At 42.6% G+C, this 230,686-nt stretch carries 204 protein-coding genes, 11 tRNA genes, 6 rRNA genes and 1 pseudogene (2 of these 222 running past the window's edge); 103 read left to right on the top strand and 119 right to left on the bottom strand.

What is annotated here, in order from left to right:
- Positions 1 to 340 carry the 3' end of a thiolase family protein gene (locus tag J4G44_RS05205; protein WP_207973907.1) on the top strand. 836 nt of this gene lie to the left of the window's left edge, so 340 of the gene's 1,176 nt are visible here — the last part of the coding sequence; its start codon lies off the left edge, out of view; its stop codon occupies positions 338 to 340.
- 131 nt (positions 341 to 471) lie between these two features.
- Here J4G44_RS05205 and J4G44_RS05200 read toward each other — a convergent pair whose 3' ends face one another.
- The 4 genes from J4G44_RS05200 to J4G44_RS05185 all read right to left on the bottom strand — a co-directional run bounded on the left by J4G44_RS05200 (position 472) and on the right by J4G44_RS05185 (position 5,285).
- Positions 472 to 1,458: a diaminopimelate dehydrogenase gene (locus tag J4G44_RS05200; RefSeq protein WP_207973906.1), complete on the bottom strand. Its 987-nt coding sequence runs from the start codon at positions 1,456 to 1,458 to the stop codon at positions 472 to 474.
- Between the two features lie 307 nt (positions 1,459 to 1,765).
- The gene (locus J4G44_RS05195) at positions 1,766 to 2,251 is read right to left on the bottom strand and encodes a DUF934 domain-containing protein (RefSeq protein WP_004972443.1); all 486 of its coding nucleotides are present in this window, start codon (positions 2,249 to 2,251) and stop codon (positions 1,766 to 1,768) included.
- Positions 2,244 to 3,887 (bottom strand): nitrite/sulfite reductase, encoded by a 1,644-nt coding sequence (locus J4G44_RS05190; protein WP_004972445.1) that lies wholly within the window; start codon positions 3,885 to 3,887, stop codon positions 2,244 to 2,246. The genes J4G44_RS05195 and J4G44_RS05190 overlap by 8 nt, the downstream gene beginning before the upstream one ends.
- 237 nt (positions 3,888 to 4,124) lie before the next feature.
- The gene (locus J4G44_RS05185; protein ID WP_004972446.1) at positions 4,125 to 5,285 is read right to left on the bottom strand and encodes a CaiB/BaiF CoA transferase family protein; all 1,161 of its coding nucleotides are present in this window, start codon (positions 5,283 to 5,285) and stop codon (positions 4,125 to 4,127) included.
- 209 nt (positions 5,286 to 5,494) lie between these two features.
- On the opposite strand from J4G44_RS05185, the gene J4G44_RS05180 reads away from it, so the two are divergent.
- From J4G44_RS05180 to J4G44_RS05165, 4 genes are all read left to right on the top strand, one after another.
- A complete protein-coding gene (locus J4G44_RS05180; protein WP_004972448.1) occupies positions 5,495 to 6,505 on the top strand; it encodes an AraC family transcriptional regulator in 1,011 nt (336 codons plus the stop codon).
- 229 nt (positions 6,506 to 6,734) lie between these two features.
- Positions 6,735 to 7,940: an acetyl-CoA C-acetyltransferase gene (locus J4G44_RS05175; protein ID WP_207973905.1), complete on the top strand. Its 1,206-nt coding sequence runs from the start codon at positions 6,735 to 6,737 to the stop codon at positions 7,938 to 7,940.
- Positions 7,941 to 7,951: 11 nt separating this feature from the next.
- Positions 7,952 to 10,087 (top strand): 3-hydroxyacyl-CoA dehydrogenase NAD-binding domain-containing protein, encoded by a 2,136-nt coding sequence (locus J4G44_RS05170; RefSeq protein WP_207973904.1) that lies wholly within the window; start codon positions 7,952 to 7,954, stop codon positions 10,085 to 10,087.
- Positions 10,088 to 10,258: 171 nt separating this feature from the next.
- Positions 10,259 to 10,591, top strand: a complete 333-nt coding sequence (locus tag J4G44_RS05165; protein ID WP_004972453.1) for a hypothetical protein — start codon at positions 10,259 to 10,261, stop codon at positions 10,589 to 10,591.
- Between the two features lie 112 nt (positions 10,592 to 10,703).
- On the opposite strand, the gene J4G44_RS05160 is transcribed toward J4G44_RS05165, so the two are convergent.
- Both J4G44_RS05160 and J4G44_RS05155 read right to left on the bottom strand, forming a co-directional pair.
- Entirely contained in the window at positions 10,704 to 11,126 is a 423-nt protein-coding gene (locus tag J4G44_RS05160; protein WP_004972455.1) for a GNAT family N-acetyltransferase, read from the bottom strand.
- Positions 11,127 to 11,149: 23 nt separating this feature from the next.
- Positions 11,150 to 12,370 (bottom strand): annotated as a pseudogene (locus tag J4G44_RS05155) (class I SAM-dependent methyltransferase).
- Positions 12,371 to 12,476: 106 nt separating this feature from the next.
- Between J4G44_RS05155 and trhA the strand changes: the two are divergent.
- Positions 12,477 to 13,124 (top strand): PAQR family membrane homeostasis protein TrhA, encoded by a 648-nt coding sequence (gene trhA, locus J4G44_RS05150; protein WP_004972459.1) that lies wholly within the window; start codon positions 12,477 to 12,479, stop codon positions 13,122 to 13,124.
- Between the two features lie 185 nt (positions 13,125 to 13,309).
- The gene (locus J4G44_RS05145; protein WP_096901571.1) at positions 13,310 to 14,623 is read left to right on the top strand and encodes an MFS transporter; all 1,314 of its coding nucleotides are present in this window, start codon (positions 13,310 to 13,312) and stop codon (positions 14,621 to 14,623) included.
- A 66-nt stretch (positions 14,624 to 14,689) separates the two neighbouring features.
- Here J4G44_RS05145 and J4G44_RS05140 read toward each other — a convergent pair whose 3' ends face one another.
- Positions 14,690 to 15,700 (bottom strand): metallophosphoesterase, encoded by a 1,011-nt coding sequence (locus tag J4G44_RS05140; protein ID WP_207973903.1) that lies wholly within the window; start codon positions 15,698 to 15,700, stop codon positions 14,690 to 14,692.
- A gap of 176 nt (positions 15,701 to 15,876) precedes the next feature.
- Between J4G44_RS05140 and J4G44_RS05135 the strand changes: the two genes are divergently transcribed.
- The gene (locus tag J4G44_RS05135) at positions 15,877 to 17,487 is read left to right on the top strand and encodes a phospholipase D family protein (protein ID WP_228291705.1); all 1,611 of its coding nucleotides are present in this window, start codon (positions 15,877 to 15,879) and stop codon (positions 17,485 to 17,487) included.
- A gap of 97 nt (positions 17,488 to 17,584) precedes the next feature.
- Here J4G44_RS05135 and J4G44_RS05130 read toward each other — a convergent pair whose 3' ends face one another.
- The gene (locus J4G44_RS05130; RefSeq protein ID WP_096901584.1) at positions 17,585 to 18,403 is read right to left on the bottom strand and encodes a lysophospholipid acyltransferase family protein; all 819 of its coding nucleotides are present in this window, start codon (positions 18,401 to 18,403) and stop codon (positions 17,585 to 17,587) included.
- 292 nt (positions 18,404 to 18,695) lie between these two features.
- On the opposite strand from J4G44_RS05130, the gene hflX reads away from it, so the two are divergent.
- The 6 genes from hflX (at position 18,696) to J4G44_RS05100 (ending at position 22,845) form a co-directional block, all read left to right on the top strand.
- Complete coding sequence (hflX, locus tag J4G44_RS05125) at positions 18,696 to 20,036, top strand: ribosome rescue GTPase HflX (protein ID WP_167845795.1); 1,341 nt, start codon at positions 18,696 to 18,698, stop codon at positions 20,034 to 20,036.
- Between the two features lie 35 nt (positions 20,037 to 20,071).
- Positions 20,072 to 20,443, top strand: coding sequence for a hypothetical protein (locus tag J4G44_RS05120; protein WP_004972466.1), 372 nt, complete (start codon positions 20,072 to 20,074; stop codon positions 20,441 to 20,443).
- 9 nt (positions 20,444 to 20,452) lie between these two features.
- A complete protein-coding gene (locus J4G44_RS05115) occupies positions 20,453 to 21,127 on the top strand; it encodes an LrgB family protein (RefSeq protein ID WP_179990654.1) in 675 nt (224 codons plus the stop codon).
- An 88-nt stretch (positions 21,128 to 21,215) separates the two neighbouring features.
- Entirely contained in the window at positions 21,216 to 21,662 is a 447-nt protein-coding gene (locus J4G44_RS05110) for a DUF2147 domain-containing protein (protein WP_154321023.1), read from the top strand.
- A gap of 179 nt (positions 21,663 to 21,841) precedes the next feature.
- Positions 21,842 to 22,288 carry a DUF2147 domain-containing protein gene (locus J4G44_RS05105; RefSeq protein ID WP_207973902.1) on the top strand — a complete coding sequence of 149 codons (447 nt, stop codon included), beginning with the start codon at positions 21,842 to 21,844 and terminating at the stop codon, positions 22,286 to 22,288.
- A 104-nt stretch (positions 22,289 to 22,392) separates the two neighbouring features.
- On the top strand, positions 22,393 to 22,845 hold the full coding sequence (locus J4G44_RS05100; protein ID WP_004972473.1) for a DUF2147 domain-containing protein: 453 nt from the start codon (positions 22,393 to 22,395) through the stop codon (positions 22,843 to 22,845).
- Between the two features lie 83 nt (positions 22,846 to 22,928).
- Here J4G44_RS05100 and J4G44_RS05095 read toward each other — a convergent pair whose 3' ends face one another.
- From J4G44_RS05095 to J4G44_RS05080, 4 genes are all read right to left on the bottom strand, one after another.
- On the bottom strand, positions 22,929 to 23,777 hold the full coding sequence (locus J4G44_RS05095; RefSeq protein WP_096901578.1) for a symmetrical bis(5'-nucleosyl)-tetraphosphatase: 849 nt from the start codon (positions 23,775 to 23,777) through the stop codon (positions 22,929 to 22,931).
- Complete coding sequence (gene rsmA, locus J4G44_RS05090; RefSeq protein WP_004972477.1) at positions 23,777 to 24,589, bottom strand: 16S rRNA (adenine(1518)-N(6)/adenine(1519)-N(6))-dimethyltransferase RsmA; 813 nt, start codon at positions 24,587 to 24,589, stop codon at positions 23,777 to 23,779. The genes J4G44_RS05095 and rsmA overlap by 1 nt, the downstream gene beginning before the upstream one ends.
- A 19-nt stretch (positions 24,590 to 24,608) precedes the next feature.
- On the bottom strand, positions 24,609 to 25,577 hold the full coding sequence (gene pdxA, locus J4G44_RS05085) for a 4-hydroxythreonine-4-phosphate dehydrogenase PdxA (protein ID WP_167845792.1): 969 nt from the start codon (positions 25,575 to 25,577) through the stop codon (positions 24,609 to 24,611).
- 62 nt (positions 25,578 to 25,639) lie between these two features.
- Complete coding sequence (locus tag J4G44_RS05080) at positions 25,640 to 26,050, bottom strand: hypothetical protein (RefSeq protein ID WP_136144144.1); 411 nt, start codon at positions 26,048 to 26,050, stop codon at positions 25,640 to 25,642.
- A 265-nt stretch (positions 26,051 to 26,315) separates the two neighbouring features.
- Here J4G44_RS05080 and rplM point away from each other — a divergent pair, with 265 nt between their 5' ends.
- From rplM to J4G44_RS05055, 5 genes are all read left to right on the top strand, one after another.
- Positions 26,316 to 26,744 carry a 50S ribosomal protein L13 gene (rplM, locus tag J4G44_RS05075; protein WP_004909012.1) on the top strand — a complete coding sequence of 143 codons (429 nt, stop codon included), beginning with the start codon at positions 26,316 to 26,318 and terminating at the stop codon, positions 26,742 to 26,744.
- A 12-nt stretch (positions 26,745 to 26,756) separates the two neighbouring features.
- Positions 26,757 to 27,143, top strand: coding sequence for a 30S ribosomal protein S9 (rpsI, locus tag J4G44_RS05070; RefSeq protein WP_004972483.1), 387 nt, complete (start codon positions 26,757 to 26,759; stop codon positions 27,141 to 27,143).
- A gap of 250 nt (positions 27,144 to 27,393) precedes the next feature.
- Positions 27,394 to 28,047: a glutathione S-transferase N-terminal domain-containing protein gene (locus J4G44_RS05065; RefSeq protein WP_096901581.1), complete on the top strand. Its 654-nt coding sequence runs from the start codon at positions 27,394 to 27,396 to the stop codon at positions 28,045 to 28,047.
- A gap of 10 nt (positions 28,048 to 28,057) precedes the next feature.
- A complete protein-coding gene (locus J4G44_RS05060) occupies positions 28,058 to 28,486 on the top strand; it encodes a ClpXP protease specificity-enhancing factor (protein WP_004972487.1) in 429 nt (142 codons plus the stop codon).
- A gap of 16 nt (positions 28,487 to 28,502) precedes the next feature.
- Positions 28,503 to 29,153 (top strand): hypothetical protein, encoded by a 651-nt coding sequence (locus J4G44_RS05055; RefSeq protein ID WP_004972488.1) that lies wholly within the window; start codon positions 28,503 to 28,505, stop codon positions 29,151 to 29,153.
- A gap of 139 nt (positions 29,154 to 29,292) precedes the next feature.
- Here the strand turns inward: J4G44_RS05055 and rrf (J4G44_RS05050) are convergent.
- The 5 genes from rrf (J4G44_RS05050) to J4G44_RS05030 all read right to left on the bottom strand — a co-directional run bounded on the left by rrf (J4G44_RS05050) (position 29,293) and on the right by J4G44_RS05030 (position 34,812).
- Positions 29,293 to 29,407, bottom strand: a 5S ribosomal RNA gene (gene rrf / locus J4G44_RS05050).
- A gap of 191 nt (positions 29,408 to 29,598) precedes the next feature.
- Positions 29,599 to 32,487, bottom strand: a 23S ribosomal RNA gene (locus J4G44_RS05045).
- 472 nt (positions 32,488 to 32,959) lie between these two features.
- Positions 32,960 to 33,035: transfer RNA gene (locus J4G44_RS05040), tRNA-Ala, on the bottom strand.
- A gap of 103 nt (positions 33,036 to 33,138) precedes the next feature.
- A tRNA-Ile gene (locus tag J4G44_RS05035) sits at positions 33,139 to 33,215 on the bottom strand.
- Between the two features lie 59 nt (positions 33,216 to 33,274).
- Positions 33,275 to 34,812, bottom strand: a 16S ribosomal RNA gene (locus J4G44_RS05030).
- Together the 16S, 23S and 5S rRNA genes with 2 tRNA genes alongside form the textbook arrangement of a ribosomal RNA operon.
- Positions 34,813 to 35,340: 528 nt before the next feature.
- Between J4G44_RS05030 and yfiR the strand changes: the two genes are divergently transcribed.
- From yfiR to yfiB, 3 genes are read left to right on the top strand one after another with little or no spacing between them, the layout of a single operon-like run.
- Positions 35,341 to 35,844, top strand: a complete 504-nt coding sequence (yfiR, locus tag J4G44_RS05025) for a regulatory sequestration protein YfiR (RefSeq protein ID WP_096902398.1) — start codon at positions 35,341 to 35,343, stop codon at positions 35,842 to 35,844.
- Complete coding sequence (gene dgcN, locus J4G44_RS05020; RefSeq protein WP_207973901.1) at positions 35,841 to 37,076, top strand: diguanylate cyclase DgcN/YfiN; 1,236 nt, start codon at positions 35,841 to 35,843, stop codon at positions 37,074 to 37,076. The genes yfiR and dgcN overlap by 4 nt, the downstream gene beginning before the upstream one ends.
- Positions 37,069 to 37,545, top strand: a complete 477-nt coding sequence (gene yfiB, locus J4G44_RS05015; RefSeq protein WP_154321033.1) for an outer membrane lipoprotein YfiB — start codon at positions 37,069 to 37,071, stop codon at positions 37,543 to 37,545. The genes dgcN and yfiB overlap by 8 nt, the downstream gene beginning before the upstream one ends.
- Before the next feature lie 190 nt (positions 37,546 to 37,735).
- On the opposite strand, the gene J4G44_RS05010 is transcribed toward yfiB, so the two are convergent.
- The 8 genes from J4G44_RS05010 to secA all read right to left on the bottom strand — a co-directional run bounded on the left by J4G44_RS05010 (position 37,736) and on the right by secA (position 44,151).
- Positions 37,736 to 37,812 (bottom strand) — tRNA-Pro (locus J4G44_RS05010).
- A gap of 4 nt (positions 37,813 to 37,816) precedes the next feature.
- Positions 37,817 to 37,892: transfer RNA gene (locus J4G44_RS05005), tRNA-His, on the bottom strand.
- Positions 37,893 to 37,930: 38 nt separating this feature from the next.
- A tRNA-Arg gene (locus J4G44_RS05000) sits at positions 37,931 to 38,007 on the bottom strand.
- A 46-nt stretch (positions 38,008 to 38,053) separates the two neighbouring features.
- Positions 38,054 to 38,130 (bottom strand) — tRNA-Pro (locus J4G44_RS04995).
- 153 nt (positions 38,131 to 38,283) lie between these two features.
- Entirely contained in the window at positions 38,284 to 39,351 is a 1,068-nt protein-coding gene (gene nadA / locus J4G44_RS04990; protein WP_026438463.1) for a quinolinate synthase NadA, read from the bottom strand.
- Positions 39,352 to 39,501: 150 nt separating this feature from the next.
- Entirely contained in the window at positions 39,502 to 40,722 is a 1,221-nt protein-coding gene (gene argJ, locus J4G44_RS04985) for a bifunctional glutamate N-acetyltransferase/amino-acid acetyltransferase ArgJ (RefSeq protein ID WP_096902401.1), read from the bottom strand.
- A gap of 195 nt (positions 40,723 to 40,917) precedes the next feature.
- Positions 40,918 to 41,274 carry a hypothetical protein gene (locus J4G44_RS04980; RefSeq protein ID WP_167845789.1) on the bottom strand — a complete coding sequence of 119 codons (357 nt, stop codon included), beginning with the start codon at positions 41,272 to 41,274 and terminating at the stop codon, positions 40,918 to 40,920.
- Positions 41,275 to 41,436: 162 nt separating this feature from the next.
- Positions 41,437 to 44,151: a preprotein translocase subunit SecA gene (gene secA / locus J4G44_RS04975; protein ID WP_167845788.1), complete on the bottom strand. Its 2,715-nt coding sequence runs from the start codon at positions 44,149 to 44,151 to the stop codon at positions 41,437 to 41,439.
- 338 nt (positions 44,152 to 44,489) lie between these two features.
- Between secA and J4G44_RS04970 the strand changes: the two genes are divergently transcribed.
- On the top strand, positions 44,490 to 45,131 hold the full coding sequence (locus J4G44_RS04970) for a peroxiredoxin (RefSeq protein WP_136144594.1): 642 nt from the start codon (positions 44,490 to 44,492) through the stop codon (positions 45,129 to 45,131).
- 143 nt (positions 45,132 to 45,274) lie between these two features.
- On the opposite strand, the gene J4G44_RS04965 is transcribed toward J4G44_RS04970, so the two are convergent.
- The 5 genes from J4G44_RS04965 to J4G44_RS04945 form a co-directional block, all read right to left on the bottom strand.
- Positions 45,275 to 46,321 (bottom strand): SPOR domain-containing protein, encoded by a 1,047-nt coding sequence (locus tag J4G44_RS04965; protein WP_373683427.1) that lies wholly within the window; start codon positions 46,319 to 46,321, stop codon positions 45,275 to 45,277.
- Complete coding sequence (folC, locus tag J4G44_RS04960) at positions 46,312 to 47,595, bottom strand: bifunctional tetrahydrofolate synthase/dihydrofolate synthase (protein ID WP_207973900.1); 1,284 nt, start codon at positions 47,593 to 47,595, stop codon at positions 46,312 to 46,314. Before folC ends, J4G44_RS04965 begins: the two co-directional genes overlap by 10 nt.
- Entirely contained in the window at positions 47,592 to 48,488 is an 897-nt protein-coding gene (gene accD, locus J4G44_RS04955) for an acetyl-CoA carboxylase, carboxyltransferase subunit beta (RefSeq protein WP_004976262.1), read from the bottom strand. Before accD ends, folC begins: the two co-directional genes overlap by 4 nt.
- On the bottom strand, positions 48,485 to 49,288 hold the full coding sequence (trpA, locus tag J4G44_RS04950) for a tryptophan synthase subunit alpha (protein WP_004976260.1): 804 nt from the start codon (positions 49,286 to 49,288) through the stop codon (positions 48,485 to 48,487). The genes accD and trpA overlap by 4 nt, the downstream gene beginning before the upstream one ends.
- A 406-nt stretch (positions 49,289 to 49,694) precedes the next feature.
- Positions 49,695 to 50,759: an AraC family transcriptional regulator gene (locus J4G44_RS04945; RefSeq protein ID WP_104853059.1), complete on the bottom strand. Its 1,065-nt coding sequence runs from the start codon at positions 50,757 to 50,759 to the stop codon at positions 49,695 to 49,697.
- A 132-nt stretch (positions 50,760 to 50,891) separates the two neighbouring features.
- On the opposite strand from J4G44_RS04945, the gene J4G44_RS04940 reads away from it, so the two are divergent.
- Positions 50,892 to 51,767 carry a metal-dependent hydrolase gene (locus J4G44_RS04940; protein ID WP_207973899.1) on the top strand — a complete coding sequence of 292 codons (876 nt, stop codon included), beginning with the start codon at positions 50,892 to 50,894 and terminating at the stop codon, positions 51,765 to 51,767.
- Between the two features lie 210 nt (positions 51,768 to 51,977).
- Here the strand turns inward: J4G44_RS04940 and orn are convergent, their stop codons facing one another.
- Complete coding sequence (gene orn, locus J4G44_RS04935; protein WP_004976254.1) at positions 51,978 to 52,535, bottom strand: oligoribonuclease; 558 nt, start codon at positions 52,533 to 52,535, stop codon at positions 51,978 to 51,980.
- A gap of 124 nt (positions 52,536 to 52,659) precedes the next feature.
- Between orn and rsgA the strand changes: the two genes are divergently transcribed.
- From rsgA to secB, 4 genes are all read left to right on the top strand, one after another.
- A complete protein-coding gene (gene rsgA / locus J4G44_RS04930) occupies positions 52,660 to 53,718 on the top strand; it encodes a small ribosomal subunit biogenesis GTPase RsgA (RefSeq protein ID WP_096902409.1) in 1,059 nt (352 codons plus the stop codon).
- A 94-nt stretch (positions 53,719 to 53,812) separates the two neighbouring features.
- Entirely contained in the window at positions 53,813 to 54,220 is a 408-nt protein-coding gene (locus J4G44_RS04925; RefSeq protein ID WP_004976250.1) for a rhodanese-like domain-containing protein, read from the top strand.
- 33 nt (positions 54,221 to 54,253) lie between these two features.
- A complete protein-coding gene (gene grxC / locus J4G44_RS04920; protein WP_004976247.1) occupies positions 54,254 to 54,508 on the top strand; it encodes a glutaredoxin 3 in 255 nt (84 codons plus the stop codon).
- Between the two features lie 34 nt (positions 54,509 to 54,542).
- A complete protein-coding gene (gene secB, locus J4G44_RS04915) occupies positions 54,543 to 55,001 on the top strand; it encodes a protein-export chaperone SecB (protein ID WP_004976246.1) in 459 nt (152 codons plus the stop codon).
- A gap of 77 nt (positions 55,002 to 55,078) precedes the next feature.
- Here the strand turns inward: secB and coaBC are convergent, their stop codons facing one another.
- Positions 55,079 to 56,353 (bottom strand): bifunctional phosphopantothenoylcysteine decarboxylase/phosphopantothenate--cysteine ligase CoaBC, encoded by a 1,275-nt coding sequence (gene coaBC / locus J4G44_RS04910; RefSeq protein WP_004976244.1) that lies wholly within the window; start codon positions 56,351 to 56,353, stop codon positions 55,079 to 55,081.
- 113 nt (positions 56,354 to 56,466) lie between these two features.
- Between coaBC and radC the strand changes: the two genes are divergently transcribed.
- Both radC and J4G44_RS04900 read left to right on the top strand, forming a co-directional pair.
- Positions 56,467 to 57,165 carry a RadC family protein gene (gene radC / locus J4G44_RS04905; protein ID WP_104853058.1) on the top strand — a complete coding sequence of 233 codons (699 nt, stop codon included), beginning with the start codon at positions 56,467 to 56,469 and terminating at the stop codon, positions 57,163 to 57,165.
- A 68-nt stretch (positions 57,166 to 57,233) separates the two neighbouring features.
- Positions 57,234 to 58,142, top strand: a complete 909-nt coding sequence (locus tag J4G44_RS04900; RefSeq protein ID WP_004976242.1) for a bestrophin family protein — start codon at positions 57,234 to 57,236, stop codon at positions 58,140 to 58,142.
- Between the two features lie 105 nt (positions 58,143 to 58,247).
- On the opposite strand, the gene J4G44_RS04895 is transcribed toward J4G44_RS04900, so the two are convergent.
- A complete protein-coding gene (locus J4G44_RS04895; protein ID WP_131261955.1) occupies positions 58,248 to 59,102 on the bottom strand; it encodes a PHP domain-containing protein in 855 nt (284 codons plus the stop codon).
- Between the two features lie 45 nt (positions 59,103 to 59,147).
- Between J4G44_RS04895 and J4G44_RS04890 the strand changes: the two genes are divergently transcribed.
- The 4 genes from J4G44_RS04890 to mnmC are packed head-to-tail and all read left to right on the top strand — an operon-like array spanning position 59,148 to position 62,491.
- A complete protein-coding gene (locus tag J4G44_RS04890) occupies positions 59,148 to 59,759 on the top strand; it encodes a septation protein IspZ (RefSeq protein ID WP_004976239.1) in 612 nt (203 codons plus the stop codon).
- Between the two features lie 29 nt (positions 59,760 to 59,788).
- Entirely contained in the window at positions 59,789 to 60,091 is a 303-nt protein-coding gene (locus J4G44_RS04885) for a YciI family protein (protein WP_004976238.1), read from the top strand.
- Between the two features lie 5 nt (positions 60,092 to 60,096).
- Entirely contained in the window at positions 60,097 to 60,552 is a 456-nt protein-coding gene (locus J4G44_RS04880; protein ID WP_004976237.1) for an SH3 domain-containing protein, read from the top strand.
- Between the two features lie 37 nt (positions 60,553 to 60,589).
- Positions 60,590 to 62,491 carry a bifunctional tRNA (5-methylaminomethyl-2-thiouridine)(34)-methyltransferase MnmC2/FAD-dependent 5-carboxymethylaminomethyl-2-thiouridine(34) oxidoreductase MnmC1 gene (mnmC, locus tag J4G44_RS04875; RefSeq protein ID WP_207973898.1) on the top strand — a complete coding sequence of 634 codons (1,902 nt, stop codon included), beginning with the start codon at positions 60,590 to 60,592 and terminating at the stop codon, positions 62,489 to 62,491.
- Between the two features lie 79 nt (positions 62,492 to 62,570).
- Here the strand turns inward: mnmC and J4G44_RS04870 are convergent, their stop codons facing one another.
- Positions 62,571 to 62,885, bottom strand: coding sequence for a rhodanese-like domain-containing protein (locus J4G44_RS04870; RefSeq protein WP_004976235.1), 315 nt, complete (start codon positions 62,883 to 62,885; stop codon positions 62,571 to 62,573).
- Positions 62,886 to 62,977: 92 nt separating this feature from the next.
- On the opposite strand from J4G44_RS04870, the gene J4G44_RS04865 reads away from it, so the two are divergent.
- A complete protein-coding gene (locus tag J4G44_RS04865) occupies positions 62,978 to 63,466 on the top strand; it encodes a YajQ family cyclic di-GMP-binding protein (protein WP_004976234.1) in 489 nt (162 codons plus the stop codon).
- Between the two features lie 12 nt (positions 63,467 to 63,478).
- On the top strand, positions 63,479 to 63,988 hold the full coding sequence (locus J4G44_RS04860; RefSeq protein WP_104853054.1) for a DUF4442 domain-containing protein: 510 nt from the start codon (positions 63,479 to 63,481) through the stop codon (positions 63,986 to 63,988).
- A gap of 79 nt (positions 63,989 to 64,067) precedes the next feature.
- On the opposite strand, the gene J4G44_RS04855 is transcribed toward J4G44_RS04860, so the two are convergent.
- Genes J4G44_RS04855 through J4G44_RS04845 form a run of 3 tightly spaced genes read right to left on the bottom strand, consistent with a single transcriptional unit; the run spans position 64,068 to position 65,870 of the window.
- Positions 64,068 to 64,514: an acyl-CoA thioesterase gene (locus J4G44_RS04855; protein ID WP_218618957.1), complete on the bottom strand. Its 447-nt coding sequence runs from the start codon at positions 64,512 to 64,514 to the stop codon at positions 64,068 to 64,070.
- 27 nt (positions 64,515 to 64,541) lie between these two features.
- Complete coding sequence (gene trxC, locus J4G44_RS04850) at positions 64,542 to 64,973, bottom strand: thioredoxin TrxC (protein WP_104853053.1); 432 nt, start codon at positions 64,971 to 64,973, stop codon at positions 64,542 to 64,544.
- Positions 64,974 to 65,870 carry an alpha/beta hydrolase gene (locus tag J4G44_RS04845; protein WP_180112901.1) on the bottom strand — a complete coding sequence of 299 codons (897 nt, stop codon included), beginning with the start codon at positions 65,868 to 65,870 and terminating at the stop codon, positions 64,974 to 64,976.
- Between the two features lie 123 nt (positions 65,871 to 65,993).
- Between J4G44_RS04845 and J4G44_RS04840 the strand changes: the two genes are divergently transcribed.
- Both J4G44_RS04840 and J4G44_RS04835 read left to right on the top strand, forming a co-directional pair.
- Positions 65,994 to 66,329 carry a protein tyrosine phosphatase family protein gene (locus J4G44_RS04840; RefSeq protein WP_096902417.1) on the top strand — a complete coding sequence of 112 codons (336 nt, stop codon included), beginning with the start codon at positions 65,994 to 65,996 and terminating at the stop codon, positions 66,327 to 66,329.
- Positions 66,322 to 66,744, top strand: coding sequence for a protein tyrosine phosphatase family protein (locus J4G44_RS04835; RefSeq protein WP_207973897.1), 423 nt, complete (start codon positions 66,322 to 66,324; stop codon positions 66,742 to 66,744). The genes J4G44_RS04840 and J4G44_RS04835 overlap by 8 nt, the downstream gene beginning before the upstream one ends.
- Positions 66,745 to 66,891: 147 nt before the next feature.
- On the opposite strand, the gene J4G44_RS04830 is transcribed toward J4G44_RS04835, so the two are convergent.
- Positions 66,892 to 68,349: an Ig-like domain-containing protein gene (locus J4G44_RS04830; protein ID WP_180038263.1), complete on the bottom strand. Its 1,458-nt coding sequence runs from the start codon at positions 68,347 to 68,349 to the stop codon at positions 66,892 to 66,894.
- A 160-nt stretch (positions 68,350 to 68,509) separates the two neighbouring features.
- Between J4G44_RS04830 and J4G44_RS04825 the strand changes: the two genes are divergently transcribed.
- Positions 68,510 to 69,889 carry a dihydrolipoyl dehydrogenase gene (locus J4G44_RS04825; protein WP_180006141.1) on the top strand — a complete coding sequence of 460 codons (1,380 nt, stop codon included), beginning with the start codon at positions 68,510 to 68,512 and terminating at the stop codon, positions 69,887 to 69,889.
- A 147-nt stretch (positions 69,890 to 70,036) separates the two neighbouring features.
- Here the strand turns inward: J4G44_RS04825 and rrf (J4G44_RS04820) are convergent.
- The 8 genes from rrf (J4G44_RS04820) to J4G44_RS04785 all read right to left on the bottom strand — a co-directional run bounded on the left by rrf (J4G44_RS04820) (position 70,037) and on the right by J4G44_RS04785 (position 78,870).
- Positions 70,037 to 70,151, bottom strand: a 5S ribosomal RNA gene (gene rrf / locus J4G44_RS04820).
- A gap of 191 nt (positions 70,152 to 70,342) precedes the next feature.
- Positions 70,343 to 73,231: ribosomal RNA gene (locus tag J4G44_RS04815) — 23S ribosomal RNA — on the bottom strand.
- Between the two features lie 473 nt (positions 73,232 to 73,704).
- Positions 73,705 to 73,780 (bottom strand) — tRNA-Ala (locus tag J4G44_RS04810).
- A 112-nt stretch (positions 73,781 to 73,892) separates the two neighbouring features.
- Positions 73,893 to 73,969: transfer RNA gene (locus tag J4G44_RS04805), tRNA-Ile, on the bottom strand.
- A 59-nt stretch (positions 73,970 to 74,028) separates the two neighbouring features.
- A 16S ribosomal RNA gene (locus tag J4G44_RS04800) occupies positions 74,029 to 75,563 on the bottom strand.
- A gap of 458 nt (positions 75,564 to 76,021) precedes the next feature.
- Positions 76,022 to 77,104: a DUF6670 family protein gene (locus J4G44_RS04795; RefSeq protein WP_104853049.1), complete on the bottom strand. Its 1,083-nt coding sequence runs from the start codon at positions 77,102 to 77,104 to the stop codon at positions 76,022 to 76,024.
- 40 nt (positions 77,105 to 77,144) lie between these two features.
- A complete protein-coding gene (gene pssA / locus J4G44_RS04790) occupies positions 77,145 to 77,969 on the bottom strand; it encodes a CDP-diacylglycerol--serine O-phosphatidyltransferase (RefSeq protein WP_004976213.1) in 825 nt (274 codons plus the stop codon).
- A gap of 43 nt (positions 77,970 to 78,012) precedes the next feature.
- Positions 78,013 to 78,870 (bottom strand): 23S rRNA (adenine(2030)-N(6))-methyltransferase RlmJ, encoded by an 858-nt coding sequence (locus J4G44_RS04785; protein ID WP_026438537.1) that lies wholly within the window; start codon positions 78,868 to 78,870, stop codon positions 78,013 to 78,015.
- Positions 78,871 to 78,986: 116 nt separating this feature from the next.
- On the opposite strand from J4G44_RS04785, the gene J4G44_RS04780 reads away from it, so the two are divergent.
- Positions 78,987 to 79,589 carry a 2OG-Fe(II) oxygenase gene (locus J4G44_RS04780; RefSeq protein ID WP_207973896.1) on the top strand — a complete coding sequence of 201 codons (603 nt, stop codon included), beginning with the start codon at positions 78,987 to 78,989 and terminating at the stop codon, positions 79,587 to 79,589.
- An 85-nt stretch (positions 79,590 to 79,674) separates the two neighbouring features.
- Entirely contained in the window at positions 79,675 to 80,202 is a 528-nt protein-coding gene (locus J4G44_RS04775) for a hypothetical protein (protein ID WP_019836939.1), read from the top strand.
- A 62-nt stretch (positions 80,203 to 80,264) separates the two neighbouring features.
- On the opposite strand, the gene J4G44_RS04770 is transcribed toward J4G44_RS04775, so the two are convergent.
- The 6 genes from J4G44_RS04770 to J4G44_RS04745 form a co-directional block, all read right to left on the bottom strand.
- Positions 80,265 to 80,522, bottom strand: coding sequence for a DUF2789 family protein (locus J4G44_RS04770; RefSeq protein WP_026438086.1), 258 nt, complete (start codon positions 80,520 to 80,522; stop codon positions 80,265 to 80,267).
- Between the two features lie 179 nt (positions 80,523 to 80,701).
- The gene (locus J4G44_RS04765; RefSeq protein WP_096901745.1) at positions 80,702 to 80,950 is read right to left on the bottom strand and encodes a DUF2789 family protein; all 249 of its coding nucleotides are present in this window, start codon (positions 80,948 to 80,950) and stop codon (positions 80,702 to 80,704) included.
- A gap of 205 nt (positions 80,951 to 81,155) precedes the next feature.
- Positions 81,156 to 82,373 carry a YeeE/YedE family protein gene (locus J4G44_RS04760; RefSeq protein ID WP_207973948.1) on the bottom strand — a complete coding sequence of 406 codons (1,218 nt, stop codon included), beginning with the start codon at positions 82,371 to 82,373 and terminating at the stop codon, positions 81,156 to 81,158.
- Between the two features lie 236 nt (positions 82,374 to 82,609).
- Positions 82,610 to 83,596, bottom strand: coding sequence for a malate dehydrogenase (locus J4G44_RS04755; protein ID WP_019836931.1), 987 nt, complete (start codon positions 83,594 to 83,596; stop codon positions 82,610 to 82,612).
- Between the two features lie 204 nt (positions 83,597 to 83,800).
- Positions 83,801 to 84,448: a ribonuclease T2 family protein gene (locus J4G44_RS04750; RefSeq protein ID WP_179988453.1), complete on the bottom strand. Its 648-nt coding sequence runs from the start codon at positions 84,446 to 84,448 to the stop codon at positions 83,801 to 83,803.
- A gap of 106 nt (positions 84,449 to 84,554) precedes the next feature.
- Entirely contained in the window at positions 84,555 to 86,441 is a 1,887-nt protein-coding gene (locus J4G44_RS04745; protein ID WP_179988513.1) for a lytic transglycosylase domain-containing protein, read from the bottom strand.
- Positions 86,442 to 86,799: 358 nt separating this feature from the next.
- Between J4G44_RS04745 and miaB the strand changes: the two genes are divergently transcribed.
- The 3 genes from miaB to ybeY are packed head-to-tail and all read left to right on the top strand — an operon-like array spanning position 86,800 to position 89,893.
- Positions 86,800 to 88,254: a tRNA (N6-isopentenyl adenosine(37)-C2)-methylthiotransferase MiaB gene (gene miaB, locus J4G44_RS04740; protein WP_207973895.1), complete on the top strand. Its 1,455-nt coding sequence runs from the start codon at positions 86,800 to 86,802 to the stop codon at positions 88,252 to 88,254.
- A 39-nt stretch (positions 88,255 to 88,293) separates the two neighbouring features.
- Positions 88,294 to 89,367 carry a PhoH family protein gene (locus J4G44_RS04735; RefSeq protein WP_004976193.1) on the top strand — a complete coding sequence of 358 codons (1,074 nt, stop codon included), beginning with the start codon at positions 88,294 to 88,296 and terminating at the stop codon, positions 89,365 to 89,367.
- 43 nt (positions 89,368 to 89,410) lie between these two features.
- Positions 89,411 to 89,893 carry an rRNA maturation RNase YbeY gene (ybeY, locus tag J4G44_RS04730; protein WP_004976192.1) on the top strand — a complete coding sequence of 161 codons (483 nt, stop codon included), beginning with the start codon at positions 89,411 to 89,413 and terminating at the stop codon, positions 89,891 to 89,893.
- A 212-nt stretch (positions 89,894 to 90,105) separates the two neighbouring features.
- On the opposite strand, the gene J4G44_RS04725 is transcribed toward ybeY, so the two are convergent.
- On the bottom strand, positions 90,106 to 90,963 hold the full coding sequence (locus J4G44_RS04725; RefSeq protein ID WP_171062604.1) for an energy transducer TonB: 858 nt from the start codon (positions 90,961 to 90,963) through the stop codon (positions 90,106 to 90,108).
- A gap of 275 nt (positions 90,964 to 91,238) precedes the next feature.
- On the opposite strand from J4G44_RS04725, the gene J4G44_RS04720 reads away from it, so the two are divergent.
- From J4G44_RS04720 to J4G44_RS04705, 4 genes are all read left to right on the top strand, one after another.
- Complete coding sequence (locus J4G44_RS04720; RefSeq protein ID WP_004976182.1) at positions 91,239 to 91,913, top strand: hypothetical protein; 675 nt, start codon at positions 91,239 to 91,241, stop codon at positions 91,911 to 91,913.
- Positions 91,914 to 92,058: 145 nt separating this feature from the next.
- Complete coding sequence (locus tag J4G44_RS04715; protein WP_004976176.1) at positions 92,059 to 92,772, top strand: DUF3108 domain-containing protein; 714 nt, start codon at positions 92,059 to 92,061, stop codon at positions 92,770 to 92,772.
- A gap of 128 nt (positions 92,773 to 92,900) precedes the next feature.
- A complete protein-coding gene (locus tag J4G44_RS04710) occupies positions 92,901 to 93,476 on the top strand; it encodes a xanthine phosphoribosyltransferase (protein ID WP_004976172.1) in 576 nt (191 codons plus the stop codon).
- 262 nt (positions 93,477 to 93,738) lie between these two features.
- On the top strand, positions 93,739 to 94,140 hold the full coding sequence (locus J4G44_RS04705) for a hypothetical protein (protein WP_179989430.1): 402 nt from the start codon (positions 93,739 to 93,741) through the stop codon (positions 94,138 to 94,140).
- Positions 94,141 to 94,198: 58 nt separating this feature from the next.
- Here J4G44_RS04705 and J4G44_RS04700 read toward each other — a convergent pair whose 3' ends face one another.
- Complete coding sequence (locus J4G44_RS04700; protein ID WP_179989432.1) at positions 94,199 to 94,390, bottom strand: hypothetical protein; 192 nt, start codon at positions 94,388 to 94,390, stop codon at positions 94,199 to 94,201.
- Between the two features lie 568 nt (positions 94,391 to 94,958).
- Positions 94,959 to 95,555: an NAD(P)H:quinone oxidoreductase gene (gene wrbA, locus J4G44_RS04695; RefSeq protein ID WP_167846439.1), complete on the bottom strand. Its 597-nt coding sequence runs from the start codon at positions 95,553 to 95,555 to the stop codon at positions 94,959 to 94,961.
- 114 nt (positions 95,556 to 95,669) lie between these two features.
- Here wrbA and J4G44_RS04690 point away from each other — a divergent pair, with 114 nt between their 5' ends.
- Positions 95,670 to 96,917, top strand: a complete 1,248-nt coding sequence (locus J4G44_RS04690) for a YihY family inner membrane protein (protein WP_178866098.1) — start codon at positions 95,670 to 95,672, stop codon at positions 96,915 to 96,917.
- Between the two features lie 146 nt (positions 96,918 to 97,063).
- Here J4G44_RS04690 and J4G44_RS04685 read toward each other — a convergent pair whose 3' ends face one another.
- From J4G44_RS04685 to J4G44_RS04660, 6 genes are all read right to left on the bottom strand, one after another.
- A complete protein-coding gene (locus J4G44_RS04685; RefSeq protein ID WP_207973894.1) occupies positions 97,064 to 98,002 on the bottom strand; it encodes a DMT family transporter in 939 nt (312 codons plus the stop codon).
- Positions 98,003 to 98,168: 166 nt separating this feature from the next.
- Entirely contained in the window at positions 98,169 to 98,573 is a 405-nt protein-coding gene (locus J4G44_RS04680) for an ExbD/TolR family protein (protein WP_004976158.1), read from the bottom strand.
- Positions 98,573 to 99,196, bottom strand: coding sequence for a MotA/TolQ/ExbB proton channel family protein (locus J4G44_RS04675; RefSeq protein WP_096901723.1), 624 nt, complete (start codon positions 99,194 to 99,196; stop codon positions 98,573 to 98,575). The genes J4G44_RS04680 and J4G44_RS04675 overlap by 1 nt, the downstream gene beginning before the upstream one ends.
- 20 nt (positions 99,197 to 99,216) lie before the next feature.
- Positions 99,217 to 100,008 carry an energy transducer TonB family protein gene (locus tag J4G44_RS04670; RefSeq protein WP_104853035.1) on the bottom strand — a complete coding sequence of 264 codons (792 nt, stop codon included), beginning with the start codon at positions 100,006 to 100,008 and terminating at the stop codon, positions 99,217 to 99,219.
- 261 nt (positions 100,009 to 100,269) lie between these two features.
- Positions 100,270 to 101,136 (bottom strand): formyltetrahydrofolate deformylase, encoded by an 867-nt coding sequence (gene purU, locus J4G44_RS04665; RefSeq protein WP_004976151.1) that lies wholly within the window; start codon positions 101,134 to 101,136, stop codon positions 100,270 to 100,272.
- Positions 101,137 to 101,227: 91 nt separating this feature from the next.
- Positions 101,228 to 101,929 carry a TetR/AcrR family transcriptional regulator gene (locus J4G44_RS04660; protein ID WP_004976150.1) on the bottom strand — a complete coding sequence of 234 codons (702 nt, stop codon included), beginning with the start codon at positions 101,927 to 101,929 and terminating at the stop codon, positions 101,228 to 101,230.
- 117 nt (positions 101,930 to 102,046) lie between these two features.
- Here J4G44_RS04660 and J4G44_RS04655 point away from each other — a divergent pair, with 117 nt between their 5' ends.
- The 4 genes from J4G44_RS04655 to J4G44_RS04640 all read left to right on the top strand — a co-directional run bounded on the left by J4G44_RS04655 (position 102,047) and on the right by J4G44_RS04640 (position 105,941).
- Positions 102,047 to 103,495 (top strand): coniferyl aldehyde dehydrogenase, encoded by a 1,449-nt coding sequence (locus J4G44_RS04655; RefSeq protein WP_207973893.1) that lies wholly within the window; start codon positions 102,047 to 102,049, stop codon positions 103,493 to 103,495.
- Positions 103,496 to 103,658: 163 nt separating this feature from the next.
- Positions 103,659 to 103,895, top strand: a complete 237-nt coding sequence (gene rpmB, locus J4G44_RS04650) for a 50S ribosomal protein L28 (RefSeq protein ID WP_004976147.1) — start codon at positions 103,659 to 103,661, stop codon at positions 103,893 to 103,895.
- 16 nt (positions 103,896 to 103,911) lie between these two features.
- Positions 103,912 to 104,067 (top strand): 50S ribosomal protein L33, encoded by a 156-nt coding sequence (gene rpmG, locus J4G44_RS04645; protein WP_004976146.1) that lies wholly within the window; start codon positions 103,912 to 103,914, stop codon positions 104,065 to 104,067.
- Positions 104,068 to 104,225: 158 nt separating this feature from the next.
- Positions 104,226 to 105,941 (top strand): cation:proton antiporter, encoded by a 1,716-nt coding sequence (locus J4G44_RS04640; protein ID WP_179996528.1) that lies wholly within the window; start codon positions 104,226 to 104,228, stop codon positions 105,939 to 105,941.
- A 191-nt stretch (positions 105,942 to 106,132) separates the two neighbouring features.
- Here the strand turns inward: J4G44_RS04640 and J4G44_RS04635 are convergent, their stop codons facing one another.
- The 9 genes from J4G44_RS04635 to J4G44_RS04595 all read right to left on the bottom strand — a co-directional run bounded on the left by J4G44_RS04635 (position 106,133) and on the right by J4G44_RS04595 (position 115,323).
- Positions 106,133 to 106,411: a hypothetical protein gene (locus tag J4G44_RS04635; protein ID WP_131261040.1), complete on the bottom strand. Its 279-nt coding sequence runs from the start codon at positions 106,409 to 106,411 to the stop codon at positions 106,133 to 106,135.
- 103 nt (positions 106,412 to 106,514) lie between these two features.
- Positions 106,515 to 107,018 (bottom strand): DUF6586 family protein, encoded by a 504-nt coding sequence (locus J4G44_RS04630; protein WP_179988458.1) that lies wholly within the window; start codon positions 107,016 to 107,018, stop codon positions 106,515 to 106,517.
- Between the two features lie 175 nt (positions 107,019 to 107,193).
- On the bottom strand, positions 107,194 to 107,448 hold the full coding sequence (locus J4G44_RS04625) for an RNA recognition motif domain-containing protein (RefSeq protein WP_004976139.1): 255 nt from the start codon (positions 107,446 to 107,448) through the stop codon (positions 107,194 to 107,196).
- Positions 107,449 to 107,527: 79 nt separating this feature from the next.
- Complete coding sequence (locus J4G44_RS04620) at positions 107,528 to 109,516, bottom strand: ATP-dependent helicase (RefSeq protein WP_207973892.1); 1,989 nt, start codon at positions 109,514 to 109,516, stop codon at positions 107,528 to 107,530.
- A gap of 158 nt (positions 109,517 to 109,674) precedes the next feature.
- Complete coding sequence (locus tag J4G44_RS04615) at positions 109,675 to 110,430, bottom strand: hypothetical protein (RefSeq protein ID WP_179997431.1); 756 nt, start codon at positions 110,428 to 110,430, stop codon at positions 109,675 to 109,677.
- A gap of 172 nt (positions 110,431 to 110,602) precedes the next feature.
- Complete coding sequence (gene topA / locus J4G44_RS04610; protein ID WP_207973891.1) at positions 110,603 to 113,242, bottom strand: type I DNA topoisomerase; 2,640 nt, start codon at positions 113,240 to 113,242, stop codon at positions 110,603 to 110,605.
- Between the two features lie 34 nt (positions 113,243 to 113,276).
- Positions 113,277 to 113,726, bottom strand: coding sequence for an ammonium transporter (locus tag J4G44_RS04605; protein ID WP_004976129.1), 450 nt, complete (start codon positions 113,724 to 113,726; stop codon positions 113,277 to 113,279).
- Positions 113,727 to 113,987: 261 nt separating this feature from the next.
- Entirely contained in the window at positions 113,988 to 114,953 is a 966-nt protein-coding gene (locus J4G44_RS04600; protein ID WP_180096124.1) for a hypothetical protein, read from the bottom strand.
- A 127-nt stretch (positions 114,954 to 115,080) separates the two neighbouring features.
- Complete coding sequence (locus J4G44_RS04595) at positions 115,081 to 115,323, bottom strand: SlyX family protein (protein WP_004976120.1); 243 nt, start codon at positions 115,321 to 115,323, stop codon at positions 115,081 to 115,083.
- 35 nt (positions 115,324 to 115,358) lie between these two features.
- Between J4G44_RS04595 and J4G44_RS04590 the strand changes: the two genes are divergently transcribed.
- The 3 genes from J4G44_RS04590 (at position 115,359) to J4G44_RS04580 (ending at position 119,480) form a co-directional block, all read left to right on the top strand.
- Positions 115,359 to 117,266 (top strand): ATP-binding cassette domain-containing protein, encoded by a 1,908-nt coding sequence (locus J4G44_RS04590; RefSeq protein ID WP_004976119.1) that lies wholly within the window; start codon positions 115,359 to 115,361, stop codon positions 117,264 to 117,266.
- 141 nt (positions 117,267 to 117,407) lie between these two features.
- The gene (locus J4G44_RS04585) at positions 117,408 to 118,343 is read left to right on the top strand and encodes an LpxL/LpxP family acyltransferase (RefSeq protein ID WP_104853025.1); all 936 of its coding nucleotides are present in this window, start codon (positions 117,408 to 117,410) and stop codon (positions 118,341 to 118,343) included.
- A 24-nt stretch (positions 118,344 to 118,367) separates the two neighbouring features.
- Positions 118,368 to 119,480: a glycosyltransferase family 4 protein gene (locus J4G44_RS04580; protein WP_207973890.1), complete on the top strand. Its 1,113-nt coding sequence runs from the start codon at positions 118,368 to 118,370 to the stop codon at positions 119,478 to 119,480.
- A 345-nt stretch (positions 119,481 to 119,825) separates the two neighbouring features.
- Here the strand turns inward: J4G44_RS04580 and J4G44_RS04575 are convergent, their stop codons facing one another.
- Positions 119,826 to 120,953 carry an endonuclease/exonuclease/phosphatase family protein gene (locus tag J4G44_RS04575; protein WP_207973889.1) on the bottom strand — a complete coding sequence of 376 codons (1,128 nt, stop codon included), beginning with the start codon at positions 120,951 to 120,953 and terminating at the stop codon, positions 119,826 to 119,828.
- A gap of 189 nt (positions 120,954 to 121,142) precedes the next feature.
- Here J4G44_RS04575 and asd point away from each other — a divergent pair, with 189 nt between their 5' ends.
- The 5 genes from asd to truA all read left to right on the top strand — a co-directional run bounded on the left by asd (position 121,143) and on the right by truA (position 127,102).
- The gene (gene asd / locus J4G44_RS04570; RefSeq protein WP_004976115.1) at positions 121,143 to 122,261 is read left to right on the top strand and encodes an aspartate-semialdehyde dehydrogenase; all 1,119 of its coding nucleotides are present in this window, start codon (positions 121,143 to 121,145) and stop codon (positions 122,259 to 122,261) included.
- A gap of 169 nt (positions 122,262 to 122,430) precedes the next feature.
- The gene (locus J4G44_RS04565; protein ID WP_228291704.1) at positions 122,431 to 123,849 is read left to right on the top strand and encodes a FimV/HubP-related protein; all 1,419 of its coding nucleotides are present in this window, start codon (positions 122,431 to 122,433) and stop codon (positions 123,847 to 123,849) included.
- Between the two features lie 66 nt (positions 123,850 to 123,915).
- Positions 123,916 to 125,265: a fimbrial protein FimV gene (locus J4G44_RS04560; RefSeq protein WP_207973887.1), complete on the top strand. Its 1,350-nt coding sequence runs from the start codon at positions 123,916 to 123,918 to the stop codon at positions 125,263 to 125,265.
- A 46-nt stretch (positions 125,266 to 125,311) separates the two neighbouring features.
- Positions 125,312 to 126,292: an asparaginase gene (locus tag J4G44_RS04555; protein WP_004976109.1), complete on the top strand. Its 981-nt coding sequence runs from the start codon at positions 125,312 to 125,314 to the stop codon at positions 126,290 to 126,292.
- Positions 126,293 to 126,304: 12 nt separating this feature from the next.
- Complete coding sequence (truA, locus tag J4G44_RS04550; protein ID WP_154321070.1) at positions 126,305 to 127,102, top strand: tRNA pseudouridine(38-40) synthase TruA; 798 nt, start codon at positions 126,305 to 126,307, stop codon at positions 127,100 to 127,102.
- Positions 127,103 to 127,234: 132 nt separating this feature from the next.
- Here truA and J4G44_RS04545 read toward each other — a convergent pair whose 3' ends face one another.
- Positions 127,235 to 128,242, bottom strand: a complete 1,008-nt coding sequence (locus J4G44_RS04545; RefSeq protein WP_004976104.1) for an AraC family transcriptional regulator — start codon at positions 128,240 to 128,242, stop codon at positions 127,235 to 127,237.
- A 230-nt stretch (positions 128,243 to 128,472) separates the two neighbouring features.
- On the opposite strand from J4G44_RS04545, the gene infA reads away from it, so the two are divergent.
- Positions 128,473 to 128,694: a translation initiation factor IF-1 gene (gene infA, locus J4G44_RS04540; RefSeq protein WP_001284370.1), complete on the top strand. Its 222-nt coding sequence runs from the start codon at positions 128,473 to 128,475 to the stop codon at positions 128,692 to 128,694.
- A 158-nt stretch (positions 128,695 to 128,852) separates the two neighbouring features.
- Positions 128,853 to 129,263, top strand: a complete 411-nt coding sequence (locus tag J4G44_RS04535) for a hypothetical protein (protein WP_167845758.1) — start codon at positions 128,853 to 128,855, stop codon at positions 129,261 to 129,263.
- Between the two features lie 114 nt (positions 129,264 to 129,377).
- On the opposite strand, the gene leuB is transcribed toward J4G44_RS04535, so the two are convergent.
- The 4 genes from leuB to leuC form a co-directional block, all read right to left on the bottom strand.
- Positions 129,378 to 130,457, bottom strand: coding sequence for a 3-isopropylmalate dehydrogenase (leuB, locus tag J4G44_RS04530; protein ID WP_004976098.1), 1,080 nt, complete (start codon positions 130,455 to 130,457; stop codon positions 129,378 to 129,380).
- A gap of 39 nt (positions 130,458 to 130,496) precedes the next feature.
- The gene (locus J4G44_RS04525) at positions 130,497 to 131,060 is read right to left on the bottom strand and encodes a hypothetical protein (RefSeq protein WP_154321072.1); all 564 of its coding nucleotides are present in this window, start codon (positions 131,058 to 131,060) and stop codon (positions 130,497 to 130,499) included.
- A 102-nt stretch (positions 131,061 to 131,162) separates the two neighbouring features.
- Positions 131,163 to 131,813 carry a 3-isopropylmalate dehydratase small subunit gene (leuD, locus tag J4G44_RS04520; protein WP_180009180.1) on the bottom strand — a complete coding sequence of 217 codons (651 nt, stop codon included), beginning with the start codon at positions 131,811 to 131,813 and terminating at the stop codon, positions 131,163 to 131,165.
- A gap of 97 nt (positions 131,814 to 131,910) precedes the next feature.
- Positions 131,911 to 133,359 carry a 3-isopropylmalate dehydratase large subunit gene (gene leuC, locus J4G44_RS04515; RefSeq protein ID WP_004976092.1) on the bottom strand — a complete coding sequence of 483 codons (1,449 nt, stop codon included), beginning with the start codon at positions 133,357 to 133,359 and terminating at the stop codon, positions 131,911 to 131,913.
- Between the two features lie 276 nt (positions 133,360 to 133,635).
- On the opposite strand from leuC, the gene J4G44_RS04510 reads away from it, so the two are divergent.
- The 3 genes from J4G44_RS04510 (at position 133,636) to J4G44_RS04500 (ending at position 136,205) form a co-directional block, all read left to right on the top strand.
- Positions 133,636 to 134,694 carry an RNA-guided endonuclease InsQ/TnpB family protein gene (locus J4G44_RS04510; protein ID WP_167845756.1) on the top strand — a complete coding sequence of 353 codons (1,059 nt, stop codon included), beginning with the start codon at positions 133,636 to 133,638 and terminating at the stop codon, positions 134,692 to 134,694.
- A 206-nt stretch (positions 134,695 to 134,900) separates the two neighbouring features.
- Positions 134,901 to 135,137: a DUF2061 domain-containing protein gene (locus J4G44_RS04505; RefSeq protein WP_004976091.1), complete on the top strand. Its 237-nt coding sequence runs from the start codon at positions 134,901 to 134,903 to the stop codon at positions 135,135 to 135,137.
- Positions 135,138 to 135,344: 207 nt separating this feature from the next.
- The gene (locus J4G44_RS04500; protein ID WP_004976089.1) at positions 135,345 to 136,205 is read left to right on the top strand and encodes a LysR family transcriptional regulator; all 861 of its coding nucleotides are present in this window, start codon (positions 135,345 to 135,347) and stop codon (positions 136,203 to 136,205) included.
- A 94-nt stretch (positions 136,206 to 136,299) separates the two neighbouring features.
- Here J4G44_RS04500 and J4G44_RS04495 read toward each other — a convergent pair whose 3' ends face one another.
- Together J4G44_RS04495 and J4G44_RS04490 are read right to left on the bottom strand one after the other, a co-directional pair.
- Positions 136,300 to 136,545, bottom strand: coding sequence for a DUF2789 family protein (locus J4G44_RS04495; protein ID WP_004976087.1), 246 nt, complete (start codon positions 136,543 to 136,545; stop codon positions 136,300 to 136,302).
- Between the two features lie 153 nt (positions 136,546 to 136,698).
- Positions 136,699 to 137,349, bottom strand: coding sequence for an HAD family hydrolase (locus J4G44_RS04490; protein ID WP_179993533.1), 651 nt, complete (start codon positions 137,347 to 137,349; stop codon positions 136,699 to 136,701).
- Between the two features lie 183 nt (positions 137,350 to 137,532).
- On the opposite strand from J4G44_RS04490, the gene J4G44_RS04485 reads away from it, so the two are divergent.
- Positions 137,533 to 138,015 (top strand): RNA pyrophosphohydrolase, encoded by a 483-nt coding sequence (locus J4G44_RS04485; protein WP_004976084.1) that lies wholly within the window; start codon positions 137,533 to 137,535, stop codon positions 138,013 to 138,015.
- A gap of 99 nt (positions 138,016 to 138,114) precedes the next feature.
- Positions 138,115 to 140,412 carry a phosphoenolpyruvate--protein phosphotransferase gene (gene ptsP, locus J4G44_RS04480; RefSeq protein ID WP_154321075.1) on the top strand — a complete coding sequence of 766 codons (2,298 nt, stop codon included), beginning with the start codon at positions 138,115 to 138,117 and terminating at the stop codon, positions 140,410 to 140,412.
- A 15-nt stretch (positions 140,413 to 140,427) separates the two neighbouring features.
- Here ptsP and J4G44_RS04475 read toward each other — a convergent pair whose 3' ends face one another.
- The gene (locus J4G44_RS04475; RefSeq protein WP_004976081.1) at positions 140,428 to 140,619 is read right to left on the bottom strand and encodes a DUF7230 family protein; all 192 of its coding nucleotides are present in this window, start codon (positions 140,617 to 140,619) and stop codon (positions 140,428 to 140,430) included.
- Positions 140,620 to 141,061: 442 nt separating this feature from the next.
- Here J4G44_RS04475 and J4G44_RS04470 point away from each other — a divergent pair, with 442 nt between their 5' ends.
- Complete coding sequence (locus tag J4G44_RS04470; protein ID WP_004976080.1) at positions 141,062 to 141,553, top strand: macro domain-containing protein; 492 nt, start codon at positions 141,062 to 141,064, stop codon at positions 141,551 to 141,553.
- Between the two features lie 135 nt (positions 141,554 to 141,688).
- Here the strand turns inward: J4G44_RS04470 and J4G44_RS04465 are convergent, their stop codons facing one another.
- The gene (locus J4G44_RS04465) at positions 141,689 to 143,341 is read right to left on the bottom strand and encodes an acyl-CoA dehydrogenase family protein (RefSeq protein WP_207973886.1); all 1,653 of its coding nucleotides are present in this window, start codon (positions 143,339 to 143,341) and stop codon (positions 141,689 to 141,691) included.
- Between the two features lie 81 nt (positions 143,342 to 143,422).
- On the opposite strand from J4G44_RS04465, the gene J4G44_RS04460 reads away from it, so the two are divergent.
- Both J4G44_RS04460 and J4G44_RS04455 read left to right on the top strand, forming a co-directional pair.
- Positions 143,423 to 144,055, top strand: a complete 633-nt coding sequence (locus tag J4G44_RS04460) for a TetR/AcrR family transcriptional regulator (protein WP_131261060.1) — start codon at positions 143,423 to 143,425, stop codon at positions 144,053 to 144,055.
- A gap of 268 nt (positions 144,056 to 144,323) precedes the next feature.
- Positions 144,324 to 145,844 (top strand): catalase, encoded by a 1,521-nt coding sequence (locus tag J4G44_RS04455; RefSeq protein WP_096902685.1) that lies wholly within the window; start codon positions 144,324 to 144,326, stop codon positions 145,842 to 145,844.
- A gap of 163 nt (positions 145,845 to 146,007) precedes the next feature.
- Here the strand turns inward: J4G44_RS04455 and J4G44_RS04450 are convergent, their stop codons facing one another.
- The 8 genes from J4G44_RS04450 to hcaE form a co-directional block, all read right to left on the bottom strand.
- Positions 146,008 to 147,060: an MBL fold metallo-hydrolase gene (locus J4G44_RS04450; protein WP_179988469.1), complete on the bottom strand. Its 1,053-nt coding sequence runs from the start codon at positions 147,058 to 147,060 to the stop codon at positions 146,008 to 146,010.
- 247 nt (positions 147,061 to 147,307) lie between these two features.
- On the bottom strand, positions 147,308 to 148,216 hold the full coding sequence (locus J4G44_RS04445; protein ID WP_207973947.1) for a DMT family transporter: 909 nt from the start codon (positions 148,214 to 148,216) through the stop codon (positions 147,308 to 147,310).
- Between the two features lie 88 nt (positions 148,217 to 148,304).
- Positions 148,305 to 149,531 carry a 3-phenylpropionate/cinnamic acid dioxygenase ferredoxin--NAD(+) reductase subunit gene (gene hcaD, locus J4G44_RS04440; RefSeq protein ID WP_207973885.1) on the bottom strand — a complete coding sequence of 409 codons (1,227 nt, stop codon included), beginning with the start codon at positions 149,529 to 149,531 and terminating at the stop codon, positions 148,305 to 148,307.
- A 4-nt stretch (positions 149,532 to 149,535) separates the two neighbouring features.
- Positions 149,536 to 150,501 (bottom strand): 3-carboxyethylcatechol 2,3-dioxygenase, encoded by a 966-nt coding sequence (locus tag J4G44_RS04435; RefSeq protein WP_004976064.1) that lies wholly within the window; start codon positions 150,499 to 150,501, stop codon positions 149,536 to 149,538.
- Between the two features lie 71 nt (positions 150,502 to 150,572).
- Positions 150,573 to 151,388: a 3-phenylpropionate-dihydrodiol/cinnamic acid-dihydrodiol dehydrogenase gene (gene hcaB / locus J4G44_RS04430; protein ID WP_004976058.1), complete on the bottom strand. Its 816-nt coding sequence runs from the start codon at positions 151,386 to 151,388 to the stop codon at positions 150,573 to 150,575.
- 2 nt (positions 151,389 to 151,390) lie between these two features.
- A complete protein-coding gene (gene hcaC, locus J4G44_RS04425) occupies positions 151,391 to 151,717 on the bottom strand; it encodes a 3-phenylpropionate/cinnamic acid dioxygenase ferredoxin subunit (RefSeq protein WP_004976057.1) in 327 nt (108 codons plus the stop codon).
- The gene (gene hcaF / locus J4G44_RS04420) at positions 151,717 to 152,235 is read right to left on the bottom strand and encodes a 3-phenylpropionate/cinnamic acid dioxygenase subunit beta (protein ID WP_104853007.1); all 519 of its coding nucleotides are present in this window, start codon (positions 152,233 to 152,235) and stop codon (positions 151,717 to 151,719) included. Before hcaF ends, hcaC begins: the two co-directional genes overlap by 1 nt.
- Positions 152,232 to 153,599: a 3-phenylpropionate/cinnamic acid dioxygenase subunit alpha gene (gene hcaE, locus J4G44_RS04415; protein WP_180186916.1), complete on the bottom strand. Its 1,368-nt coding sequence runs from the start codon at positions 153,597 to 153,599 to the stop codon at positions 152,232 to 152,234. Before hcaE ends, hcaF begins: the two co-directional genes overlap by 4 nt.
- Before the next feature lie 281 nt (positions 153,600 to 153,880).
- Between hcaE and hcaR the strand changes: the two genes are divergently transcribed.
- Both hcaR and J4G44_RS04405 read left to right on the top strand, forming a co-directional pair.
- Positions 153,881 to 154,783 carry a DNA-binding transcriptional regulator HcaR gene (gene hcaR / locus J4G44_RS04410; protein WP_004976051.1) on the top strand — a complete coding sequence of 301 codons (903 nt, stop codon included), beginning with the start codon at positions 153,881 to 153,883 and terminating at the stop codon, positions 154,781 to 154,783.
- Positions 154,784 to 155,113: 330 nt separating this feature from the next.
- Positions 155,114 to 155,791: a DUF1345 domain-containing protein gene (locus J4G44_RS04405; RefSeq protein WP_096901303.1), complete on the top strand. Its 678-nt coding sequence runs from the start codon at positions 155,114 to 155,116 to the stop codon at positions 155,789 to 155,791.
- 65 nt (positions 155,792 to 155,856) lie between these two features.
- Here J4G44_RS04405 and J4G44_RS04400 read toward each other — a convergent pair whose 3' ends face one another.
- From J4G44_RS04400 to J4G44_RS04370, 7 genes are all read right to left on the bottom strand, one after another.
- Positions 155,857 to 156,717 (bottom strand): alpha/beta fold hydrolase, encoded by an 861-nt coding sequence (locus J4G44_RS04400; protein WP_207973884.1) that lies wholly within the window; start codon positions 156,715 to 156,717, stop codon positions 155,857 to 155,859.
- Between the two features lie 279 nt (positions 156,718 to 156,996).
- Complete coding sequence (locus tag J4G44_RS04395) at positions 156,997 to 158,316, bottom strand: OprD family outer membrane porin (protein ID WP_179989465.1); 1,320 nt, start codon at positions 158,314 to 158,316, stop codon at positions 156,997 to 156,999.
- Positions 158,317 to 158,743: 427 nt separating this feature from the next.
- Positions 158,744 to 159,763 (bottom strand): 4-hydroxy-2-oxovalerate aldolase, encoded by a 1,020-nt coding sequence (gene dmpG, locus J4G44_RS04390; protein WP_004976038.1) that lies wholly within the window; start codon positions 159,761 to 159,763, stop codon positions 158,744 to 158,746.
- An 11-nt stretch (positions 159,764 to 159,774) separates the two neighbouring features.
- Positions 159,775 to 160,671, bottom strand: a complete 897-nt coding sequence (locus tag J4G44_RS04385) for an acetaldehyde dehydrogenase (acetylating) (protein WP_096901306.1) — start codon at positions 160,669 to 160,671, stop codon at positions 159,775 to 159,777.
- A gap of 25 nt (positions 160,672 to 160,696) precedes the next feature.
- Complete coding sequence (locus J4G44_RS04380; protein WP_004976036.1) at positions 160,697 to 161,494, bottom strand: 2-keto-4-pentenoate hydratase; 798 nt, start codon at positions 161,492 to 161,494, stop codon at positions 160,697 to 160,699.
- 429 nt (positions 161,495 to 161,923) lie between these two features.
- Entirely contained in the window at positions 161,924 to 162,592 is a 669-nt protein-coding gene (locus J4G44_RS04375; RefSeq protein WP_207973883.1) for an HAD-IA family hydrolase, read from the bottom strand.
- Between the two features lie 353 nt (positions 162,593 to 162,945).
- Entirely contained in the window at positions 162,946 to 163,908 is a 963-nt protein-coding gene (locus J4G44_RS04370) for an RluA family pseudouridine synthase (protein WP_154321085.1), read from the bottom strand.
- A gap of 762 nt (positions 163,909 to 164,670) precedes the next feature.
- Here J4G44_RS04370 and J4G44_RS04365 point away from each other — a divergent pair.
- From J4G44_RS04365 to J4G44_RS04345, 5 genes are all read left to right on the top strand, one after another.
- Complete coding sequence (locus J4G44_RS04365) at positions 164,671 to 168,099, top strand: Rne/Rng family ribonuclease (protein WP_207973882.1); 3,429 nt, start codon at positions 164,671 to 164,673, stop codon at positions 168,097 to 168,099.
- A gap of 259 nt (positions 168,100 to 168,358) precedes the next feature.
- Positions 168,359 to 170,200, top strand: coding sequence for a long-chain-acyl-CoA synthetase (locus J4G44_RS04360; protein WP_096901309.1), 1,842 nt, complete (start codon positions 168,359 to 168,361; stop codon positions 170,198 to 170,200).
- Positions 170,201 to 170,394: 194 nt separating this feature from the next.
- Positions 170,395 to 170,470 (top strand) — tRNA-Lys (locus J4G44_RS04355).
- Between the two features lie 21 nt (positions 170,471 to 170,491).
- Positions 170,492 to 170,567, top strand: a tRNA-Lys gene (locus tag J4G44_RS04350).
- A gap of 52 nt (positions 170,568 to 170,619) precedes the next feature.
- Positions 170,620 to 170,695: transfer RNA gene (locus J4G44_RS04345), tRNA-Lys, on the top strand.
- 263 nt (positions 170,696 to 170,958) lie between these two features.
- Here J4G44_RS04345 and J4G44_RS04340 read toward each other — a convergent pair.
- Positions 170,959 to 171,486 carry a hypothetical protein gene (locus tag J4G44_RS04340; protein WP_225530221.1) on the bottom strand — a complete coding sequence of 176 codons (528 nt, stop codon included), beginning with the start codon at positions 171,484 to 171,486 and terminating at the stop codon, positions 170,959 to 170,961.
- A 363-nt stretch (positions 171,487 to 171,849) separates the two neighbouring features.
- On the opposite strand from J4G44_RS04340, the gene J4G44_RS04335 reads away from it, so the two are divergent.
- Positions 171,850 to 172,116: a PspC domain-containing protein gene (locus J4G44_RS04335; protein ID WP_131261073.1), complete on the top strand. Its 267-nt coding sequence runs from the start codon at positions 171,850 to 171,852 to the stop codon at positions 172,114 to 172,116.
- 228 nt (positions 172,117 to 172,344) lie between these two features.
- On the opposite strand, the gene J4G44_RS04330 is transcribed toward J4G44_RS04335, so the two are convergent.
- Positions 172,345 to 173,448, bottom strand: a complete 1,104-nt coding sequence (locus J4G44_RS04330) for an HPP family protein (protein ID WP_136144561.1) — start codon at positions 173,446 to 173,448, stop codon at positions 172,345 to 172,347.
- Positions 173,449 to 173,649: 201 nt separating this feature from the next.
- Between J4G44_RS04330 and glyQ the strand changes: the two genes are divergently transcribed.
- Both glyQ and glyS read left to right on the top strand, forming a co-directional pair.
- Positions 173,650 to 174,636, top strand: a complete 987-nt coding sequence (gene glyQ / locus J4G44_RS04325) for a glycine--tRNA ligase subunit alpha (RefSeq protein WP_004976017.1) — start codon at positions 173,650 to 173,652, stop codon at positions 174,634 to 174,636.
- Positions 174,636 to 176,705 carry a glycine--tRNA ligase subunit beta gene (gene glyS / locus J4G44_RS04320; RefSeq protein ID WP_180168304.1) on the top strand — a complete coding sequence of 690 codons (2,070 nt, stop codon included), beginning with the start codon at positions 174,636 to 174,638 and terminating at the stop codon, positions 176,703 to 176,705. The genes glyQ and glyS overlap by 1 nt, the downstream gene beginning before the upstream one ends.
- A 44-nt stretch (positions 176,706 to 176,749) precedes the next feature.
- On the opposite strand, the gene J4G44_RS04315 is transcribed toward glyS, so the two are convergent.
- Positions 176,750 to 178,117, bottom strand: coding sequence for a hypothetical protein (locus J4G44_RS04315; RefSeq protein WP_207973881.1), 1,368 nt, complete (start codon positions 178,115 to 178,117; stop codon positions 176,750 to 176,752).
- 156 nt (positions 178,118 to 178,273) lie between these two features.
- Here J4G44_RS04315 and J4G44_RS04310 point away from each other — a divergent pair, with 156 nt between their 5' ends.
- Together J4G44_RS04310 and J4G44_RS04305 are read left to right on the top strand one after the other, a co-directional pair.
- Entirely contained in the window at positions 178,274 to 178,663 is a 390-nt protein-coding gene (locus J4G44_RS04310; RefSeq protein WP_004976007.1) for a hypothetical protein, read from the top strand.
- Between the two features lie 359 nt (positions 178,664 to 179,022).
- The gene (locus J4G44_RS04305; RefSeq protein ID WP_207973880.1) at positions 179,023 to 179,538 is read left to right on the top strand and encodes a hypothetical protein; all 516 of its coding nucleotides are present in this window, start codon (positions 179,023 to 179,025) and stop codon (positions 179,536 to 179,538) included.
- A 72-nt stretch (positions 179,539 to 179,610) separates the two neighbouring features.
- Here J4G44_RS04305 and J4G44_RS04300 read toward each other — a convergent pair whose 3' ends face one another.
- Positions 179,611 to 179,811, bottom strand: a complete 201-nt coding sequence (locus J4G44_RS04300) for a hypothetical protein (RefSeq protein ID WP_131261079.1) — start codon at positions 179,809 to 179,811, stop codon at positions 179,611 to 179,613.
- Positions 179,812 to 179,929: 118 nt separating this feature from the next.
- Positions 179,930 to 181,198 (bottom strand): hypothetical protein, encoded by a 1,269-nt coding sequence (locus J4G44_RS04295; protein ID WP_131261080.1) that lies wholly within the window; start codon positions 181,196 to 181,198, stop codon positions 179,930 to 179,932.
- Positions 181,199 to 181,318: 120 nt separating this feature from the next.
- On the opposite strand from J4G44_RS04295, the gene J4G44_RS04290 reads away from it, so the two are divergent.
- Positions 181,319 to 182,095 (top strand): class I SAM-dependent methyltransferase, encoded by a 777-nt coding sequence (locus J4G44_RS04290; protein WP_167845740.1) that lies wholly within the window; start codon positions 181,319 to 181,321, stop codon positions 182,093 to 182,095.
- Between the two features lie 14 nt (positions 182,096 to 182,109).
- A complete protein-coding gene (locus J4G44_RS04285) occupies positions 182,110 to 182,664 on the top strand; it encodes a hypothetical protein (protein WP_096901318.1) in 555 nt (184 codons plus the stop codon).
- 6 nt (positions 182,665 to 182,670) lie between these two features.
- Here J4G44_RS04285 and J4G44_RS04280 read toward each other — a convergent pair whose 3' ends face one another.
- Both J4G44_RS04280 and J4G44_RS04275 read right to left on the bottom strand, forming a co-directional pair.
- Positions 182,671 to 183,873, bottom strand: coding sequence for a TIGR03862 family flavoprotein (locus J4G44_RS04280; protein ID WP_131261082.1), 1,203 nt, complete (start codon positions 183,871 to 183,873; stop codon positions 182,671 to 182,673).
- Between the two features lie 6 nt (positions 183,874 to 183,879).
- Complete coding sequence (locus tag J4G44_RS04275; RefSeq protein ID WP_225530224.1) at positions 183,880 to 184,572, bottom strand: tRNA (guanine-N(7)-)-methyltransferase; 693 nt, start codon at positions 184,570 to 184,572, stop codon at positions 183,880 to 183,882.
- 86 nt (positions 184,573 to 184,658) lie between these two features.
- Between J4G44_RS04275 and J4G44_RS04270 the strand changes: the two genes are divergently transcribed.
- Positions 184,659 to 184,832 carry a DNA gyrase inhibitor YacG gene (locus tag J4G44_RS04270; RefSeq protein ID WP_004975985.1) on the top strand — a complete coding sequence of 58 codons (174 nt, stop codon included), beginning with the start codon at positions 184,659 to 184,661 and terminating at the stop codon, positions 184,830 to 184,832.
- A 434-nt stretch (positions 184,833 to 185,266) separates the two neighbouring features.
- Here J4G44_RS04270 and J4G44_RS04265 read toward each other — a convergent pair whose 3' ends face one another.
- The 5 genes from J4G44_RS04265 to J4G44_RS04245 all read right to left on the bottom strand — a co-directional run bounded on the left by J4G44_RS04265 (position 185,267) and on the right by J4G44_RS04245 (position 189,657).
- Positions 185,267 to 185,911 carry an MBL fold metallo-hydrolase gene (locus J4G44_RS04265; protein ID WP_178866025.1) on the bottom strand — a complete coding sequence of 215 codons (645 nt, stop codon included), beginning with the start codon at positions 185,909 to 185,911 and terminating at the stop codon, positions 185,267 to 185,269.
- An 18-nt stretch (positions 185,912 to 185,929) separates the two neighbouring features.
- On the bottom strand, positions 185,930 to 186,943 hold the full coding sequence (hemH, locus tag J4G44_RS04260; RefSeq protein WP_207973879.1) for a ferrochelatase: 1,014 nt from the start codon (positions 186,941 to 186,943) through the stop codon (positions 185,930 to 185,932).
- Positions 186,944 to 187,008: 65 nt separating this feature from the next.
- Positions 187,009 to 188,037 carry a DUF4062 domain-containing protein gene (locus J4G44_RS04255; protein WP_004975972.1) on the bottom strand — a complete coding sequence of 343 codons (1,029 nt, stop codon included), beginning with the start codon at positions 188,035 to 188,037 and terminating at the stop codon, positions 187,009 to 187,011.
- 86 nt (positions 188,038 to 188,123) lie between these two features.
- A complete protein-coding gene (gene murI, locus J4G44_RS04250; protein ID WP_004975969.1) occupies positions 188,124 to 188,999 on the bottom strand; it encodes a glutamate racemase in 876 nt (291 codons plus the stop codon).
- Between the two features lie 46 nt (positions 189,000 to 189,045).
- Positions 189,046 to 189,657 (bottom strand): DUF1285 domain-containing protein, encoded by a 612-nt coding sequence (locus J4G44_RS04245; RefSeq protein ID WP_004975967.1) that lies wholly within the window; start codon positions 189,655 to 189,657, stop codon positions 189,046 to 189,048.
- A gap of 195 nt (positions 189,658 to 189,852) precedes the next feature.
- Between J4G44_RS04245 and J4G44_RS04240 the strand changes: the two genes are divergently transcribed.
- Both J4G44_RS04240 and J4G44_RS04235 read left to right on the top strand, forming a co-directional pair.
- Entirely contained in the window at positions 189,853 to 191,565 is a 1,713-nt protein-coding gene (locus tag J4G44_RS04240) for an electron transfer flavoprotein-ubiquinone oxidoreductase (RefSeq protein ID WP_004975965.1), read from the top strand.
- Between the two features lie 408 nt (positions 191,566 to 191,973).
- The gene (locus J4G44_RS04235; protein ID WP_104852982.1) at positions 191,974 to 193,107 is read left to right on the top strand and encodes an AOC03_06830 family ribosome hibernation factor; all 1,134 of its coding nucleotides are present in this window, start codon (positions 191,974 to 191,976) and stop codon (positions 193,105 to 193,107) included.
- Between the two features lie 137 nt (positions 193,108 to 193,244).
- Here J4G44_RS04235 and J4G44_RS04230 read toward each other — a convergent pair whose 3' ends face one another.
- From J4G44_RS04230 to tusA, 3 genes are all read right to left on the bottom strand, one after another.
- A complete protein-coding gene (locus tag J4G44_RS04230) occupies positions 193,245 to 194,705 on the bottom strand; it encodes an autotransporter outer membrane beta-barrel domain-containing protein (RefSeq protein ID WP_131261087.1) in 1,461 nt (486 codons plus the stop codon).
- Positions 194,706 to 194,725: 20 nt separating this feature from the next.
- A complete protein-coding gene (locus tag J4G44_RS04225) occupies positions 194,726 to 195,382 on the bottom strand; it encodes a hypothetical protein (protein WP_154321099.1) in 657 nt (218 codons plus the stop codon).
- A gap of 726 nt (positions 195,383 to 196,108) precedes the next feature.
- Positions 196,109 to 196,366: a sulfurtransferase TusA gene (tusA, locus tag J4G44_RS04220; RefSeq protein WP_004975955.1), complete on the bottom strand. Its 258-nt coding sequence runs from the start codon at positions 196,364 to 196,366 to the stop codon at positions 196,109 to 196,111.
- Positions 196,367 to 196,563: 197 nt separating this feature from the next.
- On the opposite strand from tusA, the gene J4G44_RS04215 reads away from it, so the two are divergent.
- Positions 196,564 to 197,403, top strand: coding sequence for a CBS domain-containing protein (locus tag J4G44_RS04215; protein WP_207973878.1), 840 nt, complete (start codon positions 196,564 to 196,566; stop codon positions 197,401 to 197,403).
- The gene (lnt, locus tag J4G44_RS04210; RefSeq protein WP_207973877.1) at positions 197,400 to 198,956 is read left to right on the top strand and encodes an apolipoprotein N-acyltransferase; all 1,557 of its coding nucleotides are present in this window, start codon (positions 197,400 to 197,402) and stop codon (positions 198,954 to 198,956) included. Before J4G44_RS04215 ends, lnt begins: the two co-directional genes overlap by 4 nt.
- A 112-nt stretch (positions 198,957 to 199,068) precedes the next feature.
- Here the strand turns inward: lnt and gspG are convergent, their stop codons facing one another.
- Both gspG and gspF read right to left on the bottom strand, forming a co-directional pair.
- On the bottom strand, positions 199,069 to 199,503 hold the full coding sequence (gene gspG, locus J4G44_RS04205; protein ID WP_004975950.1) for a type II secretion system major pseudopilin GspG: 435 nt from the start codon (positions 199,501 to 199,503) through the stop codon (positions 199,069 to 199,071).
- Between the two features lie 76 nt (positions 199,504 to 199,579).
- The gene (gene gspF / locus J4G44_RS04200; protein WP_004975948.1) at positions 199,580 to 200,785 is read right to left on the bottom strand and encodes a type II secretion system inner membrane protein GspF; all 1,206 of its coding nucleotides are present in this window, start codon (positions 200,783 to 200,785) and stop codon (positions 199,580 to 199,582) included.
- A 152-nt stretch (positions 200,786 to 200,937) separates the two neighbouring features.
- On the opposite strand from gspF, the gene J4G44_RS04195 reads away from it, so the two are divergent.
- From J4G44_RS04195 to J4G44_RS04165, 7 genes are all read left to right on the top strand, one after another.
- Positions 200,938 to 203,160, top strand: a complete 2,223-nt coding sequence (locus J4G44_RS04195) for a primosomal protein N' (protein ID WP_180079865.1) — start codon at positions 200,938 to 200,940, stop codon at positions 203,158 to 203,160.
- A 72-nt stretch (positions 203,161 to 203,232) separates the two neighbouring features.
- Positions 203,233 to 205,074 (top strand): monovalent cation:proton antiporter-2 (CPA2) family protein, encoded by a 1,842-nt coding sequence (locus tag J4G44_RS04190; RefSeq protein WP_131261089.1) that lies wholly within the window; start codon positions 203,233 to 203,235, stop codon positions 205,072 to 205,074.
- A 50-nt stretch (positions 205,075 to 205,124) separates the two neighbouring features.
- The gene (hslO, locus tag J4G44_RS04185) at positions 205,125 to 206,000 is read left to right on the top strand and encodes an Hsp33 family molecular chaperone HslO (protein ID WP_004975941.1); all 876 of its coding nucleotides are present in this window, start codon (positions 205,125 to 205,127) and stop codon (positions 205,998 to 206,000) included.
- Positions 206,001 to 206,258: 258 nt separating this feature from the next.
- Positions 206,259 to 206,723 (top strand): DUF2147 domain-containing protein, encoded by a 465-nt coding sequence (locus tag J4G44_RS04180; protein ID WP_004975938.1) that lies wholly within the window; start codon positions 206,259 to 206,261, stop codon positions 206,721 to 206,723.
- 209 nt (positions 206,724 to 206,932) lie between these two features.
- Positions 206,933 to 207,394, top strand: a complete 462-nt coding sequence (locus J4G44_RS04175) for a DUF2147 domain-containing protein (protein WP_004975935.1) — start codon at positions 206,933 to 206,935, stop codon at positions 207,392 to 207,394.
- Positions 207,395 to 207,776: 382 nt separating this feature from the next.
- Positions 207,777 to 208,112, top strand: coding sequence for a chaperone modulator CbpM (locus J4G44_RS04170; RefSeq protein WP_096901332.1), 336 nt, complete (start codon positions 207,777 to 207,779; stop codon positions 208,110 to 208,112).
- Positions 208,113 to 208,202: 90 nt separating this feature from the next.
- Positions 208,203 to 208,466 carry an HP1242/YdcH family protein gene (locus J4G44_RS04165; RefSeq protein WP_207973876.1) on the top strand — a complete coding sequence of 88 codons (264 nt, stop codon included), beginning with the start codon at positions 208,203 to 208,205 and terminating at the stop codon, positions 208,464 to 208,466.
- 287 nt (positions 208,467 to 208,753) lie between these two features.
- On the opposite strand, the gene J4G44_RS04160 is transcribed toward J4G44_RS04165, so the two are convergent.
- The 6 genes from J4G44_RS04160 to J4G44_RS04135 form a co-directional block, all read right to left on the bottom strand.
- Positions 208,754 to 209,992, bottom strand: a complete 1,239-nt coding sequence (locus J4G44_RS04160) for a magnesium transporter CorA family protein (protein ID WP_207973875.1) — start codon at positions 209,990 to 209,992, stop codon at positions 208,754 to 208,756.
- Between the two features lie 223 nt (positions 209,993 to 210,215).
- The gene (gene pnp, locus J4G44_RS04155) at positions 210,216 to 212,303 is read right to left on the bottom strand and encodes a polyribonucleotide nucleotidyltransferase (protein WP_171257431.1); all 2,088 of its coding nucleotides are present in this window, start codon (positions 212,301 to 212,303) and stop codon (positions 210,216 to 210,218) included.
- Positions 212,304 to 212,564: 261 nt separating this feature from the next.
- Entirely contained in the window at positions 212,565 to 212,834 is a 270-nt protein-coding gene (gene rpsO, locus J4G44_RS04150; RefSeq protein WP_004975922.1) for a 30S ribosomal protein S15, read from the bottom strand.
- A gap of 821 nt (positions 212,835 to 213,655) precedes the next feature.
- Complete coding sequence (gene recD, locus J4G44_RS04145) at positions 213,656 to 215,398, bottom strand: exodeoxyribonuclease V subunit alpha (RefSeq protein ID WP_218945015.1); 1,743 nt, start codon at positions 215,396 to 215,398, stop codon at positions 213,656 to 213,658.
- Between the two features lie 109 nt (positions 215,399 to 215,507).
- Complete coding sequence (locus J4G44_RS04140; RefSeq protein WP_207973946.1) at positions 215,508 to 219,227, bottom strand: UvrD-helicase domain-containing protein; 3,720 nt, start codon at positions 219,225 to 219,227, stop codon at positions 215,508 to 215,510.
- Between the two features lie 44 nt (positions 219,228 to 219,271).
- A complete protein-coding gene (locus J4G44_RS04135; protein WP_207973874.1) occupies positions 219,272 to 223,012 on the bottom strand; it encodes an exodeoxyribonuclease V subunit gamma in 3,741 nt (1,246 codons plus the stop codon).
- A 236-nt stretch (positions 223,013 to 223,248) separates the two neighbouring features.
- Here J4G44_RS04135 and J4G44_RS04130 point away from each other — a divergent pair, with 236 nt between their 5' ends.
- A complete protein-coding gene (locus tag J4G44_RS04130; protein ID WP_218944916.1) occupies positions 223,249 to 223,758 on the top strand; it encodes a hypothetical protein in 510 nt (169 codons plus the stop codon).
- Positions 223,759 to 223,823: 65 nt separating this feature from the next.
- Here the strand turns inward: J4G44_RS04130 and pap are convergent, their stop codons facing one another.
- Positions 223,824 to 225,242, bottom strand: coding sequence for a polyphosphate:AMP phosphotransferase (pap, locus tag J4G44_RS04125; protein WP_131261094.1), 1,419 nt, complete (start codon positions 225,240 to 225,242; stop codon positions 223,824 to 223,826).
- A gap of 246 nt (positions 225,243 to 225,488) precedes the next feature.
- On the opposite strand from pap, the gene J4G44_RS04120 reads away from it, so the two are divergent.
- The 5 genes from J4G44_RS04120 to J4G44_RS04100 all read left to right on the top strand — a co-directional run.
- A complete protein-coding gene (locus J4G44_RS04120; protein ID WP_004975910.1) occupies positions 225,489 to 226,193 on the top strand; it encodes a DUF8198 family protein in 705 nt (234 codons plus the stop codon).
- 168 nt (positions 226,194 to 226,361) lie between these two features.
- Positions 226,362 to 227,306: a bifunctional demethylmenaquinone methyltransferase/2-methoxy-6-polyprenyl-1,4-benzoquinol methylase UbiE gene (gene ubiE, locus J4G44_RS04115; RefSeq protein ID WP_004975907.1), complete on the top strand. Its 945-nt coding sequence runs from the start codon at positions 226,362 to 226,364 to the stop codon at positions 227,304 to 227,306.
- Positions 227,307 to 227,317: 11 nt separating this feature from the next.
- Positions 227,318 to 228,013 (top strand): ubiquinone biosynthesis accessory factor UbiJ, encoded by a 696-nt coding sequence (locus tag J4G44_RS04110; protein ID WP_004975904.1) that lies wholly within the window; start codon positions 227,318 to 227,320, stop codon positions 228,011 to 228,013.
- Positions 228,014 to 228,026: 13 nt separating this feature from the next.
- Positions 228,027 to 229,646 (top strand): ABC1 kinase family protein, encoded by a 1,620-nt coding sequence (locus J4G44_RS04105; protein WP_096901336.1) that lies wholly within the window; start codon positions 228,027 to 228,029, stop codon positions 229,644 to 229,646.
- Between the two features lie 207 nt (positions 229,647 to 229,853).
- A protein-coding gene (locus J4G44_RS04100; RefSeq protein WP_131261096.1) for a patatin-like phospholipase domain-containing protein crosses the window boundary here: on the top strand, positions 229,854 to 230,686 show its 5' portion. The gene runs 247 nt beyond the window's last position; the window shows 833 of its 1,080 coding nt (coding positions 1-833); the start codon lies at positions 229,854 to 229,856; the stop codon falls past the right edge of the window.

The raw sequence follows: 230,686 nt of genomic DNA, 5'->3' as shown, positions 1-230,686 counted from the left end.
CAACTCACAACATCCATCAGAGTTCACGATCGCCCCTGTTGCTGCGATTCAGAAAGTATTGGATCGAGCAGGCTGGAATGCACAAGATGTAGATTTATGGGAAATTAATGAAGCTTTTGCCATGGTCACCATGTGCCCAATGGATGAATTCAAACTAGATCCTGAAAAAGTGAATATCAACGGTGGTGCATGTGCGCTTGGGCATCCTGTGGGTTCTACAGGTTCACGTATTATCCTGACTTTAATTCATGCGCTTAAACGTACAGGTGGCAAACGTGGCGTGGCCGCTCTCTGTATTGGTGGTGGTGAAGCAACTGCTGTCGCAATTGAATTGCTTTAATGCCTTGCAGCCCCTATCCCATAAAGTAGGATTTAGGCAGATTAAATAAAGTCATTCCCTAACTCCTCTTTAATTCAAAAAGTAAAAAGACGAATCATTGATTCGTCTTTTTGCTTATAGCTTTAAAAAGTTTAGAGCAATTCTGCACGCAACTGTTCAGGCGATTTCATTGACAATAAACCTGGCGCAACATCATAAGCAGTTTTTGCACCATATTGCTGCATTTGGTTTAAACGATAGCAAGCACGTGCATAAGCCACCAAAATACTCGCGGTAAACTCAGGATTGCTGTCTAACTTCAATGAGAATTCAAGCACTTGTTTTTGTTCATCGCTGGTATTACCACTGCGAATGACAAAACCACCATGTGGCATGCGTTGGTGATCTTTGGCTAAAGTCGCTTCATCAATGAAATTTACGGTTGTGTTGTAGTCAGCGAAATAATCTGGCATGGTCACAATCGCTTGCTCTACCGCAGCAGCATCGGCACCTTCTGCAAGTACGACATAACATTCACGAGTATGTTTATCTTTGGTGCTTAATACAGGACGCGCACCGCTACGCACTTGTTCAATGGCATCATTCGATGGAATGGTATATTGCACACCTGCTTTTACACCATCAACACGACGAATGGCATCTGAGTGACCCTGACTTAAACCTTTACCCCAAAAAGTATAGGTTTCACCATCTGGTAACAACGCTTCACCAAATAAACGATTAATCGAGAACATGCCTGGATCCCAACCAATTGAGATGAGTGCAGTTTTCTTGTTCACTGTCGCAGGTGCATCTACAGATGCATAATATTCAGGAATACGTGCATGCGTATCGAAACTATCGACAATATTAAATTGGCTCGCCAGTACTGGACCTTGTTGTGGCAAGTCGTCTTTTGAACCACCACATAAAATCAGCACATCAATTTTGTCTTGAAAATCTGACAATGAATCCATGTGAAACACTGCTGTTTCAGCAAAACATGGTGAAACGCTTTCAGGCGCACGACGGGTAAAAATACCCACCAATTGTAAATCTGGGTTTTTATGAATCGCCGTTTCAACACCACGACCTAAGTTGCCATAACCAGCAATACCAATACGGATAGAATTTTGCATAAAGACAAATCACTTCATCATGAAAAAATTGAAAAATAAATCAGAGGATAATCACATCAAATTATCGTCTTGATTGATTTTTGATAATGTAAAAATAACGCCTACATAAGACTGCGATGCTACATCAGCGTGCTTATACTACAGCACTTTGCGGTAAATTAAATCATTAAGAAGTGCGATAAAACAAGCCGTTTGATCATTTTAAGGCAAACAAAAAGCCTGCACATGGCAGGCTGTTTGTAAATGTGTGAACCGCGATATTTCGATAAAATCTATCTACATTTCGATGAAATCCATCATCAATATATTACGCACCTGTTTGATAATTTGGTTTTGGCACTGCGGTAGAAGCTTGATAAGGATGGGTAAAGTCCGCCAAACCTGCTGCAGCTTCTTGCACATCTTTACCTTCTTTAATCACGAAAGTATCGAAACCTGCACGTTTCATATAATTTAAGACGTCTTTAAAGACATCACCGACTGCGCGAAGTTCACCCTGAAAGCCTTGACGGCGTAACAATGCCGCAAAAGAATAACCACGGCCATCGTTAAAACCTGAAAATTCAATAAAAATTGCATCCAGTTCTGCCAATGGAAATTCATGGTTTTCAGGCGAAGCATCTACCGTTAAATATAGGGCTTTTTTACCTGAAATTTGTGCCAACTGATCAAGCTGTTCAACGCTGAGCACCACATCACCTTGCGGTAATGCTGCATCTTCCGCAATCACTTGATAAGTATTGTCTGCAATCGTGCCATCTTTTGCGAGCACAGGTAGTGCAGTATTAAGCATAAGCGCGCTCCTTAAATGGTTGAATGCCGACACGGCGATAAGTGTCGATGAAGTCTTCACCTTCACTACGCAAATCTAAGTAGGTATTTAAAATTTCTTCCACCACATCAGGAATCACTTCAGCAGCAAAAGATGGCCCTAAAATATCACCGATTGACGCATCATGGTCTGCATGCCCGCCCAAAGTGATTTGGTAGAATTCCGCGCCTTTTTTATCGACACCTAAAATCCCGATATTACCAACGTGGTGATGACCACAAGCGTTCATACAACCTGAAATATTTAAATCCAGTTTGCCAAGATTATAAATGGTATCCAAATCATCAAAACGGCGTGAAATGGCTTCTGAAATTGGAATAGATTTGGCATTGGCAAGTGAACAGAAATCACCACCCGGACAGCAAATAATATCGGTAATAAAGCCAATATGCGCGCGCGCCAAGTTGTTAGCATCTAGCACTTGCCACAATGCAAACAGGTCTTTTTGTGGCACATCTACCAAAGCAATATTTTGCTCATGCGTGGTACGCAACTCACCAAAGGTATATTGATCGGCTAAATCTGCAATCAGATTCATTTCTTCTGTCGTCATGTCACCCGGTGCAACACCTGCACGTTTCAATGAAATGGTGACAATACGATAGCCTTGTACTTTGTGCGCATTGGTGTTGATGTTGAACCATTGCTTGAATTTTGGATACTGCGCAAACAGCTCGCTAAAATCTTCATCGGCATAGTTTTGATAAGCAAATGGCGTGAAGTTTTCATCCATTTTTTGCAAAGTTTCTGCATCAATTTTTAAGGTTTTCACCGTATGTGCAAATTCAGCTTCAACTTTTTCTGCAAATACTGCTGGAGTTAAGGCTTTTACCAAAATTTTGATACGTGCTTTATATTTATTGTCGCGACGACCATGCAAGTTATAAACACGTAAAATAGCTTCTAAGTAAGCAATCAAATCTTCACGTGGCAAGAACTCACGAATAAAGCTACCGATAATTGGAGTACGACCTAAGCCGCCACCAACTTTAATTTTATAGCCAATTTCGCCTGCTTCATTTTTAACAATATAGACGCCAATGTCATGAAATGCAGTCGCAGCACGGTCAATTTCTTCCAGTGCAGACACCGCAATTTTGAATTTACGTGGCAAGAAGGCAAATTCAGGGTGGAAAGTCGACCACTGACGAATTAATTCACAGGTTGGACGTGGGTCAGCAATTTCGCCCGCCACGACACCTGCATACTGGTCTGTGGTGGTATTACGAATACAGTTACCCGAAGTCTGAATTGCGTGCATTTGTACGGTTGCAAGCTCTGCCAGCATGTCAGGCACATTTTCCAGTGCAGGCCAGTTAAACTGAATATTTTGACGTGTTGATACGTGCGCATAGCCACGGTCATAGTCTTTGGCAAGCTGCGCAACTTTACGCAATTGCTTAGAGTTCATCAGACCGTAAGGCACCGCAATACGCAACATTGGCGCATAGCGTTGTACATACAAACCATTTTGCAGACGCAATGGACGATATTCATCCTCAGTCAATTTGCCTGCTAAATAACGTTCCGTTTGGTCGCGGAACTGTGCAACACGTTCATTAATCAGTTGCTGATCGAAATCAGTATATAAATACATGGCGTACAGCTAGTCATTTCTATTATCACGGCTGACAGCATAGCGAGATTCAATCTATCAACAAAATGTGTTTTTTACATATTTATTAGCGATTTTATTGATAAGCCATTGCAACATCACAGCCTGTAAGCCTTTGCCAAAATTTACAGGCTTTTTATAGAGCTATCACAAAATAGTGCATGCTTTAGCACTTTTTCTGCTATAGCATCTATTCGATCTATTATTGATTACCTGAAATTACGACTTGGCTTCATCTTCATCCTGATTTTTAATCTGAGATGACCACTGCCCTGCACCCAAAGCCTGCCCGATATAATCGTAACGCATTTGAGAACGTGAAAATTTAATTGGACACGCCAACTGAGTTTCAGTTTTTTCGGCATTCTGCTGAATAGGAACTTCTACTGTCCAACCGCGTTGCTGTGCCAAAGGTGAATGTAAGGCTTCATCTAAAGTGAATACAGGTTCAACGCAGACATCATATTGCGCGAATACCTGCTGCCATGTGGCAAAACTTTGTGTTTTAATTTTATCTTGAATAGCGTGTTTGACTTGCAAGCGCTCTTGCGGATCTAAAGATGCCCCTTTTTCCAAAAGTATCGGTAAGTTTAAAATCTGTGCCAAACCCTGCATAAACTGCGGCTCTAAACTACCGACTGAAAGATAACGGCCATCTGCTGTTTCATAATAGTCATAATAGGTGCCACCATTTAAGTAAGATTGCTCAGCATATTGAGGAACCTGTGCCGCCAAAACTGCTGAAGCGGCCATATTGTTTAAAGTCGCAGCGCAATCGGTCATCGAAATATCAATATACTGCCCTAAACCACTGCGCTGACGTTCTATCACTGCACTTAAAATCGCCACCAAAGCATGCAATGATCCACCTGCTACATCGGCCACTTGAATCCCGAGCGGTGGCGGCCCACCCGCTTGCCGTCCACTATGCCCCGCAATGCCAGACAAGGCTAAATAGTTGATGTCATGTCCTGCCCTTTGTTGATAATCGCCTGTTTGTCCATAACCTGTGATGGAACAATAGATCAGTCGCGGATTAATTTTTGCCAAGCTGGCATAGTCCAGCCCTAAACGCTGCATCACGCCTGGTCTAAACTGTTCCAATACAATATCGAATTCGGCAATTTTATCGTGAATAAGCTGAATACTTTCGGGGGATTTTAAATCCAAAGTAATTGACTGTTTATTCCGATTCAAATAACTGTGCGAAGTCGCTTGTCCATTGGCATAGGGCGGAAATAAACGAATTAAGTCAGGACGGGTTGCCGATTCAATATGAATCACCTCTGCACCCATATCCGCCAAATACAAACTGGCAAAAGGGCCGGGCAATAAGGTAGAAAAATCTAAAACTTTTAAACCGCTCAGTGCATGTGTCATTGTTGTGATTACTCGATTTTTACTGATTTTCCGTTCATCTTATAAACAGCAAAACTGTAACACAATGTCATGTTCAGCCATTTACCTTGATCATTTCGGCAATTTATTATGTAAAATAAGTAAAATTGGTATTGTAAATTGCCAATTTCAATTTTTAGCGTCATTTAGGTCAAGCTTACGTGAATACAAAAGAGACTGAAGGATTTAACATGAGCAGAGATACCATTAGTATCCATTTTGTAAATGCAGCGCTCACGGGTGTTAAGCGACTCGGCATGGATGTCGAAACCTTATTATCTCATGTCGGTATTGAGGCAGAACTTCTGCGCCAACCGAAAGCACGTATTTCACCTGAACAATATACCCGCTTTATTAAAATGTTGTGGATGGTGACCCAAGACGAACACGTGGGTTTTGATTCTCAGCCACGTCGTTTGGGTACATTCGCGATCATGTGCCAATTGGTAATTCACGCCAAAACACTGGGCGATGCCTTAGAACTCTCTTCGCAATTCTACAAACTGTTTGGTGATGATTGGTCGGTTACCTTAGAACGTGATAAACACGAAGCACGTTTGGTACCATCTATTCCACAAGCTATGGATCCTGATCACTTTATTACTGAAAGTATGTTGATGATTTGGCACGGCTTGGCATCTTGGCTGATTGAACGTCGCCTGCCTTTGGAGCGCGTACATTTTGGCTATCCACGTCCTGCACATGCAGATGAATACGATGCGCTGTTCTTTGCGCCTGTCATGCAATTTGACATGCCACGCACCGAAATTACCTTTGCTGCCGACTACTTGGATTTACCAATTCGTCAAACCCAAGAAACCTTAGACGAATTCTTAAAAACCGCGCCTGCGCAATTGTTGGTGAAATTCAAAAACACCAATTCTTTAACTTCGCGTATTCGTGACGTGTTAAAGAGCCAAATTGGCGAAGAAATGCCAACCTTGAACGATGTTGCATCCATGCTGTACCTATCGCCACAAACCTTGCGTCGTCGTTTGGCTGCAGAAGGTAAAAGCTATCAAGGGGTAAAAGATGCATTACGCCGTGATGCCGCGATTCACCTATTGCTGAATCCTGAACTTACCCTTGAAGATGTGGCACAACAAGTTGGCTTTAGCGAAACCAGTACTTTCCACCGTGCTTTCAAAAAGTGGACTGGCGTCACACCTGGTTTATACCGTCAGTTGCACGGTTATCATTAATTTAGAATCGACAATTCACAATAACTCGTAATTCCAATCGATTGCCCTTGCACACCGCAAGGGCTTTTTTTATCGCTCTATTATAGTTTCAATCTTTCTGCCAAATTACTGCGTCATCCCAATTAGCAAAAAACCTCACTGACCTGTACCGTTCTCGTCATTGCACTTCAAAATTTTCAGATTACACTCAAAAGCAATCATAAAGAAAACTATCGACAAGGGATTGATTATGAGCGAGGCCTACATCATTGATGCTATTCGCACTCCGCGCGGCAAAGGAAAAAAAGATGGCGCATTACACGAAGTTAAACCCATTCGCCTACTCACAACCTTATTGAATGAATTGCAACAACGACACAACCTAGACACCTCACAAGTAGACGATATTGTTTTGGGTTGTGTCACACCAATTGGCGATCAGGGTGCAGATATTGCCAAAACCGCAGCGATTGCCGCAGGTTGGGACAATGATGTTGCTGGGGTACAAATCAACCGCTTTTGTGCCTCAGGTTTAGAAGCCGTGAACCTCGCAGCGCAAAAAGTTCGTTCGGGTTGGGAAGATTTAATCGTTGCAGGTGGTGTGGAATCTATGTCACGTGTGGCAATGGGTTCCGATGGTGGTGCTTGGGCATTCGACCCTGAAACCAATATGGCTTGTGACTTTATTCCACAAGGTATTGGCGCTGACTTAATTGCCACACTCGATGGCTATAGCCGTACAGAAGTCGATCAATTTGCAGCAGCATCACAGCACAAAGCCGCAGCAGCACAAGCACAGGGACATTTCGAGCGCTCGATTGTACCTGTCAAAGATCAGGCAGGTGTGGTGATTTTGGCACAAGATGAATTTATCAAACCACAGACCACAGTTGAAAGTTTGGCACAGCTCAAGCCAAGTTTCGCAATGATGGGACAAATGGGGTTCGATGCCATCGCCTTGCAAAAATATCCTGAAGCAGGGCAAGTCAATCATGTGCATCATGCAGGCAATTCATCAGGTATTGTTGATGGCGCGGCATTGGTCTTGATTGCATCGGAACAAGCGGTACAACAACACAACTTAAAACCACGCGCCAAAGTGCTTGCTACCGCACTGGTTGGCACAGACCCTGCGATCATGCTTACAGGGCCAGCACCTGCGGCACGTAAAGCCTTGGCCAAAGCAGGACTCAACATTGAAGATATTGACCTATTTGAAGTGAATGAAGCCTTTGCCGCTGTGGTGATGCGTTTTATCACGGAACTGAAAGTTGACCCTGCCAAAGTGAACGTAAATGGTGGTGCAATTGCCTTGGGGCACCCTTTAGGTGCGACAGGTGCCATGATTTTAGGCACTTTGTTGGATGAGTTGGAACGACAAGATAAAAAACGCGGCATGGCTACATTATGTGTAGGCGGTGGGATGGGAATTGCCACCATTATTGAGCGAGTATAAGGAGTATAAAAATGAGCGCAATTCACTATTATAAAAATGCCGATAACATTGTCATTCTAACCTTTGACTCACCAAATCAATCTGCCAACACCATGAATGCTGACTTTAGAGATGCATTAGCGCAAGTGGTACAAAAGTTAAAAGCAGACGAACAAGTGGCGGGAATCATTTTCGCCTCTGCGAAAAAAACCTTTTTTGCAGGCGGTGACTTAGATGAGTTGATTCAAGTACAGCCTGAGCATGCCAGCTCATTTTTTCAGATGATTGAAAACCTAAAAGCACAGCTGCGTTATATTGAAACCCGTGGTATTCCTGTGGTAGCTGCCTTAAATGGCACGGCACTCGGCGGCGGATGGGAACTTGCTCTGTGCTGTCATCATCGTATTGCAATTCGTGATGCAAAAACCAAGTTTGGTTTACCCGAAGTGACTTTAGGTTTATTGCCTGGTGGCGGTGGTATTGTGCGGATGGTACGTTTATTGGGTTTACAAACTGCCCTGCCGCTGTTGATGGAAGGCAAACAGCTGAGTGTGGAAAAAGCACAAAGTTTAGGTTTAATCCATGATCTTGCTGAAAATGAAACAGAATTACTCAGCAAAGCCCAAGACTGGATTCTTGCACATCCTCAATCACAACAAGTATTTGATGTCAAAGGCTATAAAATCCCTGGGGGAACACCATCTACACCTGCTGTCGCGCAAATGCTTTCCATTGCTCCTGCCATGCTACGCGACAAAACCAAAGGCTGTTACCCTGCGCCTGAAGCAATTTTGAGTGCAGCAGTAGAAGGTGCACAGGTTGATGTCGATACAGCCTTACGCATTGAATCTCGCTATTTTACCCAGCTCGCAACAGGTCAAATTTCTAAAAATATGATTGGCACCTTTTGGCATGGGCTGAATGCGATTAAATCGGGCAGTGGCCGTCCGCAAGGCATTGCACCGCATCAAACTCAAAAAGTCGGCATTTTAGGTGCAGGCATGATGGGCGCAGGCATTGCTTATGCCACAGCAAGCAAAGGCATTGCGGTTGTTCTTAAAGATGTATCCATCGAACAAGCTGAAAAAGGCAAAGCTTACAGTCAAAAACTATTGGATAAACAAGTATCGCAAGGTCGTATAAGTGCAGAGCGAGCAGCACAAGTTTTAGCCAATATTCATCCAACGGCACAGGCTGCCGATTTACAAGGCTGTGACTTAATCATTGAAGCTGTATTTGAAAATCCAGCACTTAAAGCACAAGTTACACAGGAATCAGAAGTATTTTTGCCTGAAGATGGTGTGATGGCCTCTAATACCTCAACTTTGCCAATAAGCGGGCTTGCCCAAGCTGCGCAAGATCAACAGCGCTTTATTGGACTGCATTTCTTTAGTCCTGTCGATAAAATGCCGTTGGTAGAAATCATTAAAGGAAAAAACACCTCTGCCGATACTTTGGCAAAAGCATATGACTTTGTGCAACACATTGGTAAAACACCGATTGTAGTCAATGACAGACGTGGCTTTTTTACCAGTCGGGTGTTTGGCACTTTTGTGCAGGAAGGCTTGCGCTTACTGGCAGAAGGCGTACATCCTGCCAAAATTGAAATGGCAGCTTTAAAAGCAGGTATGCCTGTTGGCCCACTTGCTATTCAGGATGAAGTATCTTTAACCTTATCTGAACACGTGGCACAGGAAGCACGTAAGGCGCTGCAAGCCGAAGGAAAAGACCGACCACTGTCGAGTGCAGATGAAGTCATTCAAACCATGATTCATCAATTCTCACGTAAAGGCAAAGCTGCAGGTGCAGGCTTTTATGACTACCCTGAACAGGGTAAAAAACAGCTTTGGTCGGGATTAAGTCATTGGTATCAAAATACCGAAATCGCTGAACAAGAGATGATTAACCGTTTCTTATTTGTACAAGCACTGGACAGCTTACGTTGCTTGGAAGAAGGTGTTTTAGAATCTGTCATTGATGCCAATGTTGGTTCAATTTTTGGCATTGGCTTCCCTGCATGGACAGGTGGTGCTTTACAATTTTTGAATCAATATGGTTTAACACAGGCTTTGGCACGAGCACAGCAACTTACTGCTGAATATGGCGAGCGTTTTACCCCACCTAAAATCTTGCAAGATCGTGTTGCTGCAGGTGCTAAAAGCATTTAAAGCTAAACTTTAAATTTAAAGCAATCTGGGAGGGATATATCATCCCTCTTTTTATTTGCTCAAAATTACAATGAATATCCCTGCATAAATAGAATTTAATCCGTTTTTCATGCATTTTATGTTATAAAGTTACATAATTTTAAGATTTAGATTCAAATTGGGTAGATGCACATGACCGAACGCCTTACTCCTGAAAAATCACCTTGGGGTTGGAAAGCACTCTTTATTTTCTGTATTTTGGGTGGAATTTTCATGTTTATTTTCTGGTTAGCGGTCACGAATGAACCTGACTACATGCCTAGCCAGCAACAAAAGCAGAATACTCAGCAACACGCCTTTAAAAATGCGCCAGCTATGTCACAAGAAGCATTGGCAAAAGCACAAGCAGATCGTGAAGCACGTGAAGCTTTGGCTGCTGAAACTGCAGATGCACACGGTATGACTGAAACAGAACATGCCAATATGCCTGAAAACCATGAGCCAGCACCCGCACATGGACATTAATATGCGCTAGCGGCTCTGTTCATACAGTTTATAAAAAGAAATCGCCATGATCACATTCCATCATGGCGATTTTTATTTTGCACGATTAAAATCAGGACTATCGACAATTCGTTTAAAATATCAATCGCATATCTACATGCGGAATACCACAATCTAAATACGACTCACCCTCAACCTGAAAACTCAAACTTTGATAAAACGGAATCGCGTGTTCCTGCGCAGACAACTTGACCCACGGACGTTGCTGCTGCTTTGCCACCTGAATAATATGCTGCATTAAAACACGTCCCACACCTAAACCGCGCTGTGATTTCAACACTGCGACCCGTCCAATACTGTGATTTTCCAGTAAACGTGCTGTTGCAATCGCCTGTCCAGTTGCATAGACCACAAAATGCAAGGCAACTGCATCTTGTGCATCCCACTCATCTTCAGGCGCAATTCGCTGTTCCTGAATAAAGACTTGCTCACGAATAGATTTGGCCTCTGCAGCAAATTGTGTCCAAGTGCCCGATTGAATTTCATAATCTTGCATCTTTATATCCTGTTCCATCTTGCTTAGCACTTAGAACCAATGCCCTGTTGATCCCACTGATCGTTCAACAACAACTCCAAAGAATGTTTTTGAATACCGTACATGGTTTTTAAATCACGAATTTGTGCCAAAACTGCTTGATCAGGTTCACTCCAATTTTGACGTTTGGTTGCCAAAATCATTTTGTTTTTACTGGTGTGTTCTAAAGCGACAAACTCAAAAACTTTGGTGTCATAACCATAGGCTTTGAGCAATAAAGCGCGGATGGTATCGGTTAACATTTCCGCCTGTTGCCCTGCATGAATGCCAAATTGCAGCATCGGTTGCAACACGCTTGGGCTTTGTAATTGTGGACGCAACTCTTTATGGCAACACGGCGCGCACATAATCATTTGTGCATTCAGGCGAATACCAGTATGAATTGCAAAATCGGTGGCGACATCACAGGCATGCAAAGCAATCATTACATCTAAATGTTCTGGCTGATAGGTGCGCACATCGCCCTGAAAAAAATCTAGCTGCTGAAAGTCTGAAGCACTCGCCACCGACTGACAAAACTCAACCATTTTCGGGTTTAGTTCCACCCCAGTCACAAAAGGAAGAAATTACTGCTTTTGCAAATAGTCATATAACGCAAAAGTTAAATAGCCTTTGCCTGAGCCAAAATCCACCACGCGCACAGTATTTTCCGAAATTTTGATTTGCGCCAAAGCCCCCGAAAAAATTTCAATGAATTTATTAATCTGTTTCCATTTACGCGCCATGCTCGGAATAATTTGCGCTTTGGCATCGCTAATCCCCAAGTGTTGTAAAAATGGGCTGGATTGATCGACATAACGCTGCTTTTCTCGGTCATGTCCTTGCGGTTCTTTCGGTTTCGCTATAGTCGGTGCTGTTTTACTAATGCTGAGCATGGCTTTCTTTTTGTTCTTTTTTAGCTGAATTTCCTGATCTGTCGTAAATAAATTGGCCTGTTTACAATCTGCCAATAAGTGACTCAATTGTATCTGTGCTTCTGCCAAAGGATAGTTTTTGGTGATATCCTGCGTTTTATGGCGATACAAACAAGTTAAAACGGTGTCTTGATTTAGCTGAATCACCCGTAAGGTGATTTTTTCTAATTGTTCCAGTTCGCCTTTATATTGACTCAGCACCACACGATCAAGCTTTTGTGTATCAATGGCTTGCTGAAAAGCCTCTAAGAATTGTTGTTCCTGCACAGAGGGAGAAGCCAAAGTCGACATAATAAAAACCTGAAAAAATTACAATTCAAGTTTAATTGTTATTACCCTAAAGCAAAATTGAATTACGATACAGTTGTATAATTAAAGAAATTAAAGCAGATTCGCCATGAAATTAAATGCCCCTTTAGTGCCTGATTATGACCTGCAAGAAGAACGGATTAACTATCTGAGCCATGGTGTTGGTGCGGCTTTGGCATTTATTGCAGGTATTCTTTTAATCATTAAAGGTGCGTATTTAAGTACGGGACAATGGCTAGGTTTGTGGGCCTATGCAATAAGCATGGTACTGCTTTTTTCTGCTTCAATGCTGTATCACATGGCAACCGCAGCAGACCGTCGTTATTTTTATAAAAAGTTAGATCACACCGCAATTTATTATTTAATTGCAGGGACTTATACCCCATTTTTATCCATCGCGATTCCTACTCAAAAAGCACAATATTTATTAATTGCCCTGTGGATTATTGCCCTGATTGGCACCCTATTTAAACTGGTATTTATCAACCGTTTTCATAAAATTTCTTTAATTGCCTACTTGGTGATGGGTTGGTTAGCCGTTCTGGTCATGGACGATATGCAAGCCTATTTAAGCAGCCAAGCCCTGACCTTTTTGCTAATTGGCGGCATTGCCTACACCGTGGGTGCATTGTTTTATGCCTTAAAACGCGTAAGATATACCCACGCAATTTGGCATGTATTTGTCCTAATTGGTGCAGGCGCACACTTTCTGGCAATTTATCTGTATGTGATTTAACGCTGAATATCGCTCATGTCTTACAGATAAAACGATCAGATTTGAATGGTGTTCATGGATGCAGTTTTGTAACCGACTTCTTGTTCAAAAAAGTATAACTACAAGAAGTATCTACTATTTTTCTGCCAGTGCGGTCTGTGCCAAATTACACTTTCATTTAAAATTCACTTTACATAAGGTCCTGTATGGCATCTTCATCTACTGCTGCCGCTGAACAGCCGACTCAAAATTCTAAATTTCGAGTACTGACTGCAAGCTTGGTCGGTACCACCATCGAGTTTTTTGACTTTTATATCTACGCCACTGCGGCAGTCATTATTTTCCCGTATCTGTTCTTTCCGACCAGTACTGACCCAATGACGGCAACCATTCAATCTCTCGCCACCTTTGCAATTGCCTTTATCGCCCGTCCAATTGGCGCAGCTTTATTTGGACATTTAGGAGATCGGATTGGACGCAAAGCCACTTTGGTCGCGGCATTATTGACCATGGGAATTTCTACAGTCTGTATTGGTTTACTGCCGACGTATGCACAAATTGGGATTATCGCGCCATTACTGTTGGCGTTGTGTCGCTTAGGGCAAGGTTTAGGCTTGGGCGGTGAATGGTCGGGAGCAGTACTGTTAGCCACAGAAAATGCCCCTGAAGGTAAACGTGCTTGGTATGGCATGTTCCCACAATTGGGCGCTCCGATTGGTTTTATTCTTGCCACAGGTTCATTCCTTATTTTAGGTGCGCTGATGTCTGAGCAAGACTTTATGACATGGGGCTGGCGCATCCCGTTTATTTCGAGTGCCTTATTGGTGATTGTCGGTTTATGGATTCGCTTAAAACTGCATGAAACGCCTGCCTTCCAAAAAGTGTTGAATAAACAAAAAGAAGTCAATGTGCCATTTATTCAGGTCTTTAAAAAACACGCTAAAATGTTAGTGCTCGGTACAATCGCTGCAATTTGTACCTTTGTGGTGTTTTATCTGACTACGGTATTTGCCTTGCAATGGGGCACCAAACAACTGGGTTATTCACGTGAAGAATTCTTAAAACTTCAACTACTAGCCACATTGTGTTTTGCTGCTTTTATTCCCCTCTCAGCCGTTTTAGCCGAAAAATTTGGACGTAAAACTACCTCTATTGCGGTGTGCATCGTCTCTGCAATTTTTGGCTTATTCTTTGCCGATATGCTTGCTTCAGGCAGCACGTGGATTGTATTTATTTTCCTGTGTATTGGCTTGGCAATTATGGGACTTACTTACGGACCAATTGGTACAGTGTTGTCTGAAATTTTTCCTACTTCTGTACGCTATACAGGCTCGGCACTCACCTTTAACTTGGCGGGTATTTTTGGCGCATCGTTTGCCCCACTGATTGCCACCAAACTTGCCACCACTTATGGCTTGGCTGCAGTTGGTTATTATTTAAGTGCAGCATCCATCTTGTCTTTAATCGCATTTTTAATGATTCGAGAAACCAAGCATGATGATGTAAACAATCAAATTTAAGCGCAAAAATTGCATCAAAAAACCAGCCTCGGCTGGTTTTTTTCATGTAGGCGATGGTGACGGTGCTTACAATAATTCAATAATATCAATCGTGGGCGGCACACCAAAACGAAAAGGAACACCGACCATTCCTGTCCCTACAGTCACAAATACATCGGCATGATCATGGCGATATAACCCCTTTTTATGCCCTAAAATAGATACTTTTTTCATCACATAATCGGTCAGCCACGGCAGTTCAACCTGCCCACCATGGGTATGTCCTGCCAACATCAACGGACGTGTCGGCAATTTTGGCACCATATCCACTGTATCGGGGTTATGTGATAACAACACCCACGGCTTATCCTGAGGTAAATCGGGCATATAGCGCATGTCGGTTTTACCTGCCCATAAATCGCCAATACCGAGCAAACGAAACTCATCAAACTCGACAATTCTACCTTCAATATCAATCACGTTATTTTGTTCTAAAGCCGTTTTTAACAGCTCTTGAATGGGCGGGCCAGGATACTGCTCATCATGATTACCATTTACCGAATATACAGGCGCACAAATTTCTTTTAATACCGCCAATTCTTCGACCAATTTATTTTCAGGCTCATAAGTCCAGTCGCCTGCTACAACGACAATATCGGGGTTTTGCAAATTGAGTTTTTTCACAATTTGCTTCAATTGACGCTCATGCCCAGAAAACAAGCCAATATGTAAATCTGCAATTAAAGCAATTTTGACAGGCTTTAATAAACGGCGATCTGCATGAATTTGATATTTGGTAGTTTTGACTTGAATCAAATGCGGTTCAATCAAACGCGCATAGCTCAACACAGCACTGACTAAAAATACAAAAATCGCTTCGTGGATGGAGTAATAGCCCTGAATACCCGCATAGACACTAAAAAAAACCAAAGGCGGCAACAGGTAAGACAAATAAAATGCCAACAAATGCACAAAGGCCTTAAACGGGTGAATGGTTTCTGTATTGGCCTGACTGCGCCATGCTTGCGAAACTGCCCACAGCGCCAAAATTGCCATACCCATATAGAAATACAACACGACTGAATCGTTATCCCACATATTTATTCTCTATTACTTCATACTTCTGCTATTCAATGCTGCGCTAAACCCAGATGTCGCATTTAACCCACACACGTCATATATCTGTATTGTCATATTTATCTTTTCATAGCTGACAATTATACTCAAACCCTATTTTTAACTTATTTGCTCCTCGTGCTAAAAAGGAATTTAATTTGGCAAACCGCAGCTCATCCGCTCCATTTCAAAATATTCGGCACAACGTCTTGTGGCTGAGTTGCGCCTTCGTTTTGACACTCTCAGGCTGTAGCACGCTGCCCAAACAGATTGAACATCCGATCCGGATGGCGTTTGAAACCCCAACCGATCAAACCAGTTTGGCCAAAATTGTACTGCCGCTACGCGAAAAATATCCGCAGCTTACGGGTTATCATGTCCTGTATGATCCGCTCGAAGCCCTAGCAGCACGTATCTATCTGATTAATAAAGCAGAAAAATCTTTAGATTTACAATATTATATTTGGGATAACGATAAAATTGGCGCGCTTGCACTACACGCCATTATTCGTGCGGCAGATCGTGGGGTGAAAGTCCGCTTATTGGTCGATGATAACAATGCCAAAAAAATGGAAGGCATTTATCTCGCGCTCGATCAACACGTCAACATCGACATCAAACTGTATAATCCATATCGCTTTCGACATTATCGTGCCATGGACATGATTTTGGATTTGAAGCGTATTAACCGTCGTATGCACAACAAAAGCTTTATTGCCGATAACCAAATTTCTCTGATTGGTGGGCGCAATATGAGCAATCAATACTATAACGTCAGCGACAATTATCAATTTTCTGATGTCGATGTGATGTTAGTCGGCTCGGCTTCGGATGAAATTATTCACTCTTTTGATGAATACTGGAATGATGACTATGCTTATTCAGTCAAGCAATTGGTCAATCCACAACATTACACCTTGCGTTATGAAAGCTTAAAACAGCAATTAGAACAGCACGATCAAGAAGCCACCGTACAAAATTATTTAGATTTGGTGACTCGTTCTAAAGCGATTGAACAGTGGATGACGCATAGTATTAAGTTCGATTGGGTCAGTGCTGAAGTGGTCAAAGATGCGCCGAGTAAAATTAAAGACCGCGCCTCAAAAGAAGAACATCTCAACTTTCAATTGCTGACGCATTTAGAGAAGCCAAGCAGTAGTGTCGATATTATTTCTGCGTATTTTGTCCCCGAACAATCGGGGGCAGAAAAACTAAAAGACTTGGCGGATGATGGCGTTCAGGTACGCGTACTGACCAACTCCTTTAAAGCCAACGATGTTCCTGTGGTGCATGCTTTTTACGCCAAATATCGAGAAGATTTATTGGCAAATAACGTGCAGCTGTATGAGTTTTTGGCGCGACCTGAAATGGAAAACCTAAACACACATACGCACGAAATTTCCAAAAAAGCCAAAGTCAGTATGAAAGGTTTAAGCCGTTCTAGTTTACATGCCAAACTCATGGCATTGGATGAAAAACAGGTATTTATTGGTTCGTTTAATTTTGACCCACGCTCGGCATATTTAAATACTGAAATTGGGGTGATTTTAAACAGTCCGCCATTGGCTCGCTCAGTTCACCACACCATGGATGTCAATTTGTCCAAATATGCTTATAAACTGGTTTTGGATGCACAGCAAAACATTCAATGGCACATGAAAAATCCACAAGGCGAAACTCAAATTCTGAAAAAAGAACCAGGGATGAAATGGTATCAACGTGCGACAATGAAAATTACCTCATGGCTGCCAATTGAAGGCTTTATGTAGCAACATAATATTGAAGCTGTTGGATGATGACCATTATTCTTAAAAAAATGTGATGTGCTTAGGCTATCTTTAACATGAAGATGCGCCTAAGCATGTTTTATGATGTCAGCACTTGTGGTTTTAATACCTGACGATGCAACTCAGCCAAACCTTCTGTCATGCGTTCCTGTACCACAGCAGTTAAAGATTCAATATCGTGCCCTTCTACCACAATTGCAGGTAACGCCATTAAATGCGCTGTCACTTTCGGCATTTCCAAAACATCTTTCACATGATCAACAAAGGTCATGTCATTAATAAACGGCGCAACAGTATCTAACTCACCTTGCTGATTCACATAACAAATCAGACAAATTTGCACAGGTCGTTTGGCTTCAATTGCTGCCCCTAAAATACGACCATGCACTTTTTTAATTTTGCTTCCATCTGACGTGGTCGCTTCAGGAAAAAATAATACAGGAATATCTTGTTTTAAAAATTGCGTGATTTGTTCACGAATTTTGACTGAATCGCCAGAGCCACGCTTAATAAATAGCGTCCCCCCACCTTTGGCTAACTTACCCAATAACGGCCATTTTTCAATTTCAGCTTTGGCCAGAAAAAATACCCGCGCACTAGAACCCAATACCGCTACATCTAACCACGAAATATGATTACTGACCCATAGCGCAGGGTCATGCGGAATTTCACCATGAATTTGCACTTCAATATTAAAAACTTTGCACAATTGACGGCAAAAATATTGCACATAGCGCGTATTGTTCGGGTTGTTGGTGTCTTTATACAATTGATGACGATAGACCAAATAAAACCCTTCACCAATCGCGCCAGCCGTTGCCAGAACTTTTTTGCTATACAAAGCAAGCTTTGCAAAACCATGAATTGGAGATGTGTGAGTTTCAACAGCTGGGTTCATAGGGTCATCACTAATTGTTAAACGCAAAACAACGTATAAAGGTCTATATTTTGCTCATTCTATACTGTTCAATCTGAACTTGCATTGATAATAAAAACCGAAACCTGCATGCAAACATGCGACTTTTGGCAAAATCTAAATAGATAAATTCTATATTGGGGTCATCCTTATAATTGAGTTTACATACGTTGATATAGCATCAAATCAGGGCGCAGGAAAAATCCAATCATCTATTTCCCTGCACAAACATTTTTTCTACTAGAATATAGCTTTAGCATGGAGATTGCGCTGAGTGGAAAATTTTGTGCCACCTCAAGATGGCGAGCGTGTTGTACTGGTCAGTGTCGCTGTCCAAATTTTAGAAGACCTAGATGCCGAAGAATTTCAGCTCTTGGCTGAATCTGCGGGTGCAGAAGTTTTACAACACGTCCACACTCAACGTAGTAAACCCGATGCCAAACTCTTTATTGGCTCAGGCAAAGCCGAAGAAATTGCCGCATTGGTCAAAGAACACGACGCCAATTTGGTCATTTTTGATCATGCACTCAGTCCTGCACAGGCACGTAATTTAGAAAAAGTGATGCAATGCCGTGTGGTTGACCGTACCGAACTCATTTTAGATATTTTTGCTCAACGCGCCCGCACTTACGAAGGTAAATTACAGGTCGAATTGGCACAATTACAACATTTATCTTCACGTTTGGTGCGTAGTCGCAGCAACTTAGACAGTCAAAAAGGCGGTATCGGCTTACGTGGTCCTGGGGAAACCTTGCTTGAAACTGACCGACGCTTATTGCGTATTCGCATGGGACAACTAAAAACCAAACTCGATAAAGTCCGTCAAACCCGTGCACAAGGTCGTGTGGCTCGGCAAAAAGCCGCCATTCCTACCGTTTCATTGGTCGGTTATACCAACGCAGGCAAATCGACCTTATTTAATATTTTGGCGCAAAGTGATGTCTATGCTGCTGACCAACTGTTTGCTACGCTTGACCCTACTTTACGGCGTTTAGAATGGGATGGCATCGGACGTCTGGTATTGGCCGACACCGTTGGCTTTGTAAGAAACCTATCTCACTCTTTGGTGGAATCTTTTAAAGCAACTTTGGAAGAAACCTTAGAAGCCAGTTTATTGCTGCATGTGATTGATTCAAGCAGCCCCGATGTGTTGGAACAAATTGAAGCAGTCGAAGGTGTGCTAAAAGAAATTGGCGCAGATGTACCTATTTTGCGGGTTTACAATAAAATTGATGTCTCAGGCGAAACAGCCAAAATTATCTATGAAAAACCGCATCAACCTGACCGTGTCTATGTATCGGCACATTCAGGGCAAGGTTTAGACTTGTTAAAACAAGCCGTACATGAATGTTTGATGGGGCAAATTCAAAAGTTTGATCTTAAATTACAACCTGCTTATGGCAAACTGCGCAATCAACTGTATGCGCTCAATGTCATTCAGGCAGAACAGTACGATGATGAAGGTCAATTACATCTACAAGTCAGCATGGCACCACATAAACTGGAACAACTGATTAAACAGGCACATTTACCGATAGACGAAATTTTAGGTGCACAGGCAGAACAATTTAAACGTCCGCTTGAAGCATTTGAAATTGACGATCAGATCGGTTAAAACGTGATAAGTAAAATTTTAATGAAAGATCAAAAATGAGCAGGATAAAACATATCGATTGGCCAGCATGGATCGGCACACTCCTTTTGATTATTGTGTTTCGTGAAGCCTCTGTATGGATCATGACCCAATTTAATCACCCAGAATTAGGCAATTTAGTCGGTTTGCTCAGCCTACTGGCGGTATTATTTACATGGCGCAAACTCAGTAAAATTCCTGCTCGTCTGGTCGATACCAACAACAAAATCATGAAAGAAAGTGCCTTTGCCTTTTTACCCATCAGCGCGGGTTCATTAATTATGCTCACGCACATGGGCAAACAAATTCCAATCTTCTTAATTGTGTTGTTTATCAGTACGCTGATCCCGCTTTGGCTGTATGCCAAAATGGCAAAACGCTGGCTTTAGGAGATTAAAATGCTGTCAATTCTATATGGTTTTTTAATCACTCTCGTTGCATATTTACTGGCAAAACCTTGCAACCAAAAAGTCCCGCAAATCCCTGTGATTGTCTTTGGCATGTGTTTTGTGTTGCTACTGTTGTATTTTTTCGGGATTCCATACGAAACTTACGTCGCACAAACCAACCCTTTGTTTAATCAATTATTGGGCTATGTGACAGTTGCACTCGCCATTCCTCTAGCAGCCATGCGTTATGACGATTTACCCCTCAAAGCGATTTTAGGTATTTTGTTCTTTGCCAGTCTTAGTGCTGTGGCGCTGCCGATGGGGCTTGCTTATGCGCTACATATGTCCAGTGCCGATATTATGGCATTTGCCACCCGTGCAGTGACCACGCCGATTGCGATTAATATCGCAACCTTATTAGAAGCACCGATTCAATTGGCAGTATTAATTGTGATTTTATCAGGTGTCGTGGGTGCTGCTTTTTCACCACTTATTTTAAGGCATATCAATGATGAACGTGCTTCAGGTTTGGCACTTGGCTTAGCTGCACATGCCATTGGTACTGCTCAAGCATGGCAACGTGGCAGTGTTGCAGGACGTTATGCTGCCTTTGGCATGGCAGTCAATGCAGTCTTTACCGCAGTTTGGCTGCCAACATTTATACTGTATTTACAAAAAATGTGACTGAGCAATCACTTATTTAGACTTGTCGAGTTTTAACTTTCTTTTTACTATGAAATATCCAGTTAGCCAAAAACAAGGAACATTGAACATGGTCAAGATGAAACTCACCGTTGCCTTAATCTGCTCAGCGTTAGGAAGTTTTGCGCTAGCTCAAGATATTACGGGTACTTGGAAAAATATTGATGACAAAACAGGTTCATCAAAAGCAATTTTAGAAATTCGTCAGGAAGCCAATGGCACCTATACGGCTAAAATTGTCAAAGTTACCCCTCGTCCTGGCTACACCCCTAAAGATACCTGTGTCAACTGTCCTGCGCCTTATACCAACCAACCTATTTTAGGAATGGATATACTTAAAGGCTTAAAACATACAGGTGGTACTAACTTCTCTGGTGGAAAAATTATTGACCCATTAAACGGCAATATCTACAGCACCAAAGCCAAATTAAGCAGCAATGGTAAACGTCTGACCATGCGTGGTTATGTGGGCGTATCTGCTTTAGGACGTAGCCAAACTTGGATTAAAAGCGACTAATTAATTGCTTCACTTTTCACTTAAAATGCCACACGTTCGTGGCATTTTTTATTGGTTTTCTTACATTTTAGTCGCAACTTTAAGATTAATTTTTTCTCAAATCGCTTGACTCCTACCACAACTCGCTTTATATCTTGAATAAACCTCTGTGATCAATTTCGGCAATCAAAGGAACTGATATGAAGAAAAATTTACTGATAGGTGCATTTGCAAGCTTAATGTTCAGTGGCAGTTTATTTGCTGCAGACTTAACTGGAACTTGGCAAAGCATTGATGACAAAACTGGCTCACCTAAGGCTTTAATTGAAATTACCAAAGCGGAGAATGGTACGTTTACGGGTAAAATTGTCAAAGTCACACCACGTGCAGGCTACACCCCTAAAACCATTTGTGTCGATTGCCCTGCCCCATATACCAATAAACCACTCGTCGGCTTAGAAATTATTAAAGGTTTACAACATGTGGATAACAACAACTATGCCAACGGGCGTATTCTTGATCCACTTGCAGGCAAAATGTATAGCTTAAAAGGACGTCTTGCTGCCAACGGTAAACGCCTAACCTTGCGTGGTTACGTCGGAATTTCAGCCATTGGTCGGACACAAACGTGGATTCGCCAACAATAAGCGAGTAATTGTGTCTCATCGGTCATTTTTTCTGGATACTCGGGACTTTGTGTCCGTTAATTCACAGATTAGACTAGCCGCAAAGACCGAGTAAGGGAAATAAAATGATTCAGAAATTGGCTTTAGGAATAGCCGTCATCTTCGGCAGTCTAAGCACTTTGGCGATGGCACAAGATTTAGCAGGAACTTGGCAACAAATTGATGATAAAACAGGCTCACCCAAAGCTGTCATCGAAATTCGTAAAGAAGCCAATCAAACCTATACGGGTAAAATTGTGAAAGTAACCCCGCGTCCGGGTTATACCCCACGTGAACTTTGTAATAAATGCCCTGCGCCTTATACCGACCAACCTATTTTAGGGATGGATATTTTAAAAGGCTTACAACAAGTCAAAAACAGCAACAATTACGAAAAAGGACGCGTAATTGATCCATTGGCAGGTCGTATTTACGATGCAAAAATTCGCCTCAACTCAACAGGTAAACGTTTAACTTTACGTGCTTATATGGGTGTATCTACACTAGGTCGCAGTCAAACTTGGATTCGAATTCAATAAAATTCAAGATAAAAAATAGCCACCTCAATAGGTGGCTATTTTCATTTCATCATCACATTTTTAAATTTTAAAGATGAATGTTATTACCATTCTGCCAGCGGATTATCCACTGCAAACAATTGCTGATCTTCCAAACGATAAGCCACAAGCTGATTGCCCCACACACAACCGCCATCCACATTTTGAATATTGTCGGCTACCGTTTGTCCCTGCAATGCTGCCCAATGACCAAATACGATTTGATGTGTTTGCGCAGCTAAAGATGGATATTCAAACCACGGTTTAAAACCTTCTGGCATCGGATCATCTAAGGCATCTTTAAAGCTAAATTCCAAACCACCCTGTGCATTGGCTAAACGCATACGGGTCAAATAGTTGGTAATACAACGTAAACGCGCATGCCCCTCTAAATCATCCGACCAAACTGCAGGTTCTGCCCCATACATTTCCTTTAAGAATGCATCCACTACCTCAAAGTCCTCATGCCCAATCACCGCCTCAACTTCTTTTGCCAAAGCTGCGGTTTGTTCCGCATTCCAAATATGTGGAATACCTGCATGAGTTAAAATGGTGTTTTCATTAGGAAAAAGACACAATGGTTGTTTACGCAACCAATCAATCAAATCATCACTGTCAATTGCATCAATCACATCACGAGTGTTGTCTTGTGCTTTGATTTTCTTTAAGCCACGTGCGCCTGCCAACAAGGTTAAATCGTGATTGCCTAACACCGTTGCTGCAACGCCACGATCTACCAGTTTTTTAATAAAACGCAAAGCACCTACCGAGTTTTCACCCCGCGCGACTAAATCGCCTGCAAACCAAATAAAATCTTGATCGGGATCGAACTGTATTTCTTTTAATAATAGTTTTAAGGCTTCAAAGCAGCCCTGCACATCACCAATGACATAGTTGTATCGAATTGCTGCCATTAATTCACCATCTGATCTGCCAATGCGACAAATGCACTCAAACTTAAAGTTTCAGGACGTGCCATTGGGTCTACCCCTGCACGTTCAAACGCATCTTCAGCCAACATACCTTTTAAGCTATTGCGCAATGTTTTACGACGTTGGGTAAATACATGCGCCACCAAACGTGCCAATGCTTTTTCATCTTTGGCAATAATCGGTTTAGTCACATAAGGCTCTAAACGGAATACTGCAGAAGTCACTTTAGGCGGTGGATTAAATGCGCCAGGCGGTACTTCAAACAAGAAGGTTGGCTTACAGTAATACTGCATCATCACCGATAAACGCCCATATTCTTTGGTATTCGGTTCAGCCGTGATACGATCTACCACTTCTTTTTGCAGCATAAAGTGCATGTCTTTAACTTTGTCACCAAACTCTAAGAGATGAAACAAAAGCGGCGTCGAAATGTTATACGGCAAGTTTCCAACCACACGTAGCGGGCGCCCTTCCTGAAATAACTCGGTAAAGTCATATTTCAGCGCGTCACTTTCTACAATAGTTAAACGCTCAGGATGTGGCACACGTCCCGGTAAGCCTGCGGCCAAATCACGGTCTAATTCCACTACAGTCAAAGCATCACACTCACCAATTAAAGGTGAGGTCAATGCCGCTAAACCCGGTCCAATCTCGACAATATTATCGCCTGGACGTGGGTTCACTGAGCGGACAATTTTGGCAATCACGCGTTGATCATGCAAAAAGTTTTGACCAAAGCGTTTACGAGCCTGATGCCCTTCATCTTTTGGGTTTAGGGCATTAATTTGATACATAAAGATTTCCAAGCTGAAATTATGAACGTGCTAAATCCAGCGCTAAATCGACAGCAACATGCAAGCTAGAACTTTTCGCAAGTCCCGTACCTGCGAGGGAGAGCGCTGTGCCGTGATCGACTGAAGTGCGAATAAACGGTAAGCCTAAAGTAATATTAATTGCTTCACCAAAGCCCTGAGATTTTAACACAGGTAAACCCTGATCGTGATACATCGCTAAAACTGCATCGGTATCTTTTAAATTTTCTGGGGTAAATAAAGTATCTGCAGGTAAACTTAAACTGAGATTTTCACCGCGATTACGGTAATTTTGCAGCACAGGATTAATCACCTCAATTTCTTCCATGCCTAAATAACCATCTTCGCCCGCATGTGGGTTCAAACCACAGACCAATACTTTAGGATGTTCAATTTTAAACTTGCTTTTTAAATCGTGCAGCAAAATATCAATTACTTGTTCTAAACGTGTTTTGGTAATGGCATCTGCCACGGCACGTAAAGGTAAATGCGTGGTCGCCAAGGCAACGCGTAAGGTTTTGGTGGCTAACATCATCACCACACGCGCAACACCTGCAAACTCCTGATAATATTCAGTGTGCCCACTAAAAGAAATACCAGCTTCATTAATAATAGATTTTTGCACGGGTGCTGTCGCCACGCCCACACTCTTACCTGTCATTGCATAAGAAGCTGAGCGACGTAATTGCTCCAAAACGTAAGTTGCATTTTGTGCATTTAAATGCCCCAACTCAACATCTACAGCCAAAGGCACATGCTCAACATATAACTGCCCAAGCGCTGCAGGCTGTTGCTGACCTGAATATTCAATCAATTCGACTTGTTGCTTTAGAATTTCGGTGCGTTGTTGTAATAATTGATGATCTGCCAATACCACAATTGGACGCTCATCTTGTCGAGCTGCCAGACTTAGACAAATATCAGGTCCAATACCTGCAGGTTCACCACTGGTGACATATAAAGGGCGCATGCAGCTTCATCCACTATAGCTAGGTGTAGCTGAATTATAGCGCCATCCTGAGCAAAATTGTTTTATCTCCAATCTAATCTAAATCGGCTATCTAAGATGCCCATCTGATGCGCCCATTCCGAAATGCCAATCACGACCATACATAACAACAAACCTATAAATAGTATTTTGGGCGCTTGTTGAGTGACTGCTCGATAGTTTTGATCAGATAGACTCAACATGATGAAGCCACCGATGCCATATAGCATAAAAGGGAGCAAGGTGATGTGCATAAATACAGAATAGATTAAGATAAAATCAAATACATCAGTACCATAAGCTGCACCTACCAACAAAAATGCCAGTTCATACAGACCAATCAATGTGATGAAAAAACCTGCTATAAATTTTAGCAGTTTATTTGGTTGCGGCTTTAATGCTTCTGTCGTTAATGCTTTTGTCGTTGTAGCGATGCGTTCTAAATCATCAGACATAGTGATCCGTCCTCATCATTATTATTAGCTGCGACCATACAGAAAAAGCTAAAACAGCACTAGATAAAGAAGATCAATACCTGATTTTTACTGTCGTGAAATGGTCGCTAGAGGTGATTTTGCTTTTATAACCAAACTTGATAAAATATAGCGCTTAAAATGTGACTTTTCCATTGTAGTTCTACCCATTCTCAGGTAGAATTCGGACTCCTTTTTGTTTGGACAGCTTCCATAGTCCAAACCAACTATAATAGGTAGTGGTTTAATGAAAACTCTCAGCGCTAAGCCAGCTGAAGTTCAACACGACTGGTACGTTGTTGATGCTTCTGGCAAAACTCTAGGTCGCCTTGCGACAGAAATCGCTCGTCGTTTACGCGGTAAGCACAAAACTTCTTATACTCCTCACGTTGACACTGGCGACTACATCGTTGTCATCAATGCTGAGCAAGTTCAAGTGACTGGTAACAAATCACTTGACAAGAAATACTATCGCCACACTGGTTTCCCTGGTGGTATCCGTGAAACTAATTTCGAGAAATTAGTTGCTCACAAACCAGAAGAAATCTTCCAACGCGCTGTAAAAGGCATGTTGCCAAAAGGTCCTCTTGGTTATGCTATGATCAAGAAAATGAAAGTGTACGCTGGTGCTGAGCATCCTCACACAGCTCAACAGCCACAAGTTTTGGACATCTAAGGGATACAGCACATGGCTACTAACTATGGTACAGGTCGCCGTAAGACCGCAACTGCACGTGTTTTCTTATCAGCTGGTACAGGTAAACTCGTAATTAACAACCGTACTCTTGAGCAATATTTCGGTCGTGAAACTGCTCGTATGATCGTACGTCAACCATTAGAGCTTCTTGAAGCTACTGAAAAATATGACCTTTACATCACTGTTGCTGGTGGTGGTATTGGTGGTCAAGCTGGTGCAATCCGTCACGGTATTACTCGTGCATTGATCGCATCTGACGACACTTTAAAACCTGCTCTTCGTCAAGCTGGTTTCGTTACTCGTGATGCTCGTGAAGTTGAACGTAAGAAACTTGGTTTACGTAAAGCTCGTAAACGTCCACAATTCTCTAAACGTTAATTCGTTTACCGAATCGGACACAAAAAAAGCCTTGGATTTTCCAAGGCTTTTTTTTATGCAAATCAACGAGCTGAGCATTTTAAGTCAGATAAACAATTCGGATTCACATACACCAAAAATCAAAATTCAATACAGTCCAAAAATTGAAAACCAATCAACAAATATCTCATACACTTTTATCAGCTTTGCTGGGTGATTTTAGTGGCTAAGTTTAGTATCCTATTCTATTCATTTGGTTTTATTTCGGATTATGTCAGTCGAGAACGCACCCTTACAAGGCATTACCCTCTACAGTCATGCGGACGACTTTCGCTCACATTGGATTCGTTACGTTCTGGCCGAAAAACAAATCAAATATCAACTGATTTTGGTCGATTATGAAGATGAAGATCTTGCAAGCCTGAATCCGTATAATCAACTTCCAATGCTGCTAGAAAACGATTTAAAACTCTTTAATACTGCGATTATTTCCGAATATCTGGATGATCGTTATCGACAAAATAAACTCTATGCAGATGCACCTATGCCACGTGCAGAACAACGTCAATATATTTGGCGCTTTGAACAAGACTGGTTCAAACTTGCCGATCAGATGCTACGTCATCCTGATAGCTTAGATTACACAACACAGCGCGCTGCACAAAAAAAATTACGTGATACACTCATTTCACTGACACCATTATTTCAGCATTATCCTTATTTCATGTCAGAAAATTTCAGTATTTTAGATTGCATGCTGGCATCCTTATTTATACGGCTAAAAGCCATGGGCATAGAATTACCTCAACAACACTGTCGTCCAATTTTCCTGTATTGTCAGCGGATTTTTTCACGCCCTGCCTTCACTCAAGCAATGACTTTGCAAGAAAAAAATCGCTATCAAGAATTTTTAATTCATACTTAAAGAGCATATTATGTCTGAATCTGAAATCAATTTAAGTCCAACCCGTCCTTATTTAGCCCGCGCAATTTATGAATGGATTTGTGATAACCAACTCACACCACATTTATTGGTCGATGCTACACAGCCGAATACGCTTGTTCCTGAACAATTTATTCAGGATGGTCAGATTGTCCTAAATATCGTTCCACATGCAGTGCATGCCTTACACATGAGCAATGATGCAATCACCTTCTCTGCACGCTTTGGTGGCGTATCACGCGACTTATATGTACCTATGAATGCCGTCGTAGGTATCTATGCAAGAGAGAATGGACAAGGCTTATTCTTTGATCCAAGTGAGTATGCACATATCCAAAATGATCAAGATGCTTTAGAATCAAAGACTGAAGAAAAAACCGAACAAACTAAGAAAAAACCAAGCCTTAGATTATTAGATTAAAACAATGGAGTAGTGAATGGCTTTTGATTTAGTACAATATTTTGCAGCGCAGATTAAACTTCAAAAGCCCTCGCTTTTGAAACAATATAATGCTGTTGATCGCGACCAATATATTCAAGAAATCAATGCGCTGAGCTTAGGCAAACTGGTCAGTCTGTGGCGAGAAGACAACCAAAAACTTTATCAAGAAATTGATCATCAAGATGAATTATATATTCAGGAAATTGCACGTCGACTCACCACATCTCCACACAATCAGTCACCTCTCTCCAAAACTGAGCTTGAACAGAATATTAGTGAAGTCTTAGCCTTACAACTCACAGAGCTCAAGCAATTGGATCAAACCGGTAATTTTGGCAATAAAGGTCTAGGTGAATTATTGCTAGGTCAAATTGAACATTTATCTGGTCAAGCGGATGATTGGGTTTGGTCAACAAACGATCTAATAGAGTTAAAAGGTTCTAAACCAATTCCTCAAGAAGAGCTATCATTAGAGGCATCAATGAAGGAGTTTAATCAAATGGTACAACAACATACCCACGATGATCATCAAAATATTGAGCCTGTAGAAGCAATTGTACCCACTTGGTCTAAAGTACTAGAACCTATCGTTGCGATTGCGATTTTAGCAATTCTATGGTGTTCCGTTACTCAATTATTCGCTTAAATCAATCTTCTATCTAAGCCGTAATAAAACCATCATCATCTGATGGTTTTATTTTGCCTTCACTTTTTATAGTTTTTAATATTTTCTTTTCTACATAAAAAAACACCCTCAACGCTAGTTGAGGGTGTTTAGAATAATGAGCTGGCGATGACTTACTCTCACATGGGTAACCCCACACTACCATCAGCGCGAAGAGGTTTCACTTCTGAGTTCGGGAAGGGATCAGGTGGTTCACTCTTGCTATGGTCGCCAGCACAACTGTTTACGGAGACTTGCATTGGTCTTATTCACGACTGTGATGCACTGCGTTTTCCGAATCTGTAACAGATTGGGCTGTATTGGGTCTGAATTTTATTGTTTAGCGTTAACTAAATCAAGATCAGTCTGAATTGACTGATTGGATTTGAATCGATTGAGCATACAACCCCAACTGTTTGGGTGTTGTATAGTCAAGCCTCACGAGCAATTAGTATTGGTCAGCTTCACATATCGCTATGCTTCCACATCCAACCTATCAACGTCGTAGTCTTCAACGGCTCTTTAGGAGGCATAAAGCCTCGGGGAAATCTTATCTTGAGGTAGGCTTCCCGCTTAGATGCTTTCAGCGGTTATCCCTTCCGAACATAGCTACCCGGCGATGCGACTGGCGTCACAACCGGTACACGAGAGGTTCGTCCACTCTGGTCCTCTCGTACTAGGAGCAGATCCTCTCAAATTTCCAGCGCCCACGGTAGATAGGGACCGAACTGTCTCACGACGTTCTAAACCCAGCTCGCGTACCTCTTTAAATGGCGAACAGCCATACCCTTGGGACCTGCTTCAGCCCCAGGATGAGATGAGCCGACATCGAGGTGCCAAACACCGCCGTCGATATGAACTCTTGGGCGGTATCAGCCTGTTATCCCCAGAGTACCTTTTATCCGTTGAGCGATGGCCCTTCCATACAGAACCACCGGATCACTAAGACCTACTTTCGTACCTGCTCGACTTGTGGGTCTCGCAGTTAAGCGCGCTTTTGCCTTTATACTCTACGCGTGATTTCCGACCACGCTGAGCGCACCTTCGTACTCCTCCGTTACTCTTTAGGAGGAGACCGCCCCAGTCAAACTACCCACGGACATGGTCCTCGTCCCGGATAACGGGACAGAGTTAGAACCTCAACATTACCAGGGTGGTATTTCAAGGACGGCTCCACTCGGACTAGCGTCCAAGTTTCAAAGCCTCCCACCTATCCTACACAAGTAAGGTCAAAGTTCAATGTCAAGCTGCAGTAAAGGTTCACGGGGTCTTTCCGTCTAGCCGCGGGTACACCGCATCTTCACGGCGAATTCGATTTCACTGAGCCTCTGCTGGAGACAGCGCCGCCATCATTATGCCATTCGTGCAGGTCGGAACTTACCCGACAAGGAATTTCGCTACCTTAGGACCGTTATAGTTACGGCCGCCGTTTACTGGGGCTTCGATCAAGAGCTTCGCTTACGCTAACCCCATCAATTAACCTTCCAGCACCGGGCAGGCATCACACCCTATACGTCCACTTTCGTGTTTGCAGAGTGCTATGTTTTTAATAAACAGTTGCAGCGGCCTGGTTTCTGAGGCTGTCGACAGCTCAAGGAGCGAGTCCTATCACCATCAACAGCGTACCTTCTCCCGAAGTTACGGTACCATTTTGCCTAGTTCCTTCAGCAGAGTTCTCTCAAGCGCTTTGGTCTACTCGACCTGACCACCTGTGTCGGTTTCGGGTACGATTCCAGTGTAACTGAAGCTTAGAGACTTTTCCTGGAAGCAGGGTATCAGCCACTTCACTGTACAAGTACAGCTTGCTATCAGATCTCAGCATAGAGCACCCCGGATTTGCCTAAGATGCATGCCTACTTCCTTTCACCTGGACAACCAACGCCAGGCTGACTTAACCTTCTCCGTCCTCTCATCGCATTACACTGAAGTATTGGAATATTAACCAATTTCCCATCGACTACGCCTCTCGGCCTCGCCTTAGGGGTCGACTCACCCAGCCCCGATTAACGTTGGACTGGAACCCTTGGTCTTTCAGCGAACGGGTTTTTCACCCGTTTTGTCGTTACTCACGTCAGCATTCGCACTTCTGATACCTCCAGCAGACTTCTCAATCCACCTTCTTCGGCTTACAGAACGCTCCCTACCACGTATACAATGTATACATCCGCAGCTTCGGCACATAGTTTTAGCCCCGTTACATCTTCCGCGCAGGCCGACTCGACTAGTGAGCTATTACGCTTTCTTTAAAGGGTGGCTGCTTCTAAGCCAACCTCCTAGCTGTCTATGCCTTCCCACATCGTTTCCCACTTAACTATGATTTTGGGGCCTTAGCTGGCGGTCTGGATTGTTTTCCTCTTGACTACGGACGTTAGCACCCGCAGTCTGTCTCCCGGATAGTACTCATTGGTATTCGGAGTTTGCATCGGTTTGGTAAGTCGGGATGACCCCCTAGCCGAAACAGTGCTCTACCCCCAATGGTATTCGTCCGAGGCGCTACCTAAATAGCTTTCGGGAGAACCAGCTATCACCGAGTTTGATTAGCCTTTCACCCCTATCCACAAGTCATCCCCTGGCTTTTCAACGACAGTGGGTTCGGTCCTCCAGTTAGTGTTACCCAACCTTCAACCTGCTCATGGATAGATCACCCGGTTTCGGGTCTATACCCAGCAACTATACGCCCTATTAAGACTCGATTTCTCTACGGCTCCCCTATTCGGTTAACCTTGCTACTGAATATAAGTCGCTGACCCATTATACAAAAGGTACGCAGTCACCACACGAAGTGGCTCCCACTGCTTGTATGCATGCGGTTTCAGGATCTATTTCACTCCCCTCACAGGGGTTCTTTTCGCCTTTCCCTCACGGTACTGGTTCACTATCGGTCAGTCAGGAGTATTTAGCCTTGGAGGATGGTCCCCCCATATTCAGACAAGGTTTCACGTGCCTCGCCCTACTCGTCATCATTATGTGTGCCCTTTCGTGTACAGGACTATCACCCACTATGGTTGCACTTCCCAGAGCATTCCACTAAAACACACATAACTTAATGGGCTTTTCCCCTTTCGCTCGCCGCTACTGAGGGAATCTCAATTGATTTCTTTTCCTACGGGTACTGAGATGTTTCACTTCCCGCGTTCGCTTCGTATGACTATGTATTCATCATACGATACCTACCTTAAGGTAGGTGGGTTTCCCCATTCAGAAATCTCCGGATCAAAGGATATTTGCCGCCTCCCCGGAGCTTTTCGCAGGCTATCACGTCTTTCATCGCCTCTGACTGCCAAGGCATCCACCACATGCACTTAATTACTTGACTATACAACCCCAAACAGTCGTTAATCCCTACAAGTAGGATTAAGACAATTAAATAAATATAAAATATTTATTTAATTCACAGTTTGATGTCTTGTGCACTTAAGCACTGTACAGCTTCAATTAGATTCATATACCAAAACGCTTGATTCAGTTAATTTGCTAGTTCTCATTTCAATTCGTAATTAAACCGTAACACCGAAGCATTACTGTCAATCTTGAATTAAATGAGTTGAACAATTTATTTCAGACTCAATTTTGCCAATCTGTTAATGAATTAATGCGTCTTCGTCAGATCGCACTAAATACTGTGATATTTAAATCACAGAACTTAATAAACCATCAAATCTAATCATTCGATCTTTTATTAAGTTCTGCAATCTTTAGCTTAAAGCTCCAGTATATGTGTGCCTGCGCACAGCATAGCTGTTTGCTTAAATTTTAAGGAAAAACAGTGCTTTTCTGATCTTAAAATTTGGTGGAGACTAGGAGAGTCGAACTCCTGACCTCCTGCGTGCAAAGCAGGCGCTCTACCAACTAAGCTAAGTCCCCAGCTTATCATCTGTGATTCGATGTATCGGATTATAGCCTGCGCACTCACTCACGTTCGTTTGCCTTGCGCTTCGCCTTAAAGCAGTGCTTTAAGTCTTGCTCATGGTGGGTCTGACAAGACTTGAACTTGTGACCCCACGCTTATCAAGCGTGTGCTCTAACCAACTGAGCTACAGACCCTCAGATACATCAATGAAGAACAACTTGTTGTGGATTCTTACCAATCGTCAATCTTTCGTTAAGGAGGTGATCCAGCCGCAGGTTCCCCTACGGCTACCTTGTTACGACTTCACCCCAGTCATCGGCCACACCGTGGTAAGCGTCCTCCTTGCGGTTAGACTACCTACTTCTGGTGCAACAAACTCCCATGGTGTGACGGGCGGTGTGTACAAGGCCCGGGAACGTATTCACCGCGGCATTCTGATCCGCGATTACTAGCGATTCCGACTTCACGCAGTCGAGTTGCAGACTGCGATCCGGACTACGATCGGCTTTTTGAGATTAGCATCCTCTCGCGAGGTAGCAACCCTTTGTACCGACCATTGTAGCACGTGTGTAGCCCTGGCCGTAAGGGCCATGATGACTTGACGTCGTCCCCGCCTTCCTCCAGTTTGTCACTGGCAGTATCCTTAAAGTTCCCATCCGAAATGCTGGCAAGTAAGGAAAAGGGTTGCGCTCGTTGCGGGACTTAACCCAACATCTCACGACACGAGCTGACGACAGCCATGCAGCACCTGTATGTAGATTCCCGAAGGCACCTTTCCATCTCTGAAAAGTCTCTACTATGTCAAGGCCAGGTAAGGTTCTTCGCGTTGCATCGAATTAAACCACATGCTCCACCGCTTGTGCGGGCCCCCGTCAATTCATTTGAGTTTTAGTCTTGCGACCGTACTCCCCAGGCGGTCTACTTATCGCGTTAGCTGCGCCACTAAAGGATCAAATCCCCCAACGGCTAGTAGACATCGTTTACGGCATGGACTACCAGGGTATCTAATCCTGTTTGCTCCCCATGCTTTCGCACCTCAGTGTCAGTATTAGGCCAGATGGCTGCCTTCGCCATCGGTATTCCTCCAGATCTCTACGCATTTCACCGCTACACCTGGAATTCTACCATCCTCTCCCATACTCTAGCTAACCAGTATCGAATGCAATTCCCAAGTTAAGCTCGGGGATTTCACATTTGACTTAATTAACCACCTACGCGCGCTTTACGCCCAGTAAATCCGATTAACGCTCGCACCCTCTGTATTACCGCGGCTGCTGGCACAGAGTTAGCCGGTGCTTATTCTGTGGGTAACGTCCACTTAGCCCAGGTATTAACCAGGTAAGCCTCCTCCCCACTTAAAGTGCTTTACAACCAAAAGGCCTTCTTCACACACGCGGCATGGCTGGATCAGGGTTCCCCCCATTGTCCAATATTCCCCACTGCTGCCTCCCGTAGGAGTCTGGGCCGTGTCTCAGTCCCAGTGTGGCGGATCATCCTCTCAGACCCGCTACAGATCGTCGCCTTGGTAGGCCTTTACCCCACCAACTAGCTAATCCGACTTAGGCTCATCTATTAGCGCAAGGTCATAAAGAGCCCCTGCTTTCTCCCGTAGGACGTATGCGGTATTAGCATCCCTTTCGGAATGTTGTCCCCCACTAATAGGCAGATTCCTAAGCTTTACTCACCCGTCCGCCGCTAGCTCAGTTACCGAAGCAACCTCGCCCGCTCGACTTGCATGTGTTAAGCCTGCCGCCAGCGTTCAATCTGAGCCATGATCAAACTCTTCAGTTAAAATCATTTTGAAGTTTTAATCTAAACTTCCAAATCTGGCTCATCAATTTTCTGACTTAAATTTCGCTCAAATAAACTTCGAGTAATTTAAACCAATCAATCAATGAAATATTTTCGATCAATCAATCAGTAAAAATCCACACAAGTTGTTCTTCATAATCTCTTAATGATCTTCTCAATGCTTCGTCAGCATCAAGCTAGGTCGGCTATATTACGCTTTATTTCTAAAGTGTCAACTGGTAATTTAAATTATTTTAAACTTTCTTTCTAAAACCCAACTCAATCATTCTTAACCAAGTCATTGTTTTATCAGAAGTTTTAATCTTCATCACCGCCGATGGATGTGCATTATAGGGCAAATATTTCGCCTTGCAACCCCTCTTTTTAAGTTTTATGAGTTTTTTAGTCCGAACGGTTATTTATTCGGCAAAATCATTTAGATCTGTATTATTCTTGCTCAAAATTAGCAGTATGCTTATTTTCCAATATTAGCTACACTACTTTTATGTTCATTCGTGTTGTATTGAAATGACTCAAAATTTAAAAATAATAACCTTGCTGTCATTTGTAGCAATGCAAACACCTATTTTGTATGCTGCACCTGCATCAAATCTTTATAACACTACATTCTCCATTTTAGCGTATGCAAAATGGCAAGCTAGCACGCCCAAACTTTGTGTCGTAAATCAAGATAATATTGCACAACAATTCAAAAAACATGCCCCATTACATAATAAATATGACATTCAACCCATTCAAAGCCATGAAATATCTAAAAGTAATTGTCAAATATTAATTTTTTCTACGCTTTCTGCTGCACAAGAACAACATACCTTAAATACTCAAGTTCGATTTCCAGCCCTATCTATTAGTTTAAACAATCTGGAATGTGAAACTGGCAGCGCTTTTTGTCTTTATAAAAAAAATGATAACTATGCTTTTAAAGTCAACATGGAAAGCTTGACTCAATCTCAAGTGCATATTGATCCGCGTGTATTACTGCTTGCAAAAACATCGGAGTCAAACTCATGAAGCAGTTATACACTCCAATTACCTTGCATCAATTATTCACACGCGCACAACTCACTATTTTTGTTTTAACTTTTACAATTTGCTCTGGTATTTTTTTGGTGATCTCAACCTACACCATGAACACCTTCGCAAAAAATAGTTTGCAAAGTTTATCTGCAGCATTAAATGAACGTATTCAACCGGCTGTTGTATTCAATGACCAAATAACACTGAACGAAATTCTGTCTGAACATACGCAGCGTTATTCTATTCGTTCAATTGAAGTACGCTCACCTAAACAGACACGTATTGCCTTTATTGAACAGCAAGGTCTAGAGCATTTTTCAATTCAGGCTTTATTGGACTATCTGTTTTTTAATCATCCTGTTCGGCTGAGTATTGACCATGATCAGCAAAACTATGGTGAGTTGGTGGTGTATGGAAACTCTAGTGACTTGGTCAGTTTTTTTTATAAAATCGTTTTAGGATTAATTTTCGGTTTTATTTTGCTTTTAATTGCTGTGTTTTGGTCAATTAATTCAATTTATCAATATCTCATGCAATCTTTAAGTTCTATTGTCAGCTCGGCACAGGAGATCAGTGCACAAAAAAATTATAAGCTGCGCGTTTCAAGTTCAGATATTCAAGAACTTCATGAACTGAGTTATGCCTTTAATGGCTTACTCAATGAGATTGAACAATCCCATAAGAATTTATTGGTTGAAAATCATAAACTGCAATTTCAGTCGCAATACGACAATTTAACGCAGTTGCCAAATCGTAATTATTTTTATGAAACACTGTTTAAGCTATTTACCCAGCCTTCTGCTACGGCTGCAGTATTTTTTTTAGACATTAATAACTTTAACCAAATCAATAACCAATTTGGGCATTTGACGGGCGATAATATTTTACGTGATTCATCACATTGTCTAATTCAGATTTTGCCCTCACATGCGTTTGTTGCGCGTTTAGGTGGCGATGAATTTGCAATAATCTTAACTGGCTCACACTCCACTTCAGAATTAGAGGGTTATTGTCAAAAGATTCATGCTTGCTATACCTCTACATTTAGGTATGAACAGCAACAAGTTTCCCTAAATGTCAGTATTGGCGTAGCATTGATTGAATATGCCAAAACTCCTGAAAATTTAATTGCCGATGTCGATCGCGCAATGCTCAAAGCCAAACGTGATCAATCAAAATGGTATATTTCACCTCAATCAAACAATAAACAGGTTCCTTATGCTTAAAAAAGTTCTGATCGGTACACTTATTTTTGTTATGGTTTCACTCAGTGCTTGCATGAGTTTAGGGAATGTCAGCTATAAGCAGGCACGCATGCTAAAACAAGAAGGTTTTATTTTAAGTGATGATGGCTGGACTTTAGCCCTGCCTGAACGCTTGTTATTTGGTTTTGATGAATACGCCATTCAAAACAACCAAAAAGAACGCCTGAACCAATTGGCACAACAGCTGCATAAATATGACTTGGATAAACTCAAGTTTATTGGTCACACAGATAACCTAGGCTTAGCCAGCTACAATCAAACCCTTTCTGAAAAACGCGCCCAAAATGTGGCTCAGGTTTTTTTAGATCAAGGTTTTGAAAGAAAAAATATTCAGGTGATTGGGCGCGGTGCAACACAACCAATGGTAAGCAATGACACACCAGCAAATCGTGCCACCAACCGACGCGTCAATGTGACGATTGTGCCTTAATAAAAAAGACACTAAAACTTTCTTATTTTTAGCCTCATTCTTGAGGCTTTTTTATGCCGACCAATAACTAATATGAAGCCAATTTTAAACCTAACAAGGCTTTCACAAATTTCAGGCATAAAAAAACCGCTTAACGCGGTATCTTTATTGACTTGACCATTTATACTTAGCATCTGTTCTATTTAGAAAATGGTCGGAGCAGTAGGATTCGAACCTACGACCCCCTGGTCCCAAACCAGGTGCACTACCAGGCTGTGCTATGCTCCGAAATTGGGGTGAATGACGGGATTCGAACCCGCGACAACTGGAATCACAATCCAGGGCTCTACCAACTGAGCTACATCCACCATCATGTTTGGTTCTTTTATACCAAGCTACCAAAAAATGGCGCGCCTGACAGGATTCGAACCTGTGACCATCCGCTTAGAAGGCGGATGCTCTATCCAACTGAGCTACAGGCGCATGACCGATGATACATAATATCATGCGATACGTTGCCTTGAAGAATTGGTCGGAGCAGTAGGATTCGAACCTACGACCCCCTGGTCCCAAACCAGGTGCACTACCAGGCTGTGCTATGCTCCGATTCATCTCAGCTTTTTGTGTATCGCACATCGTGCGGTACGGTGTGCATTCTAGGCGCGACGCCCGAAGACGTCAACACCTATATTTAAAAAAAATTAAAAAAAAGCTTCAACCGTATATTTATCAAGCATTTTTGATATTTTTCAATCAATTTTAGCGTTTTAAGCTCGCACTGAAATTCAACATACGATCTAGTGGTAATTTAGCACGTTCTGCCATGGCAGGTTCAACGAATACTTCTTGATCACCTGTTTGCAATACATGCAAAATTCCATCCAATTCATTCATCGCCATCCACGGGCAGTGTGCGCATGAACGACAGGTTGCACCCTCACCTGCAGTTGGTGCTTCAATTAGAATTTTATTTGGTACAGCTTGCTGCATCTTGTAGAAAATACCGCGGTCTGTTGCCACAATTAAACGCTCGTGTGGCAAAGTTTTTGCCGCTTGAATAAGTTGCGAGGTACTGCCCACCGCATCAGCTACATCAACAACTGATTCTGGTGATTCTGGATGCACCAAAACTGCTGCATCCGGATACATGGCTTTCATATTGGCTATACCGCGTGAACGGAATTCTTCATGCACAATACACGAACCATCCCAAAGCAGCATATCTGCGCCAGTTTTCTTTTGAATATAGCGTCCTAAGTGCTGATCTGGCGCCCAAATGATTTTTTCACCTAAGCTATCGAGATGTTCAATAATTTCAACCGCACAGCTTGAGGTAACGACCCAATCTGCACGCGCTTTTACCGCAGCCGATGTATTGGCATAAACCACGACTGTATGATCAGGATGCGCATCACAGAAGCGGCTAAACTCATCGACAGGACAACCTAAGTCTAGCGAACAAGTCGCTTCTAAAGTTGGCATAAGAATGGTTTTTTCTGGCGATAAAATTTTGGCAGTTTCGCCCATAAATTTTACACCAGCTACGACCAACGTGGTTGCCGCATGATCACGACCAAAACGTGCCATTTCCAGTGAATCCGAAACACAGCCACCTGTTAATTCAGCCAGTTCCTGTACTTCAGGATCGCAGTAATAATGGGCAACCAAGACAGCATTGTGCTTTTCGAGTTCTGCTTTAATTTGCGCAAATTTTTCCTGCTTGGCTTGCTCACTCAAATGATGTTCTTTGGTTTCACCCAAGCGATCTAAATGCGCCTGCACAATTGATTTGGCTTCATTGGCAATTAAATTGGTCGCATCATTCATAACAACGTCTTCTCTATCTTCATGCTTGCCCGAACACAAGCTTACTCAAGTCACTGATGATATGGGGGCAATTTACTCATTCACCAGCCCTTTGCCGATTGAATGCTAAAAAAGCCTCACAACGGAGGCTTTATCACTCAATTTGAATTTTTACGAACGGTAATCCGCGTTGATCTTGACATAATCGTAAGACAAGTCACAAGTATAGACTGTATCTGTCGCTTGACCACGTCCTAAATTTACACGAATGGTCATTTCGGTTTGTGCCATGACTCGCGCGCCCGCTGCTTCGGTATAGTCGGCAGCAGCACCGCCATCTTTGCAAATTTGCACATCATCCAACCAAACCTGAATTTTTTCAACGTCTAAATTTGGCACGCCTGCATAACCAATTGCAGCAAGAATACGCCCCCAGTTTGGATCTGAGGCAAAAATGGCCGTTTTTACCAATGGTGAATGTGCAATGCTGTACGCAATATCACAACATTCTTGGGTATTGTCACCATCTTCAACACGTACCGTAATGAATTTTGTTGCACCTTCACCATCACGGATAATCAGTTGTGCCAAACGCAACATCACACGATTCAAAACATCTAATACCACAGCATAACGCGGGTCATTTTCACTGCAAATTTCAGTGCCACCCGCCTGACCTGTCGCCACCAAGATACATGAATCATTGGTCGAGGTATCGCCATCTACAGTAATACGGTTAAACGATTGTTCTACGCTGTGTTTGAGCAATTGCTGCAAGATGTCACGTTGAATTGGTGCATCGGTTGCAACATAGCTGAGCATGGTCGCCATATTTGGGCGAATCATACCTGCACCTTTAGAAATGCCTGTCATGCTATAAGTAATACCATCTAACTCAAACTGCTCAGATGCACCTTTTGGCGTGGTATCTGTGGTCATAATACCTGTCGCAGCATCATGCCAAGCATCCTCACGTAACGATGCCAGCGCAGGCGCTAAACCAGCAACCAAGCGCTCAATCGGCAATTGCTCACCAATCACACCTGTAGAAAATGGCAAAACTTCTTGGGTAGATACACCTGCCAATTCAGCCAATTTGGCACAGGTGATTTCTGCATTTTGCATACCCAATTTGCCTGTACCCGCATTGGCATTACCTGTATTAATGACCAAATAACGCGGATTGCCTTGAGCTAAATGTGCTTTGGACACATGCACAGGCGCAGCGCAAAATGCGTTTTGAGTAAATACGCCCACTACATTTGAGCCTGCTGCAAATTCAAAAATAACCAGGTCACGTCGGTTCTGATAACGCACATAAGCCTCTGCTGAACCAATTTTTACACCTTTGACCACATGCATGTGTGGCATAGAGACGTCACCAACTGCCATTTTGAAATTTCCAGTACAAATTTGAGAATGTCACAGCTTAGTGGAAATTGAAGAAAAAATCGAGCATCCTCCCTGCTTGATTCAACTTTTGTTAATACACAAGGTCATATATAAAAAACCAGCCCGTATGGACTGGTTTTAATCTTCAATGTAATACATCAGCAACTAAAATTATACTGATTGAGCCTATTGGGATTATGGCGTAGTCGCAACCACGGTTTCACCCAATAAAGCCTGTTTTGCACGTTCTTGACTTGCTGCAGATAAAGCAGGATTTGCAGCCACAATACGATTTACATTGGCAGCATTCGCAGGTGCAATCGCTGCAGTATGCAACACGATTGGACGCTGATCTGGATTGGCAAAGGTATAACGAATACCTGTGCGTGGGCTTGCCACAGTCACGTGACCATTATCCACTTGTACCTGTGCAGTGGTCGCACCCACAGCAGCTTGAACTTTTGCAGGAGTTGTCGTTGTTGCCGCATTTGCAAATGTGAAAGTAGGCAAGCTCAAGGCAACAATCATTAAAGGTTGTAATACTTTTTTCATTTTTTGTTCCACACATGGATATTGCATGTGCAACTAAATAGCATTTAATTCCAAAATCTGCAAATGCTATACACATCTTGCAAAACTATTACCACAAAGATTTTGCGCCCAAAATACAAAAAAGCAGAGCCAAAGTTCTGCTTAAGTTGTAACAAGTCAGGTTTAGATTTTACCGTGACACTGTTTATATTTCAGTCCTGAACCACATGGGCATGGCGAGTTACGGCTTGCAGGTGGAACAACCGTTTGCTCAGCAGCACTGTACTGTGGTTCTGATTCAAAGGTTTCGCCCGTTAAACCATCTACATCAGCATGTGAAAGATTAAGCTGCATCGCTTCTGCTTGCGCTTGCTGCTGTGCTTCCATCGCTGCCAATTCTTCAGGTGTTGGGACATGCACACGCGAAAGATCGGTAACAACATCGGCTTTAATCACGCCCAACATATTCACAAACAAGTTAAAGGCTTCTTTTTTGTACTCTTGCTCAGGATTCTTTTGTGCATAACCACGTAAATGAATACCTTGACGCAAATAGTCCATCGCCGCCAAGTGATCTTTCCAGTGACGATCAAGTGAACTGAGCATAAAGTGGCGTTCTAGCATCGCAGCAGATTCATCACCCATTTGCTCACGACGTGCACGGTAACGTGTCACAATTTCATCGGCAATACGTTCAACCAAAGCTTCTTCATCTAGGCGACGATCATCTTCGAGCCATTGGTTAATTGGTAATTCGACGCCCAAATCATCACGCAAGGCACGCTCTAAACCTTCAATATCCCATTGATCATGAATCGATTCTGGTGGAATATAATTGGCGATCATACCTGTGACCACTTCACGGTGCATTTCTTCAATATAGTCTTGCAGCGTGCTTTCTGCCAGAATATCATCACGCTGTGAATAAATGATCTTACGTTGTTCGTTGTTTACGTCATCGTATTTCAACAAGTTTTTACGGATGTCGAAGTTACGTGCCTCAACTTTACGCTGTGCATTTTCGATAGAGCGTGACACCATTTTGTGTTCAATCGCTTCATCTTCCTGCAAGCCCATAGCACGCATCATTGCTACAACACGATCACCTGCGAAAATACGCATTAAGTCATCTTCAAGTGACAAATAGAAACGTGACACGCCTGGGTCACCCTGACGACCTGCACGACCACGCAACTGGTTGTCAATACGGCGCGATTCGTGACGTTCTGAACCAATAATGTGTAAGCCACCTGAACTTAACACCATGTCGTGATTTTGTTCCCACTCTGCCTTTAAACGCGCTTCATCTTCAGGGGTTGGGTTTTCAATTTTGGCTAGCAGGGCTTTCCAGTTACCACCTAGCAAAATATCTGTACCACGGCCTGCCATGTTCGTGGCAATAGTCACCGCACGTGGTGAGCCTGCTTGCGCAATGATGTCAGCTTCGCGTTCGTGTTGCTTCGCATTCAATACTTCGTGCTGAATACCTGCTTCACGCAGTTTATCCGATAAAATTTCTGAAGCTTCAATGGTCGCTGTACCAATCAGAATTGGTGCGACACCCGCTTCATGCACGCGTTGAATTTCTTGAATAATCGCGTTGTATTTACCAGTACGGTTTAAATAAATTAAATCGTTTTGGTCATTACGAATCATTGGTCGGTGCGTTGGAATGATGACCACATCAAGACCATAAATTTCTTTCATTTCTGCAGCTTCAGTGTCTGCAGTACCCGTCATTCCCGAAAGCTTTTTGTATAAACGGAAATAGTTCTGGAAGGTTGTGGTCGCTAAAGTCTGGTTTTCAGGCTGAATTTCTAGACCTTCTTTCGCTTCTACCGCTTGGTGCAAACCTTCTGACCAGCGACGGCCAGGCATGGTACGACCTGTGTTTTCATCGACAATAATCACTTCACCATCATGGATGATGTAATGCACGTTGCGTTGATACAAGAAGTGCGCACGAATAGCTGCAGATACGTGATGCACCAAATTCAGGTTAGATGCAGAATACAGACTTTCGCCTTCTGCCAATAAACCCATTTGAATTAATTCATTTTCTACCGTTTCATAACCAATTTCGGTCATTTCTACAGTACGTTGTTTTTCATCAATCCAGAAATGTCCACCATCGGCTACTTTTTCTTCTTTTTGTGCATGCAATTTTGGCGGAATGGTGTTGATTGCTGCATATAACTGCGATGAGTCATCACTTTGACCAGAAATGATTAATGGGGTACGTGCTTCATCAATTAAGATCGAGTCCACTTCATCAATAATGGCATAAGTCAGACCACGCTGTTTTTTCTCACTCAGCGAGAACACCATGTTGTCACGCAAGTAGTCGAAACCAAATTCGTTATTGGTACCGTAGGTAATGTCTGCGCGATAAGCCTGTGCTTTTTCAGTCGGGTCTTGCATGGAATAGATAATGCCAATGCTTAAACCTAAAAACTCAAATAAAGGGCGGTTGAGTTCGGCATCACGCTGTGCCAAGTAGTCGTTCACAGTAATGACGTGCACGCCCTGACCGCTTAAAGCATTTAAATAACAGGCCAAAGTTCCCATTAGGGTTTTACCTTCACCTGTACGCATTTCTGCAATTTTACCTTCATGCAAGGTAATACCACCAATCAACTGCACGTCATAGTGACGCATGCTCATGACACGTTTGGCGGCTTCACGACATACTGCAAATGCTTCTGGTAATAATTTATCTAAACTTTCGCCTTTGTTATAACGTTGTTTGAATTCTTCGGTTTTTGCAGATAAGTCTGCATCGCTTAAGGCAGATATCGTCGGCTCGAGCGCATTAATCTTGTCTACGATTTTACGCATGCGTTTGAGTTCGCGCTCATTTTTAGTACCGAAGATTCCTCCGATCAGACTTGCCAACATGAATAAACTCTCTAAATCTTGCTTGTCAAATAAATAGGTTTTTCTTAGTGGTTATTATGGTGCTAGAAATTTGAAGTACAAGGGTTTTGCACAAAAACCTATTAAAAATTCCAATCTCTACTTGCCATTTCTCGCTGCTAAGTAGCAGTTAATGTAACAAATTTCGAGCGGACGATATATAGCAATCACACATCAATCTATTTTGAAAATGCAATAAAAATGACACACCATATTCAAATTATTCATAAGCACATACAAAAACACTATTTAATTCTGCAAAAGGAATGGCGCATAGTAGTACGCATACATCACACAACAAAACAAGACAGAGGTACACAATGACTATTCGCTTAGGTGACATCGCACCCAACTTCACACAAGATTCAAATGAAGGCCCAATTGATTTTTATGAATTTTTAGGTGACAGCTGGGGCATTCTATTTTCGCATCCTGCCGATTACACACCTGTCTGCACCACCGAGCTAGGCTATACCGCAAAACTGAAAGATGAATTCAGCAAGCGCAATGTCAAAGCGATTGCACTTTCTGTAGATGATGCTGAATCTCATAAAGGCTGGATTCAAGATATTAACGAAACTCAAGATACAACGGTTAATTTCCCAATTCTTGCTGACCAAGATCGTAAAGTGTCTACCCTGTACGATTTTATTCACCCGAATGCCAGCGAAACACTGACTGTCCGCTCATTAATCATTATTGATCCAAATAAAAAAGTACGCTTGATCATTACTTATCCTGCTTCTACAGGACGTAATTTCCACGAAATTTTACGTGTCATTGATTCACTACAACTGACTGACAATTACAAGGTTGCAACGCCTGCCAACTGGCAAGATGGTGAAGATGTGGTCATTGTGCCTGCCATTCAGGATGAAGCGGAACTTAAAGAACGCTTCCCAAGTGGATATAAAGCCATCAAGCCTTATTTACGTTTGACCAAACAACCGAACCGCACTTAATTAAGTGTTACATGAGCAAGCCTATCTTCGGATAGGCTTTTTACAATCAAAGCATTTGAAACACGCCTAAACTCAATCAGCATTAAAAAAGGATTTAACCCAAAAGATTAAATCCTTTTTAATAAACATTTTGATCGAATGATCTAGTCGCGTTTATCTAACGGTACCCAGTCAATCACCCATGCAGATTTCATATTCAAACTTGGGTCTGCGGTAATTTTCTTGCGGGTTGCATCTGCAGCATCACGGTCTTTAGATGGCCCAACCATAATCCGAACCCCTTTAGACGTTGGACTTTGGGTGACTTTATAACCTTTGGCTTTCAGTTTTGCCGCCAAAGCATCGGCATTGGCTTGGTTAGCAGCCAAAGCCACTTGTACCATCCACTGCTTATCACCTTCTTCCAATAACTTACGTGCTTTTTCAGCTTCAGTCTTTTTCTTGGCTGCTTCTTCAGCTTTGCGTTTTTCCTCAGCTTTACGCTTATCTTCGGCAGCCTTACGTTCTGCTTCTTTTTTCGCTTCAGCGGCTTTGCGCTCTTGTTCAGCTTTACGTTTTGCATCGGCTTGGCGTTGTTCTTCCGCTAAACGTTTTTCTTCTGCAATGCGTTTTTCTTCCGCTAAACGCTTTTCATCTGCTGCTTTTTTCTCTGCAGCACTACGCTCTTGCGCAGCTTTTAACTCAGCAGCTTTCTTGGCATCCGTTGCCTTTTGCTGCTCTAACTTCTTTTGCTGGGCGGCTTTTTCTTCAGCCAAACGCTTTTGCTTGGCTTGTTCATCTTCGACCAATTCAGGCGGAATATTGTCAGAACTTTGCTGCTGACCAGAACGCAATGCATTTAAGGCAGCATATTCTTCTGCAGCTTTACGCGCTGCTTCAGCTTCTGCCTGTTGTTGCATCGCTAAAAACTCAGCTGCACGTGCTTCTTGCTCCGCTACTGCTTTTTCACGCGCACGGCGCTGCTCTTCAAGCAGACGCTGCTCGGTTTGCACATCGACAGTTAAAGGTTGCAATTGCACCATTTCTGCCTGATTGGCATTTTTATGTTGAACTTGTTCGGCTTGGCTTGGGGTTTTCACATTATTTTGATGTATTTCTTCTTGCCCTTTTAAAAGCAATGCTGCCAATAAAACACCACCACCTAATAAAACAACGCCACCCATCCAGCGCTGTTTGTTATTCATTGACATTCTTCCAAATACTCCCATACCGCTTCTAAGGTATGAAATGATCCACATACCAAAATCAGCTGATTATTTTTTGTTTCATCCAGTGCTGATTTAAAAGCCAATTGTATACTGTCGAAGTGTTGTATTGTTTCGCCTTGCAAAGCCTGATCCAAAACCGTGATCTCTGCCGCACGAGGCACATTTAATGTGGCAATTTTCCACATTACGACACTATCTTTCAATAACTCAACCACAGAATTTATATCTTTATCTGCAAGCATTGAAAAAACACTGACCACTTCAGTGTACTGTTTATTGTAATTTAAGAAATTGCGCAATTGCTTTAACAAAAATTCAACGCCATGCGGGTTATGTCCTGCATCAAAAACCACGGTTTTGCCCTGAATTTGACGAATTTCAAAACGTCCCGCCAATTTGGCCGTTTGAATACCTTGTGCAATTGCGTCTTGGGTAATTTCTAAACCACTGTGCAAGACTGCTGCCACAGCCGTTGAAATATTATCGAGGGCTAAACTGCCTGTTGGAAGTTTTAAGGTACAACCCGATGCAGCAAACATCCATAACTGACCATCTTGCATATCCCGATAAAAATAATCACGATTCAAGACAAACAAAGGTGCATTGCAGGTTGCTGCTTTGTCGTGAATAGCTTGAGGCAAATCTTGCTGACCTGCAAAAATGACAGGAATGTTAGGACGAATAATGCCTGCTTTTTCATAGGCAATTTTTTCGATGCTATCGCCTAACCAATCGACATGATCTAAACCGATATTGGTAATAACCGCCACATCAGGATTGACGACATTGACCACATCTAAGCGTCCGCCTAAACCGACTTCAAGCACCCACACATCGCAGTCACGTGCTTTAAAAATCACAAAGGCTGCCAAAGTCGTGGCTTCAAAGAAAGATAAACTCAGATCGCAATCACGTCGTGCTTGATCGACTTGCACAAAAGCATCAATCAAACTTTGGTCATCGACCTCGACACCTGCTAATTTGACCCGTTCATTAAAACGGTAAATATGCGGCGATTGGTACAACCCAACCCGATAGCCCTGCGCATTTAAAATAGCCGCTAAAGTGGTTGTGGTTGAGCCTTTGCCATTGGTTCCCGCAACCGTAATGACTTTAGCTTTAGGATGGGTTACACCCAATTTTTCTGCAACGGGAATGACCCGTTCCAAACCTAAATCAATACCCGTAACGTGAACATGGCTCCAATAATTGAGCCATGTGTTTAAATCATCGGTTGCAAGAGGTGCTGTGTTCAAGGCAAGTTCATCAGTTTCGCAAGAATACGATAAACTGTATCACGTAATGCATGACGATGGACAATTTGATCGACCACACCATGATCAAGTAAGTATTCTGCACGTTGGAACGGTTCTTCCAGTTTTTCACGTACAGTTTGCTCAATGACACGTTTACCCGCAAAACCAATCATCGCTTTAGGTTCTGCAATGTGCACATCACCCAGCATCGCCAATGATGCAGTTACACCACCATATACAGGATGTGTTAATACTACGATGTAAGGTAAGCCTGCTTCTTTCATACGTTGAATTGCTGCAGAAGTACGCGCCATTTGCATTAATGACAACATGCCTTCTTGCATACGCGCACCGCCCGATGCTGCGAAGCAAATTAACGGTTGTTTTTGCTGAATCGCACGTTCAGCAGCTTGCACAAAACGGTCACCCACTACGGTACCCATTGAGCCGCCCATAAAATCAAACTCAAATGCACAAGCAATGACTGGCATATCTTTTAATAAGCCCTGCATCACCACTAAAGCTTCGGTTTCACCCGTTTTCTTTTGCGCTTCAGTCATACGCTCAGGATAAGCTTTGCTGTCTACAAATTTGAGTGGGTCTTTGGCAGAGAATTCTTGACCTAATTCGTTTTGCACTTGGTCAAAGAACCAAGTTAAACGCTCACGCGCTTTCATACGTAAATGTTCATCACATTGTGGGCATACATAAGCGTTGAACGACATTGCCGTACGTGTCACCAAGGCATGACATTCTGGACATTCAATCGTTGGTTCAGTAAAGATCGCTTTTAACGCTTGTTGCTCATCTGGTGTTTCAATACCAGGTACACCACGTGCAGTCCACGGCGTCGATGGGCTTAGAATTTTCCCTGTTTTCACTTCTTGACTCATACTAACTCATCGAGCGCAGCTCGAAGCTCCTTCACTTTATTAACCGTTGCAATGACGGCTTGTTCTGGTGCTAAGCTCGCAAATTGTTTTACAAAAGCACTTCCGACAATGACTGCGTCGGCAGCCGCGCCCATTGCTTTGGCAGATGCAGCATCACTGATGCCAAAACCCACACCCACAGGCACGTTGGTTACAGCTTTAATCTGTTGGATGCGGGTTGCTGCTTCTGCAACATCAAGTGTTGCTGCACCCGTCACGCCTTTCAAAGAAACATAATAAATAAAGCCACTGGCTTGGTTTGCAACAAATTGAATACGCTCTGGTGTAGAAGTTGGCGCTAACAAGAAAATTTGATTCATCCCATATTTATTCAGGACTTCATCAAATTCTTGGGCTTCTTCAGGTGGTAAATCGACCAGAAGTACACCATCGACACCACAGTCATGTGCATATTCAACAAACTTTTCATAACCAATGACTTCTACAGGGTTTAAATATCCCATCAATACCACAGGAGTTTCCTGATCTTTTTGACGGAACTCTTTGACCATGTTTAAAGCATCTAGCGTATTGGTTCCACCTGCCAACGCTCGCTCTGCAGCGAGGGCAATTACTGGACCATCAGCCATTGGGTCTGAAAACGGCAAACCTAATTCAACGACATCTACCCCTGCCTCGACCATTTGATGTAACAACGGAACTGTGACTTCTGGATGAGGGTCACCTGCCATAACATAAGAAACCAAGGCCTTACGCTGTTGAGATTCAAGCTGTGCAAATCGTGTGGCTAAACGTGACATAGGGTTGTATTTTCCTTGAATGATTAAAACTGAGACATTTGCTATTGTAGAAATACAAATTGACCCATTGTAACGCTATTTTTTACTCAATGAATAGCGCACAGGCATGAGTTGCTGCATTTCTGTTTGCAAAACGATTTATTCAGAACAACCGCGAGGCTACATTTACTGATATTTGCGCTTTTTTCTCAATGATCAAAGATGCCTAATTTTGCCTGCTTATCGGTTTTTGAAACTTGCTCAATCGTGCTTTTAAATTTAAAAATATTGATAAAAATAAACAACTTCAGGTTTTATCTTAGGCTTTATCAACCTTGCAAAAGCTGATTCGGTCATGGCTACACACAGCTTATTTTCAATCTCTTAGCGCGAAATCACCTGTTGATAATGAGCCAATCCATACTATTTATGGCGTATTTTGCTGTAGAGAAAGTGCATCCTCAGCTTGCTGCAACTGCTGTTTACGTTTTAGCAAGGTCTGTCCTGTACAGGCTTTATAGGCACGCGCCAAAGCCGATTGGTCTGAATAACCCAACAACTGTGCAATATCGCTTAGGCTCACATTTTGTCGCAGTAAGTTTTCACAGCGCTGCATCCGTTCTATTTCAAGAATCTGTTTAAAACCCGTACCTTCCTGTTTAAGCTGACGCTGTAACGTACGCCCTGAACGAAATAAACGCTGCGCCACCCATTCAATGCTCGGCACTTGCTGTTCATAACGTAAATAATGCGCCACCTGCTCTTGGACTTGCTGCTGCACGGTTTCTAATTGTGGTTTTAACGCAATCGCATCTTCAGCTTGTTTGGTGAGTAAATGAATTAAAGAGGGATCGGCTTGCTGTGGTTTTAAACTGAGGCTTTCTAAATTTAAAACAATTTGATATTCCGCTTGCTTAAATAAAACCTTACAACCATAAAACTTTTCATAATGCAGCATCGCCATACGCGGTGCATGGGCAAAATGAATCTCCCGTATCGGAGAGTGTTGAAAATCAAAAATTTGCATGGCCAATTGAGTCATACAGGCAAAAGTCATTTCATGAACCAAGCTGTATTTTTCATCCACCAACGGCCATGATAAATATAAAGCATCTGGTTGTTGTTCCAGTCGCATCGGTACGGCTGCCGTACCATCTACCACCAAACGACTAAAACGCATCATATATTGAAGGGCTTCTGCAACACTATTACTACGCGATGCCATATAGCCGAGCACACCAAAATGTTCAGGCTGAATATAACGCGCCAATTCAAAAACAAGCGTTGGACAATCTAAAAACTGAATACTGTGTTGGATGATCTCATTAAAAAATTGATAAGACGATTGGGTATCCATAGGCAATGCCAACACATGCTGTAAATGCTGCAATTGTGCAGGCGAAAATCCAAGCTGCTCAGGAACTCTGCCCTGTGCAGATAAATAGCGTAACCAAAGTTGATAATAGCCATTTGGAATTTGAATTTCGCTCATGTGCTTGCTCATTTTGACATGCATCATTTTCTTTTGTCGTTTAATGTATAAAAACTGGCAAATACTGTCAAAACAAATCTGCCAAAGCCCGACATACTGCAAACAGGATTGACCAGAGTGAAATAAAATAAAATGAATGCACTTGTCCAATATCATGCTGCGCCCATAGTACGCAGCAATCTCGATTTTAAATTAGCCGATGTGCCGCGTTACTGGTTTGCAGGTGACCCGTTTTTAACCCGCATGTTTGATGCTTTGAGCCTGACTTTTCCTGATGGCGAGCGTTATTTCATTCAATCGGTACGTTTGTTCCGTGATCAAATTCAAGACCCAGACTTAAAACAACGTGTTGCCGATTTTATTCGGCAAGAAGCTCAGCACGGCATTGCACACGACAAAATGAATCAGGTTATGAAAGATCAAGGCATGCCTGTAGATCAGTTTATTCAGCGTCTAAACAAAGTGTTTAAGTTTGAACTGAAATATCGCTCGCCCCAATACAACATCGCCATGACAGCGGCTGCGGAACATTTAACTGCACTTATGGCAGAAACTTTTTATGGCGAAAAAGACACGCTACAAGATGCACATCCTTATGTCCGCGCCTTATTTGCATGGCATGCGATTGAAGAAATGGAACATCGTGATGTGGCGTTTGATGTGATGCAACAGGTGGGCAATGTGCCTGAAGTGACCCGAAAAATGGCGTTGGTGCTGACCACAGGTTTAATGTTCGGATTTACCCTGTACCGCGCCAATGTCATGCTGAAATGCGATGGGTTTAATCGTATCCAGCGCCTTAAAATGAATGTACGTGGCTTGCAATGGCTGTTTGGCAAACAAGGGAAATTACGCAAAATGCAATCACAATATCGTGATTGGTTTAAACCTGACTTTCACCCTAGCCAACATCCAATCATCGCGCAATATGATGTCTGGCTTGAGACTTTAGCGCAAACAGGCGACCCAATTCAGGCAGGTGAAGCATTTTGGCAGGCAGGAAAATAAAGCTTTTGGTTTTGCTTGGCTTTTAACCAATGAACACCTAAGCATTGCTTAGCTTTATACAAACTTGCCTCTAATATCTTTATATAAAGTAAGGCATAAGGCAATGCTGAGTCATATCTTATTATTTCTTATTTATGAGTGACCAACACAGTTTAAGCGTAAGAGATCGCTGTTACTGTTACAGCTCCATCTCCTACGCAGAAAAAGGTTTTAGTCCTGATTCATAATAAAAAAGTATTGGCGATAATATTTCAGCTCAGCAATCGAATCACGAATATCATCCATCGCCAAATGCGACGCATTCTTTTTCAAACCGCTCATAATTTCTGGACGCCAGCGCTTTGCCAACTCTTTCACTGATGAAACATCCAAATTACGATAATGGAAGTACTGTTCCAATTCAGGCATTAAACGGTGTAAAAAACGGCGGTCTTGGCAAATTGAGTTGCCACACATTGGCGATGTTTTAGGATTGACCCATTTTTTTAGAAACTCAATGGTTTGCTGCTCTGCATCCTGCGCAGTGAGTTTGCTGCGACGCACACGCTCAATTAAGCCCGATTGTCCATGCTGACGTGTATTCCACTCATCCATGGCATTTAAAATACGATCAGGTTGATGCACAGCCAGCACAGGACCTTCTGCCAAAATATTTAAATGATCATCGGTCACAATGGTAGCCACTTCAATAATTTGGTCGTTATCGGTATCTAAACCTGTCATTTCCAAATCAATCCAAATGAGGCGAGTATCAGGCGTGCTGCTCATAAATGTGCAATCTTATTCGGCTTAAAAACAGCATAGTAGCAAATTTCTTGCTTCTTGGCTGTAACTGTGCCCCCGCTTCATGCTATTTTTGCCATCCTGAGTTCATGGTTTTTTTAGGATATGAATGGCTTTAATTCGTAAGCGTCGATTGACTGAACAACAGCAACGTCGAATTGAAAAACAACACAAGTCACGTCAGGCAGACATTGACACTTCACATGATTTAGAAGGCTTGGTGGTACAACACTATGGTCGTCAATTAGAAGTGCAGGCTTTATCTGTTCCTGAAATTCATCCTGAAAAACCTGTGGTGCACGCAGGTGAGCCTGAACCGTTTTGGAAACCTATCGAAATAGGCAGCATTTGGCGTTGTCATACTCGCACCAATTTAGAATTATTGGTGACGGGAGATCGGGTCAAATGGCAAGCCGATCCGAATACAGGTTTAGGGATTATTACCGCGATTCATCCACGCCAATCTTTATTGACCCGACCTGATCGTTATCACAAAGTTAAACCTGTTGCCGCCAATATCAGTTTGATTGTGATTGTTTTTGCGCCTTTGCCTGAACCTGCACCGGGCTTGATTGACCGCTATTTGGTTGCTTGTGCCGATGCCGATATTCCCGCCTTATTGGTCTTAAACAAATCTGATTTGCTCAAAGAAAACGACCCGATTTTAGACTTGCTTAAGGAATATCAAGACTTGGGGTATGAAGTCATGCAAACCCAGTCCGATGCGAATTTAGAGCATTTGGCGGCACGTTTGGCAGGTGAAACGGTGGCTTTTGTTGGACAATCGGGTGTGGGGAAAAGCTCGCTGATTAATGCCATCGTGCCTGAAGCGGCGCAAAAGACCAATATCATTTCAGAAAACTCAGCACTTGGACAACACACCACAACCTCTACCCGCTTAATTGGCTTTGGAGATGGTGCAGCCTTAATTGACTCACCGGGGATTCGTGAATTTGGTTTATGGCACTTAAGCCAAGATAAAATTCAAAATGGTTTTCCTGAAATTGAAAACCTGCTGGGGCATTGCCAATTCCGCAACTGTACCCATAAACATGAAAAGCAATGTGCGCTGCGACTGGCTGCTGCAGAAGGTGAAATATTATCGCGTCGTTTAGACAGTTATTTAAGACTGTGTGATGAAATTGCCGAAGCGCAACAAAAAAATTAATTTTATTATGGCGCTGCCCTTGAAGCGGTGTTTTTGATCGCCATATTTATACGCTATACTCTTGAACAATTTTGACATTGTAATTAGGTGACTTGTGGAACGTTGGTTCGAATTTATGGGGAATCATCCCTTCTTATTTGGGACGCTGGCTGTATTGGTAGTGTTGTTCTTTGTGTTAGAAGGTCAACGCAATGGTCGCAAAATTTCCCCACAATCTTTGGGTATTTTAGTCAAAGCTAAAAATGCCATGTTGATTGATTTACGTGATGCCAAAGATTTCCGTGAAGGTCATATCAGTGGTAGCCGCAATATTCCCTATAGCCAAATTACCAAGCATGTTGAAGAGTTAAAAACCTCAGATCGCCCATTGGTCTTTATCTGTAACTTGGGTCAGGTTGCAGGCAGTGCTTTACAACAGGTCGCACATACCGATGCCTATCGTTTAGATGGCGGTATTAGCAACTGGAAAGCACAAGGTTTACCTTTAGTAAAAAGCAAATAGTTTTACCCAATATTTTTCGCAAGGAGAACAATCATGGCTGAAGTCACTATTTATTCAACGACTGTATGTCCATACTGCATTCGTGCAAAACAACTCCTTGAGCGTAAAGGCGTTGCCTATAAAGAAATTAATTTGTCGAATGAAGCGCCTGAAGTACGTGTTGAATTAATGCAACGTACCAATCATCGTACCGTTCCACAAATTTTCATCAATGACCAATTTATTGGCGGCTTTGACCAATTATATGCGTTAGATCGCGAAGGCAAGCTTGATCAATTATTGGCATAAACATAACACGATAACCAACTCTTAAGGATTTAACATGAGTGAAGAACAACAAGCTCAACCACAATTGGCATTAGAGCGTATTTATACCAAAGACATTTCTTTTGAAGTTCCTGGGGCACAAGTATTTACCAAAGAATGGCAGCCTGAATTGAACATCAACCTGTCATCTTCTGCAGAAAAAATTGATCCAACCCACTTTGAAGTAGCATTAAAAGTTGTGGTTCAAGCCAACAACGCAGGCGATACTGCATTTATTGTTGATGTTACCCAAGCTGGTATTTTCCTGATTGATGGCGTTGAAGAAGAGCGTTTACCGTACATTCTTGGCGCATACTGCCCGAACATTTTGTTCCCATTCTTGCGTGAAGCAGTGAATGATATGGTTACCAAAGGCAGCTTCCCACAATTATTGTTAACGCCAATCAACTTCGATGCCGAGTTTGAAGCCAATATGCAACGTGCTCAAGCCGCTGCAGCTGAAGGTCAAGCTTAATTCGCGATTGGATATAAAAAAACCGCTGAAATTTCAGCGGTTTTTTATGTCATCCGTTTGCTGATGGACGATCAAAATTAAAAATCATCATCCTGAGATGGATCTCGATACAAGGCATCATGAATCGCTTCGACCAATTGCTGCGCAATTTCCTGTTTCGAGGCTTTTTCCAAATCGCGTTTTTCCATACGGTAGCTTTCGGCAAAAAATACCGTCATGGCATTTTCATCGGAAGCAAAACCAATATCGGCACGGGAAACGTCATTGCAGGCAATCATATCTAGCTTTTTCGCCACCAACTTGCCTGCTGCATACTCTTCTACATTGCGGGTTTCTGCAGCAAAGCCAACCATAAACGGACGTTTTTCCTGTTGTGCAATGGTCGCAACAATATCAGGGTTTTTGACCAACGCCACATTCAGCTCATCGCCTAATTTTTTAATTTTGTGTTCCGCAATTTCTGCCACGCGGTAATCTGCCACCGCGGCTGTAGCGATGAAAATATCACAGCCTTGTTCAAGCATCTGCAAACTGGTATCTAGCATTTGAATTGCAGAAGACACATTAATTCGCTGTACCCCATTTGGCGTATCTAAACTAACTGGGCCTGCAATAAGCGTGACTTTTGCCCCTGCTGCATAACAGGCTGCAGCCAAAGAAAAACCCATTTTGCCTGTACTATGGTTAGAAATATAACGCACAGGGTCTAAAGCTTCGCGGGTTGGGCCTGCTGTAATGGTGACATTTTTGCCTGCCAACATGCCAAATTTTTCCACCAAAGCACGCTGTGCCTGATGAAAATACTGCGTCACCTGATGCGCCAAATCTTCAGGTTCTGGCATACGCCCTAAACCAACATCTCCACAGGCTTGTTCGCCCGCATCGGGCATAATTACATGCACGCCATCTTCCACCAAAGTGGTTAAGTTACGCTGTGTGGCTTTGGCTGCCCACATTTGCTGATTCATGGCAGGTGCAACCCAAACTGGTGCAGTGGTGGCTAAATATAAAGTACTGAGCAAATCATCGGCCAGACCTGCAGCAAATTTGGCTAAGGTGTCGCAACTGGCGGGCGCAACCAAAATTAAATCGGCCCACCGTGCCAATTCAATATGCCCCATGCCTGCTTCGGCTTCGGTATCTAATAATTCGGTATGTACTGGATTGCCTGACAGTGCTTGAAAGGTCAGCGGTGTAATAAAAGCTTGTGCCCCCTTGGTCATGACCACGCGAACACTAAACCCCGCATCCTTTAAACGACGCACTAAAATCGCACTTTTATAGGCCGCAATGCCGCCTGTCACAGCTAAAATAATGTTTTTATGAGGGAGGACGCTTAAATCGAAGCTCACAAATAAGCCACCTTTTTGTTGCAGTGGCGCTCACAATAGCATTAAATAATGTCATTCCCAAGAGATCTGTTGGGATTTAAGTTTCAAATTTAGAATAAAAAAGTCAAATAACAATGCATTTATCTATTAAACATTGGCCTGAACAAGAACGGCCACGTGAGCGTCTGATTCAAAATGGTGCTGCAAGTTTGTCCGATGCCGAACTACTGGCTATTTTCCTGCGCTCAGGCTCGCAACAACATTCTGCGGTGGAGTTGGCACGATTGCTAATTCAGCATTTTGGCAATCTCACTACTTTACTCGATGCACCCATTGCCGAGTTGTGTCAATTTCACGGCATGGGTAACAGTAAATATTCACAGCTCATGGCAGTTAAAGAACTCGGACGGCGTTATGTGGCTGAACATTTAAAACAAGATGCGCTAGAGCTTAGCAACTCCAAACGTTTGATGGAGTATTTGCGTTTTGAACTTTTGGGCGAAACCCAAGAAGTGTTTGCGGTACTTTGTCTAGATGCCTGTTTACGCAAAATCAGCTTTAAAAAGTTATTTTATGGCGCAGTGAATTCGTGTGAAATTTCTATTAATCAATTGCTGCGTTTTGCAATTAGCCAACACGCTACGGCGATTGTGATTGCACACAATCATCCTTTCGGATTGCCACATCCCTCACGTGCAGATTTAATCCTGACGCAGCAGATTCAGCAAGCCTGTCAGTTGCTAGAGCTGCGTTTGATCGATCACTGTATCATCTCAAGTGAAGGTAATTTTTCCTTTGCCGAACAACAACTGCTTAAATTTGAGCACACTTAAAATTTGCATATTGACAAAGCCTGCACAAGCACAGAAGATCATCAAAAAATTGTGATGATTCTAATAAAATGATAGTCGATCAACCCAGTGTATTTAACTTACTGTTTTCTTGGCGGGGCACGATTTTACCGAAGGTCTTACCGCCTTTGGGCGTGGTGATGTTGATCTCCACCATTATTGGCGGTTTGTCTTATATTGGCTATTTTCATTTTCCAGAATTGCCTTTGGTTGGCTTTACTTTAATTGGGGTGGTGCTGTCGATTTTTTTGGGCTTTAAAAACTCTGCCTGTTATGACCGTTGGTGGGAGGCACGTAAACTTTGGGGCATGCTGATTGCCAACGCGCGCCACTTTGACCGCGACTGCCGTATACTTAGTCAAGCACGACGTGAACGCGTCATTCAGCACGTCATTGTATTTGCCAATGTCTTGCGCGACCGCCTGCGTCATCAAACTGCCAATCCAACCGAGTTAATTCAAACCAGTGGCATGAGTCAGCAAGCAATTACCCAACTGTATCAACAAGCCAATGCACCGCAATACACGCTCAGTTTGATTCAATGGGAGTTAATGCAAGCACTTAAAGAGGGCGAAATTTCCGATATTATTTACACACAAATGAATCAACACGTCACAGAGCTGAGTTTGGTACTCACGGGTTGTGACCGTATTGCTACCACACCGCTCCCTTTTGCGTATTCAGTCCTACTTAACCGAACAGTGTACTTTTTCTGTTTTATGTTGCCCTTTAGTTTAGGGTCTACACTCGGATTGGCGACTCCGCTTTTGGTCGGTATTTTGGCTTATACTTTTTTAGGTCTGGATGCGCTCAGTTCTGAAATTGAAGAACCTTTTGGCACGCAAAGCAATGACTTACCTTTAGATGCCATGGTAAGAACCATTGAAATTGAATTATTGGGTACGTTGGGTAAACCAACGCCACCACCAATTCAGGCACAGGACAATAATTTGCTTTAGACCCTCTTCCCAACCTTCTCCCAGAGGGAGAAGGAGTTTTTATCCTTTCTAAATTTTAATAATGGATATCACATCTGCTTATATGAGAAGGTTGGGATGAGGGAGTTACTCAACAAAACTCTCCCAAATCCCAATTTGACCATCTTTCACCCGCGGAATATTGCCCAATTTAATCCACGGCATATTTTCACCATGAAAATCACTGCCGACAGATACTTTTAGACCATGTTCAGCAATCATGCGATCCACCATTTGACGGGTCGATGCAGGGTCAATATTAGGCGGCAATTCCACTGCATCACCCCCATATTTGGCAAAAATTTCAATCAAATAACGAATATTGGTCGCAGATAAATCATAACGGGTTGGATGCGCCAACACGGCAAAACCCTGACTGTCATGAATTACCCGAATCGTATCTTCCAAACTCAAGCCATCAAATTTCACATAAGCCTTTTTGCCTTCTTTGATGTATTTATCAAATGCTTGCTGCACACGCGTTACAATGCCTTTTTCTTGTAAGGTTTTGGCAATGTGCGTACGGGTAATCCGATCTGCTACGCCTTCGACTTTAAGAAGTACATCATTATAAATATCTTGTCCAATCAGCGGAGTGAGTAAATCACAAATTTGTTTGGCACGTTCTGCACGAATTTGTTTTTGCTGTTCCAGCAGCGCCTGTAAAGGTGCAGGATTTTGCATGTTTAGCGCCACCACATGCACGCTATAGCTTTTTTTAGTGGCAGGACGTGACCATTGACTGGAAATTTCCACTCCCGAAATAATCTTTAAATCTTGCCCCTGAGCCGCTTGCTCTGCCAAAGCCAGCCCATCCATTGTGTCATGATCAGTCAATGCCAAGGTATGAATGCCCTGCTGAATTGCCGCAGACACCAATTCTCCAGGTGACAAAGTTCCATCAGAAATATTACTGTGTGTATGTAAATCTACGCCGTGCATCACTTATACTATGTCATTTATTTGATCAGATTTAGATACTCTAACATGAAAGCACTTTTAGACTTTGTGCCCCTCATTATTTTCTTTTATTTATACAAAACTGTAGATCCAAAAGACACTAATCATCAATTACTACAACTCATCGGCTCTGCAGGCGGTGTCGATAACAACCATATTTTGGTGGCCACCACAGGTCTGATCATCTCGATGTTAGTGGTGTACGGCGCATTGTTTATCATGCAAAAATTCCGTTTAGATAAACAACAGTGGATTGTGCTGTTTATGACCGTAATTTTTGGTGGCGTTACTTTAATGTTAAGCGATGACTTTTATATTCGCCTGAAAGCTGCCATTTTAAACATTGTATTTGCAGGTGCTTTTTTGCTATCACCATGGTTCAGCAAAGACCGTAAACCACTGATTCAACGCTTATTTGGGCCTGTGTTCAACTTGACCGAAGCTGGCTGGAAAAACCTGAATTATACTTGGGCAGCCATGTTTGCAGTCATGTCTTTCCTACACGTATTTTTTGCATTTTTATTTATGGACGGAAAATATTGGGGCGAATTCACTGCTTTTGGTGACATGATTGTGATGTTTTCCTTTATCATTGTGCAGTTTATTGTATTGCGCAAATACTTTAAAACATCTGAATAATTTCTGATCTGCGATATTCGAGAGTAACTATGCCTTTATTTGTTCTGAGTTGTACTGACCGTGAAGGTACACTGGAAAAACGTCTTGCGACCCGTCCTGCACATCTTGCACGTTTGCAACAACTCGATGCCGAAGGTCGCTTAATTGTGGCGGGGGCAATGCCAAAAGACCCAAGCAATCCACAAGCAGGCTTTTATGGCAGCACCATGATTGTCGATTTTGACAGTCGTGAAGCACTCGATGCATGGCTACAAGACGAACCTTTCTTAAAAGAAGGTGTATATAGCCACATTGACGTTAAGCCATTCAATAAAGCATTCCCTCAAGGATAAGCGCTATGCGTTTCGTTGTTGCCAGTGTTGTTGCTGTTCTGCTCAGTTCACCTGTATATGCAGTTGAGCCAGCCACAACCACACCTACTGCACCTGCTCCTGCTGCTGTGACCAACACGGCAGCTGTAGCAACAGCCAATGGGGTTACTCCTGCACAAGATAAACCTTTGACTGCAGAACAAATTGCCAAAAATAAAGCCCTTCAAGAAGCTAAAACCAAAGCCTTGATTAAAGATCAAAGCACACGTTTACAACAACTTGAACAAGCGAATCTCGATGCTTTGGCACAGAATCAGGAACTGCAACTTAAAAATGATAATTTAGGCGTGCAAGTTCAAGTACTGCAAAGTGAACGCAGTGCGCAAATGTTTTTATACGGTGCTGCAACACTCGCGGTTGGCGTATTGCTCGGCTTCTTAATTGCTAGCTATGTCTATACCAAACGTCGCCGCCAATGGTAAGGTGAGCATTCACCTCTTGATTTAAGGTACTCTGGTTTTGTTTCAGCCTATTCAAACTGCCGAGCTGGATTGGCAACTGGTCGATGGTATTGATGTGCCCATTTCCAAACAATTTGGCGATGTGTATTTCTCTAAAGACAACGGTTTATTAGAAACACGGCATGTGTTTTTACAGGGCAATGACTTACCCATCCGTTTAGCAGCGCTGAATAATTTTGAATATTTTTGTGTAGGCGAAACAGGCTTTGGTACAGGCTTAAATATTTTAGCGCTTTGGCAATTATGGCAACAGGTACGTCCCAATAATCGCAGCCATTTACACGCAATTTCTGTCGAAAAATTTCCACTTTGCAAAGCCGATCTTATACGTGCCTTAGCGGCTTGGCCCGAACTCAGTCATCTGTCTGAACAGCTGATTCAGCAATACCCTGCCGCTATTGCAGGCTGTCATCGTTTAAACTTTCCAGATGAACGCTTTAGCCTAGATTTATGGCTAGGCGATGCTCAGGAAGTTTTTCCTGTCATTGCTAAAACTGCTCCTGTCAATGCGTGGTTTTTAGATGGCTTTGCACCCGCCTGTAACCCCGATATGTGGCAGGAAACCGTGCTCAACCCGATTGTAGCACTGTCCGATTATGGCACGACTTTTGCCTCATTTAGTGTGGCAGGCGTACTCAAACGTGGCTTAAAACAACACGGTATTCACATCACCCGCCCACGCGGTTTTGGGCATAAACGGGAAATGCTGAAAGCCATCTGGCAAGCGCCTGAAATAGAGCCAATATCCGATCAGAACGAAACTCAAATTACAACAAATACCACAACAAGCAACCAACAGCGCCATATTGCGATCATAGGCGCAGGAATTGCGGGTTTAAGCTGTGCGTGGGCATTTTCCCAACGAGGGCATCAAGTCACGCTCTATGACCAAACAGCGCCACTTGCAGGCGGTTCTGGCAATCCTTTGGCACTCTTAAACCCAAAACTTTGCCCAATTCATCAAAGTGCTGATCATTTAATGACTTTGGCATGGCAACATGCTTTAAATCACTATGCCGCATTCAAAGCATTTCGTCCGTTGCAGATTCATCAACTGGCACTTAAACATGCCGATGAATTGCTGGATTTAGCCACACAATACCCAAAAGGTATTTTAGCAGCACAGAGTGCAACCGAACTTACGCCACAAAGCGACTTTGCCAGTTTAAGCTTATTGCAAGCAGGAGCAGTTTCTCCACATCAACTGCGTGATGAAATTCTTGCGCATCCGCACATTCAGTTTCAGCAAGCTCAAATTAAACAAATCACCACGACAGCACAGCAACTGATCTTACACAGCGTAGATACTGAACTTGGAGTGTTTGATCATGTCATCGTCTGTGCAGCGCTGCAAAGCGGTGCTTTTTTTGAGCATTACCCTGTGCTTAAACCCATTCGTGGGCAAGTTAGCTGGGTAAATAATACAGATCAGGCTTTGCCATTATCACAAGCCTATAGCTATGGCGGCTATTGCATGCAGCTCAATGCCGATCAACTGATTTTAGGTGCATCGTTTTATCCAAATCGGGAAGATTGTGACGTCTTGGCAGAAGACCATGTGCATAACTACGAACTTATCCACAGTGTCTTTCCTGCGTATGCCGAAAACTTAGCACCCGTAGATACTTGGCAAGGTCGCGCTTCGCTACGCGCCCAAAGTAAGGATTATTTTCCCCTACTTGGCAAAATGCGTGATGATCAGGAAATTTACAGCTTTGCAGGACTCGGTTCTAAAGGCTTTTTATTTGCCCCGTTGTGCAGTGAAATACTGGCGGCACAAGTTTTAGCAGAAGCCTGCGCTGTACCTAAAAACTTAGTACAAAAACTGGCAGCTACACGTTTTCAGAAAAAGGTGAAAACCAAGAAGCCTTATTTTAAAGCTCCTCCACCTTCAAGCTAACGCTCGCTTAGAGAAAATAGAAATAAAACGATACCCAACAAAAAAGCGCCTTACGGCGCTTTCTTCATATTGATGATACTTAGTGACCTTGTTCCAAAGGCATGCCTGCGTCGCGCGCAGCACGTGTACCACCCATTAAAACCACATATTCACGTGAGCTGTCCAAACCTTCTAGTTTTTCCGCTGCACGTGGGGCTTTACTTCCGCCACCACATAAAATGTAAATGGGTTGATCCGCCGACACCTGAGTAAGACTCTCTGCTGATAGATCGTTAATTGGCTGATTCACAGCACCTTTAACATGAGCTTCTGCATAAGCACTTGCATCACGTACATCCCAGATAATCGCGTCAGCTGGGAACTCAAATGTTGTAATTTCTTGTTTACGGATCATTGCGCACTCCTTTGATGTAAAACAACACTTGGCAAATGAAGAAAACATCCCTAGCATCTCAGATATTGTTTCCATTTGCAAAGGTCTTCATTATGCCTTCTTTCGATATTGTTTCTGAATTAGAACTTTTTGAAGTGAATCATGCGGTTCAAAACACACAAAAAGAAATCGGTACTCGTTTCGATTTTCGTGGTCAGGATGTTTCTATCGACCTCAATGAAAAAAACAAAGAGATTAAAATCTCCACTGAAAGTGATTTCCAATGTGAGCAAGTGTATACCATGCTCGAAAATCACTTCTATAAGCGTAAAGTCGACATTCAGGCGCTTGACCCACAAAAAATGACCGCATCAGGTAAAAATGTGATTCAAGTGATCAAACTTAAAGATGGTCTTGACTCAGATACCGCAAAAAAAATTAACAAAGCCATTAAAGACAGTGGCATTAAAGTGCAATCTTCTATTCAGGGTGACAAAATTCGTGTGACCGACAAGAAACGCGACACATTGCAACAAGTAATGGCGTTCTTGAAAGAGCAACAATTTGGTCTGCCACTGCAATTTAACAACTTTAAAGATTAATTTGGGGATGTCATGACACCAACCAATCGCTTAAACAAACTGGTCAAAGCAACATCAAAATTGCCGAAAGGCATTCAAAGCCGCCTTTTGAGTCAAGCCTTTGGTCGTGTCGTGCCGATGGTGGGCACTGCGAAAATTCGCTATCAAGAAGTAACCCCATCGCAAGTGGTGGTCAGTCTTGCCAATCATAAAGCCATGCAGAATCATATTGGACAGGTACATGCCTGTGCTATGGCGCTGTTGGCTGAAACTGCCACAGGTTTTGTAACTGCCATGAATGTGCCTGATAGTGCCATTGTGCTGATTAAAAGCCTGAAAGTGGACTTTAAACGTCCAACTCAAGGTGCAATGACAGCCATTGCCACACTCAGCCCAGAACAGCAACAACTCATGCACAGCACCGACAAAGGTGAAACACTGGTCAATGTCAGTGTGATTGATGAATCAGGCGAAGCTCCGATTCAGTGTGAAATGTTGTGGGCATGGGTGTCAAAAGCACATTTAAAGCAGAAACAAGCCTAACGCCTGTTTCCTCTCCAAGAAAAAATCCCAGCTACTGTGCTGGGATTTTTTTCATTACGATGTTTGACTAGCTTGATACTTATGATGCTTGACTAGCCTGAGCTTCTAAAAACTTCTGTTTGGCTTCTTCAGGAATCTGACGTTTTGAGCCTTTGACATCAACCGCAACAAAGGTAAATACCCCTTCGGTAACACGCACAGCTTCACGTGAATCATCATGGCTGTCCCACACTTCAATTTGCATTTGAATTGAAGTATTGCCCACTTTCAAAATTTTGGTGTAGCAACTGATCACATCGCCCACTTTTACAGGCACCAAAAAAGTCATTTGGTTAATGGAAATCGTGGCACAACGTCCTTTACTAAAACGCTCGGCATGAATCGCACCAGCCAAATCCATCTGTGAAACGATCCAGCCTCCAAAGACATCTCCACTCCAGTTGGTATCTGCTGGCATGGCAATTGTTTGTAGGGAAAGCACTCCCTCTGGTTTTGCATGAGAATCTGACACGTTCACTCCGGACATTTGCATTAAATTAGCACGAACAGTGCATTAAGACTGGGCGTTGAGTTGCTGATCCAACCACTGTTGTAATTCAGTCGCTCGTAGCGCGCCGCTTATTCTAGCAATTTCATTGCTTTTATTCATCAATACCAGTGTTGGAATACTGCGCACATGGAATGCACTGCTTAAGCGTGGATTGGCCTCGGTATCAATTTTGGCAAACACCACCTGCGGATTTTGCTTGGCAACTGTTGCAAAATGTGGTGCCATCATCTTGCAAGGACCACACCAGTCCGCCCAAAGATCAATCAGAATAGGTAAGTCACTATTTTGAATAAAATTACTGAAATTTTGCTCATTCAATTCAATGGGTGCAAGCGGAATCAGCGCTTGATGACACTGCCCACATGCAGGATTGGCAGATAATTTATCTTCAGGTACACGGTTTTTTGCACCGCATTCAGGGCATACAATAATCATTTACTGAACTCCAAACAGTTGCTGTAAAAACTCTAATTGGGTCTGAATGACTTTTTTAAACCATTCACCATGATAAATATCAAAATGTTGCATATCCCACTCTTCATATTGCACATAAGGCGCAATATTGGTGGCCGTTTCACGGCTCGATTCAATTGGAATCAGGCTGTCACGCTGTGCAGCAATAAATAACACAGGGATGTTGATTTGCCGCACTTCTTGAATGGGGCGATAACGAATCAAATTAAAAAACACCCGAGCAGGAATTTCCCCACTCCAGTAATGATCGGGGTTCACAATTGACATATAACCTGCATAACTGTCTGTGGTCGGTAAAAAACACAGTTCTTTTTGCGCCACCACTGCAAGCGTTTTGGGCGACATCCCTACCTTTGCTCCCATATAGTCCTGACTGGAGATTTTTAGGGCTTTCGGAAGTTGCTGCAAAGGATATAACTTGGCACTTTCCGCACCATCTACAAAAGGCACTTGTACCATGACCGCGGCAATATTGTGTAAGCGTGAGGCCAAACTCAGCACATATCCGCCACTCAGTGAAGTTCCCCACAGAATCATACGTTTGGCATCAATCGACTTACGTTCCGCAATATGTGAAATCATGCTGCGCCAGTCATCTAACTGCGCCTCTATGGATACCAACTCACGTGGACGCCCTGTACTTCCGCCCCAATAGCGATAATCGAATAGCACCACGGCATAGCCTGCCTGAGCAAAGTGTTGTGCATATTGCACCAATTTAAAATGACGCAAGGCTGCTAGACCATGCGCCATCAGAATCACCGCGGGTTTCTCTATAGATTTAGGGCGATAAAAGTCTGCAGCAATCACCTCGTGATCACTTTTGACATATAAAGGCTCGACCGTATAGGAATGCATAAGCGCTCCATTGCGTTATTTTATCGTTATCGTCGTTATAAATATTTCAGAACATTCTGCTCTTGAATCTGCTTAATGCTATCATAAAGCATATTGTCATGAATAAAATGATGGAGTATTCCCATGTCTGAACAAGTCGGTTTTGCGGGTCAAATTGGTCCTGAGCATGTGAGCCAAGTTGTAGAGAAAGGCTTTAAGTCAATTATTAATAACCGCCCAGATATGGAAGGTGGTGCTGAGCAACCAACCAGTGCGCAAATTGAAGAAGCTGCACGTGCAGCAGGCTTAGATTATGTCTATCAACCTGTGGTGTCGGGTCAAATTACTGAAGTCGATGTGCGTACGTTTGCCAATCACTATAACGAATTGCCAAAACCTGTGTTGATGTTCTGCCGCACGGGTAACCGTTCAAACAACTTATTCCAGTTAGCAAAACAAATGGATTTGTTGGATGACTAAACCCATCCTCAAGTATGTATTTTGCTGTATTCTGATCTGTAGCAGTATCCCGCTGAGTCACGCTCAAAACGATGTTCAGACTTTAAATACCAAAGTCAGTGTTGCAGGTCAGATGAATGCTGCCAAATTTTCACAGTTGATGCGGCAAGGTTTTAAATCTGTAATTGTGAACCGTCCCGATCAAGAGATGGGCAATGCAGTCAAAGTGAGTGAATTACGCAATATTGCTGAAAATTCTCAGATCAGTGTAATTTATCAACCCGTTAGTAGCGGTAAAATTTCTCAAACAGACATTCTTGAATTCGCTAAATATTATAATGAGCTTCCAAAATCCATTCTGATGATTTGTCGTAGTGGCGCTCATTCTAGTGCGTTATTTCATCAAGCAAAATCTCAAGGTTTGTTGCATGAATAAAGTTGTATTTATGATGATGTGTGTCTTGGCGCTGAGTGCTTGTAGTTCTATGCAAGTACGCCCAACGGTGGGGGTGAGTGTGGGGACCTCTTTATAGTTTTTATTTAAACTTCCATAAAAAACAGCGCCGAAGCGCTGTTTGTTTTATTATTCCCCATCAGAACAATTTAACGATGTTCCATACGGACTTTCCAAATTTGGTGCAATACCATTTTCAATATCTACATCACTGATTAAGTAGCTTAAGCCAAGACTAGTAGAACCATTTATTGATTTACCACTCACAATCGAGTTCGCAAGAATTTGAATATTTAAATATCCTGCATAAATTTTAGGATATTGAATTTTTAAATCAAAGCGTCCATTTGCATCTGTTGTATATTTATTATCAGTAGCGGGTTGATCCTCTGCATTAATAAAAGAAACAACCTGAACTGTCTGTCCTTGCTTCACAGGCTGTAATTGATCAATTTGCTTACCATCAATGTTTACTTTTGTAATTGGAGAAAAACATTGTGTTATTACATCAGGAAGATACTTATCAACCTTACCATCTGGGGGAAGATCTGTATCAAAAAAATTATAATTCCCTTTGTTATAACTTAAAGCATTAACTCCCATTACCACATCTTGATTTGGTAAAGGTTTCCCATCAACATCAGTTACATGTACAGAAATATTTTTGTAATAGTAAACACCTGATGCTGAGTCTTCAATTTTTGTTGGATTATACAAAACAGAAATAGCACCAACAGGCTTAGGAACAGTAGAGCTTACTACATCTAATTTATATGTATAAACTTGAGTTGATTGACCAAAATTAGCTTCTAGCACTAAATCATCTTTGATGAACTGCTCTGCACTATAATCTTTCACTCTTTGCGATTCACTGAAAGATAGCGTATACGTAATTTTCCCATTGCTATCTGTTTGAGTAGCATTTGGTGTGAACTTGACGCCATTTAGAGACGAATTTTTGACTTTTAATGATATAGCTTGATTAGATAAAGTAGCTCCATTAGCATCAACAGCCGTTAAAGTTACTGTTGTTTGATCCCCTCGAACATTGAGTGAAGTTTTAGTCGCATCAAACAGAACAATACTTGTAGTATCAGAACCATTGTTAGTATCAGCACCTGTGACAGAAATTGTTTGTTCTTGGCTTAATGCACCGTTATTTGTTTTAGCTATAATTTTAAAACCATTGTTAATCAAATCAGTCAATGTTGTCGACGTACTTGGAGTCGCTAATACATATACAGCATTTCCAGATTCATTAGTTTTTTGCACAGCTACACTTAAATTACTAACATTATTCGTTGAATCAACAATCATTAAAGTAATATTAGCATCTGGTACTCCCCCTTTGTTTTCATCAAGGGCTCTAACCGTAACAGTAAGTTGACCATTTGTCGCAGCCATAGACAATTTGTCTAATTCAATTTTTAATGCAGACGCAACAACAGCTTGCTCAACAGTCTCACTATCTTCAATTTTATCAGTATCAGCAGCATTGTTATCATAATAACCACCGCCACCACAGCCAGCCAATAAAACTGCTAAAGCCACAGCCGAAAATTTCAAACTAATTTCTTTCTTTTTCATTGAGTTATTCCCCAAATCCCTCTAAAACTATGAGTTAATCAAACATATAATTAATATTGTCAGATATGTAACCATAGTTACTGCTTTATGTAAATAAAAGCATGATAAATGTTTTGCTTGTGTTAGCCTAAATTTATTTATTACATGAAGTAGCTCACAAATGTACGACCTCATTATTATTGGTGCAGGCACCGCAGGCATTAGCGCCTATAAAGAAGCGATTAAATACACCCAAAACCTACTCATCATCAATCACGGTCCATGGGACACCACCTGTGCCCGCGTTGGTTGTATGCCCAGCAAAGTTCTCATCTCTAGTGCCAATCGCATGCACGACATACAACATGCACAAGAAGTTGCACTCACGGTAGATGCAAAAATTGATACATCCCAAATCATGACGCACGTACGCCAATTACGTGATCGTTTTACCCGTGCCACACAAAAAGATGTAGATCGTTGGGAAGCATCCCATAAGATTTCAGGTTTTGCGACTTTTATAGATGCCCATACAATTCAAGTGAATGGACAGCAATATCAGGCAAAAGCTTTTATTATTGCAGTCGGTTCTACTCCTGCTTATGAGCAAGCATGGAAAGAAAAATTAGGCGAACGCTTAATCACATCAGATCAAATCTTTGAATTAGAGAACTTACCCCAATCTTTGGCCGTCATTGGCAGTGGTGTAATTGCAATCGAATTGGCTCAAGCTATGCAACACTTAGGGGTAGATACCACTATTTTTGCCCGTAGTCGTAAAGTTGGTTCACTCCGCAGCCCAGAACTACAAACCATTGCACAAGATACACTCAGTCGAGAATTGAATATCAAATTTGAAACCTTGCCTACACAACTACAAAAAACAGAACAAGGCGTGAAAATTGAATATCAAGAAAATGGACAAATACAAAGCTTAACTGCCGATTATGTATTGGTTGCTACGGGTAGACGCAGCTATTTAGATCAGCTTCATCTTGAAAATATTGATACAAGTTTCAACAACATCAAACAACTCCCAATTGATCCTCATACCAAACAACTCGGACAGCATGCTATTTTTATTGTGGGTGATGCACACACGAATACTCCCATTCAACATGAAGCAGCACATGAAGGGCGTGCAGCCGTGCATAATTGTTTAAGCTTTCCAAACATTGAAAATATAAAAACATTAACACCCATGGGCATTGTGTTTAGCTCACCTGAAATGGCATCTGTAGGACAAAACTATAAACAACTGAAAGAGCAAAATATTGCATTTACGACAGGCTTTGTTTCTTATGAAAAACAAGGTCGCGCTTTGGTGCTGGGAAAAAATAAAGGTGCGATTGAAGTTTATATTAATAATAAAAGTCAAAAGTTATTAGGTGCTGAATTATTTGTGGATGCTGCTGAGCACATGGCGCACTTATTGGCTTGGATGATTGATGAAGAACTCACACTTGAGGATATTTTAGATAAACCGTTCTACCATCCAACACTAGAAGAGGGTTTAAGAACAGCACTTAAACATGCACGTCGACAACTACGTGAAATCTAATCAAATTTAGAAAGTATGCTTACTCTTTAAAACCATCCCCTGATGGTTTTATTTTGCTTCATTTTTTATATTTTCCTTTCTTTTTCTACTTTTCTTTCATGCATAAAAAAACACCCCCAACGCTAGTTGAGGGTGTTTAGAATAATGAGCTGGCGATGACTTACTCTCACATGGGTAACCCCACACTACCATCAGCGCGAAGAGGTTTCACTTCTGAGTTCGGGAAGGGATCAGGTGGTTCACTCTTGCTATGGTCGCCAGCACAACTGTTTACGGAGACTTGCATTGGTCTTATTCACGACTGTGATGCACTGCGTTTTCCGAATCTGTAACAGATTGGGCTGTATTGGGTCTGAATTTTATTGTTTAGCGTTAACTAAATCAAGATCAGTCTGAATTGACTGATTGGATTTGAATCGATTGAGCATACAACCCCAACTGTTTGGGTGTTGTATAGTCAAGCCTCACGAGCAATTAGTATTGGTCAGCTTCACATATCGCTATGCTTCCACATCCAACCTATCAACGTCGTAGTCTTCAACGGCTCTTTAGGAGGCATAAAGCCTCGGGGAAATCTTATCTTGAGGTAGGCTTCCCGCTTAGATGCTTTCAGCGGTTATCCCTTCCGAACATAGCTACCCGGCGATGCGACTGGCGTCACAACCGGTACACGAGAGGTTCGTCCACTCTGGTCCTCTCGTACTAGGAGCAGATCCTCTCAAATTTCCAGCGCCCACGGTAGATAGGGACCGAACTGTCTCACGACGTTCTAAACCCAGCTCGCGTACCTCTTTAAATGGCGAACAGCCATACCCTTGGGACCTGCTTCAGCCCCAGGATGAGATGAGCCGACATCGAGGTGCCAAACACCGCCGTCGATATGAACTCTTGGGCGGTATCAGCCTGTTATCCCCAGAGTACCTTTTATCCGTTGAGCGATGGCCCTTCCATACAGAACCACCGGATCACTAAGACCTACTTTCGTACCTGCTCGACTTGTGGGTCTCGCAGTTAAGCGCGCTTTTGCCTTTATACTCTACGCGTGATTTCCGACCACGCTGAGCGCACCTTCGTACTCCTCCGTTACTCTTTAGGAGGAGACCGCCCCAGTCAAACTACCCACCAGACATGGTCCTCGTCCCGGATAACGGGACAGAGTTAGAACCTCAACATTACCAGGGTGGTATTTCAGGACGGCTCCACTCGGACTAGCGTCCAAGTTTCAAAGCCTCCCACCTATCCTACACAAGTAAGGTCAAAGTTCAATGTCAAGCTGCAGTAAAGGTTCACGGGGTCTTTCCGTCTAGCCGCGGGTACACCGCATCTTCACGGCGAATTCGATTTCACTGAGCCTCTGCTGGAGACAGCGCCGCCATCATTATGCCATTCGTGCAGGTCGGAACTTACCCGACAAGGAATTTCGCTACCTTAGGACCGTTATAGTTACGGCCGCCGTTTACTGGGGCTTCGATCAAGAGCTTCGCTTACGCTAACCCCATCAATTAACCTTCCAGCACCGGGCAGGCATCACACCCTATACGTCCACTTTCGTGTTTGCAGAGTGCTATGTTTTTAATAAACAGTTGCAGCGGCCTGGTTTCTGAGGCTGTCGACAGCTCAAGGAGCGAGTCCTATCACCATCAACAGCGTACCTTCTCCCGAAGTTACGGTACCATTTTGCCTAGTTCCTTCAGCAGAGTTCTCTCAAGCGCTTTGGTCTACTCGACCTGACCACCTGTGTCGGTTTCGGGTACGATTCCAGTGTAACTGAAGCTTAGAGACTTTTCCTGGAAGCAGGGTATCAGCCACTTCACTGTACAAGTACAGCTTGCTATCAGATCTCAGCATAGAGCACCCCGGATTTGCCTAAGATGCATGCCTACTTCCTTTCACCTGGACAACCAACGCCAGGCTGACTTAACCTTCTCCGTCCTCTCATCGCATTACACTGAAGTATTGGAATATTAACCAATTTCCCATCGACTACGCCTCTCGGCCTCGCCTTAGGGGTCGACTCACCCAGCCCCGATTAACGTTGGACTGGAACCCTTGGTCTTTCAGCGAACGGGTTTTTCACCCGTTTTGTCGTTACTCACGTCAGCATTCGCACTTCTGATACCTCCAGCAGACTTCTCAATCCACCTTCTTCGGCTTACAGAACGCTCCCCTACCACGTATACAATGTATACATCCGCAGCTTCGGCACATAGTTTTAGCCCCGTTACATCTTCCGCGCAGGCCGACTCGACTAGTGAGCTATTACGCTTTCTTTAAAGGGTGGCTGCTTCTAAGCCAACCTCCTAGCTGTCTATGCCTTCCCACATCGTTTCCCACTTAACTATGATTTTGGGGCCTTAGCTGGCGGTCTGGATTGTTTTCCTCTTGACTACGGACGTTAGCACCCGCAGTCTGTCTCCCGGATAGTACTCATTGGTATTCGGAGTTTGCATCGGTTTGGTAAGTCGGGATGACCCCCTAGCCGAAACAGTGCTCTACCCCCAATGGTATTCGTCCGAGGCGCTACCTAAATAGCTTTCGGGGAGAACCAGCTATCACCGAGTTTGATTAGCCTTTCACCCCTATCCACAAGTCATCCCCTGGCTTTTCAACGACAGTGGGTTCGGTCCTCCAGTTAGTGTTACCCAACCTTCAACCTGCTCATGGATAGATCACCCGGTTTCGGGTCTATACCCAGCAACTATACGCCCTATTAAGACTCGATTTCTCTACGGCTCCCCTATTCGGTTAACCTTGCTACTGAATATAAGTCGCTGACCCATTATACAAAAGGTACGCAGTCACCACACGAAGTGGCTCCCACTGCTTGTATGCATGCGGTTTCAGGATCTATTTCACTCCCCTCACAGGGGTTCTTTTCGCCTTTCCCTCACGGTACTGGTTCACTATCGGTCAGTCAGGAGTATTTAGCCTTGGAGGATGGTCCCCCCATATTCAGACAAGGTTTCACGTGCCTCGCCCTACTCGTCATCATTATGTGTGCCCTTTCGTGTACAGGACTATCACCCACTATGGTTGCACTTCCCAGAGCATTCCACTAAAACACACATAACTTAATGGGCTTTTCCCCTTTCGCTCGCCGCTACTGAGGGAATCTCAATTGATTTCTTTTCCTACGGGTACTGAGATGTTTCACTTCCCGCGTTCGCTTCGTATGACTATGTATTCATCATACGATACCTACCTTAAGGTAGGTGGGTTTCCATTCAGAAATCTCCGGATCAAAGGATATTTGCCGCCTCCCCGGAGCTTTTCGCAGGCTATCACGTCTTTCATCGCCTCTGACTGCCAAGGCATCCACCACATGCACTTAATTACTTGACTATACAACCCCAAACAGTCGTTAATCCCTACAAGTAGGATTAAGACAATTAAATAAATATAAAATATTTATTTAATTCACAGTTTGATGTCTTGTGCACTTAAGCACTGTACAGCTTCAATTAGATTCATATACCAAAACGCTTGATTCAGTTAATTTGCTAGTTCTCATTTCAATTCGTAATTAAACCGTAACACCGAAGTATTACTGTCAATCTTGAATTAAATGAGTTGAACAATTTATTTCAGACTCAATTTTTGCCAATCTGTTAATGAATTAATGCGTCTTCGTCAGACCGCACTAAATACTGTGATATTTAAATCACAGAACTTAATAAACCATCAAATCTAATCATTCGATCTTTTATTAAGTTCTGCAATCTTTAGCTTAAAGCTCCAGTATATGTGTGCCTGCGCACAGCATAGCTGTTTGCTTAAATTTTAAGGAAAAGCAGTGCTTTTCTGATCTTAAAATTTGGTGGAGACTAGGAGAGTCGAACTCCTGACCTCCTGCGTGCAAAGCAGGCGCTCTACCAACTAAGCTAAGTCCCCAGCTTATCATCTGTGATTCGATGTATCGTAAACTGTGTTAAGGCGAATGCTTAACTCGAGCATAGCTCTCGTCTTGCGCTCGGGCGAAACATGTTTCGCTGCCCCTCGCTCATGGTGGGTCTGACAAGACTTGAACTTGTGACCCCACGCTTATCAAGCGTGTGCTCTAACCAACTGAGCTACAGACCCTCAGATACATCAATGAAGAACAACTTGTTGTGGATTCTTACCAATCGTCAATCTTTCGTTAAGGAGGTGATCCAGCCGCAGGTTCCCCTACGGCTACCTTGTTACGACTTCACCCCAGTCATCGGCCACACCGTGGTAAGCGTCCTCCTTGCGGTTAGACTACCTACTTCTGGTGCAACAAACTCCCATGGTGTGACGGGCGGTGTGTACAAGGCCCGGGAACGTATTCACCGCGGCATTCTGATCCGCGATTACTAGCGATTCCGACTTCACGCAGTCGAGTTGCAGACTGCGATCCGGACTACGATCGGCTTTTTGAGATTAGCATCCTCTCGCGAGGTAGCAACCCTTTGTACCGACCATTGTAGCACGTGTGTAGCCCTGGCCGTAAGGGCCATGATGACTTGACGTCGTCCCCGCCTTCCTCCAGTTTGTCACTGGCAGTATCCTTAAAGTTCCCATCCGAAATGCTGGCAAGTAAGGAAAAGGGTTGCGCTCGTTGCGGGACTTAACCCAACATCTCACGACACGAGCTGACGACAGCCATGCAGCACCTGTATGTAGATTCCCGAAGGCACCTTTCCATCTCTCGGAAAGTCTCTACTATGTCAAGGCCAGGTAAGGTTCTTCGCGTTGCATCGAATTAAACCACATGCTCCACCGCTTGTGCGGGCCCCGTCAATTCATTTGAGTTTTAGTCTTGCGACCGTACTCCCAGGCGGTCTACTTATCGCGTTAGCTGCGCCACTAAAGGATCAAATCCCCCAACGGCTAGTAGACATCGTTTACGGCATGGACTACCAGGGTATCTAATCCTGTTTGCTCCCCATGCTTTCGCACCTCAGTGTCAGTATTAGGCCAGATGGCTGCCTTCGCCATCGGTATTCCTCCAGATCTCTACGCATTTCACCGCTACACCTGGAATTCTACCATCCTCTCCCATACTCTAGCTAACCAGTATCGAATGCAATTCCCAAGTTAAGCTCGGGGATTTCACATTTGACTTAATTAACCACCTACGCGCGCTTTACGCCCAGTAAATCCGATTAACGCTCGCACCCTCTGTATTACCGCGGCTGCTGGCACAGAGTTAGCCGGTGCTTATTCTGTGGGTAACGTCCACTTAGCCCAGGTATTAACCAGGTAAGCCTCCTCCCCACTTAAAGTGCTTTACAACCAAAAGGCCTTCTTCACACACGCGGCATGGCTGGATCAGGGTTCCCCCCATTGTCCAATATTCCCCACTGCTGCCTCCCGTAGGAGCGGGCCGTGTCTCAGTCCCAGTGTGGCGGATCATCCTCTCAGACCCGCTACAGATCGTCGCCTTGGTAGGCCTTTACCCCACCAACTAGCTAATCCGACTTAGGCTCATCTATTAGCGCAAGGTCATAAAGAGCCCCTGCTTTCTCCCGTAGGACGTATGCGGTATTAGCATCCCTTTCGGAATGTTGTCCCCCACTAATAGGCAGATTCCTAAGCTTTACTCACCCGTCCGCCGCTAGCTCAGTTACCGAAGCAACCTCGCCCGCTCGACTTGCATGTGTTAAGCCTGCCGCCAGCGTTCAATCTGAGCCATGATCAAACTCTTCAGTTAAAATCATTTTGAAGTTTTAATCTAAACTTCCAAATCTGGCTCATCAATTTTCTGACTTAAATTTCGCTCAAATAAACTTCGAGTAATTTAAACCAATCAATCAATGAAATATGTTCGATCGATCAATCAGTAAAAATCCACACAAGTTGTTCTTCATAATCTCTTAATGATCTTCTCGATGCTTCGTCAGCATCAAGCTAGGTCGGCTATATTACGCTTTATTTCTAAAGTGTCAACTGGTAATTCAAATTATTTTAAACTTTCTTTCTAAAACCCAACTCAATCATTCTTAACCAAGTCATTGTTTTATCAGAAGTTTTAATCTTCATCACCGCCGATGGATGTGCATTATAGGTGAAATATTTCGCCTTGCAACCCCTCTTTTTAAGTTTTATAAGTTTTTTAGTCCGAACGGTTATTTATTCAGCAAAATACTTCACTTTTCCACAAAATACTGTTTATTTCTTTTTCTTGATCATAAAAGGTTCAGGATTCATAACTACATCTGGCATTTTTTCTGGCTGATCATGTTCCTGCCATTTCAGTGCGCGGCAGTCGATATATTCACAATAGCCTCCTTCTCCTTGTTGTTGATCTCCATTTATAGCCAACTGATATTGAAAACTTCCGACATAACCTGCTGCAGCCCCAAATTTAAAATCACCACGACTCTGCGCCTGTAAATGAATTGAGGTGCCATCTTCATCTTGATAACGCCATTCAAACTCACGTGGCAAATACATACACTGACCTGTTGGCGTTTTTACTTTTGGATAAACCCGTTGAATATTAAATTGTACTTGCCCATCAAATACCCGAGTTTGCTCCGTGTTCGCATTTCGCAGATAGATTCGAGATTGCAAAATTCGATTCAACACATCACGACTTTGTAGCAATATCATTTGTTGCTGATGATTCAGATTAATCACTTGATAGCAAAAAAATGCCACAGCGAAATAAGGAAACTGGATTGAGCGGGCAAACTCAAAACTACCCAATTGCTCAATTTGAAAATGCTGATCTTTATAGCGTACACTTCCCTGACACTGACACAGCAAAGACCAATGTTCTGCCAAATTCATTCGCAATTTAGTGAAATATGAAATTGTAGAGCTTGTGGTGATCTTTAAATCAAAGCTAAGTTCGCTATCTTCACGTTGAATATGAAATTGCGGAAAGTGTCCAGTAATGCGCTCTTTATTGGCAAACTGAAAATACTCTGCAGTAAATACGCAATCATGTTGTATTGAATAATGATTGGACTGCCCCACCATGTGTGGGCTGCTACTACAAAGAATACTGGCTGTGTCTAAAGCTGAGGTTGTAATCACATTTTCAGGGCGCAGCATTGCGGTATTTAGGCTGCCCAATAAACCAATAAAGTTGAGATAATGTAAGGGTGCAGGCAAATTAGGAAGAATTAAGCCCTGATAGATAAATTTATAATGATGTTTTGGGGCGTGATAAGGCAGTTTGGCGGTTGCCGCAGGAGTTTGATTGAGTTGTTTGGAACGATCGAGAAAATCTTGAAACAGCTGCATATCAAACTCCTTGTGAGTTGATGCTTTTATGAAAGCTTAATTAACTCACTGCATTTTTTCTTGCCATAAAAGTGGTCACAAAACCTGAAAGTGCATAAATAATTGAAATCACTAAAATTCCAACAGGAATATTATAAGTCATGGCTGCAAGGATAAATACTGCGATTGGCAATACAAAAAACGGCACACGCTTACGATCAAAGGTTTTAAATGAATAATATTTAATATTGGAAATCATCAACAATCCTACTGCAATAATAATCACAGCATTGAGGATTTGTAGACCAATTTCACGAATATCATACAGTTCAGGAAAATCCCGTCCTACCCAAACCAGCGACACGATAATCAGCGCAGCCAAAGGACTTGCAACACCAATAAAGTAGCGTTTATCGACCACACCAATTTGCACATTAAAACGCGCCAAACGGAATGCGGCACAAGCCGTATAAACAAAGCAAGCCGCCAAGCCGATACGACCTAAATCATGCAAACTCCAGCTATACATCAAAATCGCAGGTGCAACACCAAAGGCGAGCATATCGGATAATGAATCAAACTGTTCGCCAAATGGACTTTGCGCACCAATCGCACGTGCCACACGACCATCTAAACCATCAAACAATGCTGCTAGAAAAATGGCATAAATCGCTTGGCTAAATTCACCATTCATACTGGCAATAATGGAGTAAAAACCCGACAGCAAGGCTGCCGTGGTAATCAGGTTTGGCCACAGATAGATACCACGACGTTTCACCTTTTGCCCTTCACGGGTATGTTCTTCTTCCACCACTTCAAATGTAATTCCGTCATGCTCAAGATCACGGGAACTATATTCTCCTTCGGGTTTGGATGTGTTTGTCATTATTTTGTGTCCTAACTGTAACCTGAACGTCTATTTAAATTTTTTATTCGCCAACTAACCAACGCACTGCAGCATGTCCACCATGTTCTTGCATACGCAAGTGCGGGAACAACCATTGCAGGGCTTCATCTGCATCTTCAGAGAATTTCCATGGTGGATTAATCACCAATAAACCACAACCGTTTAAGCCCACAGGAGTATCGTCAGGCCACACACAAATTTCACAAATGAGTTGACGGCGAATACCTGTTTTAAACATTTTCTTTTCAAAACGTTCAATCATGGCGCGGTCTTTAATTGGATACCACACCGCAAATACGCCTGTTGGCCATTTTTTATGTGCAGCTGCCAATAATTCAACCAACTGAGGGAAATCTTTACGTTCCAATTCATACGGTGGATCAATCATCACCAAACCGCGTTTTTCTTTTGGTGGAATGACGCCCAATAAACCTTCGTAAGCATCACGCTCATGTAAACCTGCGCGTTTGTCACGAATGTTATGACGCAATTGCTGGAATACATCGCGCTGCATTTCAAAAATAGTTGCTTTGTCGATGTCACGCATACCTTGTAAAGCAAACCATGGCGAACCGGGATATGCACCTTGCCCATCCGTTTCACGCATTGCTTCAACCAGTTTTAAATACTGCTGTACGCCTTCTGGTGCCTGACGTTTGATTGAATCATCTAGTTTCACTAAACGATGAATACCATTTAAAAATTCGCCCGATTTTTGTGCAGGTGCTAAAGATAAGTCATATTTACCCGCACCGCCATGTGTATCGACATAGCGATAAGGTTTATCTTTGGCATTTAAACGTGTCAGAATTTGCAGCAATAAAACATGCTTCATGACATCGGCAAAGTTGCCCGCATGGAAATGGTGACGATAATTCATGTTTGGTTCATTCCTAAAATCAACCGACATTTTAGCATGAAAAAAAGTTTCATTCAGGAGCTTGTATTCCTCTAAAATAATCAGCTTGTCTTGCATTTTGTCTGAGTATCTATTTTATGGACGCCACACTGCTTCCAAAATCTTGGAATATTGATCGAATTCTTGAAGATTTGGATCAACATAGTTTTGCAATAATTGATGATGCTTATTCACCCGAATATCAACAACAATTGCTGCTAGAGTGTAGTCAAAATTTAGATCAATTTCGTGAAGCCGCCATTCAAAATGGTGTGGTCAGCAATATTCGTAGCGATCATATTTTATGGATTCATGAAAACTTAAGCACAGCCCATCAACATACCCAAACGCTTTTAGCCTTAGCTGAGCAATTCAATCAGGCGTTTTATTTGGGTATTCGTGAGGTCGAAGCGCATTTTGCCAGCTACCAAGCAGGTTCTTTTTATGCCTTGCACCGCGATAACCCACAACAAAAAAATGATCGGGTGATTTCTGCTGTCTATTATTTACACCCTGAATGGCAGACAGATTGGGGTGGACAACTACGTTTACAAGACAAACATGGAGCATGGCAAATTATAGAACCACGCCCAAATCGGATTGCAATTTTCCAAAGTGATTTATTGCATGAAGTTTTGCCTGCGACACAGCAACGACTTTCTATTACTGCATGGCTACGCAGCGGCAACCAACTTTGGTAAAGATAGACCGCTTTTTTAAATTATTGGCTTTAAAACTGTAAATTTGCCCCGATGTAGAGCAAATATTGCTATCAGGAATTCACCCATGCGCAACTCGACTCAACAGCTTATTCAACGTATTGGGGAAACCGACCAACTTTTTTTACAAGGTAATACGCCTGAATTGGCATTAGAACGTGCCGATTTACGCTTACAATTGGTGAGTTTGAGCGAGTTACGCCAAGAACAGATTTACTTTTTGCAAGAAGCCATTGTGCTGTTAGAACAAGGTCGGGTTGAATTTGAAGAAATGCCAGTGACGTTATATATCAATTTGTCTTTGCATTTGGCCAAAGCCTATATGATGTATTTTGAGCTGACCCGCGATGCAAAATACGCCTTAATTACCCAACAAATTTTAAAAGCCATGACTCATTATGCACATGGAGATATTTTCTTTTTCTTGGCTTATGCCAGCGCCAGTAAAAATGAAAGTGCACTGTGTCGCCACTGGTTAGGCAAGTACAGTAAAACTGCCGAATTTGATTTGGAACTCTTACAAATTCACCCTGCCTTTAACGCCTATCAAACCGAAGTCTGGTTTAAACAAATTCTCAAAAGCAGAATGCATTAAAAAAACGCCTCGTTCTGAGGCGTTTTTAATGAAAACATATTAAATATGACGATGACTTAAACCTAAACAGCTTGTAAACGATAAGCATCTAAATGCAATTGTTGATTGAGTTCATCAATCCAAATGGCCCAATCATCGTCTTGTACCAAATGACTGATTAAAAATTCACGTTGTGATTTATTCCAAAACGGCGCTTCATGTAAATTAATATGTGCAGGTAATTGATGCGTACGTACATACAGTTCAATGGCTGCAGGGCTGCTGGCTAAACCGAGTTGGCTGAATAACATGGCTAATGATGGAGTATTTTGCATGAGCACCTTGCCCCCTTTTATTAGTTTCGTTGTAATTCCTTATTCAACTAACTTATAACACTTTGTATAAAAAACCCAGTCTTCCGACTGGGTTTGTTGTATCTTTTTGTGAGCACGCAGTTTACTGGCGCTTTTTAGATGAAAAGTATTTGATTTAACTTAAAAACTTTTAACTTAAATACCGATTAAACACTCGGATGTTGATCACTATGTAATTGCTCATTTAAGGTTTCAATCACAATGGCCCAATCATCATCTTTTTTCCAATGGCTTTGCAAAAATTGGCGCTGCCCTTCCGTCCAAAACTCGGCACAGTGTAATTTGGTTTCTGCAGGCAATTGATGCTCACGAATAAATTGATCAATTGCTGCATCGTCAGCATCTAGACCCAATTGTTGAAATAACAGTTCTAAAGTCGGTTGTTGGTCAAACATGGCATCCTCCTTTGATTCGTCTTGTACTTTTAATGACCTTAACCTGCTTCGAGCCGCAATTCAGCAGCAGCCGAGTTGCAGCATGTTATTTTTTGTACGATGCGATATACCTAAAGCATCCCACTCAATATTCTTAACACGATGACAGGCAACAAAAAAGCCAGTCAATGTAAACCGACTGGCTTTCATCTACTTAAATTAAAAGTTAGCAACCTGTTAGTTTTTCAGGCTGTGGCTTTTCATTTGGAAAGAAGATTGGGCGCAGTTTTACGCCAATTGCATTCCCCATAAAGGCAAATACCAACCACAACCAACCATGCACGCTTCCTGATGCAATACCGCTAAAGTAAGCACCGATATTACAACCGTATGCTAAACGTGCGCCATAGCCAAGTAATAGACCGCCAACAACTGCTGCAACCAATGAGCGACGTGGAATATTAAAGTTAGGCGCAAACTTGCCTGCCAAACTCGCTGCAAGCAAAGCACCTAGCATGATGCCAAAATTCATCATCGAGGTAATGTCATGCCAAAGTGAATTGGCTAGGGCTTTAGCATTGCCTGACTGCTGCCAATAATCCCAAGCGCTTACATCTACACCCGCAAAAACAGCAACTTTTGCAGCCCAAACTGCAAGCGCAGAAGTCACGCCCCACGGACGACCAGCCAATACCAAGGTAGCAAAATTCAGCAGCGTTAAAATAAGCCCACCCCAAATTAACGGCCAAGGACCTTTGAGGAAACGCTTCCAACCATGGTACTGACTTTGCGGCTCGACTTCTAAACTGCCATGACGTTTCTTTTCAAAAAACACGGTTGCGGCAGCAATCACAGCAAAAATAACAAAGCTTAGAATAAGTGCAGGAATCACCCCAAAACTTTCGACAATCGAGATTGGCGCCAAATGCGGCAGATTAAACCACCAATCTAAATGCGAAGTGGCAATCAGTGAACCTAAGCAGAAGAAAAATAGCGTAACCAACATACGCGCACTGCCACCGCCTACCGTGTATAGCGTACCCGATGCACAGCCACCCCCCAACTGCATGCCAATACCAAAAATAAAAGCACCAATCATGACCGACATCGACACAGGATTGACATTGCCCTTGACGGGATTGCCAAACAACTCACCTGCACCTAAAGCAGGAAAGAACAACAACACCGCCAAGCCCAGCATAATCATTTGAGCCCGCAAACCACGACCACGACGTTCTTTAATAAACACACGCCAGCTAGAAGTAAAACCAAAAGAGGCGTGATACAACGTCATCCCCAAAGCACCACCAATTAAAAATAACAGTGCTTGATTTAGACCCACGATTTGATAGGCGCCGATAGTACCGACAACAAGTAAGATAAAAGCCACCCAAACCGAAACATTCGATCTATGGGCACTTGCAACAATAACTTGACATGACAGAGAGAAGATTTGAAAAAGGAAACCCGCGTATTCTAAGCAATTTCCCCTACCGTGCAGGTCAATCGACCTATTTTATAGTCGCTTATCCATTCTGATATTTGATAAGCAATATGAGCTTAGCTGATGATAGGCTTTTAATTGCAAAGATAAAATCAAGCGCAAAAAAAATGCCAGTCAACTTTTAGGTTGACTGGCATCACTCCCGAAGGAGTTTTAACTTAATCTAGCAGATTAAATTATTTAATCATGTCAGCAATTGCTGCGCGTTCTTCTTCAAGTTCGTTTAACGTGAAGTTGATACGCTCACGGCTGAACTCGTCGATTTCAAGACCTTGAACGATTTTGTATTCGCCATTTTCGCAAGTTACAGGGAAACCGAACATTACGCCTTCAGGAATACCGTAAGAACCGTCAGAAGGAATACCCATAGTTACCCATTCGCCGTTTGTGCCAAGCGCCCAATCACGCATGTGGTCAATTGCAGCGTTTGCAGCAGATGCAGCAGAAGATAAACCACGTGCTTCGATGATCGCAGCGCCACGCTTACCAACTGTAGGAAGGAATACGTCTTTGTTCCATTCAGCATCGTTGATTTTGTCTTTTAAGCTTTCTCCATTTGCAGTTGCAAAACGGTAGTCAGCATACATTGTTGGAGAGTGGTTACCCCAAACTGTCATTGTTTTGATGTCAGAAACAGCAACGCCAGCTTTTTGAGCAAGTTGAGTTAACGCGCGGTTGTGGTCAAGACGTAACATTGCTGTGAAGTTTTTCGCTGGAAGATCTGGAGCAGATTTCATTGCGATGTAAGCATTCGTGTTCGCTGGGTTACCCACAACTAGAACTTTAACATCACGGCTAGCAACTTCGTTAAGTGCTTGACCTTGACCAATAAAGATTTCACCGTTTACTTTAAGAAGGTCAGCACGCTCCATACCAGGACCACGTGGACGAGAACCAACCAATAACGCGTAGTCAGCATCTTTAAATGCCACTTTAGGATCATCAGTACCGATCATGCCAGCCAATAATGGGAAAGCACAGTCGTCAAGTTCCATCATTACGCCTTTAAGCGCAGCTTGAGCTTTCTCAAAAGGAACTTCTAATAATTGAAGGATAACTGGTTGGTCTTTACCCAACATTTCACCGCTAGCGATACGGAATAATAGGCTGTAACCAATTTGACCAGCAGCGCCAGTAACGGCAACGCGAACAGGTTGCTTCATGTAATTATCTCCAATTGAGAGGATAGTCAATGCGATTAAATAGCTGTTCTATCTAATCTTAATAATCATAAACGCGAAAGATTGTACTCCAATCATTCAGCGGATGCATGCAAAAGCGCATCAAATTCCACAAAAGTCTGATAGAAAATATGAATAAAATTTCTCAAAAAGCTTAAAATTCAGAAATTACAGTCACCTAGCAAACTAGTAAGAACCTTTAATGACAAACTGATTCGGGCAATTTGATTCAATCGCTGCACCGCACTGCTTATAGCGTCCTGCGGTGTTATAACAAATTTTGATTTCAGTTAAATAACTTTTACCTTGATGGTTAGAGCACTGAAAATGCACGCTTTTTGATGACATACCTGAATTGGACTTGAGAAACAAACTCCGTAGTTGTGACAATTGCACCGTCTGCGTGTCTTGGCCTGTCAATACCGAAGGCACGTTCATCCGATCTGCATTATTAATAATCATGCGAAAATACTGACTGGCATTCATGGGCACACAGCCGCCAATACCTTGCCACAATTGTATCCGTGCAGCTTCATCAGGCATGACTCGCGCCACTACCTTCGCTTGTAGCGGCGGTAACTTTGCCGATGAATGGGTGCTACATTCACGCGTGGCTACTTCGGGATATAAACCCTCAATATTCAGTGAGTAACCTTCTAAACATTTACGCTTTTTGCTTTTGCTCGAATCGATTAAACACACGGCGGGCGTCATTTGCACGGACATCACATAGCCTTGCACGGGGGCAGAAAATGTATTTTGCGTACACAAAACCAAAGCTGTACCACTCAAACCGAGCAATGTCACTTGAATTGGCTGTAAAACTGTACTCATCCACATTTTCAATGCTTCAGCCCCCTAAATTCTTATACACCCAATGACTCACGCATCTATATATCAACACGCATGATCATCTAACTGTATCACTTGTAACATTTTCCTAAGGTGTATTCCGAGATGGAATATGTTGCATACGGCTACTCATTGATTGTCCACCCTGCCCCAACAGCACACCATAGTGCGTGGCATTGGTCATGACATGCTTGACATAGTCACGTGTTTCCAACAAAGGAATGCTTTCAGTATATTGGTCTGCCGCAATTTGCTGAAACTCTGGCTGCCAACGGCGTGCACGATTTGGCCCAGCGTTGTATCCTGCTGTGGCCAGCACAGGGCTATTGCTTAATTGTCGCTGAATGGTCGACAAATAAAATGTACCGTAGCGGATGTTGGTATTCATGTCACTGAGTGCAGCAGGATTATAAGTTTCACCCATTTGTCGTGCAACCAAACGTGCCGTGTCTGGCATAATTTGCATGAGTCCACCTGCACCTACATGCGAACGTGCAGTAGTATTAAAACGGCTTTCTTGACGCATCAAACCATAAGCCCAAGCAGGGTCAATACCTGCATTTTGACTGTGGCTCACAACATAATTACGATGTGGCATAGCATAACGGTAACTATAGTTGTGCTTATTCACAGTACGATCTGCTGCATAAATGGCACGATCATACCAACCCATATCGGTTGCACGCTTAGCCGCTGCTAAAATCAAACCATCATCCTGTCTTAAATACGCCTGACGTACCGCCCAGTTCCATTCACGGTTGACATAATTGGCAGGTGCATTAATTTCACGCAAAGTAAAGGCACGGTTAAAGTGAATATCTTGATTCAAACGCTGTAAGTCATTGGTACTTGGTTGCGTATTCGCAGGAATCGTGTTGTAGGTTTGCCCAAGACGATCTTTTGCCAACAAGTTGTGATAATCATCACCCTGCGCCAATTTTTTATAAATATTTTGTGCACTACGTTTCGACGCTGCATCATTGCGTTGTTCTGAAGCACGTGCCAACCAATATTGCCAACGATCTTCCTGTTTTTGAGTCACACTCATGCTGTCTACAGCACGAATCACACTTTCCCATGCGCCAAAACGAATCGCCTGACGGGCATAAATTTCTGCTTCTTCGGGACTAAAAGGTAAGCCATAACTGGCGTCTAAGGCACTTAACACTTCACGCTTAAAATTGTTTTTCATGACTGTAGTGCCGCCAATATATCCCACAGCACGATACAAGGCTTTTTGTACCGATTCTGGCGCACCTTCTGCACTGCGTTTTAGTGAAGAAAGTGCCGAGTCTAAATCGCTATCGGCTAAACGTCCGATCGCATAAATAAGATAGGCATGGTCTTCGTTGCTTGCTTTAGGCGCAGACCACAAATAATTCAGTGGATTGGCTTGAATGCTGTTCAATTGTGCCAAACTGATATTCATACCTAAACTTTGCGCAGTCGCTAAAGCGAGCCCTGACTGCCCTGCACGCAATTGTGCCCATAAGCGTTGCTGTTTATCTTGCTGAGTCATAATTGGACTAGAGAGCATCATTCGACCTAGACCTGTACAAGATTCAGGTTGTGAGTTCGTGGTCAACCAAACATCTTTAAATTCCGCGACCACCAAAGGATCACCCGAACGGGTACGAACTTGTGCCATGGCACAGCTTTCGGCCTGATCAGCATTACTCACATAGGCAAGCACAGGTTGTGCACTGCTAAAATCGGCCTGTTTCACTTTTTCTTCGATGTAATCGGCTGCGAGTTTTTCTGCCATCGCTGATTGTGGATGGCGCTGTGCAAACTGAACAATTGCACTGGCAGGTTGCATGCCCAAATTGGTGTTCAATGCCCAGTATTCAGGATAGTAGCCCAAAACATCATTTTGCATGGCATATTGATACTGCTGCAATAAATCGACATCACCTGAATTGGCTGCACGCAGTGCATCATTAAACTGTTCATTTGCGGCATGCGTACCCGTCATCACGGCAAGCGAAACCAGACTTAGCACAAGCTTTTTCGTTAATTTATTATTTTGTTTCATCATTTGCAGCATTCGCTTGCCTTCAGTCATTTACTTCTGCCTCGAGATCCGCATCCAATCATTCAGCTTAGTTTAATTAGTCTAGAACCCAAGTTGTGTTCTGTTATGTAACCTTATGATTAGACACTATTAATCTTGAAATCAATCTTCCAACAATTTTGCTTCACATTTCAAGTATGTGATGCACGGATTAAAGGCTGTCAGTTTATCTTGAATTCCTGCTAAAATACGCCCCTCTGTTTTATCTATTCCGTTTATTTTTATAAACGAACTCGTGAATTATCTCTTAGGAGCCTACATGACGGTTCAAACCTTCATCCCGAATGGTGCCCAAGCTGCCTCAGAAAACACTGTTACCCAGCCACAGCACACCCCAGCCGACGGTTCAGTTAAAAAACTGTATATCGAAACGCAAGGGTGTCAGATGAATGAGTATGACAGTCACCGTATGGCAGACCTTTTGGGCGACTCGCACGGCTATGTGCTGACCAGCAACCCTGCCGATGCCGATATTTTGCTCATGAACACCTGTTCAATTCGTGAAAAAGCCCAAGAAAAAGTATTTTCTGAATTAGGACGTTGGCGCAAGCTTAAAGAAAAAAATCCTGATTTGGTCATTGGTGTAGGCGGTTGCGTGGCTTCTCAAGAAGGCGACAACATTCAAAAACGCGCACCGTATGTGGATATGATTTTTGGCCCACAAACCTTGCACCGTTTGCCACAAATGCTTGATCAGCACCACGATCAAGTTGAAAAACCAAAGAAAGAAAAAATCAAACTGGTGGATATTTCTTTCCCAGACATCGAAAAATTCGACTTTTTACCTGAACCGCGTGTTGAAGGGTTTAAAGCTTTTGTGTCGATTATGGAAGGCTGTTCAAAATACTGTTCTTTCTGCGTAGTGCCTTACACGCGCGGTGAAGAAGTTTCACGTCCTTTAGATGATGTCTTAGCTGAAATTGCGACTTTGGCCGAAAAAGGCGTGCGTGAAATTAGCTTGCTCGGTCAAAACGTAAATGGCTATCGCGGTGAAACTTTTGACGGTAAAATTTGTACTTTTGCCGATTTACTGCGTTTGGTTGCCGAAGTACCTGGCATTGGACGAATTCGCTACACCACATCACATCCGCTTGAATTTGATGATGATTTGATTCAATGCTACCGTGATTTACCGCAAATGGTGTCGCATTTACACTTGCCTGTGCAAAGTGGTTCGAATGATGTGTTACAAGCCATGAAACGTAACCACACCATTGATGTGTATATCGACAAGATTGCCAAGTTACGTAAAGTACGCCCAGACATGCACTTATCTAGCGACTTTATTATTGGCTTCCCGGGTGAAACCGATCAAAACTTTGAAGAAACTTATCAGTTTATTCAAGATATGGATTTTGACCACTCGTACAGTTTCATCTATTCAAAACGTCCAGGTACGCCTGCATCTGAACTTGAAGACACCACACCTGAAGATGTGAAAAAAGAACGTTTAGCCAAAGTTCAACAATGGATCAAACAATCTAGTATTGATAAGACCGATGCCATGCTTGGCACGGTACAACGTGTCCTAATTGAAAATGTTTCCGACAAAGACCCGAACATTTTAGTGGGTACGGCCGACAATACACGTTTAGTAACATTTATTGGTGACCCTGCTTGGGTCGGACGCTTTGCGGAGATTGAGATTACCGAGATTAAAACTTTGAATTTAGTTTACGGTGAACTCTTGAATCTTGAGCCTGACGTGGCGTAATGTAGGAGCTAAAGTCCAATAACAGATTAAGGAATTCTCTTGACTGCAGCGATTCGACGTACAGTAACTTTTCCTGGCATTTCAATGGAACGTCTAAAAAGCATGCTCGGTGCTTATAACGGACATTTGAAACAAATCGAACAACGTCTAGACGTCCAAATTTCTCATCGTGGTGACGCCTTTTTTATAGATGGGGAAATTGATGCAGTTGAACGAGCCGAAACGCTCTTGCAACGCCTGCATGAAGAAGCGGAAAGCTCTGCACAAATTAGTGCAGACACGCTCCACATGATGATTCAGGGCAGTCAGACTGACCGTGAATTACAATCGGATGATGGGCAAGAGCATACTGGATTGGATGCTGTTTGGTTGCAAACCCGCAAAGGGCGCATTAATCCACGCGGTGCCAACCAAAAGCGTTATGTGCAACGTATTTTGCAAAGTGATATTTCATTTGGTATTGGCCCTGCAGGTACGGGTAAAACCTATTTGGCTGTTGCCGCTGCCGTAGATATGTTGGAACGCAATGAAATCCAGCGGATTCTATTGGTGCGCCCTGCGGTTGAAGCGGGTGAAAAACTGGGCTTCTTACCGGGTGATTTAACCCAGAAAATTGACCCGTATTTGCGTCCCCTTTATGATGCCCTGTATGAAATGCTCGGCTTTGAAAAAGTTGCTAAGCTGATTGAACGTCAAGTGATTGAAGTTGCACCACTGGCGTATATGCGTGGTCGTACCCTCAACCACTCTTTTGTGATTTTGGATGAAGCCCAGAACACCACGCCTGAACAGATGAAGATGTTCCTGACCCGTTTAGGGTTTGGTTCACGTGCAGTGATTACCGGTGATGTGACTCAGGTGGATTTACCACGTGGTCAGCAGTCTGGTCTGGCACATGCCTTACGTGTGATTGATAAAATCCCTGAAATTCATATTACTCGTTTCCATTCTCGTGATGTCGTGCGTCACCAGCTGGTTCAGAAAATTGTTGAAGCCTATGAAGGCTGGGACAGTGAGCAACAGCGTTTAAGTGCCGAAGCGCGTGCAGAACGTAAAGCGCGCCAGGAAGCATTAATTGCGGAAAATGATGCCGCAGCAGATGCACAGCACTAATCGCTGTGCGCTCTGCAACCTACTGAAGTATTAAGGATTCATTTTGAAATTAAGTCTCAGCCTGCAACAGGACATTCAAGCGCCTGAGCTGGTGTTAAAACGTGCCTATCTGAAAAAAGTAGTCGAAACCACTTTAAGACATATAGACACCCAAAGTGATTGTGAAATTGGAATTGCCTGTGTCGATCATGCCGAAAGTCACAAGCTCAATCTGGAATATCGCAAAAAAGACAAATCTACCAACGTCTTGTCTTTCCCAAGCGATTTACCCGATGAAATGGCACAAGTTTTGCCGAGCTTCCCTATTGGGGATTTGGTAATTTGTATTCCTGTGGTTTTACAGGAAGCTGCAGAACAAGCCAAAACACCATTAGCGCATTTCACTCACATGCTAGTACATGGCACGCTGCACCTTATGGGCTATGATCATGAAACCTCAGATGAGGATGCCGAAGAAATGGAAGCTTTAGAAGTTGAGATTCTTGCCAAGTTGGGTTTGGATAATCCATACATGGAAAGAGATTGAATTTTAAGTTTTAGAAAATCATAAAAATAGCGGGCTAAGGCTCGCTTTTTTGTTTAAAACTACTCCCTCCCAATGGGAGGGAGAACATTCATTAGAGTCCCATGATTGCTAAATACCAGAAGAACATTGCTGCGTAAAGCAGAGAGTAGATTCTTGTTACTTGTCCACAAAGTCCTCTCTCCCTTTGGGAGAGAGCCAGAGAGAGGGAAAAACTAGCGCACCTCAAACTCAGCTTCAGCAGGGTCAAAACGCCACGTCCGTACAATCCGCAATTCAGAAATATCTTTCATTTTGGCATCAAATGCACCAAAAGGTGCGGCTTTACGCACCGAAGCTTTGGCTGCTTCATCTAGCATGGCATGTCCTGAACTTTCAATTAAACGAATGGCACGAATCCCACCATTGTTGTTCAAAATCACCATTAAACGTACTTCGCCTGCCAAATTCTGTGCTTTGGCTTGTTCTGGATAATAACGGTTACCATAAAATTCGACTTTTTGACGGAATTTTTCCATATAACCAGCGGTGTTGTCTTGCTTGGCCTGAATCCCATCGATGGTTTTAATTTTTTGCTGACGGCTAAAATTTTGTTGGCGTTGTAAATATTGCGCTTCAATACTAGCGACCATGGCAGCCTTAGCTTGGAATTGGCTATTCAACTCCTGCATGGCTTTTTTGCGCTGATTTTCTGCAGCCTGTTTTTGCCAACTGAGCGTGGTCATCAATACTTTTTCTTCAAAGTTTAATTCACGCTGTTGCTGCATACGCTCTAAACTTTCCAATTGCTGCTCCCCTGCACTTTGTTCAGTCATGGGTGCAGGCATATCACTCGACATGCGATGTTCTTCACGGAACGTACCTGAACCTTGCTGATCGGCTTGGGCTAAGAAATCTGCATCTTCAACTTTTGCATCGCTCATGCGTACCGATACCGCAATCTCTTTGACCGCAGCATCGCTTTGTTGCGGTGCAGCAAACTGCACGGCCAAAATTAATGCGTGCAATACAGCAGCCACCAGCAACGCTGCAGCAAAAATAGGATCTTTCCACCAATCTTGCGTAGAAGGCATCAATTGAATTTTTTTTAGCATCACATTAATCCGACAAAACGTCTGATTCCCCAAGCCGCCAAATGCGGTATAAACTAAAGAGCATATTACTTTGCTCAGTTTTTGCTTTTCTGCAAAACTGCGAAGTTCATCAAAAAGCTGACTACTGAGCCTTAAAATCTTAAAAATGGTGCAACTTATTTTGCTAAACTGCAAGCTTCTATGCCTGTATTTTTAATACAATTCGACAAAATATTTGTATCTGTAAAGAATGAATGAACGACTTGGACGGCCGTATGCAAACCCTGATCACCAATATCTCTCAACGTATCCGTCAAGTGTACCAAAAAGCGGAAGGATTTATTGAGGATGAACGTGAATTTCCATTATCTCAGGTCTTCTTAAATGCGACTTTTCAGCGCTTTGTGACCGATAATGTGAAAATGTTGCAAGATCTGCACGCAGACTTACACGACGACTGGTTACGTCTTTATGCAACCCTAGATTACAACGGCTTGAACATCACTCTGTCTGTCGATTTAAAATTAGTACAGATGGAATTGAATAAAGATACTCAGCTGATTGTGTTTGAACAAATTAGTGACACGCAGGTGATTGAAGCAAGTTATCCAAGTTTTTTGCATAAAATCGCTGTGAAGTGCGCTTTATTTTACTATCAAAAAATACGCAATGATGACCCTTTAGGCATGATTTTAGAAAAACTCAAAGTCATTAAAGTCAAAGATGATTTGCTGCATTTAGATTTAAATCGCTGGTTGGGCAAAAGCCGCTCTATCATTGACACACTCAGCAAAGTTCATGTGAATCATGCGGTATTACGTGAAGCGGAATTGGTGCTCACTGGCAACGTCAATTTAACGGCGTTGTTCCGCAAAATGTCTGAAGAAAGACTAGAAGATGTGGAAGAATCTCTTGCAGATACGCAAGTCACACCGCTGAAACAAAAATAAAGCTAAGCTGAAACTTTAGAAGAGAATACATACAGGAAAACTACACAAGCCGCATAATTCCTAATTTTCTCTTCATATTCAACGCGTATAATGGCAACAAGCAAGCAAATTGCATCTCCCTACATACAGAGGAAATATCTCAGCAATGGCAAATCATGTATTGAAAAAAATGGGTATGGCAGCCGGTGTGTCTACAGCACTGTTTTTGGCTGGTTTCTCTAGCCAAACATTTGCCATGAGTCCTTTCCAAGCCAGTTATCAATTTAACTACAATGGTAAAAACTTAGGTTCTGCAACACGTACTTTAAGCCAAACAGGTAACCAATGGAGTTATGTGTTTGCTGCCAAAGCAGGCGTGATTGCCTCTGCTACAGAAACTAGCCGTTTTAGTTTTAATAATGGCAAAATTGGCTCATCTAGCTTTAGCCGCAGCAGTAAGATTTTGGTGCATAACAACACCATGAGTATTAACTTCAATCCTTCGGCGAAAACCATTAACACCAAAAAGGACAGCGACACCCGTTCTTTTGCGTGGAAAGCGGGCGTGTTGGATGAGTTGAATGCGGAACTGCAAATCCGTGAAGACTTAAAAAGTGGCGGTTTAAAATCGAGCTACTATATTGCCGATAATAAAGAGGTGGAATCACGTCGCTTTATTAAGCAAGGTTCAGAAAAAATCAAAACCAGTTATGGTACTTTTGATACCATTAAAGTGGTGCTGAAACACAACAAACCAAACCGTGATACGATTTTCTGGTTGGCACCAAAACTTGACTACTTGCCTGTCAAAGTTACCCACCAAGACAAAGACAAGTCTTATGGATTATTACTCACAGGCTATAAAGGCCCGACCAACTAATTTAGAATATAACTACTGAGCAAAGCTTGGCAGTTATTCACCATTTGGTAAATTGTTCTTGCATTTTTTCAGGTGCTTTTTAAAATACGCTTTTGCTTTGAAAAGCACCTGCTCTTGAGGATTCTCCCGTGCATGCACTAGAACAGAAAATTTTAGCCGAAGGTATCGTTCTATCTGAAGCGGTTCTAAAAGTCGACTCTTTCTTAAACCATCAAATTGACCCTGTGATGATGCAGCAAATTGGTCAAGAATTTGCGCGTTTGTTTAAAGATGCAGGCATCACCAAAATTATTACCATCGAAGCTTCTGGCATTGCACCAGCTGTGATGGCAGGTTTAGAGCTTGGTGTACCTGTAATTTTTGCACGTAAATATCAATCTTTAACCTTAAAAGATGATTTATACCGCTCTAAAGTATTTTCATTTACCAAGCAAACTGAAAGCACGATTGCCATTTCAAACAAACATATTAGCGCTAGCGACAAAGTCTTGGTGATTGATGACTTTTTGGCAAATGGTCAAGCTGCACTCGGTTTAGCAGATTTAATCCATCAAGCCAATGCAGAAGTCGTGGGTATTGGGATTGTGATTGAAAAGTCATTCCAGCCGGGTCGTGAATTATTGCTTGAAAAAGGCTATCGCGTTGAATCATTGGCACGAGTAAAGTCTTTGGCAAACGGTACAGTTGAATTTGTACGCGATTAAGGTCGATTAAAACTGATGTTGGTTCATCATTTAAACCCGATGATCAAAGAGTGCTTAGGCGCTCTTTTTTTTATGCTTTTTTTAAACTTAAACAACTCATTTACATATATTGAATTTACAAAATAGCCGCGCTACGCCATTCTGCACTTGAAATAACAGTGATTCAGCAGTCTAGTTTTTCTGATTGCAGCTCTAGACAGCACTTTTTAGATCGTCTGCGTGCATTGATGCATGCGGCATGAGCATAAGGCAATTTACAGTCATGACACAAGACAATCCGTTGATGCAACACAGTATCACCTGTCCGAAATGTGGTTCAACTCAAGTTGAAAAACGCAACCATCAACAAAACTTACAAAAAATTGGTGGCGTGTTATTAGGCTCTGCAGGTACGGCAGCAGGTACAGTAGGCGGCGCAGCTTCAGGAGCTTCTATTGGTGCGGCAATCGGTACTGCCGCAGGACCTTTGGGCGTGATTATGGGCGGCACCATTGGAACATTTGTCGGGGCAATTAGCGTGGGAATCACAGGTGGTTTTCTTGGGCATCGCTTTGGTAAAAAAGCAGGTGTAATTGTTGATCAGAATATTTTTCTAGATTTTCAATGCCTCAAATGTAAACACCGCTTTAAAGAAAAGTTGAAACAGCCAAGCAACTCTAAGTAACCCTAAATCAATTTCAAAAAAAGTGCTGCACATTGCAGCACTTTTTGATTGCATCTTTTTATTTTGCAGTGCTGCTTGCAGAAGTCATCACAGTTTTTTGTGCCGCTAAATACTGTGCTTCCGCAGGTTGTTTTTCAATACGTTGTTCTTCTGAAAAACTCAGACTATGCACAATTTCAGTCGCTGCAACACTCGACCATGAACACCCTAAACTCATTAGACCTAACCCAATCAGCATCCACTTATTCATTTTCACTTTCCTCAATCTCTCATTTTTACAGCAGTCCGTTGTGCTCAATACATTAGGGTCTGTTGACAATTCGTCTATGTTTGCGGCATGAGAGATATATCTCGCAAGGTTTTTTAGCTGATATAAGGCATGGGACAGGAAATTTAGTCATTCTAAATGACTGGCACATAACGCAATAGCAGCAAAAAATATGCTCGCCCCGAAAGGCTGTGGCTAAAACTTTCTCAGATTGCGTTATGAAACTTAGCAATAATCTCGCTATTCCTTGCGTTTCATGCCTGATCTGCTCAGTTTTAACCTACAGCGCAAGCCATTTATGAAATGTCAACAGACCCTAGCCTGCAAAAAAATGCTGCGTGAACCGTGACAGAAAACTCTGCTTTTAAAGCGGTTATTAGACGTGAAAAGAGAAAAACTGAATATCACTGCAAATGGTGATTTTAGGTGAAAAGTAAACTTATTTTTTAGCACGCTCAATGCTACATAAGCCAATCGAATTCAAGTACAAAAGATAAAAGCGTAAAACGATATCCACATTTTACGCTTCATCTTAATTAAAGAAAGAATCTCACATGCCCTGTAATTTTTTTACCATTTCACCTAGGCGTTGTCCTTGCGCTTCACAAAGGATTTTTTCATCCTGACTCAAAGCCTGATCGTGGCGCGGGCCGCTCACATGCGTTGCACCATACGGCGTACCGCCCGTTTTGGTATTTGATAAAGCAGGATGCGCATTATGCAATCCCATAATCATCATTCCGTGGTGAAACAATGGCGGCAACATGGTCAATAAGGTACTTTCCTGTCCACCATGCATCGAACCCGATGAGGTAAAAACGCAGGCAGGTTTATTGTGCAATGCGCCATTCAGCCACAGACTAGTGGTTTGATCCCAGAAATATTTCATTTCAGATGCCATATTGCCAAAACGTGTAGGTGAACCTAAAGCCAAACCTGCACAATTGGCCAAGTCATCCAAAGTACAATAAATATCACCTTCGGCAGGAATACTTGGCTCGGCTTGTTGCACCACGGTCGAGATATTTGGCACAGTTCTTATTTTAACGGGCATGCCACTAGCCTCTACCCCGTTGGCAATTAAATATGCCATTTCTTTGGTAGAACCATATTTACTAAAGTACAAAACCAGAATATATGCTTGCATCATGCTAAGAAATCAGACTAAAAATGAAAACTATACGGTATTTTGCTGCTTTTTTGGTTAAGCTTAACCATGAAAACAGATAAAGATGATTAAAAAAGTTGAGACAGCCACTGTATGATCGTTGAGTATTTAAAGAAACTGCCTTTTTATGACAAACAATGGTTTCAATTTGTCTTATTTGTGCTGCGTCGCTTTGAAGCAGATCGCTGCCGTGAACAAGCAGGCTCTTTAACCTACACTACCCTGTTTGCCGTTGTACCTATGCTCACCGTATTTTTGGTGATCATCTCATCCATTAAGGCACTCGAACCTGCACGGCAACAATTACAACAACTGATTTACAGCAACTTTTTACCTAAAACCACCATCGCCTTTGATAAAGCCTTAAATGCCTTTACCGACAAATCTAGCAACTTAACCGTCATCGGGATTTTGTTTTTATTCGTGACCACGGTGATGATGCTGACCAGTATTGAAACTGTGTTTAACCGAATTTGGCGGGTTAAGGAAACCCGTGGCGGCATTATGGGTTTTATGCGTTACTGGACCATTATCTCATTAGGCCCTATTTTACTGGGCAGTGCTTTTGTCATTTCCTCAACTTTGGCATCTATGAATGTGCTGAGTAATAACTTTGCAGGTTATGAACTCAATGGCGCATTTATTTTATGGCTGATTTCATTTGCCCTAACCATTTTAGGTTTTTTTATTCTGAATTGGACCATTCCCAACCGCAGTGTACCTATTAAAGCCGCATTAATTGCGGGGGGTTTCAGTGCTGTTGTATTTGAATTTTTGAAAAACCTGTTTGGTTTTATTATGTCCAACTTCACCAGTTATGAAATTATTTATGGTGCTTTTGCTGCCGTACCTATTTTCTTACTGTGGATTTTCCTGTCTTGGAATATTGTGCTGTTAGGTGTTGAAATTAGTTATGCCTTGACCGCTTTTGAAGCCAGTCGCGAAAAAAAATGCCATCCGCTGCTCATGCTATTGGACTTACTGGAATTGTTTTACAAAAAACAAATGCGCGGAGAAAGTGTCACTGAAGCTGAAGCCTTAGATGTATTGGGACGTAATGAAATTGGGCGCTGGCCGTCTTATGTGCTGATGCTAGAACAACAAAATTTAATTAAACGTACTGAAAATGATGAATTTGTTTTGGTGCGCAATTTATCTCAGGTAGATTTTTGGAGTTTTTATTCACAGCTACCGTATTCATTGCCACGTCGTCAGGACTTGGCCAATGTCTATCCTGATGATGAATGGATGCAAAAACTTGGCCCCGTACTCAGTGAAACCGATGACTATTTGGCTGCCAAATTGTCGATTCCGCTCTCTAAGATTTTTGAAGAAAAATAATCTTGTACGCGCTCGCTAGATTTTAAATATCACCCATCTTCAAATTTAAACCCGTATTGAGCTACTAGGTTATTTGAAGATGATTTTTACATGACAACATTGCTGATGTTGAGTCTTGCTCAAGTTCATGGAAAAGCTGCAAATACTTATTTTCTTTTTAGTACTTGGGTTTTATGTTTAAACCAACATTGAGCATTCACCATCAACACCCCCAGCATGACCAAAACAGCCCCAATCATAAAACTTTGGCTCAAGCTTTCATTCAACAACCATACACCAAACAATACGCCAAATAATGGCGTTAAAAATGAAAACACGCCTAAACTGGATGCTAAATATTGTTTCAGCAACCAAAACCAAGCGAGATAGCTAATAAACGAAATCAATACCGCATGAAAAATCAAACTGCCTATGGCTAAGGCTGTCCAATGAATTTCAGCCTGTCCCATCCACCATGCCATCGGCAGTAAAATCAAAAAACCACCCATCAATTGGTAAAACAAAGTTTGTGTTGCAGGGGCTTCCGATAAACGACTTAGACGTACCGCAACAGTTGTGGCTGCCCAAAGTATGCCTGCACTCAGCGCAAGTAAATTGCCAAAAAGCATCTGGCTGAAGTTTTGGTGGCTCTCTTGTTGCACAGTATCACGCCATAAAAAAGTCACCGCTATGCCAGCAAAAGACAACAGAATCCCGCCCCATTGCAAGCGAGATAAACGCTCTGCAGGTAGTTTCCAATGCAACGCTAAAGCCACAAAAATAGGCGCGGTATATAGTAAAACCACCACATGCGACGCAGAAGTATATTGAATCGCCTGCCCTAACATAAAAAATTCTGCGGCAAATAAAATACCCACCAATATGCCTGCAGGCAGATATTCAGTCGAAGCCCATTGTGTATTTCTTGCAAGCAATAACAAAGGCAACACCATCACAGCAGACAAGCCTGAACGCAGTGCCAATTGCATCAAGGGTGAAATATCTGCCGCAGCAACTTTTAGCACCACTTGTTGCAGACCCCAAAAAACACACAAAATTAGCATCATACTGCTGGCTTTTGCATCAAGTGCTTGGCGTGAACTCATGGCTGAACCTGATCTGAGATAAAAAATAGACTTTAAAGTAAGCAGCGGACTCAACCTAAATCTTTTGGATATTCAACATCATTGAGTACTTGAGGAGTTTTGGCATTATGCGCGACTTTGCATAAAAAAAGCGACCTAAATAGATCGCTAATTTTTAAGGATTAACTTAATCATCTGTTGCGAAAGCAATATCACTGAGTCCGGCTTCACTCGCACGTGACATCACTTGCGCCACAGTATCATAACGCGCATCTTTATCTGCTCTTAACACCACGGTTGGCTGTTGAGCTTGCTGACTAGCATCATTAAAGCGGGTTTGCAACTCATCTAAACTAATGATTTGATCATCCCACGCCACTTCACCATTGGCATTGATACTGACCTGAATTTGCTCAGGCGGTAAATCAACAATTTCTGCGCTGGTTTGCGGTAAGGTTAATGGTATAGATGGGTTGGCAACGGTCGCTGTCACCAAAAAGATGATCATCAATACCAACATAATGTCGATCAGGGGAATAAGGTTCATCTCATTCATGCCTGAATCGTTGTCTTCACCCAATTGAAAAGCCATTAAACCTGACCTCCCACTAAACTTTGTTGTGTTGCATTCACTTCAGTTCTTTGAACAGAAGAATCTTGTTGCAACATGGTGTCAATCAACAAACTATGTGCATGATCTTGCAAATTTGTAGATAAGGTACGGTTCACACGCGAACAAATGTTGTAAGCAATCACGGCAGGAATCGCCACCGCCAAACCGAAGCCCGTCATAATCAACGCTTCACCAACAGGCGTTGCCACTTGAGCCAATCCCGCCTGACCGCTTTTTCCAACCGCAACGAGTGCATGGAAAATACCCCAAACTGTACCAAACAAACCCACAAACGGTGCTAATGACGCAATTGTACCCAGTACCGATACGCCTTTTTCTGCCGATGCTTTTTCTACCGAAATTTGACGCAATAAGGCTTGCTCAGCAACCGCTTTACGCTGCTCAAAATTTAAGGGCACCAGTTTTGCTTTAAGCTGATTTAAAGCCTGTGACAGTTGAGCATAAGCTTGTTGCTTCAATTGGCGCGTGCCTATCAAACGTAATGCGAAGATGGTCCATGTCGCAATCGACATCGCCAATAACACGAAATACAGCGTTTTGCTGACTGCATCTGCGTGTTGCCAATAGACGGAAAAGTTCATACTCGAACTCCTGTTGAAGGTTAGCCGTTAGGGTTCAATGTCAATTCAAAAGGCTGCTCAGCACGAATTGGATAAGCCACGCCATTTTCTTTGTACGGTTTGAATTTTGCACTACGCACTGCGCGTAAAATCTTTTGATCTAAAGCAGGTACACCACTAGAACGCGTAATTTGAGCATCGGTGATCACGCCTTTTTCATTGGCTTCAATCCGAACCACCACGTTACGGGTTTCTCCCTGTAAATCACGATTGGTATAAGAAGGTTTTGGAGAACGACTCCATTGCACGCCTGAGCCGCCAATCGACACTGTTTTTGGAGCAGAAGGTGCGACAGGAGCAGGTGCTGGCGCAACAGGTGCAACTGTCGGTTTCGGTGCAGGCTGTACCACTTTAGTTTCAGTCACCGTTGCTACAGGTGCAGGTTGCACCACACGTTCGACTGGTTTTTCTACGGGCTTCGCCACGGGTTTAGGGGCTTCTGCTTTTTTAACTTGCTGTACTTTTTCTACTTTTTTCGGTGGCGGTGGCAACGGTTTTTCTACCACAGGCACTTCTTTTACAGGCTGAGGCTTGGGTTTTTCAGGCTGTGGTTCAGCCTTAGGTTGCGGTGGCAACGGTTTAGGCTGTTCTTGAATTTTTACAAAGCGTACTTTTAAAGGTTCTTTTTCTATGGGCTTTAAGGTCGGAGTTTGCATTTGCCCCAATGCCCACAACACACCGACATGACCTAATGCAACCACAGCTAAAGCCGTCACAACTTTCTTTTTCATGGCATTGGGCATTTGTAGCATAGCGTTGGGAGATTGGTTCATTAAAGTCAGCGACCTTCAAAAGCAATTGCCAAACCATCACAGTTCCGAACGATCAAACTGATCGGTTAGCACAATTAAAGTAACGCAATAATAAATGAGAAGTGTTTTCATTTGCAACTATTTTTTAATAACAAACGTGAATCATCCAATAAATTTGCTATTTTAAAAACAGTTTAAATAAATGTTATAACATTACAATTTTAGCATAAAAAAACATGCCATGTCGGCATGTTTTAATTCGATTTTTAGATAGCTTTTACCCTATTGAAATACAACAGTTTTGTTGCCATCTACAATAATACGGTCTTCCAAATGCCATTTAACTGCACGTGCCAGTACATTACGTTCCACATCCTGACCCAATTCACGCAGTTGATCTACCGTAAAGTCGTGATTTACACGCTCTACATCTTGCTCAATGATCGGACCTTGATCTAGGTCTGCTGTTACATAGTGTGCAGTTGCACCAATCAGTTTTACGCCTTTTTCATAAGCTTGTTTATATGGATTTGCGCCCACGAAAGCAGGCAGGAATGAATGGTGAATATTGATCACTTTCATTTCCCACTTAGAGACAAACTCTTCATCCAAAATTTGCATATAACGCGCCAATACCAACAAATCATTGCCTTGCATCAATTCATCAATTTTAGCGTAAGCTTCACGTTTATTTTCTTTATTAACAGGCACTACTTCAAACGGAATACCAAAGTTTTCTACCGCTTCACGCAAGGTGTCATGGTTCGACACCACTTTGGTAATTTCACATGGTAAACCACCACGTGAATGACGCCATAATAGTTCGAGCAAAGCATGATCAACTTTAGACACCAAAATGCCGACTTTTTTCACATCGCTGACCAAAGCCAAACGCCATTGCATTTCATAACGCTCTGCCACGTTAGAAGCAAAGGTTTGCAATAAGCTTTCTTTACGGCTTTGCAAGTGATCCAGTTCAAACTCAACCCGCATGAAATAACGCCCGCCCTGAGCTTCTGTTGCGTATTGATCAAGCGCGGTAATGTTGGCTCCTTGATGATACAAAAAGCTCGATACAGCCTGCACAATACCTGGCTTATCTTCACAGGTAATCAGTAAACGTGCAGTATTCGCAGTCGTCATATTCATGTTGTTTTTAGTCACTACTTGGTTAAATTGAAAAACAAGCCGAGTATTCTAGCGCGTTTCTCAGACATTCTAAATAGCCATTCTCAGTCTCTTAGTCGGCTTGAGTATTTTTACTGGATGATAAACTCTCAAACAGTTCAGATGTGCCTAGTGTTTCTAGTAAACGCTCATAGGTTGCACGACTTTCACCCCGTAAATATGCCCCTTCAAGGAACAGCATTTGACGTAAAGCCTGCCAAATCCATTTTTCTTCCAAATGGTTTGAATCGGTAATGTGACCCGACATATATAAGAAGTTCGTCCAGTTGGTCAGCACAATCCAAATATTGATAATCAAGGCTTCAATTTCTGACTCAGTCATTTGCATCAGACCCGCATCCACAAAGGCCTGATAAATTTTTTGTCCCTGCTGCATGACCTGTCCTGCAAAACGTGGATACATTTTGCGGAAATCTTCATTGGTTTCGACCAAATGATAGACATCACGATGCAAAAAACGATAAGCCCACAGCTGACTACTGAGAACCTGAAAATAACGAATTTTGTCATTGGCATCTAAGCCACGATTTTCAGGCAAAGCCAGCATTTCTAAAGTTTCTTGCTGATATTGTTCCATCAGCTCTTTAATAATTTCGTTCTTATTGCGGAAGTGGTAATACAAGTTTCCTGGGCTCATGCCCAGTTCTGCCGCAATATGATTGGTTGTTACCGAACGCTCACCACGCTCGTTAAACAATTGCAAACTCAATTGCAAAATACGTTCTTTGGTTTTCAACGTTTTGGTTTGAGACATCCTAAAAACAACCATTCTTTAAAATTTGGGGGGCATGAAAACATAAAGTCACTTGACTGATTAGAGTAAATACTCTAAAAATTAACTTATATTGCTTTTATTGAATGGTAACATGCCATGAACAGTCAAACAAAAACAACTTCAATGACCCCACATTTACCCGATTTACAACGTCTGGATGATATTTTGGCATTGCAGAAATATGCCTATCAGCGTCATCCTGTCCCAAGTGCCAAAGAACGCATTGAACGCTTAGCCCGCTTAAAACGTGTGATTGTGAAATATCAGGATCAATTTGCCGAAGCCATTAACCGTGACTATGGCAACCGCGCCATTGCAGAAACCAAAATTGGTGAATTACTTACCTGCTTGGAACATATCAAATATTACAGCAAAAACCTGACCGACTGGATGAAGCCATCTAAACGTCAGGTTGGTATTATCCACCAACCTGCAAAAGCATGGGTACAGTATCAACCTTTAGGGGTAATTGGCATTATTGCACCTTGGAACTATCCGCTGCTGTTGTCTTTAGGCCCACTGATCTGTGCTTTGGCTGCAGGCAACCATGCCATGATCAAAATTTCCAGTGCTTCTGCGCATTTTGGTAAAGTACTGGAAAACGCCATGAGCGAAGCATTTCCACAGGAATTGGTGGCAGTAATTAATGGCGGCGGTATTATTTCCGATGCGTTCTGTCATTTGCCTTTTGACAAAATTATTTTCACAGGCTCTACCGAAGTCGGCAAAACTGTAATGGCTGCCGCGTCACAAAACCTTGTGCCTGTCATTTTAGAACTAGGTGGAAAATCCCCTGTTTTGGTGCATCCATCTAGCGATATGGTCGATGTAGCGCAGCGTATTGCGGTAGGTAAACTCTGGAATGCTGGACAAACCTGTGTTGCACCCGACTATATGTTCTTGCCTAAAGGCAAAACTGCCGAATTTATGGAGCATTTCGAGCAATTTGTGACCGAAATGTATCCGCATATTCGTGATAACCAAGACTACACTTCTATTATTAATGACAAACAATATCGTCGCTTACAGGGCTATTTAGAAGATGCACGTGAGCGAGGTGCAAATATTATTGAAATTAATCCGCAAAGTGAAAATGTGGCTGCAACCCGTAAAATGGCACCAACGGTACTGACCAATGTCAGTCCAGACATGCAAATTATGCAAAATGAGATCTTTGGTCCAGTCCTGCCAATCTTAGAATATGAACAAATTGATGATGTAATCGAGTTTATTAATAGCCGACCGCGTCCTCTTGCTTTATACTATTTCGACTTTGATCAGGCGCGTGCCGACTATGTCGCACAGCGAACCCATTCAGGGCATTTCGGACTCAATACTGTATTGACCCACGTTGCACAAGATGACTTACCATTTGGTGGTGTTGGTGCATCGGGCATGGGGAAATATCACGGTCCAGAAGGTTTTTTCAGCTTGTCACATGAACGGTCGGTAATGTCTAATCCGAAGCTTTACAGCTTGAAGTTCATTCTCCCCCCATTTGATAAGCCGATTCATCGATTGATTTCGAAGACGCTTCTTCGTTAACTGATCAAGGCATGAGCTATCAAACACGCTCATGCTGTTTTTGAAGAAAATCGCTTGTCTTTTAAGCGTATTTTTGATATAAAACGCCCCTTGAATGAATTCATCCGTTTATTTTTGACTGGCCATACAGATTTGCTGTTGGCTAAATCAATGGAGTTACACCATGTCTAAGGTTTGCCAAGTTACCGGCAAGCGTCCAGTCGTTGGTAACAACGTCTCACACGCCAACAACAAAACTAAGCGCCGGTTCGAGCCGAACCTGCACAACCACCGTTTCTGGTTAGAAAGCGAAAAACGTTTCGTACGTCTTCGTTTAACCACTAAAGGTATGCGTATTATCGACAAATTGGGCATTGAAAAGGTTGTTGCTGACCTTCGTGCTCAAGGTCAAAAGATCTAAGTAAGGAGTCAGGACAATGCGTGATAAGATTCGCTTAGTTTCTACAGCTGGTACAGGTTATTTCTATACCACTACTAAAAACAAACGTACTATGCCGGAAAAAATGGAAATCAAAAAATTTGATCCAAAAATCCGTCAACACGTAGTTTTCAAAGAAGCTAAAATCAAATAATTTTAGCTTTTTTAAAAAACGACCTTATTCAGGTCGTTTTTTTTTGCACTTTTTTTGCCTAACTTGTTAAAATTTCCTCGTTTTCTTTTTTGGCACTATTTGTGCTTGTCTTATTTCAGTCTTTTGACCGCACCTTCACCATGGCTTAGGAGTTTCTCGTGCCTCATGATGTAGAACTCATCATCTTACTTGCCGTTGGTTTTAGCTTGGCACTGGTATTTGGCTATATCGCTGCGCGCTTACGCCTTCCACCGCTTATGGGCTATCTGATTGCGGGTGTCATCATTAGTCCCAACACACCGGGCATTGTGGCAGATATTCATCTTGCCAACCAATTGGCAGAACTTGGGGTCATGTTCCTCATGTTCGGTGTTGGCATGCATTTCTCGCTAAATGATTTAATGCAGGTACGACGCATTGCTTTGCCTGGTGCAGTATTGCAGATCGCCGTGGCGACCCTGCTCGGTGTAGGCGTGTCGATGATGTGGGGTTGGAGTTTTGGTTCTGCCTTAATTTTTGGCTTGAGTCTGTCTTGTGCCAGTACCGTTGTGCTCTTAAAAGCATTGGGTGATCGTGGCCTGCTCGACTCCGTGAACGGTAAAATTGCCGTAGGCTGGTTGTTAGTTGAAGACTTAGTGATGGTCTTAGCATTGGTGCTTTTGCCTGCCACAGCTGTATTACTGGGTGGACAAGCTATCGACAATGCCAGTGATGAAAATATTTGGCTAACACTCGGACTGACTTTATTAAAAGTTTCAGGCTTTATTGCCTTTATGCTGATTGTTGGCAAACGCCTTGTGCCCTTCATTATGCAAATTGTGGCTCGCTTAGGCTCGCGGGAACTGTTTACCCTGACTGTGGTCGCTGCTGCGGTATCAATTGCCTTTGGTGCTTATAAAATCTTTGGCGTGTCGATGGCACTTGGGGCGTTCTTTGCGGGGATGGTGGTCAAAGAATCTGATTTCAGTCATCGCGCCGAAGAAGAAACTTTACCCTTACGTGAAATTTTCTCCATTCTATTTTTCGTTGCTGTGGGCATGCTGTTTGACCCGCGTATTCTGATAGAAGAACCACTGCACGTTTTAGCGGTCGTCGGCATTATCATGGTGGGTAAAACCATTGCAGCCATGGCATTGGTCTTGTTCTTCCGCTATCCACTCAATACAGCCTTGACCGTAGGCGCGAGCTTGGCACAAATTGGTGAGTTTTCCTTTATTTTGGCAACGCTAGGTGTATCTTTACAACTGCTGTCACTAGAAGGACAAAACCTGATTTTAGCAGGCGCACTCATTTCAATTACCCTCAATTCCTTTGTTTTTTCTGCGATTGAGCCTGTGCAAAACTGGATTCGGGAACGCTCTTATTTGGCGCGTTTGCTTGAACGCAGCAATGACCCTTTAGCCATGCTGCCCGATGAAGTTTCTCAAGATTATTTACGTGATCAGGTGGTGATTGTTGGACATGGTGAAGTCGGACGCCGCATTACTCAAAATTTAATGGCTGAAAATATTAAGGTCGTGATTGCGGAAGAAAACCGTGAAATTGTCGAAGACTTACGCGAAAAAGGCATTGCTGCAGTCAGCGGCATTGCCACAGAAACGGGTGTACTGATTCAGGCACATATTCAACATGCACGACTACTCGTTCTCTCGCCTATGGACATTTTGGATATTCATAAAATTGTGGATATTGCCAAAACCCTAAACCCTGAAATTCAGGTTTTGGTGTGTGCAGAAAGCAAAGCCGAAGCGGAAGTAATTCGTAAAGACAACATTGGTGAAGTGTATTTTGCCAAAGAAGAAATGGCGAAAAATATGAGCAATTATATTTTAAATCAAATTGAAATTGCCCATCATCAGCCACCAACGCATTGAGCATCATTCATCTAAAACCCATAGCCAAAATCACAAAAAGCGCACCGTTTAAGCTGCGCTTTTTTTGTTGACGTATAGATTGGCTTTCATTGTGTTGATGAAAAACTATCTAATAATGTCCATGATTTTAACCAAAGCAGATAGACAATCTATTCATTAAAGATAGCTCATCACCGAAAGACCTTTTGGGATTAACTCATAAATTGCGGCTGTTCATCCACAATTTCGGCATGCCATTCATTGACCTGCTTTTCCAACAAGCCAAATAATGCCGCCTGAATCATGTGCTGTGCCACAACAGCCGTCTGATCGCCCAATATGGCTTTGACTTCGTCATTGAACTGGATTTTGACCAATGGCTCTTTCTCTGAGCCTGCATTACGCAATGCCAACTCGCCACCTTCAAGCTGAACCAGCTCTAAAATTGCTTCCTGATTACCAAATAATTCTTTCAATTGCTCTATAGACATATATCCTCCATGCTCGACATGGCGGCAAAGGCGCTTGCACTTTGCATCGTTCAGAATATTTATATCGGGCTGATCAGATTTTTTTCAAGGGCGTTTGGTCGGCTTAAAATTCCACCATTTCATTACGAAAACCATCAATCAACTGGGTTAAGTCACGATGCCATTCGCGCAAAATTTTCGTATCTGGTAGCCATGCTTGCGGAGATTGCGTGACTTTAATAATCAAATTGGATGACGTTTCCTGTTCAGGTTCTGGTGCACTTGGCTCGGGCGTGTACTGACATAAACGATAAGCGCGCTTTAACTCTGCAATAAAACCCGATTTGCTCAGTTGCTCCAAAATTGCCACTTCAGGGGAAATCTGCCCTTTGGCTGCCATCAATTCTTCAATTGATTTAAGGGTTGGATTACTGTCATTTAAACGATAATACCGCACCAATTCCTGCAAAAAAGCCAGCACCGCGCCATTTAAATGAAACACCGCAGCTTCACGATGTGCCTGCGCTTGCTGAACATGCTCGGTTTGCTCGGCCTGCTGACATGAAAGACGGGCGAAATATAATTTCTGATTGGTACGATCTGCATGAAAACGAGCAACACGGGACATGAGCATTTCCTCAATTTAGCGTTCTAAGAAGCTTAGATTAAACCGATTTTCCTGCAACACCCAATAAAAAATACACTATTTTTACTGCGATAAAATCGCGCACCAATGCAGTGCCAATCTCGTATTTTTACTAAAAATCACGCATAAAAAAGGAGCATTTTTTGCTCCCTTTGAACTATTTTGATGCAGGTTTATCTTCTGCTGCTTTGACACGTATTCCATGACCATGCAGACGCAAAGTATTCAGCGCTTTAATGGCTTTTACTGCCTCACGTGCATGTGGCATTTCTACAAATGCAAAACCTTTAGATTTTCCTGTTGCAGCATCCAACACCAAATTACAAGATTCTACAGTGCCATATTCCTGAAAAAGCTTTAACAATTCTTCTTCAGTCACTGTACGCTCTAAACTACGAACTAAAATTTTCATCTTACAACCTTAAAATAGGCAAAAAACATCAAAAAGCACTCGCCTACTCTACTTTTTGCAGGAAACCTTGTGGCATAGTTTAATCGAGATCAATGCCAAAATCTAAATTAATCGCTTGGCGTTCCACCAAGGCACTTTTCACAGTTTGCTGACGGGTACGGTGATGAGTTTCCATCGTACACAACTGCCGTGTCAGATCATTCAAAAAATAACTGTCCAGTTTGCGCCCTTGTTCATCTACCGTATCACGCGCCCATAAATTAAAATTTTGCTTGGTTAAAATCAGTTCATTTTGGGCACGGGTCAAAGCCACGTACAGCACTCGACGTTCTTCTTCAATATCATCAAAACTGCCCTGCGCCCGTGCATGCGGGTACTGCCCTGCAGTCACATTCGCCACATAACAGACTTTTTGCTCCGTACCTTTGGCAGAATGGATGGTGATTAAAGTGACCACATCGGTATCGGACTGGCGTTCAATTTCAGAAATAGACACAGGATCGAGCACATATTCTTCTAAAAACTCACTTAACTGCGCATGCTTACCCGCCAGTTGTTGCACCAACTGAAAATCACCCTGACGACGATTCCAGTCTTTTTTATAGTTATCAGCCAATTGTTCCTGAATCGCTTCAATGCCTAAACCGACGCAAGCTGCAACTTCATGGCGTAAGACATCCATTTGCTTCATGATCAATAAAGTTTTTTCTGGCAAGCGTCCAAATTTTTCCAGCTTTTCAATCACCTTATCCATTGTGGGTTCAAGTAACAATTGCTGCGCCAACTTACTCGCACCGACATCACCCACGCCATTCCATAAAGTGAGAAAATGCATCCATGCAATATCATCTAAAGGATTGGCAATAACGCGCAATAAACTAAGTAAGTCTTTCACATGCGCAGTTTCCAAGAGCTTCATGCCGCCAATAAAACGATACGGCACACTTGCCGCAATACAGGCGGCTTCAATATGTCGCGCTGCAAAACTCGAACGCACCAAGACCATGTGATCTGACCACGGCGCGCCTTGCAAGAAATGTCGCTCTTTAATATCAATCGCAATCCATTTGGCTTCATCAAATTCATTCGGGAAAATATGCATTTTGGGTTTGATGCCATCACCACGATGCGCCTGCAACCGTTTGTTATAGCGAATCTCACTTTGATCTAACAACCAATTGGACAGGTCTAAAATTTCCTGCGTAGAACGGTAATTTTGCTCTAATTTGAAAATTTGAGCATTGGGTACGCGCTCTGTGAAATGATGAATATTTTCAAAATCTGCACCACGGAAACCATAAATCGATTGTGCATCATCGCCCACACAAAACAAACTGACCAGATCTTTTAAAGGCTCAAGCAAAGCCCATTGCAAAGGATTGGTGTCCTGCATTTCATCAACCAGAAGATGCTGACAAATTGACGCGACATAATCGACCAGACCTTCCGACTGCGCCAATGCCGATGCCACCACAGCCAAAATATCGTCATAATCGAGAAAGCCACGTGCACGTTTACGGCTTTCGTATTCCTGCATAATTTCAGCAATTTGATCTTTTAATGCCAAATATTCAGGCTGTTGCTTTTCTAAAGCCACACTCAGTTTTTGACGGGTATTCCGCGCAAAAGAATACAAATCACATAATTCTTGAGGCTTGGGTAACTGACTTGGATTTTTCTTATCATCTTTTCCACGAATGAGGCGAAACATCATCAACTGATCATCACGATCAATAATTGAAAACTGCTCTAAGCCAAAGGCTTTAGGAATACGTCGTAACAAGTACATACAAAAAGTATGAAAGGTCGAAGCACGTAAGCCTTTGGCTTGCTCGCCCAGCGCTAGCTCCACCCGTGCGACAATTTCACTCGCCGCACGACGGGTAAAGGTCAAAATTTGAATTTGATTGGCTGGAATACCCTGATCAATCAAGTACGCTGCACGTGCCACAATGGTTTTGGTTTTGCCACAGCCTGCGCCAGCCAAGACCAGACTATGTTGATGTGCTGTCGTGGCTGCTTGTTTTTGCTGGGGATTCAATTCATCAATTAGGCTGGCTAAACTCATAGTGACTCATCGTAGTGGGTGGATGAATAGTTTAACAGATCGGTTTAGGAATAAACCCATGAATATAAATGGCTCAATTCATACTCAAGTCATGCTCAAGCACATACTTTTACACAGGTTATATTGTGGAGATGTGGATAAGTGCATGCTTATCCACATTATTTCCAACCCAATTCTATGGCAGTAATTTCGTTAATACGCGTCTGCTGTAACGATTCAGGCATCTTACTTTTGCTTTGCGAAAGTGGCACATAACCCGCCATCAGTTCAGCCTGTCGTTGTGGGTACAATGGTTGCTGATTTGGGTCTGCATAACCAATCGGATAAATCGGTTGACCTGTGCTCAAATCATATTTATCTGTGGCACCAAAGGTATGCAGTAATTCATGCACCATCACCATGGTATTGCGCTGACTGTGTGCAGCAGAAGCAAATAAATTCACCGAGCCAATTTTACCTTTTTGTAAAGCGGTGGAATGTTTCAAAATTTGAGTTTGACTCGGATCATAATAATTCAGGTACAGCGTCACGGTTGCCGTACCATCACTGCTTTGTCGTTGCTGCCAAGCGTAAAAACGGAACTTTAAACTCCAAAGTACAGTATTAAGTAGTGATGCCTGCTCAGGCACTTTTGGTGGCAACTCCTTTAATTCTCGCCCCTGTTTGAAATAAAGCGCAATGGGTTGCCCACGATACTGCAAAGAAGCTTGTTTTAGATAGTCTTGAGCAGAATTTAAATTATTGATATTTAACGTATTGATATAGTTTTGGGTATTTGATCGTCCATCGGCATTGATTGGATGTAACAATACGATGATGGGCTTATTCCAGTCTTGGTTCTGATCACGCCAAGCATTGACTGCGACGACCAGCAAAACCAGCAATAAGCATAAAATTCGGATTTTTTTCCACATACTTTAAATATCTTTAGGCAATCACTTTACCGAGTTTAATCTTATTATCTTTAAACTCGACCCCCACATCGGATTAAGATTCACAAAACCTCTCTGTTTTTTATTTTTCACATTTCAAATTATATGATTTAAAAAAATGCTGACCGAAGCCAGCATTTTGTAATTTGGATAATTAAGCCTCAACCCATTTACCATCTTGGTAAACCAATGACCATTTGGTTTGTTTGCCTTCAGGCGTTTCCGAACCAATATATTGCGCTTGATTCTTACGGCTAAATTTCACCAATGTTGGATTACCCTCTGGGTCTGCATCAGGTGCTTGCAAAATAAATTGATATTTTGGATCAAGCTGTTCTGCAACAGTACGCAATTCCGCGACTTTCGGCGCACGGGTTTCACGTACTTTCGGGAACTTACTGGCTGCCAAAAACAAGCCTGCTGCACCATCACGCAACACAAAGAAATCATCGTGTTTGGTTGAGCGTAAATGTTCCATTTTAATTGGATCAACACGCGGTGGCGCAGGCTGACCATTCTTGAGTACTTTACGTGTGTTTTCACAACTGGTGCAGGCAAAATAAGGGCCAAAGCGACCTGTTTTCAACTGCATTTCGCCATCACACTTGTCGCACGGAATGGTTGGGCCATCATAGCCTTTAATTTTGAACTCGCCTTCTTCTAGCTCGAAACCTGCACAGTCTGGGTTATTCCCGCAAATATGCAGTTTACGACCACCATCAATCACATAGCTGTCCATGGCAGTTTCGCAAATTGGACAGCGTTTTTTAGACATCAAATCTGCAGTTTCAGCGGTATCATCATCCGACAATACAGCAAGCGACTCGACAGGAGTTAGGTTCAGAGTTCCCTTGCAACGTTCTTTCGGTGGCAAGTTATAGCCTGAACATCCCAAGAATACCCCTGTTGTACCTGTACGAATCTGCATTGGACGTGAACATTCTTTACAATGCACGGCATCAACCTCTACAGGTAGATTACGGCGCATGCCTTGTTCGCCCTGTGCATTGGTCAAACGCTGCTTGAAGTCACCATAAAAACTGTTGAGTAAGTCTTTCCAGTTACGTTCTCCATCTGCAACTTTATCCAGCTGACCTTCCAAGTCTGCTGTAAAATCGTAGTTCATCAGGTTATTAAAACTTTCATCCAGACGATCTGTAACAATCTCACCCATTTTTTCGGCAAACAGACGACGGTTTTCCAGTTTGACATAACCACGGTCTTGAATAGTTGAAATAATCGCAGCATAGGTCGATGGACGTCCAATACCTTTTTTCTCAAGCTCTTTCACCAAAGAGGCTTCGGTAAAACGCGCAGGCGGTTTGGTAAAGTGTTGTGATGGATCAAGCTTCTCTAATTTAAGAATTTCACCGACTTTAACTGCAGGCAGTAACACATCATCATCCGATTTGTTTTGCCCACGCACTTTAGTAAAACCATCAAAAACCAGCGTACGACCTTTGGCTTTTAACTCAACACCATTGGCATCCACTAAAATGGTCGATGATAAATATTCGGCTGGTGTCATTTGGCAAGCGACGAACTGACGCCAAATCAGATCATATAAACGCTGTGCATCGCGTTCTACACCCACTAAATTGTCGCCTTTAAGCGCAACATTAGATGGACGAATCGCTTCGTGCGCTTCTTGTGCACCTGCTTTATTGCCATAACGATTTGGTTTAGCAGGTAGGTATTTTTGACCAAACTCCGCTTCAATATGTGTACGCACCATATTGACCGCGTCATCACTCAGGAAGGTCGAGTCAGTACGCATATAGGTGATAAAACCTGCTTCATACAAACGCTGTGCCAGCATCATGGTTTTCTTGACTGAAAAACCAAGACGGGTACTCGCTGCCTGTTGCAGTGTTGACGTGATATACGGGGCACTTGGGTTGACTTTGGTCGGCTTATCTTCACGTGCAGATACGGTGTATTGCGCATCTTTAATCAAGTTCAGTAAAGCATCGGTTTCAGCTTTGTTGCGTAACTTGAGGGTTTTACCCGCTTGCTTAACCGCTTCTAGACGAATGTCATCTTTTTCAGATTTAGTATCTGCAAAGACTTGCCAATATTCTTCGGGTACAAAGGCGCGAATTTCACGCTCGCGCTCCACAACCAGCTTCACCGCAACTGACTGCACTCGTCCTGCCGATAAACCACGGGCAATTTTTTCCCAGAGCAGTGGCGAAATCATAAAACCCACCACGCGATCTAAGAAACGACGTGCCTGTTGGGCATTGACTTTGTTGGTATCTAAACGCGCAGGATGCTTAAAGGCTTCTTGAATCGCATTTTTGGTAATTTCGTTAAACACGACACGTTGATAACGTGAGTCATCTCCACCAATGACTTCTTTTAAGTGCCACGCAATCGCTTCCCCTTCACGGTCCAAGTCCGTTGCGAGATAGACTTCATCGACCTGCGATGCCAGTTTTTTTAATTCAGCTACTACATTTTCTTTGCCTGGCAGCACTTCATAGTGTGCTTTCCAGTCATGTTCAGGATCAACCCCCATACGGTTGACTAATGCTTGTTGAGCTTTTTCAGCTTTCTGAGCCTCGGTCAGTTTGGTTCGGGTGGTGGTTTTCTTTTCTGTGGTTTTTGCGCCACCACTGGTTGGCAAATCACGCACGTGACCGACCGAAGACTTCACAATGTAGTCCGAACCAAGATATTTATTGATTGTTTTCGCTTTTGCAGGCGACTCCACAATCACTAAGGCACGTTTGTGACCAGCTTCAGATTTGGCTGCAGTGCTTTTGGATGTGGACCGAGGAGCGTTCGCCATAAGTAACCGTATTTCCTATTTAATGGTTTAAAAATTAACGTTCAGCCAAGCTATGTAAAAAGGCTTTCATCTCATCTAATTGAGTTGCGCGAAGATCGGCTTCTTCATCCCAATAGATTCCTACACAGTTTGCCTGCATATCAATAGCATAAATGCCCTTTAATGCAATGGGTAAGCCTTGGAATTTCTCATCGCCATGCAACAGTTCTAGCTTTTGGTCTGTCACTAAAGCACGCATTAACGGTAAACGTGCATCGGCAATGAGTACACTGTAATACGCCACCATACTGGCACGTGATTCCGTGGCTTTCGGGATTTTTGTCCAGTCAGGCGCAACCACCAAACGAGGGTGTAGTCCCATTTTTCGGGCTTTTTCACGCATCAATCCTAAAGCTTTTTCTCTTGGGCTGACACGCAGACCAAAAATAGAGCCCATCACAAATATAATGATGGCAACGGCAACCCAAATTCCAGTATTTTCCATAGTACAACCTTTCTATTCTTATATTAGAGTTGCATAAGCACAATATAAAACGCAAGATTAAAATAAGCTGTGATTTATTTATTTCAAGTGTTTTAGTCTATCTGCCTACAAACAGCTTAAAATCGTCTTACGTGAAAAGGCATCATTTTCAAAACTTTAAATGGTTGATAAATGATGACTTAAATCAGTCGTATCGATAAAAAACTATCTTGCAGATGGGTTTTAAATCGACTCATGCCATTAATCGAAAAATTCTAAAACTTAGCTTAAAAACATCTCATGACTATATAGCACTTCATGTCCATTCCAATAAATATAGCCTTTTTCAATCAGTTCTTTGAGCAATAAACGAATATCAGATTTTGGAAATAACCGTTCCAGCAAATCACGCAATTCATAAATATCTTTTGGTTTTTCACCTTTTAGCTCACGTAACTTTTTGGCAACTTCCCATTGCACAGGGTCAATTTGGCTAAAGTTTTTAAATAAACTGTGCTGAGGATGTGGCTCTACGGCTTCAGTTTGCGCCACGATTGTAGAAGTGACTGTCGCCTCTTGCGTAGATTCTTCCACGACATCTAGGTCAAGTTGTACCCACTGCTTCAGTACTTTTTTACGAAAGCTAATTTGCTCATCCACTCGCTTTACAATTTTCAGGTTCATCAACATGCCAACCACATGCTGCACTTTGTCTGCCTCAAGTTGCAAAATATTGGCAATCGAGTTTTTTAAAGCCTCTACGTTGGTTGGCTTGCCTGACATTTTTGCCAACGCATCACAATACTTTTTTACCAACAGCAATTCAGGTTTGTTGCGAATTGCCATTGGGCTTGGTAAACGATTTTTGCTTTTCCCAGACTGCGTTTCAGGCTGAATATGAATCAGGTGACAGGCAATTTCAGATGCTTGCAACATTTCCATTAAAATCTGAATACTATCAGCCGCAGAAATCACTTCAACTTGTGTTTCTGGCTCTAGCAGTGCCATCAGTTGCCCCACCACCACCGCATATTCAAACTCTTTAAACTCTGCGCGCGGGCTGTCTAAAATCATAAGCTGACCAGTACTGATCCAGCCAGCCAACTCAGTTAAATCCTGCAAGTTATATTCAAATTTTCCTGCACAATTAAACAGATACACACTCGGATGATGCTCAATAATTTCTCGCAACAAAGTCGCGGTAGGCTGGTTGTTTTCAAGGTCAAGTAACACAACTTTAAAGGACATAAACTTTAGCGGACACAATAGGGTTTAAAAGATTCAGGCACAGCAGCCGAGCATTACAGCGGGAAGTACAGCAAAGGTCAAATTAAAATCAGCACGGAAACCAATACCGTTGATTAAGTACGATTGATTAATAGTGTGGTGGGCGATTGGTCATCGGGTCAAATGGTGCAATCCCATCCGACAAATCTGCCGACTCTACCCGCTGATATAACAACTGCATTTGTTTCTTTAAATCAGCAATTTCCAGACTTTGATGAACCACTTGTTCATTCAATTGCTCAACTAAATCGTCCAAAAATGCAATTCGCACTTGCAAATCTTCAATGGGTGCGGAAAATGACGCCTGATCATCTATACTTTGTTTAGTCATTTCAAATCCTCATTTGAGATTTTTTAGGAAACACTATGGCCTATATTACTTTAAGGGATGTCCAACTCGCATTTGGTGGACCTGCCTTGCTCGACGGCGCGAATTTTAACCTAGAACGTGGCGAACGAGTGTGTTTGATTGGCCGTAATGGAGAAGGTAAGTCTACTCTACTTAAACTGATTGAAGGAAGTTTACTGCCCGATGCAGGTGAAGTGTCTATTCAAAATGGCATCACCATTGCCATGTTGGCGCAAGATGTGCCCATGGATTCAGGCAAAGTCGCCGATATTGTTGCTGATGGTGCAGGCGAAGCTGCTGCAGTATTAAAAGCCTATCACGAAGCCAGTGATGCCTGTGTATTGGGCGATATGGATGCCTGTGACCGTATGGGGAACTTGCAACACAAGCTAGATCAGCTTGATGGCTGGGCGCTAGAAAATAAGGTCAATGCCATTTTAAGTAAAATGGGACTTGATCCAAATGCCGACTTGGCCGATTTATCGGGTGGACGTAAACGTCGTGTGTTGTTGGCACGTGCCCTACTCACCCAACCTGACGTATTGTTGCTAGATGAGCCGACCAACCACTTAGATGTGGAAAGTATTGAATGGCTAGAAAAATTTTTACTCGATCAAAATAATTTAACTCTACTGTTTATTTCGCATGACCGTGCTTTTGTCGATAGTATCGCCACCCGCATTGTCGAGTTAGATCGTGGTGTATTACGCAGCTACGAAGGCAACTATTCGCGTTATTTAGATTTAAAAGCGCAGCAACTTGAAGCTGAAGAAAAACAAAATGCGCTGTTTGATAAAAAACTGGCCGAAGAAGAAGCATGGATTCGTCAAGGCATTAAAGCACGTCGTACCCGCAACGAAGGACGTGTGCGTGCTTTAAAAGCCTTACGTGAAGAATCCAAAGCACGTCGCTTCCAACAAGGCAAAGTCAATATGGCAGCGCAGGAAGCCAATCGCTCAGGTAAACTGGTCTTTGATATTGAACATTTACAAGTGGCCTTTGGCAATCAAGCTCCAATTATCAAAGACTTTTCAACATTGGTATTACGTGGCGACCGTATTGGTTTAGTTGGTGATAACGGTGTCGGTAAAACCACTCTGATTAAAGCCATTTTAGGTGAAATTGAGCATGGCGGCTCTGTCAAAACAGGAACACAACTGGAAATTGCCTATTTTGACCAATTGCGTAACGTCTTGGATTTGGAAAAGTCGGTCAAAGATAACGTGTCTGAAGGTTCAGATTTTGTTGATGTGAACGGACAACGTCGTCATATCTATAGTTATTTACAAGACTTTTTATTCTCACCAGAACGTGCGCGCACGCCTGTTAAAGCCTTGTCTGGCGGTGAACGCAACCGTATTTTACTGGCAAAATTATTACTCAAACCATCTAACCTGATAGTGATGGATGAGCCGACCAACGACTTGGATATGGTCACTTTAGAATTGCTTGAGGAAATGCTCAGCGACTATAAAGGCACCTTATTGCTGATTTCACACGACCGTGCCTTTATGGACAACGTGGTGACTTCAACTTGGGTATTTGATGGCAAAGGCAATATTGATGAATATATTGGCGGCTATCAGGACTATTTGCAGCAACGCCCAGACCAAACTGTGGTTGATCAAAAAAGTGATGTTAAAAAAGCCGTTGCCAAAGCCGAAGCGGCTGCAGCAGCACCAACGGCTAAAAAAGTAAAATTGAGCTACAAAGATCAACGTGCTTTAGAGCAGTTGCCAGGTGAAATTGAAGCACTGGAACAGGAACAAACCGAATTGGCTGAAAAACTGGCGGATGGTTCTTGGTTTGTAACAGATGCCAATGCAGCCACCAAAGCCTCACAGCGTTTGGCTGAAATTGATGAAGAACTGCTGGAAAAACTGGAGCGTTGGGACGAACTGGAAAACTTGGCGAATGGTAACTAGGGTCTATTGACACTTCGTCTACGCTTGTCCTGAAAGACTTCGCAAAACCGTTTTAAGCATCTTTCCCATTGGACGGATGCTTTTAAATTTTAAAATCGGTTCGTGCTAAACTGCAACGATACAACACTTTACACGGTCATTATGAGTCAACACACTGAATATCAACCAGGCGAATTTCAATGGTCTTTCCTGTTGCCAAAATATTGGGGCATCTGGATTGGCATTGTCTGCCTGATGATTTTAGCCATTTTGCCGTGGGCGATTCAGTATCGTTTGGCGCAGCTTTTAGGCAATCTTGCCTTTAACAGCATGAAGTCACGTCGCGTAACTACGTTACGCAATTTGGAAGTGTGTTTTCCTGAATGGAGCGAGGCTGAAGTACATGAAAATGCTCGCCAAGTCTTTGTTGATCAAATGCTGGGCGTATTTGAAACCTTAAATGCATGGTACTGTCCACAGTGGTTTAAAGGACGCACTCAGGTTGAAGGTTTGGAACATATTCAGCAAGCCCAAGCAGATGGTCGCGGGGTTTTATTGTTAGGCACACATTCTACTCTGCTAGATGCAGGTGGCTATGTCTGTGCACAATATTTTGACCCCGATGTGGTCTATCGTCCACAAAACAATCCCTTACTGGACATGCTGATTTACCGTTGTCGCGCCACCATTTACGGTCATCAAATTGACCACGATGACATGCGTGGTTTAATCCGCCACTTAAAAAATGGTCGTGCCATTTGGTATAGCCCAGATCAAGACTTTGGTTTAAAACAAGGTGTTATGGCGCCATTTTTTGGCGTGCCTGCTGCGACAGTTACAGCGCATCGTCGTTTACTTAAAATGACCAAAGCCGCAGCAATTCCGTTATATTTTTACCGTACAGGTGAGCTTTCCAACCCTCAATATAAAGTCTTGATTGAACCTGAACTGCTGGATTTCCCAAGCGCAGATGAAGTTGCAGATGCAACGCGCACCAATTTCATTATTGAGCAGCAATTACGGATCGCTCCTACCCAATATATGTGGTTTCATCGTCGGTTTAAGAGCCGCCCCGAAGGTTATGACAGTATTTACTAATCTGTACGGCAGAAGGAAAGATTCATGAAAGTCATGCAGTTATTACCCGAATTAAACAGTGGCGGTGTAGAACGCGGTACGCTCGAAATCGCCCGAGCCTTGGTCGCTCAAGGACATACGTCATTGGTGGTGTCGAATGGCGGACGGATGGTTAACCAACTCGAAGCTGAAGGTTCCACTCATTTAAAGTTAGCCATCCACAAAAAATCATTATCAAGCTTGTGGCAAATCCGTCCTTTACGCCAACTGATTATGCAACATCAACCTGATATTGTGCATGTACGTTCCCGCGTACCTGCATGGCTAACTCATTTTTCCCTAAAAGGTATTCCAGCCGAAAAACGTCCACACTTAATTTCAACTGTACATGGTTTTTATTCAGTTAACCGTTACAGCCAAATTATGACCCAAGCGGAAAAAGTGATCGCAGTTTCTGACAGTGTAGTCAAATACATTCGTGATCATTATCAAAACTGTCCACCTGAAGATATTGTCCGTATTTATCGTGGAATTGACCCTGCTGCATTTCCGCACGGGTATCAACCTTCGGCACAATGGATGCAACAAACCTATCAAGATTTCCCAGAACTTGAACATAAGTTTTTAATTTGTTTGCCGGGACGTATCACCCGCTTAAAAGGTCATGAAACATTGATTGATCTAATTGCGAAATTAAAAACCCAGTATCCACAGATTCATGCTGTTGTTGTAGGCGGTGCAGATGTTAAAAAAGCAGCTTATTTACAGGAACTGGAACGCAATATTCGGGATAAACATCTGACCGAAGCGATAACCTTTGTTGGACACCGTTCTGACATTCGCGAGTGGCTTGCGTTTAGCGATATTGTACTTTCACTTTCCAATCAGGCGGAAACCTTTGGACGCACTGCACTTGAGGCTTTATCTGTAGGAACACCTGTGATTGGCTGGAACCGTGGTGGTGTGGCTGAAATTTTGTCACAACTGTATCCGCAAGGGCTCATCGCAGCAGATGACCAAGTGGCTTTATTCAATGCAGTGCAATTGCATCTGGAAATACCGCAAAGTGTCGCCCCTGTTGAATTGTTCAGCTTGGCAGATATGTGTCATCAAACCTTAGATTTATATCAGCAAGTTTTGCAGTCAAAATACGCCTAAAACCAAACCATAGAACTGAATCGAGCTGATTGAAGTTTAATTTTTTTTAAAAACTATGAGAGTGAAAAAAATAAGTCCCCCAAAAATCATCGCCCGAGTTCTACATCCTGTAAAACTCGGGCTCATGAGGTTGTGCTTTCAAAACTTATTGTTATTTTATTGTATGGCGTTCCTTACCTACATCATATCCTTGATGTTTATCCGTCAGCGTCGTCTTCCTTAATGGGATATTCCGTTCCCGAGTCCTTGTGCTGATGAATTAATCTTAACCAGATCAGTCAGAATAAACCATGCGTCATGTGCCTAAATCCGTGTAAGCCATTTCGTACACTTTTCGTTTAATTTCTAAACCGATTTATCCTGTGCTTTATACGGTTGTGCAATTTCATCGGTCACCAGTTTTTCTTCTTGCTCTGCTTTTTCAATCCCATCCTGAATCGCCTGTTGTGCTTCCTGCTCATCGGCATCAGTTTGGGGCAGCTCTTCCTGAATTCGATCAAACACCCGCCCAGTTTGCAATACCACATACACAGGAAAATGGTCTGAACCGATATGCGCCAAACGCTGCATATCCACCAATGCAAAATCGGTACTATGAAAAACATGGTCTAATGACCAACGCAGTAAAGGATAATCGGCATGAAAGGTATTGATATAGTGCCGTCCAACGCGCGGGTCGAGCAAACCACTGATCCGCTGAAACAAGCGTGTAGTCCGCGACCATGCCACATCGTTTAAATCCCCCATCACGATACAACTTTCATCTAAATCTTTGATTTGATCGCCTACAATCAACAATTCGGCATCTCTTAAAACTGAATCTTTGGCTTCAGTCGGACTCGGAGGTTTGGGATGCAAACAATACAACTGTACTGGTTGCCCCGAAGGCAAAATCACACTGGTATGAATAGATGGAATTTCATCACTCAGAATAAATTTGATCTCACTGTTTTGTAACGGCAAACGGCTATATAAATGCATGCCATATAAATTATCTAAAGGCACAGCGACCCGATAAGGATAATCGGCTTCAATCACAGACAAGGCTTTCTGCCAAGCCAAATCAGATTCTAGGGTCAACACCAAATCTGGTTTTAAGGCTTGAATATGTTCAATTAAAAGATGATATTTTTGATTTGGTGTCAGAACATTGGACACGATTAATGAAATCTGTTTTTCAGGATTTAGCTGTTCTGGACGAACTTGTTTGACCTGTTTTTTCCACAGCAAGGTGTAGGGCAAGACCATTTTGAGCTGATAAGCCAAAGCCGCAATCAGCCCAATTAAAATCACTTGGCTAGACACATCCCACGCCTGCTCCCAAATCAGGAGTAAAACAAAGGCAATGATGCCTAAAACCAAGATCTGTAAACGTGGAAAATCTGCGCCCCGAATCCACCATTCATCGCGTGGAATCAGTGACCAAAAACTTAACCAAATGACTAATATTGCAAGCCCTTTTACCCAAATCATCTTGCTTTACTCTTTTGTATTTTTTGTCGTTTTTAAATGAAAACCAAAGTTATCAATTTTGTATGTAACACAAACAAGAGATTTCACTCAATAATACTCATGTTTTGTTCATGTAATGCTTGCAGTTGCGTCCCCTTTTGATAGACTTATATTCCTTTATTGTTTTTTAACGCACCGAGGCAAAGTGACATGAAAGTAGGTCTGGTCGGTTGGCGCGGGATGGTGGGTTCCGTCCTTATGCAACGTATGGTTGAAGAAAATGATTTTGCTCATTTTGAGCCATTCTATTTCTCTACCAGTAATGCTGGCGGTGAAGCACCAGCGTTTGGTGGTAAGACTGCCCCAGCACTTATGGATGCAACAGATATTGAAAGTCTGAAGCAAATGGATGTCATTATTACCTGTCAAGGTGGTGATTACACTTCTGCCGTTTTCCCGAAGCTTAAAGCTGAAGGATGGAATGGTTACTGGATTGATGCTGCATCTACCCTACGTATGGATGATGAAGCGATTATCGTACTTGATCCAGTCAACATGAATGTCATTAAAGATGGCTTGGTGAATGGCACCAAAACATTTGTGGGCGGTAACTGTACTGTTTCACTCATGTTGATGGGCTTGGGTTCATTATTCCAAAACAATTTGGTGGAATGGGCAACTTCAATGACCTATCAAGCAGCTTCTGGTGCAGGTGCGCAAAACATGCGTGAGCTGATCACAGGCATGGGCTACTTGTATAACAACACCAAAGACTTGTTGGATGACCCACGTTCACCAATTTTAGACATCGACTCTAAAATTGCCGAATTACAACGCGGCGAAGGTTTCCCATCGGCAAACTTTGGTGTGCCTTTAGCGGGTTCTCTCATTCCATATATCGACAAACAGCTTGAAAGCGGTCAGTCAAAAGAAGAATGGAAAGGTCAGGTTGAAACCAACAAAATTTTAGGCAATCAGCAGATTGTTCCTATTGATGGTCACTGTGTACGTATTGGTGCAATGCGTTGTCACTCTCAGGCAATCACATTGAAGCTGAAAAAAGACGTTCCATTGAACGAAATTGAAGATATGATTCGTCAATCAAGCCAATGGGCAAAAGTGGTACCAAATACACGCGAAGCATCAATGACCGATCTTACCCCAGTTGCAGTTACAGGGACTTTAACAGTACCTGTTGGTCGTTTACGCAAAATGAACATGGGTAAAGAGTACCTTGGTGCATTCACTGTAGGTGACCAATTACTTTGGGGTGCAGCAGAGCCATTACGTCGCATGTTACGCATCTTAATTGATTACAAAAATGCTTAAGCCTCGTCTTGAGCACTGAATCATTTTGGATTCTGTGATCAAACTCAACAAGCCAGTCAAATTTGACTGGCTTTTTTATGTAATCAACGTGTTAATATTTTACAATCGACATACAACTCGCTACTCTATCCTTTTCGCCTTGCGATAAATGACCGAGCTAACAATTAAGATGACTGTATATAACAAATTAAAGATCGCCATTTTATCTATTTTGGCTTCACAGCAAATGTATGCAATGAATGTTGACCCGATTCAAATTCAGTCAACAACTGGGGAATTGCTCTATGCCGAAATCAACTTTCGTCAATCGAATGTGAATGAAGCGATTGATGTCAGTTTAGCTACGGCAGAAGATCTGATGTCGATTGGTGCGAGCCACCGTCCGCCTGGTCATCTTAACTTTTTTACACGTCGTAACAGCAACGGTACAGGGGTCATCACCATTACCTCATCTCGACCTCTAACCGAGTCTGAGTTGAATATTGTGGTCAAAATTAAAGAAGGTAATGCAACTCGCCTGCAACATATTCGTACACCATTAAAACGCAGTGCACCTGCGCCATTGGCCGCTATGCAACGCAGTAATGAACAAGCTTTAACGCCTGTCATGATTGTCAATGAGCAAGACATTGCTTTAAATTTACCCGTAAGTGCGAACTATCAGGTTGAAACGCCTAAAGCAATTGAACAACAAACTTTTGAAGCACCGTTAACCATTAAACGTAATACACCACCTGCATTAAACCATCAAACAGTGACGGTGGTTCAAACTGCACCAAGCCGTAGCGCAGCAAGTGAAAATACGACTGTGATTGCCCCAAAAGTAGCGCCAGCACAGACAAATAACAACCCAACACCGACAGCATCTACAGCCACCACTTCAGTCACCACACAACAATCGGCTGATCCATTGGTACAAAAATTTGCTGAACAGCAACGTACGAAGCAACTAGCACAAACTCAGCCTGCTGCTGCAACGAAAAAGCCTGCACAAACAGCGGCTGCACAGGCTAAACCAAGCCCTGCCACAGCCATGCCTGCAGTCAATACCCAACACGTGGTGCAATCGAATGAATCATTATGGGCAATTGCCTCACGCATTGCGGGTGAAAATAACCGCCCTGTTGCTGAAGTGATGCAGCAAATTAAAGCCAATAATGAGCATGCTTTTATTCAAGGCGATGCCAATCGTTTGCGTCGTGGTGCGACCTTAAATTTACATGCACAAGCTAACTCTAAAACAGAGAAAAAAGCCGCAATTCCAAAACCAGAAACGGCCAGTACACCACAATCAGGCAAAGCCAAATATCGTTTAAATCAAGCAGAAATGAGCCTCGTGGCAGAGAATCAACAGGACTCCACCCACGGTTCTGCCAAGAAGAACACACAATCCACACAAACTTCGGGTGACTTGTCATTAAAAGTTATGACATCCCGCGAGAAAACCGTTAAATTACAGAGAAACGTAACAGAATTAGAATTGGCATTACGTCAGAAGGATCACAGAATTCAATTACTCAACGCGCGCCTTGCCGAACTGCAACAACAATTGCAAAAACAACAAGCCGCAAATAAGCCAAAACACTAAATGTTACACACAATGATTTTTTTGGGATAAGGTCAAACAGGGACCACATCCTCAAGGGGTATAAACATGCTGATTTATGTGATTCCGTTTATTTTATTACTGGTGATCGCAATTTTCTTGAAAAAGCGTGAAGCAAGTAAAGAAGCCGAACCAAGCAACAAGAAAACAGCAGCGCCAGCCAAAACCAGTGCCAAGAAAACCACAACTACCAAAAAAGTTGCCCAGAAATCGGTGGTGGTTGAAGAGGTTGTTCCAACTCCACAACACTCTACCCCTGTACCTGTTAAAATTCAGACAAATATTGAAAATCTGATTAAGGAACGCAATTTCTTTGCTGCGGAAGCACAGATCAACCAGGCCTTAAAACGTGATAATTCTTTACACGGTCTGTATTTATTCTTGCTCGACATTCATTTACAGCAAAAAGATGAGTTTGCGATTGATCAATTACTCAATCATATACGCGCTTTGGGCCTTGATGATATTTTGGTTCAAGCAGAAGCTCAAAAACAAGTATTTGATGAGCAAAACAACAAAGCAATTGATGGGATTGATTTTCAACCAACGACTCCAGCGGATTTAGAATCGGCTCCTGTTGAACAAAAATCAACTGCTGATTTTGATGCCCTCATACAATCAAAAGATGATATCTCTTCTGATAGCTCTTCTTTTGACCAGTTACAGCACGAACTAACTTCAAATAAAACAGCAGCACCTGAAGCAGCTTTAGAATTTGATACCTCATCGTTAAATTTCAGCCCTGCTGCTGCACCTGTAGAAAAAGCAGCTGAGCCTGAAGTAAAAGCAGAACCTGCTGCTTTAGACTTTAATTTTTCTGTAGATACTGCACCAGCAACAGAGAAAACTGAAACACCCGCAATTACTCCTGAGCCAAGTACAAGTGCTACAGAAGCAGCCCAACCGCTTGAGTTTTCTTTTGATTTAGAACCGAATAAAACTGAAATAGTAGCATCTGAAACACCAGCAAATGCACCTGCTACAACTGAAGCCCCAAGTTTAGACTTTGACTTTTCAACAACAGAAACCCCTGCGACTGTTGAAGCAAAAACTGAACCTGCAACACCTGATTTTAATTTCACATTTGACAGTGCGCCTGCTGAGGAAACCAACCTTCAGCCTGCAATTGAACCTGAAGTCATTGCTGCACCAAGTATTGCACTTGAACCTGCTGCAACCGTTGTCAGCACAGATGTTGATCTAAATGATCCATTGGTGAAATCATTCCCAGACTTATCTCAAGTAGATGAAATTCAGTTGAATTTAGACTTGGCGAGCCAATATGTGGAATTGGGCGCTTATGATGCTGCGAAAGCTTTACTTAGCGAACAAGGCGCAAATTATTCTGCTGAACAACGCCAACGTGCCGATCAGTTACTGAATCAAATCGCTTCTTAATTCAAATCAGATTAAGATAAAGCAGTCATTCTTGGCTGCTTTTTTTATGATGAAAAAAATTGCGTTAATCTATATGGGCGGCACTTTTGGCTGTGTCGGTGAACCACTAAGCCCAATGCCTGCGGAGCAATTTCTGCCACGCTTGGCACAGGTCTTACCCCTAAATTTAGAGATTGAATGCTTTGTTGCCCCTGTCATTAAAGACAGTAGTGCCTGCACAGCCGCAGACTGGTTACAGCTCATTCAATATATTCAAAAATTACAACACGATGATTTTCAACATTTCGTTATTTTACATGGCACCGACACCCTCAGCTATGCCAGCGCAGTCTTGGCACGTTTTTTAGCGCAAAGTACCCATGTCATTCTCACGGGTAGCCAATATCCCTTACTCAATGCACAAGGCACAGATACCCGTGAATTTAGTGATGCCTTGGACAACCTAAATTTTGCTTTACAACAGATTCATCAAGTGACTCAGGGAGTATATCTGGCCTTCCATCAGCAACTGATTCATGCCGCAACGGCACTGAAACAACACACCACCGAGTTAAATGCATTTACAGGTCAGTCTGCTTTGGTTTACACGGAGAACAAATCGCAGAATGAGCCAGCATTCAACATTAGCACTCAACATATTGAAAAAGCCCAGCACTTTAACTGCCTGAACTGGATGTTACAGCCAATTGCCATTTCCGCTTTGGTCGATAATTTAAAAGCCTTACAGCAACAGCCACCACACTGCCTCATTTTACAGAGTTATGGTACAGGCAATATGGCCGTCAATGCCGAAGTGATTGAGTTAATTCAGGCCTTACAAGCTCAACAATGTGCCGTGATTCTCACCACCCAAGTCACTTTTGGTGGCATGCAACAACGCTATGCGATCAGCCAGTGGTTACAGGACAGTAAAATTTTAATCAGTGATTGCCAAAGTCACGCAGATCTTTATGCCAAAGCCTTAAAAATGTATTTACAATACGACAGCCTTGCACAGTGGTATGCGCATTGGCAGTCTTCAGTGTGATTTGAGGTGATTATGCAGCGTTTTGCAATCGGAATTGAGTTTTGTGGCATTCGGTATCGGGGTTGGCAAACCCAGCAAGCAGGCGTACCTAGTGTGCAGGAAACCATTGAAAAAGTTCTGAGCAAAATTGCCGATGAACCCATTATTTTACATGGTGCAGGACGTACCGATGCAGGCGTGCATGCAACCAATATGGTGGCACATTTTGATACGCATGCCATTCGCCCTGAACGCGGTTGGTTGATGGGTGCCAACAGCCAACTACCCAAAGACATTGCAATTCAATGGATTAAAACGATGGATATGGACTTCCATGCTCGTTTTAAGGCTCAGGCACGGCGTTATCGCTATGTCGTGTATAACAATCCACAACGCCCTGCCTTGCTGCACAAACAAGTCACTCACGCTTATTATCCCTTAGATGTCGATAAAATGATTGCGGCTGCGCAGAAATTTGAAGGGACACATAATTTTGAAAGCTTTCGTGCCGCAGCGTGTCAGTCCAATCAGCCTGTCCGTCATGTCAGCCATTGCCGCTTAATTCGTCACGGCAATTATTTAGTGTTAGATATTCAAGCCGATGGTTTTTTGCATCACATGGTTCGCAATATCATGGGTTGTCTATTGGAGATCGGGCAAGGTTTGTATGACATTGCACATATTGACCAAATTTTTGCAGCTCAAGACCGTAAAGCAGCAGGAATTACTGCCCCGCCAGATGGCTTGTATTTTATTCAGGCACATTATCCTGAACAGTATGATTTACCGAAAGTTCCTTTAGGGCCACATTGGTTAAACATGCCGGAATAATTTAATCCCTCCCGACCTCCCTTTTCCAAAGAGAGGAGCTCCATTTCGAGGCGTTAAAAACGAAAGTCCCCCCCTTTGAAAAAGGGGGATTTAGGGAGGATTCTGTTTAGGAAAGGTTTTAAATTTTCAAACTTAACGCTGTTTACGTTTTCTATATTCCACTGGAGTTTCATTGGTCCAGCGTTTAAAAGCACGATAAAAAGTACTTGGCTCTGAAAAACCCGTTAAGTACACAATCCGCTCCACGCTTTCATTGGTATTCGATAATAATCGTTTAGCCAAACGACATCGATAATCGGACAGAATTTGCTGAAAACTGGTATTGGCTTCACTCAATTGGGTACGCAAACGACGTGGCGTGATATTCAATTGTGCCGCCACTGTTTCTAGTGTCGTTTCTCCACTTTCTAAGGTCGAACCAATGGCACGGCGCACTTCACCAACCAAATCATAACGCGCCAGTTCCTGCAGTTTTTCCAATGCCAACTGTTCGTGTAATTGCAATAACTCAGGTTCTGCCTGCCACAGTGGATAATCCAAAATACTCGGATCAAAATACAAACGCGTTTCTTTCTGCCCCAAACTCACAGGACATTCAAAGACACGGAAATATTCATCATCTGCAGCACCATCACTAAAGTTAAAGTCAATATAAATAGGCTGAAAACGACCTTCGGTAATGAATTTAAAGAAGCGTAAAACACCCGACATGGCGCATTCAGAAAAATGACGATTGACGATATTTTCTGACCACGGCTGCACGCCATTGGTTAAATAGCAGCGTCCATCTTCCACCACCAATTTGGCATCAAAAGCATCACTAATCAGGCGTTGATAAGCCAAAGCACGTTTTAGGCCTTCACCAAAGTTTTCTGAAGAAATAAACAAATGTTCAATCACCTGCCCGCGATAAAGTGGCAAATGTTCCCCCAGATGTAAACCAATATCAGGGTCTTTACTGACTTCCTCAGCCGCAACCCAAAACGCATATTGTGCATTTAAAGGCGTACGTTCATTGGCTTCGACCTGATTTAAGGCCACACCTGCTTTTGTTAAAATATCTTCGGTTGGCAACCCCGCACGACGAATCGCTTGGTAGCCTAAACGCAATACAACCGATGCATCAGTTAGCTGACCCACGCAAAAACCTTCCTTGTATGTACTTCATTTATACTTAAAAAGATTGAAATTAGATTAACTGCGATTGACCGAACTGACAACCTACCCAAGCCCATTTTTACAGAAAAAGTATAAACCGATGATTCGCTTATTTTACTAACAGATGCGCTGTGTATAGGGTAAAGCATCTTGTTTTTTTCAGAAAAATTGCCTATAATTTGCGCCTTTCCAATTTGATACTCAGGTAGGCTATGGCCAATAAAGAGGAACTCATCGAGTTCGAAGGCGTTGTCACCGAAACGCTTCCTAATACTATGTTTCGTGTACGTTTAGAAAACGGTCATGAAGTGATTGCTCACATTTCTGGTAAAATGCGTAAACACTATATTCGTATTTTAACAGGCGACAGTGTGAAAGTTGAAATGACACCTTACGACTTAACCAAGGGTCGCATCACTTATCGCGCACGCTAAGTTTTAGAGTAAGCTAAAGCCACTTTCGGAGTGGCTTTTTTACGTTCACTTAAAAAAATTCTGTTTAGCCTTTAATTCGTCCCCGCCGCTTATCGAATCACCACATTCTTTTCTTGCATTGCCTTCTACAATAAAGTTTTGAGCAAGGGAGAAAAAGCATGTTATTTCGATCCTGCGTTGCTTGTATAACAGGTCTTTTTGCGCTCAGTTTAGTGGCGTGTAGTAGTAATCCACCGCATTCCACTTTAAACCGCGATGCGTATTTACAGCAATTTATTGGTCAATCTAGCCAATATATCCTGACCCATTTGCAATTAAGCCAAATTGGCTATCAACAGCTTGGTACAGCTCAAGCTACCCCTCAATTGCTACATTACCGTATCATTATTCGTCCTGTACGTGTTCCGATCCCTATGGCGCAGCATCCCACTACAGGTATTGGTGCTGTTCCGTTAAATATCGGTATCCCGAGTCATGAAAGTTACGATGTTGCACTGACTTGTGATTTGTATTTTCGCCTACAGCAGGGTATTGCTACCGCAGTGTATGTTTCGGGACAACGCTGTTAAGTCTCCTAGCTAAAACACTCTGAAAGTACAAAACCAATAAAAAAACGCAGCCCGAAGACTGCGTTTAATGATTTGATTTTGAGCTGTAAGCGATAGGTTAAATCGCTTAAATTTTTAGTTGAGTGCCGTAACGACTGCTTGACCCATTTCAACAGTACCAACTTTATTCATGCCTTCAGACATAATATCGGCAGTACGTAAACCTTGATCTAATACATTGCCTACTGCATCTTCAATGGCTTTTGCTGCCGCTTCTTCGCGGAAGGTGTAACGTAACATCATTGCCACAGAAAGAATGGTTGCCAATGGGTTTGCCAAGTTTTGACCTGCGATATCTGGCGCTGAACCATGGCAAGGCTCATACATACCTTTGCCATTTTCGTCTAAAGATGCAGATGGCAACATACCAATAGAACCTGTCAACATCGCCGCTTCATCAGACAAGATGTCACCAAACAAGTTACCTGTCACCAATACGTCAAATTGTTTTGGCGCGCGTACCAATTGCATCGCTGCGTTATCGACATACATGTGCGACAAGTTGATTTCTGGGTACTGTTCTGCATGTAACTGAGTCACGGTTTGCTTCCACAATTCAGTCACTTCCAGTACGTTGGCTTTATCCACCGAACATACTTTACCGCCACGCAATTTCGCCATTTCAAACGCTACTTTTGCAATGCGTTTGATTTCTGACTCAGCATATACGTCGGTATTAAAACCTTGTTTTTCACCATTTTCTAATTCACGGATACCACGTGGCTGACCGAAATAGATACCACCTGTCAATTCACGCACGATTAAGATATCTAAGCCTGATACGATTTCAGGTTTTAAGCTTGAAGCATCTGCCAATTGTGGATACAAAATTGCAGGACGTAAGTTAGCAAATAAATTGAGTTCTGAACGCAATTTTAATAAGCCACGCTCTGGACGGATTGAACGCTCAATGTTGTCCCATTTTGGACCACCGACAGCGCCTAATAAAATTGCATCGGCTTTTTTAGCCTGTTCAGATGTTACTGCTGGGTACGGTTCGCCATGTGCATCAATTGCAGAACCACCCAATAAACCTTGTTCCCAAGTCAAACCCAAATTGAATTTTTCATTGACACGTGTCAGCACTTGTTCAGCAGCTTTCACAATTTCTGGACCAATGCCGTCACCAGCTAAAATCAAAATATGTTTTGACATGAGAGTTTCCATTGTTCATGACAGTCAAAGACTGTGGGATTAAATTTTTTGTTCTACAAACTCACCCAAGCCATTTAAGACATTGTAGGGTTTGCAAAAACGTCGAATGGTTTTGTTGTTTTGCACCAAATCTACACATAAAGGATCTGGCGCAGACACATTTAATAAGCTGCCTTTAGTACGACTTCGATCACGATACATTCTAAAGGTATATTTTTGCTTGGCATTAAACTTATGAATTACATGCAGTTTTTCTGCACGATCTTTAGAAATGGGATAAAAGCGAATCACCAATTCATGTTGTTTAGGCGGTACAGATAAATACAAGGCATTGGATTTATTTAAGGATGATTCCTGTAAACGCACTAAACCCTCCTGAATGGCAGCACGTGTAACACGATGTTTTTCTGCATCGACAATTGTGACCGTATTTAAACGCTCAAACTCACAATCATCTGTACCCGCACAGTAAATCAGTGCATTGGATTTGCTTTGTTCAGTTTCTTTCACCTGTTTAATGCGTGCTGTATTCCACGTTTGGCATGCGCTTAGCATGGTGATACATAATCCAATGACAGCAAGCCGACCGAAAATTTTAGTCATTGTTCGCGCCCAACCTCACCTGTTAGATACAAAATATAAAAATTATTATGTGCCGATGTTAGCAAGAGTTAGGCAGCGATGCTATGACAAATTTCAGCGAATTTATGCCTGAATTTCGGCAAAAACCCATGGACGCGACTGCTTAGTATTCTCTTCATAAGCACGAATGTCATCGGCTGCTTGTAATGTTAAGCCAATATCATCCAAACCATTCAATAAACAGTGTTTACGGAATGGATCTACTTCAAATTTAAATGCCGTACCGCTTGGTGTACGTACTTCTTGTGCGTCCAAGTCGATGGTTAATTGATAGCCTTCAGTCGCCGCACACTCTTTAAATAATTGCTCGACCTGCTCTTCAGACAAGATCACAGGCAACATGCCGTTTTTAAAGCAGTTATTGAAGAAAATATCGGCAAAGCTTGGTGCAATAACGGTACGGAAACCATATTCATTCAATGCCCAAGGTGCGTGCTCACGGCTTGAACCACAACCAAAGTTGGCACGTGAAATTAAGATTGAAGCACCCTGATAACGCGGCTGATTCAATACAAACTCAGTATTAATCGGACGTTTTGAGTTGTCCTGACCCGGATAACCTTCATCTAAATAACGCAATTCATCAAATAAGTTATCGCCAAAACCTGTACGTTTGATAGATTTCAAAAACTGTTTTGGAATGATTAAGTCTGTATCGACATTGGCACGGTCTAATGGTGCAACGATACCTTGTTCAACGGTATATTTTTTCATGTTTAATTCTCACTGAATCCGTAACCTCTCCCTTGCCCTCTGCTATAGCGAGAGGGAACGCCATCTCTCTGAGAGAAGGCTGGGATGAAGGCATAACTTAGAATGAACGTACGTCTACAAAATGACCTGCGATTGCTGCCGCAGCTGCCATTGCTGGACTCACCAAATGGGTACGACCACCGTTACCTTGACGACCTTCAAAGTTACGGTTTGAAGTCGATGCACAGTGTTCACCCGGTTGCAATTTGTCTGCGTTCATTGCCAAGCACATTGAACAACCTGGTTCACGCCATTCAAAGCCTGCTTCTACAAACACTTTGTCTAAGCCTTCTTGTTCCGCTTGTTGCTTAACTAAACCAGAACCCGGAACCACCATCGCCTGTTTAATGCTTGCTGCAACTTTACGACCTTTAATCACTTCAGCGGCTGCACGAATATCTTCAATACGCGAGTTGGTGCATGAGCCAATAAATACGCGGTCTAATTGAATATCTGCCAAAGACTGACCTGCAGTTAAGCCCATATATTGATAAGCACGCGTCCAGTCATTGCGCTGTACGTCATCTTTCGCCTGTTCTAAAGTTGGTACGGCTTGTGACACTGGAATCACCATTTCAGGTGAAGTTCCCCAAGACACTTGCGGCTCAATTTCTTCACCTTGTAATACCACTACGGTGTCAAAGTGTGCACCTTCGTCTGAATGTAAAGTATTCCAGTAAGCAACTGCAGCATCCCATTGCTCGCCTTTTGGTGCATAGTTACGACCTTTCACGTATTCAATGGTTTTGTCATCCACAGCAACCATACCCACGCGCGCGCCTGCTTCAATCGCCATGTTACATACTGTCATACGGCCTTCAATCGACATATCGCGGAACACTTGACCACCGAACTCAATCGCGTGACCTGTACCGCCTGCAGTACCAATTTTACCAATGATCGCCAAAACGACATCTTTCGGTGTAACACCCTGACCTAATTTGCCATCTACACGCACTAGCATGTTTTTCATTTTCTTTTGAACTAAGCATTGGGTTGCCAATACGTGTTCAACTTCAGACGTACCAATACCATGTGCCAAACAACCAAATGCACCGTGAGTCGCTGTATGTGAGTCACCACACACTACGGTCATACCTGGCAAAGTTAAGCCCTGCTCAGGCCCAACCACGTGCGCAATCCCCTGACGGATGTCGTTGATGTCAAACTGCACCACGTTAAAGGTTTTACAGTTGTCATCTAAAGTTTGTACCTGAATACGTGAGGTATCATCTTCAATACCTGCAATACCGTCTGCACGTTCTTTCTTAGACGTTGGTACGTTATGGTCAGGCGTTGCCACGTTGGCACTTAAACGCCACGGCTTACGTCCTGCAAGTTGCAAACCTTCAAAGGCTTGTGGAGAAGTCACTTCATGCAATAAATGACGGTCGATATACAATAAAGCCGAGCCATCATCACGTTGAGTGACCAAGTGATCATCCCACAATTTGTCGTACAAAGTTTTTGCAGCTGGATTTTGTGCTTGTTGGTTTTCGCCTGCCATGTCAGATCTACTCCACTGGACTGGGTAATTTTTTCATTAATTTGATTATAACCGCGAATTTGTATAAATCTAATTTATCATTTTTATTAATTTAAAAACTTTTAGGAATTATTTAGTTGTTTCTAGCAAAATAATTTTTATCCACTGGAGCGTAAAACCTCGTGGTTCAGCACGAGGATATAAGCGACTGGAGTAAACCATATGAACGACACGAAATGTCGTTTTAAATACTTGTACTATAGTCACTATTAAGAAAAATACTGTTAAAATAATTGGATGAAGACACTCAAATTACGCATAAAAGACAAACATTGCAAGGTGCTAAATCAGTTAGCATCCGAAGTAAATTTTGTCTGGAATTATGTCAATGATTTGTGTTTTAAGCATCTACAACGTAAACAACAATTCTTTTCAGCATACGACCTTGCAAAATACACGAAAGGCGCATCGAAAGAATGCAACTTGCACAGTCAAACTATTCAGGCAGTGACAGAAGAATTGGTCACAAGACGCAAGCAGTTCAAAAAAGCAAAACTAAAATGGCGTGTCAGTAATAAAAAATCAGCTAGACGTTCGCTGGGTTGGATACCGTTTAAAAAGGTTGCAATCAAATATGCTGATGGCTATGTTCAATATGGCAGGCATCAATTTAAACTATGGGATAGTTACGGATTAAGTCAATACAATATCAAAACAGGCACATTCGTAGAAGATAGTCGTGGACGTTGGTATGTTTGTCTTGTAGTTGATGCAGTCAAAATAGAAAAAAACAACGCTAAAACCTCAATTGGCATAGATTTAGGTTTAAAAGATTTAGCGACTTGTTCAGATGGCGTAAAACTTAAAGCACCTCAAATCTATCGGCAATATGAACAAAAACTTGGTATTGCTCAACGTGCAAAAAATAAGAAACGTGTCAAAGCCATTCATGCCAAGATTAAAAATGTAAGACAAAACATGCTGCATCAATTCAGCCGAAAACTGGTGAATGAACATGCAGCCATCTTCGTTGGCAATGTGAATGCCAAAGCATTAGCACAAACCAGATTGGCTAAATCAGTGCTAGATGCCAGTTGGACAACACTAAGAACCATGCTCAAGTATAAATGCGAGAACGCAGGGGTATGTTATGAAGAAGTCAATGAAGCCTATACCACCCAAATTTGTTCGTGCTGTGGCTCACGCTCCAGTAGTCCGGAAGGTAGAGCAGGACTTGGAATAAGAGAATGGCAGTGTGTGGAGTGCGGTACGCTCCATGATCGGGATGTAAATTCCGCACTGAATATTCTTGCGCTCGGGCATGAGCGTCTAGCAGTAGGAATCTCCGTCCTTTAGGTCGGGGAGGATGTCAATGATTCATCACGACCTACCTATAAGCAAAACATGATAGATACTTAAAATTTTTTATCTTTGATATTTTTATTAAAATCTAATTTTCCAATCAAAATTACAAAATTATTCGTTTTTACAAATTAAATAAGAATGATTATCCTTTAGCTATCCACACAGAAAATGATCAAAGCAGCATAAGGAGTATTCACATGAGCCATATTCAAAAATTTGTCGCCAACAATCAACGCATGTTCAAAAAAACTTTAAGCTACTACATCATGCACATCACCGTGGCGATGGTGGTCGGTTATATAGTCACAGGCAATATTTGGATGGCCATTACCTTAAGTTTGGTCGAACCGACAGTACAAGCTGTTGCGTATTTCATTCACGAGCGGATTTGGGAAAAGAAAGCACAAACGCAAGATTCTAAAATTATCGCTTAATGGTTTTATAGATTCTGCTTGTGAATATTCCATTTCAGTTTGAGATCATCTTGGTTGCAGCCCACGATGATCTTTTTTTATCTCTGCTGTATCTCTACAAGATCATCCCGAATGCATAGTTTAAAAATAAGTAGAATTTGTTTTGATTAATTCTAATTTTTTCTAAATAATAAGCACAGTAATAAAAAATCTTTATGGATGGTGCAAATGAATCTTGCAGCCTTTGAAGCCTTTGTAAAAGTCATGGAAACAGGTTCTATTTCTTTGGCCGCAGATCAGTTATTTATTACCCAACCTGCGGTGACCAAACGTATTCACAGCCTAGAAGACTATTTTGGCGTGAAACTGTTTGAATCGGCAGGTCGTGGGGTGCAAGCCACGCATGCAGCACATTCATTATTACCCAAAGTCAAAAATTGGCTGAATGAACTGGGCGATATTCACCACACTCTCAGCCATGAGCAGGGACAGGTTCAAGGCAAACTGAAAATTGGTACCAGTCATCATATTGGTTTGCACCATTTACCCAATCATTTGCGTGAATATGTGCAAGAATTTCCCAACGTCACGCTAGATGTGCATTTTGTCGATTCTGAACAGGCACATGAACAAGTTTTGGCAGGCGATTTAGAACTGGCTTTTCTGACCTTACCGCCCAAATTAGATGAACGTCTGTCTTATGTCACCATTTGGAATGATCCATTGGTGTTTGTGGTCGCATCTTTTCATCCGCTTGCACATCAGAAAAACCTGCAATTGACCGATTTACTCGCCTACCCTAGTTTGTTGCCTGCCGCGCAAACCTATACCAGTCAAATCACTTTGGCAGAGTTTGAAAAGCAAGGTGTTAAACCTAAAGTCACCATGAGCAACAATCCGTTAGAATCAATTCGGATGTTGGTGTCAATTGGTTTGGGATGGTCTGTTTTACCTAAAACGTTGGTCAATCAGGACTTACAACAGTTAGATATTGACTTAGAAATGAACCGTCAATTGGGCATGGTATGGCATCCGGGACGGACGCAATCACGCGCTGTTTTAGAATTGATTGAGATGATGAAACACTAAAAGATTAATGGTTTCTTTTGAATGAAAAACACCCTCAGACACGATTGTACTGAGGGTGTTTTTTTATTGGCTCAACTTGGACACAAGTGAAGTCTTAACGACTCACCGAATCTTCATGCAAAGATTCATTCAATTGGTCTACCACAATTGCCCATGAACCATCCGATTTCATTTTTTCGACGATAAACTGACGCTGTGCTTCCGTCCAAAATTCTGCCTCGGCAATTGTTGTTTCTGCATTCAATTGATGCGTTTCAATAAATTGCTGAATCGCAGCTTCACTGGCATCCAAACCCAGTTGTTCAAATAAATGTGTCATTCTTGGGCGTACACCACTCATTTTTTCACTCCTGATCATTTTTAATTCTTGTCTTACCTTAGCATGCCTATTCTAAAAATGAATGACATAATCCAACATTGCAGCAAATAAAAACAAAACAGAAACAAGCGACTAGTTACACCTGATACAGCAACAATTGCACTAATCTAAGCTTTAAATTGACCAGTCCTGCACATCCCACCCTTGCTCTTCCGCCAAAGCCTGTAAACGTGCATCTGGGTTTACCGCAATGGCATGATCCGCATATTCCAGCAAGAAACGGTCGTTAATGGAATCTGAATACGCCCAAGACTCAGTCACATCGCGGCCTTCTAGCCATTGCTCCAAACGCACTAATTTGCCTTTTTGGTAACATGCGGTGTTAATCACTTTGCCTGTATATTTACCATCGACTACTTCCGCATTGGTGGCAATAATTTCAGTAATGCCAAATTCACGAAAAATAGGTGCTGTAATAAAGTCAGAAGTTGCGGTGATGCCCACCAATTCATGTCCTAAAGCCTGATGACGCTGAATTGCTTTAAAACCTTCAGGACGCATTTGCGGACGAATCACCTTTTGCATAAATAATTCATGCAATTCGGTCAGGTATTGATTGTTGTGCTGAGTTAAAAATTCAAATACAAATTCGTTATATGCAATTGGGTCGAGCTGCCCTGCCTTATAGTCTTCATAAAACTTGTCGTTCATGGCGCGATGACGGACTGGATCGACCAAACCTTCATTTACCAAAAACTCACCCCAAGAATGATCTGAATCAGTATTTAACAAGGTGTGATCGAGATCAAATAGCGCCAATTTCATGAAAATACTCGTAAAAACTGAAATTTAAGAAAAAAATTGTAAATCTATCTCCGCTAGTCGATAGAAATTCGTTAAGATCATAGCAATTTTAACATTATTTACACTTTGCGTTTTCGAGTTGGAGAAAAGAAATCATCATCCCCGAGTGCAAAGTCATAAATTAAACAATATTTAGGTAGCCAAATGATCGACTCAGAAGGTTTCCGACCCAATGTCGGGATCATTTTGGCAAACGAGTTTGGACAAGTTTTATGGGCAAAACGCATTGGTCACAATGCATGGCAATTTCCGCAAGGAGGTATCCAATATGGAGAAACCCCTGAACAGGCACTTTATCGTGAGCTGAGAGAAGAAGTTGGCTTACTGCCCGAACACGTCCAAGTTATCGCGCAAACTAAGGGTTGGCTGCGTTATCGTTTGCCACATCGGTATATACGCACGGATTCAGATCCCGTATGTATTGGTCAAAAACAGAAGTGGTTTTTATTGCAACTGACAGCGTCAGCGCATCATATTCGGCTGAATTTGTCAGACCCACCCGAATTTGATCAATGGCAATGGGTCAGTTACTGGTATCCGCTTGGTCAGGTCGTCAATTTTAAACGTGACGTCTACCGTAAAGCGATGGTGGAATTGTGCAATCAATTGCCCCTGAAAAAACCTTAAAATTTGCATGAAGATGTAGATTTTTTAGCTTATTGTTATAGGGTCATCTGTGGTGTAAAACTGACCTCAAATCATTGATTGGAATATGGAGTAGCGCGTATGTCGAACATGCAACTGGATACCCTTAGACGCATTGTACAAGAAATCAATGCGTCCACCAGTTTGCATGAATCGCTCGATATTATGGTCAATCAGGTCGCAGAAGCCATGCATGTGGATGTCTGCTCGATTTACCTGTTGGATGAACGTAATCAGCGCTACCTCCTCATGGCTTCAAAAGGTTTAAACCCTGAATCTGTAGGACATGTATCTTTACATACCAGCGAAGGTCTAGTCGGACTGGTTGGACAACGTGAAGAAATTGTCAACCTAGACGACGCACCTAAACACGAACGCTTCATGTATTTGGCCGAAACAGGCGAGGAAATTTATAATTCTTTCCTTGGCGTGCCTGTCATGTATCGCCGTAAAGTTATGGGCGTTCTTGTGGTGCAAAACAAGGACAAACAAGACTTTTCTGAAGCGGCAGAATCCTTTTTAGTCACACTTTGTGCTCAGCTTTCAGGTGTCATTGCGCATGCGCATGCCGTGGGCAACATTGATGTGTTCCGCAAACCCAACAACCTGCCTGCCTACAAAACCTTTCAGGGCGTATCAGGTTCGGGCGGGATTGCACTGGGTCGTGCGGTAATTCTGTATCCACCTGCAGATTTGGCGGCTGTACCTGATCGTGAAGCTGAAGACATTAGTGAAGAGTTAGAATTACTAGACAACGCACTAGATGCAGTGCGTCAAGAAATTCAGGCACTAGATGACAAAATGCAGGATGCCTTAATGGCAGAAGAACGCGCTTTATTCAGTGTGTTCCTACGCATGTTGGATGAAAATGCCCTGCCTGCAGAAATTAAAGAACTGATTCGTGAAGGTAACTGGGCACAAGGTGCAGTGCGTATTGTAATTGACAATCACATTGCCCTATTTTCACAAATGGAAGATGACTATTTACGCGAACGTGTTTCTGACCTGAAAGATTTAGGGCGTCGTATTCTCGCCTCTTTACAAGAAGCCGATGCCAGTCACCGAGAACTGACCGATGAAAGTATTTTAATTGGCGAAGAAATTTCCACAGCAGCTTTGGTAGAACTGCCTGTCGATAAAATTGCAGCAATTGTCACCACCGAAGGCGCAATGAATTCTCACATGGTCATTGTGGCACGTGCTTTGGGTATTCCAACCGTAGTTGGCGTAACTGAGTTGCCGATCAACAGCCTAGACGATGTGGAAATGATTGTAGATGCGCACCAAGGTCGGGTGTTTATCAACCCGCCACGTCGCATGCGGACACGCTATAAAGAAATTCAAAAAGAAGAAGAACAGATTGCCAAAGACCTCAAGCAATATGAAACCAAAGATGCCATTACCCCTGACGGCGTAGCGGTAAAATTGTATGTCAATACAGGCTTGATGATTGACGTGGTGCGTGGCGTACAACGCGGTGCTAAAGGTGTTGGTTTATATCGTTCTGAAATTCCATTTATGCTACGTGACCGTTTCCCGGGCGAAGAAGAACAGCGTGCTATTTACCGCCAACAGCTCAGTCACTTTGCCAACAAACCTGTGGTGATGCGTACGCTAGATATTGGCGCAGACAAGGACTTGCCGTACTTTTCGATTGAAGAAGAAAACTCAGCCTTGGGTTGGCGCGGGATTCGCTTCACGCTAGATCATCCTGAAATTTTTTCTTCGCAAATTCGTGCCATGCTCAAAGCCAGTATTGGTTTGAATAATCTGCATATTTTGCTGCCAATGATCACCAGTGTCAGCGAGGTTGAAGAAGCCTTGTATTTGCTAGATCGTGACTTGCAAGCAGTGCAGGAAGAAGAACAGGTTAAAATCACCAAACCGAAAATTGGCATTATGGTAGAAGTACCGAGTGTGCTGCTGCAAATTGATGAATTTGCCCCGTTGGTGGATTTTTTCTCGGTAGGATCAAACGATTTAACCCAGTATTTATTGGCAGTGGATCGTAACAATCCGCGTGTGGCCAACGTCTATTCACACTTTCATCCTGCAGTACTGCGCGCCTTAACCCGCTTGGTGAAAGAATGTCATAAATATGACAAGCCTGTGAGCGTTTGTGGCGAAATGGCAGGAGATCCGCTGTCTGCGGTAATTCTGATGGCAATGGGCTTTAATACCCTGTCGATGAGTTCAAGTAATATCTTGCGGGTGCGTAAAGCAATTTGTCATGTACCGATGACCGATGCGCAACATTTATTAGATCAGGCGTTAAAAATGAATAATCCGCTGATGGTGAAAAGTCTGATGGAATATTATTTTAAAACCCATGGCTTGGGCGATATGGTGAAACTAGCGACACGTATCGTATCTCCATAAAACTTAGTTTAAGCCTCAAGCAACACACCATTCACTCCAAAAACAACAAGGGCGATAATCATCGGAATATCGCCCTTGTTTGTGTTTGCTATAGCCTCGTTTGGCATTTTTCTTACGGTCTACAAAAACCTGACTTTTGTTGACCTCGTGCATGTGCTTGGCCACAAAGTTATGCTGAATAAGCTCAGGCTGTTTTTTCTTTGCCATTACGCTGTTCCTTTCGGTTGATCATGGAAATGAGCAGTGTCGCTACTCTTTTAGATGGAGATGTTGAGGGAAAATTCAAGCCAATTGCTTCTGCATAACGTGACTATTCTCTCACCAATGTTCCATATTAAATTGGGAAGCCGATCATACGCTTTTTTGTACATTTTACAAGCGATTTTCACTCAATAGTGCTAAGATAAAAAGAAGGGTAAATAAATTATTGCCGCCACTTTATCAGATTTTTCTGACGGTTATTTTTGAAGGCTATTTTAAAGAACACTCAGCGGCTTTACCCATACAATTATAGCATAAAATTATAAAAAATTTTATTACTTTTTAAATACTTATTAGTTATAAAATCCACTAGAAAAACTGCAATGATTGGCTAATATGAATATAGAAGATCAGTTTAACAAGACCATTAAAAACAGGAGTCAAATTCATGATTTATGAAGTTTCTGGAGATATTTTACTGAGCGAAGCACGTGCGATTGCTCACGGTGTTGCCCCTAACGATAACTTTGCAACAGGTTTGGCTTTAAGTCTGCGTGAGCACTGGCCTGCGCTATATAAAGACTTCCGCAACTATTGTCATATTTACCATCCTAAAGCGGGTGAGCAATGGACTTGGGTCAATGCCGAAGGTCAACGCATCGTCAACCTGATGACTCAGGAAGCGGCTTATGACAACGGTTCAAAACCAGGTAAAGCATCGACAGAATACGTCAACCGCACTTTGAAAAACTTAAAACAGTTGATTGAAGAAGAGAAAATTGAAAGCTTGGCGTTACCGCGTCTTGCAACAGGTGTAGGCGGTTTAGATTGGGAAGATGTACGTCCACTCATCTACAAACACTTAGAAGATTTGGATATTCCAATTTACATCTACACTCTATATCAAAAAGGTGTAAAAGCTGAAGAGCCTGCGAAATAAGTTTCGCTGAAGCAATCAGCTTTGCTACAAGCGAGCGTGATTGATCACGACTCGACTGCAATATACGGTTCAATTCACCCGTTTGGTTTTACCAAGCGGGTGAATTTTTTGTGCAGAATCAAGTAGCAAGGGATGCTATGCTGAAAATGCACGCTGCAAGATGGATGCAACATCGACCTGTTTAGGTTTAAGCATACCCACCACTTGCCCATGCAATGCACTATAACGCGACTGAATAAAACCTTCTGCCACAAAACTTGGCGCATAACGCAACAACAAAACCGCTTGTGCCAAAATCACCAAACGGCTCACCAAAGCACGTGCCATAAATTGTAAATCGTTGCTGTTCGTGGTCTGCAATAACTGCTGCAAACCATCTAATTCACTGCCCAAAATAGGATGAGTAACGGCAGTGCGAGCAAAATCCTGCAATAACACCTGAATCAGCTCAGGTTCTCGCTGCATAGCGCGTAGTACATCCAGACACATGACATTGCCTGAACCTTCCCAAATGGTATTTACAGGTGCTTCTTTGAAAATACGTGCCATGATGCTGTTATCGACATAACCATTGCCACCAAAAACTTCCATCATCTCACCTGTAAGTTCCACCGCGCGTTTGCAAATCCAGAACTTTGCAGCAGGGGTCATTAAACGCTTCCATGCCAAAGACACAGCATCATCGCTTTCATAACAATGTGCCAAATGAAAACTGAGCTGTACCGCAGCTTCAGTTTCCAAAGCCAAATCTGCCAAGACTGCCTGCATTAATGGCTGATTCGCCAAAGTCTGTCCAAATGCTTGACGTTGTCGAGTATAGGCAAGGCATTGCACCAAGGCTTGACGCAGCATGGCACTACTGCCCACAGCACAGGTTAAACGAGTGTAGTTCGCCATTTCAATAATGGTGGGAATACCGCGCCCTGCTTCGCCAATCATGATGCCCCACGCCTGCTGAAATTCGACTTCAGAACTGGAGTTACTCCGATTTCCCACTTTGTCTTTTAAACGCTGTACCTGAATATTATTTTTTCTGCCATCTTCTAACCAACGCGGTACAAAGAAACAAGCCAAACCATCTTGTTCGGTATTGGCGACCACCAAATGTGCATCACACATTGGTGCAGAGAAAAACCATTTATGACCTGTGAGCAAATAGGCTTGCCCACGCCCTGTTGCTGCGACTGGAATGGCAAGCGTTTGGTTGGCACGTACATCTGAACCACCCTGCTTTTCGGTCATGCCCATGCCCAACCAAATAGATTTCTTTTGTGAAATCGGCACATCACGCGGGTCATATTCATGCGATAACAGTTTTTCGCCCATGCTTGCCCATAATTCAGGTTCACGCTGAATGAGCGGAATACTGCCTAAAGTCATGGAATTTGGACATAAATTGCCACACTCAACCTGTCCCGCCAAATAAAAGCGACTGGCCCAATCGACCCATTTTGCCGTAGATTGCGGTTGTTTAAATGGATGTGCATGCGTGTCAAACTTGCGATTCAGCGCCATCCAGTGATGCCATGTGGGATGAAACTCCACTACATCTTTACGGCGTCCACGTGCATCGAAGGCATGTAAAATAGGCGTATGCCGATTGGCTAAATCGGCATAGTGATAATATTCTGCCGATGCTGCAATATGTCCCAATTCGCTCAGTCGAGTCTGATCTTGACTGCCATAACGGGTTAAAATTTCTTGTAAAACCGTATCGGTTTCAAATAAGTTATAGTCTTGTAATTCATCAAACTGATTTTGAATTTGATGGGTCATCCATGTCTGCATTGTGTCACTCCTAGACAAACGCGATGCTATCATTGCATTTAGTATAGATAAAAATATGTGCTCAGGTGTTCGGCTTTATTTATGAAAAATTCTGAGGTTCAAGTGCGCCGTAAGCCGCGCCAATCGCGGGCTAAACTGACTCAAGAGGCTTTACAGGAAAGTTTTGTTCGGCTTTTGCATGAACGCTCGGCAGCTGAAATTACCATTCGTGAAATTACTAATTTGGCAGGTGTCGGTTTAGGCACTTTTTATGAATACTTTGCCAAGAAAGAAGATTTACTGGCATTGACGATTCACCTGCAAGTCAAACAGCATGCAGAACACTTAAAAAGTTATGCCCAACAGCAACTTGAGTTATCCACAGTTGTTGAAATAAACCGCTATATTGCAACCATCATTCAGTTTCAGCTTCAGCAAATTCAGGCACAACAATGGCTTTGGGCGCAGACTTTTTTACTGGAACGGCAGGTATCACACATTGAAACTTACCAAAAAAGTTACAGCATGATGCTACAGATGTGGCAACAGATTTTCGCACCTGTCATACACAATGCCGAACAACAACTGCGCCTTGCTTTGAATCTGCATCGCATCAGTTATGGTTTTATTTCGCAAAGTTTATTAATCAATCCACATTATCAAGATTGGGATGCCTTGCACACCGATATTTCATTGGCGATTCAACCGTTTTTAGCAGCAGTTTCAGACATTTAGTGCAGCAAAACTGATTATTTAGTTTACAAAGATCTATCGAATACACCAATCATAAACAATAAATTTATCTATTTGTAAAATTATAAAAATCGTTTTACATTAAAATGGTGAGATTTGAAAAGCTTTCATCTACAAAGCCCGATCTGCATGGTATTGTGGTGTTGTAGTTGATTTTTTAAACAAACAAAACGGTTCATGGCCGCTTGTTTTAGAAGCTAAATTTCTAATACAGCCCACCACATGATGATCACAATAATGGAGAACAACGATGAGCCAAGAGATAAAAAAATGCCCTGTAACGCATTTAACCACCGATGCAGGCGCACCTGTTGTAGATAACCAAAATAGTATGACTGCGGGCGCACGTGGCCCACTCCTTACTCAAGATTTATGGCTCAATGAAAAGTTGGCAAACTTTGTACGTGAAGTAATTCCTGAGCGTCGTATGCATGCCAAAGGTTCAGGTGCGTTTGGTACGTTTACGGTCACGCACGACATCAGCCAATATACCCGTGCCAAAATTTTCTCTGAAGTTGGCAAAAAAACTGAAATGTTTGCTCGTTTCTCTACCGTTGCAGGTGAGCGTGGCGCTGCCGATGCAGAACGTGACATTCGTGGTTTTGCTTTAAAATTCTATACTGAAGAAGGCAACTGGGATTTAGTCGGCAACAACACACCAGTGTTCTTTTTCCGCGACCCACGTCAATTCCCTGACCTGAATAAAGCGGTAAAGCGTGACCCACGCACCAACCTGCGTAATGCGACCAATAACTGGGATTTCTGGACTTTGCTGCCAGAAGCACTGCACCAAGTCACCATTGTGATGTCGGATCGTGGTATTCCTGTGGGTTATCGTCACATGCATGGTTTTGGTAGCCACACCTATAGTTTTATTAATGCCAATAATGAGCGTTTCTGGGTGAAATTCCACTTCCGCACTCAACAAGGCATTCAAAACCTGACCGATGCAGAAGCAGCAGAATTGATTGGTCGTGACCGTGAAAGCAGCCAGACTGACCTTTACAATGCCATTGAACGCGGTGATTTCCCGAAATGGACGCTGTTCGTGCAAATCATGCCTGAACTGGATGCAGAAAAAGTCCCTTATCACCCATTTGACCTCACCAAAGTTTGGCCGAAAGGTGATTATCCACTGATTGAAGTGGGTGAATTTGAACTGAACCGTAACCCTGAAAACTACTTCCAAGATGTTGAACAGGCTGCCTTTGCACCAAGCAACCTTGTACCAGGAATTAGCTACTCGCCAGATCGCATGTTACAAGCGCGTTTGGTCAACTATGCCGATGCTGCACGTTACCGTGTTGGTGTGAACCATTCACAAATTCCAGTGAATGCTGCACGCTGCCCTGTGCACTCAAACCGTCGTGATGGTCAGGGTCGTATGGATGGCAACTATGGCAGCTTGCCACACTATGAGCCAAACAGCTTCCATCAATGGCAAGAGCAACCACAATACCGCGAACCACCGCTAAAAATTCGTGGCGATGCAGATTTCTGGGATTATCGTGAAGATGATAGCAACTATTTTAGCCAGCCGCGTGCCTTGTTCAATTTAATGAACCCTGAGCAAAAACAAGCACTGTTTGATAACACGGCACGTGCAATGGGTGATGCTTTAGACTTTATTAAGTATCGTCATATTCGTAACTGTTATGCATGTGACCCTGCTTATGGCGAAGGCGTTGCAGCGGCTTTAGGCATGACCGTTGCCGATGCGCAAGCAGCACGTGCCAGTGACCCTGCACTTGGTCAGCCTGGCGTACTGTAATCTTTGTAGTTAAAGATCAAGTCAGTCTGAACAGCAAGACTTTAAACACCAAAACAAAGCCCCTATTTCGATAGGGGCTTTGTGTTCTATATCTATCATTGCCACTTTTCAGTAGCGTGAAAAGTAGCGTGTCACTTTTATTTAAGGTCAAGTTTTTAAAAGATTAAACAATTAATTTCTTACCTTCACGAATACAATAAAACGGATTCATTAATTTAGATGAACGCTTCATGGCATGATGCAAGTCTGCCTCTGGTTGCTCACGCCCTTCATCGGTCAGCTCAAAAGTGCGGTAATGAATGGCCAAAGAACATTTGGAATGTAAATCTTTATGGGCCTGAAAGGCATCTTCAGGGTTCATATGCATATAACGCATCAGATTCCGTGGCTCGTAAGAACCTATAGGTAAAAGTGCCACACGTGGTGCGCCCATACGGGTTTGAATTTCTTTAAAGTGTGGCGAATAACCCGTATCACCCGCAAAGAAGCAATGATCTTGCCCATGTAAAATAGAAAAACCACCCCATAACGCCATGTTCTGATCGCGTGCGCCACGTCCAGAACCATGTTGTGCAGGAGTGTACACAATTTTCAACTCTTTAAACAAAGCCGACTGCCACCAATCCATTTCAATCACATGCAAGTCTGGTGGTAAATACCAAGCATTGCCCAAACCTGTATAAATAGGCATGGCAAATTGATGATTCAGCCATTTTAAGGTGGCTAAATCCATGTGGTCATAATGGTTATGGCTCAAGAAGACGGCATGAATGGTCGGTAAATCTTCCAGTGCAATCCCTGCAGGACAGGCACGTTTAGGCCCTCGCCCCTGTTTCGGACTGGCATGCTCTGCCCAGACTGGATCGGTTAAAAAGTTATACGGTCCAATTTGAATCAGCACCGTTGCATGCCCCACAAACCAAACTTGCCAATCATCCAAACTGGCGTGTGGACGTAATTGTGGCAAAGCACTTGGCGCTGTAAAAAATTGCTGTGCTTCTTGTTGCGGATTGACATTCCAACTGTTCGATTTGCGTTTTAGCAACCATTTCAATAAATCAGTTTGGCTGCGCCCCTCAGGACACGCAATCGGATTAAAAAACTGCGCTCCATCATAATGATTTGAAGGCAAAAACTGCAGCTTGGGTTTACGCCAAGTATGCGACCAACAGGCTTCCGTTGGCAGTTGAAAATGCTTTTGTTCCACGTTGTTCATGTAAGCCCAATAATATATAGCGCATCTACCATGATGCTTTTTATCCTGATCTGTTCAGAAAAAAACACAGCTTTGGTTCATGTGTTGACTCTATCACGCATAGTAGCGAAATCAAGCAGGCAATTTCCTTTATGTTTTTGTTGTTTTGAGAAAAAAGTCGTATCGACAGCGGGTTAATGATCGGAAATTTACACCTCAGATAAACGAGGCTTTAGAAAAACCTAAACACGGGTATAGCAATGCGGGCTTAGCGTTTAGCAAAATATTGTTCGCGCCATTCTTTCCAGAAATACATCACAATCCCGAACATCACCACGGCAATGCCAATAAACGCATTCATGCTGATGTGTTCATTATTTAAGGTCGCACCTAAAATTAACGCGATGATGGGAGTCATCACATTACTTAAAGATACGGTTGAGGCATTTAAACGACGAATCAGCCAGAAATAACACAGCATGGCGACAATAGACGACATGATCATGGTAAATACAAAACCAATCATGGCTTGGCTGCTTGGCATTTGAGTCGGGAAATGCGACCAAATAAAGGGAATTAATAACAATGACCCTGCCGATGATACCAATAAAGAACCTGTGGCTTGTGACATCGGCTTTAAAGGAGCATTGATTTGTTTGACCCAAAAAATTGAGCTGATATAGGATAACATGCTGATAAACATCAGCACCACGCCCCATGGATTCACTTTGCTATCGGCAGAGTCTGCAAAGACAAAGCTGAGTCCTGCAATCGCAATTGCCATCCCTATCCACTGTAAGGCAATCAATTTTTGTGTGCGTAAAATCACATGACCAATCAAGCCTGCGATTAAAGGAGAAAAACCAAAAATCAGTGCCATTAAGCCTGAAGTTAAATAATTGGCGGCCAAGTAAATAAATAGCTGTGCACCAATTAAATTCAGACTACCCGCCAAATAGCTTTTCATTGAGGTGTGATCAAAAGGCAGTGGATCGCGCATGAGTTTAAGCACGCACAGCGCAATCACGGAAGCCCCAAAGTAGCGGATAATCAAAACCCACATTGGATGAATTTCCTGCACACTCCAGACAATCGCCAATGGCGTGGTCGCCCAGATGAGTACCAATAAGGCATAAATACTGGCGGTTACCACAACAGGAGATGTATTCGTATTCATCGCTTGCTCAACATAAAATGGACACTTTTCTTCGGCAGATAAAAAACAGACCCAAGTTGCCTCAGGTCTGTTTTTCATCAGTTCAAGCTTACTTCACCAATTTGCGAAGGTCTTGGCTCACATCTAAATATTTGTCTGCTTCAAAAGCAGCTTGTTTAGCAATCAGCTTTTTCAAGTGACGCATATCTTTGGCTGAGTTGACGGTAATTCCGCCCACAATCACACCATCGGTCACACCAAACAATACGAATGAAGACTCACTGCGTTTGGCAGCATCCATCTCACCACGCACATGCCATTCTGCTGCCGACATATCTCCTACAAACTGGTAGTTAATGTCGAGCTGATCAGTCCAGAACCAAGCAGGATTGGCTACAGGATGTTCCACGCCCATCACATGACGCGCGAAGATACCTGCTTGCAGGTTGGCATTTTCCCAAGTTTCTACACGACGATGGTTGCCACATTCACGCAGTTGTGATGCGACATCACCCGCGGCATAAATATCTGGGTTTGAAGTTTGACAGTTTTCATTCACATGCACCGCAAAGTCTGCATCTAAACCTGCTTCAACTGCCAATTGTGCGTTTGGAATAATGCCAATACCGTAAATCACCGCATCGGCACGTAGTTCTTCGCCACCTTCTAAGGTCACGACAATTTCTTCACCATCTAGCTTGCAGTCTGCAATTTGCGTAGACAGACGTACATCAACTCCTGCCAATAACTGCTGTTGCAGTAAAAACTCACTCAAGATGAGTGGTGATGAACGTCCCATCACCATTGGTCCCATTTCAATGACGGTTACCTGACAGTCTTTAAAGCGTGCTGAAGATGCCAACTCTAAACCAATCACACCACCACCAATTAAGATGATGCGACGACCCGCTTGTAATACAGGGACTAAGGCTTGCGAGTCTTCAAGATTACGCAACGTGTAAACGTGTTTACCTAAGGCATCAAAATTTGGCAAGCGACGTGCAGCACCGCCTGTGGCAAGTAACAACTTGTCGTAGGCAATAACCTCACCATTTTGCAATTCAACCGTATGTGCTTCGGCATTGATTTTGCTCACGCCATTGCCACGAATAGTGGTCACACCTAGTTCTGCCAATTTTTCTTCCGACAGAATCTCGATTTTGGTTTCTTCAGGACGCAAAATCACATCTTTAGACAGCGGTGGACGCTCATAAGGCAAATGTGTTTCATCTCCAATTAAGATGATGTTACCTGCATATTGATTGCCGCGCAGCTCAAGAATGGCACTTGCCCCTGCCTGACCTGCCCCCACAATCACAATTGTTTCTACACTCATGGGCTTAACCTTTTAACTCGGCAGATACGATGCCAAAGCCCGCAATCCACTCACTAATATCTTCATAGCAATGCGTGGTCATTTCATACGCACCCAGTTCATCTAACGCAGCAAAAGCAGCCATCCACGAACGGACTTCCTGACCACCACGACCACCATCTCGACGAATTTCAGCTTCGGTCATGGCTTCCATAGCTGCAAAGTCTGCCTGTTTGAATTTTTCAAGCAAGGCAATATCCCACTCAGGGCTTAACGGTACAGCCACAGAAGTATCGCCTGCAGCAAGTTTCTGACCGACTGCAATCACTTTGGCCTGACGTGCATGACGTGCTTCAGGGCTTGGATTACGACCTGCAATTAAAAATTCTTCAACTTCAGGCGGTACTGAACCCATTTGTGGCGTTGGTGGATCGTGTGAAAGACCACCTGTACCCAAGACCAAAACGCGCTCATTTTCAAGATTCAACGACTTGATGAATTGACCCACAGCACGACCCAAAGCAATGGTACGCTTGGTGGTTGGCATCGGTGCTGCAGCGCCATTAATAAATACGGGAATGGTTGGATAACGATCTAGCTGCCCCTCACACAAAAAGTGTAATGGCTGAGTCACCCCATGGTCGGCCTGCATACGATACGAATATGCAACATCTACACCTTCATCCAACACACGGCGCACCATCGCTAAGGCTTTGTCTTCAGGCACATCAATACGGTTGTTGTCTTTGCCGTAGTCCCAGTCACCCGCAGCCGTAGCACGAATACCGACACAGAAACTTGGCATCAAATCGTAAAAGAAACCGTTGAAATGGTCTGGACCAAAGGTAATGATCAGGGTTGGATCGTATGCTTTGACTTCGGCAGAAAGTTGCTCAAAGGCAGCACGAACTTTTTGTTCTTTAGATTGATCTTGCGGTGTTGCAAATTCCATTAAAGGACTGTGCGATGCACAAATGAGTTTAACGGCCATGAAAGACTCCTAAATAAGGAAGGCAGCCCAGAGAAAGGCTGCCGATTCGTCTATTGAATTTAGACTCAATTTTATTCGTCAAAAAAACCTGCACGTGGTTGACGCAAACCACGAATACCCAAACCACATTCTGCATTGATCAGAACGCCAGTCAGCGCACGGTTATTTTGACGCGATGCCAAGAGCACATACGAACCAGTCATGTCTTCTGGCTCAGGCAAGAAATTCAGCGGCATACCGCGTGCAATTTTTTCAGGATCACGTGCATCGAGTAAGCCTAGGTTTTCCTGACCTAAAGATGCTGCGCCCTTAATATTGACATTCATCGCTGAAGGCGCAACAGCATTGACACGTACTTTAGGTGCCAATTCATAAGCCAACTCTTTCATGATGCCAACACCTGCATGTTTAGATGCAGTGTAAACAGGACCACCGCCTGAAGAATACAGCGCAGAATTGGATAAGGTTAAGATGATAGAACCTTCAGATTTCACCAACTCATCCAGTGCTGCTTTTGCCCCCAAGATTAACGCCTTGGTATTGATGCCCATGATTTCATCAAAGGCTTTTTCAAGCTGCTCACCAGAAGTATTGACGATATCTGCGTAGTGATCCCAAATCCCTGCATTGCCAATAAAGCAATCCAGCTTTCCAAAACGCTCCACAGTGGCCTGCACAGCACGGACATTGTCTGCATAGTTGGCAACATCACCAGCGACTGCCACGATTTGATCACCAAAACGTTCTTTTAAGGCATCGACTTTAGATTGTGAGCGCTGTAACACGCCCACATGCGCACCTTCTTCAAGAAAGCGCTCGACCAAAGCCCAACCTAAACCAGAACCGCCACCTGTAATCAGTGCCACTTCGCCTTTTAGCCAACCCATGCTTACTCTCCTGCCATTTCTACATATAACGCGCCGTCTTCAACCACCACAGGGAAAGTTTGAATCGGGTCGGTGGCTGGCAAGCATAATGCTTGACCAGTCTTTAAACAGAAACGTGCAGAATGCAGTGGGCATTCAACTGTGCCATCATCTTCAAGATAACCTTCAGACATTGAGGCATTGCCGTGTGAACAACGGTCATTCATAGCAAAGAACTCACCACCGTTGTTGAATACTGCCAGTGCTTCAATACCGTTCACACCGCAATCCACTTTTAACGCTTCGCCTTCGTCTAATTCGTCAACTTGGCAAACAAAGATTTTATTCATTAGAAGAATACACTCAGGTTGTGTGAGTTATAGGTTACTTGGTCAAGTACAATCTTACGGTTGAAGATCTGGAAGCCTAAGCCACCTTCAACACGACGGATTTTGTCATGGCGCTTACCACAGTAAATAGTCACGTCTTTCTCTTTTTGAGTACGGTACAACAAGTAAGTTACGTGTACGTCGTATTCACCTTCGACCTCTGTCGCTTCAACAATCACGTTGCTGACCATATGCGTGGTACGTGACGGAGGTTCTTCAGCCCATGCCATACCTGTTTCCAGACGTGCAACACGGCGCTCAAGCAAGTGTTTGTTGTCGTTGAACACCCAAGTTGTAGGTGGTTCAACTGAACGACGACGGTCACGGGTTTGCGCATTTGGTGTGGTACGCAAGGTATAAGAAATGTCTTCTGCCATGAGGTCTAACCACTCACGGAATTTCCAGTCGTCCAGCAATTTTGCTTCGCGATACAAGAATTGGCTCACTTCATGTTGAAGTTCTAAACTGATTTGACTCATTTCATTAGCTCCTTCTCGTATTCGTCAGCTGCTTTTTCAACGTCTTCCCATTTTTCATGGATCAGCAAGTCTGCCCAACGGCGGTACATACCACGTGCTGCAGTTTCAGAGAAAATGTAGTTGGTGATTCCTGGAATACCATCTTCACGTACTTTTTCGTTGCCTTTACCCATTTCGACAATGAGCTTGTTTTGACGTGCTTTATAGCCGCGCAATACTTTTTGAATTTCAATCCAGTTTTCAGAGTCATCTTGCTCTAAGAAACCTGCAGGACCGAAGGCACGTGTCGCAGAACGCTCAAATGCTTCTTTCACGTCTTGAGGTGCTTCAGCATCGGCAATACAGAATGCCCATACTTCAGTTTTGTTTGGACCACGTGGATGCCATACGCGCAGTGTTGCAGTACCGTTCAACCAAGACAGTGTTGGGAACATGGTGTTGTGACCTGCAAGACGTAAAGCACGTACTTCGCCTAAACGCTCTTTCACTTCTTCGTAAGTTTCGCGGAAGTAATTGGCAACTTCACCATCAACCCATACGTTTGCATCTGGTTTTTCTGTAAAGAAGAAACCTGAACCGTGACCACGTGAACCATACTGAATTGCATCTTTGGCAGTTTCCCAAACAGGACGAGCTGTTTGCGCTGCACCTAATTGTTTGCTGCTGTCATCATCTGGTTTTGCACCAAGTACCTGAATGGCAGAGGCGTGTGAGAACAAAGCGTGATATTGGTCAGAAGCAAACTGTTCTGCAGCAAATTTCCAGTTACAGTCAATTTCCCACTTGTGTACGCCACCAATAATTTCAGTACCACCCGGACGACGGTCAATCACGCCATCTAAGTACCAAGCGATGTCGCCCATATATTCTTCTAGGTCTGGAGTGGTTTCATCCCAGCAACCAAAGATCAAGCCTTTGTAAGACTTCACGCGGTTGACTTCCACCAAGCCCCATTGCTCTTTACAAGCACCTTGTGGATACGCACGTTCTTCTAAAGGAATATCTTTGAGTGAACCATCAATACCGTAAGACCAACCATGATATGGGCAAGTAAATGCTCGGGTATTACCACAGTCTGCAAAGCTCACACGCATAGAACGGTGACGGCACTGGTTTAAAAATGCTTTGATTGAACCGTCTTTTTGACGTGCCACAATAATTGGATCTTCACCCATGTAGGTGTTGAAGAAGTCGCCAGCTTTAGGAATTTGGCTTTCATGACACAGGAACAACCACGTACGGCCGAACACACGTTCAAGTTCTAATTCGTAGATATCTGGATCTGTATAAATAGATGGAGTGATACGTCCATTTTGTGCATCGACTAAAACGTCGATTTCGCGCACATCAATTTTTCCACTCATGAAAAGCTCTCCTGTGACCAACAACGGCACAAAGTAAATAGACTCAACTTCTGATGGATAATGGTTTTTTAGGGACGTTTAGTGAAATATTTTTTTTGTTTCAATTAATAGTTTTTATAGATTAATCCAACATTATATTTTGCATTTAAATCGTTGCATAATGATGAAACCCTATTTACTTCGCGAATGACACAATAATTCTCACCGAATAGTTGTTTATAGATCATTCTTTTATTAATCTATAATTAGACATATTTTGAATTAATCTTTGGAATGGTTGTATGGAATTACGTCACCTTCGCTACTTCATTACCGTTGCTGAAGAACTCAACTTCAGTAAAGCCGCACTTAAACTTTATACGGCTCAACCTTCGCTGAGTCAGCAAATTAAAGATTTAGAAGAAGATGTCGGCGTTAAGCTACTCAACCGTACCAAACGTAAAGTCGAGCTAACCGAAGAAGGTGCTGTATTTTTAGAACAGGCGCGTCTGACTTTGGCGCAAGCCGACAAAGCGGTTGCCATGGCACGTCAGGTGTCACAAGCCAAACAGAAAATGCTGCGTATTGGCTTTGTTCCTGTGGCAGAAATGAAAATTTTCCCTTTTGTACTGCCTAATTTACGAGTACAAAACCCAGAATTAAAAATTGAATTGCTAAGTTTGAACAACACTGAGCAAATGAAAATGATTAAAAAAGGTGAACTCGATATCACCTTTACCCGCCACAATATCAACAGTGATGAAATTGAGAGCCAGTTTGTACTGCGTGAACCGTTAATTTTTATTTTGCCCAAAGATCATCCGTTAGCAAAATACGAACGCATTCCTGTCAAAGCATTGAATGGTATTGATTTTATTATTCCTTCGGCAGAAGCTTCGTATAATCTGCATCACCTGATTGTCGATTTTGCCAAACAGCACAACATTGAACTAAACATTGTGCAAAAAGCTGACAACATTTTATTTAATATCAACTCGATTGGTATGGGCTTGGGTTGCACCATTTTACCGGGCTATGTTGCTCCGCTAACCATGGAAAATACCGTCATCCGTCCACTTGATGTAGAACTTCCACATTTAGATTTATACGTCAGCTACGGCAAAAACAGCCATTCCGCTGCGGTACAGAAATTTATGGAACTGCTCACACGTGTGTTCTATTTGGACATCAACCGCGAACAATAATTCTAAAACCACTCGCGTTTTTCAACCTTTCAAAAGTGCTTGCTGCTTGATGTAGTAAGCACTTTTTTGTGCATCCTAAATGCTAAAACACAGCTTTAGACTTAAGTCTAAACTTATTTTTTTAATCTTTTTCTGAACTACTGCTCATTCTTACACTCAAACATTCGCATTTTTGCAGTCTGCTTTTTCCTCGCTTCGCTACCACATTTCCTGCAAATTACAACTTAAGTCTAATAAGTTAAAATAGGCACCCCATCGCTATTTTCTAAAATTAAGCCGATGATAACAGGCAGTAACACCTTTAGATTGCACATCTAGAAAGGATCAAGAATGATAAAAACACCCTTCAGCAGAATGAAAACAGGGATTCAATATCGTCCTTATTTTTTTATCAGTTTTGTGATTACCATTGTGCTGTATGCTATTTTTCAGACCCTCACTGCATGGTCATGGTCAAGCTGTTTATTGATTAGCTGGAATATCGCGATTTCCTGCTATTTGGTTTTAACCATGCGCAGTTTGTGGCACAGCGATCATGCACATATTTTACAACGTGCCCAACAACAAGATGCCAGCAAATGGCTGATTTTATTCTTGGTATTTCTAACCTTAGTGATGTGCTTTATTGCGATCATTGTCGAGGTGAATTTATTTGCACAAAGTGAGTTTGTGCGCATGGGACATTTTATTTTATCCATTACCACTATTTTATGTGCTTGGTTTTTTATGCACACCATTTTTGCGATTCACTATGCGCATGACTATTATTTGGCACTGCAACAGCAGCAAGAAGGTGGTTTGGATTTTCCCAAGACGTCGCATCCAACCTATCCTGACTTTTTATATTTCAGCTATGTGATTGGTACATCTGCACAAACCGCCGATGTCTCGATTAGCTCACAACCCATGCGGGTACTGAACACGCTACATATTATTTTGGCTTATAGCTTTAATACCACTATTTTGGCAATTTGCATTAACTTGGTCGCGAGCTTTATTCAGCACTAAATTGGGTACATAAAACATCCATAAAAAAGGATGGCAAATTGCCATCCTTTTTTACCTCACTGCGCTTAATTTACGCCACGTGCAGTTAAGTAGTTTTTAATCACAGTGTTAAATTCTTCCGCTTTTTCAACCTGTGACCAGTGACCACATTGGCTGAAAATGTGTGCATCGGCATGTGGCACAATATTTAAAATATCCCATGTACGCGATACTGGAATCACCACATCTTGTGTACCGTGAATCAGCAATACAGGCACAGTGATGTCTTTCATTTTGTCAAAGTCGAGTGGGAACTCGAAACGGTCACGGTCACGCGCGCCCACAACATCCATTAAACGGTCTGAAGCATAGTCATTTTTTGCAGAAGCAAAACGGACTTTGACCAACTCATCTGTAATCAAGTCTTTATTTACCACGAACATTGAAAGCGTCTTTTTAATGCCTTCTTCAGTCAATACAGGATTCGCATGTGCTTTAAGCGCTGCAGTCTGTTTTGCACCACCTGTACCCATAGACACAATACCAAGTACACGCTCTGGGTAGTCCAATGCCAATTGGAATGCCAACCAACCACCGAGCGAGTTACCCACTAACCATGTTTTTTCAATGCCCAATGCATCTAATGTACGCACTGCATGATCTACCCAAGCACGAATACCATAAGCAGTGTTTGGAGCAACCACAGTCTGACCATAACCAATGGTATCAATTGCGATACAACGTGCTTGCTCACCAATTTGTGGCAAGTTTAACCACCAGTTTGCCGCAGCAGATACACCTGTGCCTGAACCGTGTAAAAATAGAATAGGTGTACCTTCACCCACTTCGTGATAGTGCGTTAATTCGCCTTCGGCAGTTTCAATCCATTTATCTTCTAAGCCAAAGAATGGATCTGTTGTATAGTCAGGGATTTGAACAGTGCTCATATATACTCCTCGTACAGTCTTTAGCTTGCGTTTGGCTCTAGGTATAGAATTTGACGTCAAGTGGACTCATTCAACATTACTTTTTACAGGCTTATATTACCTGTTCACACAGCATCAACTGATACAAATTTACGATCACAACCCATAAAAAAACGATTAAACAACTCTTTGAATTTTATAACTTTAATAAAATAAAAGTCTTAATTTATATAAGGTATTTATTCAGTAAATATTAAAAAAAGAGCGACTATAAAAAGCCGCTCTGATTTTTATCTAGCTTTAGAATTTATAAGTGTAAGTCGTGGCGATACGGTGTTCTTCTAAGTCATTCGCAAAGTTAAAGTTGGTATCGATGAACATGTACTGAAAACCAAGTCCTTTAAGTTTACCTTCAGGCACAACATAATTTACGATTACATTCGTTTCGTTTTCTTTACCCTCTTTAAGCGACTGACCAGCATTGTTGGTTAACTTATGGTAAGTACCATCTATATTATCACCGCGAAAATGACGTACTGTCGCTGTTAAACCAGATACACCCACATCGGCAAAATTATAGGTATAACCCAAACTCCAAGAACGCTCATCTTTACGAATGAAGCTCGCCACAGACCAGTTGTCTAAGTAAGGCTGCGGCACCCACCCGCCCAAGGTCGGGAACATTGGGGCTTTTGTACCGTGCTCACCAAACATTTGTTGATAACCTAACTGTACAGTGTGCATCCCATTGTTGATTTTTGCACCCGCAGACACGGCCTGGCTGTCAATATTGCCATACAGCTTGTCACCCGATTCGCTGTTGTCAAAATAGCGTACATGGGTATCCAGCTTAGTTTTTTCAGCCAAAGTCGTTTTATAGTTTGCAGCGACATAATGTTGTTGATAGATGTTGGTTACATCCGCATACCAATAACTTCCACCTACTTTAGGGGTAAATTGATGATCTACTCCCACAAGATACATGCCATCGTCTGTGCTTAATTTATTCGCTTCAGCAGCAGAAAAATTATTTTGAGGGAACAACGTAAAATCTTGGTATTGGTTATCATAACGTGCATTAATACCGTCTAAATAAGCCAAAGTTAATTTAGTATCTTTTAAATCCTTTGATTCTAACCATGCACCGCTATAAGTCGTTAACAATTGACGCGATGGGTCAAAAAACACCACAGGTGACATTGGTAATAAGTCACCTACTTTTAATTCAGTTTCAGAAAATTTAACTTTTAGAGTTGCACCAACTTTTGCATTATCACGCTCAGTACGCTTCTCGGTATAGTTAAAAGGCATGTGAATATCATTCACTTCACCACGTGATTTTAAACCTATCGCATATTGAGCTAATAAATCTGCACCGACTTGAATGCCTGCACCAATATCTTGATAGCCAGATTTGGCATCTAAAGTTACAGCTTGAGTCCAGTTTCCATAACCCGGAGTAACTGAGCGTCCTGCTTCATGAGCATATTCACGATCTAAATAAAAATTCTTAAATTTAAGTTGAATATTGCTGTCGTCAATAAAATCTGCCTGAGTTGCAGTTGTCCCTAAAGTTGCTGTCGCAGCAAAAAGTACTATCCATAAATTGTGACGATGCATGCGTTTTTCCTATTCATCCAATAAGCGAATCTGGGCATCATGCAAAACTCTTGTCATGAAAAAAATCCGACCACAGTATTAAGCTTTTCTACAAATTCAGCACTTTCTGTATCGAGCAGCTTTTTTCCAAGTTTTTTAATTCTTTTTAACGATAAAAAATTAAGCTCAAAATCCTCACTAAATGAATTTTTATTTGAATTCACTGCTTAATTTAGGTGAAAAACGCTGTTATTTTTTGCATCATGTGAAGGATTAATCTTTTTTAACTTTAAACCCATGTGTTAGCGTTATTTTCTATAAACCTAACTTATAAGAAAAACATTTTAATTAGCACAAAATTCAGCACGTTTTACATCTTTCACAGCATAAAAAAAGCACCCCAAACGCATTTGGAGTGCTTAATTCAAGCCTGCTTTATATTAAAAACTTAGGCTTGCATTTCACGTGCTTTAGACATAGTCAATGCCAAGTCTTCAATCATATCTTCCTGACCGCCCACCGTACCGCGACGACCAAGCTCAAGTAGAATTTCACGCGCAGATACTCCATATTTTGCTTCGGCACGTTTTGCGAACAATAGGAACGATGAGTAAACACCTGCATAACCTAAAGTTGCTGCATCACGGTCTGCACGAATTTGATGCGTCATCATTGGAATGATCAAGTCTTCAGCAATATCCTGCACTTTAAACAAGTCCACACCTGTTTCCATTTGCATACGGTTTGCGACCGCTACAAACAATTCAAGTGGTGTATTACCTGCGCCTGCACCTAAACCAGCAGAAGCCAAGTCAACACGGGTTGCACCTGCGGTCACAGCCGATACAGAGTTCGCAACGCCCATGCCCAAGTTATGGTGACCATGGAAACCAATTTCGATGTCTGAGCCGAGGTTGGCACGTAAAATACCTACGCGATCAGTCACATCTTGAGGCAACATATAGCCTGCAGAATCTGTTACATAGATACAGTTTGCACCGTAAGACACCATTTTTTGTGCTTCTTCGAGCAATTTTTCAGGAGAAGCCATGTGCGCCATCATCAAGAAGCCCACAGTATCCATACCCAGTTTACGTGCTGCAGTAATGTGCTGTTCAGAAACGTCTGCTTCAGTCGAATGTGTCGCCACACGAATGGTTGCCACACCTACATCATGCGCCATTTTCAGATGATCAACTGTTCCAATACCTGGCAATAACAGTGCAGAAACTTTTGCCTGTTTCAGGTTTGGAATCACTGCTTTCAGATATTCTTCATCAGTAGCGGCTGCAAAACCATAGTTCACAGAGTTACCACCTAAGCCATCACCGTGTGTGACTTCAATTAAAGGCACACCTGCATCATCCAAAGCAGTGGCAATCGCAACCATTTGCTCTGGCGTGGTTTGATGGCGCATTGGGTGCATACCATCACGTAAAGTCATATCATTAATAATAATCTTAGACATTTTGGTATTCCTTAAGCTTCAGCAGTTTTGAAAACGTGTTCTGCAAACATTTCTGCAGTACGTGCAGCCGCTGCAGTCATAATGTCTAGGTTACCTGCATATTTAGGCAAGTAATCACCCAAACCTTCAACTTCCAAGAAAATTGAAACACGGTTGCCATCAAAAACAGGGCCGTTTACAAGTTTGTAACCCGGTACATATTTTTGCACTTCTTTGATCATGGCATGCACAGATGCTGTAATCGCTGCCTGATCTGGCTCACCTTCCACCAAGCAGTGAACGGTATCACGCATCATTAATGGTGGTTCAGCTGGGTTAATGATGATGATGGCTTTACCTTGTTTTGCACCGCCAACTTCTTCAATCGCGCCTGCAGTGGTACGGGTAAATTCATCAATGTTTTTACGTGTACCCGGCCCCACAGATTTAGTCGATACCGTTGCAATAATTTCACCGTATTCCACAGGTTGAACACGAGAAACTGCAGCCACCATAGGAATTGTTGCCTGACCACCACAAGTCACCATGTTGACGTTTGGCACTTCGCCCGCTTGTAGCAACGCTTCAAGGTTCACTGGTGGTACGCAGAATGGGCCAATTGCTGCAGGCGTTAAGTCAATCATCAACACGCCAAGTTCATTCAGTTTGCGACTGTTTTCTGCATGCACATAAGCGGAAGTTGCATCAAAAGCAATTTTAATGTCATCTTCAAGTACGTGAGGAAGAAGACCATCTACACCGTCACTTGTGGTTTTTAAACCCATTTTTGCCGCACGAGCTAGACCTTCAGATGTTGGGTCAATTCCCACCATCCACACAGGCTCTAACCATTCACTGCGTTGTAATTTATAAAGCAAATCTGTACCAATATTACCTGGACCAATCATTGCACATTTAATCTTTTTCATGCATGTACTCTCTTAGAATCTCGATTTATTCCGCAGCAAACGCAGCTGTCACTGAACCAAAGCCTTCAATTTCGACTTTAAATTCTTCACCTGGCTGTGCAACAACCATAGGACCTAAAGCACCAGTTAAGATGATGTCGCCTTTTAACAATGGACGACCACGGCGCACCATTTCATCGGCTAACCACACGGCAGCGTTTAATGGATTTGCTAAACAAGCTTTACCCACGCCTTGAGAAACTACTTCTTCACCACGGGTCATCACCATTTTGCAGTTCACCAAATCCAGATTTTCTAGCTTGACTGGTTTTGAACCTAGAACGAATGCAGCAGAAGATGCGTTATCGGCCACGGTATCAATCAAACTAATTTTCCAGTTTTCAATACGGCTATCGACCACTTCAATGGCAGGCAAGGCATATTCAGTCGCGCTGATAATATCCGCATACGTGTGTTTTTCTTTGGTTAGATCTTGGTTAATCACCAATGCAATTTCTGCTTCTACTTTTGGCTGAATCAGCAAACCTGCAGGAATCGCTTCACCATCACCATAAGCCATATCGGCAAACAACATGCCAAAGTCAGGCTGATCTACACCCAGTTGTGCTTGAACCACTTTAGAGGTCAAACCAATTTTACGCCCCACCAAACGACGACCTTCTTTTAAGGCACGTTCGGTATTCACTTCTTGAACGGCATAGGCAATATCTACGTCAGCACTTTCACCACCAAGTTCTGGGCGGATTGGCGCAATCGCAGTTTGAGAGAGTTCGGCAGTACGTAATGCTTGCGCAACTGATTCAACAACAGCAGAATTCGACATCAATGTTTCCTTAAACTGCAAAAATTGGGCATATACCCCGAGATGTTGGAAAGGTAATAATAGAAAATAGGGATGATGACCCCGATCTTGTCCATTCTCAGGACAAGCTATCCAGCTCAGAGGTATGTAAACTGATTAAGAATCGGAAAAATGGCGGGTTTATGCCAATACTTATTTTCTTTTTTTCAATAGCTATTAGCTATTAATCTATTTTTATAAAAAGCAAGCAAAACAGTTGTCTGTAGGCTATGACATTATTTTCCGAGTCATTGACTCGGCAATTCGCAGCAATCTTAAAATGTCTTAATCCTAACTTTAGACTAAAAGCTAAGCCTTTTTATGACGCTCCCAAAAGTACATAAAAAAAGAGCAACCTGAAATTTTTCAAGTTACTCTAATTTCAAATTCATCTAAATTGTTTTACTGGGTTTAACTCGCCTGACGTAAACGATATTGCTGCACTAAAAAATCATGCAAACTCGGCACATCATCTGCAATGGTTAAAGGCTGATAACGCTGCAACACCTCTACACTATGCACGCCATAACTCACGCCTACACGCGGCATGGCAATGTTTTGTGCCATTTCCAAATCGTAAGAAGTGTCACCCACCATAATCGCTTGCCCGACCTGCACATCGGTACTGCTCAAAATTTCCTGCAACATTAAAGGATCAGGTTTAGATTTGGTTTCACTTGCAGCACGTGTCGCCACAAACAAATCCTGACTTTTGGTTTGCGCCAACACTCGGTCTAAACCTTTACGGCTTTTGCCTGTTGCCACTGCCAATTTCAGTCCCAAACCTGACAACTCATCGAGCATATCTGCCACACCCTCAAACCAAGCATCGGTTTTTGAGTGTTCGACATAGTGTTCTGAATAGCACTGCAAAATCGCTTGATGCAGCTCTGGAACTTCAGGAAATAAACGCTGTGCCACTTCAGGCAAACCCAAACCAATAATACTTTTAGCCGCAGCATCGGTCAGGGGTTGCTGAAATTGTTGTGCTGCGAACTGCAAACTCGCCACAATTTGACCGACGGAATTAAATAAGGTGCCATCCCAATCAAAAATGATGAGTTCTACAGGTTTGTTCATATTAGATTCCTAGATTTGATTCGGCTTTTAAATTCCCTCGCTTTACCTTAACTCAAAAGGATAAACGACCAAGAATCAGCACATATATCACAACAAATATTCGATACGCGAAGGGCGACATGGATGTCGCCGTTTCGCTGTGGCACAGAGATGTTCCATCAGCGAAACAAAAGTTTTTTGTTACTTTTCATCTTTGAAAAGTAAGGCATAGCCTATACACCAAAAATTTAAATTAAAAACTTTAAAATGTGGCAGTGAATTACCCCTGAAAACCTCATCTCCTTTTTGCGAAACAATGTTCCTCATCTTTAAAAAGAAGCAAGCTGCTATCGCACAACAGAGAGTTACAAAAATTAAAACTCAGGTGGCGCCGTCGGCTTATCCGCCTTTTGCGCTCTCAACTGCGCCACCAAACTCTGCATATCTTCAGGTAAAGGCGCTTCAATCACAGGATAGCCTGGAATTTCCAAACGCATGGCATGTAAGCACAAACGACGTGGCGCAGGACCCCGATATTCAGTTTGATGACCATATTTATCATCACCCACCAACGGATGCCCAATGCTTAAACCATGCACACGAATTTGATGGGTACGTCCTGACAACGGCGAAGCATATACCAAGCTTGCATGCATAAAACGCTCAGCCACATTCCACTGGGTTTTAGACTCTTTACCTTCTTTAGACACACGTACACGACGTTCGCCATTCGCCAATTCATAACGATGCAACGGCGCATCAATCAATTGTTGATCCAAACTCACCTGCCCTTTGACAATCGCAGCATAAGTTTTTTGGATTTTATGTTCGCGCAATAAATCTTGCAGGGTTTTTAAGGTACTGCGTTTTTTGGAAATCATCACCAAGCCTGAAGTATCACGGTCAATACGGTGAATCAATTCCAAATATTTTTTACCTGTCGCAGCACGTAAGCCTTCAATCAACCCGTAGGCAACGCCACTGCCGCCATGGACTGCAATGCCCGAAGGTTTATTCACCACCATCAAGCCTTCATCTTCATAAACCACACGGCTCAATAAACCCTGTGCCACCTTGTCTGAAATTGGAGCAGCACTGTCGTCTTTTTGTTCATAGCGAATCGGCGCCACACGAATTTGATCGCCAATATTCAGTTTGGTTTCTGCTTTAATGCGCTTTTTATTGACCCGCACCTGCCCTTCACGAATCAAACGATAGATGCGACTTTTAGGCACCCCTTTTAAACGACTAAACAAAAAATTATCGATGCGTTGACCCGCTTGATGCTCATCCACTTCAAACCAAGTGACACTTTGCCATTGTTGGGTAGAATTCATACAGTTAAGAGACCTAATAAAATACTAAAATTGATTAAAAACTGATCATTTAGGCTATACTTTACACAAGAAACATAAGCTTAGCCCATAGGCAGATGATGCAAGGTTTGATATAGTCAGCGCACGGAAACCATCGTCAGTGGGTTCACGTTGAATCTTTTCAGGTTTTTCTGAAATAGAGCAATCAACCAACATCCCACTACATACGAGCAGGTCCCAAAAGAATTATGCCGACGCCGAAGGCTTATTATATCGGCAAAAAAGCAAACTGTTGCGTTTAATTGTACCTCAGGTACATAAATCAGTTTGCCTGAAAAAATATGTCGCCAACTCTAGTTGGTTTTTAAACGTAAACTGATACACATCAGATTAGTCGCACCCTGAAAACCACTTCAGGCTAAAGCGTTTGATGTATTGGATCTGCACAATTTGTAAAGATACGACGATAATTCCGTATCAAGACACTCTATCTATGAAAGAAGAGATGATCTTCGAGCAATGTGACAGTGAAAGTTACACACATCCAATACACCGCTCGTCCGCCAGTGAAGCGATCAGGTGACTTTATCCGTTTAAAGGTTAAAGCCGTATTGCCATCATCAATACGTGAATCATACACCGCAGCCCCACACAAAAAGGCCGGTAAAAAAAGCTCAGACCACAATTGGTTTTTTTGAGATCTGAGCAGTTGATCCGTGATGCTTGATGTTCGCTACGTGTCTAGCGATTTTTTGCTGTGTATCACTATTAGGTGTTACACCCATGAAACGTATGTTGATTAATGCAACACATGCCGAAGAAATTCGCGTTGCACTTGTCACTGGTCAGCGTCTTTACGATTTCGATTTAGAAAATCGTACCCGTGAACAAAAAAAATCGAATATCTACAAAGGTCATGTGACCCGTGTAGAACCTTCTTTAGAAGCCGTATTTGTTGAATACGGTGCAGGTCGCCAAGGCTTCCTGTCGATGCGTGAAATCGCAAACTCTTATTACAAAGCCGACCCTCGCCAAACTTCTAATATTCGTGAACTGATCACTGAAGGCACTGAGCTTTTGGTACAGGTAGAAAAAGAAGAACGTGGCAACAAAGGTGCTGCGCTCTCTACCTTCATTTCTTTGGCTGGTCGTTATTTAGTGCTTATGCCAAATAACCCGAAAGGTGGCGGTATCAGTCGTCAAATTTCAGGTTCTGTGCGTGAAGAACTCAAAGAAATGTTGGCATCTTTAAACGTGCCACGCGGCATGAGCGTGATTGTACGTACTGCGGGCATTGGTCGTTCACAAGAAGAATTACAGCTTGATTTACAACACTTGCTTGACCTTTGGGCGCAAATTCAAAACACCGCAAGCTCTGGCCCATCGCCAATGTTGGTACACCAAGAAGCAGGTGTGGTGACACGTGCGATTCGTGACTACTTACGTGATGATGTTGCCGAAATTTTAATTGACTCAGAACAAGCTTATAACGAAGCCTATAACTTCGTAAAAGCCGTGATGCCACGTCAGTTAGACAAGCTAAAAACCTATACTTTAAATGAGCCGCTATTCGCGCATTTTGGTATCGAAAGCCAAATTCAAACAGCTTATGAGCGTGAAGTTAAATTGCCTTCAGGCGGCTCAATTGTCATTGACCAAACTGAAGCATTAGTTTCAATTGACATCAACTCGGCTAAGTCTACCCGTGGTCAAGATGTTGAAGATACTGCGCTTAATACCAACCTTGAAGCTGCCGAAGAAATTGCGCGTCAATTGCGTTTACGCGACATCGGTGGTTTGGTGGTCATCGACTTTATCGACATGACCAAAGACCGCAACCAACGTATGGTTGAAGCCAAACTTCGTGAAGCAACACAAAGTGACCGCGCACGTATTCAATTTGGTCAATTATCACGTTTTGGTTTAATGGAAATGAGCCGTCAGCGCTTACGTCCATCACTTGAAGAAGCGACTGGTTACGTTTGCCCACGCTGTCACGGTACAGGCATGGTACGTGACCTACGCTCTCTTTCACTTTCAATTATGCGTAAAGTGGAAGAAATTGCCCTGCGTGAACGTCATGGTGAAGTTCAAGTCGAAGTACCTGTTGAAATTGCAGCATTCTTACTGAATGAAAAACGTCACAGTCTGGTTTACCTTGAGCAAACCTCAAATGTGCGTGTGACTGTATTACCTCACCCACACTTAGAAACCCCGCATTACGAAATTTCGTATAATCCTGAAGGCTTTGCACCAACCAGCTATGAACGTACTGAAGCAACTCGTTCAAGCGAAAAAGAGTTGGGTTATGAATCTTCTGAATGGCATTTAGAAGAAGCCGATCAAGCGCACAGCCACGCTGCTGCACCTGCGGCAGAAAAAACCTCTGCAAGAAAACCACAAGCAGCACAGCAAAATAAAGCATCTGCACAACAGCAGCTTGCACCTGCGGCAGCCACAACAGCTGCAAGCCCATGTGCATGGTTAGAAAACCTGTTTGTTCAAAAGCAAGCCAGCACTATTGATCAAGCACGTAGTGCCAACAATGCTGCAGCAGCCATTGAGCAAATGGTAAATAGCGGTGCTGTGAGCCGTGGTCAGTTTGGTCAAATTGCAACTGCGTCTACTGCCCCTGCTGCAAGCAGTCAAAATGTGTACCTTGCACCATCAACAGTGGCACAAAAAACTGAACGTGACTCTGCAGATAAATCTGCTGAACGTGAAGACAAACCTGCTCCGCGTCACAACAACAAAAAGCCGCGTCACAGCAACAACAATAACAAGCACAAAGAGCAACGTGAGCCGCAAACTCAGCACGATAATCAACAACATCAAGTGCATGAAGAAGTGGTTCAAATATCGCGTCAGGAGCAACGTCAGGAAGCGCGTGAAAACAAACGCAATTCTCGTCGTCAGCACAGCAATGACCAAGCACCGCAGCAGCAAGAAGCTCAAAATAACAATGAGCAGCAAAATGCCGTGCCACGTCGTGACCGTCGTAACCAGCCTCGTCCAGAACGCCCAAATCGTCACCGCGACCCAAGCGTATTGAATGAGCAAGCACCTACCGCAGTGGCTTCTAATCAGCCAAAAGTGGACTTAATTGATGCACCGCGTCAAGAGTTCAACACGACGGCTTTGGTAGTGAATGTCGATCAAGCTCAAACTGAAATTGTGGCATTGAATGCTGCGCCAGTAGCGGCTGAACCAGTGACAGCAGTAGAAGCAACTGTGCTTGAAACGGTTACTGAACCAACTCAAGCTGTTGCAGTGGTAGAAGCTGCAGCCGTTGTTGCAGAAGAAACAGCTGCACCTGCGGAAGCTCAAGCACAACCGACTGCGCCTGCAAAACGTGCCAGCAATGACCCGCGTCAGCGTCGTCGTCAGCAACGTGAAGGTCAAGCGCAGCAAGTAACTGCACCAAAGTTAACACCTTCACAGGTGCCAACTTTAGCGCAATACAGCATTGGTAGCCTGATTCGCCACGTCTATGGCGAAGATTGTTCAGTTCTGATTGAACAGTTTGGTTTAATTCCAACGTTCAATCGTGCTTTGCAGAAGTTCACTGACGAGTATGCTGCAAGCCTTGTTAGCACTGCGCCTGTGGCAGAGAAAAAACCTGTCACTCGTGATGTGGAAGTTGCCAAAGCTGCTCCTGAAGCTGAGCCTGCACCTGTGTTAGACCTAACACCACCAAAACCAGTGTCAGATAAGCGTGTTGCCAACGATCCGCGTGAGCGTCGTCGTTTAGCCAAACAAGCTGCTGAGCAAGCATTGGAACAAGCCAAGCAAGCACAGGCAGTAGAAAAAGCTGAAGCGGAAAGCACACCTGCAGCAGAGCCAACGACTGAAGTTGTGGCAGCTACAGAAGGATCTGTAGAAGCAAGTTCTACGGTAGAAACGTCTGCAACAGTAAGCACTGAAGTCGAAGCAACTACAGAAGTAAACCCTGAAGCAGTGGCTACAACTGAAGCTACTCAGCCTGAGTTGAACGCGCAAGACGACCTTGCACAAGCTGTCACTGAAACTGCAGCAGCGCAAGAAGAAACTGCCGTTGAAGTGGTCGCACCTGTACAAGCGGAATTGGCTGTAGACGACCCAGTCGAAACTGCTGAATCTGAACAGGACAAAGCAGAGAAAGAGAAAACTGCGCGTCCGCGTCGTCCACGTGGCCGTCCACCTAAAAAAGTAACTCCGCCAACTGAGTCGTAATTCGCACTTTTGCAGCGGAATAAAAAAATCCAGTCATTTTAATGGCTGGATTTTTTTTGCTACTTTAGAGCCAACGCGGTGCTGACTTAAATTTAAGCGAGCTAATTTGAACTTAGGTGTTTTTGATTTTTAACAGCTTTTCTAAAAACACCTAACAAAGCTGAAAAATTAGGTTGATTGCACTAGGACTTAGGGATTACAAAACAACAAGACGTGATGCTGTGCAGATGCAACGGATGATGACAAAAACAGGATTCTTATGAACCAGATGACAAAAAGCGATTTAATTGGCTTAACGGATGTTGCGGCAAAAATTCCGCAGTTTATGACTAAAGTGCCTCACCTGATCACAGGGTTAAAGCAAGCCTATTTACGCACACCCAACACGCCTGCAGGCTTAGGTCTAGCATTTGAAAAAGCCGTGCATCGTAACCCGCATGGCTGTGCACTAGTGTTTGAAGATCAGCAGTACAGCTATTTACAGCTCAATGCTTGGGCCAACCAAATTGCCCATTACTATTTAAGCATAGGTGCACGTAAAGGTGATGTCATTGCGGTGATGTTGGAAAATCGCCCTGAATTAATTGCCAGTGTCATTGGCTTAGCAAAAATTGGCGTTACCGTGGCTTTGGTCAATACCGCACAAGTTGCCAAAGTTTTGGCGCACAGCATCAATTTAGTCAAACCAATTGCCGTGATTGTGGGGGAAGAATGTCGTCAAGCCGTTGCCGATATTCGCCAAGAACTTGAGCTTACAGAAAATCGACTGTATTGGTTTGCAGATCAAAATACCCGTACCGATGCTGGCACTGCCCCTGAAGGTTTTCAAAATTTAGCGCAATGCATTGCATCATTCCCAAGCTTTAACCCTGCCACCACACAGTCAGTACAGGGCAAAGATGGGCTGTTTTATATCTATACCTCAGGTACAACAGGCTTACCTAAAGCGGTGATTTTCACCAATAGCCGTTGGACGTTGGCTTATGGTACCTATGGTCATGTCTTGGGTTTAAATCAGGATGATGTGATGTACTGCACTCTGCCGCTGTACCACGCCACAGGCATTGTGGTGTGCTGGTGTGGCGTAATTGCAGGCAGTGCCACCTTTGCCATCCGTAGAAAATACTCCACTTCATGCTTCTGGCAAGATGTACACAAATTCAATGCCTCTGCGATTGGCTATGTGGGCGAATTGTGCCGTTATTTAATGGATGCGCCTGCTTCTGATTTAGAGCGTGGGCATCGTGTGACCAAAATGATTGGCAATGGCATGCGTCCTAATATTTGGAGCAAATTCAAAACACGCTTTGGTGTTCAGGAAATTCTGGAACTGTATGCGTCTAGCGAAGGCAACGTCGGCTTTAGCAATGTGTTTAACTTTGACAACACGGTTGGTTTTTCACCGACACCTTATGCGGTCATTCAGTTTGATAAAGAAAAAAATGAACCCGTACGCGATGCCAAAGGCAAATGCATGAAAGTCAAAAAAGGCGAAGTCGGCTTATTGATTGGAAAAATCACCCGTCGCTCACCGTTTGATGGCTACACCGACCCTGAAAAAAACAAGGCGGTGATGATGCAAAACGTGTTTAAACAAGGCGATGCCTATTTTAACACGGGCGATTTAGTCCGCGACATTGGCTTCCGTCACGCCCAGTTTGTTGATCGTTTAGGTGATACCTTCCGCTGGAAAGGTGAGAACGTATCCACCACAGAAGTAGAAAACATTGTCAGTGACTATGAAAAAATTGCTGAAGCTGTCGTGTATGGCGTTGAAATCCCACATACCAATGGTCGTGCAGGTATGGCTGCGATTACCTTAAACGAAGGCTGCCAGTTAGATGAACAAGACTTGCGTCAAATGCTGGTGGAGTTTAAAAAAGCAATGCCCGCTTATGCAGTACCCGTTTTTTTACGCATTCAAAAGCAAATGCAAACTACAGGTACATTTAAATATCAGAAGAACACCCTGAAAACTCAAGGTTTTGATTTAAAACAGTGTGATGAAAAAATTCTGGTATTATTGCCAAACCAATCTGCTTATTGCGAACTGACCCAAGAAATTTACGACAATATTCAACAGTATCAATATCGCTTCTAAGCCACCAGGTTGCCTATTTTTTGATTAGATACGACAAATTTGTTGCATTTATAATCAAACATAGGCAACTTTTTTATTTTTTACTTGCGCTCGCTTCATATCTTGCTACAATACGCTCCATCAAACGAAGTGGTGCTTAAAACCCTCTGGTTTTTCTTGCACTTCACAATCAAGCCCGCTTGATTGCTGGTTCAGGGTCGTTAGCTCAGTCGGTAGAGCAGCGGACTTTTAATCCGTTGGTCCCGCGTTCGAATCGCGGACGACCCACCATTTCCTTGATCAACCTTAGATGGGTCGTTAGCTCAGTCGGTAGAGCAGCGGACTTTTAATCCGTTGGTCCCGCGTTCGAATCGCGGACGACCCACCATCTTCTTCAAGGTTGATATTCTAAAAATGATCATCATCATTTTTACTCCTCTGGGTCGTTAGCTCAGTCGGTAGAGCAGCGGACTTTTAATCCGTTGGTCCCGCGTTCGAATCGCGGACGACCCACCATTCCTTATAAAAAATCCTTTAAATTGCCAGTCATCACAGCACTATTCTGTGGATCATGCAGTTTCGTAATTTACTATACAATTCCCGTATTCTGCCCTATTTGACTAACACTTTTATCCACTACACCCTGCTCCATTCAGTTGTAGAAGATGTGCCATCATTGATAAATCATACTTTACACATCCCAAAGAAAAACTTGATGTAAAAAAACAAAAGCCCAAAAGTTTTTCACTCATGGGCTAAGAATTGAGTTGAATCAACAATTAACTTGCTCTGATTAAATGATAATTTTGCGAAGGTAAGGGATTGCTTTTAAAGTATTCACGATTATTTTCTGTTGCAATCGCAATTTTGTTTTTATCCATAATTAAATTATGGTCTTGATCAACATTATAGTAAAAGTTCACCCCAGAGGCGCGTGCCACCACAATTTGATGCGCGTCTTCATCATAGAACCATAAATCTTTGCGGTATTTTTTTTTATTGTCGTAACTGATTTGCCCCGCATTGACAAAAATACGATGCGCTGTCCCATCAGGCAATAAGGTCAGAATATAATCGACTTTTCCGCTTTCGCACATAACAAACTTATCTTCACAGCTAATCTGAATGGTATAGCGTCCCACATAAGTCAGATGATTCTCGGGAATATGATGTTCCGTTGCAGCCGTTTGTATGGGTGCGATTGCCTGCCCTGCCACCTCAGTCAGTCTTTTGGTTTCTGCCTGTTCTGTATATTTTTGCACGGCAGCTTGCTCAAGTTGTGAATCATCGCATCCAAGCAATGCCACTGCACTCCATATTGAAACTGCGCAAATATTTGATTTAGCTGACACACTATCCCTCATATAGAGTGACCAGACTGAATACTCAGTCCTATTCAAACCACTGAATAGGCAGCTCGATGTAAGCCATGCTTTTCCTCAATCCTTTGTGGTCAAGCGCTTACTCTGCCCATCGCTTCTTTAGGATATTTTAGGTGGATGCTGGTTTAAGCAACACCAAATGTTACATAACTTTACTAATTGCCTTGCTTACCGCCCTTTAAAAACCCAAGTGCATCACCATTTTTATTTTATATATAGATGATGTGCTGTGAAGCTAAACATCAGCCTGTATTTATTTTGAATTTTAGATCTCTTAAGGAGAATTAGATGGCCAATGTTGGTTTATATCGCTCTAACCGCTCAAATATGATTGCTGGGGTCATGGGTGGTATTGCTGAACGTTTTGGTTGGAACGCAAATTTACTGCGCTTAATTTTTGTGATTGTTTCCGTGATGAGCGCTGCCTTTCCTGGCATTTTGGTGTATTTGGTGTTGTGGTTGGTGATCCCTAAACAAAACCAGTCGAATACAACAAACTATACTCAGGGCTACACAAGACCTGTGCGCACGGTCAATCCTGATCAAGACCGATAAACGGTATTGAAATTTTAAAGACTGACCATATTTAAAGATTCATAGGCTTGAATCATTTACCGATTCACTTGTAGACACCACCCTATTCACACAACTTTCTTCTTTTTCGCTACGATTGCTCCCCCAAGCATCGTAGCTTTTTTTTGCCTTTCAACCTGCAATATATTTTAAAAGTCACAGCATTTCAGGATTGAGTCGTGTTGAATACACATCGACAATGCGAGTCTATTAATTGGTCTTTACAGCAAGCTGTTGATTCAAGACGGCAATCATATCGGCACGGCTAATGATCCCCACCAAACGCTGCTGCTCTACCACAGGAATGTAGTTAAAAGAGCGCTCGACAAAGTACGGCACAAGGTCTTGAATACTTTGTTGCGGTTGCACCGTGACCACTTGGCGTAACATGATATGTTTCACTTGATGTTTCCAGCTATACGGCAAATCTGTTGCGTGTTTAAACCATTCCACTACTTCATACAGCGCCAAAGTTCCAACCAAATGTTGCTCTGTATCAATGACAGGTAAACTCATTAAATTCATGTGTTTGAATTTTTCTAAAGCACTGTGAATATCCTCATCTTGCTGCAAACTGACCACATCTTTACTCATAATATCGGCACAAGTCAGTGCTTGAGTTTGTCGTTCACTGGCTTTGTGTTGCGCTTCTAAAATGATTTTTTGTAAGTCGTATTCACTAATATCTAGCAACTGGGTTTGTGCATCTAAAACACCTTGAATATCTTGCGGCTGAATAGTGGCTTTTTGAGTAGGCGTTGGGTCTTGGGTACGTTGATTCAACTGTGGCGTTTGAGGATAAGGCTTGCCAATCAAGCGGTTAAATACAATTGCAATCACCATCAGCAAAACTGAATTAAGCAGCACAGGATAAAAGATGAAGTGATAACCCAGCTCACGCACGGCATCTCCGCCAAGCACTGCGGTAATGGCCACTGCTCCACTCGGTGGATGCAGCGAATCGGTGGTCATCATCAAGAAAATAGATAAAGCCACAGCCACACTAAAGGCTTCGGTTAAATTTGGAATATATAAAGCACAGCTCACGCCCATAATTGCTGCAATACTGTTCCCAACTACAATATTCCACGGCTGCGCCAAAGGACTGGCAGGCACAGCAAACAACAATACCGAAGATGCACCCATTGGCGCGATATACCATGCGTTAATATCGCCCAACACCCACCAACTGATCAGGGAAGATAATGCCAAACCCAATAATGCGCCCAAACCACAAAGTAGGCGTTCTTTTAACGGCAATACTTTAAAATTGGGTTTCAGCGTATTCAGCCAATCAAGTTGTGAATGAAACACGGGCAGGCAATCCAGTGGTGACAATTGGACAAGATTATAAGGCAATCATTCAGTAAGATGTATTTGTTTTATATCTTTCATTTATCAGTGAATTTGTAAAACCCCAAACAACCAACCGCTAGTTGTGCTTTAACCTTTGCCAGCACCCCGCAAAATCCTTATAATTGAGCACAATTTTTCTCTAATTTTAAGTGGATGACCATGAGTCGCGCCATATCGCATATTGATACCTTTCAAGGCTTAATTCTTGCCTTACAAAACTACTGGGCGGAGCAGGGCTGCGTCGTTTTACAACCTTACGATATGGAAATGGGTGCAGGGACATTCCACACTGCCACTTTCCTACGTGCTTTAGGTCCAGAAACATGGAACGCGGCGTATGTACAACCATCTCGTCGTCCTAAAGATGGTCGTTATGGCGAAAACCCGAACCGCTTACAACACTACTATCAATTTCAGGTGGTGCTGAAACCAAACCCAGACAACATTCAACAGTTGTATTTAGATTCTTTAAAAGCAATTGGAATTGACCCATTGGTGCATGACATTCGCTTTGTAGAAGATAACTGGGAATCTCCAACTCTTGGCGCTTGGGGCTTGGGTTGGGAAGTATGGCTAAACGGCATGGAAGTGACTCAGTTTACTTACTTCCAGCAAGTCGGTGGTGTTGAGTGCTACCCTGTAACAGGCGAAATCACCTACGGTCTTGAACGTCTGGCAATGTACTTGCAAGGTGTAGACTCAGTTTACGACTTGGTTTGGACTAAAGGACAGTTTGGTACTGTAACGTATGGCGATGTGTTCCATCAAAACGAAGTTGAACAATCGACCTATAACTTTGAATACGCACCTGTAGAAAAAATGTTTGAACTGTTTGACTTCTATGAAGTAGAAGCGAGCCGTTTAATTGCAGCAGAATTACCGCTACCTGCTTATGAGCAAGTGATTAAAGCATCTCACTGCTTTAACCTCTTGGATGCGCGCGGTGCAATTTCTGTGACTGAGCGTCAGCGTTATATTTTACGTGTCCGTACTTTGGCGCGTTCTATTGCACAAAGTTATGTGGCTGCACGTGCAAAATTAGGCTTCCCAATGGCTGAACCACATTTACGTGATGAAGTCTTGGCACAATTAAAAGCACAGGTTGAAGCGGAAGCCAAAGCGCAAAATACTGAGGAAAGCAAATAATGTCTAAACATACAGTTTTATTTGAACTCGGTTGCGAAGAACTCCCACCGAAAAGCTTAAAAACCTTACGTGATGCACTACTTGCAGAAACTGAAAAAGGTTTGAAAGATGCAGGCTTGGCTTTTGATGCAATTGAAGCCTATGCAGCACCACGTCGCTTGGCACTTAAAATTGCTAATGTCGATGCCGCACAAGCAGACACACAAAAACGCTTTGACGGCCCTGCTGTTCAAGCTGCTTACGATGCCGAAGGCAAACCAACCAAAGCCCTTGAAGGCTTTATGCGCGGTCAAGGCATTACGGTAGATCAAGTCTCTACATTCCAAGCAGGTAAAGTTGAAAAAGTCTGCTACTTAAAAGACGTGAAAGGTCAAAGCCTTGATGCGTTATTGCCACACATTTTACAAACAGCATTGGACAACCTGCCAATTGCAAAACGTATGCGTTCTGCTGCAAGCCGTACTGAATTTGTGCGCCCAGTAAAATGGGTCGTTTTACTTAAAGATCATCAAGTAATTGAAGCAACGATTCAAGACCATCAGGCAGGTAATGTCACTTATGGACATCGTTTCCATGCACCTGAAGCTATCACTTTAACTCATGCCGATGAATATCTAGCGAAGTTAAAAGCTGCTTACGTTGTGGCGTCGTTTGAAGAGCGTCAAGCGATCATTGATCAGCAAGTAAAAGCATTAGCGGATGAAGTTAATGCGATTGCGATTGTACCAAGCGACCTACGTGATGAAGTAACTGCATTGGTTGAATGGCCTGTTGCCTTACGTGCCAGCTTTGAAGAGCGTTTCCTTGCTGTGCCGCAAGAAGCTTTAATTACCACCATGCAAGACAACCAAAAGTATTTCTGTTTGGTCAATAGCGACAACAAATTACAGCCTTACTTTATTACTGTTTCCAATATTGAGTCGAAAGACCCGACTCAAATTATTGAAGGCAACGAAAAAGTGGTACGTCCACGTTTGTCTGATGCTGAATTCTTCTTCTTGCAAGACCAAAAGCAACCACTTGCATCACGCAAAGAAAAATTGGCAAACATGGTTTTCCAAGCACAATTGGGTACGCTGTGGAACAAATCTGAACGTATTGCCAAACTGGCTGTTGCTTTGGCGCCAATTACGGGTGCAAATCCGCAAGATGCAGAAAAAGCTGCTTTACTTGCAAAATGTGACTTAACCTCTGAATTGGTGGGTGAATTCCCAGAACTTCAAGGGATTGCGGGAACTTACTACGCACGTCTTGAAGGTGAAAATGATGAAGTGGCTGAATCTTTAGGTGAGCAATATTTACCTAAATTCGCGGGTGACGTTCTGCCTAAAACCAAAACGGGTACAACGATTGCCCTTGCGGATCGTCTAGATACTTTAACTGGTATTTTCGGTATTGGTCAGGCACCTACAGGTTCTAAAGACCCATTTGCGCTACGTCGTTCTGCCATTGGTATCCTGCGTCTAGTGACTGAAAATGAACTTGATGTATCTATCGAAGACCTGATCAAGCTGGCATTGGCTGCTTATGGCGATGTATTGAAAGACCACGACAAGACTCTGGCAGATGCGGTTGCATTCCTAGAAGGCCGTTACCGTGCGAAGTACGAAGACCAAGGCGTTGATGTTGACGTGATCCAAGCGGTTCAAGCGTTATCACCAAAATCTCCACTAGATTTTGATAAACGTGTGAATGCGGTAAATCACTTCCGTGCCTTGCCTGAAGCGGCTGCATTGGCTGCTGCAAACAAGCGTGTTGCCAACATTTTAGCCAAAGAAACCGCACCTGAAGGAAGCGTCATTGAAGCTAACTTGGTGGAAGATGCAGAAAAAGCATTATTCGCGGAACTTGCGAAAATCACACCTGTGGTGGAGCCATTATTGGCAGCAAAAGACTACACCACCGCACTCTCTCAATTGGCTGCATTGCGTGCGCCTATTGATGCTTTCTTTGACAGTGTCATGGTGATGGCAGATGATGCAGAGTTGAAAGCCAACCGCTTACGTTTACTCGCTCAGTTACGTGATTTGTTTACACGTGTTGCAGATGTAAGTGTGTTGCAGCACTAATATCTAACTGTTAAAAAACCCGCTTTGAAAGCGGGTTTTTTATTTTATGTATTTGGAATAATTACAAAAGGTTTAAACTGCAATTCTCTCCCCCAAACTTTTATCGTTTCACATATATCAAAGAGTTTTTCTGATTCATAATATTGTAATCTATGAACCTTAACAGATGTATTCACATCTAATCCTGATTCCAACTCTTTCATTTTTTCTTCGATCTTAGACCACCTTAAATTCTCAACAATAGCATCTTCCATAGCTTCGTATAGGACATGCACTATTGATGGCTTATATTCCTCTAACTGAGTAATTGCTTCACTTACATGTCTTTTAATTTCTCTGGATTTTTTGGACATGCTTTCACTATTTGTAAAATGCCGAGTAACTCCAATAAACTTATTGATTTTTCCAACCATCATTCCCATGATCGGAGCTGAAGCTAAAGAAATTATATAGGGGTGAAATTCAACATCATAAGTTCTTTCACAAAATCCATAAACTAGATTATCGCCTAGTAATTTTGCAAACACATAACTTTCACATTTAACATAATTTCTTGATAAATATTTATTAATTTTTTCAATATTTTGTCTTTCACCAACCATATCAATCTCATCATCAGAATATGATATTCGATTGTTTCTTGGATTTAATTGTGAGAACTTACTCATTAACTCTAATTTATTATTATCAACAAGTTCACATTTGATATTTATATCAAACCAAAAATTTGGAAAATTTTCCAATAAAAAACACTTTATATCTGTCCAAGATTCTAAAAATAATCCCCTTTCCTTATCGGCATAATCTGTTCTTTGCTGTAACCGTTTACATTCGATGTAATATTTTTCATCACCTTTACAAATAAATAGATCTGGTTTTTTTTGTTGTGCAGACTCTTCAATAAACTTAACTTCATATCCTTGATCTAGATAAGATGCAGCTACTATCAATTCAAATAAAACACCATCAGGATTGTTCCTATATTTTTTTACTAGTTCTTTAAGTTTTTTATCAATATTTTCAACTTGCTTTAAAAGATTGACGTGACTACCTAATCTTATTATTAATGGTGAAATTCTAGCCATTTGGCTTGGATTACTAATTAGCGGAAATTTAAAAAACTCTTCGCATAAGAAAATGTACCAAGTTATCTCATCTTCTTTAAAGCGAACTCTTGCATTTTTTTCAGCATAATTTGTTGGTCTACTTTTTAAGTAATCTATTATTTTAGCTCTTCTTGTATTCCAATCATCAGGATGAAGTGCATTTTTTAAAAATTCATAGCCTTGCTTTAAAAAATACATATTAGGGTCATTCATATCGACCATTTCTTTAGTTAATAAATCTACTTTGTTTGTTATGGCTTTTAATTTACGATCTTCGTAAGTTCCTCTGTTTTTTGCCTCACCCACTTTCTATTACCTTCTAAAAAATTTGGAATATTAAAAACTTAGCTAATATAAAAAGTAATTTTTAAACTACAAGCTATGAATTATTCAAATACTATAGTCATTTTCCAACTGATTCCCTATACTCAACCTAACAACACTCAACAAGAAAACAAGCTTATGAAACTTAAAACACTCATTTTATCGGGTTTAACTTGCCTTTCTCTTAGTGCGTGTACTTCTGCACCTGTCATTCCACAGCTCACAGCAGGTGTTTTACAAGAAGTGAAAAATATTGAAGTTTACCCAGACACTGTCAATAACAGCGCCAAACTCACAAAATTTATTGATAAATGCGTGATCGAATTTACAGGCACACTGCAAGCAGGTCGTTCTATTGAACAATGGGCATTTAAAGGCAATGCATTAATTTCAGCTGGTTCTGCAACATTTGCACAAGATGGGACTAGCATAGCAACTCACTTTGACTTGCATGATGCAACTGTGCAAAAGAACTTCATCACCTTACGCAACCATTTTCATAAAGATGCGCTTGCACAATGCAACTAAGCTAAAAACAGCTTTGAATGTATCTTGATGTAGCAAGATTGTTGGACTTTCAATATAAATACAGCATCGCTTGATATTTCAAACTAAGATGATAAAAGCAGTGTAGCCATTGCTGCCCTGCTTTAACAACTCTCCAGAGTAACAAGACCCACAATTTTATGTGGGTCTTCTTCTTTAAGTCTGAAACTCTGCCATAGTTTCAAGCACTTTAAAGTCTCAAACACTGTAAATTTCACCTAAAAATACATCATACTTGCGAAAAATAAACACTGCAGATCATCTAGGCTTTATACAATGCAGTACATTCCATTCAAAACCTTTCAACGACCAGTATTCGGCATCCTAAGAGGCACAGCACAATGAAAAAGATCAATATCAGCATTTGTATTGGACTATTGTTCAGTAGTGCTTCGGTGTGGGCACAAAGTAGTGCTGCACAAACTCAAAGTAATAAACCAATTCAGCCTTATGCAGACAATCCAAACCTCTTACATGTTTGGGCATATAAAACTCAGGAAGGTGTGATTCAGGCAGCACAAAAAGTCGGTGAAGTAACCGAAAAAGGTATTGAAAAAATTCGCCCATCGGCACATCAAGCTTTAGACAACGCCAAACAATTGGGCAGTCAGGGTGCGGCTCAAGCCAAACATACTGGGCAGCAACTTGCCAACAATGTAAATACTAAAATTCAGGAAACCAAAGAAGTGATTACAGGACAAAGTGATCATGCCGTGCCTATCTATCAAGCACCATTAAGTGTGCCTTCACAGACTGTTGCCCCTGCAGCCACCAACACAGCACCTACTCAAGAAGCACAGACTCAGGCTGCACCAAATGCAGAGGCTGAAGAAGAAATTAAAGTGATCAAGCTATAATTTTTTTGATTTATTTTATTGGTTTGCTTGAAAAGCACAAAAATAACTCAGCGCAAATAAATAAGCCTGCATTTAATCTGCAGGCTTATTCATGTGATAGCGTATCGATTTTTGAATTTGTCGGAATACATAAGCGCCTAATCCCAACAATACCAACAAACCTAAAGCAAAAAATAGATAAGCCTTCGGCTCAGGCGCATCTGCAAACAAAGTCGCAGATAAAATGAAACTGGACAGCAAAACAAGCACAGCAGGCATCAACAACTTGGTCATACATACTACCCTTGGAATGATCAACAAAACCATGTTTTAAGATCATCTTAGCCCAATGGCAAAACAATACAAGTGTCTAAAGTTTAAACCATCTAAATAATGGATCAAACTTTGCAGCTTACTGTTCCAGTTCTAGGGTAAATTTGGCAGTATCTGGCAAATCTTCCACAAAGTCGTTGCCGCCAAACTCATCACTGCTCAGGTTCAAATCTTTATAGCTCAACACAAAATAGTCGCTATATTTTTTCAATATTAATGGGTGCATGCCTGCAGCAAGTGCATCTTGTTCTTTGCATAGTTTCATGACATGACGATCATTCATACTAATTAAATAGCGTTCATCATTCAGATAAATTTGCACCAAACCACTGCCCTTTGCATAAATCGGAATCAGGAATTTATGGTTTAAGGCAATTGCATGTGCGGCATAGCTCTCAATTTTTTGGCTGATGATGTTAAACACCAAACCATGACCAAAATGGTCGAGCAAGACATTACGATTTTCATACGGTAACTGAATTTGTAAGCCAAGTTTGTTTAAATCGTGCTGATCGACCTGTTTATTGCTAAGCAAGGAGCGAATCAGGTTTTGTTTCAACTTGGCATCAAAAAAGTTACTGTCTAGCTGTAAGTTATTGTATTTTAAAATACGACCTAAAGACCAGCGATGGTTCGGCAAGACATTTTCAATCACTTTACGATAGTAAAACTTGCTGTTTTTTTTCACCTTGCGAATTTTTTGGTAAAAGAACGGCGCATCAAAAGGATGGGTTAAAAAGTCATTCAGTAATTCAGAGTTGGCTAAAATCGCAATTGCATCATGCCCTGTAAATGGCAAATGTAAGGTATGTAAATGCGGAATTAAAGGCTGAATTTTTAAATAATGCCCACGATCTTCAGCATAATATTGGTCATAGACCACAATATATTCACGCTGTGCCGATACATCTTGCGCTTGAATGCGCATATTGGCATTTAAGTCTGCATGATAAAACATGTTATAGCGTGGGTCATGAATATCTTCAGGGTCAATTGAATATTGCGGCACCAAAGCCACAATGCGGTTTAAATCCAGCAAATTGGAATATTTAATTGCCGCATAGCCACCCATTGAGCCGCCATAGCCCACGCGAATTTTAAACGGAGCAATCAGGTCTTGAATGGCTGCCAACATGGCACGCATAGAAGCTTCAGGAAACCATGATTTTTCCTTAGGCATGACCCCAATCACATTAAAATGAAACTTTTCCAGTGATTTTTCGGCATTAATAGACGTTCCTTTGGCCCGTGTAATTAAATCGCCAAAAGAAAAAATCAGCTCCTGAGATGAGCCTTTCATGAAAATAGCGCGGATATGTCCGTCTTCAAAAATTATGTGTTTGTCCATTCCCACACCGGCGCCAAGGCGCTGAATTAAACCGTTACTTTAAACTTGAATACCCTGTACGCAAGTCCAAAAGTGAATATGTTATTTTATAGATGCACAGCAGATTAAAAATCGCAAAATATGACACAATCTCTACATCCTGCCGCACAACAAGGTTTTGCTTTAGGGGCAAACCTATATCAACAAGTTCGTCCCAGTTACCCGCAAGAAGTCGATGTTTTCCTGCAAGATCAGCTCCAAGTTCCACTTAATAGCAATATTGTAGACTTGGGTTCTGGCACAGGAAAGTTCCTGCCACATTTGCTCAAACTGACAACTCAGCTTATAGCGGTAGATCCGATTGCCAGCATGTTAGCCGAATTAGAACAACTTTACCCACAAGTTAAGACAATTCAAGCACGAAGTGAGCAATTACCACTGCACGATCAATGTGCAGATTTGGTGAGCTGTGCGCAATCTTTTCATTGGTTTGCCAATCTGCAAAGTTTAAAGGAAATTCACCGAATCTTAAAACCGCAAGGTCATTTGCTGTTAATTTGGAATCAACGTGATATTTCAGTCAATTGGGTCAATGCACTGGCAAAGATGATTTTGCCTTTTGAGGGCGATACACCGCGTTTTCACAATCAGGACTGGCGTCAGGTATTTGCCGATACAGATTTATTCCAACTTACTCACGAGCAGAAATTTCATCACACGCATGTTGGTACAGTTGAACAAGTCGTGTCTAAGCGTTTGCTTTCGACCAGTTTCATTGCTGCAATGCCAACTGAACAGCAACAACAACTCAAAACACAATTTGAACAATTAGTATTAGAATATACGAATAAGCATGTGCAAGATGAAATTGAATTTCCCTATTGCACACATTTGTATGTCTATCAAAAAGTTGAATGAGAGGGAGCAAATAAATGCAAATAACCTTTAAACACGCGATTGCTCCCTTAACAATTTTTTTGGCGTTCTCCCTCAGCGCTTGCGAGCGCAGCAAAGTAGAACATGCAGACAAACTCAGCCCTGAAGATCAAATCATGCAAACTCAGGTCGAGCAAGCCGCGATTCAGCCCTTTGAAATGACTGCGGATGACCCGCATGATATTCAATTGCTGATGGATTATGAACAACGCCATGACCAAATGAGCAATGATTTGGAAGATGAGTTAGAACGCTTGCATGAAAGCCAACAACTCGATGCTGCATTTGCACAAAATCGCCTGCAGGACAACATTCAATCTGCCTTGAGTATGCTCAAAGAACTGGATTTAAAGACACCGCAAGGGCGTTATATTCAAGGCCTAATGAGTCATTATTGGGAACAGCAAGCGCAATATCTAGCAACTCAAAATACAACTTCTGCACCTTATCCTGTCAGTAAAGAACAACGTCAGCAAGGCTTAGCAGACTTGCTACAGGCGCAGCAACAACTAGAACATTGGCGTGGGCAATATCCACAACTTGATGAATAACGTGTTTTACGGACGCTGCTGTAAATACTGATGCACTCCTTCAGCGGCAGCGCGTCCTGTAGCAAAACAGGCTGTCAGCAAATAGCCGCCCGTTGGCGCATCCCAATCCAGCATTTCACCACAGAGAAAAACGTGTGGATTGGAATTTAACTGCAATTGTGCAGATAAAACCTCACGTTTGACTCCGCCCGCACAGCTAATTGCTTCTTCAATAGGACGAAAACCCTTTAAAGGCACCGTTAAATTTTTAATCTGCTGCGCCAATTGCATAGGTTGCTGCCAAAGGGCTTTATCCACCAACTCACGCACGACTGCAGACTTCACGGCATCCAAACCTGCCTTACGCCAAATATTGCTTACAGACTGTTTTTTGGAAGGTTGCAACTTTTGGTAGAGTTGCTCAACGGTTAAATCGGGTAGCAAATCGAGTTGTAACTGCAGCGGTTGTTGAGCGTGCTGCAACTGTCGCAATGCTCGCCCTTGCTTATAAATTAAGCCACTTTCCAAACCATAATGGCTAATCACAATATCGCCCATGCTCGCTTCAGCGCCTTTCACCCATGCTTGCACACGTTTTAAAGGTTGTCCAAAAACTGGCTGCATATAGTTAGACCAGTGACATTCCACCCCTGCATTGCTGGCTTGGAAAGGCTGAATTTCATTGGCAGATAACCAACGCTGCCATGCACCATCACTACCCAATTTCGACCACGACACTGCCCCACATGCCATCACAATGGCGGCAAATTGCTGTTGTTCAATGTGACCTGTACTTAGATTTTGAATACTGAGTTGATTATTATTTAAATCACATACCTGATGCCGATAATGAAACTGCACGCCTGCATCAACCAAGCGTTTTAACCATGCGCGCAGCAAAGGTGCGGCTTTCATTTCTTGTGGGAAAATCCGCCCCGATGAACCTACATAAGACTGAATCCCTAAACTCTGCATCCAGTTTTGAATCCAAGCCGCATCCCATTGTTGAATCCACGGCGCCAACCATTCCGTCTGATCATAACGCTGAACAAATTGTGCAATCGGTTCGGCATGTGAAATATTCAGACCTGTTTTACCCGCCATCAAAAACTTACGTGCCGCGGAAGGTTTTTGCTCATAGACATGCACATCATAGGCATACTGACTCAGCACTTCGGCAGCCATTAGCCCTGCTGGTCCTGCTCCTATAATTGCAATGCGCTGTTTCATGCCTGTTTACTCAGTTGTTGCACTTGAGTCTGCAGAAACTTTCGCCTCAACTGCAGCAGGTGTTAAAGTTGGCTGCTGTCCTTGCAAAGGCTGAAAATCATCAAAACGGGTTGTATAAGCCGCAGGTTTGGTGATCAGCAGTTCCTGACAACGCTCACCACGTGCTAAATATTTGATTTCAAAGTGAGTGCGTGCTGAATCTACTGGAACATCCTGCTGAATAAATGGCAATTTCCACACTTCAATCAGCTGTTGCTGTGCTTCTGCAATATATTCAGGAATATTACTTACTAAAGTAATACTGCCGCCTGCTTTTAAACGCGACAATAGAAACTCAAAAAACGGCATATTCAACCAACGCTGGGTGGCATTATGTGGTTCTGGATTCGGATATAAAATAAAGAATTGCTCAACTTGAGCAGGAAATAAAGCATGCACAATCCATGGAATGGCATCGGCATGCACAATCTGTAAGTTCTGCTGACCTTCAAGCTGATGCTGTTTTTGCATCGCCAAAAATTTTTCACGGGTGCGCTCAATTGCAATCAACTTGTGCTCAGGATGCTGCCCGCTAAACAATAGGGCGTGTTTACCTTTTCCGGCCCCAATTTCCACACAAACCGATTCATTGGCAATGGCTTGAAAATCACGAGGGGCATGCATACGCTGTGCTTGAAATTGACGAATTGGCATAATCAGATCAAACTTACAAAATTCGGCACAAGTCTATCAAGTCAGGTGCTATTTGCCTAATCCAATCCTGCATTTTTCATTTGGAGTTGATCATGCCACGCACTTTTCCTTGCCCTCGTTGTGGTGAACCTTCGCAATGGGAAAACAATCCATTTCGTCCTTTTTGTTCTGAGCGTTGCAAGCTCATTGATTTAGGCGCATGGGCAAATGACGAGTATCGCTTACCCACCCAAGATGCTCCGCAAGCAGAAAACTCTGAGGAATAAGCAATAAATTTCCACGCCAAATATTGCCTAAAACTACACACAGTTTCATGGAATTTTTCACATTTTTAGAAAAATTATTCAAAATTTAGTTGTTCTATAATTGCTTTCAGCAGAATTAGCACAGGTTATACTTTGCACTATTCGTGACTCCGTCACTGCACATAACAATAAAGAAAGCAAAAAATAACCTAGGAACATTTCACCATGGAAATCATGTTAAAAGGAATTGTAATGCTGTGTATTTTACTCTCTACCAGCAGTTTAGGCTTTGGACTGTACGCGCATGATTTACTCATGCTGTGCATAGGCATCTTACTGACAATTTTCACAATGCTGTTTGCAAGTGAAAGCAAACAAATGCTGAATAATCCCTTTCGCAAATAAAAAAGTCAGCGACTGCTGACTTTTTCTTAAAGCATAAATACACACTGCTTTTAACCTGCTTGCCCTGCTACAAACGGGTTATGCTGTTTTTCAAATCCAATGGTACTGATGGGACCATGCCCCGAAATAAACTGAGTGTCATCGGGCAAACTAAAACACTCGCGCTGAATTGAATCTAATAATTGTTGATGATTCCCACGTGGAAAATCGGTGCGTCCAATCGAGCCTTTAAATAGCACATCGCCTGTCCACAAGACGCCATATTTTGCATTATAAAACATCACATGGCCTGGGGTATGCCCTGGTGCATAACGCACTTCAAAGCTTTCTTGACCCAATTGCAGCACTTCACCACCCTCTAACCACTGTGTAACCGTGACTTGTTCAGGGATAGGAAAACCATAACGTGCAGACACTTCTTGCAGTTGATCTAACCAAAAAGCATCTTCTTTCTGTGGACCAATCACAGGAACATTCCAGTAATGTTGCAACGCACCAACAGCCCCCGCATGGTCTAAATGTCCATGAGTGAGCCACAAAGCTTTCACCGTTAAACCCAACGCTTCAACTTCGGCTTTCAGCTTTTCAGGCTCACCGCCTGCATCAATCAAAATTGCTTCTTTGCTTTCTGCATCCCACACAATCGAGCAGTTTTGCTGAAAAGCGGTGACGGGAACAATTTTGACTTGCAACATGGTGGCGAACCTCAAAAATTAATGGCTTAGGTTAAGCTTTACAGCATCAAGATTAGCTTGAAGTAAATGTTTGAGCAAACCCAAATGATCGGCACGGGTATTCAGTGCAGGAATATAGGCATATTCTTTGCCACCTGCTTGTAAAAACAATTCTGCGTTTTGAATTGCCAATTCTTCTAGCGTTTCCAAACAATCTGCAGAAAAAGCAGGACTCATAATTTGCACCGACTTCACGCCCTGCTGTCCCCATTCTTCAAGTAAGACATCGGTATAGGGTTTGACCCATTCTTGTTTGCCAAAACGTGACTGGAAGCTAATTGCCCACTGATCATCATTTAAATTTAAAGCATCGGCAAGCAATTTGGCCGTGATCCGACAACGCTCTGCATACGGATCACCCTTATCGGCATACGGCTGTGGAATGCCATGAAACGACATCAATAATTTTTCTGCCACACCATGCTCGGCTTGAAATTCACGCACACTTTGCGCCAACGCCTGAATGTATAAAGGATGCTGATAATAATCACGAATGATGGATAAGCCCGGCAAATTACGCTGCTGTGGCACCCATTTGGCAACGGCATCATATAAAGGTGCAGTCGAAGTTGCCGAATATTGTGGAAATAAAGGGAACAAAATCACGTGATCTTGAGGATTTTGACTCAAAGCTGCCAAAGCCTGTTGAATACCCGGATTGCCATAGGTCATTACCGGTAGAATATTCAATTCAAACTCAGGATATAGCGGCAATAACTGCTGTTTTAAAGCATCAACCTGTTGCAACAAAATTTCCCGCATCGGTGAATCTTGCTGCCAGACCATGGCATAAGCATGTGCAACACGCTTAGGACGAAATGGCAAAATGAATAAGTTCAAAATGATTTGCCAAATCGGTTTTGGAATTTCAATCACCCGTTGATCGGATAAAAACTGCTTTAAAAAACGGCGAACCGCTGCTGCAGTCGGTTCATCAGGCGTACCTAAATTGGCTAAAAGAACGGTTACTTTGGGTTTTGCTGTAGACAACATTCAGCCCTCGTGTCTGATGATTGAGCCCGACTACTTTAACAGTTTTTTCACTCTGTATTGAGAGATTAATACGGTGTTTTAAATGAATAAACCCGATCGGTATCTAGCAAATTGCTCTCTAAAAGTTTTTGCGCTTTTGCCGTGGTTTGCCACAACATCCGCTGACGATCATCACGCCCCGCCTGCACAATCCAGTCATTTTGACGCATTTGCATTTTAATCTGATGCAAGGCCCGAATATTGATTTGGGCACGTGCAACTGCATGCGCACGTGGCATGATCCGACGTGCATCCTCCAAACCAGTTTCATTCAAATATTCATTCATGCGTTTCGAAAAATATTCTTCAGGGGTTGGATGAATAAAAGTATTGCCTAAAATTGCCAACAACTGCGCCCAACTTAAACTTCGCTCAACTTTCAGCTCTCTAAAGTTACCATCCTGATAGGCATGCATGCGATATTCAAAACGATATGATTCATTCATCGACACTTTAGATACGCTTAGAAACGGGTCTGCTTCGCGCTGTCCCACATCGGTTTCCAGCTGACGTAACTTACTTTTTAAACGTTCAATTTCATCATGCAAAGCTTGTGTATTTTGCGGGCGCACCCAACCAGAAGTCGGATAACGTTCTAGCATTTGCGACATATTAAAGCGGACAGCAAGCTCTAAATCACGCAGAGTGCGGTAGCTAAACACCTGATCGACTTCTTGTTGTAATAATTTACGGAACTCTTTGAATTTTTCACGTAATTCAGGTTTTTCATCATGTAAAGATGAATCACGTGAATCTGGGTCTTCGTGCATAAATACAATGATCGGCTTTTGCTTGGTGACTGCATAAATATACTCTAAATGCATATACCCCACGCCCGACACCGATTGCTCACCGTACTGGCTGCCCAATAGAATCACCACATAATCACAATCATCAATTTGACGGCGTGCAAATGCAGTGCTGAGTGAGGTACGTTGTTCTAAACCCCACGAAAAAAAACCCATTCCCACCAATGTTTGTGCCAAGATCACTCGTTCTGGCTGCATATCTGCCCCAGACGTCGAGATAAAGACCTGATAGCGCTTATCGAGCATTGGTTTCCCCTCTCCTATTGCCATTACAAGTCGGTCACCGTCTACTTGTAATGCCTTTCCCCAATCATAAAAAAATTATCTTAAAGTCAGTCCACAGTACTCACATTTGCGATACTCCAAGAAATATTGCCTGGAATAAGATGCTGCAACACGGGCTTTAATTGTTCTGCATTGTTCCCGCTGACATAACACGCAATTTGTAAAGTATCTGCCAAACTTTGTTCAAATAATAACTCATTTTTAATTAAAATGCGGGAAGTTTGACGCGCAACGGCAATTCCCGAGTCAATTAATGTCAGTTTCTGACCAAAAATGGACTCAATCGCAGGTTTTAGGAAAGGATAATGGGTACAACCGAGCACCAAATAGTCCGCGCCCTGATCGACCACAGGTTGCAAACTCTGCTGTAAGGAACTTAAACATGCCTCACTCATTTGCGCCCCTTGCTCAACAAAAGGCACTAAATCTAGATTGGTGACATTCAAGACTTGCACTTGAGCAGGAATCGCAAAACGCTGCATCACATCTTTAATAAGTTGTCCGCGAAAAGTCGCAGGCGTCGCAAGTACAGCCACAGTTTTGCTTTGGCTATTTAATACGGCAGGCTTTAAAGCAGGCACTAAACCAATAATGGGAAAATCTTCGCCGTAATGATCGCGCAGATAATCTAGACTAAAAGCAGAAGCAGTATTACACGCCACGACCGCAACTTTACAACCTTGTCGATATAACCATTCGATTGCAGCTGCAGTGAGTTCTCGAATATTTTGATCATCACGTGGGCCATACGGCACATGTGCAGTATCGGCATAATAAAGGATGCGCTCATTGGGCAAATATTCTGCAATTTCAATGGCAACTGACAAGCCTCCTATGCCCGAATCAAAAATACCAATTGGCGCACTGGCTTGTGCTTTTGGCATGGCTTGATTTAAGGGAGAAACAGGATGAATGGCTGTCATAGCAAGAGATTCAGCAATACAAAATGGGATGAATAAAGCTTAAACCTCAGCTGCTTAAATGCAAGTGCAAATCACCACTTTTCAACGATAAAATCGTTTCGCCCTGCGCATTTTCACTCAGCTCGCCCAATTCCACCAAATGTAAAAAAGCCGCACGCTGAATCAGGGCATTAATACCAAAACGCACATGCACATAAGGACGCAGCTCACCTGCATATTCACGCATAAAAATAGGATGCTCGGCATCAACAATCACAATATCCTGATGTGTAGTGATAAGTTGAATATAATTTTGCTGTCCGATTTCGACCACATCAACCTGATTGATGAACAAAGGCTCATCTTCTACCTGGATTTCAATTTGTTCCACTGGGGTTTTTAAATAAAACTTGCCCTGCTCTTTCCATAACACACTAGAAAACAGATCAACCAATGCCTGACGTTTGATCAATTGACCTTCGTGCCACCATTCTCCATTGGCTTTGACCAGCAAATCCATTGCTCCACAATGCTTTGGATGCCATTGCTCCAAAGGAGGGATTGATCTTTTGTGACCTGACTGTCCAGTTTTTATATATTGTGCAATGTGCATTAAATTTTTATTATCAGCCGTAGCTACATTTTCTGTCGGTTTGATTGAATTATCGTCATGCTTCATGCTGCAGTACCTTACTGACGGAAAAATAATACGATTCAGCCAATTGGCTAAGACTCGGTTTAAAACTATACTAGCTCACAATACTTACCCATACTGTAAAAGACACGATTAAATTTGTGTCTGGCAACTAAAAATACTCATGGCAGCACCGTTGCTTGATGCGGTTGCCACCTTCAATTATATGAGGAGTCCTACATGGAACACATCGAACGTGAATCGATGGAGTTTGACGTAGTCATCGTAGGCGCAGGCCCTGCGGGTCTTTCTGCTGCGATCAAAATTCGTCAACTTGCAATTGAAAACAATTTAAATGATCTGTCCGTTTGTGTGGTCGAAAAAGGCTCTGAAGTTGGTGCGCATATCCTTTCGGGTGCAATTCTTGAGCCTCGTGCCATCAACGAGTTATTTCCTAACTGGAAAGAAGAAGGTGCGCCTTTAAATGTGCCTGTGACTGAAGATAAAACTTTCTTCTTGATGTCACCTGAAAAAGCTCAGCAAGCACCGCATTGGATGGTGCCTAAAACCATGCATAACGATGGTAACTACGTGATCTCGTTAGGCAACGTGGTGCGTTGGTTAGGTCAAAAAGCCGAAGAATTAGAAGTTTCTATTTTCCCTGGCTTTGCGGCATCTGAAATTCTTTACCATGCCGATGGTACGGTTAAAGGCATCCAAACTGGTGACATGGGCATTGGTAAAGATGGCGAGCCAACGCATAACTTCACACCGGGTTATGAACTACATGCCAAATACACCATTTTCGCAGAAGGCTGTCGTGGTCATTTAGGTAAGCGTTTAATCCAGCAATTCAATTTGGATAAAGATGCCGATCCGCAACACTACGGGATTGGTATTAAAGAACTTTGGGAAATTGACCCTGCAAAACACAAACCAGGTTTAGTCATGCACGGTGCAGGCTGGCCATTAAGTGAAACAGGTTCTTCAGGCGGTTGGTGGTTATACCACGCAGAAAACAACCAAGTGACTTTGGGTATGATTGTGGACTTGTCGTATACCAACCCACACATGTATCCATTTATGGAAATGCAGCGCTGGAAAACTCACCCTCTAATTAAACAGTATCTAGAAGGCGGCAAGCGTATTTCTTATGGTGCACGTGCTGTGACCAAAGGTGGCTTTAACTCATTGCCAAAATTCACCTTCCCAGGTGGTTCTTTAATTGGTGATGATGCAGGCTTCTTAAACTTTGCCAAAATCAAAGGCTCTCATACCGCCATGAAGTCTGGCATGCTTTGCGGTGAAGCAGTATTTGAAGCGATTGCTGCAGGTGTCGCAAAAGGCGGTGACTTGGCGATTGCTCGCGTAACTGAAGGCGAAGATTTCTTTGTGAAAGAGCTAACGGCTTACACTGAAAAATTCAACAACAGCTGGCTGAAAGAAGAACTTTATAGCGCACGTAACTTTGGCCCTGCAATGCATAAGTTTGGTCAATGGATGGGTGGTGCGTTTAACTTTATCGACCAGAACGTGTTTAAAGTACCATTTACTTTGCATGATTTAGTGCCTGATTTCAGCGCACTCAAAACTGTAGATGCAACCAGCTTTAAACCGAACTATCCAAAACCAGATGGCAAGCTGACTTTTGACCGTTTATCTTCAGTGTTTGTATCGAATACCGTACATGAAGAAAATCAGCCAGCACACTTAAAGTTGACAGATACCTCTATTCCAGTGAACGTAAACTTACCTAAATGGGATGAGCCTGCACAGCGCTACTGCCCTGCGGGTGTTTATGAAATCATGGAAAATGATGATGGTTCAAAACGCTTCCAGATTAACGCAGCCAACTGTGTTCACTGTAAGACTTGTGACATTAAAGACCCATCACAGAACATCACTTGGGTAACACCTGAAGGTGGCGGTGGTCCGAATTACCCGAATATGTAATTGCGAATCGCAATTGAGAAACCCAAAAGCAGTGCCTCGGCACTGCTTTTTTATACACAGTTTACAAAATTACCAAGGTCTCATAATCCCTTACATTTTTCAGGTATTTCTCTATTCAAAAGCAGGCGATTGAATAACTTTCCTTGTTATGCTGTTTTTGCTTATTTTTTATCTTTTCTATTTTTAGTTTTTTATTTCGTTTTTTTCAGACTTGAACAACCGAAAATGTTGTTTTGTCAGCTTTTATACAATGCTATTCGGCATTTTATGCAGCACTTAGCACGGTAGCAAAATGTTGTAGATGCTGACTAAAACTGACTTGAGTGGAGTATAAAGCAGTACTTTGAGTTTTATCTTGCTCAAGCATTTGGTTGTTCTTCTTATTTTCATTAGAAGAGGAATTCCAACATGCTTAATTTAACAGACACCCTCAACCAACTTAAAAATGTGCAGGCACAACCTGCAGTCAGCTTATTTCTACCCACACATCGTACCTTTCCAGACAATCAGCAAGATGTGATTGCTCTTAAAAACCAACTTAAACAACTCGAAGAACGCCTGTTGGCAGACTATGACAAACGTCTGGTGGCACAAATTTTAGAACAGATTCATCATCAAACCAAAGATTTGAATCCCAACTACCATTTAGACAGTCTGGCTATTTTTGCCACAGCCGACAGTGCACAAGTACTGCGTCTGCCATTCCCTACCCAAGAACGTATTGTGATTGATCAACAATTTTCAGTGCGTGATTTTATTCGTGAGCTATCTTATGCAGTGCAATACTATGTGGTAGTGATCAGTCGTGAAGTTGGACGTCTGATTAAGGCCTCCAATGATCGTGTAATCCATGAGTTTTCTGTAGATGACAGCGACTTGAATGAACGACTGCCACATGGTGCATTTCCTGTTCAAAATGATAACTTATATAGCACCAGCGGTGCAGAACGTGCCACAGCCGCCAATGAAGACCGTTTACTCAAAGAGTTTTTAAACCGTGTCGATAAAAATGTGCAAACTGTACGTGCCAGTGAGCCATTGGGCTTGGTCATTGTGGGTGATCGACGCAATATCAGTTTTTATGAATCTATTTGCGACCAACCCAATGCCATTATTTTCAGTGTAGATAACGTCACTCAGCTAGAACAAGGCAGCGCACAACACATTATTGACAGTATTCAGACCGAGCTAAAAAGCCATCAACAACAATTGCATCAGCAACATGCGCAGCAACTGGATGAACTCTATGCCAGTGACCGTGTTGTGACCGATCTGCAGCAAATTTATCAGGCAGTGTTGCAAAATAATGTCGATACTTTATATGTTCAACAAGGCTACATGCAGACAGGTTGGGTCGATACCGACCAGCAACGAATTTATCTAGATCAAGCGCACGCACCTGACAGCGCACAAGCCACAGACGATGTGATCAACCATATTATTGATGCAGCACAGCAACACGCTGCCAATATCGTATTTATTCCTGCCGATTATTTACAGTCCAAAGCACCACTGACTTTAATGAGTCGCTATGCGGTCTAAAACTCAGTCCATTTGACTGTGATCTAAAAAACAGCCATGCAGATTTATCTACATGGCTGTTTCAATCAAGATTCAAACTTCTCATTCATACGCAAATCTACGCTTTTTCATGACTTTCTCATGAATAAAACGATCAATTAGAATCGAGTCGTTACCGCCAACTGTACCCGATGACTGTCGCTATGTGATCGCCCGCTATATTCATAATTCAAATTGAGAAAACTATGTTGTCCAAAGTGAAGTTGTGAACCTAAGGCAGCATGATATTGACCTTGATCGGCATGCCATGCATCAAACTTCAGTTTCTCCGCTGTGCCTACATAATGGGTATCTAAATATGCTTTTTCCTGAATCGGTTGGCTGTAATACAAGCTGCCTTGCAATTGCCATGCTGGATTCAACTGGTAATTGGCTTGCAAACCTGCACCAAAATTCCAGCGCTGCATCACCAAATCATCTAAGCTGTTGACACCATCCTGCTGAGTTTGTTCGGCATGAACATAATGTTGGAACGAAGCGTCTAAATACGGTTGAATCTGCATTTTTTGACTGAGTGGATAGCTATAATCTAGACGCAAACCTGCGGCATACATTTGTCCATCAAACTGTATTTTTTGTGCTTGAGCATGACCACGCTGCGCGTCAACATCCACCTGCATGCCTTTTAACCATGCCGCGACACTTAAATCACGATTAAGCTGCTGTGCTGTCCCCATAGTTAGTGCATAGGCTTTGCTCTGACTGCTATTTTTTGAGCCTGTTTGTACGGCATCATCTAAGTTCAGTTGACTGAAATCGGCCTGCGCTGCCAAGGTCATCCCTGCCAGTTTTGTTGCCACACCAACACCTTGATGATGACTACGGCGCTCACTATTTAAGCCGACATAATCCATATCATAACTTTGGTAATCACCCGAAAACCAAAGCTGTTTGGGTTGTGCGGTTGCCAAACGCTGTGCAAACTGACGTTCTTGCTTGCTGCTTTCTTCTGCGACATTTAAAACGGTATTGGCATAAAAACTTGGATCAAGTTGATGAAACAGTTGATTCAATGCCTGCGTAGAAACTGTACTTTCAGCAGCATTGCTATAACGTATAGTTTGAGCAAAATTGTTAAATAAGCGATTGGCAAAAACTTTTTCAGCATCTTCCAGCGTTTCTAACTGTTGTTTCTGATCAAGACTTGCTAAAACTACATCTAAATTACGGGCAACCTGAGTACGTCCTTCAAGTTCAGCAGCAAGAGCCGCCACCGTTTCAGTCGATTTACGCTTTGCCGTAATCACCACATCGGTATTGATTGTATCTGCCGCACGTACAGGCTCGCCCGTTGCATTCAGTTCAGGACGATAACTAACTTGTGTCAACTCAAATAATGGATTGCTTGAGCGATAAGCATCGAACTCACGCTGTACGCCTTGTTGCGCACGTAATACGGTAGTTTGTGAACCTTGTGCAGTAATAAGTGGCTGATCAAGTGGCACTTCATCAAACAGGTTCAAAGTCCCTGCCAAATTGGCGGTTCCCGTTACCGTCAGCAAATTGCCAAAACGTGCTTTAAAACCCGCATGTTGCTGCTGATCTGCAGCAATCTGCATCGAATAGTTGCCTGTGATGGTTAAATTGCCTTCCTTTCAAGAAATGCACTGCCTGTTTCGACTTCTAAAGTGTTTTGTGAGGGTTCAAGTTCTTGAATCGTACTACCCATCTCAACTTCAGATGTATCTTGTGGTACTTCAATATCTTGAATTGCACTATCGACCAAAACGGTGTCGGTTAAAGCAGGCTCTACTGCAGGTGGAGCTACCACATCGACAGGTTGCTCTGCTTCTGACGGAGGTGATTCAAGTGTAGGTATCGTATCAGGCTGATTGACATCATTATTTTCTAAAACGGTAGCATCATCGCTAGGTACAGCATCATTGCTGTCTAAAAGTGAATCTTCAGTTGGTGATGTATTGCCATGATCTGTACTGCCACCACTCAAACCACCACCATTGGATGATACATCGCCATGATCTAGCTCTAAATTCACAGGAGGTTGATCGGTAATGGGGGCAGATGGTGCGACAGGTTGCTCTACTCCGCTGCCAATGCCTTCATTTGTAGTCGGTTGATCTTCTTGGCTGACATTTTCTGCCCCCAACACATCAGTGACTTGAACCGTGCTTGACTGAGAGCCTGAACCCGATGAACAGCCTGAGATACTCATGGCCAATAAACACGCCACACTCAGTGGCTTTAAAGAAAAGTTTTGCTTTTTATCTAAAATCATACCGTACTCAATCAAAATGATGATAACGCAAGATTTATTGATGATTGATCACGTAAAAAATTAAGCAGATTTTGCTCAGTCTAAATGGCATATTTTTTTAAGATAAAGACAATCAGTTAAGCCCCCCAAAATTATTTTTCTTAACTTGACTACTTTAATGCGACAGCTTAATCAGCTTTTTCAGCCTTATAAAACATAAACACTGCCATATAACATTCAAACCAAGCAAAACCCCAAATCTGCTTAATTTTATCCCCAAATGTTCTGCAATCGAACTCAATAAACTGATCGCATTATAGGCTAATTTTTCCATATATTAAAAAATATTTAAAATAATTTTGTTAAAAATCAATAATTAAACAATAGACTAAACTCACACTCTAAAAATTATTTCTTATACAACACACAGAGCTTTGTTAGATTTTGCACAAGCACACAACTTGCCCTATAAATGCAGAAAAGTTGAAAAGTCCCTTAAAAAATGTGTAGCAGATAACGCAACTCGTGGATCGTTTCGCCATTTTTTAACTCAAACTGTGAAGCAGGTTGGATTGATGCAAAATTGATGAAAAATTAAAAATAAAGTTGAACGTCATGGCTAAAAACACAAAAGGCATATTTCAACTTGCATGAATTGCAAATGAAATATGCCTATATGGATCACATGACTATTTTATCGTGTTTAAATTATAGTGTTCTAAAAGTGCTGAGGCTAATTTTTGCCTATTAGCCTTTTTTCACCAAATAATGAAATTCTTTATTGCCTTGCTCATCTAAGCGTTCTTCTTGCAATAACAACTCATGCCCCAAATGCATGCAAAATTTTGGAATATCCCAAGACGTCGAATTGTCAGTTGCAAACACTTCAACCACATCGCCAGACTTAGATTTGCGAATGGCTTGATGCAGCATCATCACAGGTTCAGGGCAACGCAAACCGCGGGTATTCAGTTGAATACTAGGTGTGACAGGAAGTTCAGACATGCACAGACTCGATATTAAAACATCGGGCTAGTTTAGCATAAAGCGCAGCCTTGTTTTATGTGTTCCCGCTACGCACAGCAACACATCTCGTGACGTAATTGCCGTCATTTTCTCCCAAGATTAGCAATAGACAACTGTATTTTCTAAGGTATGATTAAGCTAAGTTTTTTAGATATAAAGAGTCTTTAGGAAAGATCATGCACGAGGAATCAGGCCCATCGTGGGGTATGCGTGGCCTAAGAAAATGGTTAGGCACTGCACCAGAAACCCGCGATGAATTGCTAAAATTAGTACAAGATTCACGTCGTTTTTTAGAACCCGATACGGTGGCAATGCTCGAAGGTGTTCTGGATTTACCTGCCACCAAAATCCGTGAAGTCATGACCCCACGTACCACCATGATTAGCTTACAAGAAGATGATGAGCTACTCGACATTTTGCATGTACTAGTCGAATCGGCACATTCACGTTTTCCTGTGTTCTCATCTGACCAACCCGACAACGTGGTGGGGATTTTATTGGCAAAAGATTTATTGCCTTTACTGACCGAACAAAGAACCAAAGTCGATATTCGCGCCTTAATGCGTCAGCCGTTATTTGTGCCTGAAAGTGCTCGTTCAGACCAAGTATTGCGTATGCTCAAAAACACCCAAACCCATATTGCAGTGGTGATTGATGAGTATGGCACCACTTCGGGCTTGGTTACTTTAGAAGATATTTTAGAAGAAATTGTCGGTGAAATTGAAGATGAACACGACAATATTGACGAAGAAGCAGAATACATCATCCCCGATCACGACCCAAAAACGGCAAATACTTGGTTAGTACAAGCACTTACACCAATCGAACATTTTAATAATGTTTTAGATGCAGATTTTTCTGACGATGAAGTAGAAACTGTGGGCGGTTTATTGCTTCAGGAAATTGGTTTGGTGAGTGATTTGCAAGGACAAGTGATTGTGATTGGCAACTGGGAGTTTACCATTCTTGAAGCAGATGCCCGCACTATTCATCTGATTCGAGCCGTACGTCAATGAGGACTTTTTTTTCCAAGCTGTCTAATCCTGCAGAACATCAACAACTGCCCTTAATTTATCCATTAATCATTGCCCTATTGGCAGGTGCAGTGTTTAGTTTGGCACTTGCTCCCTATCATTACTGGTGGATTGCCTTACTTTCACCTGCTTTGCTGTATGCGACTTTAAGCAAACGCACCCCGAAACAGGCCTTTTTGATTGGTTGGTCTTACGGGATTGGGTTGTGGTTTGTCGGAGCATTTTGGCTCTATACATCCATTCACGTCTATGGCGACACCAATGCCTTTTTAAGCGTGCTGATGATTGTCATTATGGCGCTGTTGATGGGTTTGTTTACTGCCGTACAAACGTGGTTATATCGTCGGTTTTTCCCTGAAACACCACTGACTTTTGCACCGCTATGGGTATTTTTTGAATGGGCGAAAACTTGGGTCTTTACAGGTTTTCCATGGCTGTTTGCAGGTTATGCCTTCACCGAACGCTTTTTGGATAGCTATGCACCGTTGTTTGGTATTTTCGGGGTGTCTTTTGTGGTCATCTTGCTGGCCTGTGCGTTGGTTGAAGTCCTTAAAAAGCGTATCTTCTGGCTGATTCCATCGGCAATTTTACTTTTGGGTGCATGGGGTGCAGCACAACTCAGTTTTGTAACTGCAAAATCTGAAAAGCCACTCTCGGTTTCTCTGATTCAAGGCAACATTCCTCAAGACTTAAAGTGGCTAACCGAATACCAAATTAAGACCTTGGAAATTTATACCCGCTTGACCCGAACTGAATGGGGACGCGACATTATTGTCTGGCCTGAATCATCCATTCCAATGTTCCAGACCGATATTGAACCGTTTTTGGATGGCATGAAAACACAGGCTGAAAAAACGGGCAGTTCGTGGGTGACAGGTATTCCGTATTGGGACTTGCCTGAATCACAAGTGCAGCAACATCCAATGTATTACAACAGCATTATGGCAACGGGAGATGCGGCTGAAGGCTTGTATAAAAAGCAGCGTCTGGTGCCTTTTGGTGAATATATTCCGCTTTCAGGCTTACTGAGTTGGGTACTACCTGCGATGCAAAATGACCCATCCATGAGTGGTTTTTCACGTGGAGCGTCTGAGCAAAAACCGCTTGCAATTAAACAGCATCATTTGGGGGCAGCCATTTGTTATGAGGTGGCTTATCCGAACCTGACCCGCCGCAATGCTAGCCAAAGTGACTTTTTGGTAACAGTATCCAATGATGCTTGGTTTACGGGTACTGCAGGGCCATTGCAACATTTACAAATGGTACAAATGCGCGCCAAAGAAAATGGACGCTGGTTTGTTCGTGCCACCAATACAGGTGTGACCGCATTTATTGACCATCATGGGCATATTGTCAAACAAGCGCCAATGGATCAGGAATTTGTGCTGCGTGGTGATCTGCCTGCCATGCAAGGTCAAACACTGTATACCCAACTCAGCGATTGGCCTGTGCTGATTTTCTCATTGCTGTTGTTAATTATGGGGTGGATTTATCGACCACGTCAGGTGGATGTGTCGTTTAAATCACGTCGTTAATAGTACTGTTCAATAGCGGCTAGAAATAACCATTCATAAAAAAACCGAGCATTAAGCGCTCGGTTTTTTTTGGAGTTCACTGAATCAATATATAGACTCAACTCATCTTCTATTAAGGCTGATAATAAATGTCGGCATCGGTACCTTCACCACCCTGCTGACCATCTGCACCAAAAGAATATAAATCAAATGGACGACCTTCTGAACCCGGAATCACATATTGGATGTCATTATCCCAACTGTCTTTCGGATAGCCCCCTTTCACATAACCGCCTGGCAACCAGTTTTTAGCCGAAGCAGGCTGATTCACCAAGGCATCTAAACCACCGTCTTGCATTGAAGGATATTTTTGATTATCGAGTTTGTATTGATCGAGTGCGCCAGCCACACCTTTTAAAGTAATAACCGTAGTATCTACTTTGGCTTTTTCACCACGTCCCATTACGTTCGGTACGATTAAAGCCGCCAACACACCTAAAATTACAATCACCACCATGACTTCAATCAGGGTAAAACCAGACTGTTTACTCGGTTGCTTCTGTTTCATTCAATCTCTCTCATTTATTTATATCAATTCGACATTTATTTTAGATTCTGTTTGAAGAACGATGCTTCAAAACGATTTAAATCATATTGTTCATATTCACAATTGGCAGCATTACCGCAATCACAATCACCAGTACAATACTCGCCATCAGTACCAACATCAACGGTTCTAATAATGCCAACAGGGTAGAAATCAGTGTGGTCACTTCACGGTCTTGCATGTCTGAAGCACGTGACAGCATACGGTCTAACTCGCCCGAGGCTTCACCACTTTTGATCATTTGTACCATCATCGGTGGGAAATAACCACTGCGCTCTAATTGCGTCGCCAAGTTACCACCTTCAGTGACTTTTTCTGCCGCCAAATTGACCGCATCACGAATGACCCAGTTGTTACTGACCGCAGCACCAATATTTAGCGCATCCACCAAAGGCACACCCGACTGAGTCAAAATAGACAAGGTACTGGCAAAACGCGCGGCATTAATCCCACGTGATAATTTTGCAAATAACGGCAACTTTAAGGTTAAACGGTCAAAGGCATAATGCCCTGCGGTGGTGCGTAAAAAACGCACCAACAACAATACCCCCACCACAGAAGCCACCAGTAAAAACGGCCATGCAACACGAATAAAATCACTGGCTTTCATTAATGCCACGGTGATCCACGGCAAGGCATCTTTGCTCTGATCAAAGGTTTTAACAATATCGGGTACGACATAAGTCATTAAACCCATCACAATCGCAAAAGACATCAGCATTAAAATGATGGGATAAATCATCGCCCCTTGAATTTTTTTCTGCATGGCAAAGCGGTTTTCGGTGTAATCTGCCAATTGTTCCAGAATTAAATCCAAATGCCCCGAACGCTCGCCTGCGGCAATGGTGGCAATATATAAGTCTGGAAAACGCCCCGATTGTTGTAAAGCATTGGCCAGTGAATAACCTTCCAAAACTTTGGAACGCACCGACATCAGCAAATTTTGCACATGGGCTTTTTCACTTTGTTTACCCACAGCGCGAACGGCTTCTTCCAAAGGAATCGCCGCAGCCACCAAAACCGATAACTGACGGGTCAGCAAAGCCAAATCATAGGCGGTGATTTTTTTCTGAAACCATTGTTTGCCACTGTGTTTATCTTTTTGTTCAACGGTATCGACACTGACAGGAATCCATTCTTTGTCACGTAATTGCTGACGGATTTGTCGTGCAGAATCACCCTCTAAAACACCTTTTTGCTGCTTCCCTGAAGCGTCAATGGCAGTAAATTGATATGCTGGCATTGTAATGCTCTAATTTTCCAAAATTTCTTGCAACGCAGTTGCGTCTGACCACTAAAATCATTCATATTCTTAGATATAAATTCTGTGCTCACTCTAACACATGCCAAAGTCGAGCACGAAGCCATTTTTCACAGGACGATACGACTTTTTCTATGCCAGATTCCACTTTAGACCCACAGCCTGTTTATCGTATTCGAGTGGCTGTACCCGTATATCTTTACGACTGCTTCGATTATATGCTCAGTGCAGCACAATATCAGCAAGCAGAAGTGGGCGCGCGGGTCTTGGTTTCTTTTGGTCGGCAAAACTTGGTCGGAATTATTGTCGAAAAACTGGCACTCGACACCCCAATTGATCCACGTTTTAAACTCAAAGCCATTAGCGAACTGTTAGATGAGCAAGCGATTTTAGACCCTAAAGTTTTAACTTTGTTGACATGGTCGGCACAATATTATCAATTCCCGATTGGTGAAGTGATGCAAAGCGCCTTGCCTAGTTTATTGCGCCAAGCCAAACCCTATAATTTATTGGCACGCACTTGGAAATTATTGGACGCACATGCCGAAACTAAAATTACACGCTCGGAAAAACAACAAGAAGCCTATAAAATTTTAAAGCTGCATCCTTCGGGAACTTCTGAAAATATTTTAAATTTGGCAGGCATTGAAACAGCAACCCTAAAAGCCTTGGCGAATAAAGAAATTTGCGCATGTGTTTTGGAAGCCCAAGATTTTAGCCCAATGCCAGTGACTTTGGCGCAAATGCCTTTAACCCCTAATCCAGATCAGAAAAAAGCCATCGACAGCGTACTTAAAGTACGGCAGCAATATAAGGCATTTTTACTGGATGGTTTAACGGGTAGCGGTAAAACTGAAGTGTACTTACACATCATGCATGAGGTACTAAAACAGGGCAAACAAGTGTTGGTGTTAGTACCTGAAATTGGTCTAACGCCACAAACCATTAGCCGTTTCCAATCGCGTTTTCACTGCCACATCGCCCTCTTACATTCAGGTTTAAATGATTCCAAGCGTTTGCAGGCGTGGCAAGCCGCACAAACGGGCAAAGCCTCGATTATTTTAGGTACACGTTCTGCGATTTATACCCCATTGCCAAATTTAGGCTTGATTATTTTAGATGAAGAACACGACCTGTCTTTTAAACAGCAGGAAGGTTTTCGCTACCATGCCCGTGATGTTGCGCTCTATCGTGCCCATCTGGAAAATTGCCCTGTTATTTTAGGTTCGGCAACTCCAAGCATTGACAGCTATGCACTAGTCGATCAAGGCAAAATGCAATGTCTGGAATTAAATCAACGCGCGGGCACGGCACTCATGCCCAAAATCCACCTGATTGATTTAAAAATTGCCAAAAAACAGCACGGTATTAGCCAACAATTGATTGATGAAATCAAAAAACGCTTGGCTAAAAAAGAACAAGTTTTGGTGTTTTTAAACCGACGCGGCTATGCACCCGTATTGATTTGTGAGAGCTGTGCATGGCAAGCCAAATGCCCGAATTGTGATGCCAACTTTACCTTGCATCATCAACCTTATACACATTTGCATTGCCACCACTGCGGTACGATTCATCGTAAACCTGAGCAATGCCCTGCCTGCAACCATGCAGAACTCAAACCAATTGGCATGGGCACTGCCAAAGTCGAAGACAGTTTAAACGAGCTGTTTCCCAATGTAGATGTGATTCGGGTAGATCGTGACTCAACCAGTCGTGTTGGCAGTTGGCAAAAAATTTATGACCGTATTCAACGCAGCGAACCACTGATTTTATTGGGCACGCAAATGCTGGCCAAAGGGCATCATTTTCCGTATGTGACATTGGTGGCAATTTTAGATATTGATTCAGGCTTACTTAGTGTGGATATTCGCGCACCTGAACGCACGGCTCAACTGATTGTGCAAGTGGCGGGACGTGCAGGGCGTGGTGAGCATAAAGGTGATGTTTATTTGCAAAGTGTGCGTCCTGATCATCCACTTCTCACCACATTAGTCGAGGGAGATTACCGCAAGTTCGCCAAACAAAGTTTAAAAGAACGCAAAGCTGCACAATTACCGCCTTATCGTTACAGTGCTTTGATTCGCTGTGAATCTAAAAGTCAGGAATTAAACCAGCAATTTTTACAACAACATGCACAATGGCTTAGAGAACATTCAGAACAATTAATTGAAATTTGGGGGCCGATTCCTGCGCCAATGGAACGTAAAGCAGGACGTTTCCATGCACACATGGTGTTGTTGTCTAAAGATCGGGCACGCTTACATTTTTATATCAGGAACTGGTGGCAAAATATGTTGCATGAAAAGCCATCCAGCATGAAACTAAGTTTAGATATAGATCCGCAAGAATTTAGCTAATACTGTAAATTGAAACTTAGCTGTATCAGCACTTATTTCAATAATCCACCGCTTTAAACTTTGGATGACCACATGTCCTTATTGTTACAAATAACCATTTTTCTAGGCGCTTCATTGGTTTTGGTTCCCTTACTAAAACGCTTTGGTATTGCGACCGTATTGGGCTATTTGTTTACAGGCATTTTGCTAGGGCCTAGCGTATTCAATATTGCCAGCGACCCCGATGATATTCAGGAACTGGCAGAATATGGTGTGGTGTTCCTGATGTTTATTATTGGCTTAGAACTGCGTCCACAACGGCTGTGGGAAATGCGCAAGCCCATTTTTGTTTTGGGTAGTTTACAGGTCGGCATCACGGGTATTCTACTTGCAATCTTGGCTTTTTTTGTCTTACAGCAAGGCATTGCCTCAAGTGTGGTGATAGGTTTTGCACTGGCACTTTCCTCTACAGCCTTTGTGCTACAAATGTTGCAAGAAAAGCAGCAACTCAACAGCAGTTATGGACAACAATCCTTTTCCATTCTGCTGTTTCAAGATATTGCCGCCATTCCTTTAATTGCCATCATTCCCATGTTAGCAGGTGCAGAATCGACTCATCATGGCATTGCTTATTTTGCTGCAATCATGGCGACCTTTAGCGGTTTGTTCTTATTTAGCCGTTATCTCATGCGTCCATTTTTTCGTTTTGTGGCTAAAAGTGGCGCACATGAACTGATCACTGCTGTCGGTTTATTCATTGTACTTGGCGTGGTCAGCATTATGGATGTGCTGGGCATTAGCACCACCTTAGGTGCATTTTTAACAGGCGTATTGTTGGCAGATTCCGAATTTAGACATGAGTTAGAAGCCAGTATTGCCCCATTCAAAGGCTTATTGCTAGGCTTATTTTTTATGACCGTCGGGATGAGCACCGAACTGGCAATCTTAATGAATACCCCTTGGCTGATTGTAGGCGGTGCATTGCTGCTCCTGCTCATCAAACTGATTAGCCTCACGGCCATTGCCCGTTATTTCCAATATTCTTGGCGCAATAGTTTGTTGTTGGCGACTTGCTTGGCACAAGGCGGTGAGTTTGCCTTTGTGGTGCTCAGTGTCGCACAAAGTGAAAGTGTGCTCAGCCAGGCCATGCTGCAACCACTGACCTTAATTGTGACTTTGTCGATGGTGTTGACCCCAATTTTATATTGGTTGATGAGCAGTCAAATTATTCCTCGCTTAGAACGTGAAAAATCGCCTGAATATGACGAAATTCCCGATACACATCACCCCATGATTATTGCGGGTTTTGGTCGTTTTGGACAAATTATTGCCCGTGTGGCGTACTTGCAGCATCTGCACTTTACTGCCATCGACAGCAATATGGATAAAATTGATTTTGTGCGGAATTACGGCGGTAAAGTCTATTATGGCGATGCCACTCAACCTGAAATTTTACGTGCCGCAGGCATCGAGCATGCCAAAATCTTTATTCTAGCCATTGATGATATTGAAGACTCAATGAACGTGGCACGGCATATTCGCCTGAATTATCCAGCGCTAAAATTACTGGTACGCGCTCGTGATCGTCATCATGTGCACTTATTGCGCGATTTAGGCGTTACCTATATTTGGCGTGAAACGTATTTATCCTCTTTAGGCATGGCCTATCAGGCTTTGCGCGATTTGGGCATTAATGAAAAAGATGCCTATAAAAGCATTGAGTTGTTCCGTGATTATGATGAACAACTCTTGGCACAACAGCAGCACATTTATACCGATGAACAAAAAGTATATGAAACCCATCGTAACGCTTTGGCAGAACTGGAACACCTGTTTGAAAGTGATGCACAAAACCGTGAAATGCCCTTGGGTGTCGATTTAAAACGCGGCTTGCATAGCAGTCATATTGATGTAACACGTGATGCAGCAAACTGACTTGTGTTTTACAATATTGCCACCATTAAAACAGGGTTATGGAGAATTTTATGTCTGATTTACGCCAACGCTTTTTTATTGAAGATAGCCCTGTTCGTGGTGAAGTAGTTCATCTCGAAGAAGCTTTGCAAACCATTTTGAAACAACGTGATTATGTGCCTGCGGTACAAGTGTTGTTGGGAGAAATGCTTTGCGCCACTGCCCTACTGGCCAGTACCCTAAAAATTAAAGGGCGTATTAGCTTACAAATTCAGGCATCTGGCACATTTAAATGGGCCATGGCGGAATGTAACCACTTGGGTGAAGTGCGTGCGTTGGCAGACTACGAACAAGACCCGCGCTTTTTAAGCGCTGAAGACAGCAGTACCGTCCTGAAAAGTTTGGTCAGTCCTGTACTGTTTATTAATATCGAGCCTGAATTTGGTGAGCGTTATCAAGGTATTGTGCCTTTGGACAAAGCCAATTTAGCTGAATGTTTAATGCAGTATTACGACTTATCGGCACAAATTCCAACTCGTATTGTGTTGGCAAGCAATGCCGAACGTGCGGGCGGTTTGCTGATTCAATTGTTGCCGCGTAACAGTGAAGAAGAACAACAACGGGTCGATGAAGATTTATGGCCGCGTGTGACCATGCTGACTGAAACCTTAAAAGCGGAAGAATTGACTGATTTAGACGTCAATGAAATTTTGTACCGTTTATACAATGAAGAACAAGTGCGTTTGCCTGAAGTGGAAGCCTTACGTTTTGGTTGCACTTGCTCCAAAGAGCGCTGTGCCAATGCCTTAATGCAAATTGGTGTTGCTGCGGTACGTGAAACTTTGGAACATCAGAACCCTATTACTATGGATTGTCAATTCTGCAGCACACAATATAGCTTTAGTGCCGAAGAAGCCTTAGGTTTATTTGGAGAACATCTCAGTTAAATGGCATGGTGAATACCATGATTAATATGTGATGTAATGCTGAAAATTCATCAAAAATGAGCAGTACATTATGCTCATTTTTTATTTACGTGATGACCATCGTCAAAACCTATTATTTTATTACTTTTCATGTGATTAATTTCACAAAACTTTCATGCAATTACTAGAAAATACCGCGTAAATTGGGTATAAATAATCCCATATTTTTTTTATGCCTTTATATATTTTAGGCTGCTTCTTCTCTGGGATATTGATTTTATGAACACCCTGTTCTTTTCTCGTTTAGCATTCATCAGCGCGATTTGCTGTTCAAGTTTAGCTTATGCAGCCAATGCAGACCCACTTTTGGGCAAATGGAAAACATTAGACTACCGCACAGGTTTTTCATTGTCTGACGTAGTCATGAGTAAAGATAAACAAGGTGCGTATGCCGCTACGATTATAGAACTACGTGCGGTTCCTGGCGCACCGCGTTTGGAAAATTGCACACTCTGTACGGGTAAAAATAAAGATAAGCCACTGTTAGGTTTTGTGCCATTAAGTCACTTAAAAGCTACGCCAAGCAATCAAATTGAATTTTATGAAGGTGACTATTTAGACCCGCGCACAGGTAAACAATATAAAACTCGTGCACGTTTAAGCAGCAATGGCAAACATTTAACCCTTTATAATGTAGACCTTGCCACCAATGCCAGCCGCAAAATGACGTGGGTGAAATACTGATATTATTCCTCACCAATGCGATAAAAGCTGTGTTCTGCACACTTTTATCGGAATGATTAGATTTAAATTACCAACTCCATAACACTTATATCTTTTCCTGCCTGACATCTCACACTGCTCAATTTGCTTGTTTATTACATTCTTGCTATAAAACCCGAAATAGAATTTTTACTCTATTTTTTAAAATAACAATTTTGGGGATGCTGTTCATGAAAATAAATTTCAGAGGGATTTTTGCGGGTTTCGTTTTAACAACCCTCTCAAGTGTTGGCTTTGCAGAAAGCGATCTACTGGTCGGTAAATGGAAAACCATTGATGACCGCACAGGTTATTCACGTGCCGATGTCGAAATTCGCAAAAAGCCAGATGGCACTTATGAAGGCATTATCGTGGAAACCCGTAATATTCCGGGTGCAGAAAAAATGGTGATTTGTAGCAATTGTCCAGGTAACTTAAAGAATAAACCTTTTATTGGCTTGCCATTTATTTGGGGCTTTAAACAAGATGCTAAAAACCCACGTGAATTTAACCAAGGTCATGTTTTAGACCCAATTGGCGGTAAAGTTTATAAAGGCAAAGCTCGTTTAAGCGCTAACGGTAAGCGCCTCACCTTACGTGGCTATGTAGGTGTTTCAGTGATTGGTCGCAGCGTGACTTGGGTAAAATACTAATTCCAAAAACTAAGATATTGATTTACAGGGTTCTTTTTAAAGAGCCCTTTTTATTACCAAATTTTGAAACAATCCTTTTAAACACCGTACGACCGTTCAATCCAAAATATTGAAATAAAGGATGGCATTGAATAAAAAATAGACTAATATCTATAAGACATCTATACGCACAAGCCAAATTGACACATCAATATAACAGGCGTGAGCACAGCAAAGGGTTGGCTGAATTTCACCAAAGGAATACAAATAAAAGATTCTATTACAGCGTACACAGGCTAAATTAAAGAGAATCACTTATTGGATATCCACCAATTATTGATGTAAAGCAATCCCTCATTTCAGGCGAGCCAACTCGTTTGAATTCGATCAGAAGGAGTATGCCATGACCACTATTTTATATCGTGAAATCACTTCAGACGGACAGCACACAGAAATTATTGAAGAATTTACCCAGTTAGATTTAAAAAAATTTGCCGAAGCGTGTGGGCAAAGCCCTGAATGGGTCTTACAACTTTTAGAATATGACATCCTGCCTTCCCGCCCTGCCGAACGTATCCACCAATTTTTTGGTGAAGATATCAACCGTGCACGCCAAGCCTATCGGCTGCAACGTGATTTTGATGCCAGTTTTTCAGCTGTCGCCATGATGCTTGACCTGATTGATGAAGTACAAAAATTACGTAAAGAAGTTAAACATCTGAATTTTCAACATAGTTAATCCTCACGCTCTAGTTGTGTGATTCATCACCTTGCTAGAGCGTTTTTCTTTCTATGCCCGTAAATTTTTTTGATGAGAATGATCTACACAATGAAAACTAAAGACTGCAACAAGAAGATTAAAAATATGTTTCCTGAGTTTCGTTATTTAATTCAGGGATTACGCGACAGCAATCCACATTTTTCAAAAATTTTTGAAGATCACGAACAGCTAGACCGTGAAATCAGCCAGTTAGAGCTTGATCCTGTGCATCAAATTAATGATGACATTGAAGCGCTGAAACGCAAAAAATTAAGACTAAAAGATGAAATGTATCACTTGCTGCGTAATGCACAAAATGATCAATTGGCTTAAAAATACATACAAGTCTGAACTGCAAATCCTCATACGATCAAATGCAGGACACAGCAAGAAAAGACAAAAAGCAAAACAAGATGGCGTATTCAAGTCTGAAAACAGCATTCAAAAAACTGCCATCTTGAGCTAAGTGTCTGCCTATCTGGTTCAATCTGTGGATAAGCTTATCAGTCCTATGGATAACTTTTGAGGTCTGTGGACAACTTTTATCAACGAATTATCTTGTGACATATATTGGATGTGGAACTCAATTTATCACCACATCTGCAAGTCTATCTTCTGGATTATTTAATTTTAGTCAGTTTTTCAACTTCTTTAATGGTGCCTTTCACGGTTTGCTTAATGGGTTCATAGTCTAAAAACCAAAATAAATTCATGGGTTGGTCATTATGTTGCTGTGCCAACATATCAATCACACTTTTTTCACCCAGACCGACAAGGTGCCTACGATAAAAATAATACAGCAACAACAAAGTAGTCATCACCATTACCCCAAGCATGATCCAAAAGGCCTGTGCGTGTTTCAGCCCCGGCATAAACTCAAAGTTCATACCATACACCCCTGTAAATAAAGTCAAAGGTGCAAAAACTGCGGTAATGATGGCTAAAATCCGCATGTTTTCATTGGTCTGGTTGGCAATAGCAGAAAAATGCAGATCAATTGCGGTTTGCACTGCAGAGCGTAAGCGAATGGTATGCTTTTGAATTCGTTCAATGTGACTGGTCAAATCATCCAAACGTACCAAAATAATATCCTGCCGTTCACTACGTTTTTTGCCACGTAAATGTGGGTAGTTATCGACAATTTCATCACGCAATTCCTGCAAGGCTTCTATTTGCTCTTCACATAAATTTTCAACTTGCTGAAACGCCATATTTTCTTGCAGCAATTGATGCCAACGGGTAAAACGACGATGTCCCTGCAACAACTCTTGTTGCCAATATTCCACACGGCGGGTTAGCGGCATGCGAATATCCAAGTAATCATCCGCTACCAAATTCAGTAAACGCAAGGTTAAGTCTAACGGTGTTGCTGCCAGTTTGCGTGCTTTATTCTGTTCTTCAATCGGGCGTTGTACCGCTGCTTCCACACGTGACAAATAGCTTTCCATGACTTTATTGCCCTGTTCCCGCACACTAATCAAAATCTGCGGTGTCATAATAAAGCTCATCGGCGTAGTGGCCAGTCCAAAAATCCGTTCATGTTTCTCCCCGACTTGTTGCCCTGTTGCAATACGGTCTTCGGGTGTGATCAGTTTACGGAAAATCAATAAGTCATAATCATCTAAAGTATCAAACGCACATGGATGCTCTATATTTAAAATATCGCGCACATGATATTCATTGAGCGATAATTGACTGTACTGAAAAATCTCTTGTTGCCACTGTTCTGCACGGTTAAGCACATCATCACGGGTGCAATCAATCCAGATAAATTCAGGCTCAAGCCCTTCAATTGGCTGTTTTTGCACATAAATATTGGTTTTATGATTGATATGCAGATAAAAATAATAACTTTGCATAGAACGGGCACTCTATTTCAGTTTTCTTGTACGGTTTTTTGAGATTTTAAGATGTACTCAGTTTAAGCATGGATCAGGCTTCTTTTCAAATACATGCTGTAATTTATGCCGCTTTTCATACAACAAAGATGGTTTGTACGATGCAACAAAATTTTTAGCATAAAAAAACCCGCATTCAGATTGAATACGGGTTTTTTGACCATTTCAGATCATCAACACAGCATTACGCTTGTTCGATATCTTTCATAGTTAATTTGATACGACCACGGTTGTCTACATCAGCAACCTGTACTTTCACTTCCTGACCTTCTTTCAACACGTCTGCAACGTTGGCAATACGCTCATTTGAAATTTGAGAAATGTGAAGTAAACCGTCAGTACCCGGAAGGATATTTACGAACGCACCGAATTCAACAATACGGATTACTTTACCTGTGTAAATTGTACCCGGCTCGATTTCAGCAGTTAAAGCCTGAATTTTTGCAACAGCAGCTTGTGCAGCAGCTTTGGTTTCACCAAATACGCGCACTGTACCGTTGTCTTCAATATCAATTGCCGCTTTAGTTTCTTCAGTAATTTGGCGGATGGTAGCACCACCTTTACCAATCACGTCACGAATCTTGTCTGGGTTGATGTTAATCACTTGGAAAGTTGGTGCATGCATTGAAATTTCTGGACGCGCACGTGAAATCACTTGGTTCATTGCATTTAAGATATGCATACGACCTGCATAAGCTTGGTTTAATGCAACTTCCATGATTTCTTCAGTGATGCCTTCAATTTTGATGTCCATTTGCAATGCAGTAATACCGTTGGCAGAACCCGCAACTTTAAAGTCCATGTCGCCAAGGTGGTCTTCATCACCCAAAATGTCAGAAAGTACAGCGAAACGCTCGCCTTCTTTCACTAAGCCCATTGCGATACCCGCAACTGGTGCTTTCAATGGAACACCTGCATCCATAAGTGATAACGATGCACCACAAACAGACGCCATAGAAGATGAACCGTTTGATTCAGTGATGTCCGATACGATACGAATCACATACGGGAAGCGATCTGCTGCAGGAAGAACTGCTTGCACACCACGACGTGCCAAACGACCATGACCAATTTCACGACGTTTAGGGCCAGATTCACGACCTGTTTCACCTACTGAATATGCAGGGAAGTTGTAGTGCAACATGAAGTTGTCAGTTTTAGTACCCGATAAGGTATCAACCATCAAGGCATCACGTGTATTACCTAAAGTGGTGGTAACCAAAGCCTGAGTTTCACCACGGGTAAACAATGCAGAACCGTGCGCACGGTCTAGAACGCCAACCTGTACGTCAAGCGCACGAACGGTTTTGGTGTCACGACCATCAATACGTGGTTTACCAGACAAGATGTTGTCACGTACGGTACGGTATTTAAGATCTTCAAAGAGTTCGTTCAAGTCATCTGCAATGCCAGTTTCGTCATTTTCAGGAACGAATTGCGCAACTGCTTCTGCTTGAAGTGCATCTAATGCAGCATAACGGTCTTGTTTGATCGCAATGGTGTACGCTTCAGAAATTTTTGCTTCAAACGCTTCTTTTAGTTTTGCACGAAGGTCTTCGTTTTTCTCTGGAGCAGTCCAAGTTGACTCAGTTGCACCTGCAGCCGCAGCAAATTCTTTGATCGCTTGAATCGCGATTTGCATTTCGTCATGACCGTAAAGCACTGCGCCTAACATTTGGTCTTCTGAAAGTTCTTTTGCTTCAGATTCAACCATCAATACAGCAGATTCTGTACCTGCAACCACAAGGTCAAGGTCAGATTGCGCCATTTGTTCAAAGTTCGGGTTAAGCACGTATTCGCCGTTGATTAAACCCACACGTGCCGCACCAATTGGGCCACGGAACGGTGTACCTGCAATTGCAAGTGCAGCAGACGTACCTAACATTGCAGCAATGTCAGCTTCCATGGTTTTGTCAGAAGATACAACAGTCGCAGTAACTTGAATTTCGTTGTAGTAACCTTCTGGGAACAACGGACGAATTGGACGGTCAATTAAACGTGAAATTAAAGTTTCTGCTTCAGAAGCACGGCCTTCACGCTTACCATAACCACCTGGGATACGACCTGCAGCATATTGTTTTTCTTGATAGTTAACAGTCAGTGGGAAGAAATCTTGACCCGCTTTTGCTGTTGGTTGAGCAACCACTGCAACCAATACAGTCACGCCACCCATAGTAATCATCACCGTGTTGGCTTGACGCGCTACACGACCAGTTTCAAGTACAACTTGGTGCTGACCAAATTGGAATTCTTTACGAATAATATTAAACATCGACATGTTTTATTTTTTCCTAGTTCTTGTGAACAATTATTCTCGTGGAGACCCCTAAGGTTTGGCATTCACAATACAATTGTTTAGGTAAATGACAAAGCTTAGAAGCCGACCTCACTCGAATGAAACACGATTTTTAAACACAAAGAAGGAGCGAATCATTCGCCCCTTCCACTGATCTAGCCAAGGCTAGATATACTTTAGTTTTCAGTAATACAGCATTCAACATGCAATAGTCCGAAAATAAAAGCTTAAATCGAATTAACGACGTAAACCTAAAGCAGCAATCAATGCGCTGTAACGAGTCACATCTTTGCCTTTAAGGTAGTCAAGTAACTTACGACGTTGGTTAACCATACGGATTAGACCGCGACGGCTATGGTGGTCGTGTTTGTGCTCTTTGAAGTGACCTTGTAAGTCATTGATTTGAGCAGTTAAAAGTGCTACTTGAACTTCTGGTGAACCAGTGTCGTTTTCAGCACGAGCAAATTTAGCAATGATCTCTGCGCGATCTGCGTTTGTTAAAGCCATTCGATTTCTCCGAGATGCTTAATAAAAAGATTTGATACCGATCAATTGATTGCTCAATTGACTGCCGTGCATCACTACAGCAAGGGCATTATTTTAAGGCAAAAACGTGCCGATTGCAAAACAGAACGACAAACAAGCACTTTTAATTTTGAGATGTACCAATAAAAGTATGATTTATGCTAAGGGTATACACATCATGTTAGGTATAAAGTGTCTAAGGAAAATAAATATACAATTGCATATGATTGATAATATGTAATATTTTGCCAACTGCTTTTCATCCACTGGAATATTTTGCCGTTAAAATAAAACAGCCCGAGCATAGCTCGGGCTGTTTTTTGCGCTGTAGTTTCTTGTCTTATTATTCTTATTGTCTTGTTTATTGTGGTTATTTGCGCGTTTTCGCGTCTTATTCTCTGAACATTCCTGTTCTTGCTTTCACGTCCTTGTGTGGTAGATTTTGCCACAATACTAAAGTGAAAGAAGTCGTATTTCTCGTATCTGTTTGTAAGCTTTTTCTTACAACAGGTAAGCATTGTCAGCATTTTGCAAATCACCCAAACTTACAGGCATAAAAAAGCCCTGTAGTCTCTCCCAAAACTACAAGGCTTAGCGGCTGTAAGTTTCCTCTTCTCACTAACGTCCTGTCAGTTCGCTGTCTTTCGACATTTATCGTTATTATTCTGCGATTATGCTCAACTATCCCTATTGAGCTTTTTATGTGAAGTCATCTTCTCAAAAAGATCTTGAAATCTCTATGCGCAAATTTCTCGAATCAATGTAAGCCATTTCGTACAAAACCATCTCTTATTCAGTTTTACTTAACAATCCAAAGCGTCATTAATTCTGGCTAATAAACCACTGCTGCGACGGGTACGAATCATCAAAGCTTGCTGCAAAGCTTGCGCATCAACCAACAAACTTACGACTTTTTTAGCACGGGTAATGGCAGTGTAGATCAGCTCCTTACTCAGCAAGTTTTTTGCCGCAGCATCCAACACCACAGCTGTATGAGTAAATTCAGAACCTTGCGATTTATGAATAGTAAGTACAAATGCGGTTTCAATATTTTTAGGTAAGCGTGTTGCAGGCACCCACTTATTTAAACTTGGAAAATATACTTCAAACTGGCGCTGATCATTCTGCTCTCGCATAAAACAGATGCCAATATCACCATTCGACAACCCCAGTTGATAATCGTTATAGGTCATCATGACGGGGCGTCCTGCATACCAATCGCCATGTTTGGTTTGTTTTAACTGTTGCAACAAGCGTTTTTCAATCTGCAAATTCAGTTGTTGTAAACCCAAATGACCATGACGAATTGCGGTTAAAATACGGTAATCATCAAATACATTCACCACATTCTCAACATGCGCTTGAAATGCTGTACTTGATTGTTCCAAGCCCAAAGTATGTGCTTTTAATACCGCTACATAAGCCTGATAACCATACATCAGCTGATCATAATAATGCGCTAAATTTTCCGCTGAAATTTGCCCATTTTGCTGAGGTAAATATTGCAGTTGTAGGGCATCTATTTCGACTTGCTTAAATTGAATTGGCTTTAATTCACCTGCTGCCACGACTTGCTGTTCAAACTCAGCCAAAACCTGTGCAGGAGAATGTTCTTGCTGAATAAACTTCGCCATTGCGCCAATTTTTGCACCTTCAGCAAAACGACGTGTGGTCACTAAATTGACACGGTTATTTGCGAGTTCAGGCACTTGCTGTAAATCGGCCAATACTGTACCGACATCGACTGAAGCCAATTGATTGGCATCGCCCAACAGAATTAAACGTGCCTGCGCAGGAATGGCAGCCAATAACATCTGTGACAGGCTTAAATCCAGCATCGACGCTTCATCGACCACAATCACGTCATAAGGTAGAGGTTGTTTAGCGTGAAAACGTGGCTTGCCTGTATTGCCTAAGCCCAATAAACGATGCAAAGTCACGGGTCGTAATTGACGTAAAGCATCGACATTAAACATTTGTAAAGCTTGACTATTCAAGGCATTTTGCAAAGCTTCATCCATCCGCTGTGCCGCTTTGCCTGTTGGTGCAGCCATCGCAATCCGAATATTTGGCAAAGCTTGATTAAGCACCGCAACAATATGCGCCAAAGTATAGGTTTTTCCTGTACCTGGCCCACCAGTGATAATACTTAAACTTTGAGTTGCCGCAGTCTGTAACGCTTTTTGCTGCTGTGGATCTTGCAATAAATTAAGCTGTTCGGCTTGTAATTCAAAGGACAAAGGCGGCTGCGCCTGAATCCGTAAAATATCGCTAGCAACCTGATGTTCCAGTTTCCAGTAGCGATACAAATACAAACGCTGCCCATCAAATACAAACGGTGCAATTTGTGGATCAGGATTTAAAGCGCTACGCTGCAAGTTCATGTGCAAATGTTGCAATGCCGCCACTTGTTCTGCGGTTGCAGGAATACAGCTATCCCCTTGCTGAATAGCATCGAGTACCTGTTGCATCAAAATTTGCGCTGAAGCATCAAAAGTGACATTGCTAAATGGCGGCTGACATAGGTAATCCATCCACGCCTGCATTGGCGTTTGAGCTGAATTTAAGTGAATATGCTTGTTTTCCACACAGTTATCCTCAAAGTTATCCACAGGATAAGCAATTGTTTTATTAAGTCGATAAGCTGACTTAGCGTTATTTTTTAAGTTCAAAGTAACCCAATATTTGATCTAGTTGCAGAATAAATTCCGCATCTGGCCGCCAATGACAAACCCCTTGCCCTGCTTGCCCCTGCATACCACGCAAATACAAATAACTGGCTCCACCCAAATGTTGCCGAATATCATAATCTTGCAAACGACTGCCCAAATAACGGTGCAACGCCACCAAATACAAGGCCGCTTGTAACCAATAACTCGATTGGGTCATGTTGTGTTCAAGGTTGGTTTTTTCATAATCGCGCTGATCGGCACCCAAATAATTACTCTTATAGTCGGCAATGTGATAACACTGCCCATCAAAATAAACCAAGTCAATTGAGCCTGTCAGATAACGCGCAGTAGCGGCTTCATTTAAATCTTGAATAGGATGTCCCGCATCTTCAAACAATTGCTGAATTGCTTGAATAAATAAGCGCTGATCTGCCAACGCCAAATAGAATGGAAACTCTGATAAATAATGTGCAGTAGATAAGGCGGAAAGCTGGAAAGTATCGTGCAAAGGAGTATTCAACACATCCTTCAGCCACTCGGTCATGTGCGCAAAAATATCTGCTTCCTGCACAGTCGCGCTGCCTTTGGCAGTGTCGAGTTTTGCAATCAAATCTACCAATAACACATCTGAATTAAACTCTTTGTCGTTATGAAAACGGCGTTTGACTTCTTCAAAAATGTCATCATGACTGGCTTGAAAGTCGATATATTCAAAGAGTTTATGTAAAAAACTCCCCGCTTGAGTACCACGCTGAAAATTAGCTTTGATCCATGCAATCGGTTGAGCCACCTGTACGATTTCCTGTTCCGTTTCGACAGGTTCCTGATTGATTTCGTCGGCAGCAGCAGCCTGCTCCTCGCTTGCCAATGCCAAAGTATCGCTACGCATGGCGGCAGGTAAATGTTGTGCCAAGCCACTAAAACTGGTTTTGGTTCGTGGATAAAAGCGACGCTGCGGAAAATCTGCAGCTTCAATCTTAATTTCTTGCACTTGTTCAAGTTGTAATGCTGCCGCCAATTGTGTCAGAGGTGCTTCATCACAGCTCCATGCTGCTGCAATTTCTGCTGAACTTGGCGCTTGTAAACGCCAGACATTTAAACCAGCAGATTTTGGTGCAGCCTCTTTTTTACCTTCTTTTGCAGGCGTAGGCTGTTTTAGCATCGCATAGACCCGATAACTGGCACGGGTGAGTGCCACATACCAAAGCCGATTCAACTCTGCCAAACGGCGCTCACTGTGCTGCTGCATTGCTGTGGCATCTATGTCTTTATGTTTAATGGCAATGATACGTTGCTCAATGCCTTGCTCTTCCTGCGTTGCAAACACCAAAGCAGACTTGTCAGATTTGGGCGGCTGATCTGCCGACATCAAAAAGACCACTTTAAACTCCAAGCCTTTGGACTGGTGAATGGTCATCAATTTCACGCCTGCCGCATTAGAAAGTTTTCGTTCAATTTCCCAATCGCGTTTGGCAGGTGATTCAACTTGCTGTAAATACCAGTAATACAGCATGTAAGCCCCTTGATGGCGTTCACTTTGACGACTCAGCAATTCGGTTAAATGGCGTAAATTCACCACATGCCGTTCATTGTCAAAACTGCGTTTTGCCACCAAATTTTCCCAAATTTTAAATAAGTTCAGGCAGTAATTCCATGCGGTTAAAAAGCCTTTATTGACCCACATTTCCCGAATGCAGTCGAAGTCATAAATAAACTGACCTAACCCCTGTTGCTCAAGTTCAATCAACTGTTGCAGGTTATAACCCAATAAACGTGTCAGTAAGGCACGCTTGACCTTGGCTTCATCATAAGGATGTAAAATTGCAGTTAAAATTGCCGCCACATCTTTGGCTAAAAAGCCTGTAAAAACACTGCGCTGGCTACTTCTATTGACCTGAATTCCAATCCGCTCAAGCTCGTATTGGGCTTGATCTAGCTTTTGATGACTGGTCGATAAAATGGCAATATCATCAGCTTGCAAAGCAACTTTGCCTTCAGAATGATCAAAATATAAATCGCCTGCGATACCTTGATTTAATAACGCGCGAATTTTCCATGCAATTTGAATGGATTCATCCTGATCATGTTCCACCGTCACCCAACGCAGCGGTGCAGGATTGACCTGTTGCCGATCCATTAAAGCAGGATGAGGACGTGAACCTGCAATGACAGGTTCATAAATCACTTTTTCACCAAAAGCGGGTTGGCGTTGAAATAGCTCGTCCACCACACAGACCAACTCTTTCACTGAACGATGATTTTGTCTGAGTGAATAAATGCGACCTTGCTTTTTCAGCACGTCATCACGGGCATTGTTATAGGTCAGCATATCGCCACCGCGAAAACCATAAATCGCCTGCTTAGGATCGCCCACCATAATCATGCAACCGCGCGCATACCACTTCGGATTACGCCAAATTTGCGCCAGCATGTCGTCTTGATCTTGGTTAGTATCCTGAAACTCATCCACCAAAATCAGTGGATAACGGGTATGCACAAACTGCGCAAAACGCTGCCCACGTTCGCCCTGCAACGCTTCGGCTAAGCTGCGAATTTGTTGGGCAAAAGTGGTTTCCCCTTTTTGCTGTAAAAGTTGCGGTAAACGCTGCTTGACGTGTTGTACCAAATAGAATTTTAAATTGGTATCCACCAATTCAATTTGACGCTCAAAATTAAGTTTGGCATCCACAACTGCTTTAATTTTTCGGATTACAGGATGATCAAAAAAAGCATCTTGCACCTCTTGCGTACATGGCGCTTTCGCTTTGTTAAAAATTGATTTTCTGAGCTTACCGTCTTGGTTCAAATATAGTGCAAAGACCGCATTAAACAATGCGGCAAGATGTGAATTAAAATAATGTTCTAAAGGGCTGTGCTTAATTTTTTCAATCAGTTTTGGCAAAGTCACTGTAAATAGTGGCTGCAACCCCTTCTTATCACTCCCCGCGACATAATGGGAAAAATTAAAGCTATATTCACCATCATAATATTCTTTTAATTCTTCAATTTGCGTCATGGTGATACTGGCTAAATTCTGCAACGCCTCTGCTAAATCCTGAACCTCCAACTGTGCCTGATCTATGCCTTGAATCTCTGCCGATGCAAAATTCAAACTGGTATTGACCAACCCCTCATAGTCTGCTGCAGATTTCAACCGCCCACATAACAGCATATAGTCCACAACATGCTGAGGCTGTGCCTGAATCCATTCACGCAGCACATCATGCACCAATTGTTCAGTATAGACCGATGCTTGGTCGGTAATATTGGCGCGCTCAATTTTGCCGCTTTCAAAGGAAAATTCACGCAATAATTTTTGGCTAAAGCTATCCAGCGTTCCGACAAATAATTCATCGAGTTGTGCAATCACCAAGTTCAAACGTGAACTGGCATAGTCCAGTTTTAAGCGATATTCCTGCAGAACATTTTTGAGTAAAGGGTCTTGTAGTTGTGTAATTTTTTCTGCAAGGGCACGCTGATCTAAAGACTGGTTTAAACACTGATCGATATATTGTTGGGTTTCAAGCAAACGTGCACGAATACGACTTTTTAGCTCGGCTGCTGCGGCACGGGTAAATGTGGTCGCAATCACCTGATTAGGCAAATAATCTTTCAGGAAAATCCGCACCATCAAACTAGATAAAGTATAGGTTTTTCCTGTACCTGCCGATGCTTCAATCCAATGCAAGCCTTTGAATTGCATCTCTTGAATTGGGTCATAACAAATTGGGAATGGGCTAGATGAGTTCACGCAGATTCCCCTTGTTTTTGAAGATTTTTCGCAGATTCATAATTTTCAATGATGGGCTGATACAGTCGATGGCTATATTGCTGAAATGCCTCAATCAACAACGGTTCAGTTTCACTGTCTTGAAAAATAAATGACCAGTCTGGGTGATTTTTCTCACTTTCATCAATAAAGCTCCTCCTAGCACCGTCATGCCAATGTTTTACGAAGCTTTCCATATTCAAAACTTGATCGGACTGAGCTTCATCCCACCGAATTTCAAATTCTTTTTTATCTTTCATTTTTAAAACCAAAGCCGCAGGCAATAACACAGGATATTGCTGTGCGTGTTTCCAGAACTCAAACCACTGGGCTAAATACTCGTGTGCTTGCTGTGCATGGATATTGGCAAAATGAATCACCGCATCTTTACACACCACAATCCGCTCTAAATCTTGATGTTCTGTGTTCTGATAGGCCACCCAAAACAAATATTCCAACCACACTTCGGCATATTTTCTTGGTCTGGCACTCGCTGCCACCACGCTACACCAAAGCTTTGTCGGCTGTTCAGGCACTTGAATACGGATATGCAAATGCGGATTCATTTTCCAAAGCTGTTGCGTTGTTGTGGTTGCCTCGTCTGCAAATTGCTGGAGTGTGTCACGTAAATATTGCTGTTCTTGCAGTCCCGTTTGAAACGTGGCATTTAAGGTTTTACCCACAGGCAAGGTATCTTGCAACAAGCTTTCTGCATCTTGCTCGCCATGTTGCAGTAAAAAATCACGCACACTATATTTTTCCAAGCCATTTAAAATCAGCGGCTCGTGGTTCATTGCAGCAGTGTCGGATTGTAAATTTTCGACCCCAATCGCTTTTAAATAGGCACGCGCAGGGAAACACACATCTCGAATCCATTGCATACTGTCGAGTACCACCACGTCTTGTGGCAATAATGGATATTCACCAAACCATGCTTCGCGTGGTGTGGTTTCTTGCTGCATTTGTTTGGCAACCCGATACCATTGATCTTTAAAGCGAACTTCACGGCTTTCGGCAAAACGCAGTTGATCAAAAGGTTGCAAACTATGCAGGTAATAAAGAGATTTCAATTGCGCAGGAATCTCGACACCGTTCAAGTTTAAGCGTGAATCGCTAGCCCTATCGGGATGTTTCACAATCAATTCCAAATGCCGCACAAATTCCTGCACCAGCACGGATGGATCACGTACCTCACCATCGCTGACATCAAAACCGTTATAAAATAACCAAACACTGTCTTGCGCCAACAATAAACTGTCTAAAAACGCCCCCTGATCATCCTCAATGCGTGAACGATCTCCCAGTTGTGGTTTTAATAGTTGCATCAAATCAAAAGCCAATTGCTGATCACGACTTGGGAACACGCCATTGTCCAAATTCAACATCACAATCAACTTATATGGCAGCGGACGAATTGCACCAATTTGGCTAAAGGTAATGGCGCCCGATGGACTGGCTTGTTCGAGTTGGGTTTCGAGCTGGGCTGAAATTTCTTGCAGAATATAATCCAGCGGTAAGCTTAAATGACGCAAATCTTGACCCGACTGCACATCAAAATAACTGGCTAAGGTCAGCATACGGTCATGTTTTTGCACCAAACTAAACACCGATGCCAACACATCTACCCCTGCATCCTGAAACTCACTCAGGTCTTGCATCAGTTGTTTAAGCCAATATTCCACCGTTTTGGCTTGCCCCAATTCATGCTGAATTAGCCAATCACGGCGCTGTGCAAAATCCTGATAAATTTGAACCAGTTTAAAAATCAATTCAAAATCGCTACTTTGCACATCGGCATAACTTAAAGTGTGCTGAACCACGCAATGCTCTGGCACTGCAACGCCCAAAGCCAAACGATCTAAAGCAAACTTTAAGCTGAACCGATAATCTTGATCATCTGCACTCAGGCTGCGTTTTAAATGCTCGGCATCTAAACCACGTTTAAAACCTGCATTGGCCAACAACTCATTCATGCGCTCAATGTTGTTTAAATTCAAGGCATAACGCTGTTGTGTGGCAGCCAAACTCAACCAGTCGCCAAACTCCTCAAAGCTAAAACGTCCTTGTACTAGCGCTATACGCCCAACCACCGCACGCCAAGCATTATGAATGTCTAAAGAGCTGATGCCTGCAATTTGAATAGGCAAATACACACTATCTTGACTGAGTTGATGCCCTAAAGTAGCTTGATTCTGCTGTGCTTTTTGTTGTCCTTTCTGATAGAGATCACGCTCACTTGGCGGTGCAGCAAATACGCTGCGAATTAAAGACTCTTGTTCTTTGAGTTTCGGACTCAATACCAAAATATCACTGGCTTGGCGGCTGTCATCTTGTCCTAGCCATGCAATTAAACGATCTTTGAGTACCTCAAGCTGACGTAAACTTGAATGACACACATGAATTTGCAATGACTCATCGGCAGGATCTAAGTCATACGCCTGCGCGACTGGCTCAACCAAATTCAATACATCCGATTGAATTTTACCCAGTAAATGCTGCGGCTCTTCTTCAGGGAAAAGATCATACCACTCGCCTTCATCACCACTTGACAACGCCGCCAATAAAGAAAAGTGATCACGTGCCTGTTTACCAAAGCGTGTCAGCAAAGGATGATGTGACTCGCGCATATCGGCATTAAATTCGCCATTATATTTTTTGATATATGCAGCAATATCATCATCACTTACGGTTTTATTTTGACTTTCCATCTCACGAATAAAACGACTTTTGATTCGCGCATCCATGTTTAATTTCCACTTAGGATCGACCATGTCTGCCCAATATTCTTGCGATGGGTTGTAATGCAGAATAAAAATATCCATATACTGCGCCAAACGGCGGATAAACAGCAACTGACTTGGCGGCAAATCCAATAAGGTAAAAATCACCAACTGTTTGGGTAATTTGTTAATACACGAATTTGGATTTTCAGGCTCGCCCAAAGCTTGCCAAAATTGCAGATCAATCTCCTGCATTTTTTCAAAATCTGCATGAAAAATATGCAACCACAACCAACTTTGCCATTGCTCTAATTCTTCGGCTTGCTCTTGAGTAAATGCGGCTATTTCCAATGCCGCTTGTTTTTCTTCTTCGCTCTCAAAGTTTTTAGGGATATAAATTTGCTGCTTTAAGTTCAGGCGTTTCTGCTGTCCCCAAACCGCTAACCAATTGCTTTGACATTGGCAGACACCCTCGCAGCCTTTTTGGCAAAAACCACGATAAACCATGTAATTGCTAAATAAACGTGAAACTTTATCTGCCACCCAATACAGCATGTTTTGCTTTTTGAGCTGCTTTTCTAAACCCTGTGACAATTGCTCTGCGCTGTCATAAATTCGCTGAATCAAACGATGTAAAGCATGCTCGGCAGGAAGTGGGTTTTGTTCGTGTTGTATCCACGGTTGTAAGTCATAAAACACACGCCATTGCATCACAATACGCGGAATATTTGCCTGACGCACCCGATCTTTATCGTCTAAAACTGCCTGATAAGCGGCCCATTGAAAGGCACGAATACGATGATGAAATTCAGTATTGGCACTAATGCCTTTTTGCTCGGCTATTTTTTCCGTCAGCCACTTTTCTACTGCCACTGAAGGCACAATAAAATGCTGGGTTTGTAGCACCTGAAGCGGATTCGATGTCGGTTGACGTATGGTTTTCAGCATTTCATTGACTAAAACTTCTATACGTTGGCTTTGTATGACATGAATCGCCATAAGGTATCCTTTAATTTATTTTGAATAAGAATGTATTAAATGTACTAGAAGGCCGTTGATCTATCATTTGCCTCAAGCACAACAAAAGAATAAAGATTATTGGCTATACACTTACAACGGTGTATGACACTTTACAAGCATACTTTTATTGCCTACTTTATTCAAAAAGTGCTTTGAATAAAGTGGTTTAATTTACCAAACAGCATACGATTATCCGCCATTTTAAGGTTGTACTTATGATAAAAAGAGAGACAATTCCAGACAGTATTGATCCAAGCCTAGACTTGGAAATGATTCGTGCAGAATGCCTAGAACTGGTCAAAAAACGTGCCTATTTTTCTGCAGGTGCAGCCATCATTCCTGTGCCGTTCTTAGACGTTGTCATTGATGTGGGCATCTTGTCGCAACTGATTCCAGAAATTAATGCACGTTTTGGCTTATCTCCTGAGCAAGTCAGCGTGTATGATCCTGAAACCCGAAAAGTCCACTGGAGCGAATTGCGTAAACGCGGTGTGGAATTTTCAGGCTTAGTCGTGGCGCGTACTGCAGTAAAAAAATCCCTGAATAATGTCGCAGCCAAGTACATCACCAAACAAGTCACCAAGTTTATTCCATTGGGTGGACAAATGGTGGCAGCAGGTTTGGGTTATTTTATTATGAAAAAAATTGCCGAAACGCATGTTGAAGAAAGCTATAAACTGGCAAAAAGCATTCAGCTTAAACAAGCCAAAGTTGTGAATGCTTAATTTTTAAACTAAACAGGCTCAAATTCAGCTAACTTAACACGCAGTCTTTGCATCCTCGAGGCAGATTATTCTGCCTTGAGTTGTTTCAAGATGGTTCTTAAAATTTCCAAACGTGCTGCATTTTTGTCATTACTCGGAATGATGTGCCACGGTGCATATTCGGTACTGGTACGTTGCAGCATATCTGCCGCTGCCACCAAATAATCATCCCAACGGCTACGGTTGCGCCAGTCTTCATCTGTAATTTTAAAACGCTTATGTGCGGTTTCCTGACGTGCTTTAAAACGCAGCTCCTGCTCATCTTTACTAATGGCTAACCAAAATTTGATGACGACAGTTTGATGATCATTTAAGTCTTTTTCAAAACGGTTGATTTCGTCATAAGAACGCTGCCATTCCAGTGGGCTAATCAAACCTTCTACACGTTCTACCAATACCCGCCCATACCAAGAACGGTCAAAAATATTGATTTTTTCTTCAGGCAGAATTTTCGTCCAAAAACGCCACAAATAAGGACGACTGATTTCAAAGGCTTCAGGTGCACTAATGGTGTAAATTTCGTATTCACGCGGATCCAGTTTTTTTACAATCCGTTTAATCGCGCCGCCTTTGCCTGCTGCGTCCATTCCTTCAAAAACAATGCTGACATTACGGTTATCTAAACGCAGTGCATCTGCCACTTTTTTCGTGAGTTTCTTTAACTCTGCTTTATAGTCATCCTCATTGACCGATTCAGATACAGGATTAAGCAAAACTTCTGGAATTTCTGCAGCTTGCCAAGTGATGCCCGAACTGGTCGGATGCACAGGACAATGCTCTAAAGCACGTAAAATATGCTGTGCAAATTGTTGATCGCGGATGGTTTCATCTTCGCAATCAATCATAATCCAGTCATCGGTAAAGCGTTGGCGCAGCTTTTGCAAGCTGTCATATTGCTTTTTATTGCGCCAATCCAAGCCGTGCAATTTATGCCAATGCACTTCGCTCGGTTCCATATCATCTAGTCGTTTTTGTAGTGATTTCCACGATAAATCGAACCAGATTTTAATGACATCCACATGGTTATTTTTTAAGTCTTCTTCATAGGCACGCATTTTTTCGACATAGTTATCAAACATGGTGTCATCAATTTTTTTAGACACATGCATGGCTGTGCTTAATAAGTCACTATACCAATTGCCAAACATCACCATAATTTGACCTTCGGCAGGAATAAAACGTGCATAAGGCTGCCAAAGTGTCTGTTTGGGATTAAACGGGTGTGGCGCATCGGCTTTTACCCTTAAATAACGCGGATCGACCCATTCCCTAAGTTGTTTGACCGACTCTCCTTTCCCCGCCAATTCAATGCCGCTCACTAAAATCAGCAAACTTTTGGCATTTTTTTCACCTTTGGTATTTTTTAAAGCATATTGGGCTTCAATTAGCTCGACTGAAAGTTGTTCTTCTTCCATGAGTTTAAATTCAGTATGTGCTTGTGACATCATCTACCCTATTGTTGTGTTATTTAAGCTCTGCTGATCATTCGTCTATATTTACGATATTAGAATGAGCGACAGACTTTGATCAGTATACGAATATCGACCCATTTTTTAACAACTTTTCGCGTATTTTTGTAGATTAATCTCACACACTGACCTTTGCCGTTTGGAATTCTGTGTAATTTGTCATAGCGACGAGATCAAACTCACATTAAGATTTGCCCATTCAACTCAATAATGAGACACCCTATGTCTAAACTTGCTGCTTTAGATGAGCTGTTAGAACTGTATTATCAATTTAAATATCATAAAAATCCTATGCTTTTTCAACGCTTACAAGATGTTCAAGCATGGCAAAAACAGCGTATGCAACGCACCCATGCCACACAGTTTGCCGAAAAGCACAATGTCTTGATGGCTGAATATTTTTTAAACCGCTTATATGGCGGTCCAGATTTTGACGCTTTGGCAGGTCAAATTGCTCGCCTACTGAAATATGCACACAAAGCTGAAAAAATCATCCCTGAAAATGCAATAAAAACAGGGACTTCTGGGGTAAGTCTAGCGATTTTGGCAGTGCAGTTAGATGAACAAGTCGCGATACAATTGCTACAGGACTATCCTGAAAATATGCCTTTAAATGATGAGATGATGCGTCTGACTTATTTAAAGCTCGATCAGGGCGAAGCACGCTTAAAACAATTAAATATGTTGGATGAACTGGGTAAAAACCTAGATAAATATATGCGCTCTTTTGTGGTCTATACCGCTTTTAAAATGTGTAAAGGCGCGGCGCAAAAATACAGTTTTCAAATTATGTATGAGTTTATGCAAGATGGCTTTTTAGCCATGAAACCATTAAAGTCTGCAGAGAAATTTGTGAAGCAATTTACTACCACAGAACGGGAAATTATTGCCAAAGTACATGCAGGTGATTTACATCCATTTTCATAATCCCAATGTGTGAAATAACCAACACTTATTCAGCACACTTACGCTATCTTTGGTTTTTTCTGTATATTATTCATAACAATTGCATGATGATTACTGTACAAGTGCTTAGAATCTGTCATCATGCATACACTGCAGCCTTAAGCCTTTTTATCCTGAGGAGTGACTCCAATGTCGAATGAAAATCAAACGCCTACCGCTACTCCCGAGTCGGCACAACCAACAGACAAAGTGAGTCCATTCTTAACCGAACCTCTACCGCAAGGCGCTCCACAAGGTCAGCAACAATCTTTAGAACAAAAATTAACGGATACACCTGTTACGGGTTCAGTGCCAAAATATAATTTGCCGCGCGGTGCCAACACAGGCAATGTCGGTGCAACCACACACTTCGGCTACCAAACCGTCAGCAGTGAAGATAAAGCCCAGAAAGTCGCAGAAGTCTTCCACTCGGTTGCAAGCAAATACGACATTATGAACGACTTAATGTCATTTGGTATTCACCGCTTATGGAAACGCTTTGCGATTAATATGTCAGGTGTACGTCGTGGTCAGCGCGTACTGGACATTGCAGGCGGTACGGGTGACTTAGCCAAAGTCTTTAGCCGTGAAGTTGGCCCTACAGGTCATGTGGTACTGTCAGATATTAACGAATCTATGCTGAATGTTGGCCGTGACCGTCTAATTGATGCAGGCTGTACCAATGTCGATTTCGTGTTGGCGAATGCCGAAACTTTAGAACCATTTGAAGACAACAGCTTTGACTTACTGACTATTTCATTTGGTTTACGTAACGTGACCGATAAAGATGCAGCTTTGGCAGCGATGTACCGCGTACTCAAGCCGGGTGGTCGTTTATTGATTTTAGAATTTTCAAAACCAGTATTTGAACCGTTCTCAAAACTCTACGATTTATATTCATTCACAGCATTGCCATTGATGGGTAAAATTGTCGCAAACGACTCAGAAAGCTACAAATACTTGGCTGAATCTATTCGTATGCACCCAGATCAACGCACTTTAAAAGGCATGATGGAACAGGCAGGCTTCCAAAACTGTGATTACCACAACCTGACTGGTGGTATTGTTGCCGTTCACCGTGGTTTTAAACTCTAAGGCGTACCGCAATGTGGTCAATTCTCGCCCTTGGTGCAGTTGAGAAACTGATTCATCATGTTATTGATTTGGATGCGATTACTCGCATCCAGCTCAACCAACTACACGGCAAAATGTTGCGTGTGGTGCTCGATTCGCCACAGCTTTCTGTAGATGTCTTTTTTGATGACAACAAAGTTCGTTTAGAACCTACTGCAACAGGTCACAGCGAGCAGCCTTCTATTTTTGAGCAACGCCCGTTTGATCAAGCGCAAAATATCAGCCCCGCAACGACCACTTTGCATGTTAAAAATGTGGTGCAATTGCTCAAACTGTTGCTATCCGATGAAGTGGGCAATATTCCCCTACAAGGTGACTATCATCTTTTACAAGATATTCAGCGCATTATGCAGCAGGCTGAACTAGACTTGGCCGCACATTTAAGCCCTTGGATTGGTCCTGCTTTGGCTCATGAAGTTGGCAAAATTCAGCTTGCACCCAAGCATTTAAAACGCAGTCTACACAGCCATTTGTTCTTTGCTGAAGATGCCCTAAAAGAAGACAGTGGTCTATTTGCCCCACGCTGGCAAATGGATGACTTACAACAAGACACGCGCATTTTTCAACAAAATTTAGACCGCGCCGAAGCCAAAATTCAACAGCTACAAGCGCAGCTTGATGCACAGCCAGATACCGCTTCTGACACCTTAAACTCCACTCAACCCTAGGGAATAAGTCTTTATGATTCCGCACGTTTCACGTTTACTCGAACTTTGGCGCATTGCCGCGCACTATAGACTCGACACGTTGTTTCCTGCGGAAGAACTACCAGAAAAGGCACGTCATGCGCTCAGTTTTATTCGCATGCACCCTGCGGCTTGGTCAAGTAAAGAACGTAAAAACCCGCTGAAGCTCAAAGAAGCTTTAGAAGAAATGGGACCATTGGCAATTAAACTTGGGCAATTGCTGTCTACGCGTCGTGACCTGATTCCGCCTGAAGTTTTACAGCAATTGGTGTTGCTACAAGACCGTGTCAAACCATTCGGTTCTGACGTGGCACAAATGCGAATTCAGCAATCGCTCAAGGCAGACATCAACACCCTGTTTGCCCGTTTTGATGAGCAACCTTTAGCAGCAGCCTCCATTGCGCAAGTCCATACCGCTGCCTTGCATGATGGTCGTGAAGTCGTCGTTAAAGTCACCCGTCCCGATATTCGCCAGCAAATTCTACAAGATTTTGAAATTCTGGAATGGCTCGGTGCAGCACTGGAAAAACGTCTGGAAGCGGCACGCGCTCTACATTTATCTGAAATTATTCAGGACTATCGTCAAATTATTCTCAACGAACTGGATTTGACCTTAGAAGCGGATAACACCCGCCGCATGCGTCACTACTTTACAGGCTCAAGCATGATGTACGTGCCTGAAGTCTATATGGACAGTAAAGATGTGATGGTGGCAGAGCGCATTACAGGTGTGCCAATTTCCGACACGGCAACCTTTGATCGTTTGGGGATGAATCGTGCCGATTTGGCAGAAAAAGGCCTCACGATTTTCTTTACCCAAGTGTTCCGTGACAACTTTTTCCATGCCGATATGCATCCTGGCAACGTCTTTGTGGAAACCATCAATCCGAATAATCCGCGTTTTATTGCGCTAGATTGTGCGATTATGGGCGAGCTGTCCAAGCATGACCAAATGACCGTAGCACGTATGTTGCTGGCGGTGATGAACAGCAACTTTATGCAGCTGATTCAAGTGGTACACCAAGCTGGCTGGATTCCACCGGGCACAGATCAAGATGCTCTCGCCCGTGAAATGCGCCGTACTGTCGGGCCAATGGTGTCTAAACCGATGCACGAATTGGACTTTGCAGGCATTCTGATTCAGGTCATGGATATTGCACGTCGTTTCCATTTGGAAATTCCACCGCAATTGATGCTACTCCTGAAAACATTGGTGCATGTTGAAGGCTTGGGCACAGACTTATATCCAGAACTGGATATCTGGAAACTTGCAAAACCAATTTTAACGGATTGGATTAAAGCCAATATGAATCCAGTCAAAAATGTCAAAGAAATTGGGCAGCAAATTCCCGACCTGTTACTGGGTGCGCAAGACTTACCAAGTTTAATGATTGACAGTTTAAATGGTTTAAAAAACCAATCGGCTTGGCATTCCAAACAATTGCATGAATTACAAAGCATGCGTCTACAAATGGAACATCAGCAAAAACGCAGCTGGATTTTTGGCAGCATTATGGCCATTTTCCTCTCCATTGCGATTATTGCACCGTGGTATGTCTCTATTGTTTTAATCGCGTTGGCAAGTTTCTTGGCGATTTGGCGTATAGCTAAATAAAGCCACATTGCTTGATAACAAACTGATTAGACGATAAAAAAATTAGAAAGCCTGTTTTAAAGCAGGCTTTTTTATCACGCTGATTTTCTCTAACTCATCCTAAAAACTACCGCATGACTCATCAGTCACCAAATGATGCCTCTCGCCATTGTTGCAAAAATCACCACGCCTACAATTAATGCACATTTGTAGCGTTATAGATCAAGCATGACTCAGCTTTTGCATAAACGTGCCCCTGCACTCAGTATTCGCGCAGGACATCTGGCACGCCAACTGATTGAACAAGAAGGCTTACATGCCCAACACGTCGATATTATTCCAGGTGCAGCAGGCGGCCCCAAAGGTATTGGCATTCAAGGCTTAGACCAAGCTATTTTTGGCGAGTTTTTTGCCCAAGCCCCAAAGCGTCGTACTGTGGTCGGTTCTTCAATTGGCAGTTGGCGCTTTGCCAGTATTTTGGCGTGGGGCGCAAAACAAGGCACTGAACGCCTGTCCGATTTATATACCAACTTGTATTTTCATAAAAAAATGTCGCGCCAAGAAGTCGCTGAGATTTGTCAAAATATGCTGTTTGAACTGATTCAGGGACAGCAACAACAACTGATTCAGCATCCTGACTATCACCTCACGGTCATTTCCGTCAAAGCTCAACATATTTTCCAAAGTGACCAAGCCTTGCCTTTGCTAGCATCTGTGGCTGGAATTATTGGTAGCAATGCCATTGCGCGCAAACATAACCGCTTATTTATGCAACGCGTCATCAGCCAACCTGCGCAAGGTCAGCAGTTTATGGTAGAGGATGATTTTGTCACCCATTACCAAGCCCTGAATGAGCAGAATGTCGCACCGTGGCTGCTCGCCTCAGCGTCTATTCCCGGGGTGATGTCTGCTATTCGTGACATTCCTGATGCGCCCGTGGGCAGTTATCGGGATGGTGGCTTAATTGACTACCATCTAGATTTACCTTACCAAAGTCAGGGCATTGTGCTGTACCCACACTTTACCGACAGCATTACCCCTGGCTGGTTTGATAAAATGTT

The organism is Acinetobacter towneri (assembly GCF_017498585.1).
Lineage (GTDB): Bacteria > Pseudomonadota > Gammaproteobacteria > Pseudomonadales > Moraxellaceae > Acinetobacter > Acinetobacter towneri.
Note: the sequence above shows the minus strand (reverse complement) of the source record. Positions and strands in the feature narration are given on the sequence as shown.

Coding starts and splice junctions, on each gene's coding strand:
- J4G44_RS05115 (WP_179990654.1), top strand. CDS start 20,453: ATGCTGTCAATTCTATATGGTTTTTTAATCACTCTCGTTGCATATTTA.
- J4G44_RS04305 (WP_207973880.1), top strand. CDS start 179,023: ATGAAAAAGATCAATATCAGCATTTGTATTGGACTATTGTTCAGTAGT.
- hcaC (WP_004976057.1), bottom strand. CDS start 151,717: ATGAATAAAATCTTTGTTTGCCAAGTTGACGAATTAGACGAAGGCGAA.
- J4G44_RS04670 (WP_104853035.1), bottom strand. CDS start 100,008: ATGAACCAATCTCCCAACGCTATGCTACAAATGCCCAATGCCATGAAA.
- J4G44_RS04855 (WP_218618957.1), bottom strand. CDS start 64,514: ATGTCCGGAGTGAACGTGTCAGATTCTCATGCAAAACCAGAGGGAGTG.
- J4G44_RS04460 (WP_131261060.1), top strand. CDS start 143,423: ATGAAAAATTCTGAGGTTCAAGTGCGCCGTAAGCCGCGCCAATCGCGG.
- J4G44_RS04405 (WP_096901303.1), top strand. CDS start 155,114: ATGATAAAAACACCCTTCAGCAGAATGAAAACAGGGATTCAATATCGT.
- J4G44_RS04580 (WP_207973890.1), top strand. CDS start 118,368: ATGAAAGTCATGCAGTTATTACCCGAATTAAACAGTGGCGGTGTAGAA.
- gspG (WP_004975950.1), bottom strand. CDS start 199,503: ATGAAACAGAAGCAACCGAGTAAACAGTCTGGTTTTACCCTGATTGAA.
- J4G44_RS04505 (WP_004976091.1), top strand. CDS start 134,901: ATGAGCCATATTCAAAAATTTGTCGCCAACAATCAACGCATGTTCAAA.
- hcaD (WP_207973885.1), bottom strand. CDS start 149,531: ATGAGTGTAGAAACAATTGTGATTGTGGGGGCAGGTCAGGCAGGGGCA.
- J4G44_RS04170 (WP_096901332.1), top strand. CDS start 207,777: ATGACCACTATTTTATATCGTGAAATCACTTCAGACGGACAGCACACA.
- rsgA (WP_096902409.1), top strand. CDS start 52,660: ATGGCTTTAATTCGTAAGCGTCGATTGACTGAACAACAGCAACGTCGA.
- tusA (WP_004975955.1), bottom strand. CDS start 196,366: ATGTCTGAACTTCCTGTCACACCTAGTATTCAACTGAATACCCGCGGT.
- J4G44_RS05095 (WP_096901578.1), bottom strand. CDS start 23,777: ATGGCAGCAATTCGATACAACTATGTCATTGGTGATGTGCAGGGCTGC.
- infA (WP_001284370.1), top strand. CDS start 128,473: ATGGCCAATAAAGAGGAACTCATCGAGTTCGAAGGCGTTGTCACCGAA.
- J4G44_RS05065 (WP_096901581.1), top strand. CDS start 27,394: ATGTCAGTCGAGAACGCACCCTTACAAGGCATTACCCTCTACAGTCAT.
- topA (WP_207973891.1), bottom strand. CDS start 113,242: ATGGCGAACGCTCCTCGGTCCACATCCAAAAGCACTGCAGCCAAATCT.
- J4G44_RS04510 (WP_167845756.1), top strand. CDS start 133,636: ATGAAGACACTCAAATTACGCATAAAAGACAAACATTGCAAGGTGCTA.
- J4G44_RS04680 (WP_004976158.1), bottom strand. CDS start 98,573: ATGGCTTTTCAATTGGGTGAAGACAACGATTCAGGCATGAATGAGATG.
- J4G44_RS04700 (WP_179989432.1), bottom strand. CDS start 94,390: ATGAATAAGTGGATGCTGATTGGGTTAGGTCTAATGAGTTTAGGGTGT.
- J4G44_RS04475 (WP_004976081.1), bottom strand. CDS start 140,619: ATGGCAAAGAAAAAACAGCCTGAGCTTATTCAGCATAACTTTGTGGCC.
- J4G44_RS05175 (WP_207973905.1), top strand. CDS start 6,735: ATGAGCGAGGCCTACATCATTGATGCTATTCGCACTCCGCGCGGCAAA.
- J4G44_RS04750 (WP_179988453.1), bottom strand. CDS start 84,448: ATGAGTACAGTTTTACAGCCAATTCAAGTGACATTGCTCGGTTTGAGT.
- J4G44_RS04965 (WP_373683427.1), bottom strand. CDS start 46,321: ATGTCAATGAATAACAAACAGCGCTGGATGGGTGGCGTTGTTTTATTA.
- dgcN (WP_207973901.1), top strand. CDS start 35,841: ATGAAGCAGTTATACACTCCAATTACCTTGCATCAATTATTCACACGC.
- J4G44_RS04255 (WP_004975972.1), bottom strand. CDS start 188,037: ATGCTCGATAAGCGCTATCAGGTCTTTATCTCGACGTCTGGGGCAGAT.
- J4G44_RS04720 (WP_004976182.1), top strand. CDS start 91,239: ATGCAAACCCTGATCACCAATATCTCTCAACGTATCCGTCAAGTGTAC.
- J4G44_RS04195 (WP_180079865.1), top strand. CDS start 200,938: ATGCCAGATTCCACTTTAGACCCACAGCCTGTTTATCGTATTCGAGTG.
- J4G44_RS05055 (WP_004972488.1), top strand. CDS start 28,503: ATGGCTTTTGATTTAGTACAATATTTTGCAGCGCAGATTAAACTTCAA.
- J4G44_RS04380 (WP_004976036.1), bottom strand. CDS start 161,494: ATGTCGAATTCTGCTGTTGTTGAATCAGTTGCGCAAGCATTACGTACT.
- J4G44_RS04830 (WP_180038263.1), bottom strand. CDS start 68,349: ATGAAAAAGAAAGAAATTAGTTTGAAATTTTCGGCTGTGGCTTTAGCA.
- wrbA (WP_167846439.1), bottom strand. CDS start 95,555: ATGCAAGCATATATTCTGGTTTTGTACTTTAGTAAATATGGTTCTACC.
- J4G44_RS04715 (WP_004976176.1), top strand. CDS start 92,059: ATGGCAAATCATGTATTGAAAAAAATGGGTATGGCAGCCGGTGTGTCT.
- J4G44_RS04970 (WP_136144594.1), top strand. CDS start 44,490: ATGACTATTCGCTTAGGTGACATCGCACCCAACTTCACACAAGATTCA.
- ptsP (WP_154321075.1), top strand. CDS start 138,115: ATGTCGAACATGCAACTGGATACCCTTAGACGCATTGTACAAGAAATC.
- J4G44_RS05180 (WP_004972448.1), top strand. CDS start 5,495: ATGAGCAGAGATACCATTAGTATCCATTTTGTAAATGCAGCGCTCACG.
- J4G44_RS04835 (WP_207973897.1), top strand. CDS start 66,322: ATGACTAAACCCATCCTCAAGTATGTATTTTGCTGTATTCTGATCTGT.
- J4G44_RS04160 (WP_207973875.1), bottom strand. CDS start 209,992: ATGCAAAGTTATTATTTTTATCTGCATATCAATCATAAAACCAATATT.
- J4G44_RS04445 (WP_207973947.1), bottom strand. CDS start 148,216: ATGAATACGAATACATCTCCTGTTGTGGTAACCGCCAGTATTTATGCC.
- trpA (WP_004976260.1), bottom strand. CDS start 49,288: ATGTCACGTTTAGCCACACGATTTGCACAGCTTGAATCTCAACAGCGT.
- J4G44_RS05140 (WP_207973903.1), bottom strand. CDS start 15,700: ATGTGGGATAACGATTCAGTCGTGTTGTATTTCTATATGGGTATGGCA.
- dmpG (WP_004976038.1), bottom strand. CDS start 159,763: ATGTCTAAGATTATTATTAATGATATGACTTTACGTGATGGTATGCAC.
- J4G44_RS04500 (WP_004976089.1), top strand. CDS start 135,345: ATGAATCTTGCAGCCTTTGAAGCCTTTGTAAAAGTCATGGAAACAGGT.
- J4G44_RS04600 (WP_180096124.1), bottom strand. CDS start 114,953: ATGTCCTTTAAAGTTGTGTTACTTGACCTTGAAAACAACCAGCCTACC.
- J4G44_RS04845 (WP_180112901.1), bottom strand. CDS start 65,870: ATGCATTCCTATACGGTCGAGCCTTTATATGTCAAAAGTGATCACGAG.
- J4G44_RS05190 (WP_004972445.1), bottom strand. CDS start 3,887: ATGTATTTATATACTGATTTCGATCAGCAACTGATTAATGAACGTGTT.
- lnt (WP_207973877.1), top strand. CDS start 197,400: ATGAGGACTTTTTTTTCCAAGCTGTCTAATCCTGCAGAACATCAACAA.
- J4G44_RS04560 (WP_207973887.1), top strand. CDS start 123,916: ATGCTGATTTATGTGATTCCGTTTATTTTATTACTGGTGATCGCAATT.
- argJ (WP_096902401.1), bottom strand. CDS start 40,722: ATGGCAGTTGGTGACGTCTCTATGCCACACATGCATGTGGTCAAAGGT.
- rpmB (WP_004976147.1), top strand. CDS start 103,659: ATGTCTAAGGTTTGCCAAGTTACCGGCAAGCGTCCAGTCGTTGGTAAC.
- J4G44_RS04490 (WP_179993533.1), bottom strand. CDS start 137,349: ATGAAATTGGCGCTATTTGATCTCGATCACACCTTGTTAAATACTGAT.
- J4G44_RS04625 (WP_004976139.1), bottom strand. CDS start 107,448: ATGAAAATTTTAGTTCGTAGTTTAGAGCGTACAGTGACTGAAGAAGAA.
- J4G44_RS04675 (WP_096901723.1), bottom strand. CDS start 99,196: ATGAACTTTTCCGTCTATTGGCAACACGCAGATGCAGTCAGCAAAACG.
- J4G44_RS04105 (WP_096901336.1), top strand. CDS start 228,027: ATGATTCCGCACGTTTCACGTTTACTCGAACTTTGGCGCATTGCCGCG.
- J4G44_RS04785 (WP_026438537.1), bottom strand. CDS start 78,870: ATGAATTATCGTCACCATTTCCATGCGGGCAACTTTGCCGATGTCATG.
- J4G44_RS04880 (WP_004976237.1), top strand. CDS start 60,097: ATGCGTTTCGTTGTTGCCAGTGTTGTTGCTGTTCTGCTCAGTTCACCT.
- J4G44_RS04555 (WP_004976109.1), top strand. CDS start 125,312: ATGATGAAAAAAATTGCGTTAATCTATATGGGCGGCACTTTTGGCTGT.
- orn (WP_004976254.1), bottom strand. CDS start 52,535: ATGAGCAGCACGCCTGATACTCGCCTCATTTGGATTGATTTGGAAATG.
- J4G44_RS05165 (WP_004972453.1), top strand. CDS start 10,259: ATGACCGAACGCCTTACTCCTGAAAAATCACCTTGGGGTTGGAAAGCA.
- J4G44_RS04455 (WP_096902685.1), top strand. CDS start 144,324: ATGAGCCAAGAGATAAAAAAATGCCCTGTAACGCATTTAACCACCGAT.
- J4G44_RS04175 (WP_004975935.1), top strand. CDS start 206,933: ATGAAAATAAATTTCAGAGGGATTTTTGCGGGTTTCGTTTTAACAACC.
- J4G44_RS04225 (WP_154321099.1), bottom strand. CDS start 195,382: ATGATTTTAGATAAAAAGCAAAACTTTTCTTTAAAGCCACTGAGTGTG.
- J4G44_RS04385 (WP_096901306.1), bottom strand. CDS start 160,671: ATGAAAAAGATTAAATGTGCAATGATTGGTCCAGGTAATATTGGTACA.
- J4G44_RS04465 (WP_207973886.1), bottom strand. CDS start 143,341: ATGCAGACATGGATGACCCATCAAATTCAAAATCAGTTTGATGAATTA.
- J4G44_RS05100 (WP_004972473.1), top strand. CDS start 22,393: ATGATTCAGAAATTGGCTTTAGGAATAGCCGTCATCTTCGGCAGTCTA.
- J4G44_RS04660 (WP_004976150.1), bottom strand. CDS start 101,929: ATGTCTCAAACCAAAACGTTGAAAACCAAAGAACGTATTTTGCAATTG.
- J4G44_RS05145 (WP_096901571.1), top strand. CDS start 13,310: ATGGCATCTTCATCTACTGCTGCCGCTGAACAGCCGACTCAAAATTCT.
- J4G44_RS04980 (WP_167845789.1), bottom strand. CDS start 41,274: ATGAAAAAAGTATTACAACCTTTAATGATTGTTGCCTTGAGCTTGCCT.
- J4G44_RS04585 (WP_104853025.1), top strand. CDS start 117,408: ATGAGTCAACACACTGAATATCAACCAGGCGAATTTCAATGGTCTTTC.
- hcaB (WP_004976058.1), bottom strand. CDS start 151,388: ATGGGTTGGCTAAAAGGCGAAGTGGCACTGATTACAGGTGGCGGTTCT.
- J4G44_RS05130 (WP_096901584.1), bottom strand. CDS start 18,403: ATGAACCCAGCTGTTGAAACTCACACATCTCCAATTCATGGTTTTGCA.
- J4G44_RS04360 (WP_096901309.1), top strand. CDS start 168,359: ATGAACCAGATGACAAAAAGCGATTTAATTGGCTTAACGGATGTTGCG.
- J4G44_RS04165 (WP_207973876.1), top strand. CDS start 208,203: ATGAAAACTAAAGACTGCAACAAGAAGATTAAAAATATGTTTCCTGAG.
- J4G44_RS04795 (WP_104853049.1), bottom strand. CDS start 77,104: ATGCAGCTGTTTCAAGATTTTCTCGATCGTTCCAAACAACTCAATCAA.
- J4G44_RS04655 (WP_207973893.1), top strand. CDS start 102,047: ATGAACAGTCAAACAAAAACAACTTCAATGACCCCACATTTACCCGAT.
- J4G44_RS04470 (WP_004976080.1), top strand. CDS start 141,062: ATGATTTATGAAGTTTCTGGAGATATTTTACTGAGCGAAGCACGTGCG.
- J4G44_RS05105 (WP_207973902.1), top strand. CDS start 21,842: ATGAAGAAAAATTTACTGATAGGTGCATTTGCAAGCTTAATGTTCAGT.
- hemH (WP_207973879.1), bottom strand. CDS start 186,943: ATGTTGTCTACAGCAAAACCCAAAGTAACCGTTCTTTTAGCCAATTTA.
- recD (WP_218945015.1), bottom strand. CDS start 215,398: ATGCAGGCGTGGATGGATTACCTATGTCAGCCGCCATTTAGCAATGTC.
- murI (WP_004975969.1), bottom strand. CDS start 188,999: ATGACAGCCATTCATCCTGTTTCTCCCTTAAATCAAGCCATGCCAAAA.
- J4G44_RS04780 (WP_207973896.1), top strand. CDS start 78,987: ATGGACGCCACACTGCTTCCAAAATCTTGGAATATTGATCGAATTCTT.
- J4G44_RS05080 (WP_136144144.1), bottom strand. CDS start 26,050: ATGTCTGATGATTTAGAACGCATCGCTACAACGACAAAAGCATTAACG.
- J4G44_RS04400 (WP_207973884.1), bottom strand. CDS start 156,717: ATGAGCACTGTTCAAATCCCTGACTATACAACAGATCCATTCTTTGGC.
- J4G44_RS04605 (WP_004976129.1), bottom strand. CDS start 113,726: ATGGAAAATACTGGAATTTGGGTTGCCGTTGCCATCATTATATTTGTG.
- J4G44_RS04295 (WP_131261080.1), bottom strand. CDS start 181,198: ATGGACAAACACATAATTTTTGAAGACGGACATATCCGCGCTATTTTC.
- hcaF (WP_104853007.1), bottom strand. CDS start 152,235: ATGAGTCAAATCAGTTTAGAACTTCAACATGAAGTGAGCCAATTCTTG.
- glyS (WP_180168304.1), top strand. CDS start 174,636: ATGTCTAAACATACAGTTTTATTTGAACTCGGTTGCGAAGAACTCCCA.
- J4G44_RS04435 (WP_004976064.1), bottom strand. CDS start 150,501: ATGGCCGTTAAACTCATTTGTGCATCGCACAGTCCTTTAATGGAATTT.
- radC (WP_104853058.1), top strand. CDS start 56,467: ATGCATTTATCTATTAAACATTGGCCTGAACAAGAACGGCCACGTGAG.
- J4G44_RS04890 (WP_004976239.1), top strand. CDS start 59,148: ATGAAAGCACTTTTAGACTTTGTGCCCCTCATTATTTTCTTTTATTTA.
- J4G44_RS04840 (WP_096902417.1), top strand. CDS start 65,994: ATGTCTGAACAAGTCGGTTTTGCGGGTCAAATTGGTCCTGAGCATGTG.
- J4G44_RS04725 (WP_171062604.1), bottom strand. CDS start 90,963: ATGCCTTCTACGCAAGATTGGTGGAAAGATCCTATTTTTGCTGCAGCG.
- J4G44_RS04575 (WP_207973889.1), bottom strand. CDS start 120,953: ATGATTTGGGTAAAAGGGCTTGCAATATTAGTCATTTGGTTAAGTTTT.
- J4G44_RS04525 (WP_154321072.1), bottom strand. CDS start 131,060: ATGACTAAAATTTTCGGTCGGCTTGCTGTCATTGGATTATGTATCACC.
- rsmA (WP_004972477.1), bottom strand. CDS start 24,589: ATGTATCAAATTAATGCCCTAAACCCAAAAGATGAAGGGCATCAGGCT.
- pdxA (WP_167845792.1), bottom strand. CDS start 25,577: ATGCGCCCTTTATATGTCACCAGTGGTGAACCTGCAGGTATTGGACCT.
- J4G44_RS04590 (WP_004976119.1), top strand. CDS start 115,359: ATGGCCTATATTACTTTAAGGGATGTCCAACTCGCATTTGGTGGACCT.
- J4G44_RS04215 (WP_207973878.1), top strand. CDS start 196,564: ATGCACGAGGAATCAGGCCCATCGTGGGGTATGCGTGGCCTAAGAAAA.
- yfiR (WP_096902398.1), top strand. CDS start 35,341: ATGACTCAAAATTTAAAAATAATAACCTTGCTGTCATTTGTAGCAATG.
- secA (WP_167845788.1), bottom strand. CDS start 44,151: ATGTTGGCAAGTCTGATCGGAGGAATCTTCGGTACTAAAAATGAGCGC.
- rpmG (WP_004976146.1), top strand. CDS start 103,912: ATGCGTGATAAGATTCGCTTAGTTTCTACAGCTGGTACAGGTTATTTC.
- J4G44_RS04395 (WP_179989465.1), bottom strand. CDS start 158,316: ATGCATCGTCACAATTTATGGATAGTACTTTTTGCTGCGACAGCAACT.
- rplM (WP_004909012.1), top strand. CDS start 26,316: ATGAAAACTCTCAGCGCTAAGCCAGCTGAAGTTCAACACGACTGGTAC.
- J4G44_RS04270 (WP_004975985.1), top strand. CDS start 184,659: ATGCCACGCACTTTTCCTTGCCCTCGTTGTGGTGAACCTTCGCAATGG.
- leuD (WP_180009180.1), bottom strand. CDS start 131,813: ATGAAAAAATATACCGTTGAACAAGGTATCGTTGCACCATTAGACCGT.
- J4G44_RS04180 (WP_004975938.1), top strand. CDS start 206,259: ATGAACACCCTGTTCTTTTCTCGTTTAGCATTCATCAGCGCGATTTGC.
- J4G44_RS04755 (WP_019836931.1), bottom strand. CDS start 83,596: ATGAAGCAACCTGTTCGCGTTGCCGTTACTGGCGCTGCTGGTCAAATT.
- accD (WP_004976262.1), bottom strand. CDS start 48,488: ATGAGTCAAGAAGTGAAAACAGGGAAAATTCTAAGCCCATCGACGCCG.
- J4G44_RS04240 (WP_004975965.1), top strand. CDS start 189,853: ATGGAACACATCGAACGTGAATCGATGGAGTTTGACGTAGTCATCGTA.
- J4G44_RS04285 (WP_096901318.1), top strand. CDS start 182,110: ATGCAAATAACCTTTAAACACGCGATTGCTCCCTTAACAATTTTTTTG.
- J4G44_RS04945 (WP_104853059.1), bottom strand. CDS start 50,759: ATGAGCGAAATTCAAATTCCAAATGGCTATTATCAACTTTGGTTACGC.
- grxC (WP_004976247.1), top strand. CDS start 54,254: ATGGCTGAAGTCACTATTTATTCAACGACTGTATGTCCATACTGCATT.
- leuC (WP_004976092.1), bottom strand. CDS start 133,359: ATGGCAGGCGAAAACCAACAAGCACAAAATCCAGCTGCAAAAACTTTG.
- hcaE (WP_180186916.1), bottom strand. CDS start 153,599: ATGAGTGGAAAAATTGATGTGCGCGAAATCGACGTTTTAGTCGATGCA.
- secB (WP_004976246.1), top strand. CDS start 54,543: ATGAGTGAAGAACAACAAGCTCAACCACAATTGGCATTAGAGCGTATT.
- pssA (WP_004976213.1), bottom strand. CDS start 77,969: ATGACAAACACATCCAAACCCGAAGGAGAATATAGTTCCCGTGATCTT.
- truA (WP_154321070.1), top strand. CDS start 126,305: ATGCAGCGTTTTGCAATCGGAATTGAGTTTTGTGGCATTCGGTATCGG.
- J4G44_RS04265 (WP_178866025.1), bottom strand. CDS start 185,911: ATGTTGCAAGTCAAAATTGTTCCCGTCACCGCTTTTCAGCAAAACTGC.
- J4G44_RS04235 (WP_104852982.1), top strand. CDS start 191,974: ATGCTTAATTTAACAGACACCCTCAACCAACTTAAAAATGTGCAGGCA.
- J4G44_RS05060 (WP_004972487.1), top strand. CDS start 28,058: ATGTCTGAATCTGAAATCAATTTAAGTCCAACCCGTCCTTATTTAGCC.
- J4G44_RS04130 (WP_218944916.1), top strand. CDS start 223,249: ATGATAAAAAGAGAGACAATTCCAGACAGTATTGATCCAAGCCTAGAC.
- miaB (WP_207973895.1), top strand. CDS start 86,800: ATGACGGTTCAAACCTTCATCCCGAATGGTGCCCAAGCTGCCTCAGAA.
- leuB (WP_004976098.1), bottom strand. CDS start 130,457: ATGTCAAAACATATTTTGATTTTAGCTGGTGACGGCATTGGTCCAGAA.
- J4G44_RS04620 (WP_207973892.1), bottom strand. CDS start 109,516: ATGAGTTTAGCCAGCCTAATTGATGAATTGAATCCCCAGCAAAAACAA.
- rpsI (WP_004972483.1), top strand. CDS start 26,757: ATGGCTACTAACTATGGTACAGGTCGCCGTAAGACCGCAACTGCACGT.
- J4G44_RS04635 (WP_131261040.1), bottom strand. CDS start 106,411: ATGTCTATAGAGCAATTGAAAGAATTATTTGGTAATCAGGAAGCAATT.
- hslO (WP_004975941.1), top strand. CDS start 205,125: ATGTCTGATTTACGCCAACGCTTTTTTATTGAAGATAGCCCTGTTCGT.
- J4G44_RS04775 (WP_019836939.1), top strand. CDS start 79,675: ATGCGCAACTCGACTCAACAGCTTATTCAACGTATTGGGGAAACCGAC.
- J4G44_RS04120 (WP_004975910.1), top strand. CDS start 225,489: ATGTCTAAACTTGCTGCTTTAGATGAGCTGTTAGAACTGTATTATCAA.
- J4G44_RS04705 (WP_179989430.1), top strand. CDS start 93,739: ATGACACAAGACAATCCGTTGATGCAACACAGTATCACCTGTCCGAAA.
- hcaR (WP_004976051.1), top strand. CDS start 153,881: ATGGAATTACGTCACCTTCGCTACTTCATTACCGTTGCTGAAGAACTC.
- glyQ (WP_004976017.1), top strand. CDS start 173,650: ATGAGTCGCGCCATATCGCATATTGATACCTTTCAAGGCTTAATTCTT.
- yfiB (WP_154321033.1), top strand. CDS start 37,069: ATGCTTAAAAAAGTTCTGATCGGTACACTTATTTTTGTTATGGTTTCA.
- J4G44_RS04375 (WP_207973883.1), bottom strand. CDS start 162,592: ATGAACAAACCTGTAGAACTCATCATTTTTGATTGGGATGGCACCTTA.
- J4G44_RS04685 (WP_207973894.1), bottom strand. CDS start 98,002: ATGAGTTCACGCCAAGCACTTGATGCAAAAGCCAGCAGTATGATGCTA.
- J4G44_RS04630 (WP_179988458.1), bottom strand. CDS start 107,018: ATGTCCCGTGTTGCTCGTTTTCATGCAGATCGTACCAATCAGAAATTA.
- J4G44_RS04290 (WP_167845740.1), top strand. CDS start 181,319: ATGACACAATCTCTACATCCTGCCGCACAACAAGGTTTTGCTTTAGGG.
- J4G44_RS04690 (WP_178866098.1), top strand. CDS start 95,670: ATGATCGTTGAGTATTTAAAGAAACTGCCTTTTTATGACAAACAATGG.
- trxC (WP_104853053.1), bottom strand. CDS start 64,973: ATGATTATTGTATGCCCTGAATGCGGTGCAAAAAACCGTGTACCTGAA.
- J4G44_RS04485 (WP_004976084.1), top strand. CDS start 137,533: ATGATCGACTCAGAAGGTTTCCGACCCAATGTCGGGATCATTTTGGCA.
- purU (WP_004976151.1), bottom strand. CDS start 101,136: ATGAATATGACGACTGCGAATACTGCACGTTTACTGATTACCTGTGAA.
- nadA (WP_026438463.1), bottom strand. CDS start 39,351: ATGAATGATGCGACCAATTTAATTGCCAATGAAGCCAAATCAATTGTG.
- J4G44_RS04900 (WP_004976242.1), top strand. CDS start 57,234: ATGATAGTCGATCAACCCAGTGTATTTAACTTACTGTTTTCTTGGCGG.
- J4G44_RS04450 (WP_179988469.1), bottom strand. CDS start 147,060: ATGAACAACGTGGAACAAAAGCATTTTCAACTGCCAACGGAAGCCTGT.
- J4G44_RS04140 (WP_207973946.1), bottom strand. CDS start 219,227: ATGCAATTCAAAGGCTTGCATTGGATTGAAGCATCGGCAGGTACAGGA.
- J4G44_RS04595 (WP_004976120.1), bottom strand. CDS start 115,323: ATGACTAAACAAAGTATAGATGATCAGGCGTCATTTTCCGCACCCATT.
- J4G44_RS05200 (WP_207973906.1), bottom strand. CDS start 1,458: ATGCAAAATTCTATCCGTATTGGTATTGCTGGTTATGGCAACTTAGGT.
- J4G44_RS04135 (WP_207973874.1), bottom strand. CDS start 223,012: ATGGCGATTCATGTCATACAAAGCCAACGTATAGAAGTTTTAGTCAAT.
- J4G44_RS04300 (WP_131261079.1), bottom strand. CDS start 179,811: ATGACCAAGTTGTTGATGCCTGCTGTGCTTGTTTTGCTGTCCAGTTTC.
- J4G44_RS05195 (WP_004972443.1), bottom strand. CDS start 2,251: ATGCTTAATACTGCACTACCTGTGCTCGCAAAAGATGGCACGATTGCA.
- asd (WP_004976115.1), top strand. CDS start 121,143: ATGAAAGTAGGTCTGGTCGGTTGGCGCGGGATGGTGGGTTCCGTCCTT.
- J4G44_RS05160 (WP_004972455.1), bottom strand. CDS start 11,126: ATGCAAGATTATGAAATTCAATCGGGCACTTGGACACAATTTGCTGCA.
- trhA (WP_004972459.1), top strand. CDS start 12,477: ATGAAATTAAATGCCCCTTTAGTGCCTGATTATGACCTGCAAGAAGAA.
- J4G44_RS04110 (WP_004975904.1), top strand. CDS start 227,318: ATGTGGTCAATTCTCGCCCTTGGTGCAGTTGAGAAACTGATTCATCAT.
- J4G44_RS04865 (WP_004976234.1), top strand. CDS start 62,978: ATGCCTTCTTTCGATATTGTTTCTGAATTAGAACTTTTTGAAGTGAAT.
- J4G44_RS04885 (WP_004976238.1), top strand. CDS start 59,789: ATGCCTTTATTTGTTCTGAGTTGTACTGACCGTGAAGGTACACTGGAA.
- J4G44_RS04860 (WP_104853054.1), top strand. CDS start 63,479: ATGACACCAACCAATCGCTTAAACAAACTGGTCAAAGCAACATCAAAA.
- J4G44_RS04190 (WP_131261089.1), top strand. CDS start 203,233: ATGTCCTTATTGTTACAAATAACCATTTTTCTAGGCGCTTCATTGGTT.
- pap (WP_131261094.1), bottom strand. CDS start 225,242: ATGTCACAAGCACATACTGAATTTAAACTCATGGAAGAAGAACAACTT.
- ubiE (WP_004975907.1), top strand. CDS start 226,362: ATGTCGAATGAAAATCAAACGCCTACCGCTACTCCCGAGTCGGCACAA.
- J4G44_RS04825 (WP_180006141.1), top strand. CDS start 68,510: ATGTACGACCTCATTATTATTGGTGCAGGCACCGCAGGCATTAGCGCC.
- rpsO (WP_004975922.1), bottom strand. CDS start 212,834: ATGGCTTTAACAAACGCAGATCGCGCAGAGATCATTGCTAAATTTGCT.
- J4G44_RS04765 (WP_096901745.1), bottom strand. CDS start 80,950: ATGTTTGACCAACAACCGACTTTAGAACTGTTATTTCAACAATTGGGT.
- J4G44_RS04280 (WP_131261082.1), bottom strand. CDS start 183,873: ATGAAACAGCGCATTGCAATTATAGGAGCAGGACCAGCAGGGCTAATG.
- J4G44_RS04495 (WP_004976087.1), bottom strand. CDS start 136,545: ATGAGTGGTGTACGCCCAAGAATGACACATTTATTTGAACAACTGGGT.
- J4G44_RS04895 (WP_131261955.1), bottom strand. CDS start 59,102: ATGCACGGCGTAGATTTACATACACACAGTAATATTTCTGATGGAACT.
- J4G44_RS04365 (WP_207973882.1), top strand. CDS start 164,671: ATGAAACGTATGTTGATTAATGCAACACATGCCGAAGAAATTCGCGTT.
- J4G44_RS05120 (WP_004972466.1), top strand. CDS start 20,072: ATGAGCAGGATAAAACATATCGATTGGCCAGCATGGATCGGCACACTC.
- J4G44_RS04335 (WP_131261073.1), top strand. CDS start 171,850: ATGGCCAATGTTGGTTTATATCGCTCTAACCGCTCAAATATGATTGCT.
- J4G44_RS05110 (WP_154321023.1), top strand. CDS start 21,216: ATGGTCAAGATGAAACTCACCGTTGCCTTAATCTGCTCAGCGTTAGGA.
- J4G44_RS05185 (WP_004972446.1), bottom strand. CDS start 5,285: ATGACACATGCACTGAGCGGTTTAAAAGTTTTAGATTTTTCTACCTTA.
- J4G44_RS04230 (WP_131261087.1), bottom strand. CDS start 194,705: ATGCAGATTGCTGCAGATCAGCAGCAACATGCGGGTTTTAAAGCACGT.
- pnp (WP_171257431.1), bottom strand. CDS start 212,303: ATGTTTAATATTATTCGTAAAGAATTCCAATTTGGTCAGCACCAAGTT.
- J4G44_RS04370 (WP_154321085.1), bottom strand. CDS start 163,908: ATGAATTCTACCCAACAATGGCAAAGTGTCACTTGGTTTGAAGTGGAT.
- J4G44_RS04245 (WP_004975967.1), bottom strand. CDS start 189,657: ATGAAGCATGACGATAATTCAATCAAACCGACAGAAAATGTAGCTACG.
- J4G44_RS04940 (WP_207973899.1), top strand. CDS start 50,892: ATGAATGCACTTGTCCAATATCATGCTGCGCCCATAGTACGCAGCAAT.
- J4G44_RS04745 (WP_179988513.1), bottom strand. CDS start 86,441: ATGACGGGTACGCATGCCGCAAATGAACAGTTTAATGATGCACTGCGT.
- J4G44_RS04565 (WP_228291704.1), top strand. CDS start 122,431: ATGACTGTATATAACAAATTAAAGATCGCCATTTTATCTATTTTGGCT.
- gspF (WP_004975948.1), bottom strand. CDS start 200,785: ATGCCAGCATATCAATTTACTGCCATTGACGCTTCAGGGAAGCAGCAA.
- J4G44_RS04870 (WP_004976235.1), bottom strand. CDS start 62,885: ATGATCCGTAAACAAGAAATTACAACATTTGAGTTCCCAGCTGACGCG.
- J4G44_RS04535 (WP_167845758.1), top strand. CDS start 128,853: ATGTTATTTCGATCCTGCGTTGCTTGTATAACAGGTCTTTTTGCGCTC.
- J4G44_RS05170 (WP_207973904.1), top strand. CDS start 7,952: ATGAGCGCAATTCACTATTATAAAAATGCCGATAACATTGTCATTCTA.
- J4G44_RS04310 (WP_004976007.1), top strand. CDS start 178,274: ATGAAACTTAAAACACTCATTTTATCGGGTTTAACTTGCCTTTCTCTT.
- J4G44_RS04615 (WP_179997431.1), bottom strand. CDS start 110,430: ATGTGGAAAAAAATCCGAATTTTATGCTTATTGCTGGTTTTGCTGGTC.